The sequence below is a fragment of the Achromobacter sp. AONIH1 genome (assembly GCF_002902905.1).
Taxonomy (GTDB): domain Bacteria; phylum Pseudomonadota; class Gammaproteobacteria; order Burkholderiales; family Burkholderiaceae_B; genus Achromobacter.
In genome coordinates this window covers 3,950,198-4,171,497 of the sequence record NZ_CP026124.1, presented here as the reverse complement: position 1 = coordinate 4,171,497, position 221,300 = coordinate 3,950,198, and the positions used below count along the sequence as shown (strand labels likewise).

Genomic DNA, 221,300 nt, shown 5'->3' with positions numbered 1-221,300 from the left:
GGGCCACGATATCGCTGCCGGCCAGCATGGGCAGGAAGGCGGCGGAATGATTGGACACGTAGGCCGGCTCGATGTGCAGCCCGGCATTGGCGCAGGCCGCGTCGAACAGCTGCCGCACCGTGGTGCCCTGGTCGCCCAGCGACAGCGGCAGCCGGGCCAGGTCGCGCACGCTGACGCTGCGACGGCCGGCCAGCGCGTGCCGGCGGCACATCACCGCATAGACCGGCGCGCGGCACAGCACCTCGGTGGACAGGCGGTCGTCATGGACCGTGGTGTAACGCAGTCCGATTTGCGAGAGGCCTTCCAGCAGCAGGCGGCCGACCTCCTCGGGCCGCTCGACCCGCAGGTGAAAGCGCGCCTGCGGGCGCAGGCGCTTGAACTCGGCCATGCACTGCGGCAGGAAGCGATGGGCGAAGCCCTCGGTGCAGGCCAGCCGCACGGTCACGTCGCCCTGCTCGCCGCGATGGCGGATCTCGGTGGCGACGCGCTCGGCCTCCAGCGCAGCGGCGCTGGCGTAGGCGGCCAGCTGGCGTCCGGCGTCGCTGAGCGCCATGCCGCGCGCCTGACGCTCGAACAGCGCGATGCCCAGCTCGTCCTCCAGCTTGGCGATCTGCCGGCTGACCGCCGAGGCCGCCACGTGCTGCGCGCCGGCGGCGGCGGCGATCGAGCCGCTGCGCGCGACTTCCAGGAAATACCTCAGGCCCAATGAAATCACGGCGGACTCCCAAGCATTGCCAAAATGGCATGTTTGAAATGCGAATTATCTAATTGTGGCACGCGAAGAAGCGTAATAACTTTGTGCCTCGAATCCGCAACGAGGACCATCGTGAATCGCCAGCAAGCCCTCATGCAGGCCGTCGCAGAGTACGACGACGGCACCTTCCAGGCCGATCTGGCCCGCCGCGTGGCGTTCCGGACCGAGAGCGAGGAAGCCGGCCAGGCGGCCGCGCAGCACGCCTATCTGCGCGACGACATGGCGCCGCTGCTGGCCGGCCTGGGCTTTGCCTGTCGCATCCACGACAACCCGGCCGGCGCCGACCTGCCCATCCTGGTGGCGCGGCGCATCGAAGACCCGGCCCTGCCCACCGTGCTGCTGTATGGACACGGCGACGTGGTGCGCGGCAACGCGGCGCGCTGGGACGCTGGCCGCGATCCCTGGACGCTGCGCGTCGAGGGCGACCGCTGGTACGGGCGCGGCACCGCCGACAACAAGGGCCAGCACAGCATCAACCTGGCCGCGCTGCGCCAGGCCATCGCCGCGCGCGGCGGCAGGCTGGGCTTCAACGCCGTCTGGCTGATCGAGACCGGCGAGGAAGCCGGCTCGCCCGGCCTGGCCGCCTTCTGCGAGGCCCGGCGCGATGAGCTGGCGGCCGATGTCTTCCTGGCCAGCGACGGCCCGCGCCTGCACGCCGAGCGGCCCACGCTGTTCATGGGCTCGCGCGGCGCGGTGAATTTCGAGCTGTCGCTGCGCGCGCGCGAGCGCGGCTATCACTCGGGCAACTGGGGTGGGCTGCTGTCCAACCCCGCCATCGTGCTGGCCCACGCCATCGCCACGCTGGTGGACGCGCGCGGCCGCATCACGGTGCCCGGCCTGCGTCCGCCGCCCATCCCGCTGGCGGTGGCCGGGGCCCTGGCCGAGCTGGACGTGGGCGGCGGCGCGGACGATCCCGCCATAGACGCGCATTGGGGCGAGCCCGGCCTGTCGGCCTCGGAAAAGGTGTTCGGCTGGAACAGCCTGGACGTGCTGACCTTCGGCGCCGGCGATCCGGCCAAGCCGGTCAACGCCATCCCGCCCGAGGCCTCTGCGTGGTGCCAGCTGCGCTTCGTGGTCGGCACGGACTGGCGCGCGCTGGAAACCCATGTGCGCGAACACCTGCGCCAGGCCGGCTTCGGCCAGGTCCGCATCCGCCTGGGCGCGCAGGCCGGCGCCACCCGGCTGTCCCCGGACAACGCCTGGGTCCGCTGGGCCGCGGCCTCGATCGAGCGCAGCACCGGCAAGCGGCCCGCGCTGCTGCCCAACCTGGGCGGCTCGCTGCCCAACGACATCTTCGCCGACCTGCTGGGCCTGCCCACGATCTGGGTGCCCCACTCGTACCCGGCCTGCGCGCAGCACGCGCCCAACGAGCACCTGCTGGGCAGCGTCGCCCGCGAGGGCCTGGCCATCATGGCCGGCCTGTTCTGGGACCTGGGCGACCAGGGACCGGCCCTGCGCGACGCCGCCGCGCCCCTTCGACCCTGACGCCGAGACCACGCCATGTCCATCAAGACCCGCGCCGCCGCAACCGCCCTGGCCCTGGCCGCCGCCGCTGGCGGCGCGACGGCGCACGCCGCCTATCCCGAACAGCCGATCAAGATCGTCGTGCCCTTCACGCCGGGCGGCGCGACCGACTCGGTGGCGCGCCTGCTGGCCAGCAAGCTGGCCGGCAAGCTGGGCCAGCCGGTCATCATCGAGAACCGCCCCGGCGCGTCCACCGTGATCGGCGCCGAGGCCGTGGCCCGCGCGCGACCCGACGGCTACACGCTGATGGTGTCGGGCAGCACCACCTATTCCGTGCTGCCCGCGCTCAAGACCGACCTGCCCTACGATCCGCTGCGCAGCTACGAACACATTGCCATCGTCTCGCTGGCGCCGCTGGTGCTGCTGGCGCGCAAGGACCTGCCCGCCAGCACGGCCGGCGAAGCGGCCGAGCTGGCCCGCAAGCAGAGCGGCAAGGGCGAACTGATGTACGGCACCTTCGGCCCGGGTTCCGCGCCCCACCTGGCCGGCGAGATGTACGCCGAGGCCGCCGGCGCCAGAATGACGCCGGTCCCGTACAAGGGCAGCGCGCCGCTGGTGACCGCGCTGATCGGCGGCGAGGTCGCGCTGGGCGTGGACACCGTGGCGTCCGCCGCGCCGCACGCCAAGGCCGGCAAGGTGCGCGCGCTGGCCGTCACCGGCGCGCATCGCTCGCCGCAGCTGCCGGACGTGCCGACCTTCGCCGAGGCCGGCCTGCCCGGCGTGTCCATGGTCGGATGGTACGGCCTGGTGGCGCCGGCCAAGACGCCCGCGCCGGTGCTGGATACGCTGGGCCGCGCGGTCGAGGAAGTCATGCGCGACCCGCAGGTGCGCAAGTCCATCGAGGACATGGCGATGGAGCCGGTGTTCATGCCTGGCCCGGCCTTCCGCGATCAGATTTCCAGCGAACTCGCCACCTTCGGCGCCGTCGGCAAGCGCGCCGGCATCACGCTGGACTGAGACAGGCCGCCATTTGCCTTGCCGCCTTCTGGCGGACCTCAAGCGGTGGAGAACGCCGCCAGCGCCTCCAGCACGGCGGCCGCCGCCGCGCCCGGCTCGGGCGCGGCGCGATAGGCCAGCGCCATCGGCCGCCTGAGCGGCGGCGACAGCGCGCGCCATTGCACGTCCGCGTGCCCCGCGTCCTCCACTTCGGCCAGCGGCAGGATGGCCGCGCTCTGGCTGGCCGCCGCCAGGCCCTTCAACGCGCCCGGGTAGCTCAGGGCCAGGAATGGCCTCGGATTGAAACCGGCCTGGCCAAACCAGGACGCGATCAGGCCGTGCATCTGCGTGCCCGGCGCGAAGCAGGCCCAGCGCCGCGTCGACAGCCATTCGGGCGTGACCGCCTCGGGCGCTTCCCATGAGGCGGGCAACAGCGCGACCATTTCGTCGTCGCGCCAGGGCATCACGGCCACCCGGGCCGTGGCGGGCTGCGGACTGGCGACGATGGCCACGTCCAGCGTGCCGCCCTGCAGCCGCAACATCGCCTCGGCCGAACCCGCCGCTTCCAGTTTCACGTCCACGCCGGGCGCGCGCCGCCCCAAGGCCTCCAGCACGAGCGGCAGCAGGCGGATGCCGACGCCGGCCGACACGCCCACCTTCACCACGCCCACGCTGCCGGCGGCGCGGCGGCGCACGATGTCCACGAGATCGTCGCTGGCGGCCAGCAGCTTGCGTCCTTCCTCGACCAGCGCCTGGCCCGCCGCCGTCAGTCCGGCCTGACGCCGGCCGCGCAGCACCAGCGGAACCTGCATGCGCGCCTCCAGTTCCTTGATGTGCAGGCTGATCGTGGGCGGCGCCAGATGCAGCGCCTGCGACGCCGCCGCGAAGGTGCCCAGGTCGGCGATCGCGATCAGGGTCTGGATCTGATCCAGGTTCAGGTTACGCATCAGCTTTCCTGACGATTTAGGTCAGTTCATTCAACTTTACGGATGGCAGTGTATCTCCGAGCATGCTGCTCCATGAATCACGACACATCCACACCGCCCTCCCACGCCGCCACCGCCCGCCCCACCATCGAACCGCCGTCGGACGCAACCCGGCCGCGTCCCGCCATGCCCTGGCTCCACCGCCTGGGCGCGGCCTTGATGCGCCGGCTGCGACGCGCTGAAAAACGCATCACCGACAACTTCAGGGTGCCGCCGAACGGCGCTTGAGGGGACGCATTGCGTCTTTTCCCGCCCGGCCGGCGGGGTTTGCGCCCGATCAAGCGCCGGCCAAATCCGGCGCGGCTGCGCCGCAATCAACACCATATGTGGTGATAGAGTTTTCGCACTCCACTACATATGGTGCCACCCATGCAGATTGAACACATCCTCAAGCGTGACGGCCGGGTCGTCGGATTCGACGCCGGCAAGATCGCCCAGGCCATCGCGGCGGCGGGCCGGAGCACCGGAGAGCTGGAGCCGCATGCCGCCCGGGCGCTGGCCGCCACGGTGGCCGAGGCCCTGACGCGCGACGGCAATGTCTGCCCCGGCGTGGAGACCATCCAGAACCATGTCGAGGAAGCGCTGGTGCGCGCCGGCCACTGGCGCACGGCGCGCGCCTACATCGTGCACCGCGAGCAGCACGCGCGGCTGCGCTCGCTGCGCCACACGCTGGTGGACGTGGAAAGCGCGATGGAGGAATACCTGGAGCAGCGCGACTGGCGCGTCAACGCCAACGCCAACCAGGGCTACAGCCTGGGCGGCCTGATCCTGAACGTGGCCGGCAAGGTCACGGCCAACTACTGGCTGTCCAATGTCTTCACGCCCGAGGCGGGCCAGGCCCACCGCGACGGCGACATCCACATCCACGACCTGGACATGCTCAGCGGCTATTGCGCCGGCTGGTCGCTGCGCCAGCTGCTGACCGAGGGCTTCAACGGCATCCCCGGCAAGGTCGAGGCCACGCCGCCGCGCCACATGTCGGCCGCCATCGGCCAGATCGTCAACTTCCTCGGCACGCTGCAGAACGAATGGGCCGGCGCGCAGGCCTTCAGCTCCTTCGACACCTACATGGCGCCCTTCATCCGCCGCGACGCGATGACCTACGCCGACGTCAAGCAGGCGATGCAGGAGCTGATCTACAACCTGAACGTGCCCAGCCGCTGGGGCACGCAGACGCCCTTCACCAACTTGACCTTCGACTGGACCTGCCCGGCCGACCTGCGCGAGCAGATCCCCTACATCGGCGGCGAGGAAATGCCCTTCGCCTACGGCGACCTGCAGGCCGAGATGGACATGATCAACCGCGCCTACATCGAGGTGATGATGGCCGGCGACGCCAAGGGACGCGCCTTCACCTTTCCCATCCCGACCTACAACATCACGCCCGATTTCGACTGGGACCATCCCAACACCACGCGCCTGTTCGAGATGACGGCGCGCTACGGCCTGCCCTATTTCCAGAACTTCCTGAACTCGGACCTGGAGCCGCACATGGTGCGCTCCATGTGCTGCCGCCTGCAGCTGGACCTGCGCGAGCTGCTCAAGCGCGGCAACGGTCTGTTCGGCTCGGCCGAACAGACCGGCTCGGTCGGCGTGGTGACGGTGAACTGCGCGCGCCTGGGCCATCTGCACCGGGGCGACGAGGCCGGCCTGATGGCGCGGCTGGACCGCCTGCTGGAACTGGGCCGCGACGTGCTGGAGACCAAGCGCAAGGTGGTGCAGCGCTACATCGACCAGGGCCTGTATCCCTATACCCGGCGCTACCTGGGCACGCTGCGCAACCACTTCAGCACGCTGGGCGTGAATGGCATCAACGAGATGGTCCGCAACTTCAGCGGCGACGCCGACGACCTGACCACGCCCGCCGGCCACGCGCTGGCGCTGCGCCTGCTGGACCGGGTGCGCGCGCGCATGACCGAATTCCAGGAACAGACCGGCCACCTCTACAACCTGGAAGCCACGCCGGCCGAGGGCACCACCTACCGCTTCGCCCGCGAGGACCGCAAGCGCTATCCCGGTATCCTGCAGGCCGGCACCGAGGCCCAGCCCTACTACACCAACTCCAGCCAGCTGCCGGTGGGCCATACCGACGACCCGTTCCAGGCGCTGGCGCAACAGGAGGCGCTGCAGGGCAAGTACACCGGCGGCACCGTGCTGCACCTGTACATGAACGAAGCCGTGTCCTCGGCCGAAGCCTGCAAGACGCTGGTGCGGCGCGCGCTGGCGAATTTCCGGCTGCCCTACATCACGGTCACGCCGACCTTCTCGATCTGCCCCACGCACGGCTACCTGGCCGGGCGCCACGAGTTCTGCCCCAAGTGCGACGCCGAACTGCTGGCCCGGCAATCGGCCTGCCGCGTCCCGGCCTAGCGCAATGCTCACCCGCGCCGGGCAGCCCGCCCGACGTCCCACCCAGAAGGAAACCCCACCATGCAAACCCTGATGACCGAACCATCCACGCCCCAGGCCGCCACCGCGCCGGTCCTGGACGACAGCCAGCGCGTGCGCTGCGAAGTCTGGACCCGCGTCATGGGCTATCACCGCCCCGTCTCTTCGTTCAACACCGGCAAACAAGGCGAGTTCAATGAGCGCCGCTTCTTCGTCGAACCCCGCGCCTGAGGCGGCGGCCGGCCCCCGGGCCGGTTCGCGCCTGCACACCGCGCGCGCCCACGCCACGCCGCCCCTGCCCGCCGCGCAGGCGCTGCCGCGCCACTCGCCCGCCGTCGGCGGGCTGACCCCTTTCTCCACCGTGGACTGGCCTGGCACGCTGGCCGCCGTGGTCTTCATCGCCGGCTGCCCCTGGCGCTGCCACTACTGCCACAACCCGGAACTGCAGACCCGCGCCGCGCGCTACGACTGGCGCGAGGTGCGCGCCTTCCTGGCCACCCGCCAGGGCCTGCTGGACGCGGTGGTGTTCTCCGGCGGCGAACCCCTGAGCGAACCGCGCCTGCCGGCCATGATCCGCGACGCGCGACGCATGGGCTTTCGCATCGGCCTGCATACGGCCGGCATCTATCCGCTGCGGCTGGCCGACGCGCTGCGCCACCTGGACTGGGTTGGCCTGGACATCAAGGCCGACGCCCAGGGCTATGACGACATCACCGGCCGGCGCGAATCGCAGCGGCCGGCGCAAGCCTGCCTGACCTTGCTGCTGGCGTCCGGCGCGGATTTCGAATGCCGCATCACCTGGCATCCGGATTGGCTCGACGAGACCCGTCTGCTGGCGCTGGCGCGCGAACTGGCGCGACGCGGCGTGCGCCGCTTCGCGGTGCAGAACGCGCGCAGCAGCCCGACGGCGGCGGCGGCCTCGCGCCTGGGCCCCGGCGCGCAGGAAATGCTGCGCGGCTGGTTCGACGAATTCGCGTGCCGCTAGTGTGCCGCCCCGCTTGACGCCTGAAGCGGCTTCATGCGCGGATTTGATTTCGCGCAACACGCCCGCGATCGCGATCGCCTAGCCTCCAAACACTGTTCCAATGAAAGGCTCTCTCAACATGACGTGGTTCAAATCCCTCTCCCTAGCCGGCCGCGAGCTGCTGCCCATCGTCCAGGGAGGCATGGGCGTCGGCGTGTCGGCGCACCGGCTCGCCGGCGCGGTGGCCAGCCAGAACGCGGTGGGCACCATCGCCAGCGTGGATTTGCGTCACCACCACCCCGACCTGGTCGAAAAGACCGAGCATTGCCGCGACCGCGAGCTGATCACCCAGGCCAACCTGGAGGCGCTGGACCGCGAGGTGCGCGCCGCGCTGGACCTGTCGCAGGGCCGCGGCCTGGTCGCCGTGAACGTGATGAAGGCGGTGCGCGACCATCCCGCGCTGGTGCGCCAGGCCTGCGAAAGCGGCGCGCACGCCATCGTCATGGGCGCCGGCCTGCCGATGGACCTGCCCGAGATGACGGCGGACCATCCCAAGGTCTCGCTCATCCCCATCCTGTCCGAGGCGCGCGGCGTGGCCGTGGTGCTGAAGAAATGGCTGAAGAAAGGCCGCATGGCCGACGCCGTGGTGATCGAGCATCCCGGCCATGCCGGCGGCCACCTGGGCGCGGCCAAGCTGGAGGATGTGCACGACGAGCGCTTCGACTTCAAGCGCGTGCTGGCCGAATGCCACAAGCTGTTCCAGGAGCTGCAACTGGGCCGCGACGCGCCGCGCCTGATCGTGGCCGGCGGCGTGGGCAGCCATGAGCAGGTGCGCCACTGGCTGGGCCACGGCGCCGACGCGGTGCAGGTCGGCACGGCCTTCGCCGTCACCCAGGAGGGCGACGCGCACGAGAACTTCAAGCGCGTGCTGATCGAGGCCGATCCGGACAAGCTGGCCGAGTTCACCAGCGTGGCCGGCCTGCCGGCGCGCGCCGTGGCCACGCCCTGGCTGACGCGCTACCTGAAGCAGGAAAAGACGCTGCAGGCCAACGCGCGCTGCGACGAGCGACGCTGCAGCCAGCGCATGGATTGCCTGACCCAGTGCGGCATGCGCGACGGCATCTCGCGCTTCGGTCAGTTCTGCATCGACCTGAAGCTGGCGGCGGCCATGCGCGGCGAAGTCGGCCGAGGGCTGTTCTTCCGGGGCGCGTCCAAGCTGCCCTTCGGCAACGCCATGCGCTCGGTGCGCGAACTGATGGATTACCTGCTGCACGGGAACCTGCCGGCCACGGCGGCCTGATCCTTCATTCCCTTCGCCCGCCGCCGGGGGGGACATTCCGGCGACGCGCGGGCTTTCCAAAATTATTGAACGACGTACAATATTATTCGTCGTTCAATAATTCATGGATCGCCATGTCCCCCTCCGAACCGGATGCCGCGCCCGGCCTGCGCGAACGCAAGCGCCTGCAGACCCTGGACCTGCTGACCCGCAGCGCCTACACGCTGTTCGAGACCCACGGCTATGACGGCGTGACGATGGAGCAGATCGCGGCGCAGGCCGGCGTCTCCAAGGGCACGCTGTACAACCACTTTCCCGTGAAGGAAGCGCTGCTGGCGCATTACTTCCACCAGGAGCTGGCCCGCTCGGCGCGCGACTTGCTGCCCCGCCTGATGAAGCTGCCCGGCTTCGCCCAGCGCCTGACCAAGACGCTGCACGCTTCCGCCCACTGGTCCGAGGCGCACCGCGCCTACATGGCGCCCTACCTGCACTATCGGCTGGCGACCGCGCAGCCCGCCGCCCAGGACGACGCCCGGTATCCGCGCAGCGGCATGCATACGCTGTTCGCCGCGCTGATCGAATCTGGCCAGGCCGCCGGCGAGCTGCGCACCGACCTGTCCGCCGCGCAGCTCGCCCAACACCTGCAATTGCTGTACCTGGGCGCGCTGACCCGCTGGCTGGCCGATCCCCGCGCCAGCCTGAAGCGCGAGTTCGACGCCGTCGTCAGCCTGTTCACGCAAGGCGCCGGGAGCCCCGCATGAGCGCGCTGATGCTGGATTGGGCCGCCGCCGCCGACGCCGGCCCCGCGCTGGCCGGCGGCAAGGGCTGGCAGCTGGCGATGATGGCGCGCATGGGCGTGCCGGTGCCCGACGGCTTCGTGCTGTCGGCCCAGGCCAGCCACGAGCGCGCCGCCGACGGCGACTTGTCGCCGTCGGCGCGGCAGGCCTTGCGCCAGGCGCTGGAGGCGCGCGGCTGGCTGGACCTGCCGCTGGCGCTGCGCTCGTCCGCGCCTCAGGAGGATTCGGCGGGCGCGTCCTTTGCCGGCATCCACCTGTCCTGCCTGAACGTGCGCGGCGCCGATGCGGCGTTCGCGGCCGCGCGCCGCATCTGGGACTCGGCGGCCACGCCGCAGGCGCGCGCCTATCGCGAACGACTGGGACTGGCCGGCGACGGCGGCATGGCGGTGGTGGTCATGCCGCTGATCGAGGCGCGCGTCTCGGGCATCGCCTTCACCCGCGATCCGGTCGGCGGACGCCATGACGAGATGCTGATCCACGCCAACTGGGGCCTGGGCGAGGCGCTGGTCAGCGGCCAGGCCGAGGGCGACGAGTACCGGCTGTGGGAGGACGCGACGACGCTGTCGTGGCGCCTGGCCGCCAGCCGGATCGGCGCCAAGCGCCAGGCCAGCCGGCCGCTGGCCGACGGCCAGGGCACCGGCCTGCGGCCCACGCGGGACGATGAGGCGAGCGCCGCCACGCTGACGCCGGCCCAGGCCGAAGCGCTGGGCGCGATCGCCCGGGACGCGGCCCGCGCGCTGGACTACTCGGCGCAAGGCCATGACCTGGAATGGGCCTGGGACGGCCAACGTTTCTGGATCCTGCAGGCGCGCCCCATCACCGCCGCGGCGCGCCATGCCTATGACGGGCTGCGCGGCCAGCCCTCGTACTGGTCGCGCGGCAACACGCGCGAGGTGCTGCCCTATGCGGTGTCGGCGCTGGAATGGGAGGCGCTGCGCGTCATGTGCCTGCGCGTGCTGAATCGCGGCTTCGAGCTGGCCGGTTACCGCCCCCGGCCCGGCGTGGCGCTGGCCCGGCTGTTCCATGGCCGGGTCTACCTGGACGCGTCCACGATCCAGTGGCTGGCCTACGACGCGCTCGGCGTCGCGCCCGCGCTCACCAACAGCATGCTGGGCGGACCGCAGCCGGCCATCGCCGCGCCGGCCATCGGCCGCGCGCGCAAGTGGCTGCACGGCTGGCGCATCCTGACCTACAGCCGCCGCGCCATTCCCATTCGGCTGGCCGCCAATACCGGGCTGCCGCGACAGGCCGCGCGCGCCCGCGCCTGGGCCGGGGAAGCCCTGCCCGAGGACACCGCGGCGCTGGGCCGACGGCTGCGCGAGCAATTCACCGCGCTGCTGTCCGCCGACGACCTGTTCTTCCTGCAAGGCTCGGCCGGCGGCACCCTGTCGAAACTGCTGGAACTGGTCGAGGCGGCCTGCCCTGGCCAGAGCCACGCGCTGACCGCCGCGCTCATGGCTGGCGGCGCGCCCAGCGTGACGGCCGCCCAGAGCTACGCGCTGATGGATCTGGCCGCGCTGGCGCGCGACGATGCGGCGGCGCTGGCCTGGCTGCGCGCACCCGACCGGCGCGGCTCGGACTGGCGCGACGCGCTGCCGCCAGACAGCCCGTTTCGCCACGCCTTCGCGGACTTCCTGGAGCGCTACGGCCATCGCGCCGTCTACGAAACCTATCTGCGTCATCCGCGCTGGCGCGAAGCGCCGGATTATCTGCTGGACAGCGTGCTGAACCTGATTGGCGCCGACCCGGCCGCGCTGCGTGCGCGCCAGGAGGCCGCCGCGCTTGCGGCCTGGCGGACGCTGAACGCGGCGCTGCCGCGCTGGAAGCGGCCGCTGGCGCGGCCGCTGATCGCCGGCGCGCGGTTGGACTGCCGCCAGCGCGAGGCCGCGCGCAGCGTGCTGGTCGGCTACGTCGCCGCCGCCAGGCGCTGCGCGCTGGCGCTGGGCGAACGCTGCGCCGGCCCCGGCGGCCTGGCCGCGCCCGACGATGTGTTCCACCTGAGCGTCGAGGAATTGCTGGCCCTGGCCGACGGCGCGCTGCCGGCGGAGGCGGCGGCCCGGCGCGCCGCGTGGCGCAGGACACAGCTGCAACAATGGGCGGGCGCGGAAGACCCGGACGTGGTGGAGGAAAGCGACGGCGGCGCGCTGGCCGGCCCCTGCGCGCCGCGCGGCGCGGATGCCGGAATCGATCCCGGCGCCGACAGCTGGCGCGGCACGCCGGTGGCGGCCGGCCATGCGCGCGGCCCCGCCTTCGTGGCGCGCGATCCGGCCGCCGGGCTGGCCATGCCTGCCGGGGCCGTGCTGGTGGCTCCGTCCACCGATCCGGCCTGGACGCCGCTGTTCCTGCGCGCCAGCGCGCTGGTCATGGAGGCCGGCGGCTATCTGTCCCATGGCGCCATCGTGGCGCGCGAGTTCGGCATCCCCGCGCTGGCCAGCGTGCCCGGCATCCTCGATGCCGTGGCCGATGGCGATCTGCTGGACGTGGATGCCGGCGCGGGCCGGGTCAGCCGGGTGGCGGCGACCGCGAAGCGTGACCTGGCCTAGCGCGGCCCGGCCTGACTCGGCCCGGCTTGGTTGCCGCGCTGCGCTTCGGGCCGTGCGGCTTGCGCCTTCGCCGCCGCCTCCTCGGCCTCGCGCACCGCCCTGTCGACGTCCTCCGGCGAGCGGGTCGACGCGCCGTCATAGCCGCCCGTCGCGCGCTCGCCGATGGCGATGTGCAGGTTGGACAGCTGGAACCACAGGTAGGCGCCGCCGGCCAGGGCGCACAGCAACAGGATGGATTTCAGCTTGGACATGGATGCTTTCCGGAAGCCGGCGCGCCGGGCGTCAGACAGGCTTGAAGGAGCCAGTGTATGCGCCGCGGCGCATTCCCGCCCGCGCCACGACCACCGCTAGCGCGCGGCCGGCAAATCAAACTGGAACAAGGCGCCCGGCGCCTCGCGGTCCACCAGCCGGATCTCGCTCTGGTGCAGCTGCAGAATGCGCTGCACGATCACCAGTCCCAACCCGCCGCCGTCGCGCGCGCCATGACTCAGCGCCGAGGCGCGCGTGAACAGGCCGGCGCGCAGCGAGGCGGGAATGCCTTCGCCAGTGTCGGCGACCTGCACCCGTAGGCCTTGCGGCAACCGCGCCAGCCGCAGCGCGATGTCGCCGCCCGGCGGCGTGTGGCGGATGGCGTTGTCCAGCAGATTGGTCAGCACGCGCTCGATCAGGCCCAGGTCGGCCCGCACCGCCGGCAGGTCCGGCGGGATTTCCATATGCAGCCGCTGCCGTCGCGCCTCGGCGGCCAGCTCGAACTTCTGCGCCACGTCGTGCATCAGCTCGGGCAGCGAGAACACTTCAGGCTCCAGCCGCACCAGCCCGGACTCCAGCCGCGCCAGCTCGAACAACTCCTGCGCCAGCCGGCCCACCTTGCGGCTTTGCGCCAGCGCGATGTCCAGGTAGCGACGACGCTCATCGGCTTCGAGCGTCGCGTCCTTCAACCGCAGCGTTTCCAGATAGCCGTGCAACGAGGTCAGCGGCGTGCGCAGATCGTGCGAGATATTGGCGACCATGTCACGGCGCTGCTGGTCCTGGCGCGTCAGCTCGCGCCATTGCTCCGAGATGCGGCGGCCCATCTGCGCGAAGCTGCGCCGCAGCGCGACGATCTCGTCGCCGCCGCGAGCGGCGTCCGGGGCGCCATCCTTGCCACCGGCCTTGTCGCTATCCTTGTCGCTATCCCTGCCGCCATCCTCCAGCGCCGCCAGCGCGCCGCTGTCGCCACCGTCGAAGGCCCGCACCGCGCGCGTCAGCCCGCGCAGCGGCCGCGTGATCAGGGCGAAGGCGGCCAGGCCGGCGACCAGGCCCAGCAGCGCCACCAGCGCGATCGACCACAGCGTGGTGCGCAGCACGGTGCTGCGCGACACGGCCATGGCCAGCTCGTCGTGGGCCTGGCCCTGCAGCACCACGTAAACGTAGCCGATGTCCTTGCCGCCGGCCCGCGCCGGCGCCACGCTGAAGACCTTGCGCGCGCCGGCGTTGCGCGGATCGTCGCCCATGATGGGCAGCATGCCGCCGGCCAGCGCGCGCCGCAGCGGCGCCAGGTCGACGCGGTCCAGCTTGAGCTGGCCCGGCGGCGCGGCATCGCCGACAACGCGGCCGTCCAGGTCCAGCAGGTAGACCTCGACCGCCGGATTCACGGCCATCAGCTTGTCGAACAGCGCGCGCACCGCCTCGGGCTTCCAGCCCTGGGCGTCCATCAGTTCGTTGGCGCCGGCGATATGTCCGGCCAACCCGCCCGACAGGCGCTGCACCACTTCCTGCTCGTAGCGGGCGTTGGCCGCCATCTGCAGCCAGGCCGATGCGCCGCAGCAAGCCAACAGCAGCAGCGCGAACACGGCGGACAGGCGCTGGGTCAGGCTCAGGCGCTTGATCATGCCGCGTCTCCCTGCGTGGCGGCGAACTTGTAGCCGCGCCCCCAGACCGTGAGGATGCGGCGCGGCTCGGACGGGTCGTCCTCGATCTTGGTGCGCAGCCGGTTGATGTGCGTGTTGACGGTGTGCTCGTAGCCCTCGTGCTGGTAGCCCCAGACCTGGTTCAGCAGGTCCAGCCGCGAATAGACCTTGTCGGGATGGCGGGCGAAGAAATGCAGCAGGTCGAACTCGCGCGGCGTCAGGTCCAGCGCGCGCCCGTCCAGCAGCGCGGTGCGCGCCACCGGATCGATGGCCAGGCCGTGCAGCTCCAGCGTGCCGGCGTCCATGCGGGCGTTGCGCGCCAGCGCGTCGCTGCGGCGCAGCAGCGCCCGTACCCTCGCCACCAGCTCCAGCATCGAGAAGGGCTTGGCCAGGTAGTCGTCGGCGCCCAGCTCCAGGCCCAGGATGCGGTGCACCTCGCTGGAGCGGGCGCTGGTGATGATGATGGGCGTGTAGCGCGCCATGCCGCGCGCGCGCTTGCATATCTCCAGGCCGTCCACGCCCGGTAGCATCAAGTCCAGCACCAACGCGTCCCAGCCGCCCTCTTCCAGCCGGCGCATGCCTTCATGGCCGTCGGCGGCATGCTCGACCGCGTAGCCTTCGTCGCGCAGGTGCATGCGCAGCAATTCGGCGATATGGGCGTCGTCCTCGACGATCAGCACGCGGCGGGAGGGTTCCATGGGGGGCTCGGGCGATGGGATAGCGCTATTGTCGCCAATCGGCGCGGCCGAGTTATCACATTTTTTTTAAGTTTGCGTGAGGACTTGGATACGGCCCCGGGGAAAGAATGGCGTCAACCGAAGCCAGCCGCCCAGGAAACCGCCATGACCGCCGCGACCGTCCCCCCGAATCCCGCCGCCCCGCCGGCGCCCGCCATCCACCCTGGCTGGCTGCGACTGACGCACTGGCTGAACGCGCTGGCGGTGCTGGTGATGATCGCCAGCGGCTGGCGCATCTACAACGCCTCGCCGCTCTACGACTTCAGCTTCCCGCGCGATTACACGCTGGGCGGCTGGCTGGGCGGCGCGCTGCAATGGCATTTCGCCGGCATGTGGCTGCTGGGCCTGAACGGTCTTCTGTACCTGGCGTTGAACCTGGCCAGCGGCCGGCTGCGCCGCAAATTCTTCCCCCTGAGCCCGCGCGGCGTGCTCGCCGACCTGGGCGCGGCCCTGCGCGGCCGTCTCTCGCACGCCGATCCGCGCCGTTACAACCAGGTGCAGCGGCTGGCCTATCTGTTCGTGATGCTGGATATCACAGTGCTGGTGCTGTCCGGGCTGGTGCTGTGGAAGTCGGTGCAGTTCAGCGTGCTGCGCGAACTGCTGGGCGGCTACGAGATGGCGCGCCATATCCATTTCTATGCGATGGCGCTGCTGGTCGCCTTCGTCGTCGTCCACCTGGCGATGGTGGCGCTGGTGCCGCGCAGCCTGCTCGCCATGATCCGCGGAAAGTAAGGAGTCGCACGTGAAGCCTCGCAAACCCCTGTCCCTGCCCGGCATCGACGGCCCGGCCGTGTTGCGCGAAGCCTCGCGCCTGGTGGAGCGTCGCCTGGACGCGCCCGCCCGCCGCGCCTTCCTCGCTCGTGGACTGACGCTGGGCGGCCTGGCCATGCTGTCCGGCTGCTCGCTGTCGGACAACGAAAGCGCGGAAAAAGCGCTGGGCGTCGTCTCGCGCTGGAACGACCGCGTGCAGGCCTGGCTGTTCGACCCCGACAAGCTCGCGCCCACCTATCCGGAATCGATGATCACGCGGCCGTTTCCGTTCAATGCCTATTACGGCATCGACGAGGTCCGGCACGTGGACGAGGAATCGTTCCGCCTGGAGGTCAGCGGCCTGGTCGCGGACAAACGCCAGTGGCGGCTGGACGAGCTGCGGCGGATGGCGCAGATCGACCAGGTGACGCGCCACATCTGCGTCGAGGGCTGGAGCGCCATCGGCAAATGGGGCGGCGTGCCGTTCTCGGCCTTCCTCAAGCGCGTCGGCGCCGACCTGAGCGCGCGCTACGTGGGCTTCAAGTGCGCCGACGACTACTACACCAGCATCGACATGCCCACTGCTTTGCATGCGCAGACCATTCTGGCGCTGACCTACGACGGCAAGACCCTGCCGCCGGAATACGGCTTCCCGATGAAGCTGCGCATGCCCACCAAGCTTGGATACAAGAACCCCAAGCATATCCAGGCGATCTTCGTCACCAACACCTACCCGGGCGGCTACTGGGAGGACCAGGGCTACAACTGGTTCGGCGGCAGCTAGGTGGATCTCGCTCTTTTTCTCCCGCACTCATCACCATTGAAGGAAATCATCATGAAGACTCTCACCACCGCCGCGTTTTCCCTGTGCCTGGCCTTCGGCGCGGTCGCCGCGCATGCCGCCGATGACATGAGCAAGGACGGCATGCAGAAAAGCGGCATGTCCAAGGACGCCATGGGCAAGGACGGCATGAAGAAGGACGGCATGGCCAAGGATGCGATGTCCAAGGACGGCATGTCGAAGGATGGCATGTCCAAGGGCGGCATGGCCAAGGACGGAATGTCGAAGGACGGGATGTCGAAGGATGGCATGTCCAAAGGCGGCATGTCCAAGGACGGCATGAGCAAGGATGGCATGTCCAAGTAAGCAAGCCGGCGCGCGCGACGCGCGCCGTCACCGACATGGAGCGGGACCGGCCCGGACGCGCCACGACCAGGCGCCGGCCGGTCCCGCGATACAAGCAAGGAGCAAGCCATGACACTGGGACGCAGACGCTTCCTGGGCACGGGCGCGGCGGCGGCGCTGGCCGCCGCGCTGGCCCCCGCATTGGGCAGCCGCGCCGCGCAGCCGGCCGCCGCATCGTTTCCCTATGCGCTCAGCGACGCGCAATGGCGCGAACGGCTCAGCCGCGAGGAATATGAGGTGCTGCGGCGCGAGGCCACCGAACGGCCCTATTCCAGTCCGCTGAACAACGAGCACCGCAAGGGCCTGTATACCTGCGCCGGCTGCGCCCACAAGCTGTTCTCGTCGGACCGCAAGTTCGACAGCGGCACCGGCTGGCCCAGCTTCTGGCAGCCCCTGCCGGACGCCGTGGGCGAGACCGAGGACCGCACCTTCGGCATGGTCCGCACGGCGGTGCATTGCGCCAACTGCGGCGGCCATCTGGGACACGTGTTCGACGACGGCCCGCGCCCGACCGGCCTGCGCTACTGCATGAACGGCGTCGCGCTGCGTTTCACGGCGCAGAGCTGAGACACACGCGCCGCCTCACCCCCCAAACCATAGGATCCATCGCCATGCCTGCCTCATTCCTGTCGCGCAAACTTCCCGGCCTGCTGACGGCCGCCTGCGCCCTCGCCGCCACGCTGCCCGGCATTGCCGCCTCGGCCGAGACCGCCGTCCTGATCCCGCCTCCCGCGCAAGACGCGCCCGCCGGCGTCGCGCAGGAAAAGGCCGTGCTGGCTGGCGGCTGCTTCTGGGGCGTGCAGGCCGTGTTCCAGCACGTCAAGGGCGTCAGCTCGGCCGTCTCCGGCTATGCGGGCGGACAGGCGTCCACCGCCAACTACGACACGGTGAGCGGCGGCCGCAGCGGTCACGCCGAAGCCGTGGAGATCACCTACGACCCGGCCCAGGTCAGCTACGGCCAGCTGCTGCAGATTTATTTCTCGGTGGCGCACGACCCGACCCAGCTCAACCGCCAGGGCCCGGACACCGGCACCCAGTACCGTTCCGCCGTGTTCCCCGCCAGCGACGGCCAGCGGCAGGTGGCCGAGGCCTATATCGCGCAGCTGAACCGCGCGGGCGTCTACGGCAAGCCGATGGCCACCACGATCGAGCCGCTCAAGGCCTTCTATCGCGCCGAGGACTACCACCAGGACTATCTGGTGCGCCATCCGTACAGCATGTACATCATGGTCAACGACGTGCCGAAGGTGGAGAACCTGGCCAAGGTCTTCCCGGCGCGCTACCAGGACAAGCCAGTCCTGGTGTATCCGTGACGGACGCGGCGGCCGCTGGCGCGGGCGCCGCGTCCGGCCGTCGCGGGGGTGTCACGCCACGGTCACGGCCTCGTTCCAGGCGCTGGCGGCGGCCCGGCGCTCAATGCCCGGTGCCGTCGCCCTGCCGACTGGCCTCGAACAGGAACCAGGTGCGCTTCTCGGTTTCGTCGATCCAGTTCTCGATCAGGCTGGAACTGGCGATGTCGCGATGCTCGTCGGTGACGTTATGCGCCTCGCGCAGCGAGGCCGCCAGCATCTTGTTGTCCTCGCGCAGCTCGGCCAGCATGTCCAGCGGCTGCACGTAGTCGGCGTCATTGTCCTGGATGCGCTGGGTGCGGCCGATGTGGCCGATGGAGCGCAGCGTGGTGCCGCCGATCTTGCGGATGCGCTCGGCCAGCGGATCCGTCATGGCGAACAGCTCGTCGCCCTGCTCGTCCAGCAGCAGGTGATAGTCGCGGAAGTGCGGGCCGCTGACGTGCCAGTGGAAATTCTTGGTCTTCAGGTAAAGCGCGAACACGTCGGCGAGGACCTGGTTCAGCGCGGCGGAGATGTCGCGCGTGGCGGCGGACGACAGGTCGGTGGGCGTGGCCAGCGGACGCTTGCGGCGTTCCTTGGCGGCCTTGGCGGTCTTCTCATTCAGTTGCTTGGCCATGGGTTTCTGCTCCTTGGAATGATTAGAGAAAAATGCCTGCGGCGCATCTCGTGAACGCGCCGTTGCCTATTCAGGGTATCGCCATGCGCGCGCTTTGCCAAATCGCCACGCCGGCCTTGCGGCAAGCTGAACGGCGCGCGGACCGCATCACGCGGCGCGCAGCGCGAAGACCTTGGCGTCTCCGGCGAACAGCGCCAGGCAGGCCTGTATGCGTTCACCGATCGAGCTTTCGGGCAGCGGCGGCGTCAGCCCCAGCGCCATGGCGCGCAGCGGTTCGGCGATCGCCATGGACAGCAGCAGGCCGGCCACGACGCGGGGCTCGCTCACCTGGATGAGTCCGCGCCTGGCCAGGCGCTGGAACCAGGCGGCCAACATGGCCGTGCCGCGTTCGATGCCGTTCTCCTGGTAGGCCCGCAGCAGCGCGTCGCGGCCCGGAAAGTCCGCCGTCAGCAGGCGGAACATGCCGACCGCGTCGGCCGACAGCACGCGCTCGGCGATGGCCTGCAGCACGCGCGCCAGCGCCGGCAGCACCTCATCCACGCTGGTCACGTCCTGCGCCATCACCGGCGCGAAGCCGTCGGTCCAGCCGCGCACGACCTGGGCCACCAGGTCCTCGCGGTCGCTGGCATAACGGTAAACGGTCTTCTTGGCCATGCCGGCGCGCCGAGCCACCGCTTCCAGCGTGGTCGCGGCATAGCCCTCGTTCAGCAGCAGCCACGTGGTCGCCGCCATCACGGCGGCGCGCTGCTCGGCCTCGGGCCGGGCCGGCCGGCCGCGCGGGCGCGGGGCGGGCGCGGCGGCGTCCCGCGCATCGAGGTCCCGCGCCTGGCCGGCGCCTGTCGTGGTCGATCGGATCTTGCCTTGCGCCATCGGTGGCGTCCTCCTGTGTGCAGACGGCATCTTACACGTCCCTTTTATTTAGGAAACGTTATTCGTTTCTTTATTATAGAATCGGGTTTCCAACCCTTCGATATCTTTGATGGAGCCTCGAACATGGACACACACGCCCCCCACGCCAGCCTCATCCTGGCCGACCTGCAACCCCTGCTGGATCCCGCCCCGCTGCGCCTGGAGACCGGCATCACCCGCCTGGACAACGGCCTGCTGGTGGTGGCCGTGCGCACCGACCTGCATGGCTGCAAGGGCCGCATGCTGGACTGGTGGTTCAAGTTCTTCGAAACCACCCAGCACATCAAGTGGTGGCATCCGCACGATCACGTCGAGCATCGCGGCTGGGACAGCCACTGGCGGCGCGGCGAAAGCTATGTGGGCGCGTCGATCCATGCGGTCGAGTCGCTGGCCGACATCCCGCCCGTGGCGGCGCGCTTGAAATTCCATGATCCGGCCGAGGCCTTCGGCGACGCCCGTCTGCGCACCGCCACCGAGGCCGGCGATGTCTCGGCCGCCGTCTATGCGCGCATCGGCTTCGGCGACCACGCGCAGTTGGACGCGCACGGCGATCCGCTGGACGGCGACATGGTGCACCTGGCGCGCGACACGCCCTTCGGCTGCGTGCTGCGCAGTCGCTTCTACCTGGGCAAGTCCGGCGCGCAGCCCGAGCGCGACGCGGCGGACGAACTGGGCCTGGCGCTGCTGCGGCATTGCTATACCGAATTCACGTACCTGTCGCGCTTCCTGCCGTCCATCTACTACGGCGAGCACGGCAACGGCGAAAAAGCCCCGCTGCCCTGGTAGGCGTCAAGGCGTGGGGCCCGGCGGCAGGAGTATGCTACGCGGCTTCATTCCTGCCTTCGTCCCCCCTCCAGCCATGCGCGGCAACCCCGACGCCCGGCAGGGCGCCATCGCCCTGCACGGGTTCTACTTCCTGTACTACGGCCTGCAGGGCGTCAGCATCCCTTTCCTGCCCTTGTGGTTCGCCGAGCGCGGCCTGGACAGCGCCTTCATCGGCCTGATCGTCGCCACCGCGCTGCTGCCCAAGATCCTGTCCACTCCTGTCGTCGCCCACGTCGCCGACCAGACCGGCCGCGCCCATGCGCTGATCGCGGCGGCGCTGATCGGCTCGCTGCTGCTCTACGCCTGCTATCCGCTGGCCGCCACGCCGGCCTGGCTGTTCGCCGTCACGCTGCTGCTGAACGCCGTCTTCCCCTCGGTGCTGCCGCTGCTGGACCGCATGGCGATCGCCAGCGGGCGCGGCCAGGGCAATTCCTACACCCTCATCCGCGCCTGCGGCTCGCTGGGCTTCGCCTTGATGACGGTCAGCGGCGGTTATCTCATCAAGACCCACGGCGTGAACTGGGTGATGTGGCTGCCCATGCTGATGATCGTGGCCTGCCTGGCCATGCTGCGGCTGCTGCCCCGGGCCGCGCGGCCCGCGCCGGACGCCGCGCCCGCGACGCCGGGCGTCACGCCCATGCGCGCCGTGCTGCGCGACCGCCCGCTGCTGCTGTGCATCGCCGCCGCCTCGCTGGTGCAGGCCAGCAACGGCTTCCTGTATTCCTATTCGACGCTGCACTGGACGGCCCAGGGCCTGTCCACCGCGCTGATATCACTATTGTGGGCGGTGGGCGTGGCCAGCGAGGTGCTGTTCTTCTTCGCCGCGCCCAAGGTGCTGGCGCGCGTCGGCGCGCCGCGGCTGATCCTGATCTCGGCCGTGATGACGGCGATCCGATGGACCGGGCTGGCGATCACCGCCGACCCCACCGCCATCGCCGTCCTGCAGCTGCTGCAGTGCTTCACGCTGGCCGGCAACAACGCCGCCATCATGTGGCACATCGCCGCGCGCGCGCCGGCCACGGCCAAGACCTCGGCGATCGCGCTGTACGCGCTGCTGTCGGGCGGGGTCTTCATGTTCGCCAGCATCCAGCTGGGCGGCGCGCTGTACCGGCACTATGCGCCCGGCGGCTTCCTGGTGATGGCGCTGTGCGCCCTGGGCGCGGTGCCGCTGCTGCGCCGCGCGCGGGCGCCGCGGCCGGCTGGCGCGGACTGAACCGGCGCGGACGGCGCGGTCAGCGCCCCGCCGTTTCCGTCGGCCGCAGGCCGTCCAGCGCCTCGGGCCTGTCCACCAGCACGCATTCCTTGCCGGTGCGCGTGCAATGGTCGCGCACCCGCCAATAGGCGCCGTGGCTGACGCAACCGGTCTGGCAGATCACCAGGTCGGCCGCGACCAGGCTGGCCTCCAGCGTGTCGGCGTCTTCCTTGCCGCTGCGGCCTTGGTAGCGGCCGCCGGCCATTTCGACCACCTTGCGCGTCAGCATCAGGGCCATCGCATCCTCGCTCACGCACAGCACGGACTTCTCGCGCAGCGCGACGGCGACGGCCGGCGCCTCGGATCGCGGCGCCACCGTTGACGGGACCGGCGCGACCAGCCTGTCCTGCCAGGCCAGGCGCTCGCGCATCAGCGCCTGCACCCGCTCCATCAGCTGGCCGACGCGACGCGCCAGGGCGGCGCGGCGCGGCAGCCCCGGCACGGCGCGCTCCAGCGCAGCTCTATCCTCGCGCTCCCAGGACAGCAGCGTCTCCTGACGGATCAGGCGGGCGCGCAGTTGCAGGTTTTCGCTTTCCAGCCGCTCGATGCGTCCGGCCTGCGCGGCCAGCAGCCGGCTGCAATGCGATTGCACGCGTCCGTAGGCCGCGAGCAAGGCGGCATGCTCGCGCTGCAATTGCTGGCGTTCGTCGGAAGAAAGACCCATCGCGCACCCCGGCTGCTGGAGGAAGGAGACGGCCCGGCGGACGACATGCGCCGCTGGACATGGGCGGCATTATAAATGAGAATTAGTCTCTTTTACAAAATTAACATATGTATGAATTGAGCACAGGGAAATCCATTACTGACGGCCCCTGGTCGCTTAAATATGATCGACAGACCATATCGGCAGCCAGGCCGGCGACCGGCCTGCGCAGACGCCCTCCCAAGGACGCGCCGCGCCTTGCTCCGCGCCCGCCACGAATCCGGTCCGCGGACACAACGAAGTAAGGGGTGCCCGATGCCGAGATCCACCGAACTTCTGCGCGACATCCACGAAACCAACCTGATGTATCTGCTGCTGTTGCAGCGGATCGCGCGCAGCGGCAACGCCGCCGCCATCGCCGGCATGCAGTTGTCGGTCGAGGCCTGCGCATGGTTGACACGCCAGAATCACGAAGACCTGGCCAGGCTGGCCCGCTGCAGCGTGCTGCTGGCCCAGCTCAACATGGCTCCCGCCCTGCTGCTGTCGATGCTGAGCCAGGGCATGGGCGCCACGCTGCGGGCCGACGCGCCCGCGACAGCCGTGATCCAGGAATAGAAAAGCCGCGCCCTGACGCCCCGGCGATCGGGGCGGTATCGCATGGTTTCGTTTGCCACCTTCTGTAAAGCCCGCCCCTTGCGCGCCGTGTACATTTAGCCCCCGGCGCAGGGCAAGTCCGTCCGCGCCGCTTCCGATTCCATCGATCAATAGGCGCCACCATGCGACGTACCCTCCTGGCTCTGTCCATCGCCACCCTCCCCGGCCTGAGCGCGGCCGCCGCCCTGCCCTCGGCCATCGGCGCCGTGACGGTCTACCAGGACCGCGCCGTCGTCACCCGTCAGGCCAGCGCCGAGCTGGCCGCCGGCGAGCACGAGCTGGTGCTGGAGAAGCTGCCCGCCTCGTTGCAGGACAACTCCCTGCAGGTCGCGGCCAAAAGCACCGGCCAGGCCACGCTGCTGGATGTGAAGGTGCGCACCGCCTACGAGGCGAACACGCCCAACGATCGACTCAGGCAGCTCGAGCAGCAGATCAATCAACTCGACAACAAGAAGGCCGCGCTGGACGACGAGGCCGCCGTGCTGGAGAACCAGCGCGAACTGGTGACGCTGATCCAGCAAGGCGCCACCCAGCCCGGCAAGGACGGCGCCCGCCCCTCGCTCGATGAGCTCAAGGCGGTCCAGTCGCTGAGCGCCGACACGCTGAGCCGCGCGCTGGCCGGGCTGCGGCGCGTGGAGGAACAGCGCGCCGACATCGAGCGCGAGCGGGAGGCGCTGGCCAATGAGTACAGCCAGCTGCAAGACCGCCAGGGTCGCCGCAGCAAGACCGTGACGCTGCGCGTGATGCTGGCGCGCCCCGGCAAGCTGGACCTGAATCTTTCCTATGCGGTTGCCGGCGCCCAGTGGACGCCGGCCTACGACGCGCGGCTGCGCGCCGCCGACCGCAGCGTGGACCTGGGTTATTTCGGCGTCATCAACCAGACCACCGGCGAAGACTGGAACAAGGTCAAGCTCACCCTGTCGACCGCCCGCCCCTCGCTGGGCGGCGGCGCGCCGGCGCTGACGCCCTGGGTCGTGGATGTGGCGGTGCCGCCGCCGCCCATGCCCGCGGCGGCGCCGCGTCCCGCGCCGGCCGCGGCGAGCGAAGCGCGCCAGATGGCGCGCCAGAAGATGGCCGTGCAGGAACAGGCCTTCGACGCCGCGGCGCAGCCCGAGCCGCAGCCCGAAGCGGTGACATCGGCAACCGCCGAGGTCCAGTCGGGCGCCACCAGCGCTTCGTTCCAGATCCAGGCGCCCGTCACGCTGCCGTCGGACAACAGCACGCAGCGCGTGGCCATCACCACGGTCAAGCTGCCGGCGACGCTCCAATACCAATCCACGCCGTCGCTGCGCGAGGCGGCCTTCCTGACCGCGCATGCCAGCAACGGCACCGAGATGCCCTTCCTGGCCGGCACGCTCAACACGTTCCTGGACGACGCCTTCGTGGCGTCCAGCCGGCTCAAGGCCGTGATGCCCGGCGAAAAGCTGGAACTGGCGATGGGCGCGGACGAAGGCATCTCGGTCAAGCGCCAGCTGGTCAACCGCTATACCGAAAGCACCGGCTTCTCCGGCGGCGGCAAACGCGTGACCTATGAATACAAGATCACGGTCAAGAACAACAAGTCGACCAAGGAGCAGGTCTCGTTCAAGGACCGCCTGCCGGTCTCGCGCAACGAGAAGATCGAGGTCAAGCTGCTGTCGCCGTCCGAGCGCGACATCAAGCGCGAGGACGACGGCAAACTGGTCTGGAACTGGGACCTGGAGCCCGGCAAGTCGCGCGAGACCGTGCTCAAGTTCTCGATCGACTACCCCGGCAATATCGAGGTGTCCGGCCTTTGACGCCGGCTTGCGGCGCCGGCCTCAGTGCTGGCGCCGGAACGCGATGAAGGCGTCGGGCGCGAGCGGCGGCGAGATGCCGAAACCCTGGGCCAGCTCGCAGCCCAGCTCGCGCAGCAGCAGGATGTCGCGCTCCTGCTCCACGCCCTCGGCGATCACGCGGCGGCCCAGCGCCCGCCCCATTTCGATGGCGGCCGCCACCACGGCGCGCGAGGCCGGCTCGCGATGCATGTGGACGATGAAGTCGCGGTCGATCTTCAGCTCGGTGAAGGGCATGGCGGAAAACAGCCGCATGGACGCGATGCCGGCGCCGAAATCGTCCATCGCCAGCTCGAAGCCGCGCACCCGCAGCAGGTTCAGCACCGAGGACAACGCAAGCCAATCCTTCACGGGCTCGTCCTCGGTCAGCTCCACTTTCACCAGCCGCGCCGGCAGCCCCGCCCGCGCCACCAGCTGCTCCAGTTGCGCCGGCAGGTCCGGGGAGCACAAGGTGGCCGCCGAGGCATTGATGGCGATGGGCACCTCGATGCGCTCGCCGCGCATGCGGCGCAGCACCTCCAGCACCTGTCCCGCGACCCGCTCGAACAGCACCCGGTCCAGCCCCAGCCTGTGCGCGGCCGGCACGAAATCGCCGGCCGCGATCGTGCCCAGCGTCGGATGGTCCCAGCGCGACAGCGCCTCGGCCGACACCATGCGGCCGGTGGTGAGATTGAGCTGCGGCTGCAGCACCACGCTCATGCCCTCGCCCGTGCCCAGCGCGCGCCGCAGCTCGGCCCGCGTGGGGGCCGGGCCGGCCGAGGCGCGGCCTGACAGGTCGGGATCGTCGATATCGTGCAGCGCCGTCTTCAACGCCTGCTGCATGACCGAGCGCGACACCGGCTTGGCCAGCGCCTGCGCCGACGGGCAGCCGGCCTGCAGGGCCAGCCGCACATGCGAATGCCGCAGCTCGTCGCTGAGATTGCTGATCCAGATGATGGGCGGCATGCGCTTCAGGCGGCCCGCGTCCTTGAGCCTGCGCAGCTCGTTGGGCAGGCGGGTGCCGCCGCCCTCGCCCATGGCGATGTCGCTGATCAGCACGTCGTAGGACTGGCGCGTCAGGGCCGCCAGCGCCTCGGCGCCGCTGCCCACGCCCGCGACGCGACGGCAGCCCAGCGCCAGGAGCATATTCTGCAGATAGGCGCGCTCGACCGGATGATCCTCGACCAGGAGGATGCGGCGGGCGGGGCCGGCTTCGGTCTTGGGCATCGTGCGCTGTCCTGGAGCCTGCGTATCTAGTCTGCCCCCAATGCTACGGCATCCGCGCGCGCCGTGTCCGCCGTGCCGACGGGTTAATGCAAATTCAGTGCTGATAGGCTTAAATTCGGGACTGAAGGCGTACGCTTGGCCGATGGTGCGGCGCTTGCCGGCCCGCGCCCTAGGACGGAGGATGGCAACCTTCGGGCGGTCGGGGGTGCGATAATGGCGGTCTTTCCGCATCTATGGCACGGAGCTTCCCTTGACCCGCATTGACGATCCCCTGCACGACCGCGAGGTCGGCGCGGCCGATTCCACCCAGGACATCACCCGCATCGACGACACCCGCATCGCCGCCGTGCGCCCGTTGATCTCGCCCGCGCTGTTGCAGGACGAACTGCCGGTCTCGGACGAGATCCAGACGCTGGTCGAACGCAGCCGGACCGAGATCGCCGACGTGCTGCACGGCCGCGACGACCGCCTGATCATCGTGGTCGGCCCCTGCTCCATCCACGATCACGGCCAGGCCATGCAGTACGCCCGCCTGCTGCGCGCCGCCGCCGACCAGCATCGCCAGGATCTGCTCATCGTCATGCGCGTGTACTTCGAAAAGCCCCGCACCACCGTGGGCTGGAAGGGCTACATCAATGACCCGCGCCTGGACGGCAGCTTCCGCATCAACGAAGGCCTGCGCCGAGCGCGCGAGCTGCTGCTGGACGTCAGCGGCCTGGGCCTGCCGATCGCCACCGAATTCCTGGACCTGCTCAGCCCGCAGTACATCGCCGACCTGATCGCCTGGGGCGCCATCGGCGCGCGCACCACCGAAAGCCCGAGCCACCGCCAGCTCAGCTCCGGCCTGAGCTGCCCGCTGGGCTTCAAGAACGGCACCGACGGCGGCGTGCAGATCGCCGCCGACGCGATGGTCGCCGCCAGCGCCAAGCACGCCTTCATGGGCATGACCAAGATGGGCATGGCCGCCATCTTCGAAACCCGCGGCAACCAGGACACGCACGTGATCCTGCGCGGCGGCAAGCAGGGCCCCAACTACGACGCAGCCAGCGTGGACGCCTGTTGCGCGGTGCTGCGCAAGGCCGGCCAGCGCGAGCAGGTCATGATCGACTTCTCGCACGCCAATTCCAACAAGTCGCACCTACGCCAGGTCGAGGTCGCGCAGGACGTGGCCGCGCAGCTGGCCGGCGGCGACGCGCGCATCACCGGCGTGATGATCGAAAGCCATCTCGAGGAAGGCCGCCAGGATCTCACCCCCGGCCAGCCGCTGCGCCCCGGCGTGTCGATCACCGACGCCTGCCTGGGCTGGTCGCAGACCGCGCCGGTGCTGGACACGCTGGCCAAGGCGGTGCGCCAGCGCCGCGAAGCGCGCGCCGGCAAGGCCTGACGCGCCACCCCGCGCCGCGCCTCAACGGCGCAGCGCGTAGGGCGCCGGATCCATGTCCGGCGCCTCGCCCGTGATCAGGCTGGCCAGCAGCCGGCCGGTCACGGGGCCCAGCGTGAAACCATGATGCGCGTGGCCGAACGACAGCCATAGCCCCGCGTGGTTCGGCGCCGGGCCGATCACCGGACGCATGTCCGGCATGCAGGGCCGGCAGCCCATCCAGGGCTGCGCTTCCACCGCCGCGCCCAGAGGCACCAGCTGTCCCGCCAGCGCGCGGACCCGGCCGATCTGCACCGGCGTCGGCGGCGCGTCGCGCGAGGCGAACTCGGCGCCCGTCGTCAGGCGCAGTCCCAGCGTCATGGGCGTCATCACGAAACCATTGTCGATATCGGCCACCGGCCGCGTCAGCGCCGCGCCCCGTTCCAGCGCGAAATGCTGGTGATAGCCGCGCTTGACCGCCATCGGCACGCGATAGCCCAGCGGCCGGAGCACATCGGTGGACCAGGGGCCCAACGCCACCACCGCCTCGCGCGCCCGCAGCGGGCCGTCGGCGGTGTCCACCCGCCAGCCGCCGCCATCCTGCCGCAGGCTGCGCGCGTCGCCGTTCACGAACACCCCGCCGCGCCGCTGCAGCAGGGCCGCATAGCCGCGCGTGACCGCTCCCGGATCCGACACATTGACCGGGTCCAGCCAATGGACCCCACCGACCATGCGCTCGGACAGGGCCGGCTCCAGCGCCGTCAGCGCCTGGCGGTCCAGCACCTGATGCTTCAAGCCGTAGGACGACAGCGAGGCGGCCTCGGCGGCGGCCTGATCCAGGCCCGCCTGGCTGCGCGCGCCGTCGATCCAGCCCGTGCGGCGGAACAGGCCGGCGATGCCTGCCTCGTCCTTGAGCGCGTCATGCTCGGCCACGCTGCGCTCGATCAGCGGCAGCATGGCCCGCGCGGCCCGCGCCAGCCGCGACGGCGCCGAATGCCACCAATAGCGCGCCAGCCAGGGCGCGACGCGCGGCAGGAAGCGGGGGTGATAGCGCACGTCGGGCCGATTGTTCAGCGCGTAGCGCAGCAGGCTGCGCAGGTCGCGCGGAAAGGCATAGGGAATCACGCTGGCGCGCTCGATCAGCCCGGCGTTGCCGTAGCTGGTCTCTTCGCCGGGACCGCGCCGGTCCACCAGCGTCACCGCGCGCCCGCGCGCGGCCAGGTGCAGGGCGACGCTCACGCCCACGATGCCGGCGCCCAGGACAATCACATCGGTATTTTTCATCGGCGCATGATGCCCCCGCGAATTCCATACGACAAGCCAGATGCTCCTCGCGCAATCCGCATGCGCCCGAACGCCGGTTTCCACCCGGCCGCGCACCCGCCGTTACTTCATCATGCATTTGATACACTCAGTATCAATCGTGTGGTCCTCCAGGCGGACCTGAGCACGCCGCCATCGCGCCGGACCGTCCCGCGCATCCCCCCGCCGCGGCGCGGGCGCGGCATGGAGATTTTTCCCCAAGAACGCTCAAGTTCATCCCCCCACGCGCCGTTAACCCGATACCGGGCAGCGGACGCCGCGGCGCCCGCCCCGCATTGATCAAGCCAGGCATGAACCGTACTACCCCCGCCACGGCCGCGGCGGCCCAGGCCGCCGTCCGCCACAGCATCTTTATTTATACCGAGGAACAGCGGGGCAACCAGCTGGTCGAGTCCACGGTCATCGGCATGCTGTCCGACATATCCGGCTCGGACAAGCTGATCGTCGTGCAGGATCCGTTCAGCGGACTGAAGTTTATTTATCGCGTGGATCATGAAAGCAGCAATCTGGACGCCGCCGCCCTCACCGAACAGGACGGCTCGGCCTTCAACGGCAAACAGTCGGTGGAGATCAACGCCATGACCTACAAGCTGGGCACCGCGGACAACGCCATGAAATTGTTGCGCGGCAAGACGCACTGGATCCAGGACAAGGGCTCCGTGCTGTCGGTGCTGCTGCAGAATGCCGCGTCGCGCAAGACGCGTTTCGCGCCGCAGCGCATCGAACGCGACCGGATGCGCAAGATACCGCCGGGCGTGCCGATCGAACGGCTGCCCGGATGAAGACAGGAAGCGCCCGCCTTATCCACAGTTTCTGTGGATAAGGCGGGCGGCAAGCGCCGGCGGGCGGCCCTGCGCAGCCTGCTCGCCGGACTGGTCATTTTTTGAGCAATCCGGGACAATCCCGTTCATGGCCCGCAGGCTTGATTTTCGTCGCGTCGCCCCGGTGGCGTTGATGATATTCTCCGCTTGCGTCAAAACCGGAGCGCGTCGCGAGCGCGGCCCGGCTGCCATCGAGCGTGCGGGACATCCCAATCCAATAAATAAGAACGCAGGCATGAAAGGAGCGGAAAGAGTGTTTGCCATGGGAGCGCGTTACGCCACGTCGGCCACATCGCTAGCTTGTCCGGCGCCGTGACCATCATCATCGTCGACGATCATGGGGACTGGCGCGACACCATCGCCGAGTACATCCAGGAACTCGGCCTGGGCGAAGCCATCCTCACCGCGGGCTCGCTGTCCGAACTGGACCAGCTGCTGCTGGCCGTGACGCCGGGCATCCTGGTGCTGGACGCGATGCTGCCCGACGGCGACGGCCTGAGTCGCGTCTCGCATCTGCGCACCACCTATCCGGCCATGGGCATCATCATGCTGACCGGCCGCCTGCTCAGCGAGGACAAGGTCTCGGGCCTAAGCCTGGGCGCCGACCACTACCTGACCAAGCCCGTCAACCTGGCCGAGCTGGGCGCCACGCTGGTGTCGCTGTCGCGCCGCCTGCGGGTCGTGCCGTCGCCCGATCCCGCGCGCGCCGAAGGCGTGTGGCGCTTCGATCCGGCGCGTCGCCAGCTGCTGTCGCCGACGCGGGTCAACGTCGACATCACCGACACCGAAAGCCGCCTGCTCGGCGCGCTGATCCAGGCCGCGCCGCTGCCGCTGACGCGCGGCCGCCTGGTCGAGGCGCTGGGCGCCAGCGCCGAGGCCTACGATACCCACCGCCTCGATGCCCACATGCACCGGCTGCGCCGCAAGCTGCGCGCGCTGGCCGGCGGCGACATGGGCATACGCACGGTCTACGGCGTCGGCTACGTCTGCACCACGCCCGTGCAGATCGTGGGCGGCGTCAAGGCCAAGGCCTGAATCCGCGACACCCGCCACACCGCGATGCATCCCGCCACGCCCCGCCCCCGCCGCTCCGCGCTCTACATGCCCGGCGCCAACGCCCGCGCGCTCGACAAGGCCCGAGGCCTGGATGCCGACGTGCTGATCCTGGACCTGGAGGACGCGGTCGCGCCCGACGCCAAGCCACAGGCGCGCGCGCAGGTGGCGGCCGCCTTGCAGGCCGGCGGCTACGGCCGACGCGAATGCGTGGCGCGCATCAACGCGCTGGACACGCCGTGGGGACTGGACGACGCGCGCGCCCTCGCCGCCGCCGGCGCCGACGCCGTGCTGCTGCCCAAGGTCGAAAGCCCGGCCCAGCTGGACGCGCTGGCGCGGGCATTTGACGCGGCCGGCGCGCCCGCCGACCTTCCCTTGTGGGCCATGTGCGAAACGCCGTTGGGCTTTCTGCGTCTGGACGCCATCGCCGGCCATCCCCGGCTGGCGGCCCTGGTCGTGGGCACGTCGGACCTGGTCAAGGATCTGCATGCGCGCCACACGCCTGGCCGCGAGGAAACGCTGCTGGCGCGTTCGCTGGCCGTCATGGCCGCCCGCGCCCACGGACTGGCGGCCTTGGATGGCGTGCACCTGGACCTGGACGATGACGCGGGCCTGGCGCTGGCCTGCGAGCAAGGCCGCAACCAGGGCTTCGACGGCAAGACGCTGATTCATCCGCGCCAGATCGCCGCCGCCAACGCGGCCTATGCGCCCAGCCCCGGGGAGATCGCCGTCGCGCGCAAGCGGTTGCAGGCCTGGCGCGATGCCCAGGCCAGCGGCCAGGGCGTCGCGGTGGTCGACGGTTCGCTGGTGGAAAACCTGCACGCGCGCGAAGCCGAACGCGTGCTGGCGCTGGCCGCTGCCATCGCCGCCGCCTGAGCGCGCGCCGCGCGCTCGCCCTCATCCATACCGCCGCGCCAGCCCTGCAACGGCATTGCCACGCCGGCCCGGTACAATACGGTTCCTCACGCGCACGACGCCGCGCTGCGCGGCGCGGCGCCAGGCCCTGCGCCGTGCCGTTCCGCGCGCGGGCCGCTTGAACTCCAGGCCGGAACCCCAAGCCCTTCATCCCGCCACGCGCGCCGTGTCGCGCGCGGCGGTACCGCGCCGGCCCGCCCCCGTTTCCGCTTCGACCATGATCCGCTTCCAACAAGTTTCCCTCGCGCGCGGCGTCAAGCCGCTGCTCGACAAAGCCGACCTGCTGCTCAACCCCGGCGACAAGATCGGCCTCATCGGCGCCAACGGCGCCGGCAAGTCCAGCCTGTTCGCGCTGCTGCGCGGCGTGCTGCACGCCGACCAGGGCGACCTGGACTACCCGGCCACCTGGCGCATGGCGCACGTGGCCCAGGAAACGCCGGCGCTGGACCGCCCGGCCATCGAATACGCCATCGACGGCGACGCCACGCTGCGCCAGCTGGAGGCCGAGCTGGCCGCGCTGGAAGCCGAACCGGAAAGCGCCGAGAACGGCCTGCGCATGGCCGAGATCTACGCCGCGCTGGCCGACGCCGACGCCTACACCGCGCACTCGCGCGCCGAGCAGCTGCTGACCGGCCTGGGCTTCACGCAGGAACAGATGCGGCTGCCGCTGACCAGCTTCTCGGGCGGCTGGCGCATGCGCCTGAACCTGGCGCAGGCGCTGATGTGCCCGTCCGACCTGCTGCTGCTGGACGAGCCCACCAACCACCTGGACCTGGACGCCATCATCTGGCTGGAGGACTGGCTCAAGCGCTATCCGGGCACGCTGCTCATCATCTCGCACGACCGCGACTTCCTGGACGAAGTGGTCAACGTCGTGGTGCACATCGACGAGCGCAAGCTGCGGCGCTATTCCGGCAATTACTCGTCGTTCGAGCGCCAGCGCGCGGCGCAGCTGGTGCTGGCCCAGGGCATGATGGAAAAGCAGATGCGCCAGCGCGCGCACCTGCAGTCCTTCATCGACCGCTTCAAGGCCCAGGCCAGCAAGGCGCGCCAGGCGCAGAGCCGCATCAAGGCGCTGGCGCGGATGGAGGAAGTGGCGCCGCTGCGCGCCGCCGCCGAGTTCTCCTTCGAGTTCCGCGAGCCGCTGCGCGCGCCCAACCCGCTGCTGACCATGGACGCGGTGTCGGCCGGCTACCGCAACATCGACGAAGATACGCAGACCGTGTCCGAGAAGATCATCGTGTCCGGCATCAATTTCTCGCTGCAGGCCGGACAGCGCATCGGCCTGTTGGGCATCAACGGCGCCGGCAAGTCGACCTTCATCAAGACCATCGCCGGCGAGCTGCAATCGCTGGCGGGCGACACTCAGTTCAACAAGGGCCTGTCCATCGGCTACTTCGCCCAGCACCAGGTCGAGATGCTGCGCCACGACGAATCGCCGCTGTGGCACATGACCAAGCTCGCGCCCAATGTGCGCGAGCAGGAGCTGCGCAACTTCCTGGGCAGTTTCAATTTCAACGGCGCCATGGCCACCAGCCCGATCACGCCGTTCTCCGGCGGCGAGAAGGCGCGGCTGGCGCTGGCGCTGATCGTCTGGCAGCGCCCCAACCTGCTGCTGCTGGACGAACCCACCAACCACCTGGACCTGGAAACGCGCGAAGCGCTGACCAGCGCGCTGGCGCAGTTCGAGGGCACGCTGGTGCTGGTCTCGCACGACCGCCACCTGCTGCGCGCCAGCACCGACCAGTTCATCATCGTGGCCGACGGTCAGGTGCGTCCTTTCGACGGCGACCTGGACGACTACAAGGCCTGGCTGTACCAGACCAAGCTGTCCGCCAAGGCGGCCTGAAGCCACACGCCGCCCGGCCTGGCGCGGATCTCGCGCGGGTCTCGCGCGGGTCTGATTCGAGTTTGATTCGAGTCTGGCTCGGGGTCTGACGACATACGCCGCGCCGGGCCGATCAGGTTACAATCGCGCCCATTGCGCGCCCCCGCCCGCGCGCCCCTTCCATCGCGTCCCGCTCCTTGCGGGACGCTGCTATTTCCCCCGCAGATGCCCATCAAAGACCAGCTATTTCTCGCCAGCCAGTACCTCGCGCCCCACCATCTGGTGTCGCGCCTGTTCGGATACGCGTCCGACTGCCGGGAACCCGCGGTCAAGAACTGGATGATCTCGCGCTTCGTGCAGCGCTACGGCGTCGACATGAGCGAGGCCGAGCAGGAAGACGCGCTGGCCTACGACTGCTTCAACGATTTCTTCACGCGCGCGCTGAAGGACGGCGCGCGGCCGCTGGACGACGAACCCGGCTCGGTGCTGTGTCCGGCCGACGGCGCGATCAGCCAGATGGGCGCCATCGAGCATGGCCGCATCTTCCAGGCCAAGGGCCACAGCTACGGACTGGCCGACCTGCTGGGCGGCGACGCCGAGCGCGCCGCGCCGTTCCAGGGCGGCGAGTTCGCCACCATCTACCTGTCGCCGCGCGACTATCACCGGGTCCACATGCCGGTGGCCGGCACGCTGCGCGAAATGGTCCACGTGCCAGGCCGGCTGTTCTCGGTCAATCCGCTGACGGCCCGCAACGTGCCGCGCCTGTTCGCGCGCAACGAGCGCGTGGTCTGCATCTTCGACACCGAGCACGGCCCCATGGCGCTGGTGCTGGTCGGCGCCATGATCGTCGCCTCCATCGAAACCGTCTGGGCCGGCCTGGTCACGCCGCACAAGCGCGGCGTCAAGGCCACGCGCTACGACGCCGACGCGCGCGCGCCCATCCACCTGGACAAGGGCGCCGAGATGGGCCGCTTCAAGCTCGGGTCCACCGCCATCGTGCTGTTCGGCCCGGACAAGATCCGCTGGTCCGACACGCCCTCGGTGCGCGGCCCGGTCCGCATGGGCGAGCTGCTGGCCCTGCCGGCCTGAGACCGCCTGCCCGCTCCGGCGGCCAACCCTGATCGGAGTCGCGCCGGCTTCCCCGGCGCGATGTTTCCTTCCGGCAAAGAAGCGCTTCGCGTTTTATTCGCTTTGTGGCGCGCGGCGGCGTTGCTAGATTATGGGGCTTTCCCCGTCGCGCACCGCCCGCCATGACCGCCACCGCCCCCGCCCGTCCCCTGCCCCGCGCCCTGGCGCGCATGCTGTCGCTGGACGACTTCGAGCAGGCCGCGCGCCGGCGCCTGCCGCGCCCCATCTTCGGCTACATCGCCGGCGCGGCCGAGGACAACCAGTCGCTGCGCGCCAACCGCGACGCGTTCGCGCGCTACGGCTTCGTGCCGCGCGTGCTGGTGAACGTATCGGCCCGCTCGCAGCAATTCGACCTGTTCGGCCGCCGCTACGACGCGCCGTTCGGCATCGCGCCCATGGGCCTGAGCGCGCTGTCGGCCTATCGCGGCGACATCGTCCAGGCCCGCGCCGCGCGTGCGTCCAACATCCCCGCCATCCTCAGCGGCACCTCGCTGATTCCGCTTGAAGACGTGATCCAGGCCGCGCCCGGCACCTGGTTCCAGGCCTATCTGCCCGGCGATCCGGCCCGCATCGACGCGCTGGTCGAGCGCGCCCGCAAGTCCGGCTACGAGACCCTGGTGCTGACCGTGGACATTCCCGTGTCCGCCAATCGCGAGAACAATGTGCGTACCGGCTTCTCCACGCCGCTCAAGCCCAGCCTGCGGCTGGCCTGGGACGGCCTGACCCGGCCGCGCTGGCTGGCCGGCACCTTCCTGCGCACGCTGCTGGCGCATGGCATGCCGCACTTCGAGAACTCCTTCGCCACGCGCGGCGCGCCCATCCTGTCGGCCTCCGTGCTGCGCGATTTCTCGGCCCGTGACCACCTGAGCTGGGAGCACGTGGCCCGCATCCGCCGGCAATGGCCCGGCGCGCTGGTCATCAAGGGCATCCTGCATCCGGACGACGCGGCCCTGGCGCGCGAGCATGGCGTGGACGGCATCATCGTCTCCAACCATGGCGGCCGCCAGCTCGACGGCGCGGTGCCGCCGCTGCTGGCGCTGCCGGGCGTGCTGGACGCTGCCGGCGACATGCCGGTGATGCTGGACAGCGGCGTGCGCCGGGGCGGCGACGTGCTCAAGGCGCTGGCGCTGGGTGCGCGCTGCGTGTTCGTGGGCCGACCCTTCAATTACGCGGCCGCCATCGGCGGCGAGGCCGGCGTGGCGCACGCCATCGGCCTGCTGCGCGCCGAAGTCGACCGCAACATGGCCATGCTCGGCATCAACCGGCTCGACGAGCTGCATCCCGGCCTGCTGCGCCGCGACGAGTTGCCAGGGCGCTGACTCCGCCATGGCGGCGCGCGCGGCCGCAGGCGCCGCGCGCCTGCCGCAACCCGCTGGCGCGAGCGTCACGGCCCCCCGGGCATCTCCGGGGCATAGAATGGCAATTCCCTTGCTACGCGCCTGCCTCGCGGGCGCTCCGGTGCCGCCCCGTGTCCCTACGCCAATCCTCGTTTTTCCTGCGCTTTCTCACGCTGGGCGCGCTGGCCCATCTCTACGTCGGCGCCCGCCTCATTCCCGACGGACTGCATCACGGCCCCAGCGCGGCCGCGGCCGTGCTGGCGCTGGCGCTGTCCTGCATCCTGATCCCGCTGGGCATGCTGGCCCGGTCCTCGGCGCGGCCACCCTGGGGCGACCGGATCGCCTGGGTCGGGCTGATCACGATGGGCCTGTTCTCGTCGCTGTTCGTCTTCACCGTGCTGCGCGACGCGCTGCTGCTGATCCTGTGGCTGGCCAGCCTGGCGGGCCTGGAATTGGGCTGGACCGCGCTGCGGCAGGCCTCGGCCTGGTGGGTGGCGACGCTGGCGCTGGCCGCCACCATCGTGGGCTTCGTCAACGCGCGCCGGCGCGCCCGCGTGGTCACGGTGGACGTGCCCATCGCCGGCCTGCCGCCCGACCTGGACGGCTTCACCATCGTGCAGATCAGCGACATCCACGTCGGCCCCACCATCAAGCAGCGCTACGTGCAGGCCATCGTGGACGCGGTCAACCAGGAATCGCCGGACCTCGTCGCCATCACCGGCGACGTGGTCGACGGCAGCGTCGAACAGCTGGCCGCGCAGGCCAGCCCGCTGGGCCAGCTGCGCGCGCCTCATGGCGTGTATCTGGTGACGGGCAACCATGAATACTATTCGGGCGCCGCGCCCTGGGTCGCGGAATTCCGCCGCATGGGGCTGCGGGTGCTGATGAACGAGCACGCGCTGATCCATCCGTCCGGACTGCCGATGATCATCGCCGGCGTCACCGACTACAGCGCCGGCGCCTTCGATCCCCACCAGCGCAGCAATCCGGCGGCGGCGCTGGCCGGCGCGCCGGCCGATGCCTGGCCGCGCATCCTGCTGGCGCACCAGCCGCGCAGCGCGGCCGCCGCCGAGCCGCTGGGCTACACCCTGCAACTGTCGGGCCACACGCATGGCGGGCAGTTCTTTCCCTGGGGCTTCTTCGTGCGCCTGCAGCAGCCCTATACCGCCGGGCTGCACCGGCACGGCAGGATGTGGATCTACATCAGCCGGGGCACCGGCTACTGGGGACCGCCCAAGCGGCTGGGCGCGCCGTCCGAGATCACGCGGCTGCTCCTGCGCGCGGCGCCAGGCCCCCGCGTCTGACGGCGCACCGGCCGGGGGCCGCGCCAAGCCGGCCGACCCGGGCCGGCTCTCCACGCTCCCTGACGGGCCAGCGCTCAGGCGTCGTCCGGCAGCGGACCGCGCTCCAGATAGCTGGTCAGCGCGATGTCGCTGGTGGTGTTGGTGATGCCCTCGATCTTGTGGATGCGCGCCAGCAGCTGCTCCAGCGCCTGCGTATCGCTCACGCGCACCTTGAGCAGCATGGCGCTCTTGCCCGTGATGGTGTGGATTTCCTCGACCTCGTTCAGCTCGGCCAGGCCCAGCACCTGCTGGGTGATGGTCCAGTTGTTGGTGTCCACGTGGACGAAGGCCAGCAGCGGCCGGCCGATCTTCGCGCCGTCCAGCCTGGCGGCGATGCCCTTGATCTGGCCATCGCGCTTCAGGCGCTTGACGCGCTCGTGCACGGCCGGCGCGGACAGGTTCAGCAATTTGCCCAGTTCGGCATAGCTGGGCGTGGCGTCGGCGGCCAGCAGCGTTAATAGTTTTCGGTCGCGCTCGTCGAGATCTGACATCGGAATCGGGTTACGCCGAATGGCGTTCAAACTTTTATGGAATAAAGGATTATCGGTGTAAACCCTTATTTTATTCAAATAAAATTCGGAGAATGCAGAATCGCAACACCCGCAGCCCCGTTCCCGCCCTGATGTTCGCCGTCAGCGTCGTGGGATCCAACGGCCTGGCGCTCAGTCCCATTCTTTCCGACGTGGCCCGGTCGTTCTCGACCACCCCGCTCACCATCAGCACGGCCATTTCCGCCTATGGAGCCGCCACCGCCGCCAGCGCCTTCTTCCTGGCCGCGCGCATCGACCGCATCGGCATCCGCCGCACGCTGCTGGGCGGCATGCTGGCGCTGATCGCCGCGCTGCTGCTGTCGGCCGCCGCGCCGCACTGGCTGGCGCTGACGCTGGCCCAGGCCGTGGCCGGCACGGCCGCCGGCGTCATCCTGCCCGCCGCCTACGGCTCGGCCTCGCTGATCGCGCAGCCCGGCCAGGAGGCGCGCACGCTGGGCCGCGTCATCGCCGGCTGGTCGGTATCGCTGGTGGCCGGCGTGCCGCTGTCGGCGCTGATTTCCGACGCCATCGGCTGGCGCGCCACCTATGGCGTGCTCGCGCTGTGCGCCGCCGTCGCCCTGCTGGGCCTGCGCCGCCTGCCCGAACGCCGCGCCGCCCATCCCGCGCCGCTGCGCCTGTCGCGCCTGTTGGCGCCGCTGTCGTACCGCGACGTGCCGGCGCTGCTGCTGGGCTGCCTGGCATTCTCGTCCGCCTTCTACGGCGTCTACGCCTTCCTGGCCGACCACGTGCGGCGCCTGCTGGCGCTGTCGGCCGGACAGGTCGGTTTCATCGCCTTCGCCTACGGCGCCGGCTTCATGCTGTCGGGCCTGCTGGGCGCGCGGCTGATCGAACGCCTGGGCCCGCGCCGCGCGCTACCGCTGGCGCTGGGCGCCGCCGCTCTGGTCTACCTGGCGCTGCTGCCCGCCGCGCGGGCGCTGCCGGCCGTGCTGCTCATCGCCGCCGTCTGGGGCGCGGCCTCGCAGCTGTGCCTGAACCTGCTGGTGCTGCTGCTGTCGCGCGCCCGCCCCGAGGAACGCGGCGCGGTGCTGGGCCTGAACACCTGCGTCACCTACCTGGGCGCCAGCCTGGGCACCGCCGTCGCCGGCACGCTGTACACCCATGCTGGCTTCGCCACGCTGGCCCTGTCGGCCAGCGGCGCCGTCGCGGTCGCCGCGCTGGGATTGCACTGGCGCCTGAACGCGCGCCGCGCGGCGCGCGTTCAAGGCAGCACCGAAGCCCGCGCCAGCGCCTGATGCGCCCAGTCTCCAGGCCCCGCCGTCCAGCGGGGCTTTTTTTCGTCCCGGTCGGCTATGCTGCCGTTGCGCGCGGCTCCGTGACATCGCCGCGCCCATCACTATCAAGGAAGACAGAGTGACCGCCACCACGCCCCAAGCCGTCGACGCCCGACTGACCCGCTCCGCCATCTTCCTGGTGGCCACCCTCAACCCCGGCCCGGATGCCGAGGCCGCCGCGCGCGGCCTGTGCGCCGATATCGCCGGCCTGACCCGCAGCGTGGGCGTGCGCGCCGCCGACGACACGCTGTCCTGTGTCATGGGCATCGGCTCGCAGGCCTGGGACCGCCTGTTTGGCGCGCCGCGCCCGAAGGAACTGCATCCGTTCCGTGAGATCAACGGCGTGCATCACGCCCCCGCCACGCCCGGCGACCTGCTGTTCCACCTGCGCGCCGAGCGCATGGACCTCTGTTTCGAGCTGTCCACGCTGATCATGGCGCGGCTGGAAGGCGCAGTGACGGTGGCCGACACGGCCCAGGGCTTCAAGTATTTCGACGACCGCGACCTGCTCGGCTTCGTCGACGGCACGGAAAACCCGGTGGCCCAGGCCGCGCGCGACGCCACGCTGATCGGCGACGAGGACGAGGCGTTCAAGGGCGGCAGCTACGTCATCGTGCAGAAGTACCTGCACGACATGAAGAAGTGGGACGAAATCCCGGTCGAGCAGCAGGAAAAGATCATCGGCCGCAAGAAGCTGTCCAACGTCGAGCTGGACGATGCGGCCAAGCCCAGCTACGCGCACAACGTGCTGACCGTGATCGAGAAGGATGGCGAGGAACAGCCCATCCTGCGCGACAACATGCCCTTCGGCGACGCCGGCAAGGGTGAATTCGGCACCTACTTCATCGGCTACGCGCGCTCGCCCTCGCGCATCGAGCGCATGCTGGACAACATGTTCCTGGGCAACCCGCCGGGCAACTACGACCGTCTGCTGGACGTCAGCCGCGCCGTGACGGGTTCGCTGTATTTCGTGCCGCCGGCGGATTTCCTGGAAGACGCCGAATAAGCCGACTCGCCGCGCCTGGAGCCTGGTCCGATTCGGGCCTTGCTCCGCCGCGGCAAACCTGAGGGAAAGGCGGACATTACCTCACTTCCCATCTGAGATGCGGCTGTCGTAGGTGATGTCCATCCTCAGAGGAAAGTCGTGCTTCAACTGGCCACCCAGGGGCGGCAGCGGAAATGGATCACACTGCTGGATGCCCTTCCCGACAGCCTCGTCGAAATCAGCCACACCCGACGACTCCATCAGTTCAAGAGACTCGACACGCTGCCGCGCGTTGACCTGGAAACCGTAGCGCACCTTGACGATGGGTCCGTCCAAGACGGGCATTCCATCCTTCAGCGTCACGCACTCACGCACGTGCGTCGCATATTCCGAGCCGGATCCCGCGATGGCGCAACCCAGCATCAGCGATAGCGCCAGCGCGCCGGCGACATTGTTCCATTTCATCAGACATCCTCGCACGCAAGCGCGCATCATCTTCCGGGAATTCCGAAACGATCGGCGATTGTGACACCGCAGTATTTGGCCTTCCTGACAAACGGCTGCCTCCAGGCGCGCCATCTCGTCATCAAAACGTCAAGGGCGGCCCCAAAGGGCCGCCCTATTCTTGAACCAGTCCGCGCCAGGCGCGGGAATCAGCAGCAACCGATCCGCTTCTTGCCGCCGTAGCGGGCGTCCTGCCGTTCGCGGAAGAACGCCTCGTAGCTCATCGGCTCCTGATCCGGATGGGTGGCGCGCATGTGCTCCACATAGGTCTCGTAATCCGGCACGCCCACCATCAGCCGGAGCGTCTGCCCCAGGTAACGGCCGGCGGCGCCGGCGGCGGAAGTCATGTTGGAAAACAGCATGCGGCCTCCGTCAGGTTCAGTCCGCGCCGGCCGCCGCGGCGCTGGGCAGCGGTTCGTACGGCGTTTCGCGCGAGGTCGGGCGGTTCTCGGCGCGGGCGCGCAGCGCAGCCCGGATGCCGAAAGTCACCGTGCTGATCACCACGAACATGAAGATCGCGCACAGACCGGCGTTGATGTAGTCGTTCAGCACCACGCGCGACATCTGCTCCAGCGACTTGGCCGGGGCCAGCACCTTGCCTTCGGCGATGGCGGCGTTGTACTTGGCGGCGTGCGCCAGGAAGCTGACCTTGGGGTCGGCGGCGAAGATCTTCTGCCAGCCGGCGGTCAGCGTGCAAGCCAGCAGCCACAGCGTCGGCAGCACGGCGACCCAGGCGTAGCGCTCGCGCTTCATCTTGAACAGCACCACGGCGCCCAGCGTCAGCGCGATCGCGGCCAACATCTGGTTGGCGATGCCGAACAGCGGCCACAGCGTGTTGATGCCGCCCAGCGGATCGACCACGCCCTGGTACAGGAAGTAGCCCCAGGCCGCCACGCACAGGCCGGTGGCGATCAGGTTGGCCGGCAGCGACTCGGTGCGCTTGAGCGAGGGCGCGAAAGTGCCCATCAGGTCCTGCAGCATGAAGCGGCCGGCGCGGGTGCCCGCGTCGACGGCGGTCAGGATGAACAGCGCTTCGAACAGGATGGCGAAGTGATACCAGAACGCCATCATGGACGGGCCGCCGATGGCCTGGTGCAGGATGTGCGCCATGCCCACGGCCAGCGTCGGCGCGCCGCCGGCGCGCGAGATGATGGTGCTCTCGCCCACGTCCTTGGCGGTCTGCACCAGGTCGGCCGGCGTGATCACGAAGCCCCAGCTGGACACCACCTGGGCGACCTGGTCCGGCGTGGTGCCGATGACGGCGGCCGGGCTGTTCATGGCGTAGTAGATGCCCGGCTCGATCACGCAGGCGGCCACCAGCGCCATGATGGCGACAAAAGACTCCATCAGCATGCCGCCGTAACCGATGTAGCGGGCCTGGGTCTCGTTCTCGATCAGCTTGGGCGTGGTGCCCGAGGAGATCAGCGCGTGGAAGCCCGACACCGCGCCGCAGGCGATGGTGATGAAGAGGAACGGGAACAGGTTGCCCGACCAGACCGGGCCGGAACCGTCGACGAACTGGGTCAGCGCGGGCATCTTCAGCTCGGGCGCGACCACGACGATGCCGATGGCCAGGCCGACGATGGTGCCGATCTTCAGGAAGGTCGACAGGTAGTCGCGCGGGGCCAGCAGCAGCCACACGGGCAGCACCGAGGCGATGAAGCCGTAGACGATCAGGATCCAGGTCAGGCCCTTGCCGTCGAAGTCGAACAGCGGACCCAGCACGGGATGCGCGGCCACGTCCTGGCCGAACACGATCGCGGCCATCAGGCCGACGAAGCCGATGATGGACACTTCGCCGATCTTGCCCGGGCGGATGTAGCGCAGGTAAACGCCCATGAAGAGCGCGATGGGAATGGTGGCGGCCACCGTGAAGGTGCCCCACGGCGAATGCGTCAGCGCCTTCACCACGATCAGCGCCAGCACGGCCAGGATGATCACCATGATCATGAAGGCGCCGAACAGCGCGATCACGCCCGGGATCTTGCCCAGCTCGGACTTGACCAGATCACCCAGCGAACGGCCGTCGCGGCGCGTCGAGATGAACAGGATGGTGAAATCCTGCACGGCGCCGGCGAACACCACGCCGGCCAGGATCCACAGCATGCCGGGCAGGTAGCCCATCTGCGCGGCCAGCACGGGGCCGACCAGCGGGCCTGCGCCGGCGATGGCGGCGAAGTGGTGGCCAAACAGCACGTGCTTGTTGGTGGGCACGTAGTCCAGGCCGTCATTGTGCTTCCAGGCCGGCGTCATGCGCGTCGGATCCAGCTGGAAAACCTTCTTGGCGATGAAGCGGCTGTAGTAACGGTATGCGATCAGATAGACGCATACGGCGGCGATCACCACCCATAGCGCATTGATGGTTTCCCCTCTGGCCAACGCCACGGTGCCCAGCGCGAACGCGCCCAGTACCGCGACAGCCAGCCAGACCAGGTGTTCACCCAGTCCCTTGCTGCTGGTTTGCATAAGTGCTCCTCTAGCCTCCCGCCATGCTTTTGGCGTGAAACGCTTTTTTCGTCTCGCGGAAGGCAGACTCGTTGTTGTGGGTGGGCTTACGCACGCGTCCGCCCGGCGCCAATGTCGGCGCGGGCGTTAGTATTTCGGTTTGCCCAGGCGCCAACAAGCGCGGAACTACGCAATGCCGCTACGTAGTACTACGCAATGCGCCGCAGCATAAAATGCCGTAATCTCTGCAATTTCCGATCCAAATCCTGCAATCGTCCCCCTATCCGGGAATGACGCAACGCAACATTTCACGTTCCGCCCGCTTACCGTTCCCATGAAACTGCGCCTGAAGATCCTGCTGCTGGCCGCCGTCCCCCTGCTGGCGGCGATGGCCGCCATCACGGTCGCCGTCTACCTGCAGGGGCTCAAGCTGGCGCAGATGGAAAAGCAGGTGGTGGAAACCGCCTGGCTCGGCAGCAAGGAAAGCGAGCTGCGCCATTACGTCAGCCTGGCCTACAGCGCGGTCGCGCCGCTGCAGGAGGCCGGCGACGACCCGGCCACGCGCCAGCGGGCGCTGGACCTGCTGGCGCAGATGGAATTCGGCCGCGACGGCTATTTCTTCGTCTATGACCTGCAGGGCAGGAACCTGATGCACCCGCGCCAGCCCGAACTGGTGGGCCAGGAACTCTGGGACCTGCGCGACACCCAGGGCCAGCCCGTGATCCAGAACCTGCTGGCCGCGGCCCGGCGCGGCGGCCAGCACGGCGAAGCCGTGCACTATCTGTGGGAACGGCCGTCCACCCGCCAGAACGAGGAAAAGCTCGGCTATGTGGTGGTGCTGGAGCGCTGGGGCTGGATGCTGGGCACCGGCATCTACCTGGACGACGTCAACCAGGCCCTGCAGCGCATCGACGCGGCGGCGCAGGCCAACATCCGCGACATGTTCGCCTGGGTCGCCGGCATCGCCGCCGTCTGCATCCTGGGCGTGGCCGCCTGCGGGCTGGCGCTGAACATCAGCGACCACCGCCAGTCCGACGCCAAGCTGCGGCTGATGGCGCGGCAGCTGGTGCGGACCCAGGAAGACGAGCGCGCGCGCCTGTCGCGCGAGCTGCACGACGGCATCAGCCAGGTGCTGGTGTCGATCAAGCTGTCGCTGGAGGCGGCGCGCGAGCGGCTGCGCCAGGCGCTGGGCGCCGAGCCGCGCGCGCTGGCCCATATCGACGCCCCGCTGGGCGGCGCGCTGGACCGGCTGAACAATGCCGTGGGCGAGGTGCGCCGCATCTCGCACAACCTGCGCCCCACCCTGCTCGACGACCTGGGCCTGCCCGCCGCGCTGGAACACCTGGGCCGCGAATTCTCGCAACCCAGCCAGCACGGCGTGACGCCCCTGGCGGTGCGGCTGCACACCGACGGCCACCCGGTGAAGCTGCCCGACGCCTACGCCACCGCGCTGTTCCGCGTCACCCAGGAAGCGCTGACCAATGTGCTGCGCCACGCAGGCGCCACCCGCGCCGAGATGGTGCTGACCTACGGCGCGCGCGACCTGACCCTGAGCATCGCCGACGACGGCCACGGCTTCGACCACGCCGAAGTGCAGCAGGATCCGCGCCGGGGCATAGGCCTGCGCAACATGCGCGAGCGCATGGCGGCCCTGTCCGGCACCCTGGTGCTGCACTCCGGCGTCCAGGGCACCCTGTTGAAAGCCTGGCTGCCGCTGCCGGCCGGCGCCACCTCCTCCCCGACCCACGACGCATGACCCGCCATAACGAAACCACCCGCCTGCTGCTGATCGACGACCACCCCCTGGTGCGGGACGGGTTGCGCCTGCGCCTGGAAACCGTGCCCGGCCTGGCCGTTATCGGCGAGGCCGGCAACGCCGCCGCCGCGCTCGCCTTCCTGCGCGGCTGCCTGGCCGAGGAGCCGGACGGCGGCACCCTGCCGCACCTGGCGCTGATGGACCTGAACATGCCGGGCGTGGGCGGACTGGAGCTGGCCGCGCAGCTGCACGAACGCTATCCGCAGATCGCGGTGCTGGTGCTGTCCATGCACGACAACCCGGAATACATGCTGCAGGCGGTGCGCGCGGGCGCGCGCGGCTACCTGCTCAAGGACGAGCCGGCGCAGGAAATCATCACCGCCATCGACGCCGTCATGGCCGGCCGCAGCTATTTCAGCGCCGCCGTCGCCGTGCGGCTGTCGCAGGCCAGCGCCCCCGCCACCCTGCTGACCCAGCGCGAGCGCGACGTGCTGCGCCACATCGCCGAGGGCCATGCCAACAAGCAGATCGCGCAGGCGCTGAACCTGTCGGTGCGCACGGTGGAAACCCACCGGCTGAACATCAAGCGCAAGCTCGGCATCGACGGCCAGGCCGAGCTGATCAAGTACGCGGTCGAGAACCGGGTGCTTTGAGAACAATCGGCCCCGACGCCCGCTCGCGCTGGGGTAGACTTGCGGGCAGACAACACGATCCGGCCGCCAGGCCAGCCCAGCATTGCCAGGAGTTCCCATGTCCATGGAAAAGCACTACACCGCCATCCTCCAAGAATTGGGGGAAGACCCCGCGCGCGAGGGACTGGCCGACACGCCGGCGCGCGCCGCCAAGGCCATGCGCCACCTGTGCCGGGGCTACGGGCAGAACCTGGACGAGATCGTCAACGGCGCGCTGTTCACCTCCAACACGCGCGAGATCGTGCTGGTCAAGAACATCGAGCTGTACTCGCTCTGTGAACACCACATGCTGCCCTTCATCGGCAAGGCGCACGTCGCCTACCTGCCCAACGGCAAGGTGCTGGGCCTGTCCAAGGTCGCCCGCATCGTCGAAATGTACGCGCGCCGCCTGCAGATCCAGGAAAACCTCAGCCGCCAGATCGCCGAGGCCGTGCAGCAGGTGACCAACGCCGCCGGCGTGGCCGTGGTGCTGGAAGCCCAGCATATGTGCATGATGATGCGCGGCGTGGAAAAACAGAACTCCTCCATGGTCACGTCCGTGATGCTGGGCGAATTCCACGACAACCCTTCCACCCGCGCCGAGTTCCTGAGCCTGATCCGTTAAGGGTTCCGGCTGTCGGATGCCGGGCCGCCCGGGCCCGGCCCTCGGTCCGGCTCCAGGCGGGCTGGCCCGCGCAATCAGCCGTGGCGGCTGCGGTGCCGCGCCAGCCGCTCGATCCCCGCCCAATCCCAGTCTATGCCCAGGCCCGGCGCCTGCGACGGCACGCCGTGGCCGTCCTCGATGCGCATGCCCGATTGCGTGATCAGGTCCAGCTGCGGGATGTATTCCAGCCAGCGGCTGTTGGGCACCGCGCAGCACAGCGCCACGTGGATCTCCATCAGGAAGTGCGGGCAGACCGGCACGTTGTAGGCCTCGGCCATGTGCGCCACCTTCAGCCACGGCGTGATGCCGCCGATGCGACCCACGTCCACCTGCACCACCGAGCAGGCGTCGCTCTGCAGATAGTCCTTGAACTGCGACAGGCTGTACAGCGACTCGCCCACCGCGATCGGCACCGTGGTCGAGGCCGACAGCCGCCGGTGCGCGTGCACGTCGTCGGCGTGGATCGGCTCTTCCAGCCAGGCAATGTCCAGCGGCTCGAAGGCGCGCGCGCGGCGGATCGCCTCGGGCACAGAAAAGCCCTGGTTGGCGTCCACCATGATGTCCCAGTCGTCGCCCACGGCCTCGCGCACGGCGGCGATGCGCGCCACGTCCTCGGCCACATGGGGCCGCCCGACCTTGAGCTTGGCGCCATGAAAGCCTTCCGCCCGGGCCTGCACCGCGCCCTCGACCAGCGCCTCGGTCGGCAGGTGCAGCCAGCCGCCCTCGGTGGTGTAGAGCGGGATGCGGTCCTTGGCGCCGCCGGCCAGCCGGTGCAACGGCAGGCCGGCGCGGCGCGCGCGCAGGTCCCACAGCGCCGTGTCGATGGCGGCCAGCGCGATCGAGGTCAGCGCGCCCACCGTGGTGGCGTGCACCCGGTACAGCAGCTCGCGCCACAACCCCTCCACATCGCCGGCCTCGCGGCCCGGCAGCATCGGCGCCAGGTGCTCGTCCAGCAGGCGCGCCACGGCCGAGCCGCCGGTGCCGATGGTGTAGCTGTAGCCCACCCCGACCGCGCCATCGCTGTCGGTGATGCGCACGATGGGCGTTTCCTGCCGCTCGAAGCTCTGCACCGCGTCGGTGCGCACGACCTTGGGCAACAGGTCGACCAGGAAGATCTCCACGGATGCGATGCGTGCCATGGTCGCCTCCGGCCGCTCAGCGGCTGGCTCCCTGCACCTCGGGCGGCAGGTTCACGCCATGGAATTCCTTGTAGACGGCGTTGAGCTTGCCGTTCTGCAGGTTGTCGCGCACCCAGCCGTCCAGCCTGGCCTTCAGGGCCTGCTCGTTCTTGCGCAGGCCGATGCCCAGCATGTTCAGCCGCATGACGAACTTGGACTCCATCTGCTTGGCCGGCGCCTTGTCGTTGATGGTGCGCAGCAGCGCCGGCGCCGTGGCGAAGATGTCGGCCTGGCCGCTGACCACGGCGGTGATCGAGGTGGCGTCGTCATCGAAGCGGATGATCTGCGCGTCCTTCGGCGCGATCTTGGTCAGCTCGGCGTCGTTGGTGGTGCCGCGCGTGGCTATCACCTTCTTGTTGGCGAGGTCGGCGGCGCTGGTCAGCGTCATGGACCTGGGCGCGCCCACCACCGCCAGGATGGCGGCATAGGGCACCGAGAAGTCCACCACCTTCTGGCGTTCCGGCGTGATCGACATGCTGGAGATCACGATGTCGGCCTTGTTCGTCTGCAGGAAGGGCACGCGGTTGGCGCCTGTGGTCGGCACGATCTCCAGCTCCACGCCCAGGTCCTGCGCCAGCAGCCGCGCGGTCTCGACGTCCGAGCCGGTGGACTTGAGCGCGGCGTCCTTCATGCCGTAGGGCGGCACGCCCAGGTCGATGGCCACGCGCAGCTTCTTGGCGGCCAGGATGTCCTGCAACTGATCGGCGCTGGCGGCGGCGGCCAGGCCCAGGGACAGCGCGGCGGCGAGCGCGGCGCCGGCCAGGCGGACGGCGGACTTGCGGGTGTGGCGGTGTTGCATGGTGGTCTCCTGTTTATCGATCTGGGCATGCCGCGATAAGGGCATGCGGCGCATGCGCTTGCCTGTGCTGCCGGGCGCGGTCCGGCAAGCGCCGCGCCCGTCCTGCTGATTCCGTCCTGCCGGCGCGCGTGCGCGCTACAGCCCGCTGCCCAGGAACTGGCGCAGCTCCGGCGTGGCGGGCGCGGCCAGCATGGCCGGCGCGCCCTCTTCCCAGACCTGCCCCTGGTGCATGAAGATGACCTTGTCGGCCACTTCCCGCGCGAAAGCCATCTCGTGCGTGACCAGGATCATGGTCATGCCCTCGGCGGCCAGCCGGCCGATCACCTTCAGCACCTCGCCGGTCAGTTCCGGGTCCAGCGCCGAGGTCACTTCGTCGAACAGCATGACCTTGGGCCGCATCGCCAGCGAGCGGGCGATGGCCACGCGCTGCTGCTGGCCGCCGGACAGCTGTTCGGGATAGTGTTCGGCCTTGTCGGCCAGGCCGACATGCTCCAGCGCCTCCATCGCCAGTTCGCGCGCGGCCTCGGCCTTGATGCCCTTGACCGAGCGCGGCGCCAGCGTCACGTTCTGCAGCACCGTCATGTGCGGGAACAGGTTGTAGCTCTGGAACACGATGCCCACGTCGCGCCGCAGCGCGCGCAGGTCCAGGCCGGCGGCGTCGTGCAGCGCGTGGCCGCAGACGTGGATCGCGCCTTCGTCGGCGGTTTCCAGCCGGTCCATGCAGCGCAGCGCCGTGCTCTTGCCCGAGCCGCTCTTGCCGATCAGGGCCACCACCTCGCCCGCGTCCACGGAAAAGCTGATGCCGCGCAGCACATGGGTGCTGCCGAAGCGCTTGTGGACCTGCTTGAGTTCAACCACGGGATGCATTGAGTTTCCTCTCCAGGTAGCGGCTCCAGCGCGACAGCGGATAGCACATGGCGAAATACAGGATCGCGGCGCAGCCAAAGTAGATGAAGGGCTGGAAGGTCGAGTTGTTGAGGATCTTGGCGTTGTAGGCCAGCTCGGAATACCCGATCACCAGCGAGGCGATCGAGGTGTTCTTGATGATCTGCACCAGGAAGCCCACCGTGGGCGGCGTGGCGATGCGCAGCGCCTGCGGCAGGATCACCTTGCCCATGCGCTGCAGGCGCGACAGCCCCAGGCATTCGGCCGCCTCCCACTGGTTCCTGGGCACGGCCTGGATGCAGCCGCGCCAGATCTCGCCCAGGAAGGCGCTGGAATAGATCGTCATGGCCAGCGCCGCGGCCGCCAGCGCCGACAGCTCGCCCAGGCCGAACAGGCTGGGGCCGAAGAAGCACAGGCCCATCAGCACCAGCAGCGGCGTGCCCTGGATCAGCTGGATGTAGCCCGCCGCCAGCAGGCGCGGCGCGCGGCGCGGCGCCACCCGCGCCAGCGCCAGCAGCAGCCCGACCGCGCCGCCGCCCAGGAAGGTCCAGAACGACAGCTTGACCGTGCCCCAGGCGCCGGCCAGCAGATACCAGGCGTGTTCCGCGGGAATGAAGGTCATGGCGCGCCTCCTACAGCGGCGTGCCGAGCTTGCGCCGGCGCGGGAAGATGAAGCGGGCCAGCAGCCAGAAGCCGGCGCGCATCAGCAGGGACAGGGCCAGGTACAGGCCCCACAGCACCACGAAGACCTCGAAGTTGCGGTAGGTGTCCGACTGGATGCGGTTGGCCACGGCCAGCAGTTCCTCGGCGCCCACCGCCGACATGATGCTGGAGGCCAGCATCAGCAGCACGAACTGGCTGGTCAGCGACGGATACACGCGTTCCACCGCCGGCCGCAGCACCACGTGCCAGAACACCTGGCGCGGCGACAGCGCCAGGCATTCGCCGGCCTCCAGCTGGCCCTTGTGGATGGACTCGATGCCGGCGCGCATGATCTCGCAGGTATAGGCGCCGATATTGATCACCAGCGCCAGCACCGCGCCCGCCATGATGGGCAGCGTCACCCCGGCGCTGGACAGGCCGAAGATCAGGAAATAGCTCTGCACCAGCAGCGGCGTGTTGCGGATCGCCTCGACATAGGCGCCCGCCAGCCGGCGCAGCCAGGCCCGCCGGCTCAGGCGCGCCAGCGCGCACAGCGTGCCCAGCACGAAGCCCAGCACCGTGGCGCAGAACGACAGCTTGATGGTGACCCACGCGCCGTCCAGCAGCAGCGGCCATTGCTCCAGCACCGCCGCGAAATCGAACTGATAATTCACGGTCCCTCCCCGGATCGCGGCACGAGACCCGCTCAGGCCGCGCGCGCGGCCGGCATGCAGGCCGGGCCGATCGGCTCGAAGGACTTGTAGGTCAGGATGAACTCGCGGTGTCCCAGCCCTTCGGACTTGCTGGGCGCGCCCAGCGCCACGTCGCGGACCTGGCCGTAGATCTCCTCGGCGACTTCCTGCAGCGTGCCGCGCCCTTCGATGATGCGGCCCGCGTCCACGTCCATGTCCTCGCCCAGCTTGCGGTAGGTTTCCGGGTTGGCGCAGACCTTGATGACCGGCGACACGGCCGAGCCCACCACCGAGCCGCGCCCGGTGGTGAACAGGATCACGTGCGAGCCGCAGGCGATCAGCTCGACGATCTCGGCGTTGTCGCTGATGTTGGGAAAGCCGAAGCGCGGCTCGCCGTCGGGCACCACGTCCAGCAGGTACAGGCCGCCGAAGGGCGGCACGTCGCCCGGCTTGATGATGCCGGCTATGGGCGAGGCGCCGCTCTTGGCATAGGCCCCCAGCGATTTTTCCTCGATGGTCGACAGGCCGCCGTCGGCGTTGCCGGGCGCGAAGCTGCCATGCCCCATGATGCTGTAGTAGCGCGCGGCCTTGTTGACGCAGGCCACGATCTCCTCGCCCAGCTCGGGCGTGGCGGCGCGGCGCTTCATGTGGAACTCGCAGCCCACCAGCTCGCCGGTTTCCTCGAAGATACAGGTGGCGTCGTCCTCGATCAGCATGTCGAAGGCGCGGCCCACGGCCGGGTTGGCGCTGATGCCGCTGGTGCCGTCCGAGCCGCCGCAGATGGTGCCCACCACCAGTTCGCTCAGCGCCATCGGCACGCGCGTCTGGCGCGCCAGCGCGGCCGCCATCTCGCGCACCCAGGCCACGCCTTCGGCGATGGTGCTGCGCGTGCCGCCGCGCTGCTGGATGGTCAGCGTGGCCACCGGCCGCCCGGAGTCGGCGATGGCCTGCTCCAGCTTGCGCTTGTTCATGCTCTCGCAACCCAGCGACACCAGCAGCGCCGCGCCCACGTTGGGATGCGTGGCGATGGCCGTCATCATGCGCTCGGCGTAGCTGTTCGGAAAACAGCCCGGAAAGCCGACCAGATGCACCTGCACGTCGCCTTCCAGATGGCGGAAATCCAGCGTGATCTCGCGCGCCACGTGATGCGCGCACTCGACCAGATAGGCCACCACGATGACATTGCGTATGCCCTTGCGGCCGTCGGCGCGCGGATAGCCGCTCAAGGCCGGGGTGGTGGTTTTCATGGGGTGCATCTCAGTTCTCCAAAATGGCTGACGCATTTCACACAACACAACAGGCGCCCCTCCCATCGGGATGCCACGGAGCCGGCTTTGCCGGGCGGTCGGCGTTCCCCTGGGGGAAAGCGCGCAGGGCTTCGGGGGGGGCTACCCCACGGAGCCGCCTTTGTCGGGCCGCAGGCATGCCCCCTTGGGAGAGGTCTACCTATCGTTGAACGTATGGCCCTCTTCCAGCGTGTAGGTCGGCGTGTAGTCGCTGTCGAGGTTGTGCGTATGGATGTGGTCCCCGGCCGCGACGGGCTGGGTCAGGCTGCCGATGACGGCGCCGTACTTCAGGATCTTCTCGCCCTTGGGCATGGCATGGCGCGCCAGCTTGTGGCCCAGGCCAAGCGGCGCGCGGACCGTGGCGTCGCCCTGCTCCAGCATCACCTCGGCGCCCGCCGCCAGCGGGCTGCACACGATCAAACAGTTGTCTTCGGGGGAGATCAGCAGCAGACGCGGATCGATCATGGCTTGTCTCTCGGTGGTTTTATGTGATTTCGTTTCGTGTATGAAATCAATTTTCAAACTTGAGGTCAACCAGGGAAATCACCATTTCCGCCATTAATCGCCTGGAATTCGGGTAAACACTGCCATGATGGCCAGGATGCATTCCTCACGGCCTGCCATTTTTCCCGTATATTTGTTTTATTGATGAAATTATATTTTCAATCAACAGACGAGCACTCTTCACGGGCCGCCCATACAGGAGCAGAGACAGCATGACGCAACGTTTGCAGAACAAGCGGGCGCTGGTGACCGCCGCCGGCAACGGCATCGGCCTGGCCAGCGCCCTGGCCATGGCGCGCGAAGGCGCCGAGGTCTGGGCCACCGACATCAACCAGGACGCGCTCGCCCAGCTGGCGCGGCAGGCGCAGGCCGAGGGCCTGGCCAGGCTGCGCACGCGCGCGCTGAACGTGCTGGACACGCAAGCGGTGCAAGCCTGCGCCCAGGAGATCGGCGCGCTGGACGCGCTGTTCAACTGCGCCGGCCACGTCCACGCCGGCAACATCCTCGAATGCCCGGAATCCGATTGGGACTTCGCCATGGACCTGAACGCCAAGTCCATGCACCGCACGATCCGCGCCTTCCTGCCGGCCATGCTCGAACGCGGCGGCGGCTCCATCATCAACATGTCCTCGGCCGCTTCCAGCGTCAAGGGCGTGCCCAACCGCTACGCCTACGGCGCGTCCAAGGCCGCCGTGATCGGCCTGACCAAGGCGGTGGCCGCCGACTTCGTGGCGCGCGGCATCCGCTGCAACGCCATCTGCCCGGGCACCATCGAATCGCCCTCGCTGCGCGACCGCATCGCCACGCAGGCGCGCCAGGCCGGCACCGACGACGCGACCGTGCGCGCCGCCTTCGTGGCCCGCCAGCCCATCGGCCGCGTCGGCCGCGCCGAGGAAGTCGCGGCGCTGGCGGTCTACCTGGCCAGCGACGAATCCGCCTTCACCACCGGCACCATCCAGGTCATCGACGGCGGCTGGTCCAACTGACGCCGCCGCGTTCCTGCCCCAGACTTCCCGCACCAGACTTCCCGCACCATTTTTCTACCCTATCCTTCCGTGATCCCCCATCCTCCCTTCCCTATTCAGGAGCCCGCATGAAACTCGTCCGCTACGGCCAGCCCGGCCAGGAAAAACCCGGCCTCATCGACTCCCAGGGCGCGCTGCGCGACCTGTCCGGCGTGGTCGCCGACATCGGCGGCGCCGCGCTGGCGCCCGAATCGCTGGCCCGCATCGCCGCGCTGGATGCGTCCACGCTGCCACGCGTGGACGGCCAGCCGCGCCACGGCTGCCCGGTGGCCGGCGTCGGCAAGATCGTCTGCGTGGGCCTGAACTACGCCGACCACGCCGCCGAGTCCGGCCTGCCGGTGCCGGCCGAGCCGGTGCTGTTCCTCAAGCCCAGCTCGTCCATCACAGGCCCCGACGACGACGTCATCATTCCGCGCGGCTCGGTCAAGACCGACTGGGAAGTCGAGCTGGGCGTCGTGATCGGCAAGAAGGCGTCCTACGTCGAGGAAAGCGAGGCGCTGGAATACGTGGCCGGCTACGTGGTGGTGAACGACGTGTCCGAGCGCGAATACCAGATCGAGCGCGGCGGCCAGTGGGACAAGGGCAAGGGCTGCGACAGCTTCGCGCCCATCGGCCCCTGGCTGGTGACGCGCGACGAGATCGCCGACCCGCAGAACCTGGGCATGTGGCTGGAGGTCAACGGCAAGCGCTTCCAGGACGGCAGCACCCGCACCATGGTGTTCGGCGTGAAGCAACTGGTCAGCTACATCAGCCAGTTCATGTCGCTGCTGCCCGGCGACGTCATCAGCACCGGCACGCCGCCCGGCGTGGGCCTGGGCCAGAAGCCGCCGCTTTACCTGAAGGCCGGCGATGTCATGCGCCTGGGCATCGAGGGCCTGGGCGTGCAGTCGCAGAAAACCCGCGCCTGGTCGCGCTGAGCGGCCGGATCGCCGCGAGGCGATCGCCTATACTCGCCTCGCGCCCAGAACCCCCAGCACGCCATGCCCGCCAAGAAACAGACCGCGCCCGCCCTGCCCGATTCCTCGTCCGTCGCCGCGCCCGCCGAGGCCGACGGCGGACAGCGCTACGCGGCGCCCGCGCTGGAAAAAGGGCTGGACATCCTGGAGGCGCTGGCCGCCAGCTCGGCCGGCTACACGCTGGCCGAGCTGGCGCATCGGATCGACCGCAGCGTCAGCGAGATCTTCCGCATGGCCGTGACGCTGCAGCGCCGGGGCTACGTGCAGGTCGACGAGAACGACCGCTACACCCTCACGCTCAAGATGTTCGAGCTGGCGCACCGCCAGCAGCCGCTGAAATCGCTGGTCAGCGTGGCGCTGCCGCTGCTGCGCGAGCTGGCCAGCCGCGCGCGCCAGTCCTGCCACCTGGCGGTGTACCAGGGCGGCCGCGTGGTCGTCATCGCCCAGGTCGAAAGCCCCGAGCGCTGGTCCTTCGGCCTGAAGGTGGGCGTGAGCATGGGCCTGACCGACACATCCTCGGGCCACGTGCTGCTGGCCTTCCGCGACGAGGTCGAGCGCACCCGCATGCTGGCCGCCCACATCAAGGTCGAGGGCGAGCTGGAATCCGACCCCGGCGAACTGTTCGCCATCCTGGCCGAGGTGCGCCAGCGCGGCTGCGCCTCCATGCCCAGCCGCCAGATCCGCGGCATCACCAACGTGGCCTACCCCGTGATGGGCGCGGCCGACCATGTGATCGCGGCCATCAACGTGCCGCACATCGAGCGCATCGACCAGAAGGTCAGCCCCGACATCGCCCAGGTCGGACAGATCGTCGGCAACGTGGCCAAGCGGCTGTCGGCGCTGATGGGGTACAGCGGGTATCTGCCCGAGGACGGTTGAGCGGCCTATTCCGGCCGCGCGGGATCGATGATGGAATGCGCCATGCCCTCGACATGCGCGTCGAACGCATCGATCCCCTGATCCAGGATGAGCGCGGCCTCCTTCTGGCTGATGGGCACCACCCATTGCAACTCGACCGTCTCGCTCCCGACCGCGATGCGCTCCAGCGCCTCGCTTTCACCGCGCAACTCATCGATGAGGATGGCCTTCGCGGTCCATTTCTCCGGCGCGAGTGGACTGGCCCCCATCACGCGCGGCGGTTCGGCGCCGTCCGTGTTCTCGATGCTGTGGGCGATCAGGTCGCACAGATATGCGCACACTCGGTCCACGCTTTCCCCGCCCAGGCCTTCTTCCAGCGCCATCATCCATTCGGCGTGAACCGCTCCGCTCCCGTGGCGAAGGCGGGATAACCCCACGGTCGCGAAGCGGGCGGGCTGGCCGCTGGCGGCCGGCGGGAAAAAGTAGATTTCAATGCGCGCCCGGCCCTGTCGCCCCGTCATCACGATCCGGTACTCCGGCATCGACCATGCTTGCAGGTAGCGGCCCAGCACGAGCGTGCGCCTCAGATCCAGGGACAGGGCTTCTTCCTGCGCGGACTCGATATGGCGCTGCGCTTCCATCGTTGATCACCTTCCGGTATTGCGAACCTGGGCCAGGCCACGCGTCTGCTGGCTCCCGCCGCGCACGCCGCCATGGTTCGAGGGCGGCCAGCGCATCGGGAGGACGCGGGAATTCTACCGGCTGATGCCTGGTCCCGGCGCCGCCACGGGGTGCCGGATGCTCAATTCTTCTTTTTGTCGACTGGAGATTGCGACCCCTGCGCGACAGTGACGGGCACCGGTGGATTGGGTGAATTTTGAGCCGATCGGCTTCGCACTGTCGGCACGACTGGCGTACTGTCTGGCGGCCCCGTCACGTTCATCGATGGATTTCCGGAGTCATGCCCCGTTTCCATCTCCAGCCCCGTTTCTTCGTCGCCTCGGCCCGGTGCGTGAACCACGAGCTGTTCCGCGGCGCCGCTTCCGTGCCACGGCTCGGCTACTTTGCTCGCGCCCGCCAGCGCGGACGAAATGGCGGTAAACACCAGGATGCCCTGGGTATAGCCAAACTTGCTGACCAGGACAATCGCCACCGGCGTCTGCATCAGGTCCTTCAGCGCGCCATCCTTGAATGCCGCAAAATGCTCCACCAGGGCCTTTTCCGCCGACCGCGCCTCAACCCGCGCCCCTGGCTCAGCCCTGAATTTCGGATCGCATCTGTAGCTGACCAGCGTCCACAGGGCATCTGCCAGACCCGCCGTGGCGCCGCCCATCGCATGCCGGAAAGTGGGTTCCAGCACCGCCCCGAAAGCGAGTCGCGCATCCTTGATTCCCAGCAACACGCCGGCCCGAAGCATGGATTTCAGGGCTTGTCCGCCCGCGTCCAGTCCCACACTTTTCGCGAATGCCTTGCCGGTCAGCGCGGAAGTTTCCCGTTCTGGAGCCTTGGCCATGCCGTCCAGATACAGGAACTTGGCGAGCTGCGTCAAGCCAATCTGCACAACGGTCCCCGTTACCGCCCCGACCATGCCGGCAGCGCGGTCCCGCGCCTCATCGTTTTCCGAATAGTCGGCCGAGCCTCCCCCCACGGCGTACAGCGAGGCAATCGCGGTCCCCATGAATACGGCCGCCGCCGTACCGCCTCCCACCCCGGCCGCGACCAGGACGCGCATCCCCTTGCCCGCCTGCCCCCAATCGCCAAGCCAGTCCTTCTCGTTGATTCGGTCGTAGGCCATCTTGCCCGCGTTCCACCCGCACACTCCGCCCGCCAGGCCGGACACCACCAAGGCCGCGAGCGGCAGCGCGCCGGCGTTCAGATCGGCGCCGGACTTCGAGGGCGGCGAGGCTTTCAACAGCGCGCTCGTCGCGTCCTGCACCGCGCCCGATACCGCGCCATAGATCGCACCTGTGACAGCAAGCGTCAGCGTCGAAGCGACGGCAGGCTTGATCGTCTCGTACCACGCCGCTTTAGGGGCGGAGGTCTGGCCACCCGCGTTGATTCCATCCATCATGATTCGCTCCCGTCCGGCTCTCAGGCCCTGTCGCGCAGGACCGCCGCTTCGGGCAATCCCATGCGCCAGGGATTGTTGAAATCGAGACTGCCGTCGCGCCAGGCCAGCGCGCAGGCGGCCAGCATCCCCAGATTGGCCGCCAGCCGTCCGGCGGACAGCCCTTTCATGTCCAGATGGCTGAGCAGCACGACTCGCCCCGTGTCGGGCGTCAAGGAAAACGCGCAGGCCGACGAGCCGTTGTACATGAGCAGATTGGCCTCGAGCAGCCGCCGGCACGTCTCGTCGCCTTCTTCCGGCGCCGCCTCGCCGAAATCGCAATAGATCAGCATTTCCCGCCGCTGCCCCTGCTCCCTGGATTTCACGGTAAAGGCGACGCCGTCGAACAGCAGGTTGCCGGTCGAGATGATCTGTTCGCGGTCCGCGGCCTGCACGTAATCACAAAAGCCCGCCAACAGGCTCCTGAGCGTTGCATTCATGGAATCAGTCCTTGCCAAGGATGTCTCGTGGTCTGTTTTGTGACTTTCACGCCGTCGTCGGTTCCATCCAGGCGTAGCCGCGCCTCACCGTGGCACCTATTGATCCCCCCATCTGGCCCTAGCGTTCCATCCCCAACCGGGCAAACTGGCATCACACCGCAGCGACGCGGAGCAGCCGGACGCGCCGGGACGCGGTCTCACCCACGGAGATCACCATGAACGCGAGTTTGCGCATCATCCGCCGCTGCCTGCCCGCCGGCCTGGCCGCGCTGTTGCTGGCGGCGTCCGCCCAGGCCCAGACCAAGCTGGTGGTCGGCTACCAGCTGATCGTCGGCCCCTTCCTGACCGCCATCGCCGACGGCAGCATGGATGCCGCCCTGAAAGATGCCGGCTACCAGGTCGACTGGCGCCAGTTCACGTCCGGCGGCGACATTTCCACCGCGCTGGCCTCGGGCAAGGTGCCGGTGGGCGTGCTGGGCTCGACCGGCATCACCGCCGCCGCCACGCGCGGCGTGGACCTGCAGCTGTTCTGGGTGCTGGACAACATCGGCAAGTCCGAGGCGCTGGTGGCGCGCAACGGCTCGGGCATCGCAAGCACCGCCGACCTGAAGGGCAAGCGCGTCGCCACGCCGTTCGTGTCGACCTCGCACTTCCACCTGCTGGTCGGGCTGGAACAGGTATGGAAGATTCCGCCGCGCGACGTGCGCATCCTGAACATGCAGCCGCCGCAGATCGTCGCGGCCTGGGCGCGCGGCGACATCGACGCGGCCTATGTCTGGCCGCCGGCGTTGACCGAGATCGCCAAGAGCGGCAAGATCATCGCCGACTCCGAGCAGATCGGCAAAGCCAGCGTGCCCACCTTCGACGGCCTGGTGGCCGACCGCGCCTGGGCCGAGAAAAACCCCAAGTTCATGGCCGCCTTCACCGGCGTGATGGCCAAGTCCTATGCCGCCTACCGCGCCAACCCGGCGGCCTGGACGGCCGACTCGCCGCAGGTCAAGCACATCGTCAAGCTGATCGGCGGCAAGCCCGAGGACGTGGCCGAGGCGCTGGGCCTGCTGGTGTTCCCGACCGCCGCCGAACAGGCCTCGGGCGCCTGGCTGGGCGGCGGCAAGGAAGCCGGCGCGACGCGCGCCTTCAATGCCAGCGCGCAGTTCCTGAAGGAACAGAAGCAGATCGACAAGGCGCTGGGGGACTACAGCCCCTACGTGACGGACCAGTACGCCAAGACGGCGGCAAAATAGGCAGGCGGCCAGGCCGCGCGCGGCGCCGGCCTGGCCGGGATCCGGCCCTGTCCGGATCCCGCCATCATCAAGCAAGGGGAACAGGCATGCCCATGCAGTCACCCGAGGCGCGCGTGCTGTGCGCCGACCGAGTCAGCGTCACCTATCCCGGCCTGCACGACAGCGGCCCGGTGGTCGCGCTGCAGAACGTCAACCTGACCATCCAGCCCGGCGAGTTCGTGGTGGCGCTGGGAGCATCCGGCTGCGGCAAGACCACGCTGCTGAGCCTGCTGGCGGGCTTTCTATCGCCCACGGAAGGCCGCATCACGTTGGCCGGCCGGCCCATCGAAGGCCCCGGCGCCGATCGCGGCGTGGTGTTCCAGAAGCACGCGCTGCTGCCCTGGCTGAACGTGCTGGAAAACACCGAGTTCGGCCTGATGCTGCAGGGCGTGGACAAGCAGACCCGGCGCGCCCGCGCCCGCCGCAACCTGGAGCTGGTCGGGCTGCAGGACTTTCACCGCCACATGATCTACCAGCTCTCCGGCGGCATGCAGCAGCGCGTGGGCATCGCCCGCGCGCTGACCTGCGATCCCGCCATGCTGCTGATGGACGAGCCCATGGCGGCGCTGGACGCGCTCACCCGCGAGACCATCCAGGAATTGCTGCTGGACATCTGGCGCGAGACCGGAAAGATGTTCTTCTTCATCACGCACAGCGTGGAAGAGGCGCTGTTCCTGAGTTCGCGGCTGATCGTCATGTCGCCGCGTCCCGGACGCATCACCCACACCTTCACGCCGGACTTCAACCGGCGCTTCCTGGAGACCCGCGATGGACGTGGCATCAAATCCAGTCCGGACTTCATCGCCATGCGCGAACAAGTCCTCGGCATCATCTACGGCGACGAGCGCGCCGGCGCCGATGAGCACGCCGTCCATGCCTGACACGACGCGGCCACGCCGCCGGCCGCCCTCGCCCGGCAAGGTCTACGGCGCGCCGGGCGCGGGCTACAGCGGCCACATCAGCCTGCTGACCAGCGTCGCGCTGCTGGGCCTGTGGTTCCTGGTGACCGAGGCCGGCTGGGTCAAGCCGCTGTTCCTGCCCTCGCCGCTGGCGGTGTACGGCAAGTTCGTGTCCGCCATGACCGACGGCGTGGCCAACTCGACGCTGGCCGAGCACGCGCTGGCCAGCCTGTCGCGCGTGTTCGGCGCGTTCTTCCTGGCCTGCCTGACCGCCATCCCGGCCGGCATCCTGATGGGCGTGAACCGCTGGGCGCGCGGCGTGCTGGACCCGCCGATCGAGTTCTACCGCCCCTTGCCGCCGCTGGCCTACCTGCCGCTGGTCATCATCTGGTTCGGCATCGGCGAATTCCCGAAGATCTTCCTGATCTACCTGGCCATCTTCGCGCCCATGGCCATCGCCGCGCGCGCCGGCGTGCGCTCGGTGTCGATCGAGCAGATCCACGCCGCCTACGCCATGGGTGGATCGCGCGCGCAGATCGTGCGGCACGTGATCCTGAAGGCCGCGCTGCCCGAGATCTTCACCGGCATGCGCATCGGCATCGGCGTGGGCTGGACCACGCTGGTGGCGGCCGAGATGGTGGCGGCAGACCGGGGACTGGGCTTCATGGTGCTGAACGCCGCGCAGTTCCTGGCCAGCGACACCGTCATCATGGGCATCATCGTGATCGGCGCCTTCGCCTTCGCCTTCGATCTGCTGGTGCGCTACCTGGAACGGCTGGCGATCCCCTGGAAGGGCCGGATCTGACGTTGCGTCCGTCGTTGGGTCCGCCGTTGGGTCCGCCGTTGGGTCCGCCGCTGCATCCGACATTGCGCCTCAGGTTGCGCCTGAACCCGCGATACGGAGGCCGGCAGGGCAATCCCCCATTCCTTGCAGCCCCCCGCTCCTCTATGCTGAAGAACGGAACCGGCCGCCCGTCGCGGCGCGCCGGCACCGGACGCCCCGCCGCTGGCGGCCGCGTCCGCCGCCCTCAGAAGGAGCCGCCATGTCCAGCCAGGCCGCGATGCTCAAGCCTGTGTTGTGGGAACGTCTGTTCGAACGCGAAAGCGCCCCCAATCTCAGCCTGCAGGGCCGCGTGCGCCAGATGCTGGTCTCGGCCATCCTCAGCGGCCACCTGCCGCCCGGCGCGCCGGTGCCCTCCAGCCGCCACCTGGCCGACCACCTGCGCATCGCGCGCAACACGGTGGTGTTCGCTTACCAGCAGCTGGTCAGCGAGGGCTATCTGGTGTCGCGCGAGCGCAGCGGCCATTTCGTCAGCGATTCGGTCATGCAGGGGCATCTGCAAAACCCCGCGCAGGGCCATGGCGCGCCCGCCACAACAACGGCGGCCGATGACGCGCAGCGCCCCGCGCGCTGGGACGAGCGCCTGCGCTTTCGACCCTCGTTGCAACGCAATATCGTCAAGCCGCGCGACTGGCAGAAACAGCCCTACCCCTTCGTCTATGGCCAGTTCGACCAGGACCTGTTTCCCACCGCCGAATGGCGCGAGTGCTGTATCAAGGCGCTGTCGGTGCTGGACATCCGCAGCTGGGCGCCGGACCTCATCACCCACGACGACCCCGCGCTGATCGAGCAGATCCGCACCCAGGTGCTGCCGCGCCGGGGCGTCTGGGCCGACGCGTCCGAGATCGTCATCACCGTGGGTGCGCAGCACGCGCTCTACCTGCTGGCCGACCTGCTGGTCAACGACGACACCGTGGTCGGCATGGAAGACCCCGGCTATCCCGACGCGCGCAACATCTTCGCCAGCCACACCCGCCACCTGCTGCCGCTGCCCGTCGACGAACACGGCCTGATCACCGGCACCCAGCTGCTGGGCTGCGACTATCTTTTCGTCACGCCCGGCCATCAATGCCCCACGTCCGTCACGCTGTCGCGCGAACGCCGCGACAGCCTGCTGGCCCTGGCCAGCCAGGCCGACAGCATGATCATAGAGGACGATTTCGAGAGCGAGAGCCGCTGGGGCGCCGAGCCGGTGCCGGCGCTCAAGAGCCTGGACCGCGAGGGCCGCGTCATCTACGTGGGCAGCCTGGCCAAGTCCTTCGCGCCGGGCCTGCGCATCGGCTACATCGTCGCCCCGCCCGAGCTGGCGGTCGAGCTGCGCGCGCTGCGCCGGCTGATGCTGCGCCATCCGTCCGCCTACATCCAGCGCGCCTTCTCGCTGTTCATCTCGCTGGGCCACCACCATTCGCTGCTGCGGCGCCAGTCGCAGGAGTACCAGAAACGCGGCGCCGAGCTGGCGCGCGCGCTGGCGCGCCACCTGCCGGACTTCCGCGCCGCGCCCATCACCGGATCCTCGTTCTGCTGGCTGGAGGGTCCGCCTTGGCTCGACGCCGCCGAGCTGGCCGAGGCCGCGCTGGCCGATGGCGTGGTGATTGAGCCGGGCAAGGTGTTCTTCATGGATGACGCCAGCGCGCCGCGCAACTTCCTGCGGATCGGCTTCACCTCGATCCGGCTGGAGCAGATCGACCCGGGCATCGCCCGTCTGGCCGAGGTGGTGCGCCGCTACCGCATGCGGGCGGCGGCCTGAGGGGGGGCCGGCGCGCCGGCCCCCGTCTTCACAACATCTCGTCGCGCAGGTAGTACCAGCGGTACAGCAGGCTCTGGCCGAGCCGGCGGAACGGCGCGAACAGATGGCCCGGCAAGGGCGAGTCGTAGATCGGCAGGTCCCATTTCAGGCCGTCCTGGCCCATCAGCCGCTGCGCCAGCCGGCGGCCGGCATGCGCCGAGAACGACACGCCGTTGCCGCCATAGCCAAACGCGTAATAGACCTGCTGCGCCGGATCCGGCTGGGTCACGCGCGGCATCATGTCGTGGCTGACGTCCACCCAGCCCCACCAGGAATAATCCACGTCCACGTCGCGCAGCGACGGGAACTTGCGCGCCAGCCCGGCCTTGAGCAAGGCCAGGTGGCGCGGGTTCTGCGCGTCGGCGCCATGGACCGCGCTGCGGCTGCCGATCTGCACGCGGCCGTCCGGCAGCAGCCGGTAGTAAAAGCGCAGCGTGCGCGTGTCGGTGATGAAGACGGTGCTTTTCAGGCCAGCCGCCTCCAATTCCGCCGGCGACAGCGCGCGCGTCACCAGCGAGTTGGACAGCACCGGCATGATGCGGTTGTCCAGCAGCGGATTCACGCCCTGCGCCGTGTAGCCGCCGGTGGCGAAGGCCACGCGCCGCGCGCGCACCGTGCCGCCGGGGGTCTGCAACAGGTAAGCGCCGTTCTGCGCGCGCCAGCCCAGCACCGGGCTGGACGGATGGATGCTCGCGCCCAGCGCGCGCGCCTGGCGCAGGTAGCCGTAGGCCAGCTTGAGCGGATGCACGCCCACGCCGTCCGGCTCCAGCAGCGCGCCCACGGCCTCGTGATCGTCCACGTAGCGCTCGCGCAGCTGGTCCTTGCTCAGCATGCGCGTGTCGTAGCCGAAGACCTCGCGCATGACGCGGCTCTCGTTCTCCAGGAAGGCCATCTTCTTCTGCCGATGCGCCGTGTACAGATGGCCGCCCGGCTGCGCGTCGCAGTCCACCTGCGCCACCAGGCTCTTCCAGTATTCGAAACCCTCGCGGATCTCGGCGTCCAGCCGGCGGGCCGTGTCCAGCCCCCAGCGCTGGATCCACTGCGAGCGGTACAGCCTTCCCGAGGCGTTCTGGCCCTGGCCGCCGTTGCGGCTGGTGCAGCCCCAGACCGCGCGGTTGGCTTCCAGCACCACGGCGCGCACGCCGTAATCGCGCGCCAGCGTCAGCGCCGCCGACAGCCCGGTGAAGCCCGAGCCGACCACGGCCACGTCCACCTCCATGTCGCCATTGACCGGGCCGTCGTCCTGCGGCGGCGGCCCGGCGGTGGCGACCCAGTAGGTGGGCGCGTAGTCCTGGCCCTGCCCCGGCGGCGACACCAGCGGATCGTAGGCCGCGTCATAAGGCCGGGGGCCGGCGCGGCCCGGCGTCGAAGCGTCCGTGCGGGCATTCATCCGCGCATCCATGCGAGCGTCCATGCTTGGGCTCCCTGCGGTATCGGGGCGGCGGCCGCCTCAGGCGCGCGCCGGCAAGGCCGGGCGCTGCTTGCGGTAGGCGTTCTTGACCTGGATCTTGCCGTTCTTGAAGGTGAACACGTCCACCATGTCGGCCTCGACCCGCGAGCCGTCCGCCGCCGTGCCGGTGAAGGTCGATTCCGACACGCCATGCTCGCCGCAGACCCAGTGACGGCCGTTGCGCCACTGCGCATCCGGAAAGTTCTGCCAGGCCGCCGCGAAGGCGCGGCGCACGGCGTCGGGCCCCTCGTGACGCGCGCCCCACTGCTCCGGTCCGGCCACGGTCAGGAACACGCAGTCCTCGCTCATGAAGGACATCAGCGCATCGATGTCATGCCGGTTCCATGCGGCCGCGAATTCGGCCAGCATGTCCACGCTGACGCTCTTGTCCATGGTGGTCCCCATTGCCTGCTCTCCTCTGTGGGCCTGTAGTCGCGGAACGGCGCGCCGCCCAGGCCCGCGCGGCATGCGCCATCGTCAGGATCAAGGTACGCGGCCGCCGTTGGATGGACTAGAACCAGACGGGGGGAATCGCTTGCACCAGACGGCAGGTAGGAAGGCCGAAGCGCCTCACGCGCCGTAGGCAAGCCGCGTTCAGCCGAGGGCCGCCGCGTCCAGGCAGGCCGCGATCTCGTCCGAGCCAACCGCTCCGCGCATCCCGATCAGCACCAGTCCGGGCTCGACGGCATCGTCCGGACGCCGCGCCTGCGCGTCGAAACGCAGCCGCCGGCCCGCCCATTGCGCCAGCACCCAGCCATGCCGGTCCGTGCGCACCCAGCCCTTGGCGCGCATCAGCGGCCGGGGCAGGAGCTTCATCTGATCCGCGAAACGACGCGCGTCCAGCAGCGGCGGCGCGCGCCAGACCCAGGTGTCGAAGGGATGCGCGGGATCCTCCTGCGGCGCGTGCGCGTGGCCGTGCTTCGTATCGCACGCGCCGCACCCGCAAGCATTGGCGTCCCAGTCCCCTTCCAGGCACTCCAGCCCGACGCGGCCCTCGCGCGCCTCGACCATTGCCGTGCCGCCGGTCTGGCCATGCAACCAATGCCGCAGCGCATCCAGCGCCTGCGCGGACACCAGATCGGTCTTGTTCAGCACCAGCAGATCGGCCGCGCGCAGCTGCCGCGCCACCGTGTCCGCCAGCAAGGGATCGGCCGCCGCCTCGCGGATCGCGGCGGCGTCGACCAGCACCGCCACGCCTTCAAGCTGCAGCATCGGATCGGCCAGCCCGACCTGCGCGATGCGCGCGGGGTCGGACACGCCACTGGCTTCGATCACGATCCACTCCGGCAGCGGATCCAGCGCCAGCACCCGCGCCAGCGCCTCGTCGAGGCCGCCGGCCAGCGAGCAGCAGACGCAGCCATTGGCCAGCCGCAGCACCTGCCCGGCGCTGTCCGCCAGCAGGCCCGCGTCCACGTCCACCGGCCCGAAGTCGTTCACCAGCACCGCCGCGCGCCGCCGGTCCTGCGCCAGCGCATGGTTCAGCAGCGTGGTCTTGCCCGCGCCCAGGAAACCGCCGACCACGGTCAGCGGGATGCGTCCGCCCCTTGCGCCGTCCATCTCAGGCGTCCGAGGCCATCGGCCGTCCGCCGACGACGGTGCCCGACACCCGCGCGTCCTTCAGGCGCTCGGCCGGCAAAGCCGAGGGATCATCCTCCAGCACGCAGAAGTCCGCATGCTTGCCGACCTCGATGGAGCCGACCAGATGATCCATGTGCAGCGTGTAGGCCGCGCCCAGCGTGATGGCGCGCAGCGCCTCGTCCACCCCGATGCGCTCGGACTCGCCCAGCACCCGGCCCGAGGATGTCGTTCGCGTGGCCGCGCACCAGGCGGTGAACAACGGCCCCAGCGGCGTGATCGGCGCGTCGGAGTGGATGGCGTAGCGCACGCCCTCGCGCGCCGCCGTGGCGCAGGCGTCCATGCGCTCGGCCCGGTCCGGCCCCATGGTCTGCGCGTAGTGCGCATCGCCCCAGTAGTAGATGTGGTTGGCGAACAGATTGGCGCACAACCCCAGGCTGGCCATGCGCCGGAACTGCGCCGCGTCCGCCATCTGGCAATGTTGCAGCGTGTGCCGGTGGTCCGGCCGGGGATGGCGCGCCAGCGCCCGCGCCACCGCCTCGATCGCCACCTGCGTGGCCTCGTCGCCATTGGTATGAATGTGCAGCTGCGCGCCGGCCTCGTGATAGGCCTGCACCAACCCGTCCAGTTCGCCCGGCGCCGTCACCCAGATGCCGTTGGGCGCGCCGTTGTGATAGCCGGGCCAGCGCAGGCGCGCCGTGAAACCCTGGATGGAGCCGTCGACCACCAGCTTGACCATGCCCAGGCGCAGCTTGTCGTGGTTCAGCGCCGTGGCGGCGCGCAGCGTTTCCAGGCAGCGCGCCGGATCGCCCGGAAAGGCCAGCGCCGAGGCCGCCGGCACGATGCGCACCGGATAGTCCGGCTCGGCCGTGATGCGCGACAGCCGCGCCAGCCCTTCCCCTTCCAGCTCGTTCACCAGATCGGTGGCGGTGGTGACGCCGGCGCGCCGCGCCACCTGCCCGAACAGCCGCAGCCCGTCTTCCGATAGACCCACGGTGCGGAAGGGATTGCCGATCAGGCGTATCACGGGAAACATGGCGGCGAATTCGCACAGCTCGCCGCTGGGGCTGCCGTCGGGCAGGCGGGTGATGCCGTCCACGTCGGTATCGGCATCGATGCCGGCCCGCGCCAGCATGGCGCCGTTCACGTTCATCAGGTGCATGCTGGCGTGCATCACCACCACCGGCCGCTGACTGGACACGGCGTCCAGGTGGCGGCGGTCCATGCGCTCGCCGCCGAAGTAGATCGGATCGAAGCCCCAGCCGATCAGCGTCCCGTCCGCCGGCAGCGCGGCCTCGGCCTCGCGCAGCCGCGCCGCCACCGCCTCGAAGCTCTTGAGTCCGGGCCAGGTCCTGCCGTCCGGACCGCGACGATCGTAGTAGCCCACATACACGAACTTCCACATGCCGCCCTCGGGCAGATGGCAGTGGCCTTCCACCAGGCCGGGCATCAGCACACGGTCGGCGTAGCGGCGGTCCAGCTCGGCCGGTCCCCAGGTTTTCAGCTCGTCCAGCCCGCCCACGCCCAGGATGCGGCCGTCGCGCACCGCCACGTGAGTGGCGCGCGGTCGGGCCGGATTCATGGTCAGGATGCTGCGGGCCTGGTAGATCGTGGTCGGAACGGCGGGTTGGGACATGGATCGGACTCCTGTGGCGGGATAATGAGAAAGCTGCAAAACGGGACGCGGCCGCGAAGCCCCGCCGCCAAGGCCGGGGCCGGGCGCATCGCGCCCATGAACTTGCCGGCCACTGAACTTGTCGTCATCTACAGCGGCGCGACCAGCGCGCCGTCGCGCCGCTCGACGAAATGGCAGGCCACGTCATGGCCCGGCGCCACCTCGCGCAGCGGCGGCTCGCTGGCGGAACAGGCCGGCCGCGCGGCCGGACAGCGCCCCGCGAACCGGCAACCCGGCGGCGGATCGACCGGGCTGGGCGGATCGCCCGTCAGCCGCACGCGGCGCGCGGCGGCCTCGCGCCCGCCGCGCACGGTGGGCACCGCCGACATCAGCGCGACACTGTAGGGATGCAGCGGCCGCGTGAAGAAGGCGCGGCGCGAGGCGCGCTCGATGATCTTGCCCAGGTACATCACCGCGATGTCGTCGCAGATGTGCTCGACCACCGCCATGTCGTGCGAGATGAACAGGAAGGACTGGCCGCGCTCGCGCTGGATCCGGCGCAGCAGGTTCAGGATCTGCGCGCGGATGGCGATATCCAGCGCCGACACCGGCTCGTCGCAGACGATCAGGTCCGGCCCGCTGGCCAGCGCCCGCGCCACGTTCAGCCGCTGCCGCTGGCCGCCGGAGAACTGGTGCGGATACAGCGCCTGCTGGTCCTGCCGCAGGCCCACCAGTTCGAACATCTCGGCCACGCGCGCCGCGCGCCCGGCCGCCGGGCCGATGTCCATCAGGTCCAGCGGCGCGCGCACGATGTCGCCGGCGCGCTGGCGCGGATTGAGCGAGGAATACGGATCCTGGAACACCAGCTGCAACTGGCGGCGCATGCGGCGCAATGGCTCGCCGCGCAGGGCTGTCAGGTCCTGTCCGTCGAAATGGATGGCGCCGGCGGTGGGCTCGGACAAACGCAGCACCGACAGCGCCGTGGTGGTCTTGCCCGAGCCCGACTCGCCCACGATGGCCAGCGTGCGGCCCCGCGCCAGCTCGAAGGACACGCCGTCCACCGCCTTGACCGTGGCGGTCCGGCCGCCGCCGCCCGCTACGGGGAAATGCACGGCCAGGTCGCACACCGACAGCAGCGGCGCGGAGGCGGCCGGGGCCGGAGTATGGATTGAGGCCGGGGTCGAGGTCGGGGTCTGGATCATGATTGCGCCTCCACATAAAGCCAGCAGGCCACGCCATGCTCCGCGCCGGATGCCTCCGCGTCGGAAGCCATTGCGGCATCGGCGTCCCCATGCATCGCGCCAGCCCGCGACGGCCGCGCCAGCGGCGGAAACGCCTCGCCGCAGCGCGGCATCGCCCGCTCGCAGCGCGCCTGGAACGGACAGCCCGGCCCGCGATCCCAGATCGACGGCACCACGCCGGGGATCTCCGGCAGGTCCGGCCGCGCCTCGTCCGGCTCGCGGTCCAGCTCCGGCAGGCAGGCGATCAGGCCCTGCGTGTACGGATGCAGCGGCCCGGTCAGCACGTCGCGACAGGCACCCTGCTCGACGATGCGCCCGCCATACATCACCACGATACGATCGGCCATCTCGGACACCGCGCCCATGTCGTGCGTGATCATCAGCACCGCCGTGCCGCGCCGCGCCTGCTGTTCGCGCAGCAGGTCGAAGATCTGCGCCTGCACGGTCACGTCCAGCGCCGTGGTCGGCTCATCGGCGATCAGCACGGCCGGATCGCAGGCCAGCGCGATGGCGATCATCACGCGCTGGCGCATGCCGCCGGACATCTGGTGCGGATAATCATCCACGCGCCGCTCCGGCGCGGGTATGCCCACCGAGCGCAGCATCTCGATGGCGCGCGCCCGCGCCCCCGCCTTGTCCAGGCCCTGGTGCAGCCGCAGCGGCTCGGCGATCTGCTCGCCCACCGTGTAGACCGGATTGAGCGCGGTCATCGGCTCCTGGAAGATCATGGAAATGCTGTTGCCGCGCACCTGCCGCATCGCGCCCTCGTCGCGCGCGGCCAGGTCCTCGCCGCGCAGCAGCACGCGGCCGCCGCCGATGCGTCCCGGCTCGGGCACCAGCCGCATGATGGCCAGCGCCGTCATGCTCTTGCCGCAGCCGGACTCGCCCACCAGGCACAGCGTCTCGCCCGGCCGCAGCTCGAAGCTGACCGCATTGAGCACGTCGGCGCTGCGACCGCGCGCGCGAAAGGCCAGCGTCAGGTTCTCCACGCGCAGCACCGGATCGGCCGCGCCGGCCGCCGGCGCGTCGCCGGGCGTCGTCACTTGCAGGACGGCGGCGTTCATAGCCGTCCCCTGGACGCCGGATTGAGCGCGTCGTTCAGACCGTCGCCGATCAGGCTCACCGCCAGCACCGTCAGGAAGATCGCCGCGCCGGGCAGCGTCACGGCCCACCACGCGGTCAGGATGTAGGGGCGGTTGCTGCCGATCATCAGCCCCCAGCTCATGACGTTGGGATCGCCCAGGCCCAGGAACGACAGCCCGGCCTCGAACAGCACCGCCGTGCCCACCGCCAGCGTGGCCGACACGATCAGCGGCGCCAGCGCGTTGGGCAGGATCACGCGCCAGATGATGCGCGCGTCGCCCGCGCCGATGACGCGCTCGGCCAGCACGTACTCGCGCCGCTTCAACCGCAGGAACTCGCCGCGCGCCAGCCGCGCCGTGCCGGTCCAGCTGACCACGCCGATGGCGATGGCGATCGTCGCCAGCGACGGCGAGAACAGCGTCACCAGCACCATGGCGAACAGCAGCGTGGGCAGCACCTGGAAGAACTCGGTGACGCGCATCAGCGCCTCGTCGATCCAGCCGCCGTAGTAGCCGGCCAGCGCGCCCACCGTCACCCCGATCAACACCGACAGCACCGCCGCCACCACGCCCACCAGCAGCGTAGCGCGGCCGCCGTGTACCAGACCGGTGAGCACGTCGCGCCCCAGGTAGTCCGTGCCCAGCAGGAATTCGGCGCCGGGCGGCTCCATCGGCGCGCTGACGATCTCGAAGGGATCAGCCGGCATCAGCGCCGGGCCGAACAGCGTCACCGCCAGCACGGCGGCCAGCAGCAGCAGGCCGACGACGGCCGAGGGATTGCGCAGGAAGGCGCGCAGCGCCTCGCGCGACTGGCGGACCGGCGCGCGGCCGGACGTGGCGACAGCGCCCGTCGCCACGGCGGCTGCGGATGAAACGGACGAGACGGATACAGCGGATACGGCGCCCGGCGGCGCGGCGGGAATCTGGCTCATGATGTCTTGATCCGGGGATCGACCAGCCGATAGGCCAGATCGGTGAGCTGGTTCATCACCACCACCAGCAGGGAGGCGAACAGCAGGATGCCCAGCAGCGTCGGATAGTCGCGCCGCAGCACCGAGTCGAAGGCCAGCCGGCCCAGGCCGGGCCAGTTGAAGACCGTCTCGACCAGGATGGCGCCGGCCAGCACGTTGCCGAACTGCAGGCCCAGCATCGTCACCACCGGCAGCACGCCGTTGCGCAGCGCGTGCTTGTACAGCACCGTGCGCTCGGGCAGGCCCTTGGCGCGCGCGGTGCGGATGTAGTCGGCGGACAGCGCCTCGATCACGCTGGCGCGCGCCAGCCGGCTGTATTGCGCCAGGTAGACGAAGCCCAGCGTGCAGGCCGGCAGCACCAGGTGATGCAGCACGTCCAGCGCGCCGGACCAGCCCAGCTCGGACGCGCCCGCCGTGCGCATGTCGGACACCGGGAAGATCGGCAGCATCGACGCGAACAGAATGATGAGCAGGATGCCGGTCCAGAACACCGGCGCCGAGTACCCGACGATGGACAGCAGCGTGATGCCCTGCGACAGCGGCCCGTTGGGCTTGCGCGCGGCCAGCGTGCCGAGCAGCGTGCCGGCCAGGAAAGCGCCCAGCACCGAGGTCACGACCAGCAGCAGCGTGGCCGGCACGCGGTCCCAGATCAGCTGTGTCACCGGCAGGTTGAAGAAATAGGAATGGCCCAGGTCGCCGCGCAACACCTGCCCCAGGTACAGCCCCAGCTGCGCGATGAAGGGCTTGTCCAGCCCGTATTGCGCGCGCAGCTGGGCGCGCAGTTCCTCGCTGATGCCGCCCATCGAGCCAGCGATGGTCTCGACCGGATCGCCCGGCGAAATGTGGATCAGCAGGAAATTCAGCGTCACCACCGCCAGCAGCAGCGCCAGCGCATAGGCCAGCCTGCGTCCCAGGTATCTCAACATGGCGCCCTCCTCGGCCTTATTGCAGCCAGGTCTCGTCCAGCGGCGACAGCACGCCCCAGATGCCATCGGGCAGGCCGTGGACCTTGCGCGAGGCCAGGGTGTGGTACGGGATCACGGTCAGGAAGTCGATCGGCAGGTCTTCCGTAACCAGCTTCTGGAACTCGGCGTACAGCGCGCGGCGCTTGCCCTCGTCGGTTTCCACGCCCGCCTGCTCCAGCAGCGCGTCGACCTTGGGGTTCCTGTACGACTGGGTGTTGGTCCAGACGATGTCGCGGATGTTGCTGGACAGATAGGTCCGGTGCACGCCGATCACCGGGTCGCCCCAGTTGAAGACGATGTCCGTGGTCAGGTCGAAATCATGGCTGGCGATGCGCTTGGCCCAGGTCGGGAAGTCCGGCGAGGCGCGCACCTGCACCACGATGCCGACCTTCTTGAGCTGGCTGCGCAGGTATTCGGCCACGTTCTTGCCCTGCACGTCGCTGCCCGGCATGTAGTCCACCGTCAGCGTCATGCGCTCGCCCTTGCCGTCCTTCTTCAGGCCGGCCTCGTCCAGCAACTGCTCGGCGCGCTTCAGGTCCAGCGGATACTTCTTCAGGTCGGCCGAGGCATAGGGGCTGGTGGCGATGATGGGGCCGTCGGCCACCGAGGCGAAGCCGCCATTCAGCGCCTTGGCGATGAAGTTCTTGTCGATGGCGTAGGCGATGGCCTGGCGCACCCGCGCGTCGTCGAAGGGCTTGCGCGCGGTGTTGAAGGCCAGCCAGCCCAACCCGCCGATGCCCTCGTAACCCTTGCTGGTCATGGACAGCGCGGCATTGTCCTTGGCGCGCCGCAACAACGTCGGCTCGCTCATGTAGGGCAGCGCCTGCACGTCGCCGCGCTCCAGCCCGATCAGCAGGTTGGTGGCGTCCGGGTTGATCTTGACCACCACGCGGTCCAGGTAAGGCTTGCCGGGCAGGAAGAACTTGTCGAAGCGCTCCAGAACGATTTCCTGGCCGGGCTTGAATTCCTTGAGCCGGTACGGCCCCGAGCCAACCAGATCGGCCGAATTGCGCGGATGCGATTTCAGGTCCTGGCCGTCGCCGTAGATGTGCTTGGGCAGCACCGGCATCAGCGCCGGCGACATGGCCAGCAGGATGGCCGGATGCGGCCGGGACATGCGCAGCACCGCCGTGTGCGGGTCCGGCGTCTCCACGCTGTCGACTGGCGCCAGCATGGTCTGGAACGGATGGTTCTGCTTGACCGCCATGACCGAGAACGCCACGTCCTCGGACGTCACCGGCTTGCCGTCATGGAACAGCGCATCCTTGCGCAGATGCAGCGTCAGCGTGCGCGCATCGGGCGACAACTCCCAGGATTCGGCCAGATACGGCTGCGGCTTCCAGTCCGCGTCAAAGCGCAGCGGGCTGGCGAAGAGCTGCGCGCTGGGCAGCGCCGTGGCGACGCCGGACTGCACCGCGCCGTTCAGATGGCGCGGCACCTGCGTCGAGCCGATCACCAGCGTGCCCCCCGTCTTGGGCGTTTCCGCCGCGCCGGCCGAGCCGAGCGCGAACGCGGCGAGCAAACCAGCCAGGATATGTCTTGCGCTGCGCATGTCGCTTCCCCCTTGGAATCGTGGTCCATCGGCCGCTTCGTGCATGCCGACGGCCTGGGGTCAAGCGTAGCCACGCGCCGGAGCCGGGCTTAGTACCAAAACGCCGCTGTCGTTGGTGCCAGCGGAAGATCGCGGCGCGTGGCGGAAAGACGGATCAGGCCGCGGCGGCCACCGCGGCGTTTTTCGGAAAGAAGATGGCGCGACTGGGATCGAAGTCATACAGGTCTTCGAAATCGGCCGCGTCCGAGGCCAGTTCCAGCACCGACGCCAGGATGAAATCGGCCTTGGCGTCCGACAGCAGCGCGCTGAAATTCAATCGGACGAATCCGGGCTTTTCGATTTCGCGACCGTCAAGAATGGCCTGCCGCATGAGCAGCGACTGCTCTTCGCCGATGTCGAGCAGGCGGTGGACATAGGGCCCGGCGCAGGCGCAGCCGCCGCGGGCCTGGATGCCGAATCGGTCGCTCAGCATGCGCGTGACCAATTGCTGGTGCACGAAACCGCCCTTGCCGTCACGCACGCGGAAAGAAAATACCGGCAGGCGGTTGGCCGTCAGCGACCCCAGCAGTTCCAGTTGCCCGGCGTCTTTCCAGGCGCCCAGCGCCCGCTGCACGAAGTGCGCGTTGCGTTGTTGCATGAAGTCGGCGCCCAGCGCTTCCTTCACCAGCAGGACCAGCGCGGCGCGGATATCGCCCACGACGTTCGGGGTGCCCGCCTCTTCGCGCGATTCCAGGCTGCCGCTGTAATCGTGGCCGGCCGGCGACACGAACTTGACGGTGCCGCCGCCCGGCCAGGCCGGCGTCGTCTCGGTCACGGCGTCGCGCCGGACGATCAGCACGCCCGAGGCGCCGGGACCACCGATGAACTTGTGCGGCGAGAAAACGATGGCGTCGATCTGCGCATCGGCGGCGGGCGACATCTGGATGGACAGGTACGGCGCGCCGCCGGCGTAGTCCCACAGCATTTTCGCGCCCGACTGCTTGACCAGCCGCGTGATGGCCGGGACGTCCGCGACGATGCCGGTCACGTTCGAGGCCGCCGACAGCGCGCAGATGACGAGCGTGCCGTCCGGCGCTTGCAAGGCGGCGGCCAATTCGGCCAGGTCCGGTCCGCCTTCGGGGCTTTCCCCCAATTCGATGACGTCGGCGCCGCATTCGCGCCAGGGCAGGATATTCGAGTGATGCTCATACGGGCCGATGATCACGCGGACCTGTCGGCCCGCCGCGAGGGCCGCGCGCACGCCGAAAAGATGGACCAGCCGGTTGATGCCGGCCGTCGCGCCCGAGCCCGCGAAGATCACCGCATGCGCTTCGTCCGCGCCGCAGCACCGGGCGATGGTGGCGCGCGCTTCGCGGCGCAACCGGGTGATGAATCCACCGCAATAGGACGCTTCGGTATGCGAGTTGGCATAGTACGGCAGCACTTGCTCGAGGATGAAGCGTTCCACCTGCATCAGGGCGCGGCCGGACGCGACGTAATCGGCGTAGACCAGCGGCTTCGCGCCGAACGGGCCGTCGATGGCGGCGTCCTTGCCGATGAGCCCGTCCGCGAGCGCTGCCGCGACGTCGCCGCTCTTCAGGCTCTCTTGAAACTGCTGCAAGGGGGTGGTCTTGGCGGGGCTGGTCGCGGTGGGGGTATTCATGGTGGCGCGGGTTCCGGTAAATAGCGAAATATCATACGATGGAATACCCTGATGAAACATCACCTATATTCTGCGTAAATTAATCAAAAACAGATCAAATGAACGACAAATTAGAAAAAATAGATAAGTTCGATCTCAGCATCATCAGCTGCCTGCAAAAAGACGGCGCCTTGTCCCAGCGCGAGCTGGCCGATCGGGTAGGCCTGTCGCAGAACGCCTGCTGGCGCCGGCTGCAACGCTTGAATGCCTGCGGCATCATCCGTGGCACGCGGGCCGAGGTCAGCCTGGTGGCGCTGGGCCTGGACCTGACGGTGTTCGTCATGATCCGGACCAGCCACCACGCCAAGGCCTGGGCCGACGGCTTCCGCCTGCACGTTGAGCGCCTGCCGGAAGTCACCGAGTTCTATCGCATCGGCGGAGACTGGGATTACCTGATCAAGGTGGTCTGCCGTGGCATGGCGGGCTATGACCGCTTCTATCAAAAGCTGATCACGGATTTCGAGCTGTCGACGGTGACCGGGTTCTTCGCCATGGAAGCGATCATCGAGAACCGGCCGCCGGATCTGCGCGTGCTGGAAGGCTGACCCGGGCTGTCGGCCCGTCATCATCTGGCGGATCCGACCCGATCATCTTGCGCCGGCCAAGGCCGGCAGGGCTTTTGGGTATCATCCGGCATCGCCATTCATGTCGCGCCCCATGACCACCCTGCCCGCCCCCATGCCCGACGCCCGGTTCTGGCAACTGATGACGCATATCGACCGCCCGCTGCTGCTGTCGGGGCAAGACGACGAGAGCCTGGCGCCGCTGCGCGCGGCGCTGACCCAATTGCCCGCTGATGACATCATTGCCTTTGCCCTGCGGCTGGCCGACAGGCTGGCGGCCTTGCTGACCGCCTCGCGCGCCAGGACGGGACCGTTTGGCGACGACGGGCTGCTTTACGCGGCGTGCCACGCCGTCGCGCGCGGACAGGCGTGGTTCGAAGCCTCGATGCGCTGGCCGGCGATGTTCGACGATGCGGACGCCGATCCCGACACGAGCTGGTGCGAGTCGCTGCTGTACCTGCCTCGCGAGGCCTGGAGCCAGGCCACCGGTGCCGGCGAGGACGATTTCCCGGTCTGGACGCTGGAGGAAGGTCTGGCGCCGTTCGCCGGCAAACTGCCCGCGTCCACCGCCGGCGACGCCGTGCGCCGCCCCGCCACGTCGCCGACCGCCTACACCGTCTACGCCAGCTTCGAGCAGCATCCCGGCATCGCCCGCCACGTGGAGCCGGAGGAAAACGTCCGCGTCACGCTGGCCGGGCTGCTGGACGACTACTTCTGGTGCCTGCTGGATCTGGACGACTATCTGGGCATCGTCAACGAACAGGGGCAGAGCTTCCAGATCCTGCATGACGCCAGCAAGAACCTGTACTGGGCCGAAGTGCCTTGCGAGGCCGACAAGGCCTCCTATGGCCAGGAATTCTCGCGCGAAGCCCTGCTGGACCTGCTGCACCGGCTGCCCGTGAACTTCGACCGGGCGATGTTCGAGGCCCCGCAGAAGCTGGCCTGGGACGAGTAGCCCCGACGCACACTAGGCCGCCAAGGCGCGCGCGTGCAGGGCCGCGATCGCGCAGCTGTCCACCCGCGCCTGCACCGAATCCGCGCGGCTGGTCAGCAGGACCGGCACGCGCGTGCCCAGCACCAGCCCGGCCGCGCCCGCGCCGGCCAGCCAGGTGAGTTCCTTGTAGAGCATGTTGCCGGCCTCGATATCGGGCGCCAGCAGGATGTCGGCCTGCCCCGCCACCGGCGAGGCGATGCCCTTCAGCTCCGCCGCCTCGCGCGAAATGGCGTTGTCCAGCGCCAGCGGCCCGTCCACCAGCGCGCCGCGTATCTGCATCCGGTCGGCCATCTTGGACAGGGCCGCCGCGTCCAGCGTGGCCGGCATGGACGGATTCACCGATTCTGTCGCGCACAGCACCGCCACCTTGGGCCGGTCCACGCCCAGCGAGCGCGCCAGGTCAATGGCGTTCTGCGCGATGTCGGCCTTCTCGGCCAGCGTGGGCGCGATGTTGACCGCCGCGTCCGTCAGGATGAACAGCTTGGGATAGGCCGCCACCGACATCACGAAGGCATGGCTGATGCGCCGCGCCGTGCGCAGGCCCGACTCGCGCGCCACCACCGCCGCCATGAAATGATCGCTGTGCAGGCTGCCCTTCATCAGCATGCCCACGACGCCGTCGCGCGCCAGCGCCGCCGCGGCCCGCGCCGATTCCAGCTCGTCGTCGGGCGCGTCGATGATTTCCAGCCCGCCGGCCGGCAGGCCCGATTCCTCCAGCAGCCGCGCGATGCGCGCGCGCGGCCCCACCAGCACCGGCTCGATATAGCCGGCCGCGCGCGCCTGAACCGCCGCGCCCAGGCTGGACGCGGACAAGGGATACGCCACCGCCGTGCGCAGCCGGCCCGCCGACAACGCGGCATCGCGCAGCGGCGCGAACAATCCATCGCTCGCCATCTTTCTCGCTCCTGCTGGCGCCGCCCCGCGCGGCGCGCTGGCATCGGCCCGGCGCGCCGCCGGGCCGCTAGTCGCGGACGCATCGGCAGGCCGCGCCGGATCCCCGCTCCCGGATCCTCTAGACCGCATCCGTACCTCTGGATCCGGCGCGCGCCCGTCCTCGCGCCTAGTGTCCCGCCGGCTCGATCGACAGCGGCGTTTCCCCCGACGCGAAGGGCTGGTTGACGTAGGGCTGGTACTTCTTCAGGAAGCGCACCGGCTGCTTGAGCGCGTCGCGGCGGAACGGATCGCCCAGTTCCTGGCTCACCATCATCTCCAGCACCGTGGTCTTGCCCTCGGACTGCGCCTTGCAGGCCGCGCGCAGCGCGTCGCCCACCTGGTCGGCGTGCTCGACCCGCAGGCCCTCCGCCCCCATCGCGCGCGCCAACTCGGCGAAGTTCGGGTTCTGCAGATTGCTGCCGACGAAACGGCGACCGTAGAAGTCCACCTGGTTCTTCTTTTCCGCGCCCCACTGGCCGTTATGGAACACCACCGCCGTCACCGGAATGCGCTCGCGCACGCAGGTCAGCAGTTCCTGGAAGCTCATGCACCAGGCGCCGTCGCCCACATAGGCCACGGCCGGACGATCGGGCCGGCCCAGCTTGGCGCCGATCAGCGCCGGCAGCGCGTAGCCGCAGTTGCCGAAGCTCATGGCCGCCAGCATGGAATTCGGTTCGTCGAAGCGCAGATAGCTGTTGGACACCGAGCAGATGTTGCCGATGTCGGTGGACACCATCACATGCTTGGGCATGGCCAGTTCCAGCTCGCGCAGCATGCGGCGCGGATGCATGCGGCCGCCGCCCCGGCTGATGATGTCCAGGCTCCAGTCGTCGCGCTCGTGCGACCAGCCGTCCAGTTCCTTTTCCCAGGCGCTCTTCTCGGAAATGATGCGGTCGGCGCGCGCGCTCAGCGTGGCCGAGCAGGCCAGCTCGCGCGCGGCCAGCTTGGCCGCCAGCGCGGCGGCCGCCGGCTTGGCGTCGCCGCAGATGCCCACCGACACCGGGCGCACCAGCCCCAGCATGCGATGGTCGGCGTCCACCTGGATGATGCGGGCGTTCTTGGGCCAGTAATCCAGCCCGTGCTGCGGCAAGGTGCCGAAGGGCCCCAGCCGCGTGCCCAGCGCCAGCACCACGTCGGCCTCGGACAGGAGCTTCATGCCGGCCTTGGCGCCCTGGTAGCCCAGCGGGCCGCACCACAGCGGATGGCGCGACGGAAAGGCGTCGTTGTGCAGATAGCTGGTCACCACCGGTGCGCCCAGCAGCTCGGCCAGCGCCACGCACTCGGCCTGCCCGTCCGAGAACAGCACGCCGCCGCCGGCCACGATCACCGGGAAGCGCGCCTCGGCCAGCAACCTGGCCGCCGCCTCCAGGTCTTCCTCGGCGCCCGGGCCGCGACGCACGCGGCGCGGCTCGGGAATCGCCACGTCGATCTCGCCGTAGAAATAGTCGCGCGGAATGTTCAGCTGCGCCGGGCCGCGCTCGGCCATGGCGTTGTCGAAAGCCTTGGCCGTGAACTCGGCCATGCGGTCGGCGCGGTTCACATGCGCCTGGTACTTGGTGATGCGCGAGAAGATCGGCAGTTGCTCGGTTTCCTGGAAGCCGCCCAGGCCCATGCCGGACGTGCCGGTCTCGGGCGTGATCGCCACCACCGGGCTGTGCGCCCAGTAGGCCGCCGCCACGCCCGTGACAAAATTGGTGATGCCCGGGCCGTTCTGCGCGATGCAGACGCCGTGCCGGCCCGTCACCCGCGAATAGCCGTCGGCCATGTGCGCCGCGCCCTGCTCGTGCACCGTCGGCACGAAGCGGATGCCCGCCGCCGGAAACAGGTCGAGCGCGTCCATGAAGGCCGAGCCGACGATGCCGAAGACGTCCTTCACGCCCTGGGCGACCAGGGTTTCCACAAACGCTTCGCTGGGGGTCATGTGTTGCTTGCTGCTCATGTCTATCTCCTGGCGGGCCGGCGCTGGACGGGTGGATTCTGGATTGCATATCGGCCGGGCTACGCCGATACTGCACCCGAAGCGCCGTCATTCCCATCCCGCCTCGTTCCACTTTCCGCAAAATCCGTCACGGGGCGGACCGCCACAGGCCAGATCTTCATTTTTTGAAAGATGAAAGACGAATCCTCCGCCGCGCTGCGCGCGCTCACCCTGCTGGAACTCGTGGCGCAATCCGAACGCCCGGTGTCGCTGGCCGCCCTGACCGAGGCCTCCGGCCTGCCCAAGCCGTCCGTGCTGCGCATCCTGTCGCGGCTGGCCGACGCCGGCATGCTGCTGCGCGAGCCCGCCAGCAAGAGCTACGTCAGCGGCCCCCGGCTGGCCGCGCTGGCGCGCGACGCCATGATCAACTCGCCGCTGCGCGGCGAGCGCCACCGCATCCTGGACAGCCTGGTCGACGAGATCGGCGAGACCTGCAACTGCACCATGCTGGACGGCGACGAGGTCGTCTACCTGGACCGCGTCGAAACCGCCTGGCCGCTGCGCGTCAACCTGCAGCCCGGCTCGCGCGTGCCGCTGCACTGCAGCGCCAGCGGCAAGCTGTTCCTGGCCCACATGCGGCGCGAGGCGCGCGAACGCCTGCTGGCCGCCGCGCCGCTGCCGCGCTACACGCCCAACACCTTGTGCGACATGCAGGCGCTGGATCCCGAATTCCGCAGCATCCGCAAGGAAGGCGCCAGCTTCGACCGCGAGGAGTACCTGCTGGGCATCGTCTGCATGGCCGTGCCGATCCTGCACGGCAACCGCGCCGTGGCCGCCGTGGCGCTGCACGCGCCGCTGGCGCGCCTGTCCATCGACGCGGCCCGCGCCTGGCTGCCGCGCATGCAGCAGGCGGCGGCGGCGCTGGCGCGGACGTACGAGGCGGATGCGCAGATGCCGGGCGATTGAACGCGCCCCTGTCTCGAACCCGGCCCTGTCAGAAGCCGATTTGCCCTGGATGACTGCATCAACATAAAATTGACAGCATTGACTGCAATCTCAAGCGATTGACAATGGCGATCCTGACCGTCCGAAACGTGCCCGACGAAGTCCACCGCGCCCTGCGCCTGCGCGCGGCCAACCACGGCCGCAGCACCGAGGCCGAAGTGCGCGAGATCCTGGAACACGCGGTGAAGGCCGAGCAGCGCCCGCGCCTGGGCGACCTGCTGGCGGAACTCGGCCGCAAGGCCGGCCTGCGCAACGAGGACTTCGCCGTCCTGGAAGACACGCGCGACCGCAAACCCGCCAAGCCGATGAAAATCGCATGATCGTCCTGGACACCAACGTCGTCTCCGAAGCGATGAAGCCCGAGCCGCATCCGGCGGTCAAGACCTGGTTGAACGACCAGGTGGCCGAGACCCTGTACCTGTCCAGCGTCACGCTCGCCGAGATGATGTACGGCATCGGCGCCCTGCCCGAAGGCCGGCGCAAGCGCGGCCTGGGCATGGTCTTCGACGGCATCGTCGCGCTGTTCGGCGAGCGCGTGCTGGCCTTCGACGCCGACGCCGCCCATCACTACGCGGCGCTGGCCATCAAGGCGCGCGCCGCCGGCAAGGGCCTGCCAATGGCGGACGGTTATATTGCCGCCATCGCCGCCGCCCGGGGATACGCCGTCGCCACCCGCGACGCCGCGCCCTTCCAGGCAGCGGGCATTGCCGTCATCAATCCCTGGGACGCGTCCTAGCCTCCATCCGTGACCGGACCAATATCGTGACCGAAACCGCCTTCTCCTCCCTGCCCCTGGCCCCCGCCCTGCTCCAGAACCTGGAAAGCCTGGGCTTCACGCAGATGACTCCCATCCAGGCGCAGAGCCTGCCCCTGATCCTGGAAGGCCGCGACCTCATCGCCCAGGCCAAGACCGGCAGCGGCAAGACCGCCGCCTTCGGCCTGGGCCTGCTGCAGAAGATCAACCCGCCCTGGCTGGCGCCGCAATGCCTGGTGCTGTGCCCCACCCGCGAGCTGGCCGACCAGGTGGCGCAGGAACTGCGCCGGCTGGCGCGCCAGATCTCCAACATCAAGGTGCTGACCCTGTGCGGCGGCGCGGCGGTGCGCCCCCAGGCCGAGTCGCTGGCCCACGGCGCCCACGTCGTGGTCGGCACGCCGGGCCGCATCCAGGACCACCTGGCGCGCGGCAGCCTGGACCTGGCCGGCCTGAACACCCTGGTGCTGGACGAGGCCGACCGCATGGTCGACATGGGCTTCTACGACGATATCGTCGCCATCGCCTCGCACTGCCCGACCAAGCGCCAGACCCTGCTGTTCTCGGCCACCTACCCCGACAACATCCGCAAGCTGGCCGCCCGCTTCCTGCGCAATCCGGCCGAGGTCAAGGTCGAGGCCCAGCACGACGCCAGCCGCATCGAGCAGATCTTCTACGAGATCAAGCCCGAGGAACGCCTGGACGCCGTCGCCCGCCTGCTGGCGCATTTCCGGCCGGCGTCCACGCTGGCCTTCTGCAACACCAAGATCCGCAGCCACGACCTGGTCGAGGCCCTGAACCAGCAAGGCGTCAGCGCCCTGGCGCTGAACGGCGACCTGGAACAGCGCGAGCGCGACGAGATCCTGATCCAGTTCGCCAACAACAGCTGCTCGGTGCTGGTCGCCACCGACGTGGCCGCGCGCGGACTGGACATCCAGAACCTGGGCGCCGTCATCAACGTGGACGTGACCAAGGACACCGAGGTCCACGTCCATCGCATCGGCCGCAGCGGCCGGGGCGAACAGAAGGGCCTGGCCCTGAGCCTGTGCTCGCCCGACGAAATGCGCTGGGCCACCCTGATCGAGCAGTACCAGGGCGTCCCGCTGGTCTGGGGCGACCTGCAATCGCTGCGCCCCAAGGCCGACCGCCCGCTGCGCGCGCCCATGGTCACGCTGTGCATCCAGGGCGGCAAGAAGGACAAGCTGCGGCCCGGCGACCTGCTGGGCGCGCTGACCGGCGACGGCGGCCTGACGTTCGAGCAGGTCGGCAAGATCAACGTCACCGAGTTCAACACCTACGTCGCGCTGGACCGCCGCATCGCCAAGCAGGCGTTCTCGCGCCTGTCCAACAGCGCCATCAAGGGCAAGCGCTTCCGCATGCGCTACCTGGAAGAGCTGTAAGCGTTGGTTAATACACCGCCGAATGCTTGATGGATTTGCTCGGGTTTTGCCATAATGGCCGCGCCTGTCCGGACCCCCGGGGAAAAAGGGGGCCGGACAGAGGAACCATAGGCTCGCGGTGCGCTCCAACCAGCCCACTGTTCTTCTCAATCTGAATAAGAGAACCCCAACATGATCAAATCCGACGACACCGGCAAGCTGATCCTGCGCCTGACCCTGGGCATCCTGATCCTGCTGCACGGCCTGTTCAAGCTCTCGGGCGGCGGCGTCAGCGGCATCGCCGGCATGCTGTCCTCGCACGGCCTGCCGGGCTTTCTGGCCTATGGCGCCTACATCGGCGAGATCCTGGCCCCGGTGCTCATCATCGTAGGCATCTACACCCGCCTGGGCGGCCTGATCATCGCCATCAACATGGTGGTCGCCATCCTGCTGGCCCACACCGGCCAGCTCGGCAGCCTGACCAACAACGGCGGCTGGGCGCTGGAACTGCAAGGCATGTTCCTGTTCACGGCGCTGGCCATCGCCTTCATGGGCGCGGGCCGCTTCAGCCTGGCGGGCAATGGCGGGCGCTGGAACTGAGGCGCGCGTGATCGTCCGGCATGAAGACTGACGGCGCGAGCCGCCGGTCGATGGAAACAAGGGTCGCCGGCAGGCGGCCCTTGTTCTTTTAGGATCGCGCTCGCTGGGCGTTTGATCGTGATCCGGCCATTCTTCAAGATTCGTCCGATTGATGATTCCCCGGGGTTACAGTCCGATATTCGTCCGATTGATGACTCCCCGGACAGTCCGAGTGATGACCTCCCAGATGAAGAAATCGCCGACCTCTCCCGCCGACAACGTGGTCGCGCTGTACCAGGAACATGCCCGCGCCTTTGAGCGGCAGAGAAGCCGGGATCTGTTCGAGCGCGGCTGGCTGACGCGCTTTCTGGCGCTGCTGCCGGCATCCGGCAAACCGCGCGTGCTGGACATCGGCTGCGGCAACGGCGTGCCCATCGACCGCCACCTGATCGAACAGGGCTGCGAGATCATGGGCGTGGACACGTCCCTGCCCCTGCTCGCAGGCGCGCAAGCCGCGTTCCCGGATCACCGCTGGATCGCCGCCGACATGCGCCGCATGCCCTTGAACGAGACCTTCCACGGCCTGATCGCCTGGCACAGCCTCTTTCACCTGAGGCCCGAAGACCAGCGGCCCCTGTTCGCCACCTTCGCACGCCTGGCCGCGCCAGGCGCGCCGCTGATGTTCACCAGCGGGACCACACTGGGGGAAGCGATCGGGGAACTCGAAGGACAGCCGCTGTATCACGGCAGCCTGGACCGCCAGGAGTATCGCGATCTGCTGGAAGCCAACGGTTTCGAAGTGGTGCGATATGTCGAGTGGGACGAGGAATGCGGCCGCGCGAATGTCTGGCTGGCCCGGCGTGGCGGCGCCGTCGAGGGCGAGACGCGTCAGCCGCGCATCACGGCAGTCCCGGGCGAGATCAGTCGCGGTTGATGAAGTCCTGCGTATCCCGGATGAACCAGGGAAGATTCAGCCTTTCTCCCTCGCCGGACTGGATGGTCAGGCGCCGGTCCGAGGAAGCCGGGGCGCTGTTCGGGCTTTGTGCCGGGGAAGATGGCCGGCTGCGGTAGTCCATGTCGGCGCGCCGGGGCGGGGTATCCGCGCAGGCGGTGAGCGTTGCGGCTGCGACTGCCGCTGCGGCAAGAACGGGGCGCAATGCCCGGCGTAGGGTCTTCATGATTTTCTGATCCTGCTCGTGGCACGGGCTGGCGTGCCGGATGGTCATGGATTATCTCCACACCTTACTCGCAATGCGCAACGCGCGGCAGTATCAGGTCTCCAGGGAAACGCCTGTTTCGTTGAATGATCGCAACCGTTCGTCCACCTCAATTCCACATACCAGTAAACGAACGGGAGCCGGCTCTCCCTGTCTTGGATGGCGATAAACAAGTCAGACGTTTCTTAATATGAAATATTTTTTCAAAACGTCTCGAGATTGAGTTAAATTGCCTCACCCAATCAGACCCTCTTCTCCCTCGCTGACGGATTAAAAAAATGCGCCTTTTGCCGCCTTTGGTTTTGACAATGGCCGTTCTTGCAGCTGGTTGCGCTCCCGCGCTCAAGACAACGACGCCTCCTGCCGTTCAGGCCGGAATGCAGTCGGCAGTCTCTGTTTCCGCCAATATGCCTGAGAAAAAGTATCTGCCGAATCAGGCAGGCTACATCGAAGGCACGCGCTATATCTTTATGCAGACTGGCGGCGGCAGCATTCTGTTAGGACCGATTTTTGGCAGCATGAACGTTTCCCGTCTGTCCCAGGAAATGGCCAAGCAATACAAGGACTCGGTCATACAGGTTGATCCGCTGCCAGCCTCGACTGCCGCCTTGGAAGCCGCCGGCATCAAGGCATCTGGAGAAGCCGCGGCTTTCAATCTCAAGCCATTTGTCTTCGTGCAGCGTTGCGACGACGAGAGATTCAGGCTGGCCCTGGTCTTCCATGTCGACAACGCCAACACCAAGTGGACTGGCCGCTACACCTACCATCTGCAATCGGTATACCCCGAGAAGGAATTGGCCCAATTGTCCGAAGGGCAACTGGACCAATACAAGAAAGAGCTCACCACTGCGGCAACTGCGCTCGCAGGCCTCGTCAAGCGAGACCTGAAGGGCGATTTGCCCGCCACCGGCAAGCGGGTCAATCTCGGTAGCCTGCATCTGCTTGGCAGCAAGATGGGCGGGCTGGGGATGTATACCAAGCCGGAAGACATGTACTTCGCCAACTCGCAGATCCTTGAAGAAACGGATGAATACGTGATCGCACGGGTTCCCGGAATGATGGAGTCCAATGTGTTCGGCGGAGCCATCGCCTACGGCGTCCAACGACTGGCCAAGAACCAGATCCACACGATGAAACCGTATTAACGCTTGAACCCGAAAACTCCCCGGTTTCCACATCACATCGACCCCAGCCATGTTCATTCTGATTGAAGACCGCGCCGAGATTCGCAGGGCCCAATCTCAACTCGAAGCAACGCTACGCCGCGAATTTTCAATAAAGGAAGTTCGCGACATCGGCTGGCAAGGCGGCCGACGGCCGGCCGCGAAGCTGCACTCGAATGGTGAATACTGGTACTGGTCGCAGGATCACAAGAACACATCCAATCCGCGACGATTGAATTGGTTTGGCCGGATCTATGAAGGCCCCGGTGTCGCCATCGCCGTTGAAATCAATATTCCCTACGAAGGACGCAACGATTCCGTTGCAGGCTTTTTCGCCAAGCACGCGTCCAGCGGACAGATCTATCTTTTCCATTCCGGACGAGTAGGCGGCGGAGCAACGGGGGTCAAAAAGGACGCGTTCGTGGCCTGGTCGGATCTTCAAACTCATCCGGTATATGCCCGCGATGGGTCGCAGAAGGAAGGTCTGCTCGTCATGCCTATCGCTGCGCGTGGCGCCGCCCTTGCAGCCGTAGCCTACGTAGAGGCCATCATCGATTTCAAGGCTGCCGTCCGGGAGGGCAGGACGGAGACCACGACCGCCAAGGAAAAGGAACACCAGTATCGCGCGTACTTTGATGAATCCTTCGGCCGCAGAAAGGGACGGGCCTCGGCCCGCGACATCGACTACGTATCCAGGCATGGCGAAGTAGTGAAAAGCCTGAGCGAATGGCGTCAACGCAAAGGCCTTGCCAGGAATCAACAAATCGTCAAGTCCGTATTGCTCGATCTTGGCGTATCCAGGGGAACCGAGCTGGTCGAGGCCTATGAAGTCAAAACCTCGACCATGCGCGGCGATATATACACCGGCATCGGGCAGTTGACCGTTCACGCCAAACGTGTTGACTGCCTGCGCACCCTGGTGCTGCCAGCGGACGAGAGCTTGGCCACAGACCTAATCGCCGCCCTAAAGCGAAACAATATACAGCTGCAACGATATCGACTCACGGAAACGGGCGTTACCCTGCTTTGAATTTTTCAACTCTCTCGTGACTTCTATTTTCCAATAAATAATAAACAAATATAGATAGCACGACCTCTCCTCGGAAATAACCAGCACCAGCCAGGCACCCAGCATCTCTTCACAACGCCCCTCTTGCCTCGCTGATTTCGATGCCATCTTCGCCTGTTCTTGGCACGCAATCTAACAAACACTGACAAAATAGTTATCTTCAAGGGAATGGCCACCTTTTCTCAAGGAAATCACATGAGTTCCTTGAGCGCCTCCTGGCGTTCCCGAACCCCCCCGGCCACACGAAGCCCAACGTGAAACAATGCTATTTCATTAGCATTCAATTTGTCATTTTTCGCCAATCTAATCATAAAGATGGTATCCAGCGAACTATTTTTATAACAATGGCTGGCACCCTATTTATCAAATACCACAACCTGGATGGTATCCATTTTTTTATTCTTTTCCCTGCAAAAAAACTGGTTTAAATTTCGTCCTTTTTTCAATAACCGGCTCCGTTCGCGCACCTTGCATCGCCTCCCTGGCAGCACTTTCACAGCGATTCAGTAACGATCGGACATAAGGTTATTAATCGACCCAAAAGGACTCACGTTTTGATCTATGGCAAGAAAAAATGGCTGACAACGACGGTCGCGCTTAGCGCGACCTATTGCGCGGGCGTCATGGCCGCCGACCTGACGATTGCGCCAGGCAATACGCAGGTATTCGACGGCTCGGCCAGCTTCCCCGGCGGCGTCGACGTCAACGGCGGCACGCTGGTGATCGGCGGCAACGGCGGCGGCGCGGGCGTCACGCTCGGCGGCAACGTCAATGCGACCGCGAACTCCACCGTCTCGGGCTTCGGCGCGATCAACGGCAACCTCAACGTCTCGGGCAACTCGCGCGTCGCGCCGGGCTATCCCGTCGGCACCCCCACCGGCGTCTCCAACGGCAACCTCATCGTCAACGGCAACCTGTCGATGAACAACGCCGTGTACGACTTCGAGACCGGCTACGCCGGCCTGCCCATCACGCAACCCGGCACCGGCGACAACATCACCGTGCGCGGCGACGTGGCCCTGAACAACACCACGCTGAACGTCTCGGTGAACACGCTGGGCGTCAACGCCGGCTACTACCGCATCCTGTCGTACACCGGCAACCTCAGCGGCAACGGCCTGACCCTGGGCTCGGTCACCGGCGACTCCGTGCCCGCCGCCAACATCCAGACGCTGACCGGCGACAAGCACATCAACCTGATCCTGGGCCCCAGCACCACCAACCTGTGGAACGGCAACGGCGCGGCGTCCGCGACCCGCGCGGGCGGCGGCGACGGCACCTGGACCGCGAGCAGCGCCAACTGGAACAGCCCCGGCAACGCCACGGGCGCCCTGCCCGACGGCGGCTACGCCATCTTCACCGGCGCGGCCGGCACGGTCACGGTCGACGGCGGCGCCGGCCCGGTGCGCGTGTCCGGCATCCAGTTCGCCAGCGACCGGTATCGCGTGCAAGGCGCGCCCATCACCCTGGTCGGCAGCGGTGGCAATCAGCCCGTCATCGTGGTTGGCGACGGCACCTATGCCTCAGCCCAATACGTCGACACCATCACCAACCCGCTGCAAGGCACGCAGGGCTTCGTCAAGACCGGCCCGGGCTCGGTGATCCTGACCGCCGACAGCAGCGGCCTGTCCGGTCCCATCCTGATCGCCGACGGCGCGCTGGAGATCGACGGCAAGCTCAACGGCCCCGTCGACATCGGCCGCGAAGTCGTGCTGGCCGGCGTCGGCCAGCTGGGCACCACCACGCTTTACCCCACCGCCGTCATCGCGCCGGGCAACGACGGTTCGCCCATCGGCACGCTCACGATCAACGGCAACCTGACCTTCGGCCAGAACACCATCTACCGCGTGCACGCCGACCCCGCCAGCACCGCGAGCGACCGCATCCACGTCACCGGCGTGGCCACGCTCGACGGCACCGTGGAACACATCGGTCCCAACGGCAACTACGCGCCGCGCACCACCTACAACATCCTGACGGCCGACGGCGGCGTGCAGGGCCGCTTCACCGGCGCGTCCAGCACCTATGCCTTCCTGACCCCCACGCTCAGCTACGACCCGAAGAACGTCTACATGACGCTGACGCGCAACGACGTGCCGATCGGCAGCATCGGCGGCACGGGCAACGAGAGCAGCGTCGGCGGCGCGCTGGACAAGCAGGATCCGCCCTCGACCGGCAGCGGCTCGTCGTCCGCCGGCAACGGCCTGTCTGGCGTCGGCATCGGCGGCGGCAACGGCGCCGCCGCGAACCAGGGCAGCGGCGCCAGCCAGGTCACGCAAGCGGTCCTGACCATGACCCAGGACCAGGCGCGCACGGCGCTGAAGCAGCTGTCCGGCGAAGCCTACGCCAGCAACGCCAGCGTGCTGCTGAGCCAGGGCGACACCGTCCGCACGCTGTCGCTGGACCGCCTGCGCGGCAACCTGGACGCACCCATGCGCGCCGGACGCCCGACGGCCCAGGCCGGCGGCGCGCCCTCGCCCGACGCCCTGCCGCAAAGCGGCGCCTATCCGGTCTGGACGCAGGTCGTCGGCAACTGGAGCAAGTTCAAGGGCGACGGCAACGCGGCCAGCGTGAGCCAGTCGTCCGGCGGACTCTTCGTCGGCGGCGACACCGAAGCCGGCAAAGGCTGGCGCGTGGGCGGCGCGGTGGGCTATCTGGACAGCCGCAACACGATCTCCGACAGCGCGTCGCGCACCAAGGTCGACAGCTACACGGCGACCGTCTTCGGCGGCCGCAACTTCGCCGCCGGCCCGGGCCAGCTGCGCTTCATGGCCGGCGCGGCCTACACCTGGCACAACATCGACGCCAAGCGCGATGTCGCGGCCGGAACGCTGAACCAGCAGCTCAAGTCGTCCTATCGCGCCACGTCGACGCAGCTCTACACCGAACTCGGCTACACGCTGCCGCTGGGCGATGCCTACAGCATCGAACCCTACGCCGGCCTGGCCTGGAACCAGCTGCGCACGCGCGGCTTCAAGGAGTCGGGCGGCAGCGCCGCGCTGAGCGGATCGGCCAGCACCAATGACGTCGCCAGCAGCACGCTGGGCCTGCGCGGCGCATGGGAGTTTGGCGCCGAACGCAGCAATCGCCTGACCGCGTCGGTGGGCTGGCGCCATGCCTCGGGCGACCTGAAGCCGCGCCAGGAACTGGCGCTGGACGGCGGCAGCAACTTCTCGGTGACGGGCGTGCCCATCGCGCGCAACGCGGCGGTGCTGGGCCTGGGCGCCGAGATGGCGGTCGCGCGCAACACCACGGTGGGCGTCGGCTACGACGCGCAGTTCGGCGGCGGCAACCGGCAGCAGTCGGGGCAGCTGAAGCTGGCCGTGCGCTTCTAAACCTGGCGTAGCCAGCACAAGAGGCGCCGCGATCGCGGCGCCCCTTGTCGTTTCAGCGCGGGCGCTTGCAAGGCGCGGGCAGGCCCCTGCCTGCCCGTCACCCCTCGTTGCCCAGCGCCACCAGTTTGCTGATCGTATTGAAGTTGCGCGTCGTCGCGGCCAGCTTCAGCTTTTTCTCGATGAAATTGTTGTTGGCCTTCACGTCGCTGTACTTGGTGTGGCAACGCACATAGGCCATGTCGCCCACCACCCGCACCTGATCCGGCGCATGATCCAGCGCCTGGAACGCGGCCAGCGTCGCCGCTTCGGGCAAGGACGCCAGCAGCGTGAAATACAGCTTGGCCGGATCCTCGTCCTTGAACGGATTGCGCGCCAGCACTTCCTCGAAATACGGTACATGCCGGGCCAGCACCTTCAGCTCCGCGCCCAGCTGTTCCTTGATCGTCTCGTGCACCAGCCGCTCCACGGCGGGCAGGCCCAGCCGCGTCGACACGATCACGTTGCCGCTCTGTATGTACGTCCGGACCTGACTCAACCCCGCCTCTTCCAGCGCGGTACGCAGCGGCGCCATCAGCACCTTGTTCTTGCCCGTGGGCATCACGCCGCGCAGCAGGATGATGGTTGTTTTCATGGTGGTGTGGTCTAAGCCTGGTGAATGTTGGCGGACGAATTGACGGGCCGGTTGATGACGCCTGGTCGGCTTGGTTTACGGGTCGCTATGAATCGCTTCATAGGTCGCCTCGCAAGCTGGCGAAGCGGACTTCGCCCCCAGGAACGCTGCGCGGATTCTCTCGCAAGCGAGCGGCCTCCACAAGCGGCAGCGGCGCATCCGACCATCTTCAGCAAAACGCAAGCAAGCGACCGCGCCAGGACATTCAGGCCCCGACACCTTTCTCCACGGCCCTGTCCGCATTATCCTAGGCGGCTGACCGACACCCCTCAAGCCGCTCCACTCAAAAGGAAAACGCCGATGTCACGCTGGACCTTCTACACCGCTCCCGGCACTTGCGCCCTGGCCACCCACATCGCCTTGCACGAAGCCGGCGCCGAGTTCGATCTGGTCAAACTGGACATCGCCGCCGGGCAGCAGCAAGGCCCGGACTACCTGCGCGTGAACCCCAAGGGCCGCGTACCCGCACTGGCCACGCCCCAGGGCGTGCTGACCGAGACCCCCGCCCTGCTGGCCTTCGTGGCGCAGAGCTTTCCGGCGGCCGGACTCGCGCCGCTGGATGATCCCTTCGCCTTCGCGCGCATGCAGGAACTGGCCAGCTACCTGGCCTCGACCGCCCACGTCGCCCACGCCCACAAGCGCCGCGGCGCCCGCTGGGCCGACGATCCCGCCGCCCATGAAGCCATGCGCGCCAAGGTGCCGCAGACCATGACCGTTTGCGCGGCCTATCTGGAAGCGCAGATCGTCGGGCCCTGGGTCGCGGGGGAACGGTACAGCGTCGTGGATGGCTATCTGTATACCGTCGGCAGCTGGCTGGAGGGGGATGGCGTGGACATGACGCGGTTTCCGAAGCTGACGGCGTATCTGGAACGGGTGGGTCAGCGGGAGGCGGTGCGGCGGGCGGTGAAGGAGGCGCAGGGTTGATGCGGACTCGCATTGATCGCGCAACGCCGACATGAGCACAAGTTTCGAGAAGGCCCGTCTGGAGCGGCTGCTTGAACGCTACGGAAGGTACGCTGAACCCGCGCCTGACGGCCTTGCCCTGTACGACGCATGGATGGAAGGTGAGGAAGAAGCCTGCCCGGGAATCTCGCGCCACATACGTGAGCACGCCCTGCGCACGCTGGATAGCCAAGACCCGCAACTGCTCCGGAGTGCAATTCAGGCCCTGGCATGTACGGGGGAGTCCGGGGACGAAGCCCTACTGGAAGTGCTCAAACCCAGGGCAAGCAAAGCGATCGTCGCCGAGATCGAAGCTGGCATTGAACATCTACGGTTTCGACTGCAGTCCCTCGAAGCACTGCTTGACGAAGTGGCGGACAGGAAATCCTTCTTGCGATTTGCTCGGGCGCTGGCAAAAGATCGCGAACGCGCGCAAAAGCTTGAAGCGGAAGACCCCGAGAATTATCGATACGATGGCGCGCTAGGATGGCGGCATGCAGATATCGCGACGTTCCTCCATACCGGGCTGGTGGTTCTTGAGGGTGGCGACGAACGCGGTCCGCCGTCCTGGGCCGAGGTCGCGTGGTTTCTATATCGAGGGAAGGTATATCAGTAAGGGCGGCCACGAACTCTTCATCGCCTTGCCGCACCCTGCGCCAATACGACAATGGCTGGGAACGCCTGGTACACGGTCGGCCTTGGCATGTTCCAAGCGCCAGTCACCGTTCGCCTGACCACGAACAACATGCACCGAACCATTGATGAATCCATCCGAGCTAGTGATCCATCTTGAGCGGCCAATGGACCAGTTGTCCAATGAAGGCCCTCCAGCGCGAGAGGTTGTGATAGCTGCCCTCAAGTGGCCAACGGGATACTGGGCCGAGCTAGCACTCACCAGGCTGGAAGCAGGGCTTCCCGTTGACAAAGAAATCGCCGACCTGCTCCTCGCGGCCTCTGGCCAGCGCGCGTTTTCTCAGCATCTTAGGCATCGCGCATTCGCGATGGCATAGGATGGGAAAGGAAAAATCGCTCGTCGTAGTTTCCAGGCGTTTGTTCCCTTATGGTCAATGTGGTGATTCCGACAGCCTGAGCCTGCGACACAAAGTCGCACCCAAAACATGTTTTCAACTCGCGCAAGCCATAAAAGACATACAAGCCAAACCCAAAGACATACAAGTCAAATCATTCAACAATTTGTATGTTGCTTGGCGGTAGAATTCGACGGCTTATGAGGAGCATGACGCTCACCGTGCTGCGCTTTTCTGGATGCGGCGCGTCGGCGTTCTTCACTCCCTAAAGCGCAAGATGAAATCGATCATCGTGATCTCACACTCGTCGGGATCAGGCTGATGCTTTTCGTGGTCCTCACGGCTGTCGTTCGTTTTTCCTTGCCTGGCCCACGAGTCGTGAATGAAGCTGCCGAAGCAGCGTTTTGAGGTAATGATGAATTTTTGGGTCCCTGTAGTCTTAGGTACGTTCAAGATCCTCGTGTTGGGAACGGGCATGTTTTTCGCCATCAAGTCGCACTACGACGGCGCAAAAAAGGATAAGGAAAAAGAGAAGGAGATCAAGGCGCCGTAGTAGGGACTTCGTTGCCATTGAGGACGGGAACACCCTGATTGAGGCGTTCGATAGATTTGAGGGCGGGCCGCGTCAGATGCTCTCATTCGAATCGTCGAGCGGCTCTGGTGTGCCGGTTGACGCCAGCAGTCTTTCCTTGATGTCATGGCGCGTCACCCCTGGCTCGTGAGCATGAGCATTCGCAAGTATCAAATTTTCGGTCTAGGCGCTATCAGTACGTGGCCGGCATTGTGCGCAGAGCGAGCGTCACAGCCGTCGTGTACTACCGCCCCTGAAGGGCCGTCATGCGGAAAGGCTCTTCGGCGAAGGTAAGGACTGCGGCAGGTCGTCAGCACCAGGCCGAGGCTGTCCTCTATCGGGCACGAACGGTCAGTCGGAAGACATCGCAGAAACCGGTCATTCGCCAGTATTGACCTGTACAGCCACAAGCCGCTAGGATTGCAGTCATGGCTACCCGCTCCAAATCCCTCTTTTCGCTGGTCCGTGCATGTTGTCAGAACGTGCCGGGGGAAAACTGCGTCTAGCCATTAGCTACACGTTGAATCAATCGCCTCTGGCCGCCCGTTGCAAAACCGGCGGCTTTTTTGTTTTTGCCTGCGCCCTTCGACATGGAGAGAGTTGATGCCACTTGCGTTGTATGACACTTGGTCGCGTACCGTGCGCTCGTTCACGCCAATCCAAGCTGATCACGTCGGCATGTATTGCTGTGGACCCACCGTCTACGACCATGCGCATATTGGCAATCTAAGAACGTATGTGTTTGAAGACATTCTGCGCCGGGTACTCATTCGCAACGGTTACGAGGTCCGTCACGTCGTTAATATCACCGACGTCGGCCACCTGACTTCGGATGCCGACGAAGGCGAAGACAAGATGGAAAAAGGTAGCAGACGGACCGGGGAGTCCGCATACGCTATTGCTCAGCGCTACACCGAGGCCTTTGTCGCGGATTGGCATGCCCTCAACTTGCAGGAACCGACGGTATGGTGCCGCGCGACAGATCACATCGCCGAACAGATCGCGTTTATCGGCGAGCTGGACCGGTCCGGCTACGTGTATAGGACCAACGACGGTCTCTATTTCGACACAAGCAAACAGGATGACTACGGCTTTCTGGCCCGGCTCGACCGTGCCGGCCTGCAGGCGGGCAAACGCGTGCCACTTGGCACGAAGCAGAACATCACGGATTTCGCGCTGTGGAAGTTCAGTCCGGAAGGCGTAGCGCGGCAGATGGAATGGGATAGCCCATGGGGACGTGGATTTCCGGGCTGGCATATTGAGTGCTCGGCGATGTCGGCGAAGTACCTCGGCATCTGGTTCGACATCCACTGTGGCGGAGAAGACCACATCGCCGTGCATCACACCAACGAAATTGCACAAACACAAGCGGCCCACGGCACTCGTCTTGCGAACTTCTGGATACACGGACATTTTCTAACACTCAATGCCGACAGCAAGATGTCGAAGTCGAGTGGGGACTTTGTTCGCTTGCAGACCTTGCGCAGTCGGAACATCGATCCGCTTGCCTACCGTTACCTGTGCATGACAGCTCATTACCGGAGCAAGCTGCATTTCAGCTGGGCGTCTCTTGGTGCTGCGCAGACAGCCTTGAACCGGCTGCGGCATCTCTATTCCGGTTGGTCGGACGGTGGCCACATCGATCCGGATTTCGTCGCGCGCTTCAATGCCGAATTGAATAATGACCTGAATCTGCCGAGGGCATTGGCCGTGCTATGGGAACTCGTCAAGAGCGAGCTCCCTCCTGCGACCTTGAAAGCGACTGTGGACAGCTTTGATTCTGTACTGGGCCTCGGGCTACGCGATTGGAACCCAGTTGCGCCTGACATTCCGGAACGCATTCGGGTGCTGCTCGGTGAGCGCGCTCAAGCCCGAGAGGCAAAGAACTGGGCAAAAGCCGATGAAATACGGAAGATGTTAAGCACCCGAGGCTGGAGAGTCGAGGATGGCAACGACGGGCAGCGCCTGACTGAAATCACTACGCCCGCCACAGATATCGGAAGCTAGTGGTCACGCATGGAGGCCGAACTGAATGTCCGGTTGGCACAGGCTCGAGTGACCGTTGTGGGTCGAAAGCGGCTATTCGGCAAAAGATGAGCGTATGAACCCCCACCTACACCGCCTGATCCGTGACTACCAGGCCAGCGTTCACATGGCCCTCCAGAAGCTGCGAGCCTCTGGCATCAGGATGCCGACTTCAGCCATGGATTGGGCCGGGATGGACCTCCCGCTACCTGGCGTGCTCGAGGACGGCATTCGGTACTACAAGCACGGCATCGGGTTCGCGGTCTGGCTGCCGTCAGGCGCCGTGGATTTCGACTTTGGCGAACACGGTGAGGCGGACGGATTCAATCGCGGGCGTATCGCGCAGTTCGCCATGCCGAACCTGGCTGCATATGGGTTCGAGACGCCCGAAGCCGTGAAGGCGGCGTTTGATCAGGCCGTCGCATCCGGCGAGATTGTCTGCCCGGAATCGACGGTCTGCTACCTGGCGGGATCCGATCGGGTGTACGCCACGGACGTTTGATTGCCGCCTTGTTGAAGGCCGCCGCTTGCGGCCCGGCGGCTATTTCCCAGCACCGATCAGGCAGGCAGTCCATTCAGGACGCGCTCATATTGAAGCAAGTCCTCCTGCGAAAAACAGCAGAAGAGCACTTCCTGAATCGACGATTCCACAGACAGGCTTGCACGAACGCTCTGGACCGCTTCCTGAGCCGCCAATTCAATGGGATAGCCATAGATGCCCGTGCTGATGCTGGGAAACGCAATCGACGCAAGCGCCCTGTCCTGCGCCAGTTCGATGCACCGGCGATAGCAGCTGGACAGCAAGCCCGGCTCCCCGTTATCACCGCCCCGCCATACCGGCCCCACCGTATGAATGATGTACTGCGCGGACAGACGATAGGCCTTGGTCACCTTGGCCTCGCCGGTCTTGCAGCCACCCAATAGCCTGCATTCATGCACCAGTTCTGGCCCGGCGGCGCGATGGATCGCGCCATCGACACCGCCGCCGCCCAGCAATGAAGAGTTCGCCGCGTTGACGATGGCGTCGACTTGAAGCTTCGTGATATCGGAACGGATGGCTCGCAGGCGGGTGGGCATATTCTTGCTACTTGAAAACGGGATCGGGGCTGTCGCGACCACGGCATCGATTGCGCATCGACACCGGGAGTTTTCGCGCGACAACGGTCGGACGGGAGCGGACGCGAGCAGGATAGCATTCACGCCCGATCCGAATTCCCCGATCAAAACGCCCGATCAAATCGGCAAGGCCCGATTTTGCACCACATTCCTCATCACCAAGGTCGACGTCAGCCGCTGCACGCTCGGCAAGGTCGACAAGCTGTAGTCATACAACTTCTGATACGCCGCCAAATCCGTCGTGACCACGTGCAGCAGGAAATCCGGATCGCCGAACAGCCGCTGCGCCTGGATGATTTCCGGAATCTGCGGGACCGCGTCCTCGAAGGCCTGCACGGCGGCCCGGTCCGTGACGCGCAAGGTCACGAACACGATCGCGGAAAAATTCAATCCCACCGCCGAGGGATTCAGGTTCGCCCGATAGTCCGCGATCACCCCCGCCTCTTCCAGAGCGCGAACCCGCCGGTGGCAAGGAGACAGGCTCAACCCGATCCGCTCGCCCAGGTCCGTGAGAGAAAGCCGCCCGTCGCGCTGCAGCTCCGCAAGAATCTTTCTGTCTATATCGTCCATGCGAGAAATATTGCCTTAAATACAGGATTCCCTGCAAGACCTTGGAAGCACCTTCCAGGCGAGTCCCGATAAGCTTGCGCCATGGATATTTCTACGCTTCTTCTGTTTTCGGCCACCGTCATTCCGCTGGTTTGCACCCCTGGACCCGATATTCTTTTCGTCGCCTCGCAGGCGGTGTCCACCGGCACCGCGGCGGGGTTTCGCGCCACGGCGGGCATCATCCTGGGCTATTGCGTCCACTCGCTGCTGGTGGCGCTAGGGCTCGCCGCCGTCGTCGCGGCGTCGCCGCTGCTGTTCGAGATCATCCGCTGGACCGGCATCAGCTATCTGGTCTTCCTGGCCGCCAAGCTGGTGCGGGCCTCCATGCGCCCCGGCGGCCTGCAAGCCTCACGCGAGCGGGTCAAGGATCAGCTGTACAAGGGCTTCCTGACCTCGCTGCTCAACCCGAAGGGGATGCTGGTCTACCTGGCGATCCTGCCGCAATTCATGGATCGGCAGCAGGGCAATACCACCGTGCAGGCGCTGCTGCTGTCGGCGGCGTTCATGTTCTGGTGCGCGGTGGTGTATTCGGCGGTATGCGTCGGGTTTGGCCGACTTGGCGGCGGCAGCCTGAGCGAGTTGCGGCGGCGTTTGATCGATGGGACGGCTGGCGGGATGATTCTGCTGGCGGCGGGGTTCATGGCGCTGGCGCATCGGTAGGGAATCCGCGGAATCGATCCGGTATGCTTGCCGGGGCGGGCCAGATGGCCCGGCACGCTTTCCGTTTCGCCGCTAGCCGACATCAATTCGGATCCTGAGTTCTCAGAACCCGCTTTTTCGCGCAACACCGGCGCCAGCCAATCGCCGCTATCACACAGACCTGAGACAGATATGGCGCTACAGCGCAACGTCCAACAGCAGAACGACAAATCCGAGCATTCGATTCGCAGGAGAGTGGCCTATTGGAAAGAGCACGGCGTCCCTGAAGCGCTCTCGCTTGTCGGGAGTGCGCAAGGCATCGATTGGAACCGGTCGATTGTTGTACACCTTGAGGTCGATTTTCCTGGCATGCCCGAATTGTTCGGCACGCTGGTTACACAGGACCAGCGCTTCATCGCATTCGAGATTGCCAGCTCCGACCGTATTCAAGTCGAGCGTTGGGAAGACGTGACCGCTGCCCAGGATTTCAATCACCACAACCGTGGAACCGGCCTGGGATGGGGCGCATTAGTGCTGAAGGTATTCCAGGAGATGAATGCTTGACGGCGCAACCGGTTGTCGAGGCCTCATAGCCTTTCATTCCACCAGCCCAGACGGCGTAACGCCCATGCCACCTGCACCCATCACCCTGGCCGATCTATTCCAAACAGGAGCCGGCCTCATCGGCCCCGCCTGGATGCCGGTCTACGACCTGGCCGCCTATCTGACGGCGGCGGATCAGGCAACGGGCTGGAGCTCCGACATGATGGCCGCGCGCGAGCTGGACAGGCTGCGGCTGGCCGAGTATCAGGCCATCGTCGATCTGTGCGCGGCATTCCAGCCGGCCGGGTTCGATGGCGGCAGCCATTACCAGCGCGTCGATCCGTCCGACGCCCGCCTGACGGCGGTCCTGGCCTACAACGCCGCCGATCCCCATCCGAGTTATGCGCGCTTGCTGTCGCGCCTGATCGAAAGCGGCGTATTGGCGCGGCGCGCTGGCGCGCGAGCCTGACGGGTCTGCGCTCCCCCCGCCTCCTGCCCTACTTCCCGCGCTGCTTCTTGCGCCGCTTCTTGCCCCAGGTTTCCTGGAACACGCTGATGTACTCCAGCACGGTCTCGTCAGGAATCGATTGCCCCAGGTTCTCGAAATCATCATGTTCTGCCGGCAAGGGCAGCCCCACGCCGTCGATGCCGTTGATCACGATGCACCCGGCATACTCGGTTTGGGCGTGGGTGTTCTGGATCACCTGCAATACGGTCATGCCGGGCCAGATCAGTCCAGCGTAGCTGCCCTGGAACCTGGAGTTGGCACAGACCGTAGTAATCAATCTGTCCGCGTCATACGCGATGGATATCAGGTCGTCACCCACAAACGCCCATGACGCCTCCCGGTCATCACGCACTAGATAATGCGTGGACAGCTTGTCCAGGTAGAGGTCCACGCTCTCACCCAGCTTGATGCCGCCCAGCGAGACGCCCGGCTTGATTTCCCTGTCGATCAACATTTGGTTTTTCTGAATGGTGGTCGTTGAAGCCTGGCCTTACGTGGAATAGTCTTCATACTCCCGGTTGAAGTACCTCTGCAGCACCGCGCAGGATTCTTCCCAGTTGCCCCTCGCGCAATCGCGCACGATGTCGTCCAGCAAGGCGCTCAGCTGCTTCCAGTCGAAATCGGCAATCACTAGCGTGCGGTGCTTCACCATGCAAAAGCCGCCGCCATGCAGCCGCAAGGCCTCGGGCGTGGCGACGCGGACATGGAACATATTGGAAGCGCGCTCGCCCCGCAAGCCGATCTCCAGGTCCAGGCCTAGGAATACCTGTTCCCGGCTGTCTGGCCGCCATGATGGCAAGGCGTCGAGGTTCGAGGAAGCAAAGTCCTTGATTTCCCAGGGGAACCGCGAGCTTTTTCACGGCTGGCTTCCGAATCCTCGCAAGGTCACCCGGACGCGGCGGTCGCGCTCGAACAGCGACGGGTCAAAGCGCTGCTCGAATTCGGCATAGGCGAGATCGACGGGGTCGCCGCCATCGAGCGTCAGCGTTTCCTGGTTGTTGTAGATGAACTTCATGAGGTTCGCGACCACCGCGTCGTTTTGCACTCGGGCATGGATGAAGGCTAACAGCATGTCCCTGATCTGTTGCTTGTCGCTGCCTGTGAAGTAGTCGGCAATGCCGTGATTGCTGCCGTCGGAAATCATGCGGGCTGCGAGAGGCTTGCCGTGGAGGAGGATGGGCATTTTTCCGGAATCGATCGTCTTCGGGACGACGAAGGCGCCGACGTTGGCGAAGGAACGGTAGTCCGTTGATGATTCGTTCTTGGTTTCGAAATAGAGGAAGAATGCGGTCATCTTGGTGGGCGCTTGGGCTTGAGGAGGGGCCTGTGTTGGGCGATAGCTGTTGGGCTATGGCGCGGTGGGGGCTCCGGCTTTGCCCGCGTATACGTGGTCCGAGGCTAGCTTTGAGAATGCGGTGCGTACGTCCTTGAGGAATGCTTTCCACGCCGGGTACTTGATCTTTTCGAAGTAGAACGTTTCGCCTGTGTGGCGGATTTCTAGATGGAGCAGGTCCGCTAGGTCGTTCGTGACGCCAGTGAGCCCGCTGGCCAGGTAGATGAAAGCGTCCGCTTTCAGCTCGGTGTTCCGGTACTGAAAGGTCCAAGCGATGGCGTTCATGTGTACGTTGAACTTGTCGGCGTTCGCGTTGATTAGACGCCATCCTATGGCGTCCAGCGTCGTTTCCAATTCCAACAAGCGTGTCATTATCACGGTTAAGAGTCCCTTGAAATCCGTACTCCACTGCATTTCAAATACCTTTATTAATCCCCTTTTTATCAAAAATCCCCATCGGAGAAATAATCCCATTAACTTTGAGTTCAAGGACGCTCGGCGGCCTTCAACCAATCGGCCACACCATTGACCCCCAGTGAAAGTAGCGTGTCTTGTGCGACAACCACACGCTGCAGCATCACACCACAATCGGACTCTTCTCGTTCTTCTGCTTCAGCAAAGAGACGGGTCATTAACTGGGTAAGGCTATCTTTATGATCATACAAATATGGCTTGCAATGAATGACATAGGCCAAATAACTTTCCGTCGCTTCCAAAGCGTGCTCAGGATCACGCTGCGAGGTCGAATTTAGCCATTCATGAAACCCGGTAAGACGGTGATGCTTTTTCTCTTCATTGCTATCGTTTTTCAACACATCAAAATATCTTCGAATTAGCCCTATTGGAAGAGAAACCACCGTTGATTTTTCATAGAAAAGATGCCCCACCTGATCTGCGACAGCCTCAGCATGGATAGCGCAAGAATTTAAACCTGCGCCCAAACCCGCAAGACATTGATCCCGGTGTTGCTCGATATTTTCAAGGTTTGTCCAAACAGTAGCTGCTCCTCGCCAAGCATCCACATTATTAAGCGCTGCCAAGTCAGCCAAGAATTCAGAAAACTCTATCTTTCGAGCCATCGTCGCGAGCGCTGAAATTCGCCCCCATACTTCTGGATCTTTGCCCCCACCCTCATCACGAAGACGCACTAGCAAAGGTCTCACTATTTCAAAGTGATTGTCATATGCATAATATAGGCAAGGCTCTGCGATCTCCCACAACCCCTGCGAATTACTCATGGCCAAGTTGAACAATTTCCAACCAAAATCAAGATCTTTGCCTTGCAAGTATGGCAAGCGGCGCAGGATCAGCGAGCGAATCGCCGGACTCTCATCACTGGCAAAGCGACTCAAAGCAGGGCCTAAAAACTCGGGAAATTCACTCCTATTTTCACGAATATTATTCGCCAAAATCATTAAGGCTTCGACGACCCTCCCCTTCACCATATTGATACCTATGGTGACGATCCCGACATTATTTCCCTTTATCGGATCTGCCTCATTAAGACCTTCAAATCCTATGGCAAGAAAACTTAACCGTTCAGCACTATTTTTATCGTATATGACGTTCGAACAGGCTTTTAGCGCGTCGGCTGCGGAGCGCCGGCGTTGCCAATGCTCCGGGTGCCTTTCTAGTTCATCAAGAATCAGCCCCGCCAAGACAGGACCATCGAGCTCTTCAAGAGGCGTCCACGTGCCGTTGATCTGCAAATTTCCATAACGATGATTCATGAAGGCGACAACACCATCCATGATGTCATCTCGATATCGATTTTGAATATTCACCCAATATTTAGGCAACAAATCCAAAAATCGCGAAGGATGACGGGAAGCAGCCTCACGCAGTTGCCAACCAACCTCATCCTCACCACCGACCATAAAATCGTCGAATCTACGTTCATATCCAGCGTAGTGCGACAACAGGCACAGTACCCCGGCATCACATGCGCGGAGGAATACTTCATATGAAAACGGGGCACGCACCCAGCCACCACGCAGACGTATATGTGGTTGCCGAATCAGCACACCATAATTTTTCTCATATATGATTAATAATTCTTGCAATTCTGGTGAGCGCTGATAGCACGGAATAGTGACGATAAATTCAGCCTGCCCTCTCAACCTCCACAGCTCTCTCGATTCATCCGGAGCATATTCACTCCGCATATTTATAATATTTGCAATCAACGTATCTTGCGTGAGAGAATCGAGGTAATTGAATGCAGAATGAATCAACGTTCCAAATTCATAGGAAAGCTCCGACCACAAAAGAGTCTTATCGCACAGCATGCGCCCTATCAAATCGATGTTGGCTTCAGGGGAGGCGGTGCACGCCAGGACGGCAAAATAGACTAGCGCCCCCTCTCGACTAAAAAGTAGGCGTTCACGGTTATTTTTCCACCATTTCGAATCTATTTTCGCGTGATAAATTATGGCCGACTCAAGCACATCAAACAGAATCTCCAGACTATCTGCGTACTGCGTATCTCTCTGACTGTGCGCATCATCGTATGATGTTTCTCCCAAAAAACCATACCTATATCTAATGCACTTTTCGCTATAGCGTGATTCGCGAACATCACTCCAGCGCTCAATTGATTCCACGACCAAGTCCAGCAGCGTCGTAGACTGCTCCATACGTTGGCGGAAAAAATTTTTATCGCTATCGCCAAAATCATGAGAATTACAGCGCAGTTTTTTATCGAATCTGAACTCAGCTAGATCCTCGTCAGTAACATCATCTGCGATATAGCGCCATAATAGAAAATCATCCGCCCCCCCTGCCGCCACGCAATGCGCAATGGCTCTCCCAAGTGAGCTGTGCTCGGAGCGAGGCAAATCGAGCAATCGCTCAAGCAGCGGAACAATCAGTGCGACATTGTCAGATTTGATCTTGGATAGATGATATCCAAGTTGTTCTCCAAGACTTCTTTCATCCAACCAGTCCAGTGATAGCGCCTCTCTCCACAACGTCATCACGCCGGAAGTGTCTGTATCTGCCCATTGCCCCACCCAATAAACATGTCTTACCATCCCGTCAGCATCCCGTGCTTTCCTTAACTCGGGAACAAGGTGCTTTAACCAGAAATGGTGCCATTCAATTTCCCTAGCGCCATAGATCACCTGAAACACATCACGGTGCTTCTCACGCAAGTCGCGTATCAATGGCCAGTCATCATCCTGGGGTTTCTGCTCAGCAAATGATTCTGCTACCAAACGCCTGATGTGGAAAGCTGTACTACCCGTCAATACGGTCCGTAGCTGCTTCCTGAATTCCCGGCGTTCACCGAGCGCTAATTGGGCGACAAAACTGCGAATACTGGGACGAACGAAAGGAACCGGAGGCAGACTTTGAAGAAAGTCATTCAGCGTAACGCCACTGCGCACCGCTCCACTGATGACCAATACATCTAACAAAGTTTGATGCCCGAACACCAGCTTCCCGTCTTGGCTTTCTTGAATCACATTAAGGCTGCAAAGTGCCCGAAGGATTTCCTGCGATGCGCCGAATCGTTGATATGACACAGCTAGACTGCGTGACCTCAACATATCTGAGGCAATCGCTTCTATCGCTTGTATTGCCGCATCCCCCAGTGCATTATTGGCCCGCACGATAGTATCGAGATAACGTTGCGCCAAGGCTTGGCCAGTCACCACATTGAAGCTGCCCTCCCGCTCCGCCAACTCGACAAACAAGGCTAGTTCGCGCGGATTTTTTATTAACTCGCGTGTAGCCGAGTCAATGGAGACCGTTGCAATTCCGAGTTTATCCAGCAGCGGCGATATTTCACCATCCCAATCCAAAGACTGACACTTCAATTCGCAGTCCCATTTCCTTTCAGCAATTCGACGGTCGTAATGCCTGTCAAAATCGCGGCAAGCAGTAACTACAGTGACATTTGGAACCAACAGCAAACGGTCTATCTGCGCCAGAAAGTAGCTAAGCACGCGATGGTCTCGAGCGATGGACAAAACATCAAGTGAATCCATCACCACAATGACATGCGTATTTTCAGCCAAACGGGCGACCTTTTCTACCCATTTTTCAGGCAACCCTTGGGATTGTCGATCTTGTGCTGTGGGCAAGTCAGCAAATTCACGCGACTGAATGAAAAGTGGTGCAATATCTGAGCAAGTTTTTGCTCGTTGCTCCAAAGCATCCTGTAAAGCGAGCATCACACAGGTTTTTCCGGAACCAGGGAGGCCTGTGAGCAAGATAGCCCTCTTCTTTGCATCAATTGCGGCAAGCAGTTCTTTCACGGTCGGACTAAAAATCCTCTGCCCAGCAATGTCTCTGCGCCATGATCTGCCGATACCGGAGGTATCTGCAAACGACAAACGCACCTCTGCAAGATCCATAGGAGGAACCAGCATAGCTCCAGCCTCATGCAGAATGGCTTTGAGATCATCTTTGGTCAATCGGTGCCAAGCAGCAGATGTCCCATCCTCCCCGATACGCGCCCCAAGTTGATCAAGATGCCGCCAGATAGCATTAAATGCGGCTTCCGGATTGCTTGCGATAATACGCAGGCGTTCGCGTAACAGATCGCGCATGCCGTTCAATTCTTTACTAATCTCAAAGCTTGTGCGGCGCAAAAATTCGAAAGATGAAAGACTGGGCGCTGACGTAGCGAGCCGTCCCTTCAAAGCCACATCTGTTGCTTGATTCTCGGTGTCTAAACTTGCGTAATAACTCGCCTCGTCATTCTGAGTCGTACTGTGCTCTCTTAATTTTCCGAGGGCGCCAAAATTGTTACGCGAATAGAATCGCACCTCAGCATTCTGGTTATTTATCAACAAGCCGGATGCTTTATCCAATTCGTCCGCAAGATCGGAGATTGACCAAGCCTTGAAACCAGGCTGATTTTTCTTGCACTGGCAAGCAATGACAGTACCGTCGGCTTTGCCGACTACCACATCGTCCACAGAATACGTGATCGAATCGATCTCCAGCCAAAGACATTCTGGATCGGATAGAACTGTCAATGCCCACTCAAATGCCACCAGTGTCTGATAGCCATCACCTCGGTTGGAGCGTACGCCCGCGATGCTCATCTACTGGCTCCTATCGGAATGCACTCATCCCATTGTTTCGGACACTGCTAGTTTACGGCAGGGAATATAGTGAATGCATGTATCAGACGACCTCAAGCAATTGGCCGAAAAATTTGACTTTATTCGCGAAAGAAAGCGCTACGCAGATTGCTGATTTCCGAAATCTAACCGCAAAACTCGCATCTGTAGGTCAGAGATGTGATGCAAGAGCGCCTCGCCCAAAAAAAGTAATCTCGTCTGATTCCTCCAATCCCCCACCCCACCTCCCCTATACTCCCCCCACTACCGCACAAACCGGTAGTCCGGGATGGAAGCCGGAAAGGCCACAGGTGGACGGCCGCCAAATGGCGGCTTTTTCATGTCCGCTTGTCTCCGCACGTCCCCAAGGACGGCCCCAGGCATAGCGGACTCCAAGCACTACCGGAGCTTGTCATGCAATCCCACCCCCTCACTCAAAACCCCTGGTCCATCCCCACCGACCCCGAACTCGGCCTGATCCCCCTCGCCCCGCTCCACCACATCGACCGCGCCCGCAGCGCCATCGAGACCATCGCCCGCATGGTCGGCAATAGCGCGGCCGAGCCCGACGCCACCGGCGCGCAGCCTCTGGACGCGTGGACCGTCGCCTCATTGATGGGCGGCGTGGAATGCCTGTGCGAGCACCTGGGCGTCCTGACCGAAACCATGCTGGAACAGGCCCGCGCGATCGAAGCAGCCACGGAGCCCGGCGCGGCGCAGCATGCCGCGCCCGCGGTCATTCAATAAGACCCGCCTAGTCGTAGCAAACGCCTGCCGGTATCCCTAGCCAGATTGCCGGCAGGCAATCAATCGCACACCCAACCCGCGCCCTGTTCCGGCGCATCAAGCCTGCCGCGCATCCATCATCGCAACCTGCATGCGATAGACTCTCGCGTTGTTCGACATTTGAAGACAAGCTACGCCCAGGTCCCGGACGACGGTAGAAATGGCGGGCGATATCGCGACGCTCATTCCGCAGGACGGCACTGGCTTTCCTTGAGAGCGCCATCCACCGAACGCCGCGTCGAGACGCCGCGAAAACCGGCCCTGCATACGCCCTGCCCCGCCCTCAAGACCATCCGCGCAAACTTGTCCCAGCAACAACCGCCGCTCCACATCGGTCCGGCATCCACACAGGAATCTTCTTCATGAGCAGCATTTTTCCAGGCGATCTGTGGTCGGTGGGCGAAGCCCGGATCGACGGCCTGTCGGTCATCGTTCGTTTTCGTACCGGGCTGCCGTCGGCCCCCACGCGTCAGGCCAATGACAACCTGATCATCATCTCCTGGCCGTACCAGGGCGTCGAATCCGGCATGCCCAATGAGGAAGACAAGCAGCACACCAACAATTTCGAAGAGGCCATCGAAAAGGGCTTCGAGGACTCCCCCATCGGCGTGCAGGTGGCGTGCCTGACCGGCAATCACCAAAAGGAATGGCGTTACTACACCCACGACGTCGAGGCGTTCCTGGATGCGTTCAACGCCTGCCTGGCGGGCCATCCGGCCTATCCCCTGCAGCTGCGCACGTACAAGGATCCCGACTGGAACGCCCTGTCGGGATTGCAGCCCGAAGGCTCAGACCAGCTTCATTGAGCGGCGCGGCGGCGGCTGCGCGTCAGACCGCCGCCAGGAAGGCGTCGGCGTCCCCTGCCTCGCATTTCCAGTCGGCAAAGACGCCGACCAGATCGCACTGCGCGCAGCGGCAGCCGATGTAGTACCAGCGCACGTCGTTGCTGTCTTCATACAGGGCGACGCCCGACAGCAGTTCAAACACTTCGCCGTCGCACACGCAGGGGTGGCGTGCCGGCTCGGCCTCGTCCGCGTAGCTGGCGCTATCACCCATGTAGTGTTCGTTGCCGCAGGCCGTGCAGGTGCGCAGCGCGACGCCGGCGTCTTCGTCGGTGTCCAGCGTGAAGGTCTTGCCGCCGCAGGCGCAGGCCGAGGCGGCGTAGCGGGTGGCCTCGTAGACGTTGTCGGCGCTGTAGCGGCGCATTTCCGTCCGCAGGTCTTCCTGCGTCGTGCCGTACCAGAACTTCCCTTTCTTTTTCAGCGTCATGCCTTGCGCTCCTGTGTTCCCGGGCGGACTTGCGGCACGCGCCGTGTGCCGGGAATCGTGATCGTCGATGGTGGCGGGCGGCGCGGCGTCATTCGGCGCGTCGCCCACGGACTGCATTATCCAACGATCACCAGAGTATGACCTGCGAGCAGCGGAACAGCGCCAGCTTGCGGCCGGTGGCGTCGATCACGTTGGCGGACCAAATTTGCGTGGTGCGGCCCATGTGGTCGGCGATGGCTTCCACGCTCAGCACGCCTTCGCGGGCGGTGCCAAGGAAGTTGGATTTCAGTTCCAGCGTGGTGAAGCCCTTGGCGCCTTCGGGCAGGTGCGCCATGGTGGCGTAGCCGGCGCAGGTGTCGGCCAGCATGACCAGGCTGGCGGCGTGCAGGTAGCCGTTGGGCGCCATCATCCAGGGCGCGACGGTCATTTCCATGCTCATGCGTCCTTCGGACAGGGCCAGCGGCCGCACGCCATAGGTGTCGGGCAGCGTGCCGCGCTGGCGTTCGAGGAAATTATCCAGGGTGATTCCGGGACGAAGCATCTTGCGTTCCTTGGTCGGTTGAATACGGTGGCTATGCGATCTTGTGCGCCATGACGATACCCGGTCCGCGCGCGCAGGGGTATCGAACACCGTATGGCCGGCCGGGGCTTGCCGGGGCCTGTCGGGCGGACGGGGCCCCTGCCTGCCTCATGCAATGGCGCGCGGCCGCGCCGAGCGCAGCCAGCACACCAGCGTGCAGCCCATCAGCAGAAAGCCGATGTAGCCGTAGATGGGATAGACCACGCCGACCAGCTTGATGAAGCCGACGAAGCTGCCGGCCAGCGCGGCGATGCCCGCGACGCTGGTGCCCAGGCGAAACGGCGTGCCGCCGGCCGGCAGGATACGGGCGACGAAGGCGTACAGCATTCCGACGGCGGTGTTCAGGATCATGCCGAAGATGGCCAGGGACATCAGGTGGCCCAGTCCCGGCGAGATTTGCGTGGCCAGCGCCAGCATGGGCATGGACACGTCGCCCAGGGTGTCGATGCGCAGGTACATGGCGGCGCCGATCAACAGCATCAGGATGCCGAGCAGCACGCCGCCCAGGACGCCGCCCCACAGCGCGTTGCGGCGCGAGCTGGCCTGTCCGCCCATGATGACCAGGAACGGCATGCCGGCGACGATGTTGTAGGACACGTACAGGAAGGCGGCCACCAGCCACTGGCTGGCGCCGCGCGGCTGCTGTTGCGCGGCGGCCAGCAGCACGTCGTGGCTGGCGTGCGGGGTGCTGACGACATAGGCGGCGACCACGACGGTCAGGAACACCAGCAGCGGCGTGACGGCGCCGATGAAGGCGATGACCTGACGCACGTCCAGGCACACGATCAGCACGGTGGCGATGGTGGCCAGCACGCTGCCCCAGACTTCAGGCAGGTCCAGCCACTGCTGCAACAGCGAGCCGGCGCCGGCCAGCATCACGACCGTGATGGCGAACAGGAAGAAGGTGATGAGCAGGTCGAACACCATGCCCAGGTGCCGGCCCAGCAGGGCCTGGACGACTTCCTTGTGCGATTGCGCCCGCAGGCGCTGGCCCAGGGTCGAGAAGACCATGGACAGGAAAACGAAGGTCAGGCCCGCGACCACGCAGCCGATCAGGCCGTAGACGCCGAAGCTGGTGAAGAATTGCAGGATCTCCTGGCCCGAGGCGAAGCCCGCGCCGACGATCACGCCGACGAAGGCGCCGGCTATCTTGCTGATTTCCTTGAACGCGCTCATGCATGTCTCCGGTTTGTACTTGTGTATGTACTTATAGGTATGTACTGATGCGCTGCGGGCGCCTGCGAGCGTGGCGGGCGGTCCCCGGGGTTTGCGTGCTATCCGTTGTCTACGGATGGCGCGCAGACGCCGGTTCGGCACGGCTCGCGGGCATGCGTCGGCGCCTGGGCGCGGCTCGTGGCACGCAGGCACGCGGAAGCGGGCCTGCGGTCCTTGCACGGGTACGACGCAATAATTCTCGAATAAGAAAATTATCGGATTCGAGAATATTCCGCGCAAGCATTGCGGACTCGGGGTTTTCCCACGGTAGGCAAGAACCCATTCGAGCGCTTGGATGGACGCCCGGCGCGGCACGACTTGCCGCACGGGCCAGGACTTGCAGTCCGGCCTCGGTCGCGCAATGCGCGCCCTGCTCTGCCGCCAGGATCGTTGTGCAGGCGCTTCCCGCACGGGCCCGTCATCCGGCCGCACTACAATTCCCCACTTCGACCCCAGCCCGGCGTCCGCCGATCCCGACGCGCTTCGGACACGCGCCGCCTGTCACGCAAGGACTGATATGCCCGCAACGATGGCCTGGCCAATACGCGCCGCCCGCGCCCTGCTGTGCGCGCTGGCCTGCCTGCTGCCGCTGGCCGCGCCGGCCGCCCCGCCCACGCTGGCGCAATGCCATGGCATCAAGGACCTGGCCTTTGTCGCGCACCTGGACGACGACCTGCTGTTCATGAACCCGGATATCGCCTCGAACATCGAGGCGGGCGGCTGCGTGCGGCTGGTCTACCTGACCGCCAGCGACGCCGGCGAGGGCGACGGCTACATGCTGGGCCGCGAGCGCGGCGTGCGCGCGGCCTATGCCTACATGGCGCATCAGCCCGATGAATGGAAGGAAGACACGGCCGTGGCCGGCGGGCACACGATCGCGCGTTTCACGCTCAAGGGCAACCCGCGCGTGCAGCTGTGGCACATGCGCCTGAAGGATCCCTGGCTGGGCCAGGGCTGGGGCAGCCTGACGCCGCTGAGCCGCGTCGAGTCCGAGCCCGGCCAGAGCGCCGACACGCTGGGCCCGCATGCCGAACGCTACACCCGCCCCGATCTGGTCGACACGCTGGCCGACCTGATCCGCCAGTACGCGCCGACCACGGTGCGCCACCTGGACGACACCATCAGCGTGCCCTACACGCAGCTGTGCTGGCGCTGCGCGGGACACGGCCATCCCGACCATATCGCCAGCGCGCGGCTGGTGCGCGAGGCCATGCTGCGCGTGCCCGGCAATTACGCCGAGGCCGGCTATATCGACTACCCCAGCCAGGAACGCGCCAGCAACCTGGACCCGGCCGAGATCGCCGGCAAGTCGGTGATCTTCCAGCACTACGCCTGGAACGACTACCACTACTGCGCCGGCCCCAGCGGCTGCAAGGAGCCGGCCGGCCCGGCCGCCGCCTGGGTGCAGCGCGCCTATTACGTATCGCGCCAGGACATCACGCCGCAGCTTTACGCCGACGGGCGCGGCGGGCTGGTGGTGTTCGCCGCCGGCGAGACCAATGCGGCCGTCAATCGCTGGGACTCGGGCCAGCGCCGCTGGCAGAGCCTGGGCGGCCGCACCAACGGGCCGCTGGTCAGCTATACCCATGCCGACGGCACGGCGGGCCTGATGGCGCGCGATCCGCTGGGCGGCGTGTGGGCCAACAAGCAGCGCCATGACGGCACCTGGCAAGGCTGGCAGGCGCTGGGCGGCATGCGCGTGGCGCAGATTCCGGTGGTGGCGCCGCAGGGCGACGCGGCCGCCGTGGCGCTGGGCTACGACGACCAACTGCACTGGATCGCGCCGTCGGGCATCGACGGCAGCTGGGGTTCGTGGCAGGCCCTGCCGGCGCTGGACGGCGTGACCGGCTCGCCGGCCGCGGCGCGCGCCGCCGACGGGCGCTATGTGATCCTGGCCGCCACCTCGGCGGGCGCGCTGTACTACACGCGCCAACTGCCGGCCGCCAAGGGCAAGGCGCCCGCGTGGCAGGACTGGCGGCGCGTGCCGGCGCCGCAGGCGGCGGGCGGGCTGGCGGCGATCCGCGACCATGAGCGGCGCGTCGAGCTGTATTTCCGGCAGCGTGGCGACAATCATCTGATCCGGCTGGTGGAGGCCGGCGACACCAGCGATACGAACATGGACTGGAGCGAGCCGGCCGACCTGGGCGTGCCGTATATCGGCCGCCCGGCCGTGGGCGTGGACGCGCGGGGCAATGTCATGCTGGCGATTCTGGAACGACCCGGGGGCGCGCTCTGGCTGGTCGAGCGCGGCAAGCCGGCGAAGCTGGACGCCCTGGCCGCATCGCCGCCCGCGATGAGCGTGATCGGCGACACGGTGTACATCGTCGCCCGCGCCGCCGGCGCGCCGCAGCGTTACCAGGTGCTGTCGCGCCACGGCGGCGCGTGGGCGGCCAACCTGACGCTGGACGGCGTGCCCGCCAGCGGCGGCGGCCCTTTCAAGGCCGTGGCGGCGCGGCCGGCCGACCTGCCCAACCTGGGCGCGGGCGGGCCGAACCATGCGGTGGTGCTGCGCCCTTCCCCGGACCGCCCCGGCACGCTGGCCGTCGAGCGCATGCCCAGCCAGGCCTCGCGCACGGCCGAACCCACTTCCACCAACTGAGTCCGCCCATGTCGTCCTCGCTTCCCGCGCCCGGCGCCGTGCTGCTGCTGATCGACCTGCAGCAGGCCATCGATCATCCCAGCTGGGGCCAGCGCAACAATCCCCAGGCCGAGGCGCAGATCGCGCGTCTGCTGGCGCACTGGCGCGGCCAGGGCTGGCCGGTGTGGCATGTGCGCCATGATTCCACGCATCCGCAATCGCACTACCGGCCGGGCCAGCCGGGGCATGCCTTCAAGCCGGAAGCCTTGCCGGCGGCCGGCGAGCCGGTCATCGGCAAGCAGACCAACAACGCCTTTATCGGCACCGGCCTGGAACAGCGGCTGCGCGACGCGGGCCACGACGCCCTGGTCGTCGCCGGCGTCATCACGAACAACTCGGTCGAGGCCACGGTGCGCATGGCGGGCAACCTGGGTTTTCAGACCTGGCTGGTGGCCGACGGCTGTTTCACCTTCGGGCGCAAGGACTGGAACGGCGCGCCACGCGGCGCGGACGAGGTGCATGCCATGTCGCTGGCCAACCTGGACGGCGAATACTGCATGGTGGTCACGGCCGAGGCGCTGCTCGGCCGCTTTGCCTGAGCCGTCAGGCTGCTGCGTTGAACGACCCCGTGCGCGGCGGCTGGCCCTCGCGCAGATAGCGCGTCAACACCACGCCGCCCGGCGTGCTGGCCGCGTGCGCCAGCCTGAACGCCGATGGCTGCGCATCGTCGCCGAACATGCGCCGTCCGCGTCCGAACATGACCGGATAGACCAGCAGCCACAGATCGTCCACCAGGCCTGCCGCCAGCAGCTGGCGCACCATGTCGCCGCTGCCGAAGGTCAGCAGGTCGGGGCCGTCCTGGCGCTGCAGCGCGCGCACCGCGTCGACCAGATCGCCTGGCAGCGCCTGGCTGTTGCGCCAGGCCAGCGAGTCGGGGCGGTGCGTGGCCACGCGCTTGGTCGCGCCGTTCAAGCGGTCGGCCAGATGGCGGGTGGGGGAATCGGCCGGGATGTGCGGCCAGTGGCCCGCGAAGATGTCGTAGGTCCGACGGCCCAGCAGCAGCTCGAACGGAGCCGCCATCAGGTTCCGCACATGGCTGCCGATGGTCTCGTCGGCGTAGGGCACCATCCAGCCGCCATAGGGGAAGCCGCCGCTGGTGTCTTCCTGCGATCCGCCGGGAGCCTGGACCACGCCGTCCAGGCTGATGAAAGTCGAAACGACGAGCTTGCGCATGCTGTTCTCCGGTTGGCGGGCCCGACGGGCCCTCTGTCACGACGAATCAACTGCCCTGGAATCGACACAAGGTCACAAATATCGTCATCCGCGCACACCCGGCAACGCCCGATACGGCCGGTCACCAGCGCGCAAACATCGGTCACGCGAAAGCTGTTTCGGAACGATTACAGCGCCGAACATCCTTCGGGGAAGATGGCCTAATTCCTGTGAGCGCAAGAACCGGCGCCGCTCGCGCGCCGGACGCTCGCAGGAGCCACGAACATGGAAACCCTCTCCCACACCCCGCACACCGCGCATATCGGGCACGCGTGCCGCCCCGCCGAGGGAGACCGTCTTGCGCCCACGGAAACCCGCCCCTCCATGAAGAAGCGCCTGGTGCTGGTGCTTGCCCTGGCCAGCATGCTGGGCGGATGCGTGGTGGTGCCGGCGCGGCCGGCCTACTACCGTCCGGCGCCGAATTACTACTATTACCCCGCCTACCCCGGGCCGCACTACTATTATCGTCACGGCTATTGAACCGCGTCCCGCGCTCACCCCGGAGGCGATCATGACACGCCCTATCGGCTTTTCCTTCCTGCGGCCCCTGGCCGCGGCCGTCCTGTTCGCCACGGGCGCGGCCCAGGCGCAAACCTATGCGCCGCCGCCCGCCCCCGCCTATGACGCGTCGGACCCCGCCAACGCCAACCTGGCGCCGGTGGACCGCAGTCCCACCCCGCCGCCGCCCCTGCCCGTCTACACCCAGCCGCCGCCGCCCGCCGACGGCTATATCTGGGTGCCCGGCTACTGGAGCCTGAACCGCAACGGCTACTTCTGGGTGCCGGGCGCCTGGGTGCTGGCGCCGTACACCGGCGCGCTGTGGACGCCGGGCTACTGGGGTTTCGTCGACGGCATCTATCTGTGGCACGCCGGCTACTGGGGGCCGCACATCGGCTTCTACGGCGGCATCAACTACGGCTTCGGTTATATCGGCATCGGTTTCGTGGGCGGCTACTGGGATCACGACCGCTACTTCTACAACCGGGCCGTGACCAATGTGAACGTCACCCACATCACCAATGTGTATACGCACAATGTGGTGGTCAACAACATCGACAACCGCCGCATCAGCTACAACGGCGGTCCGAACGGCATCCGGCGCATGGCCGACCCGCGCGAGGCCGCCGCGCGCAACGAAGCCCACATTCCGCCCACCGCCGCGCAGCGCAGCTTCGCGCGCTCGGCGGGCGCCGACCGAGGGCAGTTCTTCCAGCACAACCAGGGCCGCCCGCCGCAGGCCTTCGTGGACCATGGCCCGGCGCCGGGCGCGGGACCGCGTCCCGGCGGCGCGCCGAATGCCGGCCCGGGACAGCGCCCCATGGGCGGGCCGAATGCTGGAGGGCCGAATGCGGGCGGGCCGAATCGAGGCGGACCGAACCCCGGCGCGCCGCAAGCCGGCCGGCCCAATCCGGCCGGCCTGAACGCCGCCGGCTTCAACCAGGGGCCCGCCGCCCCTGCGCAGCACCCAGGCGGCAACGGCCAACCAGGCTTGCACAACAACGAGCGCCCCGCGCAGGGACCGGCGGCCTCGCCCAATCCCCGGCCGCAGTTCCAGGCGCCGGCGGCCGCCCCGCAAGCCCAGGGCGCGCCCGGGGCATCGCCGCGCATGCAGCGGCCCGAGCACGGCCCCGACAATCTGGCGCAACCCGTGCGCCACGATCGCCCGCAGCCGGCGCGCGTCGAAGCCCCCCGTCCGCCGCCCGCGCGCATGGAAGCGCCCCGTCCGCAGCCGGCGGCCAGCGCGCCGCATCCATCCAGGCCGCCGGAACAACGGCACGGCGAGGAACGCGGCGGCGGCGAACGGCGCGGCAGGGAGTAAGCCCCGTCCGGCTTCGCGGCCAGGCGCTGGACCCTGGCCGCGCGCGACGCTACAGTGACTCCGGCTCGCCGTGCTCGACGCGCCCCTTCCTTACATCCTGCTTCCGGAGTTCGCCATGAATCGCCTCGTCGCCCGCCTGCTGCTTTGCGGCTTACTCGCCAGCCCCGCCGTCCACGCCGCGCTGCCCGCCGGCGCGCCCGCGCCGGACTTCAGCACGCAGGCCTCGCTGGGCGGACAGGTCTATGCCTTCAAGCTGAACGAAGCGCTCAAGCAGGGGCCGGTGGTGCTGTATTTCTTCCCCGCCGCTTTCACGCAGGGCTGCACGATCGAGGCGCACAACTTCGCCGAGGCGACCGATGAATACAAGGCGCTGGGCGCGACGGTGATCGGCGTGTCCACCGACAACATCGACACGCTGAACAAGTTCTCGGTCAGCGAATGCCGGGGCAAGTTCGCGGTGGCCGCCGATGGCGACGGCAAGATCATGAAATCCTACGACGCGGTGCACGACCGCCGGCCCGAGATGGCCCAGCGCGTGTCCTATGTGATTTCGCCGGCCGGCAAGGTGCTGTATTCGTACACCGACATGAGTCCCGAACACCATGTCGCCAACACGCTGCGCGCGTTGCGCGAGTGGAAGGCCGGCAAGCTCTGAGCGCATCTGGCCGCCGCAAGGCAAGCGGCGGCGTGCGGTCAGGCTAGGCCCAGGGCCAGACCGTGGGATGCGTGCCCGGCGGACAGGACGGCCGGGTCCAACGCGCCGGCGTCCGCGAGAACTGCGCGGCGTGGCGCAAGGCGACCAGTTCGCCGAAGCCCGACGCTTCCGTTTGCAGGTAGGCATCGATGGCCGGCATGGGCGTGGCCAGCCCGCCCTCGATGCGACCCAGGCCGCGCAGCCAGTGCGCGGTCTGCGCCAGCGACACGCGCACATGCCAGCTGCCGCCCTCGGTGGCCTGACGCGCCAGCGCGGCCTGCGCGGCGAAGGCCATCAGATAGCCGGAAGCGTGGTCCAGGATCTGCATGGGCAGCGGCTTGGGCGTCGGCTGCCCGGCGGCCTGGGCTTCGGCATGATTGAAGCCGGACGCGGTCTGCACCAATGAGTCGAAGCCCCTGCGCCTGGCCCAGGGGCCATGCTCGCCGTAGGCCGACAGCGACACATAGACGATGCCCGGCCGGATGCGCGCCGCGTCCTGCGGGCCGAAGCCCTGCGCCGCCATGGCGCCGGGCCGGTAGCCCTGCACGAACACGTGCGCGCTGCGCAGCAGGTTGCCCAGCGCGATGCGGCCATCGGCCGTGTCCAGGTCGGCGAACACGGACAGCTTGCCCCGGCTGGTGTCGATGATGTTGTCGATGTTCGGCAGATTCGGGGAATTCACCAGCATCACGTCGGCGCCATAGGCGGCCAGCGCGCGGCCGCAGACCGGGCCGGCGATGATGCGGGTCAGGTCGAGCACGCGGATGTCCGTGAGCGGACGCGGATCCTGACCATACTTGGGCAAGGGACGCGGATCGGCCTCGCCGATGCGTTCCAGCGTGAACAGCGGCTGCGCGGCAACGGCCTGCCCTTGCGGATGATGATCCCATTCATCGAAGCTGCGCATGGCGGCGACCACCATGCCGGCGTCGGCGGCGGCCTGTTCGAAGTCGACGGCGGTCCAGCGCGCCAGCGCCCGCTCGACGGCCGCGCGGGTCGTGCCTTCGCCCGGCGGGCAGCCCAGCAGGGCAAGCGCGCCGTCGCGGTGGTGGGGGAAGTTGGCGTGGATGCGGACCCAGCCGCCGTCGCCGCAGCGATAGGCGCCCGTGATCGGATCGAACGGATCGAGCGTGACGCCGTTGATGCGAAAGTAGCTGCGGCATTCCTGGGCCGCGTGCAGCATGTCGACGCTGACCTGCTGACGCGCGCCGCCGCGCAGATGCCAGATCTCGGCGGCGGCCAGCGCGGCGGCAGCCATGCTGGTTTGCGCCGCCTGTCCGACGGCGAAGGACGAAGGCAGGACGGGATCGGCGCCGGTCAGCGACACCTGCGCCAGCGCTTCATCGGGCATGCCGGCCGCTTGCCAGAGCGCCTGCAGGACATTGCGCGATGTGGTGCCGGAGGAGGAGCGTCCCTTCAGGAAGGACGGGCGGAGGTCCATCAGATTTCCCATGGCGTCAGTCATCTTGCGGTGGTCGTCGTTCCGATTACATTGCCCAAGGTCCGGTCCGTCAATACGCGAACGGCGCGAGCGTGTTTCATGGTTTGACCAGATACCGCCGCCCGCGTGCATCGCGCCCGATCGGCCGGTCACATCTGCTCGTAGTTTTTACATCGGCTGCCAGGCAGCCGCGCCGGCGCGCGGACCGAAGCGCGCGGGATAGAATGCCAGCCTTGCCGCAGACCGGCATGAACCCACGCCCCTACGCCCTGGAACGTCCCATGCATACGCTGTTCTGGCTGCGCACCGATCTGCGCGCGCACGACAATCCCGCCCTGGCCGCCGCCGCGCGTGACGGCACGGTCACAGCGCTGTTCCTCGCAGCGCCCGGACAATGGAAACTGCATGGCGACGCGCCGGCCAAGGTCGACTTCTGGCTGCGCAACCTGCATGCGCTGTCGCGCGACCTGCAGGCCCGGGGCATCCCCCTGAAGCTGTTGACGGTGAACGACTGGCGCGAGGCGCCGGATGCCATCGCGCGCTTCTGCGCGGACCACGGCATCGCGCGGGTCCACGCCAACGCGGAGTGGGGCCTGAACGAACGCCGCCGCGACGAGGCCGTGGCCGCCGCGCTGGGCGAAGCCGACGTGGAATGGACCCTGCACCAGGGCGGCACGCTGCTGCCGCCGGGCTCGGTGCTGACCGGCAAGGGCGAGTGCTACCGCGTCTACACGCCCTATGCGCGCGCCTGCCGCGAGAAGCTGCGCAGCGCGCCGCTGGCGGCAGTCGCCGCGCCCCGTCCGCAGACGCCGCCGGCCTGGAGCGCGGACGCGCTGCCGAACCGCTTCGACGGCTTCGACCCGCCTTCGGACGCGGTGCGCGCGCTCTGGCCCGCCGGCGAGGATGCCGCCGGCGAGCGGCTGGCCGGCTTTGTCGACGAGGCCATCGAGTCCTACCAGGGCGACCGCGACTTCCCGTCGCGACCCGGCACGAGTTGCCTGTCGCCCTATCTGGCCGCCGGCGTGCTGTCGGCCGGCCAGGCGCTGCGCGCGGCGCAGGCGGCGAACCTGGGCGAGCTGGACAGCGGCAAGGCCGGCATCGCCACCTGGATCAATGAACTGCTGTGGCGCGAGTTCTACCAGCACCTGCTGGCCGCCTATCCCGAGCTGTCGATGCACCGGCCCATGAAGCCGGAAACCGCCCACGTGCCGTGGCGCGACGCGCCCGAGGACCTGCTCGCCTGGCAGGAAGGCAGGACCGGCATCCCCATCGTCGACGCCGCCATGCGCCAGCTGCTGGCGCTGGGCTGGATGCACAACCGGCTGCGCATGGTGACGGCGATGTTCCTGTCCAAGAACCTGCTGATCGACTGGCGCCTGGGCGAAGCCTGGTTCATGGCGCATCTGGTGGACGGCGACCTGGCCGCCAACAACGGCGGCTGGCAATGGAGCGCGTCCACCGGCGCCGACGCGGTGCCCTACTTCCGCGTGTTCAATCCGCTGTCGCAATCGCGCAAGTTCGATCCGGACGGCGTGTTCCTGCGCGAATGGCTGCCCGAGCTGGCGCACCTGCCCGGCGACGCCATCCACGACCCCAGCCCGATGGAGCGCGCGGCCGCCGGCTACCCCGCGCCCATCGTGGACCTGGCCGGCAGCCGGCTGCGCGCGCTGGAAGCGTTCGGCAATCTGCCGCGCGCCTGAACCGGCGGGCATCGCGCGCCGGTTCCAGGGTCCGAGGCGCGCCAATACCGCGCCGCCGGGACGCGCCCCTTGCCGCGCACCCAAAGCCGACCATCACATCACGCCGCGCCTCGCTCCGCGCATTTACGTTTTGCATAATTTTCAAATATCTTGACCTAAATCAAGATCGCCCTGGCGTCCGTCCCCGATGATCCGGCTGCAACTCGCCAACGCCCATCACAGGACGACAGACGCATGCGCAACAACCAGCCGGTGTACGACCAGGAATACACGCTGCACGATGAGCAGTATCTGATTTCCCGCACGGATGCGCGCGGCCGCATCATCTACGCCAACCCGGCGTTCGTTGAGGTCAGCGGTTTCTCGCGCGAAGAGCTGGTGGGCTCGGCCCACAACATCGTGCGCCATCCCGACATGCCGGAAGAGGCCTTCGCCGACCTCTGGCGCACCATCCAGCGCGGCGATTCGTGGACCGGCGTGGTCAAGAACCGGCGCAAGGACGGCGGCTATTACTGGGTGCTGGCCAACGTCACGCCCATCATGGAGCGCGGCGAGACCATCTGCTACGCCTCGGTGCGCGTCAAGCCCACGCGCGAGCAGGTCGAGGCCGCCGAGGCGGTCTATGCGCGGCTGCGCAGCGGCGCGCGCGGCGTTCGCCTGAGCGCGGGCCAGCCCAAGCCCACCGGGCTGCGCGGCCTGCTGGCGCGGCTGATGCTGTGGCGCCTGACGGGCGTGCGCTCGCGCATGCTGGCCTGGGCCTGCCTGGCCTGCGCGCTGTTCCTGGGCGCGTCCGGCGTGGCCATCGCCGCGCTGTATGACAGCATGGACACGCGCGAGCTGGCCGCCGCCGGCGCGCTGCTGGCCGCCGGCGTGGCGCTGATCTTCGCCTCGGGGTGGGGCTTCGCGCGCTCCATCACCGGCCTGCTGGTCACGGCCACCGATTTCACCCGGCAGATCGCGGCGGGCAATCTCAGCACGCCGCTGCCGCCGGCCAGCCTGCGCGACGAGATCGGCGCGCTGAAGTTCTCGCTGGAAGTGATGCGCAAGAGCCTGGTCAGCATCACCCGCGACGTGCACCAGGGCATCGAGAGCGCGCTGCATTCGGCCGCCGAGATCGCCGACGGCAACGCCGACCTGTCGGCGCACACGCAGCGCCAGGCGGCCTCGCTGGAAGAAGCCGCCGCCAGCATGGCGCAGCTGGCGTCCACCGTGAAGCAGAACGCGTCCAGCGCCTTCGAGGCCGACCAGAAGGCCGGCCAGGCCACCGACGTGGCGCGGCGCGGCGGCGAGGTGGTGGGCGACGCGGTCCAGGCCATGCAGGGCATCGTGCAGAGCACGTCAAGGATTTCGGAGATCGTCGGCATCATCGACGGCATCGCCTTCCAGACCAACATCCTGGCGCTCAATGCCGCCGTGGAGGCCGCCCGGGCCGGCGGCGCCGGCAAGGGTTTCGCGGTGGTGGCGGCCGAGGTGCGCAGCCTGGCGCAGAAAAGCGGCACGGCGGCGCGCGAGATCAAGGAACTGATCGAGACATCCAACCAGCGGGTGGCCGAAGGCGTGCGCCACGTGGAGCGCGCCGGCGACGCCATGCTGGACATCGAGACATCCGTGAAGCAGGTGACGCAGATCGTCAACGAGATCGCCGCCATCTCGTCCGAGCAGCACACCGGCATCGACAACGTCAGCCGCACCATTTCCGAGACCGACACCGCGGCGCAGCGCAACGCGGCGCGGGTGGAACAGGCCAGCCTGGCGGTGGACAATCTGCGCACGCGCGGCGCGCACTTGCGCCATGCCATCGAGGTGTTCAGGGTTGCCGGCGCCCAGGGCGCCATGCCCAGGCGTCCCATTGCGCAGGCCGAGCCCCTGCCCTCGCCGCGCAGGCAGATTCCGCTGCTGGAACGGCAGCTGCCCTGAAAACAGGCGGGAACCTTCGCCCGCCGCCCGTTACCCACGCTCTTTACCCCGGAGCGTGACATGCAAGCCAACGCCGCCACCGAGCTGAGGGACTGGATCGGGCAGATCGAATCCGCGCTGGGAGTCATCATCAGCGCCACCGACGAAGGGGCGTTCAGCCTGTATACGCGCGGCGACCGCGCCATCTTGATCGAGCCGGTGCGCGGGCAGCCGGCATTGGTGCTGACGGGCGCCTTGTCGGAAACCGACGAGACCATGTCCGCCAACCTGTTCCGGGCCTTGCTCGCGGCCAACGTAGTGCCCGGCATGGCCTATCCCAGCAGCATCGGGCTGCATCCTGCGGAACAGACCCTGATACTGCGCCTGCTGTGGGCGCCGGCGCAGGACGATTGGCGGGGCGAGGCCTTTCTTGAGCTGCTTGCGGCCTTTGGCATGCAGGTCGATGCGCTGGCCGGCGCCATCGCCAGCCGCCAGATCGAGAGCCTGCTCGCGCAGGCGGCAGATCTGCCTGAGCCGGCCTTGTCTGACGAAGTCCAGCAGTTCATTTGATCGGGGAAACGCGATATGAGCACGCCGTTCAACAATATAGGCGCCAGCCTCATCCCCGTGTTCAATACCCACGCCAGCGCGACCGAATCGCAGCGCGGCGCGGGCGACGCGCAAAAGACGCTCAGCGATTCGGCCAGCGCAATGAATGCGGTCGGCGAAGCGTTCGTGCACAAGGACACGCCGAAACATCTCTTCGGCCTCGTGCAGCGCCAGCTCGGCATCGGCAGCGCCACGCTCGGCTTCGTCAAGGGCTGCCAGGAAGGAGACGCGGGCGCCGTGATCTCCTCTGGCTCCACCCTGGCCAGCGGAATCGTCAAGGGTCCGCTGACGGACGCAATGAAAGAGACGCTGGATGTGTCCACGCCCAAGAAGCCGCCGGGCATCAAGTTCGGCTTGATCGCCGACTCGGTGGAAATGATCGTGGATATCGGCAAGGGCGTGCAACAGAACGACCTGAAGCAGGTCGCGCTGAGCAGCGTGAAACTGGGCGCGCACGTGCTGACCAAGGGCAGCCCGTTCGCCATGCTGACGCTGAACCTGGGCATGGATGCCGTCGACACCATCGCGAAGGATCCGCAGGGCTATTCACGCTATCTCAACCAGACGCGGCAGCTGGCGCGCGCGGGCGCGACGCTCGACGACGCGTTCGGCGGCCCGGTCTAGGCTTGCTTGTCCAGCCGCTTCATGAAGACCTGCAGTTCCTTCACCACCTGCTGGTCGCCGCGCGCCCGCGCCGCTTCCAGGCCGGACTCCCAGGCCGCGCGCGCGCCGGCCTTGTCGCCCTGCCCCAGGCAGGCCTTGCCCAGCCACTTCCAGGCCACCGAATAGTCGGGATCGAATTCCAGCGCCACGCGCAGATGCCTTTCGGCGTCGCCGTAGCAGTCCTGCTCGGCGTAGGCCTTGCCCAGCGAGAAGCGCAGCAGCATGTTGTCCGTACCCTTGGCCAGCATGGCCTCCAGGCGTTCGGTCATTCCTTGCATGGTCGGGCTCCTTGTGCGTGCGGCGGTGGCGTCAGCGACATCATAGGCGGGCGGCGCGGATAAATCGGCAATGGCCCCGCTTGATACAGGGATAGCGCGTCGGCCGGACAGCCCTGCCCGCGCCCTGCCGGCCCGGCGACAACCATCCGTTTCCGTGCGTTTCAAGTCGCGGCGAAACGGGAATGTCCGGGCGATGATCGCGTCATATGCTTGATCGCGCGCCCTTTTCCTGGTGTCCGTCCATGCCCATCTTGCACCGCCGCATTCTGCCGTGTCTTGCCCCCCTCCTGCTGCTGCCGCTGGCGGCCGCCGCGCTGGCCCAGCCGCCGGCGGCGGACCCGGCGCGCGAGGCTGCGCTGGTCAACCGCATCACCTGGGGCGCCACGCCGGCCGAGCTGGCCCGCATCCGCGAACTGGGGCCGGAGCGCTATCTCCAGGCCCAACTGCACCCCGCCCCCGGCGCCGCCCTGCCGCCCGAGGTCCAGCGGCGCATCGACGCCCTGCCGATCTCGCGGCAGTCGGACGAGGATGCGCAGGCCGAACAGCGCCGGCTGCGCCAGGACGCCAAGGACCAGACGCCCGACGCCCGGGTCCAGGCGCAGCGGGACGCGCGCGTGATCGCCCGCGACCGCGCCGACGCCACGGCCGACCGCGCGGTCTGGCGCGCGTTGTACTCGCCCAACCAGCTGCAGGAGCAGATGACCTGGTTCTGGATGAACCACTTCAACGTCTACGCCCCCAAGGGCGACGTGGGCGCCTTCATCGGCAGCTATGAAGACCGCGCCATCCGGGCGCACGCGCTCGGTAAGTTCCGCGACCTGCTGGCCGCGACCATCCGCTCGCCGGCCATGCTGCTGTACCTGGACAATGCGCAGAACGCGGCCGGCAAGATCAACGAGAACTATGCGCGCGAGCTGATGGAGCTGCACACGCTGGGCGTGAAAGGCGGCTATACGCAGGCGGACGTGCAGGAGCTGGCGCGCATCCTCACCGGCCTGGGCATCGGCCGGCCCGACGAGCCGCCCAAGCTGCGGCCCGAGCTGCGCGCGCAGGTGGTGCAGGACGGGCTGTTCCTGTTCAATCCGGCGCGCCACGACTACGGCGACAAGCAGTTCCTGGGCCACCGCATCGCCGGCGCCGGCCTGGCAGAAGTCGACCAGGCCGTGGATCTGCTGGCGCGCCATCCGGCCACCGCCCATTTCATCAGCGCCAAGCTGGCGGCCTATTTCCTGGGCGACGCGCCGCCGCCCGCGCTGGTCGACAGGATGGCGCGCACCTTCCTGGCCAGCGACGGCGACATCGCCGCCGTGCTGCAGACGCTGTACGCCTCGCCCGAATTCGCGCGCTCGCTGGACGCCGGCGTGTTCAAGGACCCGGTGCACTATGTGTATTCGTCGCTGCGGCTGGCCTATGCCGGCATGCCGACCATCGTCAATCCCCGGCCCGCGCTGAACCTGCTGCGCCAGCTCGGCCAGCCGCTGAACCAGCGCCTCACGCCCGACGGCTACCCGCTGGCGCAATCGGACTGGGCCGGCCCCGGCCAGATGACGGCGCGCTTCGAGACGGCGCGCGCGATCGCCGCGGCGCCGCCGAACTTCTACCGCGATCCCGCCGAGAACCCGCAGCAGCAGCAGCAGCAGCAGCAGCAGCAGCAGCAGCAGCAGCAGCAGCAGCAGCAGCAGACGCAGCAGCCGCCCTCGCCGCGCCTGCCCGACCTGCTCAAGGCCTATGCCGGCACCGGGCTGTTCGACCGGCTGTCGCCCGACACGCGCCAGGCGCTGGCGCAGGCCGCCAATCCGCGCGACGTCAATACCTACCTGCTGGCCTCGCCGGAATTCATGCGGCGCTAGTCCCCGCCCGCACAACACGGCCCCGTCCGCCCCGGAGATCCTCATGCACCGTCGCCACCTGCTCCAACTCATGGCCGCCGCCCCCTTCGCGCTGGGCGCCGGCCGCCTCTACGCCGCGCCGGCCGCGCGGGACAACCGGCTGCTGGTCGTATTCATGCGCGGCGCCTACGACGCCGCCAGCCTGCTGGTGCCGGCCGCCAGCGACTTCTATTACGAGTCGCGGCCCACCATCGCCATCCCCCGCCCCGGCAGCGGCGCCGACGCCGCGCTGCCGCTGGCCGACGGCTGGGCGCTGCATCCCGCGCTGGCCGCCAGCCTGATGCCGTTCTACCAGCGCCGCGAGCTGGCCTTCCTGCCCTTCGCCGGCACCGAGGACACCAGCCGCAGCCATTTCGAGACGCAGAACCGCATCGAGCTGGGCCAGGGGTTGGACAAGGGCGGCGCAGGCTACGGCTCGGGCTTTCTGAACCGGCTGGCGGGCGTGCTGGGCGATGGGCGCGGACAGGCCGCCGCCTTCACCGAGGACGTGCCGCAGATCTGCCGGGGCGCGGCCCACGTGCCCAACGTGGACCTGGGCGGCGCCAGCCGCCAGTCGCGGCTGAACGACAAGGACAACCAGGCCATCGCGTCCATGTACCGGCGCACCGAGCTGAACGCGACCGTGGCCGAGGGCCAGCGCATCATGAGCGCGGCGCGCCAGGAAATGGACGCGGAGATGCAGGCCGCCAACGGCAACGCCGTGTCGGCCGACCGGCTCGAACAGGAGGCGCGACGCATCGCCCGCTTCATGCGCGACCAATACAACCTGGGCTTCGTCGACGTGGGCGGCTGGGACACCCACGTGGGCCAGGGCGGCGCCAGCGGCGCGCTGGCCACGCGGCTGGGCCAGCTGGGACGCGCGCTGGCGGCCTACGCCGACGCCATGGGCGATGCCTGGAAGCGGACCACGGTGGTGGTCATCAGCGAATTCGGCCGCACCTTCCGCGAGAACGGCAACAAGGGCACCGACCATGGCCACGGCACCGTGTACTGGGTGATGGGCGGCGCGGTGCGCGGCGGGCGCATCGCCGGCCGCCAGGTCGAGGTGCGCCGCGACACGCTGTTCCAGGACCGCGACTACCCGGTGCTGAACGAGTACCGCGCCGTCTTCGCCGGCCTGTTCGCGCGCCTGTACGGACTGGACGCGGCGCGGCTGGCGCAGGTGTTTCCGGGCGTGCGGCCGCTGGACCTGAAACTGGTCTGAACGCGGCCGCAAGCCCGCCAGCCCGGCCGGGACAAAGGCTGATTTCCACGATGCCGACAGGGCATTGCTCGCGACGCGGCGACGCCTTGTTCTAGAATTCGTGGGTTTCCCATGCCGCCAGGCCCCTTTCCCAGGGCCGCGCCCTTCCCGGCTCTTTCCATGCCCTTGCACCTCATCGCGCTGGCCGCCGCCGCTTTCGGCATCGGCACCAGCGAATTCGTCATCATGGGCCTGCTGCCCGACGTGGCCGCCGACCTGGGCGTGTCGATCGACATTACCGGCCTCTTGATCACCGGCTACGCCATGGGCGTGGTGATCGGCGCGCCCATCATGGCCATCATCACCGCCCGGCTGCCGCGCAAGACCACGCTGATCGGGCTGGCCAGCACCTTCGTGATCGGCAACCTGCTGTGCGCGCTGGCGCCCGGCTACGCCACGTTGATGGCGGCGCGCGTGTTCACGGCCTTCTGCCACGGCGCCTTCTTCGGCATCGGCGCGGTGGTGGCCGCCGACCTTGTGCCGCGCAACCAGCGCTCCAGCGCCATCGCGCTGATGTTCACCGGCCTGACGCTGGCCAATGTGCTGGGCGTGCCGCTGGGCACGGCACTGGGCCAGGCCGCCGGCTGGCGCTCGACCTTCTGGGTGGTCAGCGGCATCGGCCTGCTCGCGGTGGCGGCGCTGGCGGCCTGGCTGCCGGCCCGCATCCCGATGCAGCCCGGCAACATCCTGCGCGAATTCAAGGTGCTGCGCGATCCGCGCGTGCTATGGCCGCTGGCCGCCAGCGTGCTGGCCTCGGCCGCCCTGTTCTGCGTGCTGACCTATATCGCGCCGCTACTGCGCGACGTGACCGGCGTGTCCGAGCGCGGCGTCACCGGCGTGCTGCTGCTGTTCGGCGTGGCGCTGACCGTGGGCAGCACTCTGGGCGGCCGGCTGGGCGACCGCAACCTGGAATTCTGGCTGACGCGCATGTTCGCGGGGCTGGTGCTGGTGTTCCTGGCGCTGTCGCAGGCGGTGCACGCGCTGGCGCCCATGCTGGCGCTGGTGTTCGTCTGGGGCACGCTGGGCTTCGCGCTGGTGCCGCTGCTGCAGACGCTGATCGTGGACCAGGCGGCCGAAGCGCCCAACCTGGCGTCCACGCTGAACCAGGGCGCGTTCAACCTGGGCAACGCCGGCGGCGCCTGGCTGGGCAGCATGGCGCTGGGCAGCGGCCTGCCGCTGACCGGCCTGCCCTGGATGTCCGCCGCCATCGCCATGGCGGCGCTGCTGCTGACGCTGTGGGGCACCCGCCGCCACGGCCGCCGCGCGGCTACACTGGCCGGACAAGCCGGCGGCGAAGCCCTGCCGCTGCGCTCGAACGCCTGACCAGGAGTCCCCATGAGCACGATCTACGATTTCTCCGCCCGCGGCATCGACGGCACCGAGCAAGCGTTGGACCAGTATCGAGGCCGCGTGCTGCTGGTCGTGAACGTGGCGTCCAAGTGCGGTTTCACGCCGCAGTACGCCGGCCTGGAAACGCTGTACCAGGCGCACCGCGACGCCGGCCTGACGGTGCTGGGCTTTCCCTGCGACCAGTTCGGCCACCAGGAGCCGGGCTCCGAGGAAGAGATCCGCGCCTTCTGCTCCACCAAGTACGACGTCAGCTTCCCGCTGCACGCCAAGATCGAGGTCAACGGCGCCAACGCGCACCCGCTGTACCGCTGGCTCAAGGGCGAGAAGCCCGGCGTCTTCGGCACCGAGGGCATCAAGTGGAACTTCACCAAATTCCTGGTGGGCCGCGATGGCCAGGTGATCCGGCGATACGCGCCCACGGACACGCCGGCCGGGATCGAGAAGGACATCCTGCGGGCGCTGGCCGCGCCGGCGGGCTGAGATCGCCAGATCCTCGACGCAAGCCGGCCAGAGCCGGCGTCAGCCGCGTCTGGCGGGATCGAGCGCGATGGCGGCAAGGTCCACATACCGGAACTCGGACCGGGCCCGGTCGACCGCGTCCATGTCCAGCGTGACGGTCAGGGCCTGCGGCTGCTCCGTGCTGGCGATCGCGAGCACGCGCCCGAACGGATCGGCCACCTGGCTTTCGCCGCTGAACGTGTACCGGTCGCCCGCGCCCACCCGATTGGCCATGAGCACATAGACCTGGTTTTCCAGGGCCCGGACCGGAACGACGCGACGGTGCACATGCCCATGGGGCTTCATCATGCCGTCCAGCACGAGGATGATTTCAGCGCCCTTGTTCGCCAGCATGCGCGCGGTCTCGGGGAATTCGATGTCGAAGCAGATCAGCAGGCCCACGCGGATGCCGTTCCAGCGGCATACGGGAAACTCGGCGCCGGGCTTGAACACCCCAAGGTCGGACTCATAAAGGTGCGTCTTGCGGTAGCTGAGAAGCAGCCCGCCCTCGTGATCGATCAGCACGGCGGTATTGTAGAAACGCTCGCCGTCGCGTTCGGCCAGCCCGATCGCCGCGCTGACGCCGGCCTGCCGGGCGGCGTCCCGCAGCGCGGAAAGGGATGGCCCATCCAGCGGCTCCGCCAGCCGGGCCACGTTCTGCGGCGTGGGAAAGCCCGGGATGTATGTTTCGGAGAAGACCACCAGATCCACCTGACCGGCGCACTGCGCGATGAGGGCGAGCGCCTGATTCAGATTGGCGGCGACGTCGCCATCGCCCAGGGTCGACTGGATCAGGCGGATGCGAGGCCCGTTCATTGCTCGATCTCCGCGATGTGTTGGGCCATCGACGCCAGGTCGCTGTCGCGGATGCCCGCGATGACGCGCTCTTCCGCGCGCAGGTCGATGGAACGACCCAGCGCGAGGTAGACCGATCCGGCGACGAGCAGGCCGACCAGCCAGGCGATATCCACGCCGTGCATCCGTTGCGCGAAATACCCCACGAAAATGGCCTGCCCCGACGCGGCATCGACGATATGGAAGAACGGCACCATGCTGGCGAAGCCGATCAGATAGGCGGCGATGCCGCGCGCCTGCCAGGCGCCATAAATGCCCTTCGGCGTGAAGAAATGCGGGATCGCATAGCGTCCCTTGCGGACCAGGAAATAGTCGACCAGGTTCACCGCCGTCCAGGGCACCAGGAAATAAAGCAGCAGCACGAGGAACGTGCTCAGCAGCGCGATGCCATTGCCCCGGGCCAGCAGCGCGCAGGCAAGCAGGACGCCGCTGATGGCCAGTACCGCCGCAACGCGCGCGCCTCGGGTCGGCCGGATCCTGCGGAACGAATCCACGGCGGTCAACAGCGTCAGCATCGCGCTGTATGTGTTCAGCGCGATCACCGGCAGGAAGCCCGCCACCGACACGATGACGAAAACCCGGCCCAGGCCGGGATACAGGGCCGAGCCCACATCATTCAACGCCACCAGGGCATCCGACGCTTGCAGCCGTTGCGCGAGCCAGGCGCCCAGGCCGATCATCCAGGCGCCGGACAGCGACGCCCCCAGGAAGATCGCGGCGATCAGCCTTGCCCGGCGGGTATCCCGGGGCAGATAGCGCGAGTAGTCGGACACGTAGGGCGCATACGAGATGTTGTAGCTGGCGCTGATCGCGAACTGCGTCAGGAACGCCACCCAGCTGAATCCGGGATACGCCGGCGCGGCCGCCGGGCCGTGGCCGACGCCCAGGGCCAGCGCGACGGTCGCCAGCGCATACAGCGGCAGCGCGGCCATCAGCGCCCACTTGAATGCGCGGTGCATCAGGTCGTGCCCGTAGATCGCCAGCAGGCCGCCCGCGACGACGACGGCGATCGCCACGGCGGCGGGATCCAGTCCGAAGACCAGATTCAGGCCGCCCATGATGAGCGAGACGTTGACCACATTGAAGCCGACGAATACGAACAGCGTGGCCGCCAGCGCCAGCGCGACGCCTCGGTAGCCGAACTGCGCGCGCGACTGGATCATCTGCGGCAGCCCCATCTCCGGCCCCTGCGATCCATGGAATGCCATGAAGACCGTGCCGAACATGACGCCCAGCGCGCCGGCAAGCGCGGTCCACGCCGCCGACAGGCCCATGCCCGGCCCGACGAAGCCGATCGAGATCGTGAAGAAATGAAGGTTTCCCAGAAACCAGAACGGCCCCTGGCTGCGCAGCTTTGCGCGCCGCTCGTGCCCGGGGATGTAGTCGATCGATCGGCTTTCTATCCCGCGCCCCGATTCCGGGCCGGCGAGGCTCGCGCTGTGTGGTGCATCCATGTTGGGCAATGTCCTGGCCAGGAAGCGCTCTGACCGGGCTCGCCGACGATTCGGTTTGCGGGCAGAGGCAGTGGTCGGCATTACCCTAGGCCCATCGCAACGGACAGGCCATGGGATATTTTCGAATTCACAGGCAGGATTTGTCGGACTTTGCATCCGAAATGGCTCGCTCCCTGGCGCCAGGGACCGGCCGGCGTGCCGGCAGACGGGCCAGCCGCCATCACCGCAACGGCGGCAACCTGCGCCGCACCGTGCGCGCCTTGACGATGGACGTGTTGGTCTCGGCGTATTCCGTCACCCGCTCCAGGATCCCGTCCAGGTGCGAGATCGAGCGCAGCACCAGCCGGGCGATGAAGCAGTCGTCGCCCGTGACCTTGTCGCATTCGATGAAATCCGGGATCTCCTGGATCAGCCCTTCCACGTGCCGCAGCTGGCCCGGCAAGGGGCGGATGCGGACGATGGCTTCCAGCGTGTAGCCCAGCGCGACCGGGTCCACGTCGACGGTATAGGCGCGGATCACGCCGGAATCTTCCAGGCGCCGCAGCCGGTCCGCCACGCTGGGCGCCGACATGCCGACCTGGCGCGCGAGGTCGGCGGTGGTGGTGCGGGCATTGGCCGACAGCATCTCCACCAGGCGGCGGTCGATACCGTCCAGGACCGGGTTTTCATTCTTTAGGTCGTTTTGCATATATTCCACCTAAAAGAAGGTTGGAAAATAAAAATGCCGAAACCTCATCATATAACCAGCTTTATCTGCCTGGGATAATTTCTCCATCAAACATCAGCGCCGGCGCCCTGTCCGGCTGGAGAGATCATCATGAACCCGAATTCCGAACGCGTGGGCCTGGCGCAGATGGCCGCGGCCATGACCCTGTCGGGCACCTTGGGCGTGTTCGTGCTGGAGTCCGGGCAGAGCGCCTGGAACGTGGTGTTCTTCCGTTGCCTGTTCGGCGCGCTGTCGCTGCTGGCGTATTGCTGGGCGCGCGGCCTGCTGCGGCCCGGACTGTACACGCGCCGCACGCTGGCCCTGGCGCTGGCGGCCGGCGCCGCGCTGGTGCTGAACTGGGTGCTGTTGTTCTCGGCCTACCGGCTGGCCTCGATCTCGCTGGCCACGGCGGTCTACAACGTGCAGCCCTTCTTCCTGATCGGGCTGGGCGTGCTGTTCCTGGGCGAGCGGCCCAGCGCCGGCAAGCTGGCCTGGTCGCTGGTGGCCTTCGCCGGCCTGCTGCTGGTGCTGCGACTGTGGGACGCGCGCGCCGACGGCGGCGACTACCTGGCCGGGCTGGCTCTGGGCCTGGGCGCGGCCGCGCTGTATGGCGTCACCGCCGTCATCGTCAAGCGCCTGAAGGCGATACCGCCGCAGGTGCTGGCGCTGACGCAGGTGACGCTGGGCGCCGTCATGCTGCTGCCCATGGCCGATTTCAGCGCCCTGCCCGCCTCGCCGCTGCAATGGAGCTACCTGGTCGCGCTGGGGCTGGTCCATACCTGCCTGATGTACATCCTGATGTATTCCGCCATCCAGAAGCTGCCGACCACGTCCACCGCCGCGCTCAGCTTCATCTATCCGGCCGTGGCCATCCTGCTGGACCTGCTGGTGTACGGCCATCGCATGGACATGGCGCAGATCGCCGGCGTGGCGCTGATCTTCCTGGCCGCCGCCGGCGTCAGCCTGAACTGGAGCTGGCGCCTGCCGCGCGGCCGCGCCGGCCACGGCGCCGCTTCCTGAGGGGCCGCCCCATAACCGCGCGCGCCCCCCGGTTATTGGGGCGCGGGCCTGCGCGTCCCCGCTATCATGGCCTTCCCCACCCGCCGGCCATCACCGGCGGGGCCCAGGGCGCACCGCGCCCTGACCGCAAAGGACACCCGCCATGATCGATCTCTATTACTGGACCACCCCCAACGGCCACAAGATCACGCTGTTCCTCGAGGAAACCGGCCTGCCGTACCGCATCCATCCGGTGAACATCAGCAAGGGCGACCAGTTCAAGCCCGAGTTCCTGGCCATCGCGCCGAACAACCGCATCCCCGCCATCGTGGACCAGGCGCCGGCCGACGGCGGCGGTCCGCTGTCGCTGTTCGAATCCGGCGCCATCCTGCTGTACCTGGCCGAGAAGACCGGCCGCTTCCTGCCCGCCGACCTGCGCGGCCGCCAGGAAGTGTCGCAATGGCTGTTCTGGCAGATGGGCGGGCTGGGCCCCATGGCCGGGCAGAACCACCATTTCTCGGGCTATGCGCCCGAGCGCATTCCCTATGCCATCGAACGCTACGTCAAGGAAACCAACCGCCTGTACGGCGTGCTGAACAAGCGCCTGGCCGACCGCGAATTCGTGGCCGGCGACTATTCGATCGCCGACATGGCCGCCTATCCCTGGATCGTGCCGCACGCCAAGCAGGGCCAGGACCTGAACGACTTCCCGCACCTGAAGCGCTGGTTCGACGCCATCGCCGCGCGTCCGGCGACCCGGCGCGCCTATGCGCTGGCCGACCAGATCAATACCGCGCCCTCGGTCGGCGACGAGGAATCGCGCCGCATCCTGTTCGGCCAGACCGCGCAGAACGTAGCGCGCTGAGGGGTTCGCGATGTCCATTCCAACCCCGCAGTTCCGCCGCGCGCGCGCCGATGACCTGCCCGCCATCGTCGCCCTGCTGGCCGACGACGCGCTGGGCGCCACGCGCGAGGATCCCTCGCTGCCCGTCAACGCCCGCTACCAGGACGCGTTCGCCGCCATCGACCGCGATCCCAACCAGTTCCTGGCCGTGGTTGAGCTGGATTCAAGCATTGCCGGCTGTTTGCAGTTATCGTTCATCCCCGGCCTGTCGCGCCTGGGGTTGTGGCGCGGGCAGATCGAAAGCGTGCGCATCGCCGCCGGACTGCGTGGAGCCGGCCTGGGCCGCGCCATGTTCGAATGGGCAATCGCGCAGTGCCGCGAGCGCGGCTGCGGCCTGGTGCAGCTGACCACCGACCGCGCGCGGCCGGACGCGCGCCGGTTCTACGAGAGCCTGGGCTTCGCGGCCAGCCACGACGGCATGAAACTGAATCTAGAGCATTAGAAAGGAGCGCCCATGCATGGCGAATACAAGGTCCCCGGCGGCAAGCTGGTCGTGGCGGACGTGGAGGTGCGCGATGGCCGGCTGGCCGACGTGCGCATCAGCGGAGACTTCTTCCTGGAGCCGCCCGAGGCGCTGGAAGCGATCAATCGCGGCCTGACCGGCATGCCGGCCGACGCCGGCGAGCTGGAGCTGGCGCTGGCGGTGCAGTCGGCCCTGCCCTCCGACGCCGAGATGTTCGGCTTCTCGGCCGAGGCCGTGGCCGTGACCTTGCGGCGGGCCCTGGCATGAGCGCGAACCGCAGCGACTGGAACGACTACGACTGGCAGCTGATCCATGAAGGCCCGCAGCCGCCGGCGCTGCACATGGCGCTGGACGCGGCCATCACCGACGAGGTCGGCGCCGGGCTGCGCCCGCCCACGCTGCGCATCTGGGAATGGGCCGAGCCGGCCGTCGTCATCGGCCGCTTCCAGTCGCTCAAGAACGAGGTCGACCCCGACGGCGCGCAGCGCCACGGCATCACCGTGGTGCGGCGGGTCAGCGGCGGCGGCGCCATGTTCATGGAGCCGGGCAATTCCATCACCTATTCCCTGAGCGTGCCGCAGGCGCTGGTGCAGGGCATGAGCTTCCAGGAGTCCTATGCCTTCCTGGACGCCTGGGTGCTGGAAGCGCTGAAGAGCCTGGGCATCAAGGCCTGGTATCAGCCGCTGAACGACATCGCCTCGGACCTGGGCAAGATCGGCGGCGCGGCGCAGGCGCGGCGTTCCGGCGCGGTGCTGCACCACGTCACCATGGCCTATGACATCGACGCCGATAAAATGGTGGAGGTCCTGCGCATCGGCCGCGAGAAGCTGTCGGACAAAGGCACCACCAGCGCGAAGAAGCGCGTCGACCCGCTGCGCACGCAGACGGGCCTGGCGCGCGCCGATGTGATCCAGCGCATGGTGGACACCTTCGCCGGCCTGCACCGCCTGAGCCCCGGCCAGATCGGCGAGGCGACGCTGGCGCGCGCGCAGGCCCAGGCCGACGAGAAGTTCTCGACGGCCGAGTGGACGGCGGTCGTGCCCTGAGCGCGGTCGCCTTGGTATTGCCCCGTTTTACCTGGAGGTTCCTGTCTATGCGTCGCACGTTCACGCACCGAGGCGCGGCTGGCGTCCTGTCCCTGGCCGCCGCGCTGGGGCTGGCGGGCTGCGGCAGTTCGCCGCCCGCCAACATCACGCTGGCCGCGCCCGCCGCTACGTCTTCAACCCCGGAGAAAGTGGGCGACCTGGCCACCGAGCGCATCAAGTGGGCGTCCAACAAGCCCGACTGCAAGGGCGACTGCCCGCGCATCGAGATCGACAGCGTGGCCTTCCCCGGCATACCCAAGCTGACGGCGCTGGTCGACCACGTGCTGGCCTACATGACCGGCACCGACGCCCAGCGCCGCGGCCCCTATGAAACGCTGTCGGAATACACGCAGTATTTCTGGCAGACCGCGCGTCCGCGCGATGCCACCTACTTCAAGGCGCGCGTGCGCGACACGGTCGGCGGCGTCGTCGCCATCGAGCTGCACACCGAGCAGTTCCTGACGGGTTCGGCCCACGGCATTCCCGCCACCCAGTTCCTGAACTGGGAGCTGGGGCGAGGCCGCGTGATGGCGCTGGACGAGGCGCTGATTCCCGGCCGCCGCGCCGAATACGTGGCCGCGCTGCGCCGGGCCCACGCCAAATGGCTGCAGGGCAACGCCGAGGCCCGCCGCGACCCGGCGGCCTACGACAAGATGTGGCCGTTCCAGGAGAACGACAACTACGCGCTGACCCGCGACGGCATGGTCATCAAGTATCCGGCCTATTCGATCGCGCCTTACGCGCAGGGCGAACCGGAGATCAGCATTCCATACTCGGAACTGCGCGGCATCCTCAAGCCCGAGCTGCTGCCGGCGTCCTGATCGCGCCGGCCGGCCGACGCGCCGGCCTGAGCCCCCGAGGCGGCGCCGGCGGACGGGCCGACGCAAGCGCGCCGGCCGCCCAAATGAAGATCGCCCCTTGTGAACTGACCCCCAGAAGTTGGACGGTCAGCTAAAGCCCGAAGGCCTGAGTTCGGTATTGCACCGGGCTCAGGCCTTTTAGCTTGAGCTTGATGCGGTCGTGGTTGTAGTACCTGATGTATCGCCGGATACCGGCTTCCAATTGGTCGATATTGTCGAAGCGATTCAAATGGAAGAACTCCGCCTTGAGGGTGCCGAAGAAACTTTCCATGGCCGCGTTGTCCAGGCAGTTTCCCTTGCGTGACATGCTCTGCGTTATCGATCGGGCCTCCAGCATCTGACGGTAGTTGAACTGCTGATACTGCCAGCCCTGATCGGAGTGCAAGACGGGTCTGTCGGTGGGGCTGAGCCGAGCGAGCGCTTTCTTGAGCATAGCCCCCACGAGCTTGAACATCGGTCGACGACTGGTTTCGTAGGCCAGGATCTCACCGTTGTACAGATCCATCACCGGTGACAGATAGAGTTTTTGGCCGCGAACGTTGAACTCGGTCACATCGGTTACCCATTTCTGGTTCGGCCTGTCGGCCACGAACTGGCGCGCCAACAGATTCGGTGCCATTAGGGCAGGGCCGCCTCGATACGAGCGATATTTCTTCGGGCGTACCAAGGATTTCAGCCCGAGCACCTGCATCAGCTTCTGCACCGTCTTGTGATTCACGCACTGGCCTGCCTGGCGCAAGGTCGCGGTGATGCGCCGGTAGCCATAGCGCCCCTTGTGATGCGCGTAGACAGCCCCGATTCTGCCTTTGAGTTCGGCATGCTTGTCAGCGGCCTGGGCCTGCCTGGCCTGGTAGTAATACGTGCTGCGCGCCAAGCCCGACGCCTTGAGCAAGGCCGCCAACGGGTACTGTGGCCTCAACCCAGTCACGGCTTGCGCTTTTTGCGCGCAGCCGCACGCTTTTCCTGGATCAAGGCATCGAGTTTTTTTAAGTACGCGACCTCGGCGCGCAGTTCAATCAACTCCTGATTCTGCCGGGCAATGATCTGCTTATCGTCCAGGTCGGCGGCTGGAGCTTGGGGCTGGGGTGGCTTGTTGCTCATGGTCTTGGGACGGCCTGTACGAAGGCGACGCAGCGCGTCGATACCTCCAGCATGATACTGGCGTGCCCACTTACCAATATGCGCCGCGCAGCGTATGTCGAATGCCGCCGCCGTCTGCGTCTGTGACCACTGCTCGCGCCACATCCGCTTGAGTACCTTCAGCTTGAACGCCTCGTCATAACTCGCGCTCTTGCGGCGCAACCCTGGCAGACCGTGCGCCCGGTAACTATTCACCCAGCTCCTGACCGTCCCATGGCCCACACCATGCTCAGCCGCCAACGCCTTCAAACCCAGCGGCCCTGACAGATACTGCTTGACGATCTTGAGCTTGAAACCCGCTTCGTATTTCGTCATGTAAAAACCCCCGAAGGTTGGAGTTCGTCCAACTTTCGGGGGTCAGTTCATTGCGGGGCGATCTCCTTATTGTCTTCCTCCTGCTCCCCGGCGGGGCGCCTGACGGCGTCCCGCCAGTTCGGGTATCACGGATACAGGCCGCGCACCTGACGGGCTTGCAGGATCCGCGTGCACGCCACGATGAAGGCGGCGGTGCGCAGCGTGACCTTGTGCTCGCGCGCCACTTGCGAGATGCCGGCGTAGGCTTCGCGCATGATGCGCTCCAGGCGCTGATTGATCTCGTCCTCGCTCCAGAAGAAGCTGGAGAAGTCCTGCACCCACTCGAAGTACGACACCGTCACGCCGCCGGCGTTGGCCAGCACGTCCGGCACCACGTACACGCCGTGCTCGAACAGGATGTCGTCGGCTTCCGGGGTGGTCGGGCCGTTGGCGCCTTCCACCACGATCTTGGCGCGCACCTTGGCGGCGTTCGCGGCGGTGATCTGGCTTTCCAGGGCGGCCGGGATCAGGAATTCGGTTTCCAGGGTCCAGAACTCGTTCTTGTCCATCGCCTGGCCGCCGGTGAAGCCGCCCACGCCGCCATGCTGCGACACGTGCGACAGCAGCTTGTGCACGTCCAGGCCGGCCGCGTTGTGCACGGTGCCTGTGTGATCCTGGGCGGCGATGACCTTGGCGCCGGCCTCATGGAACAGGCGGGCGGCGGTGCCGCCGACGTTGCCGAAACCTTGCACCACCACGCGCGCGCCGGCGACGTTGATGTTCAAGTCGCGCGCGGCTTCGCAGCCCACCACGAACACGCCGCGGCCGGTGGCCTCGACGCGGCCCAGGCTGCCGCCCAGCGCGATCGGCTTGCCGGTCACGACGCCGGTGGCGGTCGAGCCTTCGTTCATGGAGTACGTGTCCATCATCCAGGCCATGGTCTGGGCGTTGGTGTTCACGTCGGGCGCGGGGATGTCCTTGGACGGTCCGATGATCACGCCGATTTCCGAGGTGTAGCGACGCGTCACGCGCTCGAGCTCGGACATGGACAGCGTGCGCGGGTCGACGCGGATGCCGCCCTTGGCGCCGCCGTAGGGCAGGTTCACCGCGGCGTTCTTGATCGACATCCAGGCCGACAGCGCCATGACTTCGGAGAGCGTCACGTCCTGGTGGAAGCGCACGCCGCCCTTGCCCGGGCCGCGCGAGGTGTTGTGCTGCACGCGATAGCCCTCGAAGTGGGCGATCTTGCCGTTGTCCAGCTCGATAGGCACGTCGACGATCAGCGAGCGCTTCGGACGCTTCAGGGTCTCGACCCAGCGCGCCAGCGAACCGAGGTACGGGGTGACCCGGTCGACCTGCTGCAGGTAGTTGCCCCAGGGGCCGAGATCGTCGGCGTTCAGATAAGACGGCAATGCGTGGGTGGGAGTTTGAGACATGAGCTGGCTCTCCTGACAAAGTTGCGCCATTTTATCCACGAAACTTATATCGTCCCCATTTTTAATGAAAATATTTTAAATGGGGACATATGTAAATCGGAGCCTTCCGAAAGGCGGACCCGCGTCCGTCCCGCGCCTGCCCTCAGGCGGCTTCCCGCCCTGCCTATCCTAGTGCGCGGCGGCGCCAGCGTCCATCCTCCGCAGGCATGTCGCACAGCGTTGAATCCGTCACCCTGATCCCGCACAATGCGCAGGTCCCCGGCGACCGGCTGGGGATAGCGTGTGCGAGTCATTCCGCCGCCAGGCGGGAGTCCGGTCGCATGTGAAGACCTTGCATGTGAAGACCTAGCGTCTGAAGACCCTTATGAACCCTTAAAACATAGAGGATCTCATGTCGGATTTTGTCTTTGTCAATAACGATGACCAGCGCTACCGAACCCTGCAAAAGGGTTTCAACCTGCGTTTCCCCACCACCGGCGAGGGTGCGGACGCGATCTATGTCTGCCACGATGCGCAATCGGTCCTGGCTGCCGCCAACGACGCGCTGGCCAAGGGCTGCCGCATCACGGTGCGCAGCGGCGGCCATTGCTACGAAGGCTTCGTGGCGAACAAGCTGCCCGAGGACCACGGCAAGTCCCTTGCCATCATCGACATCGGCCTGGTGACGGGCCTGCGCTACAGCGAGGCCGGCGACGTATCCTCGCCCTGGAACGCTTCGGCGCGCTACAAGTTCTCGGCCGCCGCCGGCAACCAGAACTGGGACGGCTACGTCAATCTGTACAAGTCGGCCAACCGGACCCTGCCCGGCGGCTCGTGCTATTCGGTGGGCGCTGGCGGCCACATCGTCGGCGGCGGCTATGGCCTGCTGTCGCGCCTGCAGGGCCTGACGGTCGATTGGCTGTCGGGCGTGGACATCCTGGTGCCCAAGGGCCCGGGCCAGAACGCCCTGGTCGCCAAGCACGTCAACCTGGCCAGCGTCGGCACCGACCGCGACCTGTTCATCGCGTGCCGTGGCGGCGGTGGCGGCAACTACGGCATCATCCTGAATTACTACTTCGCGGAACTGCCCGTCGCGCCGCAACAGGCCTACTGGCTGTCGCTGTCGTATCCCTGGGCCTCGTTCGGCACGGGCGCCACCGGCAAGGCCGCCTTCGGCCGCTTCATGAAGGCCTACTACCAGTGGTTCGCGGACAATGACGCCGACTGGAACAGCTCCGACCCGGCCAAGGCCAACGGCGGACTGTTCACGCTGCTGAAGGTGCAGCACCGCTCCACCGGCGACATCGTGCTCAACATCCAGTACACCGGCACGGACGGCAAGGTCGGCGGCGCGCGCGACCAGCCCTTCATCAACTTCGTCAACGCGATGAACGCGGCCGCCGCCACGGTGCCCAGCATCAACATCGAGGCCAACTGGCTCGGACCGACGCGGCGCCTGACCGAAGCGCCGCTGGACCTGTCCCACCCGGTGCAGGACGCGCGGCTGATGGACTGGCTGTGGCTGACGCAGAACATCAACGGCTCGGGCAGCAACCAGCGCGGCAAGTACAAGTCCGCGTACCACCGCGCCAACTTCACCGACGTGGAAATCACCGCCATGTGGGAGTACCTGAACGGCACGGCCGACCCGCGCCTGAACCAGGCTCTGGTGCAGATCGATTCGTATGGCGGCCGCATCAACCGCAACGACGAAACGCTCAACCCCACCAGCGTCCCGCAGCGTTCCTCGCTGCTGAAGTCGCAGTTCCAGGTCTACTGGACCGATCCAGCCGACGATGCGTTCTATCTGAAGTGGATCTCGGACCTGTACGACGAGTACTTCGGGCAGTATGGCGGCAAGCCCGTCTATCAGCCCGGCTCCCCGTTCGAAGGGTGCTACATCAACTACCCGGACGTGGATATGAAGTACACCAACCAGACCCACGCGCAGATCGATCCGGGCTGGCTGCACCTGTACTACGGCAACAAGGTCAACCAGCTGATCGCGACCAAGCGCTCGGTGGATCCCGACAATCTGTTCCATCACCAGATGTCGATTCCGCTGACGCCGCCGGTCTGACGGGCTGAGACGGGAACGGCGCGCGCAACCTGCCGGCTCCGCGCGCCGCGCACAAGAAAAAGGGCGGCCTGCTCGCGCAGCGGCCGCCCTTGCCTTTTCAGGCGGTCCCGCTAACGCTCAGGCCGACAGCAGCTGCCAGGCCAGCCGCGCCGCCGCGCGGGCGCCGTGGCCGTCCACGTCGAAACGCGGGTTGTACTCGGCCATATCGGCCAGCCGGAGCTTGCCGCTGGCCTTCACGCGCAACGCGATTTCCTCGACCACCGCCATCGGCACGCCGTAAGGCGCGGGCGCCGACACGCCGGGCATGACCGCCGCGGGCAGCACGTCCAGGTCGATGGTCAGGTACACATGGCTGGCCGCCGCCAGCAGGCTGTCCAGCTGCGCCAGGCGCTCCGGCAGGTGACGTTCGCCCATGTCGCGGTCCTCGACCCAGACCGCGCCCACTTCGTCGGCGCGCGCGAACAGCGCCGGCGTATTGGCCAGCCGCGACACGCCCAGGCAGGCGTACTGCAGCTTGCGGCCGCGTTCCTGGCAGTAGCTGGCGATCTGGTCGAACGGCGTGCCCGAGCTGCCGGGCCGGCCGGTGCGCAGGTCGAAGTGCGCGTCCAGGTTCAGCACCAGCACGGCGCCGTCGTCGCCGCGCGACTCCAGCCAGCGCGCCAGGCCCTGGAAGCTGCCCCAGGCGATCTCATGGCCGCCGCCCAGCACCAGCGGGCGGGCGCCCTGCCCCAGCAGCGCGGCCACGCGCTGGCCCAGCGCGTCCTGCGCCGCTTCCAGCGCGTCGCCCTCGCAGGCCACGTCGCCGGCGTCCAGCAGCCGCGTCAGCCCATGGGCCGGCAGGCCGGCCAGGAACTTGCGGATGCCGGCCGGGCCGGCCGCCGCGCCCACGCGGCCCTGGTTGCGGGCCACGCCGGCGTCGCAGGCGAAGCCCAGCAATACGCCCTCGCCCGCCTTGGCCTGGCCGTCGTAGGCGCGCACGATGTGCGCCAGGCGGCGCGTGTCGCCGCGCTCGGCGCTGTCGTCGCGCGCCACCCAGACGCTGGCGTCCAGTTGCGGCGTGCTCATGCCTGCTCTCCCTGGCCGTTGTTCAGCACGGCCTGCAGGAAGGCGCGGGTGCGCGCCTCGCGCGGCTGGGTGAAGATCACGTCGGGCGAGCCGGATTCCAGGATCACGCCGCCGTCCATCACCGCCACCACGTCGGCCACGTCGCGCGCGAAGCCCATTTCGTGCGTGACCACCATCATGGTCATGCCCTCGCGGGCCAGCAGCTTCATGACCTGCAGCACTTCGCCCACCAGTTCCGGGTCCAGCGCCGAAGTCGGCTCGTCGAACAGCATGACCTTGGGCTGCATGGCCAGCGCGCGGGCGATGGCCACGCGCTGCTTCTGGCCGCCGGACAGGCTGGCCGGCATGGCGTTCATCTTCTGGCTCAGGCCGACCTTGGTCAGCAGGTCCTCGGCCAGCGCGTGGGCCTCGTCGCGGCCCATGCCGCGCAGCTTGCGCGGACCGACCGTGACGTTGTCCAGCACCGACAGGTGCGGGAACAGGTTGAAGCCCTGGAACACCATGCCCACCTGCATGCGCAGCTGGTTCAGCTGCGCCTCGGGCAGCATCTTGCCGTTGTCCTGCAGGGTCTGGCCGCAGATGCGGACGGTGCCGCCCTGCGCCACTTCCAGCCCGTTGCAGCAGCGCAGCAGCGTGCTCTTGCCCGAGCCGCTGGGCCCGATCACCACCACCACCTGCGACGGCAGCACATCGAAGTCGATGCCGCGCAGCACGGCGTGGTCGCCGTAGGATTTCTGCAGGCCGCGGATGCGGATCATTTCATTCATGGTTGCGGTGTTCATTGCACCATCCCCCCGGCGCGCAGATGTTGCTCGATCTTGCGCAGAATCACCATGGCCACCGTGGTCAGGACCAGATAAACCAGCGCCACCACCAGATAGGTTTCCAGCGCCAGGTACGACACGCTGATGATCTTCTGGCCTTCGTGCATCAGGTCATGGATGGTCAGCAGCGACACCAGCGCCGAGTTCTTGATCAGCGCGATGAACTCGTTGCCCAGCGGCGGGATCATGCGCACCACCGCCTGCGGCAGGATGATGATGCGCATGGCCTGACCCGAGGACATGCCGAGCGAGCGCGCCGCCTCGGTCTGGCCGCGATCCACCGACTGGATGGCGCCGCGCACGATTTCCGACACATAGGCGCCGGAGTACATGCCCAGGCCCACCACGCCGCAGACGAAGGCCGGCAGCGTGATGCCGAACCGGGGCAGGCCGAAGAACCAGATGAACAGCTGCACCAGCAGGGGCGTGCCGCGGAACAGCAGCAGGTAGACGCTGCACAGGTTGTAGATCACGCGGCGCTGCGGGTTGAGCCGGCCCACGCCGACCAGCAGGCCGACGACGCAGCCCACCAGCAAGGCGCCGGCGGTCACCTCGATGCTGACCAGCGCGCCGCGCAGCAGCGCGTCGAAGTCGGCAAAGACGGCGGAAAAATCCAAAGGCTGGTTCATTTCGCGGGGGCCTCGAACCACTTGTTGACGATGGCCTGGTAGCTGCCGTCAGCCTTGAGCTTGGCCAGCGCGGCGTTCAGGTCGCGGGTCAGCTCGGGCTTGTTCTTGGGCACGGCGATGCCGTATTCCTCGGTGGTGACCTGCTCGGTCAGCACGGTCAGGTCCGGCGTGCTTTGCGCGAACAGCTTGGCGGCGGGCTTGCCCGTCACGGCGGCTTCGGCGCGGCCGATCTGCACCAGGCTGAACATTTCCTGGTTCTTTTCCACTTCGACGCGCTGCACCGACGGGAAGTGTTCCTTCAGGTAGTTGACCGACTTGGTGCCGACCTGCACCGAGACCTTGCGGCCATCCATGTCCTTGAGCGTCTTGATCGGGCCGTCCTTCTTGGTCAGCACGACCAGGCCGCCGGCGTAGTACGGGTCGGTGAAGTCGACCACGCGGCTGCGCTCGGGCGTGATGTAGATGGCGGACACGGCGATGTCGGCGCGGCCGGCCTGCAGGGCGGGAATCAGGCCCTTGAAGTCGATGTCGATCCATTCGACCTTCTTGCCCATGGCGCCGGCCAGGGCTTCCACCAGCTCGATGTCGAAGCCGGTGCGCTTGCCGTCCTTGACGAATTCCATCGGCGGGAAGGTGGCGTCGGTGACGGCGCGGATGGTTTCCTGCGCGTGGGCGGAACCGGCGGTCCAGGCGGCCAGGCCCAGGCTCAGGGCGGCGGTCAGCAGAGTGCGACGAGTGGTCATGATCAATCCTAGGAAAGGGATATCGGAAAGGCGAGCCGCGAGGCGGCAGGCGGAACAGGGAACGCGGTGGAGCGCCGGGACAGCATGGAATGGAAAATCAAGGTCGGTCGGGACGGTATTCGGAACGTAACGGTATCGGGCCTGGCGCTCAGCGCGCCTGCAGCTTCAGTGAAATGCGCCGGGCGGCGCCGACCGTCATGTCGATCAGGGCCTGCGGGCGCTGCGCCGCGCGGGTCGACGGCGCCATCAGCGTGATCGAGGCGACGGCCTGGTGGGCGCGCTGGAAGATCGGCACGCTCACGCCCCAGACGCCGGCGTCGACTTCGCTGTCGGTGACGGCGTAGCCCTGCCCGCGTATGGTTTCCAGCTCCCCGGACAGGCGCGCCGGATCCATGCCCGCCTCGCCGGCCAGATAGCCCAGCGCCGCCTGCAGGCGCGCGGCCGGCATGAAGGCCAGCAGCGACTTGGCCGACGCACCCCGGGCCAGCGGCAGGCCGCGACCCTTGGTGAACGAGCAGCGCAGCGGATGCTGGCTTTCCACCATGTCCAGGCAGACGGCCTGGTCCTTGACCGCGACCAGCAGGCCGATGGTCTCGCCGGACGCGACCGCCAGCGCCGCCATGTCCGGCTGCGCCTCATGGATCAGGAAGGAAGACTGGTCGAAGCCCCAGGCCAGCTGCACGCTGAGCGGCCCCGGTCCGTACTCGCCATCGTGTTCGGCGACGAAACCCCAGCGCTTGAGCAGCGCCACCTGCCGGTACAGCGTGCTTTGCGCCAGGCCGGTCTGTTCGGCCAGCGCCGCGATGCTGAGCGGCCCGTCATGCCGGGCCAGCGTGGCCAGCACATACAGGACGCGATCCGCGCCGGCGCCGACAGAGGGGTCGGGTGTCAAGATTCATCTCCAAACGAACTGGAGCGGAGATTATCAATTTATGGCTTTGATCCTGCAAATTATTCCCGAAAATTGAGAATTACAAGGGAAAACCCCAGCAAATATGAGAAAAATATCAAAAGATGCCCCGCGTGTGCGCGCCACCCTTCCTGGCACGCGCCAAGGGCGCGCCACACCGCACAGCGAAAAGAAAAACGCCGCCCCATAGGGGCGGCGCATGGGCCGTCGCATGACCGCTGGACGCGGCGCGCAACGGCGGAAACCCGGCTGGCGAGGCCCGTCAGTCGTAGCTGTTCAGCTTGACGCCCGAAACGCCACGGACGGCCGGCGTCCCGGGTTCGGGTGACGATGACGGCGATGTGACGGGGGGCGACGCGACAGGAGGCGTCGCCAGACTGGGCGGCGCGGCGTCCTGCCCCGCGCCGGCCGGCGCCGCCGCATCGTCCACCGCCTCGGCTTCCGCCGGCGCGGCCGCGCGCCGCGCCTGCTTGTCCCGATCCTGGCGCGCGATCAGCTCGCGCAGCTCGGCGGCCAGCTTGGTCGACTTGCCGGTGGTGGCCCAGTCGGCCGCGTTCTGCCCCTTGGTATCGCGCGTGGTGACGTCGGCGCCGGCCTTGAGCAGCAGCTCGACCATGGGCTTGCTGCCCGACAGCGCGGCCATCATCAGCGGCGTCTCGCCCGAGGGCGCGGGCGCGTTGACCATGGCCTTGTGCTGCAGCAGCAGTTGCGCCATCGCCAGCTGGCCCTTGGACGCGGCATAGTGCAGCGGCGTCCAGCCCAGGCGGTTGACCTGGGCGCCGCGCGCGATGAGCGCGCGCGCCCGCTCGGTCTGGCCCGCGATCGCCAGGTACATCAGCGGGGTCTCGCCCGCCGGATTCTCGGCGTTCACGTCCGTGCGGCGGTCGGCGACGATCGCGTCGAACACGTTCCAGGCGCCGGCCACCACCGCGCGCATCAGCGCCGGCTGGCCATTCTGGAAACGGACATTGGGATCGGCGCCTTGCGCCAGCACGTCCTTGATGTCGTCGGCGTAGTCGTTAGCCAGGTAGACCCACCAGTCGTTCGGATTGGCGGCCTGCGCCGCGTGGGCCGCCAGCGCCATCGCCATGGCTGCCAGCGCCTTGCGGGCGGACGGGAACGAGCCTCGGACGGGCGACGGACGGCGGGCGATCTGCATGGGAACCTCGCGATTCAACTTGAACTATTTTCTTAATTTATTTCTTTATCTTATTGAAAAGATTAAAGAAATTATCGGTTGACGCGCGCGCCACCTCGGCCACGGTGATGCCGCGCAGATCGGCGATCTTCTCGGCCACATGGATCACCTTGGACGGGTCGTTCAGCTTGCCACGGTAAGGCACCGGCGCCAGGTACGGCGAATCCGTTTCGATCAGCAGCCGGTCCAGCGGCACCTTGGCGGCGACCTCGTGCACGATCTGAGCATTCTTGAAGGTGACGATGCCGGACAGCGAGATATAAAAATTCTGCTCCAGCGCCGCCTGCGCGACCTCCCAGTTCTCGGTGAAACAGTGCATCACGCCGCCGACTTCACCAGCGTTTTCCTCGCGCAGCACGCGCACCGTGTCCTCGGCCGAGGCGCGCGTGTGCACGATCAGCGGCAGGCCGGTCTCGCGCGCCGCGCGGATATGACGGCGGAAGCGCTCGCGCTGCCAGTCCAACGGCTCGGACAGCCGGTAGTAGTCCAGCCCGGTCTCGCCGATGGCGACCACGCGGGGATGGGCCGACAGGCGCACCAGTTCTTCCACGGAGGGATCCGGCGTGTCTTCGTAGTCCGGATGCACGCCCACCGACGCCCACAGATGGGCGTGCGGCTCGACCAGCGCCATCAGGCCGGGCCATTCGGGCATGTTGACGCTGACCACCAGCGCGTGCGTCACCTGGTTGGCGGCCATGCGCTCCAGGATGGCGGGCAGGTCGGCGGCCAGTTCGGGGAAATTCAGATGGCAGTGGGAATCGACGTACATGGAAATCCGGGTTGCGGGCGCCGCCCCTGGCCCTGGCCGGCGCCGCGCTCCTGCGGGCCGCGGGCGACGGGCGGCGCGGGACTACGCCAGGCAGGATAGCACCACGCGCTGCAGCGCGGAGTGGGCGAAAAGCTTGGCATTCAAGGGGTGCGTGGCCAGCGCGCGCTGGCGCGTCAGCCAGCGCGCGGCTTCGGCCACGCGGGCCGGCCGGGCGCGCGCGGCCACTTGCGCCACGCCCGCGCCCAGCGCGGGGAAGTAGCGCACCGGCGCGCCGGCGGCGGCCAGCATCAGGTCGGTATAGAAGCGTTGCAGCGCGTCGATCCAGTCGGTCGCCGGCACCTTTTCCAGCGCCTCGGCCAGCGTGCCCACATCGGGCGACTGGCCCTGCGCCAGCGGCGCGACCAACTGGCCCAGCCATGGGGGACAGGCGGCCTCGCCGCTCTGCGCCAGCCGCAGGGCCGCCAGCGGCGCGCCGCCGCCGGCCGCCAGCCATTCGCGGGCGGGTTCGACGTTCTGCTCGCGCAGCCATTGCAGCGCGGTGTCGGCATCGGGCGCCGGCAGGGGCAGACGGCGGCAGCGCGACACCAGGGTCGGCAGCAGCCGGTCCGGCGCATCCGCCACCAGCAGGAACACCGTGTGCGGCGGCGGCTCTTCCAGCACCTTGAGCAGCGCGTTGGCCGAGACCACGTTCAGCGCATGGGCCGGATACAGCAGCGCCACGCGCCAGCCGCCCCGGTGGGTGGCGGTGTTGAACCAGGATTCCAGCGCGCGGATCTGGTCGATGCGGATTTCCTTGGACGGCGCGCGCTTGGATGCGCTGCCGGCCACGGGCTCGGCGTCCTCGGCCTGTTCGGCGGCCTCGGCGCCCTCTTCCACCGCGATGGCTTCGGGACGAATGCGGCGCAGGTCGGGATGGTTGCCGCTGGCGAACCAGGCGCAGGCCGCGCAATGGCCGCAGGCCAGGCCGTCTTGCGGCGTCTCGCAAAGCAGGCTGGCGGCGGCGGCCACGGCGAAGTCCAGCTTGCCGATGCCGGCCAGACCATGCACCAGCCAGGCGTGGGCGAATCGCTCGCGGTTGCCCAGCCAGTTGCGGGCGGTCTCAAGCTGCCAGGGCAGGAATTGCGGCGCGCTCACTGGGCTGGCCTCCTGTTCACGGAACCGATGCCAGTTCTCGCGGGCACCTGCGGATGGACGAGGCGCATCATGCGCGTCCTTCGATCAAGGCCAGCAGGCCGGCTTCCAGCTCGGCCCGGATCTCGGGGATGGAACGGGTGGAATCGATCACGCGGATGCGGTCCGGATCCGCCTTGGCGCGATCATGATAGGCCGCGCGGGTGCGCTCGAAGAAGGCCGCGCCCTCGCGCTCGAAACGGTCTGGTTCGCGCGCGTCGGCCAGGCGCTGACGCGCCACTTCCAGCGGCACGTCGAACAGCCAGGTGCGGTCGGGCTGGCCCGCCTGCATCCAGGCTTCCAGCGCGGCCACGCGCTCGGCGCCCAGGCCGCGACCGCCGCCCTGGTAGGCATAGCTGGCGTCGGTATAGCGGTCGCAGACCACCCAGGCGCCGCGCGCCAGCGCCGGCTCGATCACCTGGCGCGCGTGTTCGCAGCGCGCGGCGAACATCAGCAACGTCTCGGTATCCAGGCCCATCGGGTCGTTCAGCACCAGGGCGCGCAGCTTCTCGCCCAGCGGCGTGCCGCCGGGCTCACGCGTGGCAACCACTTCCAGGCCCTGCGCGCGCAGGAAATCGGCGATCCAGCCGGTGTGGGTGCTCTTGCCTGCCCCGTCGACGCCTTCCAGCGTGATGAAACGTCCGCGCGAGGTCATTCGTCTTGTCCTTGTTGTTCCGGTTGCGCCGGCTGTTGGGCCGGCGACTGTGGCGCTGATTGCGGCTGCGCCGCCTGTTGCGGCGACTGCGGCTGCGCCGGCTCCGTCGGCTGGGCGGGCCGCGCGGGCTGCGCCGGCCGCGAGGGCTGCGCCTGCTGCCCCTGGCCCAGGATGTAGCGCGACACGTTGCGGTTGTGCTCGTTCAGGTTGACCGAGAATTCGCTGGTGCCGTTGCCCTTGGACACGAAGAACAAGTACTTGTGCTGTTCCGGCTGCACCGCGGCCAGCAGCGCCGCGCGGCCGGCCGCCGCGATCGGCGTGGGCGGCAGGCCGGGCCGGGTATAGGTGTTCCAGGGCGTGTCGGTCTGCAGGTCGCGCTTGCGGATGCGGCCCTGGTAGGCGTCGCCCATGCCGTAGATCACGGTGGGATCGGTCTGCAGCAGCATGCCGATCTTCAGGCGGTTGGCGAACACACCCGAGACGCGCCGGCGGTCGGGTCCGTGGCCGGTTTCCTTTTCGATGATGGACGCCATCACCAGCGCCTCGTAGGGCGTGGCCATGGGCAGGTCGGCCTGGCGCTTGGCCCAGGTGTCGTCCAGGATGCGCTGGCCTTCCTGGTAGGCGCGGCGCAGCAGGTCGTAGTCGGTGCTGCCGGGCGTGAAGATATAGGTATCGGGGAAGAACAGGCCTTCGGGATGCTTGATGTCCGAGCCGAGCCGCGCCATCAGTTCCTCGTCGCTGATGTCGCCCAGGGTCTGCTTGACGTCCGGATGCTCGCGCAGCGCCTGACGGATCTGGCGGAAGGTCCAGCCTTCCAGGAAGGTGATCTGGCGCTGGGTCATATCGCCGCGCGCCATGCGTTCCAGCAGCTGCCACGGCGAATCGCCGTTGATGGCCTGGTAGCCGCCCGCCTTGATCAGCTTGTCCTGCTCGGACAGGCGCGCCATCCAGACGAAACCCGGCTCCCAGACCGGCACGCCGGCCGCGTTCAACGCGCGTGCGACCGTGCGCGGGCTGCTGCCCGGATCCACCACGAAATCGATCCTGTCGGCCTTGAGCTGCATGGGCCGATGCATCCAATGCCAGGCGCCGCCAACGGCCGCCGCGGCGGCCAGCACCAGGAGCAGCAGGGACCACAGGAAATAAGAACGGAGTCGCTTCTTCATAAGTTCCGGAAGTTTAATGGATCGCGCGCGGGTCCGACGCTGGAAATCGGGACAGAATGGTACGCCACGCGGGCGACACGCCCCTGGACGGCGCGAGGAATTGGCCTGGACCCGCGCCGAAGACGGCTATCATCGGATCTTTGAAGATGCGATGCGGCCCCATCCTGCGCGGGCCGCCACAAGACACGCCGCCATGCACGATTTCCTAGCTTCGATTCCGTCCAACGCCGAAGGTTGCGCCGCCTGCGCCCCGCTGGACGATTTCCTGGTCATTTCCGCCTCGGGCGCCGATGCGCTGACTTTCCTGCACGGCCAGCTGACCCAGGACGTCACCGGCCTGCCGGCCGACGCCGCCCGCCTGGCCGGCTACTGCACCGCCAAGGGCCGGCTGCTGGCCACGCTGCTGATGTGGCGCGCCGCCCCGGGCGCCGGCGATGAGGCGCCGCAGCTGTACGCGCTGCTGCGCCAGGATCTGTCGCAAGCCTTGCTCAAGCGCCTGTCCATGTTCGTGCTGCGCGCCAAGGCCAAGCTGGCCGCGACCGCGCTGCACGCCTGCGGAATGCGGGCCACCGACGACGCCCAGCTGGCCGCGCTCGAAGCCGCCGCCGGCCCGCTGCCGCGCCAGACCTGGGAACGCGCCGAGCTGCCGTCGGGCACCTGGATCGCCGCGCCCTCGGCGGCCGGCGAACGGCGCTGGTGGTGGATCGCCTCGGACGAGCAGCTGGCCGGCGCCTCCGCCCTGGCCGGCGCGCTGACGCGGACGGACGCCGACGCCTGGCGCGCGGCCGACCTGGCCGCCGGCATCCCCTGGATCGGCGCCGCCACCCAGGATCTGTTCATTCCGCAGACCGTCAACCTGGAACTGATCCAGGGCGTGAGCTTCACCAAGGGCTGCTATCCCGGCCAGGAAGTGGTGGCGCGCAGCCACTACCGCGGCACGGTCAAGCGCCGCATGGCCTACGGCCGCGTCGAGGCGGGCGCCCAGGAAGGCGCGCTGGCGAACGTCGATGTGTATGACGCCGCGCAGCCGGACGAACCCGTGGGCCGCGTGATCGACGCGGCGCGCCATGCCGGCTCGGTCAGCGCCTTGTTCGAGATCGCGCTGGCCGCGCTGCCCGGCGACCTGCGCCTGGGCGCGGCCGACGGCCCGCGCATCGCGGTCGCGCCGCTGCCCTATTCCATTCAGCCCGAGTAAACGCGCTCCAGACGAGCGCCTGCTGAGCGCGCGCCTGCTAAGCGCGCGCATGCGTCCGAATCCGTGGAAGGTAATCAGTGGAAGGTGCTAGACGGCCACGCCGAACACGGCGCCCACGCCGGCCGTGACCGCCATGGCCAGCGCGCCCAGGATCGTGACGCGCAAGGCGGCCGGCCCCTTGGGCGCGCCGCCGGCGCCGGCGGCCAGCGCCCCCAGCGCGGCCAGACAGGCGATGGACGCACCCGTCACGGTCCAGATCAACGGTCCGGTCGGCGTAACCGCCGCCACCGCCAGGGGCAAGGCCGCGCCGCCCGCGAAACAGGCTGCCGACGCCACGGCCGCCTGCACCGGACGGGCGCGGTTGTGCAGCAGGATGCCCAGCTCATCGCGCGCATGCGCGTCCAGCGCATCATGATGCGTCAGCTGGCTGGCGACCTGCGCCGCCAGGTCCGGCGACAGCCCGCGCTGCACATAGATCTCGGTCAGTTCGGCCAGTTCCTCGCCGGAATTGCGCTTGAGCGAGCGCTGCTCAAGCCGCAGGTCGGCCGCCTCGGTATCGGCCTGCGAACGCACGGATACGTATTCACCGGCAGCCATCGACAGGGCACCCGCCACCAGGCCGGCCAGCCCCGAGGTCAGGATGGCGCCATGCGCGGCCTGCGCCGCCGCCACCCCCGTGATCAGGCTGGCGGTGGACACGATGCCGTCGTTCGCGCCCAATACGGCCGCGCGCAGCCAGTTGCTGCGGAAAATCCGGTGATGCTCTTTTGCTGGCATGATTTGCTCATAGATCCGTGACAAGACCCATGGCGCGCCAGAGGCGCGCCTGACGGCGGCCCGCAGCGCCCCCCCTTTCCAGGGAAGCGCTGCCGACACACCGAAGCGGGTCTACCGCTCTACTCTCACAGCGGTCAGCAAGCCTATCACGCAGAGCGTGGCCTGGTCTTGCGCGTGCGCATGGACTTCGACCTGGCAGATCGACAGGCGCCGGCCCGGCTTGACCACGCGGCCGGTGGCCGTGTAGCGCTCGCCCTTCGCCGGCGCCAGGAAGTTCATCTTGAACTCCGAGGTCAGCACATCCTGGCCCGGCTCGAACAGGCTGTAGGCGGCATAGCCGCCGGCCGTGTCGGCGATGGTCGTGGAAATGCCCGCATGCAGATAGCCGTTCTGCTGGCACAGGTCGGCACGATACGGCAGCCTGATCTCCACCCTGCCCGGCTCGACCAGGGCCAGCTCGGCGCCCAGCAGGCGCATGATGCCCTGCCGTTCGAAGCTGGCGCGGACCCGCTCGCGCGGGTCGGCCGGCGGCAAGCCGGCGCTCACGTCAGTCCTCGCGCTTGAGCAAGTTCACGATGCTGGAGAAATCCAGCTTGCCCGAGCCGCCAGCGCTGTGCAGCGAATACAGGTTGCGCGCCAGCTCGCCCAGCGGGATCGAGGCGCGCGCCGCCAGCGCGGCCTCGGCCGCCAGGCCCAGGTCCTTGAGCATCAGGTCCACGCCGAAGCCGCCGGCGTAGCCCTTGGACGCGGGCGCGTGTTCCATCACGCCGGGCCAGGGGTTGTAGAGTTCGGTGGCCCAGTTGCGGCCCGAGCTCTTGGCGATGATGTCCGACAGCACCTTGGGATCCAGGCCATTGGCCACGCCCAGCGCCAGCGCCTCGGAGGTGCCGGCCATCAGGATGCCGAGCAGCATGTTGTTGCAGATCTTGGCGACCTGGCCCGCGCCCGCCGCGCCGGCGTGGAAGATGTTCTTGCCCATTTTTTCCAGCACCGGACGGGCGCGCTCCAGCGCGGCGGGCAGGCCGCCGACGATGAAGGTCAGCGTGCCGGCGGCCGCGCCGCCGGTGCCCCCCGACACGGGCGCGTCGATCATGGCGATGCCGCGCGCCTCGGCGGCCTGCGCCACCTTGCGGGCCGAATCCGGCGCGATGGTGCTGCACTCGATGACCAGCGCGCTGGCCGGGATCTTGCCCAGCAGGTCCTCGCCCAGGTACAGCCCTTCCACGTGCTTGCTGGCGGGCAGCATCGAGATGACGACTTCGGCGCCCTGCACGGCGTCGGCGGCCGACGCGGCCGCCTTGGCGCCGGCGTCGGTCAGCGTCTTGACGGCGGCGGGCGCCAGATCGTAGACCTTCAGGCTGTGGCCGGCCTTGACCAGGTTCAGCGCCATGGGCGCGCCCATATTGCCCAGGCCGATAAACGCGATGCTGCTCATGATGTCCTGTCTCCTGTTGCTTTTGCTATTGCTGATGCTTGTAGGGGGAAATCGTTCAATGCCTCGTGCCTTGCCGCCGGCCCGGCCGCGTCCCTGGGACGCGGCCGCTCGCCGGCCTCAGCGCCCTTCCTTGCCCAGGTCGTCCAGCGGATGCGGCTGGCCCTCGGGCCAGGGTTCGTCGAAGAACTTCTGCACCCAGGCGTCCGTGGCCACGTCCAGCACCGCAGGGTTCCAGCGCGGCCGCTTGTCCTTGTCGATCAGCAGCGCGCGGATGCCCTCGGCGAAATCGCCATGCGCGGCGCAGGTCAGCGCGGCGATGTACTCGGCTCGGAACACATCGTCGAGCGAGCGCAGCCGCATGCGCTGCTGCAACGCGAACGACAGGCGGACCGAGCCGGGCGAGCCGGCCAGCATGGTGGACGCGGCGCGCGCCAGCCAGGGATCGTCGTGGTCCTTCAGCGCCGCCAGTTCCTCGTAGATCTCGTCGAGGCGGTTGCCGCTGCACAGATTGTTGATCAGGAAGGAATGCTGGCGCAGATGGCCGGGGTCCAACGGCGTCTGCGGCTCCAGCGCCGTCAACGCGCGCCGCAGCAGGCCGTCATTGATGGAACGCGGGGGGATCGCATCGCTGTCCGGCGCGGCCTGCGCCTGCCCGGCCCAGGGCTGGTCTTGCAGCGATTCCAGCAGCTTGGGCCAGTCGGCATGGTCCAGGCGGAAATCGGCCAGGCCGGCGAAGAAGGCGTCCGCCGTGTTCAGCTGCGCGCCGGTCAGCGCCAGGAACATGCCGATGCGGCCGGGCATGCGGTTGAGCAGCCAACTGCCGCCGACGTCCGGGAACAGGCCGATGCTCACCTCGGGCATGGCCAGGCGCGAGGCCTCGCTCACCACGCGGTGGCTGGCGCCCATCATGAGCCCGATGCCGCCGCCCATGACGATGCCATGACCCCAGCACAGCACGGGCTTGGGATAGGTGTGGATGCGGTAGTCCAGCCGGTATTCCAGCTCGAAGAAGCGCCGCGCATAGGCGTTGGCCCAGGGCCCCTTGCCGGCGTTCTCGGTCATGCTGCGGTACAGCCCGTGCAGGTCGCCGCCGGCGCAGAACGCCTTCTCGCCCGCGCCTTGCAGCACCACCAGGGCCACGCCGGGATCGCGCGCCCAGGCATCCAGGCGCGCGGCCAGCAGTTCCACCATTTCCAGCGACAGGCCGTTCAGGGTCTGCGGCGAATTCAGCGTCGCGATCCCGAAACGCATGCCATTGGCAGCGGCCCTTTCTTCAAACAGCACCGGTGCAGTCATCGTATGTCGGCTCCTTTTTCCAACAACTGGCGGGCGATGATCACGCGCATGATCTCATTCGTCCCCTCCAGAATCTGATGTACGCGAGTATCGCGCACCAGACGCTCCAAGGGATAGTCCCGCAGGTAGCCGTAGCCGCCGTGTATCTGTTGCGCATCCAGGCAGATCTGGAAGCCCATGTCGGTCGCGAAGCGCTTGGCCATGGCGCAGTAGGTGGCCGCGTCGGGCGCGCCGCCGTCCAGCTTGCACGCCGCCAGGCGCACCATCTGGCGCGCGGCCACGAGATGGGTGGCCATGTCGGCCAGCTTGAATTGCAGCGCCTGGAATTCCGCCAGGCGGCGGTTGAACTGGCGGCGCTCGTCCATGTAGCGCCGGGCCGCGTCCAGCGCGCCCTGGGCCGCGCCGACCGAGCAGGTGCCGATGTTGATGCGACCGCCGTCCAGGCCCTTCATGGCGATCTTGAAGCCGTCGCCCTCGTTGCCCAGCAGATTGGCGGCCGGCACGCGCACGTTCTCGAACACGATGGGCCGGGTGGACTGGCTGTTCCAGCCCATCTTTTCTTCCTTGCGGCCATAGCTGATGCCGGCGCTGTCGGCGGGAATGGCAAAGGCGCTGATGCCGGCCGCGCCCTCGCCGCCAGTGCGCGCCATCACGATCAACAGATTGGTATCGCCGCCGCCCGAGATGAAGGCCTTGGCGCCGTTGACGATGTAGTCGGCGCCCTGACGCTGCGCGCGGGTCGACAGCGAGGCCGCGTCGGAGCCGGCGCCCGGTTCGGTCAGGCAGTACGAAGCCAGCTTCTCGCCGCTGGCCAGTTGCGGGCCCCATTCCTCGCGTAGCGCGGGCTGGCCCCAATGGCCCACCATCCAGGTGGCCATGTTGTGAATGGTCAGGAAGGCCGTGGTCGACGGATCCACCGCCGCCATTTCCTCGAACACCAGCGTGGCGTCCAGGCGCGGCAGGCCCAGGCCGCCGATCTCTTCACTGGCGTAGATGCCGCAAAAGCCCATCTCGCCCGCCCGCGCGAACGCTTCGCGCGGGAATATGCCCTCGGCGTCCCAGTGCGCCGCGTGGGGCGCCAGCTCGCCTTGCGCGTAGTCGCGCGCCGCCTGCGCGAACGCGCGCTGCTCGTCGGTCAGTTCCAAGTCCACAGCCTAGTCTCCCGGTGGTATGAGTATTGTCTGTCGGCATCGCTGCCGTCTCGTGAACGTCAGCCCGCCGATTTTGACATGACGTTGACGTAAACGTAAGGGCAAACACGCCTGACGGCGCTGCGAGGCGCCCAACCGGGGTTCATGTTACGCCCGAAGCGCGGGCGGGATTTGTCTCGGCAGCGACAATGTCGCCAGAGGCGCCGGGCGGCGCCCAGGCGCTAGAGCAGCCCTGCGGGCCGTTCGCGTCCGTTCCTGGCCGTCAGCGCGCGCCGGTGCTCGGCCCGGCGGCGGCGCGATTCCTTCGGGTCGAAGGTCAGGCCACGGTAGATTTCCAGGCGGTCGCCGTCGTTCAGGGCCGTATCCGGCCTGACCGCGCGCCCGAACACGCCCACGCCGGCCTGCCAGGGGTCGTTGCGGGGAAAATCGGCGGCGAACCCGCTGGCCGCAATGGCCTCGGCCGCCGTCGCGCCGGCCGGCAGGCGCAGCACCCGCGTCCAGACCTGGTCCGGCAATGCGTGACAGACGCTGACGCCTATGTCCTCATTCGCCATACTTGGCCTGCGCGCGCTTGGTGAAGGAATCGATGAAGCTGGTGGCGATGCGGTTGAACACCGGCCCCACCACCATTTCCAGCGCCCGGTTCGAGAACGCGTATTCCATGGTGAACAGCACCTTGCAGGCGTCTTCCGCCAGCGGCTGGAATTCCCAGTGGCCGACCAGGCTGGAGAACGGGCCGTCCACCAACCGCAGGTCGATGCGGTCGGGATAGACGTGCGTGTTGCGCGTGGTGAAGCGCTGCTTCATGCCCGCGAAGCTGATCAGGATGGAGGCCTGCATGCCATGCTCGTCGCGGGTCTGGACCTCGGCGCCGCCACACCAGGGCATGAATTCCGGGTACTTTTCCACGTCCGCGACCAGATCGAACATCTGGGCGGCGCTGTAGGGCACCAGGACGGATCGTTGTACTTTGTGCATCGACTATCGCAAATGGCTAGAATGACAAGATTTTACCGGTCCCGCTCGTCGATCCCAACCCGGGACGAAATTGTGGCGCGGGCACTGACGCAAACTCCGGTGCGGACGTCGACGCAAACGCCGTTGCAGCCCCGCTGGCGCGAACCCCGGTGAAAAATCCCAGAGCAAAGACCCACTCCTGCTTGCCAGGGGGAAGAACAGAACAGGCTTTATGAGCATTATCGACAACCGCAAGGCCACGCACGACTATTTCATCGAGGACCGCTACGAGGCCGGCCTGGTCCTGCAGGGCTGGGAAGTCAAGGCGATCCGTGACGGTCGCGTGCAGCTCAAGGAAAGCTATGTCATCGTGCGCGACGGCGAGCTGTTCCTGCTGGGGATGCACGTCAGCCCCCTGCCCACGGCCTCGACCCACATCCATCCCGATGCCATGCGCACGCGCAAGCTGCTGCTCAAGGCCGAGGAAATCAGCAAGCTGATCGGCAAGGTCGAGCAGCGCGGCTACACGCTGGTGCCGCTGAACCTGCACTACAAGAACGGCCGCATCAAGCTGGATTTCGCGCTCGGCCGCGGCAAGAAGCTCTACGACAAGCGCGACACCTCGCGCGAGAAGGATTGGCAGCGCGAGAAAGAGCGCTTGATGAAGCACGACACGCGCCGCAAGGACAACTAGTGTGCTGTCCCGTAGGTACGTCCGCATGACGAAATTCATCCATAGACGTCAGGGCTAGGCGCAAACCGCAGTGATACCCGTAGGTATCGCGAGGATTTGCAACGACGCCATGGCGGCTAGGGGTGGATTTCGTGCGGGCGTATCTGCGGGACAGCACACTAGCAGCGCTTGCCGGCCCCAGGCCCGGTCCCGCTCAGGCCGTTATCGCCGCGCGCTCGGCCGGCTCGGCTTCGACGCCCGGCCCGCTGATGCGGTTGCGCCCGGCGGCCTTCGACGCGTACAGCTTGCGGTCGGCGCGCTCGAACAGCGATTGCAGGTTCTCGCCCGGGATCCACTCGGCCACGCCCGCGCTGAACGTGTACGAGATCGCACCGCCGCCATGGCCGCAAGGCGTGCGCCGCACCGATTCCAGCAAGCGCCCCGCCACCTCCATCACAGCCTCGCCGCGCGAGTCGGGAAACATCACCGCGAACTCCTCGCCCCCGACGCGGCCGGCATGGTCGCTGGAACGCAGCGTGGCGATCGCCAGCAGGCCGAAGTGCCGCAGCACGGCGTCGCCCACGGCATGGCCGTGCAGGTCGTTGATGCGCTTGAAATGATCGATATCCAGCAGCAGCAGGGTCAGCGGCCGACGCGTGCGCAGGGCCTGGGCGCAGTAGCGCTCGGCCTGCAGCCACCAAGCCTTGCGCGACAGGAGACCGGTCAGGAAGTCCGTGTTCGCTTCCTGTTCGCGCTCGGCCAGCATGCGGTCGTGGATGATCATGATGGTGCCCAGCATCAGGCAGGGCAGCGTCAACAGCCCCAGCGTAAGGAAGACGACATTCCAGGTGGTGGCTTCAAGCAGCGCCCAGGTATGCGCCACGCCCGTCATGTACAGCACCGCGCGCAGCCCGCAAACGGCGGCCGACGCGGCGGCCACCGTCCAGACGAACCAATAGGCGTAGCGCGAACGATTTTGCGGCATGCCGCCGCGCACCGTCGCGGCCGTGGCCAGCATGAAACCCGTCTGCAGCAGCGACATGGCGGAGATGCGCAGCGCCACGCGCGGCTCGACATAGGTGTACGCCGCGACCGCCAGCAAGGCCGCGATCGCCGACAGCGCCATCAGGCGCCGCGGCACCGTGCGCCCCATCATGCGCCGCACGCCCGTGAAATAGCAGCACAGCGCCAATGCGACCAGCGCATTGGGCAGCAGCACGGACAACCACAAGGGCGCGGCCGTAACCTGCAACGCATATCCGCCGAAAGCCGCCAGCGTCAGCAGGTTGGCCCGGATGCTCTCGCCGATGCCGGCCATGCCGCTGCGCGCCAGCGATCCCAGCACGCACAAGGACAGCAAGCCCGCCAGCGCCGCGATCGATAGCAAATGGACGGGAGCGATCATCTTGCAAGCGCCCGCGGGCGGGTCTTCAGCCGGTCTTGGTGCCCTTGACGATGGTCATGGCCGAGGCGATCATGCCGCCCACGTCGGCCAGGTTGGCCGGCAGGATCAGCGTGTTGCCCTGCTTGGCCACGTTGCCGAAGGCCTCGACATAGCGCTCGGCCACCTTCAGGTTGACGGCTTCCATGCCGCCGGGCTGGCGCACCGCCTCGGCCACCTGCGTCACCGCCTTGGCGGTGGCTTCGGCGATCGCCAGCACGGCGGCGGCCTCGCCCTGGGCCTGGTTGATCTGGGCCTGCTTCTCGCCCTCGGAGCGGGCAATGGCGGCCTCGCGCTCGCCGGTCGCGATGTTGATCTGTTCCTGGCGACGGCCTTCGGACGCGGCGATCAGCGCGCGCTTCTCGCGCTCGGCCGTGATCTGCGCCTGCATCGAGCGCAGGATTTCATTGGGCGGCGTCAGGTCCTTGATCTCGTAGCGCAGCACCTTCACGCCCCAGTTCAGCGCGGCCTCGTCCAGCGAGGACACGATGGTGCTGTTGATGGCGTCGCGCTCTTCGAAGGTGCGGTCCAGTTCCATCTTGCCGATGACCGAGCGCAGCGTGGTCTGCGCCAGCTGCGTGATCGCCAGGATGTAGTTCGACGCGCCGTAGGACGCGCGCATCGGGTCCGTGACCTGGAAGTACAGCACGCCGTCGACCTGCAGCTGGGTGTTGTCGCGCGTGATGCAGACCTGGCTGGGCACGTCCAGCGGGATTTCCTTGAGCGAGTGCTTGTAGGCCACGCGCTCGATGAACGGGATGACGAAGGCGGCGCCGGGTGACAGCACGCGATCGAACTTGCCAAGGCGTTCGACGACCCAGGCGTGCTGCTGCGGCACGATGGCGATCGCCTTGATGACGATCAGGATCGCCAGCGCCACGATGACGACGAGGACGATGGTGGAAGTTTCGATCATGGTGTGTATCCCTCTTCTTGGTTGGTTGCCCGGACGCTCCGCTCGCGCAAGGCGCCCCTGGCCGGCCCCGCCGGACCGGGACTAGCGCGCGCCGCCGGATGCGTTCCTGGGCGTGAGCACCAGGCGCGTGCCGCGCAATTCGGTGATGACATGCTCGCCGCCATGGGGCGCGTGCCCCTCGGCCAGTTCAGCCTGCCAGTGAGCGCCGCGATACCAGACGCGGGCCGTGCGGTTGTCGGACCAGGCTTCCACCGACACGATCTGCCCGATGTCCAGGTTGACGTCGGCATTGCTGGCCGCGTCGACCTCGCGCTTTTTCAGCACGCGGGTCTTGCGCAAGATCACCAGCCCCAGCAGCACCACGACGCCGCAGGCGAGCAACTGCCATTCCAGGCCGGCGTTCAGCCAGGCCGCCACGCCGCCGCCAGCCAGGCCCAGGGCCACCAGCAGCAAATAGAACGTTCCCGTCGCCAGTTCGCCAATCAGCGCCAGCGCGGCCAATCCCAGCCATATCCACATATTGTCCGGTCCGCCTCAGGAAAGAATGTCAATATCCAGCGGATTGTACGTATTTCCGGGACGGAGCGTGCACGTCGCCGCCCGTGCCCAGTCTGGCGCTGGATTATGATGCGGCTATGGCAGACGCTGTTCCGCACGGGCAGCGTGTATTCAATATATGGACTTATGACCGCAACGCCCCCCGCCCTACCCGTCCTGATCCTGCACACCGGAGATCCGGAACCCTCCCTGAAAGAACGGTTCGGCAGCTATGCCGAGCAGATCGCCGTGGCGGCGGGCCTGGAGGCCGGCGAGGTCGAGGTGGTGCCGGTGCATGAAGGCGCGCGCCCCCGCGCACCGCAATACTATCGGGCCGCCCTGATCACCGGCTCGCCCGCCATGGTCACCGACCGCGAGCCCTGGAGCGAGGACACCGCCGCCTGGCTGCGCGAGGCCGCCGCCGCCGGACTGCCCATGTTCGGCGTCTGTTACGGCCACCAGCTGCTGGCCCATGCGCTGGGCGGCAAGGTCGGCTACAACCCCACCGGCAGCGAGCTGGGCACCCAGACCGTGGAGCTGCTGCCGCCGGCGGCCGGCGACCAGCTGCTGGACGGCCTGCCCGCCAGCTTCCCGGCCCAGATGCTGCATGCGCAGACCGTGCTGCAACCGCCGCCGGGCGCGGCCGTGCTGGCCCGGTCCGACCAGGATCCGCACCAGATGTTCCGCGTCGGCCCGAACGTGTTCTCGACCCAGTTCCACCCCGAATTCGGCCCGGACTTCGTGCGCGCCCACCTGGAACGCTACCAGCGCAAGTACATGGCGGAAAACCTGGACGTGCCCGGCCTGGCCGCCAATGTGCGCGCCACGCCGGTCGCCGGCGGGCTGCTGCGCCGCTTCCTGGATCTCTGCGCCCCCGCCGCCAGCCGTCCGCAATAAGCGGAGTGCGCGGCGGCCGGGCATTTGGCACCATTTCTCCAGCGCGCAATCGCGCGCGCCCGAGGAGCCCCACCCCATGAACCGAGCCGCCGCCCCCCTGAGCCCCCAGCACGCCGCCGCCGTCGAGCGGGCCTGCCGCGCGCTCGAGGCGGAGCAGCCGCCCGACCTGAACACGCTGGCCGAGCAGGCCGGCATGAGCCGCTTCCATTTCCATCGCGTGTTCAAGGCCGCCACCGGCGTCACGCCCAAGGCCTATGCCACCGCGCTGCGCGCCAGCCGCGCGCGCCAGCAGCTGCGCGAAAGCGCCAGCGTCACGGACGCCATGTACGACGCGGGCTTCAATTCCAGCGGGCGCTTTTACGAAGCCGCGCCCGCCATGCTGGGCATGACGCCCACAGCCTATCGCCAGCATGGCGCGGGCGTGGACATCCGCTTCGCCGTGGCGCAATGCTCGCTGGGCGCGTTGCTGGTGGCGGCCAGCGCCATCGGCATCTGCGAGATCGCGCTACACGAAGACCCCGAACACCTGGTGCGCGGCCTGCAGGAACGCTTCAGCAAGGCCCGCCTGATCGGCGCCGACGCCGAGTTCGAACGCTGGGTGGCCGAGGTGGTGGGCTTCGTCGAAGACCCGTCGCTGGGCCTGAACCTGCCGCTGGATGTGCGCGGCACCGCCTTCCAGCGCCGCGTGTGGGAAGCGCTGCGCGAGATTCCGGTTGGCGCCACCGCCACCTATGCGCAGGTCGCCGAACGCATCGGCTCGCCGGCGGCGGTGCGCGCCGTGGCGCGCGCATGCGCCACCAACAACATCGCGCTGGCGATTCCCTGCCATCGCGTGGTCCGCACCGACGGCTCGCTGGCCGGCTACCGCTGGGGCATCGAGCGCAAGCGCGAGCTGATCGCGCGCGAGGCGCAGGCGGCTTGACGCGCCCTCGGCCACCCCGCGCGCGCCCCGTCAGTTCACGACGCCCGGCTCCCAGCCGCCGCCCAGGACCTTGAACACATCGACCCGCGCGGAGCCGACCTGTTGCTTCAGGGCAGCCTCCTGCGACATCGCCGTGACCAGGCTGTCTTGCGCCACCAGCACGTCCAGATAGCTGATCGAATCCGCGCGGTAGCGTTGCTCGGCCAGGCGGAAGGCATTGTCGGCGCGGGTGCGGGCCTGGACCAGCGCATCGCGCTGGCGGATCGCCGCGTCATAGGCGCTCAATGCCTGCTCCGTCTCTTTCAGCGCGTTCAGCACCGCGCCGTCGAAGCGGGCCAGCGAGGCCGCGCTCTGCGCCTCGGCCTGCTCGATGCGGCTACGCGCGGCAGCGATGTTGGGAAAGCTCCAGGACACCAGCGGACCCAGCGCGAACGACCAGGCGCGGTCGCCGGTAAGCGTGTCATTGCGCAGGTAGCTGCCGGACGCGCCCAGCGTGACGCGCGGATAGAGATCGGCCACGGCCACGCCGATGCGCGCGGTGTCGGCAGCCAGCCTGCGCTCGGCCTGGCGCAGATCGGGCCGCCTGCGCAGCAACGCGGCGCCGTCGCCCACCGGGATCGCGCCGCCCACCTCGGGCGGGCTGGCGCATGCCCGCGCGGCCTGCGGCACCTGCGCCGGCGTGCGTCCCAGCAGCGCCGCCAGTTCGAACAGGGCGGCGCTGCGGCGCGCCTCGATGGGCGCCAGCGCCGCCTCGGTGCGCGCCAGCGCCACGCCGGCCCGCTCGGCGTCCAGGCGCGAAGCCGAACCGGCGCGCTCCTGCTCGCTGATCAGGTCCAGGTTGCGCCGCGCCAGCGCGATGGACGCGCGAGCCACCTGCTCCGACTCGCCGTAGGCGCAGGCGTTCAGGTAGGCGCGCGCCGTGTCGGCCACGACCAGCACCCTGGCCGCGTCATAGGCCGCTGCGACCGCGTCGGCGTCGTAGCGGGCCGACTCGATGTCGCGCCGCACCCGTCCGAACAGGTCCACCTCGTAGGCCACTTCCAGCCCGCCGCTGTAGCTCCACTGCCGGGGCGCCGGGCCGTCGCCGCCGCCAGCCGCGTTGTTGCGGCCATAACGCGTGCCGCCCGACAGCTGGGTCGACGGCAGCAGCCCGACCCGGGCCTGGCCGTAGACCGCGCGCGCCTTGTCCAGGTTGGCCAGCGCCGCGCGCAGGTCGGGATTGGCGGCCAGCGCTTCCTGCAACAGGCCGTTGAGCGTGGCGTCGTCGTACAGCCGCCACCAGTCCGCTGGCAGCTCGGCGCCGGCGTTGGTGCGCTCGGACTGGCTGACGAACGCCCCGGCGGCCGCCGACGGCATCGCCGGCGCGCGATAGTCGGGCCCGCTGGCGCAGCCGCCCAGGGCCAGCGCCAGCAGCAAGGGCGCGGCAAGGGCTCGCGCCCTGCCCGCCGGGCGCTGCGATGACTCAATGCGCATGGCCCGCCTCCGACGCCAGTTCGCGGGCGCGCGCGCCTTGCGCCGCCGCCCGGTGGTCCTTGGCGATGAAGCTGTAGATCGTGGGCAGCACGAACAGCGTGAACAGCGTGCCGATCAGCATGCCCATCACCACGACCACGCCGATCGAATACCGGCTGGCCGAACCCGCTCCGCCGGCGAACAGCAGCGGCACCAGGCCGGCGACCATGGCCGCCGTGGTCATCAGCACGGGACGCATGCGCACCGTCGCCGCCTTCTCGATGGCTTCGATGCGGCTCAGGTTCTCATGCTCTTGGATATGGTTGGCGAAAGTGACCATCAGGATTCCGTGTTTCGAGATCAGGCCGATCAGGGTGACCAGGCCGATCTGGGTGTAGATGTTGAGCGTGGCGTAGCCCAGCCACAGCGGCACCAGCGCGCCGCAGACGGCCAGCGGCACCGTGACCAGGATCACCAGCGGATCGCGCAGGCTCTCGAACTGCGCCGCCAGGACCAGGAAGATCACCACCAGCGCGAAGCCGAACGACACCCACAGCCGGTTGCCTTCCTGCACGAACTGACGGCTGTCGCTGAGCCAGTCGACGCTGGTGCTGGCCGGCAGCGGCTGCGATTGCAGGAACGCGACGGCCTCGCCCATGCTGATGCCGGGACGGGGCAGCATGACCAGCGTGGCCGAGTTCATCTGGCCGAACTGGGTGAGCTGGTTGGCCTGGGGCCGCGTCTCGACGCGGGCGACGGTGGCCAGCGGCACCAATGCGCCGGTGACGGTCTTGACGTAGAAGCGGCCCAGGTCTTCCGGCGTCATCCGGTCGTCCTGCCTGACCTGCGGGATCACGTCATAGGACCGGTCATGGAAATTGAAGCGGTTGACGTAGTTCTCGCCCACCAGCACCGCCAGGGTTTCGGCGATGGCCTGCATGGTCACGCCCATTTCGCGCGCCTTGGCGCTGTCGATGGCGACATGCGCCTGCTGGCTGTCGAAGGCCAGGTCGTTCTGCACGTAGACGAACAGGCCGCTGGCATAAGCCGCCGCCTTGATCTTCTCGGCGGTGTCATAAAGCGTCTTGAAGTCCTCCGGCGAGCGCAGCACCATCTGCACCGGCAGGCCGCCGCTGGAGCCCGGCAGCGCCGGGAACTGCACGGCGGTCAGCGTTTCGCCGTCGACCGCGCCGCCGGCCGCCTGTATCTGGCCCTGGATCTGGATGGACGAGCGCGAGCGCTCGGACCAGTCCTTCAGGATCGCCCCGCTCAGCATCTGGTTCTGCCCGCGTCCGGTGCCGCCGATATGCATGAAGCTGCTGTCGAACTCGGGGATGGATTCGAAGATCTGCTCGACCCGGGCGGCGTAGCGCGCGGTATAGCCCACCCCCGCGTACTGCGGCGCCTTGGCGATGACGATGACCGCGCCCTGGTCTTCCGTGGGCGCGAGCTCGCGGCGGATGCCCAGCAACAGCACCACGATGGCGGCCAGCACCGCCACGCCCACCAGCAGCACCGCGCCGCGCGCGGCCAGGGTGCGCGACAGCGCGCGCCGGTAGCGCTCGGCCAGCGACGCCATGTAGTGCTCCACCAGCCTGGCCAGCCGGCCCTCGTTCTGGCGGGCATCCAGCAGCATGGAGCTCATCACCGGCGACAAGGTCAGCGCGACCACGCCGGACACGACGACCGAGCCGGCCAGCGTGAAGGCGAATTCCTTGAAGAGCGCCCCCGTCAGGCCGCCCATCATGCCGATCGGCGCGTACACGGCGGCCAGCGTGATGGTCATGGCGATCACCGGCCCGACGATCTCGCGCGCGCCCAGCAGCGCCGCGCGCACCGGCGACAACCCGTCCTCGACGTGTCGATGGATGTTCTCGACCACCACGATGGCGTCGTCCACCACCAGCCCGATCGCCAGCACCATCGCCAGCAAGGTCAGCAGATTGATGGAAAAACCGAACGCCAGCATCAGCGCCGCGGTGCCGATCAGCGACAGCGGAATGGTCACGACCGGAATGATGACGGCGCGGAAAGTGCCCAGGAACAGGAAGATCACCGCGATCACGATCACCACGGCCTCGACCAGCGTTTCCCTGACTTCCTCGATCGAGGCGTTGACGAACTTCGCCACGTCGTAGTTAGGCATCACGCTCAGTCCCGGCGGCGCCATCTCGCGGATCTTCGGCACCAGCGCCTTGGCCTGCTTGACGATCTCCAGCGGATTGCCTTCCGGCGAGGGATACAGCGACACGAAGATCGCCGGCACGCCGGACGCGAAGGACGCGTTGTTGTAGTTCTGGCCGCCAATTTCCACCGTCGCCACGTCGGACAGGCGCACCACGCCGCCGTCGGGCTTGGACAGGATCACCATCTGGCGGAAGTCCTCGACATCGCGCAGGTCGGTGGCGGCGCTGATGTTGGTGACGGTCAGCGAACTCTTGAGCTGGCCGGGCGCGGCCTGCACGTTGTTGGCGCGCAGCGCCGCCGCGACCTCGCCGGCCGACAGGCCGCGCGCGGCCAGCTTGACCGGATCGATCCAGATGCGCAGCGCCAGCGTCTGGCCGCCGTTGATATCGACCGAGGCGACGCCGGGAATACCGGCGAACAGCGGCTGGGCGACCCGGTTGGCGAAGTCCGTGATCTGCGGGATGGTCAGCGTGTCGCTGAAGAAGGCCACGTACTGCACGGCCGTGCCGCCCTCGGTGGACTTGCTGATGACCGGATCGGTGATGCCGGCCGGCAGCTGGTACTTGACCTGCTGCACCTTGGCCAGGATCTCGGTCATGGCGCGGTCGGCGTCGGCATTGAGCACCAGGCGCGCCTTGATTTCGCTCTTGCCCTGGGTGGTGGTCGAACTCAGGTATTCAATGCCGCTGGCCGTGGCGATGGACTGCGAGATCGGCGTGGTGACGAAGCCCTGCATCACCTCCTGCGTCGCGCCCGGAAAGGACGTGGTCACGGTGACGGTGGCGTTTTCCAGGTACGGATACTGCCGCACCGGCAGCGAGAACACGGCGGCCGCGCCCATCAGCAGGATCAGCAGGCTGACCACCAGCGCCAGGATGGGCCGGCGGATGAAGATGTCGGTGAAACTCATGGCGACTTCCTCGTTGCCGCGCCCGGCGCGGGACTGGCCGTGGCATCGGCGCCCTTGATCCTGACGACGGCGCCCGGCGGCAGGCGGTTCTGTCCTGCCGTCACCACCAGGTCGCCGGCCTGGATGCCTTGCGTGACCAGCACCTCCTCGCCCAGCCGGCGACCGGTCGTGACCGGCACCGCGACGGCCTTGCCCACGCCTTGCGCGTTGGCGTCGCGGACCAGCACCACGCTGTCGCCGGAAGCCGAGGTCTGGATCGCCGTGAGCGGCAGCACGACCGCGCTCTCGGTCGCGGGCAACGCCAGCGCGGCCGTGGCGTACATGCCCGACTGCAGCACGTGGTCGGGGTTGGGCAGCACGGCCTGCACCGTGGCGTTGCGCGTCTGGCTGTCGACGCGCGGCTCGATGGAGCTGACCCTGGCCTCGAACACGCGGCCGGGCACGGCGTCCACGCTCACCTGCACCGTCGCGCCGGGCGCCAGCCTGGGCAGGTCCTGCTGCGGCAGCGTGAAGTTCACGTACAACGGATCGAGCTGCGTCAACGTGGCTACGGGTTCGCCCGCGTTCAGGTACTGGCCCACGTTGACGCGCCGGATGCCGATCTGGCCGGCGAACGGCGCCTGGACGCGCTTCTGCTCGATGCGTGCATCCAGTTGCCGGACGGCGGCGACGGCCTGGGCCGCCTCGGCCTTGCGTTGCTCCAGCACCTCGCGCGACTCGGCGCCGCTGGGCGCCAATCCCTGCGAGCGCCGCAATTGCAGCAGCGCGAAATCGGCCTTGGCCGAGGCGGCCGCGCGGTCGGCCTGCTCGGGCGCGTCGAACAGCTGGACCAGCGCGGCCCCTTCCTTGACGGTCTGCCCGGCCGTGAAGTGAATGGCGGTCACGCGTCCCGCCGTATCCGGCGCCAGCATGACTTCGCGCACGGCCTGCAGACTGCCGACCGCCCGCAACGAACCGGCGACGCTGCGCGGCTCGGCCTGGACAACCGAGACCAGGAACGGCGGCCGTTCCCCCGGTTTGGCCACGCCGGCCCGCGCGGCGCGCCAGCCGTACAAGCCGCCGGACACCAGCGCCAGACCGACCAGGCTGATGACGAAGGGCCGGATGCGCATCACGCCCGTGCGCCGGTTGCCCGCCTTGGGCAGGCGGATGCCGGGGCCGCCCGCGGAGGTATTCGTATCACGCATGACGATTTCCCTTGGATGCGCCGAACAAGAGCTTCAAGGCCACGACCACGGACAGGGCCACGGCGGTGGCGCCGGCCAGGTACACCGAAGCGATGCCGCCGGCATCGGCCAGCAGGCCGGCCAACGGGCTGGTGATGCCCAGCGACATGTCCAGGAACGCGACGTAGGCGCCCATTGCCAGGCTGCGGGTCTGCGGCGGCGCGCGGCGCACGGCTTCCACGCCGAAGCCGGGGAAGGCCAGCGAGTAGCCGAAGCCGGTGAGCGCGGCGCCGATGTAGGCCATGACGGCCGTGTCCGCGCCCCAGATCAGCAGCTGGCCGGCCGCTTCGATGATCACGCACACCAGCGCGACCTTGGCGCCGCCGATCTTGTCGGGCAGATGGCCGAAGAACAGGCGGGCGCCGATGAAGGCCACGCCGAACGCGGTGAAGGCCAGCGAGGCATTGCCCCAATCCTTGGCCGCGAACAGCAGGGCGATGAAGGCGGTGATGACGCCAAAGCCGACGCTGGACAGGGCCAGGCCCATGCCGGGCGCCCAGACGGCGCTCAGCACCTTGTAGAACGGCGTGCGCCGCTGGCTGGTGGGAGCGATCCCGCGCACGCCGGCCACCACGGCCAGCGCCAGCATGGGCACGAACAGCGTGGCGACCGAGATGCCGTTGAAGCCCCACAGGCCGTTGACGACCACGCCGGCGGGCGCGCCCAGCGCGTAGGCGCCGTACATGGCGATGCCGTTCCAGGCCATGACCTTGCCGGCGTTCTGCGGCCCGACCAGGCCGATGCCCCAGCCCATCGCGCCGGTGACGATCAGGCTTTCGCCCATGGCCAGCAGGATGCGGCCGGCCACCAGGATCCACACCGACGTGGTCGGCGCGTCAAGAAAGGCCAGCGAGGCCAGATAGAGCAGGCCCGAGGCGGCGGCGGCCACCGAGCCCGCCACCACGGCGCGCTTGGCGCCGCGCATGTCGGCGTAGTTGCCGGCCCACGAGCGCGACAGCAGGGCCGCGGCGAACTGCGAGCCGACCACCAGGCCGACCACCAGCGTGTCCATGCCCAGGGTGTCGTGCAGGTGCAGCGGCAGCACGGGCAATTGCATGCCGATGACCAGGAAGCCGATGAATACCGCCAGCGTGAGCGGCAGCAGCTTGATCACCACATTGGTGACGGGGGGCGCAAGCGTCGAGGGCGACGCGTGCTGGGTATGTGCTTTTGTCATGATTGGGTCCAGGAGAGAGCGGCGCCACGGGCCGTTTTCGGTCGGCGCCGGGGCGTTCGATGTCGGTTGGCGGGCGTCTTCCTCGTCTCCTTGGAATGCGCTTTTTCGCCGTCATCGGGATAAAATGCGAATAATTCGTCGCGTTAAAATTATGCGACTAATCCTTCGCGTTTTCTATTCGCATTCTCTTTCGACCCGCCCAGCCGCCATGAGCCAGAGCAATCCCCCGCAGATCTCCTCTAGAAAGCAGCCCAAGCAGGCGCGCTCGGCCGAGCTCGTGGCCACCATCCTGCAAGCCGCTACTCAGGTTTTGGCCCAGGAAGGCGCCGGCCGCTTCACCACGGCACGCGTGGCCGAAAAGGCCGGCGTCAGCGTCGGTTCGGTCTACCAATACTTTCCCAACAAGGCCGCCATCCTGTTCCGCTTGCAAAGCGATGAATGGCGCCAGACGCAGGAAATGCTGAGCCGCATCCTGGAAGACCAGGCCAGGCCGCCGCTGGAACGGCTGCGGGCGCTGGTGCATGCGTTTGTCCGCTCGGAGTGCGAGGAAGCCGAGATGCGGGTCGCGCTCAGCGACGCCGCCCCGCTCTACCGAGACGCGCCGGAAGCCCGCGAAGCGCGGGCGGCGGGCGAGGAAACCTTTCGCGCCTTCATGCGCGAGGTGATGCCCAAGGCCTCGCCGGCCGACCTGGCCCTGGTGGGCGGCTTGATATCCACCACCCTGAGCGCCGTGGGCAAGGTCTTTTCAGGCCACGCGCGCAGCAAGGCGGAAATCGGCGCCTATGCGGACGCCATGGCGGACATGTTCTGCGCCTATATCGCCGACGTGGCGCACCGCGCTTGAACGTCGACGCGCGGCCCCGGCGTTGGCGGCCGCGCTATGCGGAAGCCGCATCGCACGACTCGATCAACTGCCCCGCCAGCGCCTGCGCGGCGGGCGTCCTTCCCGACGCGCTCCAGAGCAACCGGAAGCTGGCTTGCGGCAAGGGCGGCAAACCGGCTTCGGCGTCGATCTCCACGATTCCCGGTTCCAGGTCTTCCTGAAGAATGGCGGTGATCGCCAGGCCGGCCTTCACCGCCGCGCGCAGCCCTTGCTGACTGAGCGACGTGAAGGCAAGCCGCCATTCACGCCCCGCCTCCTCCAGCGCGCGTGTCGCCACCTCCCGGTGCAGGCAGGGTCTGGGGGCCAGGGCCAGGGGCAGCGGCGCATGCGCGGCCACGTCGAACCCGGCCCCCGCCGCCCACACGAACCGGGTCCGGCGCAACAGGGGCGACGCCGGGTCCTCGTCGAGCGACAGCGTGACCGCCAGGTCCAGCAGGCCGGCGTCTATCTGGTCGCGCAAGGTCAGATACGTGTCCACCGTCGCGTCCAGCCTCACTGCGGGGAACTGGCGCGAGAAGCGCGCCAGCATGGGCGGCAGGCGGTCGCCCACATAGCTTTCCGGAACGCCGAAGCGCACCGCGCCCGCCACGGCGGAGCGTTGAAAGCGTATCGCCAGCGCATCCTGCGCCCGCAGGATCTGCTCGGCATGGCGCAGGAATTCCTCACCGTCCTCGGTCAGGGTCAGGCTGCGGGTCGTGCGCTTGAGCAGCGCGGTTCCCGCCTGCTCTTCCAGCCTGCGGATTTGATGGCTGACCGCTGATTGGCTCAGGTGCAGACGCTTGCCGGCGCGCGTGAAACCGCCCGTCTCATGTACCGCGATGAATGCGCGCAGAAGATCCGGGTCGTAGTCCATGCCGATCATTCATGATGAAATTTAATTAATCCAACAAAATTAAATCATTTCCATCATTTTTTGTCTTTTTCCACAATGGCATTCCCGCCAACCGTCCGCCGCGCATCCGCGGACCGGGTCCGGACCTGACGTGCGCACCACCCGGCGCGCCGGCAAGATCCACCCGATTGTGGAAACACCCATGAAGCCCCTAACCCCTGCACACAAGAATACGGTCACGCTTACCGCCGCCTGCCTCGCCTGCCTGATGTTCGGCCTGGAGATTTCCAGCGTCCCGGTAATCCTGCCCATCCTCGAAACCGTCCTGCGCAGCAGCTTTCGCGATCTGCAATGGATCATGAACGCCTACACCATCGCCTGCGCCGCCGTACTGATGGCGGCGGGCGCGCTGGCCGACCGCTACGGGCGCAAACGGGCATTCCTGCTCTGCCTGGTGCTGTTTGGCCTCACCTCCCTGGCCTGCGGCCTGGCAGGCAGTTCCGCCTGGCTGATCGCGGGCCGCTTCCTTCAGGGCATGGCCGGCGGCGCCATGCTGGTCTGCCAGCTGGCGGTGCTGTCGCATCAGTTCGCCGACAGCGCCGCGCGCGCCAAGGCCTTCGGCGCCTGGGGCGTGGTCTTTGGCATCGGCCTGGGCCTGGGCCCGATCATCGGCGCCGGCATCGTGGCACTGTCCAGCTGGCAGTGGGTGTTCCTGGTGCATGTTCCCATCGCGGTGGCGGCCTTCGGCCTGGCGGCGGCCGGCGTGGACGAATCGCGCGACCCGCAACACCGCCGGCTAGACTGGGCGGGCATCGTCTCGCTCTCGGTCGCGGTGTTCGGCCTGGCCTGGTTCATCACGCAAGGGCCGGTGGCGGGCTTTGCCAGCCTGCCCTCGCTGGCCAGCTTGCTCGCCGCCGCGGGCGGTTTCATCATCTTCGCCGCGGCGCAACGGCGGGCCGTCGATCCGCTGTTCGATTTCTCGGTATTCCGCATCCGCCGCTTCTCCGGCGCGCTGCTTGGGTCGATGGGCATGAACTTCAGCTTCTGGCCGATCATGATCTACCTGCCCTTGTATTTCCAGCACGGGCTGGGCTATGCCAGCCTGGCGACCGGGCTGTCGCTGTTGGCCTATACCTTGCCGACGCTGATACTGCCGCCGCTCGGCGAACGCCTGGCGTTGCGCTACCGGGCGGAGGCCGTGATTCCCGCCGGCCTGTTCGCCATCGGCGCGGGGTGCTTCCTAATGGCCTGGGGCAGCGGCGTCCAGCAGGCCAGCTGGCTGACGATGCTCCCCGGCTGCCTGCTCGCCAGCATCGGCCTGGGCGTGACCAATACGCCCGTGACCAACACCACCACCGGCTCGGTGCCAACGGGGCGCGCCGGTATGGCGTCCGGCATCGACACCAGCGCGCGCTTCATCAGCCTGGCGCTGAACATCGCCGTGATGGGCTTCATCCTGGTGGAAGGCATCGCCTCGTTCCTGCGCAGGCAGCTCCCACCGGCGATCGATGCCGCCCAGCTCCGCTCGCTGGCCGAACAGCTGACCACGGGAACGGCCCCGACGATCGGACAGGGCGCGGCCGCGTGGACCGTTCCCGCCGAAACGGCCAGGCAAGCGCTGGCCCACGGTTTCGGCTGGGTGATGCTGTATGGCGGGGTCAGCGTCTGGCTGTTCGCGCTGGGCAGCTTGCTGGTGTTCGGCGTGCCACGCGCGGCGCGCCGGACCGGCGCGGGGTCCAGCGTGCAATGAAAAAAACCCCCGCGCCCTTGCGGAAGCGGGGGTTTTTCAGGCCAAGCGCGGCCGATCAGTTCCTGGCCAGACGCTGCCAGGTGTCGACCACGGTGTCCGGGTTCAGCGACATGGACAGGATGCCCTCGTCCTTCAGCCACTGGGCGAAGTCCGGGTGATCGCTGGGGCCCTGGCCGCAGATGCCGACGTACTTGCCAGCGTCCAGGCAAGCCTTGATCGCGCGGCGCAGCATGAACTTCACCGCCTCGTCGCGCTCGTCGAAGTCGGCCGCCAGCAGCTCCATGCCCGAATCGCGGTCCAGGCCCAGCGTCAGCTGGGTCATGTCGTTCGAACCGATGGAGAAGCCGTCGAAGTACTGCAGGAACTCATCGGCCAGGATGGCGTTGGACGGCACCTCGCACATCATCACTAGGCGCAGGCCGTTCTCGCCGCGCGCCAGACCGTGCGCGGCCAACAGCTTGACCACCTTGTCCGCCTGGCCCAGGGTACGCACGAAGGGCACCATGATCTCGACGTTGGTCAGGCCCATCTCATCGCGCACCTTCTTGAGGGCTTCGCATTCCATGCGGAAGCACTCGGCGAAGTCCTCGGCGATGTAGCGCGACGCGCCGCGGAAGCCCAGCATGGGGTTCTCTTCCTCGGGCTCGTAGCGCGAGCCGCCGACCAGCTTGCGGTACTCGTTGGACTTGAAGTCCGACATGCGCACGATCACGGGCTTCGGATAGAAGGCCGCCGCGATGGTGGCCACGCCCTCGGCCATCTTCTCGACGAAGAAGGCGCGCGGGCTGGCGTGGCCGCGAGCGGCCGATTCGACCGCCTTCTTCAGCTCGCCGTCCACATTCGGATAGTCCAGCACCGCCTTGGGGTGGATGCCGATGTTGTTGTTGATGATGAATTCCAGGCGGGCCAGGCCGACGCCGCTGTTGGGGATCTGGGCGAAGTCGAAGGCCAGCTGCGGGTTGCCGACGTTCATCATGATCTTGACGTCGATCGGAGGCATGTCGCCGCGGCGCACTTCTTCCACTTCGGTCTCGATCAGGCCGTCATAGATGCGGCCTTCGTCGCCCTCGGCGCAGGACACGGTGACCGCCTGGCCTTCCTTCAGCACGTCGGTGGCGTTGGCGCAACCGACCACGGCCGGGATGCCCAACTCGCGCGCGATGATGGCGGCATGGCAGGTGCGGCCGCCGCGGTTGGTGACGATGGCGGCGGCGCGCTTCATCACCGGCTCCCAGTTGGGGTCGGTCATGTCGGTGACCAGCACGTCGCCGGGCTGCACCTTGTCCATGTCGGAGATGTCGCCGACCACGCGCACCGGACCGGCGCCGATCTTCTGGCCGATCGCGCGGCCGGTGATCAGGACCTGGCCGGTGGCCTTCAGGCGGTAGCGCTGCTGCACGTCATTGGCGCCCTGCTGCGACTTCACCGTCTCGGGACGGGCCTGCAGGATGTAGATCTTGCCGTCGATGCCGTCGCGGCCCCACTCGATGTCCATCGGGCGGCCGTAGTGCTTTTCGATGATGACGGCGTAGCGGGCCAGCTCGTTGACCTCGTCGTCGGTCAGCGAGTAGCGGTTGCGCTCCGACACCGGCACGTCGACGGTGCGCACGGCACGGCCGCCAGGACGCTCGGGATCGAATTCCATCTTGATCAGCTTGGAGCCGATGCGGCGGCCGACGATGGGGAAATGACCCTGGGCCAGCGTGGGCTTGAAGACGTAGAACTCGTCGGGGTTGACGGCGCCCTGCACCACGGTTTCGCCCAGACCGTAGGACGAGGTGATGAAGACCACGTCCTGGAAGCCCGATTCAGTGTCGATGGTGAACATCACGCCGGCGCTGCCCTTGTCGGAGCGGACCATGCGCTGGATGCCGGCCGACAGCGCCACGTCGGCATGGGCGTAGCCCTTGTGCACGCGGTACGAAATGGCGCGGTCGTTGTAGAGCGAGGCGAACACGTGGCGGATCTTGTCCAGCACGTCGTCGATGCCGACCACGTTCAGGAAGGTTTCCTGCTGGCCGGCGAAGGACGCGTCGGGCAGGTCTTCGGCGGTGGCGGACGAGCGCACGGCGAACGAGCCCTTGCCGTCGGCGTCGAGCTTGGCGAAGGCGTCGCGGATCTGCTTCTCGAATTCGGCCGAGAACGGGGCGTCGACGATCCACTGGCGGATCTCGGAGCCTGCGTTGGCCAGCTCGCGCACGTCTTCAGGATTGAGCGTGGTCAGGCGTTCGGCGATGCGCTTGTCCAGGCCGGAGGCCTTGAGGAAGTCGCGGAAGGCGTCGGCGGTCGTGGCGAAGCCGCCCGGCACGCGGACTCCCGCGCCAGACAGCTGACTGATCATTTCGCCTAGTGATGCGTTCTTGCCTCCTACCGAGTCCACGTCCGTCATGCGGAGCTGCTCGAACAAAACAACGTACGACATTGAAGTCACCTTTTACAATGGAATGAAAGCGAGTTTGGTCAATGCATGGAAGGCGCTTTCGCCTTGCCGTCACGCGCTGACCAAACTGGCCTTGGACCGCCCTTGGGGTGACTCATATAGGGGCCTGATTGTACTCTTCGGAGCACTGCCGGCCATCCGCCCGGTTGGAATTTTTTACACATGACATCTAGCCCGATCGCACGCACCGTCTACATCGTTTCTGACAGCACCGGCATCACCGCCGAGACCTTCAGCCAGTCGGTCCTGTCACAATTCGAGGAGGTCCAGTTCAAGCCCGTGCGACTGCCCTACGTCGACACCCTGGAAAAAGCCGCCGAGGTGGCTCAGCGCATCGACCGCAGCGCCCTGGAAGCCGGGGTCCCGCCCATTGTGTTCAGCACCCTCGTCAATCCGGATATCCTGGCCCGTGTTCGCCAGGCGAACGGCGTTTTCCTGGACCTGTTCGGCACCTTCGTCAGCCATATCGAGCAGGCGCTGGGACTGAAATCCAGCCATTCCATCGGCCGGTCCCACATGGCGGCGAATTCCGAGAAATACCGCAACCGGATCGACGCCATCAACTTCAGCCTGGCGCATGACGATGGGCAGTTCGTGAACCAGCTGGACCAGGCCGACGTGATCCTGGTGGGCGTGTCCCGCTGCGGCAAGACGCCGACCAGCCTGTACCTGGCCATGCAATATGCGATCAAGGCGGCCAATTTCCCGCTCACGCCGGACGATTTCGAGCGCGGCACGCTGCCCTCCACCATCGCGCCCCACCGCGCCAAGCTGTTCGGCCTGTCGATCCAGCCCGAGCGACTGGCGGAGGTGCGCAACGAGCGCCGTCCGAACAGCCGCTACGCGCAGCTGGAGCAATGCCGTTACGAAGTCGCCGAGGCCGAGCGCATGATGCGGCGCGAGGGCATTTCCTGGCTGTCGACCACCACCAAGTCCATCGAGGAAATCTCGACCACGGTGCTGCAGGAAGTGGGCCTGGACCGGACCTGAACGCCACGCCGGCGACGACGCCACCGGACGCCCGGCGCCGCCGGGCGGGGCCGGCTCGACCAGACGGCCGCCAGGCCCGCCACGCCAGCCGAATCGCGTCCTACAGGCGCTGCGAGAACGGCAGCACCTGCGACTCGGACAGCGGCAGGAACATGCTGGCCGCCGGCAAATAGAACCCGATCAACCGTCCGGATGACGCCACCAGATAGGCCTCCGAGCGTGCGCCCTTGCCCAGCGCCACCGGCGCGCCCAGCGGGCGATAGACATCGCCCTGCACCAGCGCCCCCACCCTGCGCCACTGCGAGGCATCTTCCAGCCTGAAGGCCTGACCATCGGACAGCTTGCCGGTCACGGCGCGCGACAGCACCTGGGTGTTGGCGGCGTCCGCCGACACCACTGGCACCAGCACCGCCCGCTCGGGGCCGGACGCGCACGCGCCCAGGACAACCAGCGCCGCGGCGCCGGCCAGGCCGCGCCAGGCGCGCCCGGATGAGAGGAATGACATGCGCGGTATCGTCATGAGCCCGCTCCCCAATGTTGACGACGTTGTTCGAACAGACAGATCGCGGCGGCGGCGCCGACATTCAGCGATTCCACCGCCTGCGCATCATGCGGGATGCGGACCTTCAAGGCCGCGGCGGCCAGCAGGCCCGCGTCCACGCCCTGCCCTTCATGTCCGAACACCCAGGCGCAGCGCGCCGGCAATGCGGTGCGGTACAGGTCGCTGGCGCCGTCCAGCGCCGTCGCCACCAGCGGCGCGCGCAGGCGCGGCAGCAGGGCCGCCAGGTCCACGTGTTCATGAATCGCCAGCGCGAAATGCGCGCCCTGGCCGCTGCGCAGCACCTTGGGCGACCAGGCGGCGGCCGTGCCGGTGGCCAGGAACACGCGCTTGACGCCGGCCGCCGCGCAGGTGCGCAGCAAGGTGCCGACATTGCCCGGATCCTGGATGCGGTCGAACAGCACGCAATTCTCGTCCACGGCACCCGGCAAGGCCGGCGCCGGCGGCGCGACCACGAAGGCCACGCCCTGCCCGCTCTCCACGCTGGCCAGCGATTGCATCAGGCGCGCGTCCAGCGCCAGGCAGCGCTCGGACGGCAGCGCGGCGGCCAGGGCCGCGAGTTCGGGCTGGTCCAGACGCTCGGCATCGAACACCGCCTGCTCCGGCAGGCCATGATGGTCCAGCCAGGCCCGGCACAGATGCACGCCGTCCAGCAAGACGGACGCGCCACGGCGCCCCGCCAGCCCGGCCAGCTTGACCAGCGCCTTGACGGCCGGGTTGTCGCGGGAACTGATGTGTTTCATGCGTCGGCGCCGAAGGCCTTGATGGGCGCGAAGCTGCGCCGGTGTTCGGCGCAGGGGCCATGCTCGCGTAGCAGCCGCAGGTGCAGCGCCGTGCCGTAACCCTTGTGCTGATCGAAGGCATATTGCGGATACTGCTCGTGCAGGCGCAGCAGGTCGGCGTCGCGGGCGGTCTTGGCCAGGATGGACGCGGCCGAGATCGCCGGCACCAGGGCGTCTCCCTTGATCACGGTCTGCACCGTGCAGCCCAGCTTGGGCGCCTGGTTGCCGTCCACCAGCGCCAGTTGCGGCGCGACGGACAGGCCCTGCACCGCGCGCTGCATCGCCAGCATGGTGGCGCGCAGGATGTTCAGGCTGTCGATCTCCTGGACGCTGGCGCTGGCGATGAACCAGGCCAGCGCGCGCTCGCGGATCTCCAGTGCCAGCGCTTCGCGCCGCGCCGGCTTGAGCGCCTTGGAATCGGCCAGGCCCTCGATCGGCCGGGCCGGATCGAGAATCACGGCGGCGGCATAGACCGCGCCGGCCAGCGGGCCCCGGCCGGCCTCGTCCACGCCGGCGGTGATCTGCTCGGGCTGGGGCGTGGCCCCGAAAAGATCAGGCTGCACCGTCGGCGACCTCGAGGATGGCGCGCGCGGCCAGCGCGGGCGTGTCGCGCAGCAGGTCCTGGTGCAGCGCCGTGAAGCGCGCCTCGATGCGCGCGCCCAGGGCTTCGTCGGTCAGGGCCGTCCAGGTCGCCTCGGCCAGCTTTTCCGGCGTGGCGTCGTCCTGCAACAGCTCCGGCACCGCGAAGTCGCGCAGCAGCACGTTGGGCAGTCCGACCCAGGGCAGATAGGGGCGTTCCTGGCCGGATTTCCAGGCCATGATGCGCCGCATCCACGGCGACAACACATAGGAGATGACCATGGGACGCTTGTACAGCGCCGTCTCCAGCGTGGCGGTGCCGCTGGCCACCAGCACCGCGGTGCTGGCCTCCATGACCGACCAGGCGACCGGCGCCTGCCGTTCGCCGCCTTCGCCATGCAGGTCCTGCGCCGTGACGCAGCGCAGGCCCGGCACCGGGTACTGCTCGAGGAAGGACTGGAACTCCGCGCGCCGCTGTTCGTTGACCATGGGCACGATGCACTGCAACGCCGGATCGCGCTTTTGCAGGATCTGCGCGGCCTGCAGGAAGCGTGGCGCCAACAGGCGGATTTCCGACGAGCGGCTGCCCGGCAGGATCGCCAGCACGCGGGCGTTCTGGTCGATGCCCAGCCGCGCGCGCGCGGCGGCCCGGTCCGGCAGCATCGGCACCGCGCCGGCCAGCGGATGGCCGACGTAGGTGACCGGTATGCCTTCCTTGCGGTAGATCTCTTCCTCGAACGGAAACAGTACCAGCATGTGCGAAACCGACTCGCGGATCTTGTGGATGCGCTCATAGCGCCACGCCCAGATCGACGGACCGACGAAGTGCACCGTGGGCGTGCCGGCCTGGCGCAGCTGATGCTCCAGGCGCAGGTTGAAATCAGGCGCGTCGATGCCGACGAACACGGCCGGCGGCTCGGCCAGCCAGCGCCGCTTGACGTCGCGATAGGTGGACAGCAGGCTGGGCAGGCGCTTGAGCGCGTCGACGTAGCCGAACACGGTCAGGGCATGCATAGGATGCCAGGCGTTGAAGTCGCGGGCCTGCATCTGCGGCCCGCCGATGCCTTCGCAACGCACCGAGGCGTCGCCGGCCTGCAGGCCGGCGATGATGCGACCGGCCAGCAGGTCGCCCGAGGGCTCGCCCGCCACCATGCCGATGCGCTTGCTCATTGTGCATCCCCCAAATTGCCCGGCTGCGCTGCGCGCCGGGGAGCCCGACACGGCTGTGGCGGCCGGACGGGGGTCATGGACGGATGATGCCGCGCGAGGCGACGTCCAGGAAATCCAGGAACACCTGCAACGGCTCGGCCACGCCGGGCTCGGACTGCTGGCGCGCCTTCAGCTCGGCGCGCGCTTCGTCCAGCGACAGGCCGCGGCGGTAGACGATCTTGTAGGCCTCGCGTAACGCGGAAATCGCCTCGGCCGAGAAGCCGCGGCGGCGCAGGCCCTCGACGTTGACGCCGACCGGCCGGCAGGGATTGCCCGCGGCCAGCAGGAAGGGCGGCGCATCCTGCATCAGCGAGCTGTTGCCGCCGGTCATGGAATGCGCGCCGATGCGCGAAAACTGGTGCACGCCGGTCAGGCCGCCGATGATGGCCCAATCGCCCACATGCACGTGGCCGCCAAGCTGGACCGAGTTGGCCAGGATGACGTTGTTGCCAACGTGGCAGTCGTGCGCCACATGCACATAGGCCATGATCCAGTTGTCATTGCCCAACGTGGTGACGCCGCCGTCCTGCACGGTACCCGTGTTGAGCGTGACGAATTCACGGACCGTGTTGCGGTCGCCGATCGTCAAGCGAGTGCGCTCGCCGTCGTACTTCTTGTCCTGCGGCATGCCGCCGATCGAGCAGTACCGGTAGAAGCGGTTGTCGCGCCCGATGGTCGTCACGCCGTCGATCATGCAATACGGACCCACTTCGGTACCCGCGCCGATGGTCACATCCGGCCCGATCACGCAGAACGGCCCGATGGTGACAGAGGGATCGATCTTCGCCGCCGGATCGACGACAGCGCTCGGATGGATGTTCGCGGCCATTTACTCTTCCAGGCTGCGGATGGCGCACATGAGCGTGGCCGCGGCCACTTCCTGCCCGTCGACCGTCGCGCGCGCTTGGTACTTACAGATGCTGCGGCTCAGGCGCAGCGCCTCGACTTCCAGGCGCAGCTGGTCGCCCGGCACGACCGGACGGCGGAAGCGCGCATCATCGATGCCGACCAGGTAGTAGGCGGTCTTGCCGTCGCACTTCAGGCCGCCGTCGGCATCCGTGAACGAGAACAGCGCGGCGGCCTGCGCCATGGCTTCAACGATCAGGACGCCGGGCATCACAGGGTGATGCGGGAAGTGCCCCGTGAAAAACGGCTCGTTGATGGAGACGTTCTTGATGGCGACGATGGACTTGCCGGGCACCATCTCCACGACGCGATCGATCAGCAGCATCGGGTAACGATGCGGCAGACGCTCCATGATCCCCTTGATGTCGAGTTCCATTTTTCTGTGAATTCCTGCGAAATGAAATGATCTTGCGGCGTGCGCCGGGCGGCGGACCCGCGCCTTACTCTTTTTCGAGCGAGCGCACGCGGCGGCGCAACTGCGCCAACTGTTGTATCACGGCGGCGTTGCGCTGCCATTCGCCGTGCTCGGCGTACGGGAAGACCCCGGTATACCGGCCCGGCTTCAGGATATTGGACGTCACCGCGGTGCCACCCGAAATATGCACATCGTCGCCCAGCGTCAGGTGCCCCGACAGCATCGCGGCGCCACCGATGGTGCAGCGCTCGCCGATGGTGGTCGAACCGGCCACCCCCACGCACGCGGCCATCGCTGTGTGCGCGCCGATGCGGCAGTTGTGACCCACCATGATCTGGTTGTCCAGCTTGACGCCGTCGGCCACGAAGGTGTCTTCGAGCGCGCCGCGATCGATCGTGGTGTTGGCGCCGATCTCGACGTCGTCGCCGATGGCCACGCCGCCCAGCTGGGGGATCTTGCCCCAGGCGCCCTGCCCCAGCGAGGGATCCGGCGCGAAACCGAAACCGTCCGCGCCCAGCACGACACCGCTATGGAGGATGGCGCGGGCGCCCACCTTGACGCCTTCGTACAGGGTCACGTGCGCGTGCAGCAGGCTGTCCGGCCCCACCGAGGAACCGGCGCCGATCACGCAGCCCGGGCCCAGCACGGCGCCGCGCCCGATGCGCGCGCCCGATTCCACGACACAGAGCGGGCCGATGCGGGCGCCCTCTTCGATGACGGCGTCAGCCGCCACCACCGCGGAAGGATGCGTGCCGCCCGGTAGCGCGGGACGACGCGCCGCGTCGAACCACTGGGCCACGCGGGCATACAGCAGGTAGGGATGCTTGCAGACGACCAGCGCAAAGGGCGGACGGCCTTGCTCGCCGCTTTCCAGGGCCTGGGCTACATCGGGGGAGACGATGACCGCCGCCGCCTTGGTGGCGCCCAGCTGACTCTGGTAGCGCGGGTTCGCCAGGAAACTGATTTCCTGGCCGCCCGCCGAGGACAAGGTCCCCACGCCCTGGATCTTGAGAGGCCCCGCGTCGGGGACCGCGCTGATCCGCCAGTCCATGCCCTGGGTCTTGGCGGCGCTCAGCAGCGCTTCAAGCGTGGGCGCGCGGGCAATATCCAGCAATACCGGCATGCTGACGACCGAGCTTACTTGCCCAGGCTCTGAATCACCTTGTCGGTGATGTCGATGCGCGGGTTGACCGTGACGGCGTCCTGAATGATCAGGTCGTAGCTTTCCTGTTCGGCAATGCGCTTGATGGCGTCATTGGCCTTGGTCACGATCGAGGAGAACTCTTCGTTGCGGCGACGGTTGAAGTCTTCCTGGAACTCGCGGCGCTTGCGCTGCAGGTCGGTGTCCAGGTTGGACAGTTCGCGCTGGCGCTTGACGCGGTCGGATTCCGACAGCACCGGAGCGTCCTTGTCGAACTTCTCGGCTTGCGTGCGCAGGCTGGTGTTCAGGCGCTGCAGTTCGTCGTCACGCTTCTTGAATTCGGATTCGATCTTGCTTTGCGCGGCCTTGGCGGGGGCCGATTCACGCAGGATCCGCTCGGTATTGACGAAGCCGATCTTGGTGCCTTGGGCCTGGGCGGGAACCGCCGCGACCGAACCGAGAATGAGCGCACCTGCCAGGGCCATGGTGGCGCCCAGCTTGCCGCGGCGCTTGGCGCCCAGCGAATCCGACGATTTAAGTGCGAAATCAGACATCATGAAAATCTCACCTTCCAGTAAGGCAAAGCCAAAGTGTGTATTGTGCCACTAAACGATAAGGGAGCCGGGCCACCCGGCCCGCCCCTTGTTTTCAAGCGTAACCGGACAGCTTAGAAACCGGTTCCGATCTGGAACTGGAATGCCTGCTTGTCGTCGCCCTGCTTGGCGTTGAGCGGTCGCGCATAGGACAGCTGCAGCGGACCCATCGGCGATTGCCACGACAGGCCGATACCCGCCGAGAAACGCCAGCCGCAAGGATCTTCCACGGGGCTGCTCGACTTGCCGGTGGTGCAAGACAGGCCGCTGCCCGCGGACACCTGGCCGGCGTCGGTGAACAGGAACCAGCGCAGCGTGCGGTCCTTCGACGCGCCCGGGAACGGCAGGTACAACTGCGCGTTGGCCACGACGCGGCGCGTGCCGCCCAGGTAGTCGCCGGTGCGCGCATCGCGCGGGCCCAGCGACGAACCTTCATAGCCGCGCACGGTGCCGATACCGCCTGCGTAAACGGTCTTGATGATCGGGTAGTCCTTGCCGCCGTAACTCTGGGCCCAGTCCGCCATGGCGTTCAGAGCCAGCGTGTACGAACCGCCCAGCGGCACGAAGTATTGTTGCTGGGCCGTCAGCATGTAGTACTTCAGGTCCACCGTCGACAGGTCGCTCTTCAGACGCGTGTAGCCGCCCTTGGTGGGCGCCAGCGCGCTGTCGCGCGTATCCTTGGACCAGCCGGCGCTGAAGATCACCGAGTTGGTCGAATCGCCGTACTGATCCACGAAATGGCGATAAGCCTGCGGCGAGTTGTTATACAGGTCGATCTGGTTGCGCTCAAAGTTCGCACCCAGGAAGATCCGGTCGTATTCCGAGATCGGCACGCCGAAGTTCATGCCCAGGCCCATGGCCTTGACGCGGTAGTCGCCGTCGTTGTTGTTCCAGGGCTCGGTCACGCGGTAGTAGGCCGACGTGGTGCGGCTGATGCCGTCCTTGGTCCAGTACGGATCCGTATGCGACAGCACCACCGCGCGGTTGCTCTTGCTGGTGTTCAGCTGCAGGGTCAGGTTGGTGCCGCTGCCGAAGACGTTGTCTTCGCTGATGCCGGCCGACAGGATGGCCTTTTCGGACGAGCCGTAACCCACGCCCAGATTGATCATGCCGGTGGGCTTTTCCTTCACGTCGACGTTGACGTCGACCTGGTCGGGCGAGCCCGGCACGGGGTCGGTCTTGACATTGACTTCGCTGAAGTAGCCCAGACGGTCGACGCGGTCGCGCGAGGTCTTGATGTCCTTGGCGTCGTACCAGGCGGCTTCCTGCTGGCGCATTTCGCGGCGCACGACCTCGTCGCGCGTGCGGGTATTGCCGCCGATCTGGATGCGGCGCACGTACACGCGGCGGCTCGGGTCGACGTAGAAGGTCACGTCGGCTTCGTGCTTGTCGCGGTCGAGCTGCGGATTCGGGTTGACGTTGGCGAAGGCGTAGCCCAGTTCGCCCAGGTAGTCGGTGATGGCCTTGGCCGAATCGTTGGCCTTGGCGGCCGAGAAGGTCTCGGCGGGCTTGAGCTGCACCAGACCATTGATCTGGCTGTCCAGGCCGAGCAGGTTGCCGGCCAGCTTGACGCTGCGCACCTTGTAGGGCTCGCCCTCGTGGACGGTGATGGTGATGCGGATGTCCTTACGGTCGGGCGAGATCGTGACCTGCGGGGGCTCGACGGAAAACTCCAGGTAGCCCCGGTCCAGATAATACGAACGCAGGCGTTCCAGATCGCCTTCGAGCTTTTCGCGCGAATACTTGTCGGTATCGGTATACCAAGTCAGCCAACCCGGCGTGGTCAGCTTCATTTCGTCAAGCAGGTCGCTTTCCGAGAAAGCCTTGTTGCCGACGAAACGGATTTCCTGGATGCGCGCGACCGAGCCTTCGAACACGTCGAAGCTCACGCCCACGCGGTTACGCGGCAGCGGCGTCACGGTGGAGGTCACTTCCACGCCGTACTTGCCCTTGGACAGGTACTGTTGCTTGAGTTCGTATTCCGCGCGCTCGAGCATGGAGCGGTCGAAAATACGGCCTTCGGCGAAACCGACCTGGCCCAGCGACTTGATGATGGCCTTGGAATCGAATTCGCGCATGCCGTTGAAATTCACGGATGCGATGGTGGGACGTTCCTGCACGACCACGACAACGACATTATTGTCGGTCTGGATCTGCACGTCAGAGAAAAAGCCCGTGCCGTACAGGCGGCGAATCGCCTCGGTGGCTTCTTCATCGGTGAATTTCTCGCCCACTTTCACGGGGAGATAACCGAATACGGTGCCGGCGTCGGTTCGCTGGATCCCTTCTACGCGGATATCCCGCACGACGAAAGGGTCGAAGGCGTGAGCCATGGCCGGAACGAGCAGCGCGGCGACAAGACTCGGCAATACACCCTTCTTGTGTTGAAACATCCGGCGAAAAGACATCCTTGAGTATCCTCGGTCGTGCAAATGGCGGGGGATTTTATATGCTATTGACGCCTAGGTGAACAGGCGCGAGAAATCATTAAACAGCGCAAGGCCCATGAGCCCTGCCAATATTCCTATGCCGGCGCGCTGTCCGATATCGATCCAACGGGCGGGCGGCGGGCTGCCCCGCACGATTTCGACGAGATAGTACAGCAGATGGCCGCCGTCCAGCATAGGAATGGGCAGCAAATTTAGTACGCCAAGGCTGATACTGATCAACGCGATATAGGCGATATAAGCAACAATGCCGATCCGGGCGGTCTGGCCGGCGTAGTCGGCGATCGTGACCGGGCCGCTGACATTGCGCCAGGACACCTCGCCCATGACCATGCGGCCCATCATCCGCAGCGAGAACCAGGCGGTGTCCCAGGTGCGGACCGCGCCGCGCCACAGGCTTTCGAACACGCCATAGCGGACCGTCACCATCGGCACATCGCCGCCCAGCTGCACGCCAAGCCGGCCTATCTGGCGGCCTTCCACGGTTTCGGCGCGGGGCGTCACATTCAGCGTGACCGTGTCCGAGCCACGCTTGAGCGTCAGGGCCAGCGGCTGGCCGGCGCTTTCCTGGATGCGGCGCACCAGCGCGCCGGTATCCGGGGCCGGCTGGCCGTCGACGGCCACGATCAGGTCGCCGTCCTTAAGGCCGGCCGCTTCACCCTGCCCGCCCGCGATGACGCTGCGGACGGCGGGACGCGGCTGGGCCAGCCGCAGGCCGGCGGCCGCCAGCGGGTCGCCGCCAGCGGGATCCATGGCATTGGCGGGCAACGTCAATTCACGCTGGTGCACCGCGCCGGACGGAGTGCTGACCTCGACCAGGGCGCGCCCGCCGCCGGACATCACGTCCATCAGCCGCCAGCGCGCGTCCGCCCAGGAAACGACTTCCTCGCCGCCGATGGACAGGATGCGGTCCCCTTCCAGCAGCCCGGCACGGGCCGCCGGCGTATCCACGGCCGGCTTGGCCAGGATCGCGGCAGGCTCCTGCGTGCCGGCCAGGTTCAGGACGGCGTACAGCAGCACGGCCAGGATCAGGTTGAAGATCGGCCCGGCCGCGACGATGGCGATGCGCTTGCCGACCGGTTGGGTATTGAAGGCGGAAGCGATCTCGGACGGACTCGCGCCCGGTGGAGGATCGTCCTGCATCTTGACGTAGCCGCCGAGCGGCAGGGCCGAGACGGCCCACTCCGTGCCGTGCCGGTCGGTGCGGCGCAGCACCACCTTGCCAAAACCCACGGAAAACCGCAGGACCTTCACGCCGCACAGGCGCGCGACCCAATAGTGGCCCAGCTCGTGAAAAATGATCAGGGAGCCTAGCGCAACCGCAAAGGCGAGCAGGGTGAAAAGCATCGGGATCTAGAATCCAGGATCGATAAGCAGGCGATAACCCAACGATTGCCAGGCGGGATACACCAGACAAGGCAGGCGCGCGGGACGCCTCAGGCCAGCCCCAGGTTGCCCGCGTAACGGCGCGCCGCCGCATCCAGCGCCAGCACATCCTCGAGACTGCCGAGCGTAACAGAAGCCTGCCGCGCCTGCCACTCCAGCACCGCCTCGATGACGCGGGGGATCCAGGTATAGGCCAGCCGGCCGCTCAGGAATGCCTCCACCGCCACCTCGTTGGCGGCGTTCAGCGCCACGCAGGCGCCTTGCCCGGCCCGCAACGCGGCAAAGGCCAGCGCCAGACAGGGAAAGCGCGCCAGATCCGGCTGCTCGAAATCCAACCGGCCCAGGCGCATCAGATCCAGCGGGCCGACCCCGCTGTCGATGCGCTCGGGAAAACCCAGGCCATAGGCGATCGGCGTGCGCATGTCGGGCTGGCCCAGCTGGGCCAGGATGGAGCCGTCCGCGTACTCCACCATGGAATGCACCACGCTCTGCGGGTGGACCACCACCTCGATGCGGTCGGCGGGCATGGCGAACAGCCAGTGCGCCTCGATCACTTCCAGGCCCTTGTTCAGCATGGTGGCCGAATCGACGGAAATCTTGCGGCCCATGCTCCAGTTCGGGTGGGCGCAGGCCTGCGCCGGGGTCACGTCATGCAGGTCGTCCAGGTCGCGCCCACGGAACGGACCGCCCGAAGCGGTCAGCAGCAGGCGGCGCACGCCTGGCGCGGGCGCGTCTGGCGCCTGGGCCCGGCCGCCATGCGGCAGGCACTGGAAAATGGCGTTGTGCTCGCTGTCGATGGGCAGCAATTCGGCGCCGCTGTCGCGGATGGCCTGCATGAATAGCGAACCGGCCGCCACCAGGGCTTCCTTGTTGGCCAGCAGCACGCGTTTGCCCGCCCGGGCCGCGGCCAGCGCCGCCGGCAGGCCGGCCGCGCCGACGATGGCGGCCATGACCGCGTCGCAACGCGCGTCGGCGGCCGTATCCGCCAGCGCCTGGGCGCCCACCCGGATCTCGGGCAAGGCCGGGCCGGCGGGCCAGGCGTCCAGGAACTGCCGGCGCGCCGCATCGTCGGGCACTACCACCACTTCCGCGCGGCTGGCCAGCGCCTGCTCGGCCAGCTTCTGCATGCGCGTGTACGCCGACAGCGCATAGACCGCCAGCCGTTCGGGATGGCGGGCGATCACATCGAGCGTGCTTTCGCCGATCGAGCCGGTGGACCCCAGCACGACGACGCGTTGGAAAACCGTCAAGACAACACTCCAGACAAAATTAGCGCGAACGGCGCGACCGGCAGGATGGCGTCGATACGGTCGTAGACGCCGCCATGGCCGGGCAGCAGCGCGCTGGAATCCTTGCGGCCCGCGCGCCGCTTGAGCAGCGATTCGAACAGGTCGCCGATGATGGACAGCACGCCCAGCGCGGCCGCCAGCGGCAGCGCCAGCCAGAAGCTCCAGCGCGCCACCAGCGCGTGGCCATATGTGCCGTCCCAGAGGCTGGACAGGCCGATCCACACGACCGCGCCCAGCACGCCGGCGACCGCGCCGGCGATGGTCTTGCCGGGGCTCACCCGCGGCGCCAGTTTACGCTTGCCGAACGCGCGGCCGGCAAAATAGGCGGCGATATCGGCCACCCAGACCAGCGCCAGCAGCGACACCACGAACGCCGCGCCGCGCGCGATGTACATCTGGGCCAGCACGGCCCAGGCCACGAAGGCGGCGGGCACCGAGAACAGCGACCAGCCCAGGCTGGCAGGCGGCGCGCTGGACTGACCGCGAACCACGGCGGTCACGCCGCCGAACAGCCAGACGGCGGCGACGGCGGGCGCCGCATAGCCCAGGATCCAGCGAGGCTCGGCCCAGCCTGGACCCGCGCCGCCCAGCCATGCCGAGCTTAGCGCCAGCATCGCGGCGAACAGCAGGACCGGCACGCCGGCGCAGATCAGTGGGGATGGAGGCTGCGGCAAGGTCAGTCGCAGCCATTCCCAATTGGCGCAGGCCGCGGCCAGCGCGAGCAGGGCGACGAACCACCAGGGATTGGCGCTCATCATGGCGGCGGCCAGGATGGCCAACAGAATAACGGCGGTAACGATACGCTGGCCCAACATGTGACGGTCTCCTCTTGTGCTGCCCGGAAAGACGCGCGCTCGGCGGCCTATTTCGGGTCGTCGCCGTTGACTTGGGCGCTGGTGCGGCCGAAGCGGCGCTCGCGGGTCCGATACCAGTCGAACGCCGCCTGCAATTCGGCGGCGCCGAAATCCGGCCAGTAGCGATCCGTGAAGTAGAACTCCGCGTAGGCCATCTGCCAGATCAGGAAATTGGAAATGCGTTGTTCTCCGCCGGTGCGGATGAACAGGTCCGGCTCGGGCGCCCAGGACATCGACAGGTGGCGCGACAGATGCGCCTCATCGATCCGTTCCGGGTGCGCGGCCAGATCGGGTTCGGCCGCCAGCATGGCGCGCGTGGCCTGCAGGATGTCCCAGCGTCCGCCGTAATTGGCCGCCACGGTGAGATGCAGGCGGTCGTTGTGGGCGGTGCGTTGCTGCGCCGCGAAAATGAGTTCCTGCAGCCGCGGCTCGAAGGCCGAGAGATCGCCGATCACGTGCAGCCGCACGCCCTGCTCTTCGAGCTTGCCGACCTCGCGCTCCAGCGCCTGGACGAACAGCCGCATCAGCAGGGAGACCTCTTCGACGGGACGCCGCCAGTTCTCGGAGCTGAACGCGAACAGCGTCAGGTAGCGCACGCCGGCGCGCCCGCAGGCCTCGACCACGCGCCGGACGGCCTGCACGCCCTTGGCGTGTCCCGCCGTGCGGGGCAGCAGACGCCGCGTCGCCCACCTGCCGTTGCCGTCCATGATGATGGCCACGTGCTGCGGGGTATCGCGGGTCTCGGGAACCGCCTGGGTGGAACTGGTTGCCATGGAGTCTGGTGCCGCGCGCGTATGACCGGCGAAAAACGTAATACGGGAAAATCCGCGCCGTGATTCCATCGCCGCCAAGCTTGGCGCGAAACGGCGGACGGGGCGGCGCAAAAAAGCAAAAACCGGCGCCGGGACACGAGCGCCAACCCGTGCCCCGCCATGCGCCGGAATTATACGGTCATGATTTCCGCTTCTTTCTGAGTGACCATCTTGTCGATGTCGCTCACGTTGCGGTCGGTCAGCTTCTGGACATCGTCCTGGGCGCGACGCTCGTCGTCCTCGGAGATTTCCTTGTCCTTGACCAGCTTCTTGAGCGCGTCGTTGGCTTCGCGGCGCAGGTTGCGCACGGCGACCTTGGCATCCTCGCCTTCGCTGCGCACGACCTTGGTCAGGTCGCGGCGGCGCTCTTCGGTCAGGGCCGGCATCGGCACGCGGATGGTGTCGCCCATGGACATGGGGTTCAGGCCCAGGTCCGACTCGCGGATGGCCTTCTCGATCGGGGCGGCCATGCTCTTCTCGTAGGGCTGCACGCTGATGGTGCGCGCGTCCACCAGGTTCAGGTTGGCCACCTGGCTGATCGGCACCGGCGAACCGTAGTACTCGACCTGCACATGATCCAGGATGCCGGCGTGGGCGCGGCCCGTACGGATCTTGGACAGGTTGGTCTTGAGCGTATCAAGCGACTTGACCATCCTGGCTTCGGCGGATTTGCGGATTTCTGCGACGCTCATGGTTTTTCCTTTTCTTTAAACGTGTACCAGGGTGCCTTCGTCGTCCCCGCTGACCACGCGCTTGAGCGCGCCGGACTTGTTGATCGAAAACACCTTGATCGGCAGCTTCTGGTCACGGCACAGCGCGAAAGCGGTGGCGTCCATGACTTCCAGGCGACGCACGATCGCCTCGTCGAAGCTGATGCGGGCATAGCGCGTGGCGGTCGGGTCCTTGTTGGGATCCGCGCTGTAGATGCCGTCGACCTTGGTGGCCTTCAGCACGATCTCCGCGCCGATCTCGGCGCCGCGCAGGGCGGCCGCGGTATCGGTCGTGAAGAAGGGGTTGCCGGTGCCCGCGGCGAAGATGACGACCTTGCCTTCTTCGAGGTAGCGCAAGGCCTTGGGGCGGATGTACGGCTCGACCACCTGGTCGATATTCAGGGCCGATTGTACGCGGGTGTCGATACCCTTGTGCTTGAGCGCGTCCTGCAGGGCAAGCGCGTTCATGATGGTGGCCATCATGCCCATGTAGTCGGCGGTGGCGCGGTCCATGCCCTGCGCACCCGGCGCGACGCCGCGGAAGATGTTGCCACCGCCGATGACGATGGCCAGCTCGACGCCCGTGGCGGCGACTTCGGCGATCTCATCGGTCATGCGGACGATGGTGGAGCGGTTGATGCCGAATGCATCTTCGCCCATCAGCGCCTCGCCGGAAAGCTTGAGAAGAACCCGTTTGTATGATCTGCTGCTCATAGGTGATATCCCGTAGAACAATCCGACGAAAGTGTAAGACAAGAAATGATAGCCCTGCCCTGGCGCCACGCCTCCCCCACAGGAGAAACGTTACGTCACAGAAGGGCCTGGCGAGAAAAAGGCCGGACTAGACTGTAATCTAGCGCCGGCCTTCAAGCACTACCCTGCGATCAGGCGCGGCCGGCGGCGGCGGCGGCAACCTCGGCGGCGAAATCGCTGGTCTTCTTCTCGATACCTTCGCCGACGACGAACAGCACGAACTTGGTGATCGAAGCGCCCTTGGCCTTCAGCATCTGTTCGACGGTGTTCTTGTCATCCTTGACGAAGGGCTGCGACAGCAGCGTCACTTCCTTCAGGAACTTCTGCACCGAGCCTTCGACCATCTTGGCGACGATTTCAGCCGGCTTGCCCGATTCGGCGGCCTTCTGCTCGGCGACCGAGCGCTCGGCGGCGATGTCGGCGGCGTTCACGCCATCGGCGTTCAGAGCCTTGGGCTTGGTGGCCGCGATGTGCATGGCCAGATCCTTGCCGACTTCTTCCGAGCCGCTGTACTCGACCAGCACGCCGATGCGGCCGCCGTGCACGTAGCTGGCCAGGGCGTTGGGGGTCTCGATGCGCTCGAAGCGGCGGATCGCCATGTTCTCGCCGATCTTGCCGATCAGGGCGGTGCGGGTCGTTTCGACCGTGCCGTCGCCGTAGGGCAGCGCCGACAGAGCGGCCACGTCGGCCGGGTTCTGCGTGGCGACCAGTTCGGCCAGCTTGTTCACGAAGGCGACGAAGTCGTCGTTCTTGGCGACGAAGTCGGTTTCGCAGTTGACTTCGATGACGGCGCCCTTCTTGGCGTCGGCGGAGATGAACAGGCCGATCAGGCCCTCGGCGGTGACGCGGGCGGCAGCCTTGCTGGCCTTGTTGCCCAGCTTGACGCGCAGGATTTCCTCGGCGCGGGCCAGGTCACCCTCGGCTTCCGTCAGAGCCTTCTTGCACTCCATCATCGGGGCGTCGGTCTTTTCGCGCAGTTCCTTGACCAGGGCAGCGGTAATTTCAGCCATGTTTGCTCCAAATTTGCTAAGACATGCCCCGGCTTGGCGGGGCAGCGGTGTGATTCGATGGGACGCCCGCGTACAGCGGGCCTGGAAGATGGGAGCCCATCCTCGCAATGCCGGCGAGGCGGGAGCGGCGACCGCCGCTCCCAGACACTAACCGCCGGACATGACAGCAGGCTTAGGCCTGGTTGTCCTGCACTTCGACGAACTCTTCCTGGCCTTCGCCCAGCTCTTCGACCAGACCGTTCAGGTTCTGCTCGCGGCCTTCCAGCACGGCGTCGGCGATGCCCTTGGCGTACAGCGCGATGGCCTTGGCCGAGTCGTCGTTGCCGGGGATGACGTAGTCGATGCCGTCGGGCGAGTGGTTGGTGTCAACCACGCCCACGACCGGGATGCCCAGCGTCTTGGCTTCGGCGATGGCGATCTTGTGGTAGCCAACGTCGATCACGAAGATGGCGTCGGGCAGGCCGTTCATATCCTTGATGCCGCCGATCGACTTGTTCAGCTTTTCCAGTTCGCGCTGGAACAGCAGGCCTTCCTTCTTGATCATGCGCTCGGCGCCGCCTTCGGCGACCAGGGCTTCCATGTCCTTCAGGCGCTTGACCGAGGTCTTGACCGTCTTGAAGTTGGTCAGCATGCCGCCGAGCCAGCGGGCGTCGACGAAGGGCATGCCGCAACGGGCGGCTTCGACGGCGACCAGCTCACGGGCGGCGCGCTTGGTGCCGACGAACAGGATGTTGCCGCCACGAGCAGCCACTTGCTTCACGAACTTGGTGGCTTCGACGTACTTCTCAACCGTCTTTTCGAGGTTGATGATGTGAATCTTGTTGCGATGGCCGAAGATGTATTGGGACATCTTGGGGTTCCAGTAGCGGGTCTGGTGACCAAAGTGGACACCCGCTTCCAGCATTTCGCGCATCAGGGACATTCTATTCTCCAAGGGTTGATTTCTTGCGCCGCACCTGCATCGGCCTTTGCCGACACCCTGGGTGGTGTTGCGCGCGATTTCCCGCACATGCGGGATGAAAAAATTTTAACCGGACCTGCCGATCACTGCCGCATTCATTCAGGACGCCTTGCGACGTCCCGCGACCTGCTCTGCCGCGATAAACCCAGACGGCCATCACGACCAAGAGCCTTGCGTTGCCGCCCGCCTGACGCCCCAGAAAAATGGGAGCGCGCCCGGACCTGTTTCGTCGGTGGCGAAATCGAGTTCCATTCATGCGCCTGTGCTACCGCGCACGCATCAGACCGCGGGGCATTTCTTCAAGAAACCGGGAAACCCGTCTTCCAAGAACTTAGGCCGCCGTCCACAGGGAACCTGCATCGCCGCTCAAAAACATGACCGGGCTTACGGGCATGCCCCGCTCCAGCCTGCGCTCGCCGTTCCGGTCTTTCCGCACTCGTGAAACCCGCCAGGCCGTCCCGCCGCCGCCCTTTCCGCGTCGTTGTTCTTTTGCTTGCCGCCATCCACAACCTTCGCTTGCGGACACAGATGCCAAAGAATCCCGATATCGGAAAAACCGCCGCCTGGGCCGTCTTGCCGGGCGCCTGAGCGCCGACCGACCAAATCCAGATCGCACAAACCGGATGAAGGCTCTTTGCCGTAACCTAAACCCGATTACTACACTACTTGCTTTGCGCACATGAAAGGCTTTCCGTCCCGTCGGACCAGGCCTTCCTGCCGCGCATCGCTCCCCAAAAATTTAGGGAAGCCTATAATTCTACTATTCTTTCCAGCAGACATTCAAGCAAGAGAGCTTCAGTTACTTCATGGGCACCATTACCAATCCGGACGACCTGAACAAGATGCGCGCGGCCTGCCAGGACGCCGCCAAGGTTCTCGACTTCATCACCCCCCACGTCAAGCCGGGCGTCACCACCGGCGAGCTGGACCGGCTCTGCCTGGAATACCTGACCGACGAACTCAAGGTGAAGTCCGCCACGGTGGGCTACGCCCCGCCTGGCTACCCGCCCTTCCCCGGCGCCATCTGCACCTCGGTCAACCACCAGGTCTGCCATGGCGTTCCGGGCGACAAGGTCCTGAAAAACGGGGACTCCCTCAATATCGACGTGACCATCATCAAGGATGGCTGGTTCGGCGACACCAGCCGGATGTATCACGTGGGCGAGCAGTCCATCCTGTCGCGCCGGCTGACCGACGTCACGTTCGAGTGCATGTGGAAAGGCATCCAGCAGGTCAAAAACGGGGCCACGCTGGGCGATATCGGTCACGCCATCCAGAAGCACGCGGAGGCCAATGGCTTTTCCGTGGTGCGCGAGTTCTGCGGCCACGGCATCGGCCAACGCTTCCATGAAGATCCGCAGGTGCTGCACTATGGCAAGCCAGGCACGGGCGTGAAATTGGTGACGGGTATGCTGTTCACCATCGAGCCCATGATCAATGCCGGCCGTCGCGAGATACGCCAGTTGTCCGATGGCTGGACGGTCGTGACGCGCGACCACAGCCTGTCGGCCCAATGGGAGCATGCTGTATGTGTCACCGATACCGGCTATGAAGTGCTGACCCTGTCGCCGGGCATGCCCCAGCCGCCCGCCTTCATCACCGAACCCCTCGTCATCCCCGCCGTCTGACGCAGCCGCCACCATGACCGCCGCCCCCCTCGCCGCCCTGCGCGAACGCATCCAGGAATCCCGGCGGACGGCGGTGGCCCAGTTCCGCGAGCACGAGCGCCCCGACACGCTGCTGTCCGAATTGCGCCGGATCGTCGACGCCGCGCTGCGCGATCTGGTCAAGCAACACCCCCTGCCCGAGGGCGCGGCGCTGGCGGCCGTGGGCGGCTATGGCCGCGGCGAGCTGTACCCGCATTCGGACGTGGATCTGCTGATCCTGCTGCCGCAAGCGCCGTCGGCCGACGATGAAGCCGCGATCGAGCGCCTGGTCGCGGCCCTCTGGGACCTGGGCCTGGAGCCCGGCCACAGCGTGCGCACCATCGAGGACTGCCAGCGCGAAGCCGAGGCCGACATCACGGTGGAAACCGCGATGCTGGAATCGCGCTGGCTGGCGGGCAGCCGCGCGCTGATGAAGAAATTCGACGCGGCCACCAAGGCGCGGCTGGACCCGCGCGCCTTCTTCCGCGCCAAGCGCGTCGAGATGCAGCAGCGTCACGCCCGCTACCAGGACACGCCCTACGCGCTGGAGCCGAACTGCAAGGAATCGCCCGGCGGCCTGCGCGACCTGCAGGTCATCCTGTGGATGGCGCGCGCGGCCGGCTTCGGCGACAACTGGCGCCAGGTGGCCCAGGCCGGCCTGCTGACGCCGTCCGAGGCGCGCGACCTGCGCAAGGCCGAACAGGCCTTCAAGCGGCTGCGCATCGAACTGCACCTGCTAGCCCGCCGCCGCGAAGACCGCGTGCTGTTCGACCTGCAACCCGCGCTGGCCGAGATCTACCGCATCCACGCCACCGCCACGCGGCGCGGCAGCGAACTGCTGATGCAGCGCTATTACTGGGCGGCGCGGCTGGTGACCCAGCTCAACGTCATCCTGGTGCAGAACATCGAAGAGCGGCTGTTCCCGCGCCCGGACAGCGACGCGCGCGACATCGACGACGATTTCCGCAACCTGCGCGACCGGCTGGACATCATCCGTGACGACGGTTTCGAGCGCAATCCGACCCTGCTGCTGCGCGCCTTCCTCGTCATGCAGCAACATCCCGAGCTGACCGGCATGTCGGCGCGCACGCTGCGCGCCATCTGGCATTCGCGCCACCGCATCGACGCGCAGTTCCGCCGCAACCCGGTCAACCGCAAGCTGTTCCTGCAGATCCTGCAGCAGCCGCGCGGCATCGTGCACGAGCTGCGCCGCATGACCATGCTGAACATCCTGCCGCGCTATCTGCCGGTGTTCCGGCGCATCGTCGGCCAGATGCAGCACGACCTGTTCCACGCCTATACCGTGGACCAGCACACCCTGGCCGTGGTGCGCAACCTGCGCCGTTTCACCATGCCCGAGCACGCCCAGGAGTATCCGCTGGCCAGCCAGCTGATCGCCGGCCTGGACCGCCACTGGCTGCTGTATGTCGCGGCGCTGTTCCATGACATCGCCAAGGGCCGCGGCGGCGATCACTCCGAACTCGGCGCGCGCGACCTGCGCCGCTTCGCCCATGAGCACGGGCTGGACGCCGAGGACACCGAGCTGGCCGAATTCCTGGTGCGCCAACACCTGCTCATGTCCGCCGTGGCGCAAAAGCGCGACTTGTCCGATCCTGCCGTGATCCAGGACTTCGCCGCCATCGTCAAGGACGAACGCCACCTGACCGCCCTGTACCTGCTGACCGTGGCCGACATCCGCGGCACCAGCCCCAAGGTCTGGAACGCCTGGAAGGGCAAGCTGCTCGAAGACCTGTACCGGCTGACGCTGGCCGCGCTGGGCGGCGCCCATGCCGACGCCCATACCGTGCTGGCCGAGCGCAAGGAAGAAGCCGCGCGCCTGACCCGCCGCGCCGGCCTGCGCGACGACGCCCGCGAAGCCTTCTGGAACCAGCTCGACGTGGCCTATTTCCTGCGCCACGACGCCTCGGACATCGCCTGGCACACGCGCCACCTCTATCACCAGGTGACGCCGGCCGAGCCCGTGGTGCGAGCCCGCCCCACCGAACAGGGCGAAGGCCTGCAGATCATGGTCTACACGCGCGACGTGCCCGATCTGTTCGTGGCCATCTGCGCCTATTTCGCCGCCAAGTCGCTGTCGATCCAGGACGCCCGCATCCATACCACCCGCCACGGCTGGGCGCTGGACAGCTTCATCGTGCTGCTGCCCGAGGGCGACGCCGACCTGCGCGCCCAGGCGACACTGGTCGAACACGAACTGGCCGAGCGCCTGAAGGCGCCCGCCGCCACGGCGCAACAGCCGGCGCACACGGGTGGCTACTACGGCCGCGCGCGCCAGTCGCGCGTTTCACGCGTGTTTCCTGTCATGCCCCAGGCCGAACTGCAGCCCGACGAGCGCAGCAAGTCCTGGCGCCTGTCAGTGACCGCCACCGACCGCGCCGGCCTGCTGCACGCGCTGGCGCAGGTATTCGCGCGGCACGAGGTGAACCTGCTCATGGCCAAGATCATGACGCTGGGCGACCGCGTCGAGGACGTGTTCATCGTGGACGGCGCGGCGCTGGAGCGGCCCCGCACGCAGATGCAGTTCGAGCGCGACATCCTGGACGCATTGGCCGGCGAGGAAGCCCGCCAGCGCGCGGCCTGATCGCAGCGTGACCCGGCAGCAATAACGGCCCGCGCGGCGCATCGCCACGCGGGCCGCCAACGCATACAATCCGGGTTTTGGCTCCGGCGATGGCCCTCTATGCAGCTCTACGACTACCTGCGCGTGTTCGGCGGAAGCTTTCTCTTCGCGCTGGCGACCCTGCTGCCCTTTCTCAATCCGCCGGCCATCGCCCCCATCTTCCTGTCGCTCACCGAAGGCGCGTCGTCCTCGACCCGCACCGTGCTGTCCAAGCGGGTCGCCGTCAACGTCGGCCTGATGCTGGTCGTGGCCATGGTCGCCGGCAACGTGCTGCTGAGCTTCTTCGGCATCTCGCTGTCCATCGTGCGCGTGGGCGGCGGCATGCTGGTGATCGCCAGCGCCTGGCGCCTGGTCAACTCGCCCGACGCCGACACCGAGCGCGTGGCGCGGCTGGCCGAATCGTTCACCCCGGAAATGGCCAAGGCCCGCGCCTTCTACCCGCTGACCTTCCCCATCAGCTGCGGCCCCGGCTCGATCGCCGCGGCCATCACGGTCGGCGTGTCGCTGCGCGACCAGAACCACGCGCTGAGCCTGGTCCGGCTGGCCGGCTCCATCCCGGGCATCATCGTGGTGTCCGTCACCCTGTATATCTGCCTGCGCTTCGCGGCGCAGATGCTGCACCGGCTGGGCGACAATGGCACCGCCGTGTTCATGCGCCTGTCGGCCTTCATCATGCTGTGCCTGGGCGTGCAGATCTTCTGGGAAGGCGCGCGCGAACTGATGGTCGGCGTGCTGCAGCAGGTCATGCAACCAATTCCGGTTCCCAAGGTCTAGGTCTAGGCCACGGGCCGGAAGGCCCGCGCAGGCCCCGGCCTGCCCCGTGCCGCGCCGCGGCTCCACCAACCCGTCTTACAAGATTCATTGAAACCATGACCTCCCGCTCCGAACGCCTGCTACGCCTGGTCGCCCTGTTCTGCTTCGGCGCCGTCGGCGTCGCCCTGATCTCCCAGCATGCGTTCGACATGCCGCCCTGCGCCTGGTGCGTGATGCAGCGCCTGATCTACCTGGTCATCGGCGTGGTGACGCTGGTTGGCGGCTTCGGCGGCGGCCGCGCCCTGACGCGCGTCTGCGGCGCGCTGGCCGCGCTGCTGGGCCTGGCGGGCGTCGTCGCCGCCTGGTACCAGTACAGCGTGGCCGCCAAGATGCTGTCCTGCGACCAGACCTTCGCCGACCGCTTCATGAGCGGCGCAGGCCTGGACGCCGCCGTGCCCTGGCTGTTCGGCATCTACGCCACCTGCATGGACGCGGTCGTGTCGGTGCTGGGCGTGGAATACGCGCTGTGGAGCCTGGCGCTGTTCGTGGTCGTGCTGCTGCTGTCCCTGCGGGCCGCCTTCGGCTGCGGCCGCGCATAGCAAATAGTGATTGAAGATCCCCGCGCCGACGCGCTGCGCGCCCTGGTCCGCGCCCACGCGCCGCTGATGCGCTGGCTGCGCGCGGCGCGGGCCTGCGCGACCGGGCTGGACTGGTGCATCGGCGCCGGCGCGGTGCGGGCGCTGGTCTGGAATCACCTGCACGGACTGCCCGCTGGCAGCCATGCGCCCGCCGACGTGGATTTCGTTTATTTCGATCCCGCCGACCTGTCCTCGGCAAGTGAAACCGGGCTGGCCGCCCGCCTGCGCGCGGCGGCGCCGGACGCGCCCTGGGAAGTGGTCAATCAGGCGCGCGTGCATCTGTGGCGCCGCGATGGCGAGCGCGTCCCGCCCCCCATCGCATCGCTGGAAGCCGGCATCGCCGCCTGGCCTGAAACGGCGACCTGCGTCGGCGTTTCGCTGGGGCGCGACGACGCCTTGCGCATCCTGTGCCCGCACGGGCTGTCCGACCTGTATGCCTTGATCCTGCGCCCCAGCCCGGCGCTCGCCGATCCGGCGCTCTTCGCCCAACGGCTGCGCGCCAAGCGCTATACAGAGAAATGGCCCCGGCTGCGCCTCGCGGCCGCGCCCGAACTGAATTCATGTCCGCATTGAAATACCTGACCGGCTACCCGCCCCCCCTGCTCGACCAGGCCCGCAAGCTCATGGACCAGGGCCGCCTGGGGCCGGCGCTGCGCGCCCGTTATCCGCAAGGCCCGCATGGCGTGCGCACCGACCGCCAGCTGTATGACTACGTGGTCGACCTGAAGAACGCCTACATCCGCAACGGCGACCCGATCAGCAAAGTGGCCTATGACAGCAAGATCCAGGTCATGCAGCATGCGCTGGGCCAGCATACCTATGTATCGCGCGTGCAGGGCGGCAAGCTCAAGGCCAAGCACGAGATCCGCGTGGCGACGCTGTTCCGCAACCTGCCCGAGGAGTTCCTGCGCATGATCGTGGTGCACGAGCTGGCGCACCTGAAGGAAAAAGAGCACAACAAGGCGTTCTATGGCCTGTGCCAGCGCATGGAACCACAGTATCACCAGTACGAGTTCGACCTGCGGCTGTATCTGACGCACCTGGATGCGACCCGGCAGGCGCTGTGGGAGCCGGCGGGCTGAAAAACCCCTTCCCCCGCCCCACCGCCGGCGCGCCAGAATGAAAAAGCCGTCCCTCCCGGGACGGCTTTTCAGGCAACAGCGCCCGACGATCAGGCGTCGTTGGCCGCGTACCCCATGTTGAACTGCAGGCCGCCGGCCAATTCGCCATCGCTGGCTTGCCCGCGCGACTGGCCCAGGCGCGCCAGGTATTCGGCGGTGATGTCACCCGTGACGTATTCACCGTCGAAGCAGGACGCCTCGAAACGCGACAGCGCGGGATTGACGTCGCGCACGGCCTGCTGCATGTCGTGCAGATCCTGGTAGACCAAGGCATCGGCGCCGATGGTGCGGGCGATTTCCTCGTCGCTGCGGCCGGTGGCGATCAGCTCCTGCTGCGTCGGCATGTCGATGCCGTACACATTGGGGAAGCGCACCGGAGGCGCGGCCGAGGCGAAATAGACCTTGTTGGCGCCGGCGGCGCGCGCCATGTCCACGATCTCGCGGCTGGTCGTGCCGCGCACGATGGAATCATCCACCAGCAGCACGTTCTTGCCCTTGAACTCCATGCCGATGGCGTTGAGCTTCTGGCGCACGGATTTGCGGCGCACAGCCTGGCCCGGCATGATGAACGTGCGGCCGACGTAACGGTTCTTGATCAGGCCCTCGCGGTAATCCAGGCCCAGGCGCGCGGCCAGCTGCATGGCGGCGGGACGCGAGGAATCCGGAATCGGCATGACCACGTCGATGTCGCCCAGGCGCATGTTGCGCGCGACCTTGTCGGCCAGGTATTCACCCATGCGCAGACGCGCGCCGTAGACCGACGCGCCGTCAATCAGCGAGTCCGGCCGGGCGAAGTAGACGTATTCGAAAATGCAGGGCACCAGCTGCGGATTGTCGGCGCACTGGCGGCTGACGAAACGGCCGTCCAGGTCGATGAAGACCGCCTCGCCCGGCGCCACGTCGCGCACGAAGGCGAAGCCGCTGCCTTCCAGCGCCACCGACTCGGACGCCACCATCCACTCGACGCCCTCATCCGTTTCCTGGCGGCCGATGCACAGCGGACGGATGCCATGCGGATCGCGGAAGGCCAGCAGGCCGTAGCCGGAAATCTGAGCCACCACGGCGTAGGCGCCGCGCACGCGCTTGTGCACCGCCGCGACCGCGCGGAACATCGCATCGTCGTCCAGCGACACGCCGCTGGCGGCCGATTGCAGTTCGTGCGCCAGCACGTTCAGCAGGACTTCGGAATCGGAATTGGTGTTGATGTGGCGGCGGTCGACGCGGTAAAGCGATTCGCGCAGCTCGCGCCAGTTGGTCAGGTTGCCGTTGTGGGCGAACATGATGCCGAACGGGGCGTTCACGTAGAAGGGTTGTGCCTCTTCCTCGCTGGCGCTGGAACCCGCCGTGGGATAGCGTACCTGGCCGACGCCGGACGTGCCGGGCAGCGCGCGCATGTTGCGGGTGCGGAACACGTCGCGCACCAGGCCATGCGCCTTGTACATATTGAACTGGTTGCCTTGCGACGTTGCGATGCCCGCGGCGTCCTGCCCGCGATGCTGCAACAGCAGCAAGCTGTCATAGAGCAGCTGGTTGACCGGCCCGCGCCCGATGACCCCTACGATTCCACACATGGTGAGAGTTCCTGGTTGATGTGAAGCAAATCAATACGGCAGCCAGGTCGCCAGCGACGGCGGCAGCCACGTCTTGATATGTTTGATGGCCTCGATGGCCGAATGCGAAAACATGGCGTCCCGCCACCAGGGCTCCTGGGGCAAGGGCGTGTAACCGGCGGCGGCGACCAGCGCCAGCACGATCAGCAGACCGCGGGCCAGCCCGAACATTCCGCCCAGGCCGTGGTCGGCCGGGCTCAGTCCGGTGCTGCGGATCAAGGCTGAAAGCGTCATATTGACCAGGCCCACGCCTAGCAGCACGATAATGAACACCGCCGCGTAGGAAACCCCCATGCGCAGCAGCGTGGTTTCAATGTATGGCTCCAACCAGGCGTAGACCGTGGGCCCCCACCAGATCGCCGCCACGAACGCCAGCAGATACGCCACCAGCGACAGCACTTCCTTCAGCAGGCCGCGCACCAGGCCCAGCACACCCGATACCACCAGGATGGCCAGCACGACGAAGTCGAAACCGGTCACTACTGGGCGGCGATGAAGCCGTTGTCATAGCCCAGCGTGCGCAACCGCGCCTGAGCCGCCTGCGCCGCCTCGCGCGAGGGGAACGGCCCCACGCGCAAACGGTACTGCTGCTTGCCGCCGATGTTCGCCTGCTCCACGAAGGCGTTGGTCACGCCGGCCTGATGCAGCTTGCTGCGCCGCGACTGCGCGTCATCGGACGTGGTGTACGCGGCGACCTGCAATACGAAATTGCCCTTGGTCGCGGCCGGCTTTGCGGCGGGCGGCGTGGCGGCAGGCGCGCTGCGGCCCTCGAGCAACGCCAGCGCGCGGGCGCCGTCGTCGGTACGCGTTTCCGGCTTGGCGGCGGGCTTGGGATCGGGCTTGGCGGCAGGCTTGGGGTCCGGCCTGGACGGCTGCGCCGCGGCCGACGTCGCCGGCGTGGTGCCGGCGGGCGGCACTTGCGGCTGGGCCGTCATCACGGGCGGCGGCACCGAGACCACCGGCGGCGGCGTTGGGATAGTTCCCGTGGGATCCGCCGGCGCGGCGGCGCCGGACGTCTGGCCCGCGCCCTGCGCGGACGCCACGGGCGGCGCGACCTGCGGCTCGCTTACCTGGGGCTGGAACGGCGTGTTGCGTTCCGGCACCTTGATGGGGATATTGTCCGCAACCGGAACCGGCTGGGAATCGAGCACCATGGGCAGCACGATGACGGCCGCCAGGACCAGCGCGATCGCGCCTGCCAGCCTGCGCCGCGCACGGCCGCGCAACTCCGCCGCCTGCACTTCGCTGGGCACGGCCGCCCGTTTGGAGGACTGCGCCTGGTCGGCAGGATCTTTGCGTTTGAAAAAACCCATGGAAGAGAATTCCTTGCGGCGCCTTTCGGCGGACGGCGCGGCGGCTTGCCGCCACCTTGCCGATGAACCGAATCTAGCCCCGATTGCCCGCGCTCTTGCCTATGCCTTGCGACCCAGGGCCTGCAAAACCGAGGCCACGGTGAGAAACGACCCGAACGCCACGATTCTATCATTCTCGGCAGCCCGTTCGCGCGCTGCCGCGAAGGCCGCGGCGGGATCGGCATAGGCCTGCACACTGGGATTTTCACCGCCCGCTGGCGCGGCCGGCAGGGCCTGGCCGACCTGCCGCGCCAGGTCTTCGCCGCTGGCGCCGCGCGGGCCCGGCAGGCCGGCGCAATACCAATGGTCGACGCGCGAGCCCAGCTTGGCGACGACGCCCGCCAGGTCCTTGTCGTTCAGCATGCCGAAGACCGCGTGGGTATACGGATGGAAACCCATGTTGTCCAGGTTCTGCGCCAGCACCGCGGCGGCGTGGGGATTGTGCGCCACGTCCAGGATGACGGCGGGCTGGCCGGGCAGGATCTGGAAACGGCCGGGCAGCGAAGCCTGCAACAACCCCATGCGCACGGCCTGCTGCGGCACGGGCAGCAGTTCGCGCACCGATTCCAGCGCGGCCAGCGCCGCCGAGGCGTTGAGCAGCTGGTTGGCGCCGCGCAGCGCGGGATAGGCCAGCGCGCTGCGGCGCTGTTCGCGCCCGCCGTAGGCCCATTGCTGGCGATCGCCCGAGTAATTGAAATCGCGGCTGAACAGCCACAGATCGGCGCCGATGGCGGCGGCATGGTCCAGCAACGACTGCGGCGGCGACGGATCGCTGCAGATGGCGGGCTTGCCCGACCGGTAGATATGCGCCTTCTCGAAGCCGATCTTCTCGCGCGTGTCGCCCAGCCAGTCCATATGGTCCAGGTCCACGCTGGTGACGATCGAGCAGTCCGCGTCGACGATATTGACCGCGTCCAGCCGGCCGCCCAGGCCCACTTCCAGCACCACGGCGTCCAGCCGCGACTGCGAGAACAGGCGCAGGATCGCCAGGGTGGTGAACTCGAAATAGGTCAGCGAGGTGTCGCCCCGGGCGGCTTCAACCGCCTGGAACTGCTCGATCAGCGCCTCGTCGGTGGCGATCTGGCCGTTGACGCGGGCGCGCTCGTTGAAATCGATGAGATGGGGCGAGGTGTACAGCCCGACCTTGTAGCCCGCGGCCAGCAGAATGGCCTCCAGCATGGCGCAGGTGGACCCCTTGCCGTTGGTGCCGCCGACCACGAACTTGACGCCGGACAGCGCCAGCCCCAGCCGATCGGCCACCTCACGCACCCGCTCCAGGCCCATGTCGATGGCCGTGGCATGGATGGATTCCAGATAGCGCAGCCAATCGGACAGGGTGGCGGCGGGCGCGGGCTTTTGGACAGGAGACATGGACGGACGGCAGAGAGGAACGCAACACGCGATTCTATCAGCGCGAGACCGGCGTTTTCCCTAATCCCCCCTTGGACGGCCTGGAATCGCGCGCAAAATGCCTTGCCGATATTTTTCTCATATATAAAAATAAATTCATGAATGAGAATTTCATGGAGCCCGCATGAGTCTGGACACCAGAGCGAAACCCACCCCTGCCTGGCTGGTGCGCGAGGCCGATGTGCCCGGCTACCACCCGGCCAACCACACCGGCACGCTCAACCGGCGCCTGATCGGCCCCGACACCGTCGGCTCGCGCCACGTGGAAGTGCTGCTGGGCGTGATCGAAAAGGGCCAGGGCGCCCTGCCGCATGCGCATCCCGGCATCGAACAGGTCTGCTACCTGCTGTCCGGCACCGCGCGGGCGCAGGTGGCGGACGAATGGGCCGACATGGCGGCGGGCGACTGCTGCTATTTCCCGCCGGACGTGCCGCACGTCTTCACCGTGACCAGCGACCAGCCCGCGCGGCTGCTGGTGATCTACTCCCCACCCTATGAAGAATCGCCGGACCGCGTGATACGCGGCTTCCCGACGCCCCCCGCCGCCTGACGCGGCGCCCCGCCGGCCGTGGCGGCCGCAGAAGCCGCCCGCGCCATTCCACCAAGGAGACCAGCCATGAAACCATCGCGCCTGCTGGGCGCCGCGCTGCTTGCCAGCGCGGCCCTGCTGCCCGCGGTCGCGGTCCGCGCCGCGGACTATCCCGCCAAGCCCATCACGCTGATCGTGCCCTTCCCCGCCGGTTCCGGCACCGACGCGGTCGGGCGCATTTTCGGCAACGAACTCTCGTCCATCCTGGGCCAGCAGGTCATCGTCGAGAACAAGCCCGGCGCCAACGCCACCATCGCCGCCAATCTGGTGGCGCGCGCCCGCCCCGACGGCTACACGATCTTCGTCACCACCAACACCTCGCACTCGGCCGCGCCCTGGCTGATGAAGAACGTGCCCTACGACCCCGTGAAGGACTTCACGCCCATCGCGCGCGGCGGCAACCTGCCCTTCATCCTGGTCGCCAACCCCAAACGGCCCTGGAAAACGGTCGCCGACCTGGTCGCCGATGCGCGCCAGCGCCCCGGGCGCATCACCTATGCCAGCGGCAACAGCACCGGCATCGTGGCCGGCGCCACGCTGGCCCGCCGCGCCAATATCGACATCCTGCACGTGCCCTATAAAGGCACGCCGCAGGGCCTGACCGACGTGGTCGGCGGACAGGTGGATTTCATGTTCACCGACCTGGCTTCCGGCCTGCCCTTCGTGCAGTCCGGCCAGTTGCGGGCGCTGGCGGTGTCCACCGCGCAGCGCAGCGCCATCGTCCCCGACCTGCCCTCGATGGCCGAATCCGGCGTGCCGGATTTCGACCTGAACTCCTGGAACGGTTACTTCGGCCCGGCCGGACTGCCGCCCGAGATCGTCGCCCGGCTCAACGCGGCGATCAACCAGGTCGTCGCCAGGCCCGAGACCCGCCAGCGCCTGGCCGCGCTGGGCTTCGACGCGTTCTCGGGCACGCCGCAGGACTTCGCCCGCTTCGTGGGCGAGCAGCGCGACCTGTGGGGCAAGCTGATCCGCGATGCCGGGATCGAGCAGCAATGAGCCCGCAACCCGCCTCTTCCGCCGCCGGCCCGCTGGCCGGCGTGCGCATCCTGGACCTCAGCTCGGTCGTCATGGGCCCCTACGCCACCCAGGTGCTGGGCGACCTGGGCGCGGACGTGGTCAAGGTCGAGTCCCCCGCCGGCGACAACCTGCGCGCGGTCGGCCCCATGCGCAATCCCGGCATGGGCCATCTGCACCTGCACCTGAACCGCAACAAGCGCTCGATCGCGCTGGACCTGAAGACGCCCGAGGGCCGCGAGGCCTGCCTTCGGCTAGCCGAGGGCTGCGACGCCCTGCTCTACAACATCCGCCCCCAGGCCATGGCCAGGCTGGGCCTGTCCTATGAAGCGGTGGCGGCGCGCAATCCGCGCATCGTCTACCTGGGCGCCTATGGCTTCGGCGAGCAAGGACCCTACGCCGGGCGGCCCGCCTACGACGACCTGATCCAGGGACAGGCCGGCATCGCGGCGCTGTATGCGCGGCAGAGCGGCGAGGTGCCGCGCTACGCGCCCCTGACGCTGGCGGATCGCGCCGTCGGCCTGCATGCCGCCATCGCGCTGGTGTCGGCCGTGCTGCATGCCCGCGCCAGCGGACGCGGCCAGCAGGTCGAGATTCCCATGTTCGAGGGCATGGCGCACATGACGCTGGGCGATCACCTGGGCGGCGCCACGTTCGACCCGCCGCTGGGCCCGGTCGGCTACGCCAGGCTGCTCGCGCCGCACCGCCGGCCCTACGCCACGGCCGACGGCTACCTGTGCCTGCTGATCTACAACGACAAGCACTGGCACAACTTCTTCGCCCTGATCGGCCGGCCGGAACTGGCCGACGATCCACGCTTTCGCGGCCACGGCGCGCGCGCCGCGCACATCGGTGAGGTCTACGCCTTCGTCGCCGATGTGGTCCGCCAGCGCGCCACGGACGACTGGCTGGCCGACCTGGCGCGCGCCGACATTCCGGCGGCCCGCCTGCACGCCATCGAAGACCTGCTGGATGACGAACACCTGGCCGCCACCGGTTTCATCCGCGCGCAGGACCACCCCACCGAAGGCCGCCTGCGCACGCCCGCGCCGCTGGGCCGCTACGCCGGCACGCCCACCGCCATCCGCCGCCCCGCCCCCGCGCTGGGCCAGCACAGCCGCGAACTGCTGGCGGAAGCCGGTTACGACGAGGCCGCCATCGACGCCCTGTTCGCGCGCGGCGCCGCCCTTTCTCCCGATTCCCCGGAACCCCCAGGAACGCCAGATGGACTTTGAATTCACGCCCGACCAGCAGGCGCTGCGCGCCGCCGTCTCCCGCATCTGTGAACGCTATCCCGACGAATACTGGCTGGAGCGCGACCGCGAAGGCGGCTTTCCCGAGCCGCTGCACGCCGACCTGGCCCGCGACGGCTGGCTGGGCATCGCCATGCCGCAGGAATACGGCGGCGCCGGCCTGGGCATGACCGAGGCGGCGCTGATGATGCAGACCATCGCCGCGTCCGGCGCGGGCTTTGCCGGCGCGTCGGCCGTCCACATGAACATCTTCGGGCTGAATCCGGTGGTGGTGTTCGGCGACGACGCCCAGCGCCGCCGCTGGCTGCCGCCCCTGATCGCCGGCCGCGAAAAGGCCTGTTTCGCCGTGACCGAGCCGGACGCCGGGCTGGACACCACCAAGCTGGGCACGCGGGCCGTGCGCCAGGGCGATGAGTACGTGGTCCACGGCCGCAAGATCTGGATCTCGACGGCCCAGGTGGCGCACAAGATGCTGCTGCTGGCGCGCACCACCCCGCTGTCGGAGGTGGACAAGCCCACCCAGGGCCTGTCGCTGTTCTATACGGACCTGGACCGGTCCAAGGTGGAAGTCCGGGAGATCGAGAAAATGGGCCGCAAGGCCGTGGACTCGAACATGCTGTTCATCGACGGGCTGCGCATCCCCGTGGCCGACCGGGTCGGCGAGGAAGGCCGAGGCTTCGAGTACATCCTGCACGGCCTGAACCCGGAACGCATCCTGATCGCGGCCGAGGCAGTGGGCATCGGCCGCGCCGCGCTGGAGCGCGCGGTGCGCTATGCCGGCGAGCGCGTGGTGTTCGGCCGCCCGATCGGCCAGAACCAGGGCGTGCAGCATCCGCTGGCCCAGGCCTGGATGCAGCTGGAAGCGGCCGACCTGATGGTATACAAGGCGGCCAGCCTGTACGACGCCGGCAAGCCCTGCGGCCCCGCCGCGAACTCGGCCAAGTACCTGGCCGCCGAAGCCGGCTACAACGCCTGCCAGACCGCCGTCATGACGCTGGGCGGCATGGGCTACGCCAAGGAATACCACGTGGAACGGCTGCTGCGCGAGAGCTTCATTCCGCGCATCGCGCCGGTCAGCCCGCAGCTGATCCTGTGCTTCATCGCGGAGAAAGTGCTGGGACTGCCCAAGTCCTATTGAGCGCGGCGCGACAGGGCGGACCGTCCGGCGGGGTTGCGTGCCGCCGCCGGTCGCCCTCAGGCCTGCCGCTCCAGCCCGGCGCAGGCCGAGCGCAGGATGCTGGCGTACTCCGCCTGCCTGGGTTCGATGCGGTATATCGGCCCGCCGACCGAAATGGCGTAGCGCTCGCCCGACAGGGTCAGCGGCCAGGCGATCGCCCCCACATCCGCGATGGATTCACCGTTGTTCATGAACCAGCCGCGCTGGCGCGACAGTCCGATATCCGCTTCCACCTGTGCCGGCGTCGTCAGCGTCCGCTCGTTGTAGCGGGTCATTTCCACGTCGGCCAGCATCGCCGCGCGCGCCGGCTCGTCCAGCAATGAAATCAGGGCCTTGCCCAGCGAATTGGCATGGATGCTCTTGAATTCGCCGGCGACCGGCGCGTAGCGGATCGTGTGCGGGGAATCCAGCACGTCCAAGTAGACCACCCGCGCGTCCTGGCTCAGCTTGGCAAAGACCACGGTCTCCTTGGTTGCGTCCCTTAATTCCACCAGGCTGGGATAAACCCGGTCCAGGACCGGATCGGCACGAGCGATGCGCTGCGCCATCGCCAGCAGGCGTCCCGTGGGGTAGTACCCCTGGCGCCGTCCGGTTTCATAGAGATAGCCCAGCCCGGTCAGCGTGCGGATCAGCGCCAGGCAGCTCGACACCGGCACATCGAGCAGCCGGGCGAGCTCCGACAGGGGCAAGGCGCGCTTCTCGCGGGCATAGGTTTCGATGATTTCGATGACGCGCAGCGCCGTCTTGACACTCATTGCCCTGTCCACAACCCCGGAACGTGAGAAATATCTTGTTTCAGATGGCGCTAAAGTTCGCCTCTGAGCGTGCCGTTATGGTAACTGAGAATTTCCTGATAACAGCGCGTTCCTCCGAGACGCCCGCACCGCCGCTGGAGTGATCATGGCCGTATCCCCCATAGCCCCCGCCTCGTATGCCCCCGTGGCGGTAGCACCTGCGCCCGCCGTCCCGGACCCATCCGTCACTGTTGCGCCTGCCGCTGCCTCAGCCCATAGCGGCGGCTCGGACAGCGCCACGTCCGAGCAGTCGGATTCGCAGAAGCTGCCGCTGGAACGCGCACTCGACGAAATCAACGACCAGATGAAAGCCTGGTCCACCCAATTGCAGTTCGAGGTCGACCCCGACGTGCATCAGATCGTGGTGTCCGTGGTCGACTCCGAATCGGGCAAGGTCCTGCGGACCATCCCGAGCGAAGCTGTTATCAAGATCGCCAAAATGATCGTCAACATGCAGGGAAATGGCATCAAAACCTCGGTTTGATGCGCACCCAATACTTTCCAAAGAATGCCTTCAGGCCCGCCCTCGCGGGCGGAAAGACCGAATTAAGCCAGCCTTATGCCCTTACCCGGGCAATCGCTGACCTCCAATCTTTGACAGAATCATATCGCTAGGAAGGAATCTCACATGGCCTCCATTACTAACCTTGGTTCAGTCTCCGGCCTGCCGCTGGAAAAGATCCTGACGGATCTGGCGGCAGCCAACGACAAGGCCCTTCAGCGCTACGACACGCGAGCGACGAGCTATCAGGCGCGCATCAACGCCTACAGCCAGCTGCAAAGCGCGCTGGAAGCGGTGCAAAAGTCCGCCGCCACGCTGGGCAAGCCGGAGACCATGGCCGCCATGACTGGCAGCGTCACCGGCGGCAACGCCCTGACCGCCACCGTTGGTGAAGGCGCTGCTGCGGGTCAATATTCGATCGAAGTGAAGAACCTGGCCATCGCGCAGGGCCTGCGCTCGGGCGCCGTGGCAGACCGGACCGCCAAGAACGGTGACACCGGCACCTTCGAGATCGAACTGACCAACGGCACCAAGCGTACCATCGACCTGAAGGGCGACACCTCGCTCAACGGCATCGTCAAGGCCATCAACGCCGACGACAAGGCGGGCGTGCGCGCCACGGTGCTGAACGATGGCAACGGCAACAACTACCTGATGCTGACCGCCAAGGACACCGGCGTGCAGGCCTCGGTGAAGAACATCACCGTCACCGGCGACCAGTCGCTCAAGAACATCCTGGGCTTCAGCACCGCCGCCGACGGCACCACCAGCGGCATGACCCAGACCAAGGCAAAGGACGCCGAGCTCGTCATCAACGGCCTGACGGTCAAGAGCGGCTCGAACAACGTGTCCAAGGTCATCGACGGCGTGACGCTGAACCTGACCGACACCACGCCGACCGACAAACCAATCCAGCTCAAGTTGGAAGCCGACGTCTCGGTTGCCACCAAGGCGGTGCAGGATTTCGTCAAGACCTACAACGCGCTGCAGACCACGATCAAGGGCCTGACCGCGTACAACCCCAAGGAACCGGACGACACCAAGAAGGCCAGCCCGCTGACCGGCGACGGCACCACCCGTTCGATCCAGTCCGCCGTTTCCAGCGTGCTGAGCGGCGCGCTGGGCTCGGGCAACGTCAAGTCGCTGGCCGACCTGGGCATCACCACCGATCCCCTGACGCGCCAGCTCAAGCTGGACAACGTCAAGCTGGACAAGGCGCTCAAGGAAAACCCAGCCGACGTGGGCACACTGCTCAACGGCAAAGACGGCCTGGCCAAGAAGTTCGACGCCGCCGTCAAGGACGTGCTCGGCAGCAACGGCTCGCTCAAGAACCGCACCGACGGCCTGAACAAGACCATCACCGACCTCGGCAATCAAAAGGCCCGCGCCAAAGCCGCCAGCGACGCCGAACTGTCGGTCATGCGTACTCGCTTCATCGCGCTGGACAAGATGGTCGCCCAGATGAACTCCACCGGCGCCTACCTGAGCCAACAGTTCGCGGCGATGAACAAATCCAAGTAACCCGTAGAAGATGCACTGATGACTTACGCCGCCCGCCGCCCGACAGGATCGCACTCTGTCCGATCCTACGCCGATATCGGCCTGGAAACCCAGGTGATGAGCGCCACTCCCGAGCGGCTGATCACCCTGTTGTTCAACGGCGCACGGGCGGCGATCGGACAGGCTCGCATCCATCTGCAGGAAGGCCGGGTCGCGGAACGCGGCGCGGCGATCTCGAAAGCGATCAAGATTGTCGACGAAGGCTTGAAGACCGGGTTGAACATGGAGGCCGGCGGCGATGTCGCCGCCAATCTTTCGCGCCTCTATGATTACATCGTCCGCACACTGCTGACGGCGAACTTGAAGTCGGACGCCGAGCAACTCGACATCGCAGACCGGCTGCTGGCCGATCTGGCCGAGGCTTGGCAGACATCCATCGACCAGCCGGCAGGCAGCGTGTCGCCGTGATGGCCCGCAAAACGAACCCAGCCAGCCAGCGCCCGCCCGAGATTTCCATGACGTCCCTTACCCAGATCTCCTCCCCTATCCTGGAGCATTACCAGGAGATAGCCGTTATTACCGGCGAAATGCTTACCGCCGCCCAAGCCGGGGATTGGGATACAGCCGTGGTGCACGGGCAGCAATACTGCGAGCTGGTGGAGCGCCTGCGAAACAGCGAACCGTCCATGCCGCTGGACGACGCCGGTCGCGCGATGAAATACGACCTGCTGGTCCGCATCCTGGAGAACGATGCGCTGACCCGCGACCTGGCGATTCCCCAGTTGGCCCGCCTGGGCGAGCTGCTGGGCAGGATGAAGCGACAGCAGACCCTGCTCTCGGCCTACGGCTACCAGGCGCCTGAAACATGAGCGTAGGTCCCGCCGCGCTGGGCAACGTCCTGGTGCAGCGGCTGGACGCCGTGCTCGGCACGACGATGTCCGCCGCCTCCGCCAATCAGGTTTCCGGCGCGCGCCCGGATGCGGTCAGCCAGCCCGGCAGCCTGGAGAAACCCGGCCAGGCCGATGGCTCGCCGCGCGATCCCCGCCAGGGCGTCCAGACCGGCGGCGCGCGCGGTGAACGCGCCGCCATCGTCGACGCCAAGACCGCCGCCGCGCTGGCCCTGGCCGCGCGCGGCCTGGTCACCAGCAACGACACCACCGCTTCCGCGCCCACCACGCTGGGCCGCACCGCCCGCGCGATTCTCTCGCTGCTGGCGCAGTACCCCGACGCAGCCCCGCCCGTGCAAGGGCGCGCGCCACTGTGGACCCCCGATGCATCGGCCGGCCGCCAGCCCGGTGCCACGGCCGGGCAGCCCGCCGCGGGCCAGCCGGCGCCCGGCGGCCAGCCCCCGGCTCCGCACGCCAATACGCCCGCCGGACAACCGCAGGCCGCTGCCGCGAACAGCGCCGCCAACGTGGCGACGGTCCTGAACGCGATCGCCGGCGACCCGGCAACCGCCGTCGGCAAGACGCCCGGCCAGACCGGCGCCACCGAGGGCGCGCCCCCCGCCCAGGACCCGGCCGCCGCCGCCCGCGCCGCGTTGGCCGCGCAGGGTCCGGCCGCCCGCGCGCTGGGCCAGGCCCTGCGCGAAGCCCTGCAGACCAGCGGCCTGTTCTACGAATCACACCTGGCCGATCTGGCCTTCGGCCGCGCCAACCCATCCGAGCTGCGCAAAGAACCGCAGGCCGACCTCAAGCAGGCCGACGCCCAGCAGCAGCAACACAGCGCGGCCGCCACGCGCGCACGCGCCGAGGCGCCCGCCAGCCGTGGCGCCGGCGGCGCGGACGCGCCCGCCTCCGGCGGCTCCAATGCGCCCGCGCCCGGCACGCCGATCAACGGCATCCACCAGGACCTGAACGCGCTGGTGCGCCAGCAGCTCGATGTGCTGGCCAACCAGGCGCTGGCCTGGCGCGGAGAAGCCTGGCCCGGCACGCCGATGGACTGGGAAGTGCAGCGCGACCCCTACGGCGGCGATCCCGAATCGGCCGTTCCGACCTGGGCCACCCGCCTCAAGCTCGACCTGCCCCGACTGGGCCTGGTGGACGCGCGGCTGAACCTGGCCGGCGACCAGATCGTGCTGCAGCTGGTCGCGCCCCACAGCGCCGCCCTGATCGACGAATCGTCCGACCAGCTGCGTTCGCGCCTGCTGGCCGCGGGCCTGACGCTGAGCCACATGACGGTCAACGTGGTCGACCCGCGCCCCATCATTCCGACTGATTTCTGATGGCAAACCCGCAACGCCCCGAGGATGGCCACGCCGCCTCGCCCAACGCAGGCCGCAACGCCGCCGTCGCCTTGTCATACGACGAAGCGGACGGCGCGCCGCGCGTCGTCGCCAAGGGCTACGGCCAGCTCGCCGACACCATCGTCCGCACCGCCGAGGAAAACGGCCTGTACGTGCACGAGTCGCGCGAACTCGTCGGCCTGCTCATGCAGGTCGACCTGGACGCGCATATTCCTCCCCAACTGTACGTTGCGGTGGCAGAATTGCTGGCCTGGCTGTATCGCCTGGAATCGCGCGAGATTCCGGCCGACGCCGCGCCGCCCGATCTATCTATCTAAGGAATCTCCACCGTGTTGGACGCCAGCGATCCGGAATTTCTGCTCACCCGGCCGGAAGACATGCGTTCCGCGCTGTTCGAGCTCACCCACCCCGACAGCCACATCCTGGTGCGCGACGCCGCCGATCGCGAGATCGCCGTGCTCATCCTGGGGGCGGACAAGCACACGCGCCAGTTCTTCTGGCGTCCGCGCGACTACGCCGGCGCGGACTTCGAACAATCCGACAGCATGGGCCTGCTCAGCGGCACCACCTTCCACTTTCACGCCACGGCCTATGGGGGCGTGCAGATCCGCTTCCGGGTGCAGCGGCCCGACGTGATCCATTTCGACGACGGCAGCGCGGCCCTGGTGTCGCCCTTCCCCGACCGCCTGGCGCGGATCCAGCGGCGCAAGATGTTCCGCGCCTCGCTGATCACCAGCGCCAACCGCTGCGAGGCCACCTGGCTCCCCGAGGCCCAGGCCAAGCCGCTCGCCTTCACGGTGCGCGACATCTCGGTCGACGGCGTGGGCCTGCGCGTGGGCCTGGCCGCGCCCGAACTGCCCCAGCGCGGCGAGGTGCTGGAAGGCGTGCAGATGAATTTCGGCGACCTCGGCAGGCTGGTCGCCAACCTGGAAGTGCGCAACGTCTATCCGGTATCCGGGCAGCCGATGATCGCGCCGGGAGCGGACCCGGACGAACCCGCGCCGCGCCACGTGTCGCTGACGGGCGAGCCGCCGGTCAGCCACCTCGGCGCCATCTTCCTGAACCTGGACGCGCGCCAGGAGAACTGGCTGCAGCAGGTGGTCTGGCGCCTGGAAAAAGGCAATAGGGACTAGATCCCCCCCCGAAGCGCTGCGCGCTTCCCCCCCAGGGGGGCGCAGCTGCGGACCGGCAAAGCCGGCTCCGCGCTGCCCCGGTCCTGGGGCGATTTGCTAATGCCGTGAACGGTGTTCTTGGGGGTGCAGGGTGTTTGGCGCTGCATGCGCGCCAGCACAGAAGGGGCGCTCGCTGGCGCCCCTCTTCGTGCGGTGTTTTCGTCTCGCGGCCTTAGACGGCCATCGACGAGATTTCCTTGTAGGCGGCGACCAGCTTGTTGCGCACCTGTATCGCCGTCGAAAAGCCGATGCTGGCCTTCTGCATGTCGACCATCACGTCGTTGAGCGAGACGTCGGGCGCGCCCAGTTCGAAGGCCTTGGCCTGGGCGCTGGCCGCGTTCTGAGCGGCCGTGACACGACGGATCGAACGTTGCAGCTCGGCGGCGAAGCCGTCGGGCTGGGCCAGCGGCGCGGCGCCGACCGACAGGCCGGATTCCGCCTTGCTGACGACCTCGCGCATCTGGGACAGCATGCTTTCGATGCCGGACAAACCTGTTACCGCCATTGCCATGTTTCCTTGCAGGTGGGGCGTAATGCCGAATCTGCAGGCAGCGTAACCGGGATCGGCGCCTCTCATAGCCGACAAGAACCGCCAAAAAACCCGATATTTCCCCCGATCCGGCGCCGCTCGCGGCGGGCCGCAGGCTGTCCCGCGTCCGGGCTTGCGCCACCCCGGGCGACATAGGGGATAAGTAACGCCAAGAAACCGCTGTTTTCGACGATTGGGATTGCGCCCCCAGCGGCAATAATCCACGCTCACCCCAGACCAGAAGCACGTTGCATGTGTAATCTGCCCTACCCGAACATGAAGTCCTTTCCCCAGCTCCGCGCAGCCAGCGGGGGCCGCAAATGAATCAGCAGGCCACTCTGAGCTCGTCTTTGCTGGCGAAGTTCCCCGTGCTGGAAAAAGTCCGGGCGCTGCCCAAGCCCGTCCTGCTGGGCGCGGCGGCGGCCGTGGTCGCGCTGATCGTGGCCGCGGTCATGTGGACCAGCGAGCCCAAGTACAAGGTTCTGTTCTCGAACCTGGAGGACCGCGACGGCGGCGCCATCGTGACCGCGCTGGGGCAGATGAACGTGCCCTACCGCTACAACGAGAACGGCACCGCCCTGCTGGTTCCGGCCGACCGCGTCTATGACGCCCGGCTGCAGCTGGCATCGCAGGGCCTGCCGCGCGGCGGTTCGGTCGGCTTCGAGCTGATGGACAACGCCCGTTTCGGCGCCAGCCAGTTCGCCGAACAGATCAACTACCAGCGCGGCCTGGAAGGCGAGCTGGCCCGCTCGATCGAATCCATGCACACCGTGCAGCACGCCCGCGTGCACCTGGCCATGCCGCGCCAGTCGCTGTTCGTGCGCGAGCGCCAGGCCCCCACGGCCTCGGTGCTGTTGAACCTGTACCCCGGTCGCAGCCTGAGCGACGCCCAGGTGTCCGCCATCTCCTGGCTGGTCGCTTCCAGCGTGCCGGAACTGACCGCCGAAAACGTCTCCGTCGTCGACCAGAACGGCCGCCTGCTGTCGGCTCCGCTGGGCGAAGGCCGCGGCATGGACGCCGATCAGCTGCGCTTCGTGCGCGAGATGGAACAGCGCACCGTCGAACGCATCCTGACGATCCTGAATCCCCTGGTCGGCCCCGGCAACGTGCACGCCCAGGCCAGCGCCGAGATGGACTTCGCGCGCCGCGAGGAAACCTCCGAGGTCTACCGCCCCAACCAGGAACCCGGCCAGGGCGCGATCCGCAGCCAGCAGACCAGCGACGCCACCCAGCGCGGCATCGGTCCGGCGCAAGGCGTGCCCGGCGCGCTGTCGAACCAGCCGCCCGGCAACGCCCAGGCGCCCATCACCAATCCGCAGCAGCCGCCGGCCCGTCCCGGCCAGACGCCGCAGCAGCAAGGCGCCCAGCAGCAGACCGGCGCACAGGCCGCCTCCGGCAGCCTGAACGAGCGCCGCGACGCCACCACCAATTACGAAGTGGACCGCACCATCAGCCACGTCAAACAGCCGGTCGGCGCGCTCAAGCGCCTGTCGGTGGCCGTGGTGGTGAACTACATCCGCGACAAGGACGGCGACCTCAAGCCGCTGCCGCCCGAGGAGCTGAACAAGCTGACCAACCTGGTCCGCGAGGCCATGGGCTATTCCGAAGGACGCGGCGACTCGCTCAATCTGGTCAACAGCCAGTTCAACGACGGTCCGCCCGCCCTGCCGATGTGGCGCGATCCGGAAATGATCGCCCTGTTCAAGACCATCATGGCCTGGCTGCTGGGCTTGATCGTGGCCTTCTGGCTGTACCGCAAGGTGCGTCGCCAGGTCACCGATTACCTGTACCCGCCGGTCGATCCGGAAGTGGCGGAATCCGAGCGCATCGAAGCCCAGCGCGAGGCCCAGGAAATGGCCCGCGCCAAGGAAACCACGCGCTACGAGGACAACCTGGAACGCGCCCGCACGATGGCGAACAAGGATCCGCGTGCCGTCGCCATGGTCCTGCGCACCTGGATGAGCAAAGATGAAAAATGATTCCGCCAAACCCATGGACGGCATGACCCGCAGCGCCGTCCTGATGATGTCGTTGGGCGAGGACGCCGCGGCCGAGGTCTTCAAGTACCTGACCGCGCGCGAAGTCCAGCAGGTCGGCGCCGCCATGGCCAGCCTGAAGCAGGTCACGCGCAATGACGTGGCCGTCGTGCTGGAAGAGTTCCGCCAGGAAGCCGACCAGTTCATGGCCGTCACGCTGGGCTCGGACGACTACATCCGTACCGTGCTCACCAAGGCCCTGGGCAGCGACCGCGCCGCCGGCCTGATCGAGGACATCCTGGAAGCCGGCGAAGGCGGCAGCGGCATCGATGCGCTGAACTGGCTGGATCCGCACACCGTGGCCGAACTGATCGGCGACGAGCACCCGCAGATCATCGCCACCATCCTGGTGCACCTGGAGCGCGACCGCGCCGCCGGCGTACTGGCGCTCTTGACCGACCGCCTGCGCAACGACGTGATGCTGCGCATCGCCACCTTCGGCGGCGTGCAGCCGGCCGCGCTGTCCGAACTGACCGACGTGCTCAATTCGGTGCTGGCCGGCCAGGGCGCAAAGCGCAGCAAGATGGGCGGCGTGCGCACGGCGGCCGAGATCCTGAACATGATGAACTCGACCGAAGAGGAAACCGTGGTCGCCAGCCTGCGCGAGCGCGATGCCGACCTGGCGCAGAAGATCATCGACGAGATGTTCGTGTTCGACAACCTGCTCGACGTCGAAGACCGCGCCATCCAGCTCATCCTCAAGGAAATCGACAACGACACGCTCATGGTCGCGCTCAAGGGCGCCCAGGAAGAGCTGCGCGCCAAGTTCCTGCGCAACATGTCCAGCCGCGCCGCCGAGATGCTGCGCGAGGACCTGGAAGCGCAAGGCCCGATCCGCATGTCCAAGGTCGAGGCCGAGCAGAAGAAGATCCTGCAGATCGCCCGCCGCCTGGCCGAGAGCGGCCAGATCGTGCTGGGCAACTCCGGAGACGACGCGTATGTCTGACGCGGACACCGGCTCGACGACCCAGCTCTCGCGCAGCGCCGCCTGGCGGCGCTGGCAGATGCTGTCGTTCGACGAGCCGCCGCCCGTCGAGGCCGCGCCCGAGCCGGAACCCGATCCCGGCCCGGACCCCGAGGTCGTGCTGGCGCAGCTGCGCGCCCAGGCCGTGGCCGAGGGCCGCGAGGAAGGTTACGCGCAAGGCCACGCCGCCGGCCATGAGGCCGGCCGCGCCGAAGGGCGCGAAGCCGGTTTTGCCGAAGGCCGCGAGGCCGGCTACGCCGAGGGCCTTGCCCTGGCCCGCGAACAGGGCGCCGACGAGGCCGCCCGCCTGCACGCCATGGCCGAATCCTGCGCCGCATCGATCGGCGCGCTGGAAGAGCGCATGGGCCAGAGCCTGCTGACGCTGGCGCTGGACATCGCCCAGCAGGTAATCCGCAACACCCTGGCCGAACAACCCGAATCCGTCGTACACGCCGTGCGCGAAGTGCTGCACATCAATCCCAGCGCCGGCGGCCAGATGCGGCTGTGGGCCAATCCGCAGGACATCGAACTCATCCGCCTGCACCTGGCCGACGAACTGAAGGAAGGCCACTGGCGCGTGCTGGCCGACGAATCGCTCGCGCGCGGCGGCTGCCGCGCCGAAACGCCCTATGGCGACATCGACGCCACGCTGCAGACGCGCTGGCGTCGCGTGGCGGCCTCGCTGGGCCGCAACACTTCCTGGGAAGAACCGGCCCGGGAGACAGAGGCGACGCCATGAGCGCCCGGCCCGCCGTCCCGGTGATCGACCGCTGGCAGACCCAGCTGGAGATCGGCTCGATCCGCGCCGCCTCGACCGAGCCCTGGCTGGTCAGCGGCCGCATCACCCGCGCCACGGGCCTGGTGCTGCACGCCACCGGCCTGCGCCTGCCGGTGGGCGCCGCCGCCCGCATCGAGATCGCGCGCGGGCATGACCACTGGGCCGACGCCGAGGTCGTGGGCTTCGACGGCCACACCCTGTACCTGATGCCGCAGGCCGATATTTCCGGCCTGCCGCCCGGCGCCCGCGTGGTGCCCGGCGAGCCGCCCGTGCAGCGCCAGATTCCGCTGCCCAGCAAGGCCGAGCTGAACGGCAACGCCAAGCCCCAGCTGGGCCGCCACCTGCCCGTGGGCAATGCCCTGCTCGGGCGCGTGCTGGACGGCGCCGGCCGTCCGCTGGACGGGCTGGGCCCGCTGACCGGCGCCGAGCTGGCGCCGCTGTCGGCCCAACCGATCAACCCGCTGTCGCGCGCGCCCATCGACACGGTGCTGGACACCGGCGTGCGCGCCATCAACGGCCTGCTGACGGTCGGCCGAGGCCAGCGCATGGGCCTGTTCGCCGGCTCCGGCGTGGGCAAGAGCGTGCTGCTGGGCATGATGGCCCGCTACACCAAGGCCGACGTCATCGTCGTCGGCCTGATCGGCGAACGCGGCCGCGAAGTGAAGGAATTCATCGAGCACAACCTGGGACCCGAGGGCCTGGCCCGTTCGGTCGTGGTGGCCGCGCCGGCCGACGTGTCGGCCCTGCTGCGCCTGCAGGGCGCGGCCTACGCCACGCGCCTGGCCGAGCACTTCCGCGACCAGGGCCTGGACGTGCTGCTGATCATGGACTCGCTGACCCGCTACGCCATGGCGCAACGCGAGATCGCGCTGGCCATCGGCGAGCCACCCGCCACCAAGGGCTACCCGCCCTCGGTCTTCGCCAAGCTGCCCAGCCTGGTGGAACGCACGGGCATGGGCGCGCCCGGTCCGAACGGCAAGGCCGGCTCGATCACCGCGTTCTACACGGTGCTGGCCGAAGGCGACGATCAGCAGGATCCGATCGCCGACTCGGCCCGCGCCATTCTCGATGGCCACGTCGTGCTGTCGCGCCACCTGGCCGAAGCCGGCCACTACCCCGCGATCGACATCGAAGCATCGATTTCCCGGGCCATGACGTCGCTGATCACGCCGCAGCAGTTCTCGGTCGTGCGCCGCTTCAAGCAGACGCTGTCGCGCTACCAGCGCAACCGCGACCTGATCGCCGTTGGCGCCTACGTCGCCGGCAACGATCCGCAGCTGGACGACGCCATCGCCCGTTACCCGCGCCTGGAAGCCTTCCTGCAGCAGGATATCGGCGAGAACGTCGGCTACCAGGACGCGGTCAACCAATTGCAGGCCAGTTTCGAGCTGAGGGACACCTATGCCTAGCCAACTTCCCCTGGACATGCTGATCAATCTGGCCAAGGAGAGCACGGACGAAGCCGCGCGCCTGCTGGGCCGCCTCAGCGCCGAACGCACCAATGCCGAACGCCAGCTCGGCATGCTGCAGGACTACCGCCACGATTACCTGGAGCGGCTGCAGCAGGCCATGACCTCCGGCATGTCGGCCAGCGACTGCCACAATTACCAGCGCTTCATCGGCACGCTGGACGATGCCATCGTCCAACAACAGGGCGTGCTGCAGCAGGCCGACGAGAACCTGAACAAGGGTCGGCTCTACTACCAGCAGGAAAAGCGCAAGCTCAATTCCTACGACGCGCTGGCGCAACGCGCGCAGCGCGCCGAAGCCGTCGCCGAATCGCGCCGCGAACAGCGCCTGAACGACGAATACTCGGCCCGCCTGGTCCAGCGCCAGGCCGGCATGCATTAAGCGACATACCACAGGAAGCCCAAGATGAACGCTCCCCTGCCCCTGCCCGCCATCGCCCCGTCCGCGCCGGTTTCACCGGCCGACGCCTTTGGCGCCAAGTCCTCCGTGTCCGACAACAAGGGCCCCAGCTTCTCCGAAGTGCTGGCCCAGCAGCGTCCGACCCAGTCGAATGACGCTCGTCCCGCCGGCAATGGCGCCAAGGAACCCGCGCCCGGCAAGACCGGCGGCAGCCCGGAGGGCCATGCCGAGAACGCCGCGTCCGGCGCCATCGACGAAGCCGTCGAGAAGGCCGCCCAGGCCGAGGCCGGCGCGATGGCGGTCGCCGCCGCGCAGCAGCCCGTGCCGCAAGCCCTGCTGCCGCAGCAGGCGCTGGAAATCGCCGCCCAGGCCGCCGAACAGGTGCAGAACGCCCGTGGCGCCGCGCAGGCCGCGATCACCGCCGCCAGCGGCACCGCCGCCGTGCTGGTCAACGCGTTGAACGCCAACGAGGTCACGCCGACGCCGCGCGCGCCCGTGCCGCTGACGGCGCAACAAGCCCAGGCCGCCGCCGCCCGCGAGGCCCGCGATGCGGAGCTGGCCGTGCCCGTGGTCACCGCCGCCGCCAAGCCCGGCAGCCAGCCCGCCGCCGTGACCGCCGACATCAAGAGCATCGCGCCCGCGGCCGAAACGCCGCGCCTGAGCGCCGACGCCGCGCTGCCGCGCACGGCGCCGCGCACCGCCGTCGAGGCCGCGCAAGCGTCGCAGGCCGGGGCTCAACAGCCCGTGCGCCAGGAAGAGGAATCCGCCCCGCTGCCGGCCGCAACGCCGACGTTCCAGCTGCCCCAGCACGCCGCCGGCGTGCAGGACCATCTGGCGCAATCGCTGGCCGTCGCGGCCCAGCGCCAGCAGCCGCTGCCCGTGTTCAACCCCGCCGGCATCGGTCAGCCGCCGGTCGCGCTGCAGGTCGCCACACCCGTCGGCGCCACGCACTGGGGCGCGGACCTGGGCCAGCAACTGGTGGTGATGAGCAACAGCGCGCGCCACGGGGTGCAGACCGCCGAGCTGCGCCTGGATCCGCCGGACCTGGGCCCGCTGCGCGTCAGCCTGAACCTGGCCGACGGCGTGGCCAGCGCCTCTTTCGTGTCGGCGCACGCCTCGGTGCGCCAGGCCATTGAAACCGCCTTGCCGCAATTGCAACAGGCGCTGGCGCAGGCCGGCATCTCGCTGGGCCAGACCAGCGTGGGCGAGCAGGCCGCCCAGCAGCAGTTCGCCCAGAACCAGGGCGGCGGTACGCAGCGCCAGGGCGGCGGCCTGACGGGCGGCGCGGGCGACGTGGTGGCCGACGCCTCGCGTCCCGCCTCGGCCTCGCCCCGCAACGCCAACGCGCTGGTCGACACCTTCGCGTAATCCCGGCTGGCGCGCGGCGCCGTCAGGGCCGCGCGCAGTGCAGCAATAGCTTGAGATACGCGGCTTTCGCCCTGTTTTTCGCTCCCAAACCGGCGCGGGATTTCGGGCAGAATGCTTTCATCCACTGAGAGTCCGTTTTCATTAGCGGCAAACACGCATCGACACCAAGATGGCGACTTCAAAACCTTCCACCATGCCGGCGCGCGGCACGCTTCCCACCCGCTCCGGCGGCCTGGGCCGCATCCTCCGTCCCGTGCTCGCGGTCCTGGTCCTGCTGCTGGTCGCGGCGGCCAGCGCTGGCGCGACCTGGTTCATCACGCAACGCACGCAGCCGCCGCCCAATGGCGCCAACGTGTCGCTCGCCGTCGGCCAGAATCCGGGCCAGGTTGGCGCACCCGGCACGCCGGGCGCGCCTGGCGCGCCGGGCCAGACCCCGCAGCCGACCACCTTCGTCGCCCCGCCGACCACGCCAGTCGCCGTGCCCGCGCCGATCTTCGTGCCCATCGAGGCGTTCACGGTCACGCTGCAGAACGCCGATACCGAGCGCATCATGCACGTGGGCCTGACGCTGCGCGTCAACGACGAGCAGACCCGCACCCGCCTGGAAAAGTACATGCCCGAGGTCCGCAGCCGCATCCTCATGGTGCTGTCGTCGCAGTCGCCGACCGCCGTGCAGACCTCGCAAGGCAAGACCGACATGGCCAACGCGATCAAGCAGGCCGTCAACCGTCCGTTCTCGCCGCTGCCTGACGGCCAGTACGTCACCGACGTGCTGTTCACGGCGTTCGTGGTGCAATAAGCATGGCCTACGAGGCGTTTCTTTCGCAGGACGAAGTCGATGCGCTGCTGGCCGGCGTAACCGGCGAGAGCGACAGCAAAAAGGAAACCGCGGGCGCCAGCGACGGCGCTCGGGCCTACGACCTGAGTTCCCCGGACCGGGTCGTGCGTCGTCGCATGCAGACGCTGGAGCTGATCAACGAGCGTTTCGCTCGCCAGATGCGCCATGTGCTGCTGAACTTCATGCGTCGCAGCGCGGACATCACCGTCGGCTCGATCAAGATCCAGAAGTACGCGGACTTCGAGCGCAACCTGCCCGTGCCCAGCAATCTGAACATGATTCAGATGAAGCCGCTGCGTGGCACCGCGCTCTTCACCTATGACCCGAACCTGGTGTTCCTGGTCATCGACAGCCTGTTCGGCGGCGATGGCCGCTACCACACGCGCGTCGAGGGCCGTGACTTCACCACCACCGAACAGCGCATCATCCAGCGCCTGCTCAACCTGACGCTGGAAAGCTACGGCAAGTCCTGGGATCCGGTCTATCCGATCGAATTCGAGTACGTGCGCTCGGAGATGCACACCAAGTTCGCCAGCATCACCGGCAGCAACGAAGTCGTGGTCGTGAGCTCGTTCCATATCGAGTTCGGCGCCACCGGCGGCGATCTGAACATCTGCCTGCCCTATTCCATGATCGAGCCGGTGCGCGACCTGTTGACGCGCCCGCTGCAGGAGACCGCGCTGGAGGAAGTGGACCAGCGCTGGGCCCAGCAGCTGTCGCGCCAGGTGCGCAGCGCCGACATCGACGTGGTTGCCGAATTCGCCCGCATTCCGTCCAGCATCCGCGAGCTGATGCGCCTGAAGGTGGGCGACGTGCTTCCGGTGGATGTGCCCCAGACCATCATCGCCAGCGTCGACGGCGTGCCGCTGATGGAATGCGGCTACGGCGTCTTCAACGGCCAGTACGCCCTGCGCGTGCACAACATGTTTACTCACGATTCCGATTCAAACGAGGCCCCCGACCATGACTGACAAGAACGAGCCCGGCACTGGCTCGTCCCCGGCCGACGACTGGGCCGACGCGCTCGCCGAACAATCCCGCGCCAATCCGCCCACCCAGGCCGACGGCCTGAAGCCGCAGGAACCGCAGGACGATTGGGCCGCCGCCATGGCCGAACAGACCGCCGCGGCGCCCGCCGCCGCTGCCGCCCCGGCGCCGGCGCCAGCCCCCGCTCCGTCCCAGCCCGCCCCGCAGCCGGCCGCCCAATCGGTGTTCAAGCCGCTGTCCGGCACCACCACGGGCGCGGGCACCGACATCGACCTGATCATGGACGTGCCCGTCCAGCTCACCGTCGAACTGGGACGCACCCGACTGACCATCAAGAACCTGCTGCAGCTGGGCCAGGGCTCGGTGGTGGAACTCGACGGCCTGGCCGGCGAGCCCATGGACATCTTCGTCAACGGCTATCTGATCGCCCAGGGCGAAGTCGTGGTGGTGGAAGACAAGTACGGCATCCGCCTGACCGACATCATCACGCCGTCCGAGCGCATCAACCGCCTGAACAACCGCCGTTGACCAGCGGGCAGGCCATCATGACCGAATCCGCCCTGCTGCGCGTCATCATCGGCCTGGTGCTGGTGGTGGCGGCCATCCTGGCCTCGGCCTGGCTGGCCCGGCGCGCCGGGCTGGTGCAGCGCGGCGGCGGCAACCTGC

At 67.6% G+C, this 221,300-nt stretch carries 219 protein-coding genes and 2 pseudogenes (2 of these 221 running past the window's edge); 114 read left to right on the top strand and 107 right to left on the bottom strand.

The window, feature by feature from the left end:
• On the bottom strand, positions 1-715 hold the 5' portion of the coding sequence (locus tag C2U31_RS19200; RefSeq protein WP_103274233.1) for a LysR family transcriptional regulator. 197 nt of this gene lie to the left of the window's left edge; 715 of the gene's 912 nt are visible here — the first part of the coding sequence; it begins with the start codon at positions 713-715; its stop codon lies off the left edge, out of view.
• A 111-nt stretch (positions 716-826) separates the two neighbouring features.
• On the opposite strand from C2U31_RS19200, the gene C2U31_RS19195 reads away from it, so the two are divergent.
• The gene (locus C2U31_RS19195; protein ID WP_103274232.1) at positions 827-2,239 is read left to right on the top strand and encodes a M20 family metallopeptidase; all 1,413 of its coding nucleotides are present in this window, start codon (positions 827-829) and stop codon (positions 2,237-2,239) included.
• A 15-nt stretch (positions 2,240-2,254) separates the two neighbouring features.
• Positions 2,255-3,235 (top strand): tripartite tricarboxylate transporter substrate binding protein, encoded by a 981-nt coding sequence (locus tag C2U31_RS19190; protein WP_103274231.1) that lies wholly within the window; start codon positions 2,255-2,257, stop codon positions 3,233-3,235.
• Positions 3,236-3,273: 38 nt separating this feature from the next.
• Here C2U31_RS19190 and C2U31_RS19185 read toward each other — a convergent pair whose 3' ends face one another.
• Complete coding sequence (locus C2U31_RS19185) at positions 3,274-4,161, bottom strand: LysR family transcriptional regulator (RefSeq protein WP_103274230.1); 888 nt, start codon at positions 4,159-4,161, stop codon at positions 3,274-3,276.
• A gap of 72 nt (positions 4,162-4,233) precedes the next feature.
• On the opposite strand from C2U31_RS19185, the gene C2U31_RS19180 reads away from it, so the two are divergent.
• From C2U31_RS19180 to C2U31_RS19150, 7 genes are all read left to right on the top strand, one after another.
• Positions 4,234-4,428 carry a hypothetical protein gene (locus C2U31_RS19180; RefSeq protein WP_103274229.1) on the top strand — a complete coding sequence of 65 codons (195 nt, stop codon included), beginning with the start codon at positions 4,234-4,236 and terminating at the stop codon, positions 4,426-4,428.
• 141 nt (positions 4,429-4,569) lie between these two features.
• Positions 4,570-6,570 carry a ribonucleoside triphosphate reductase gene (locus tag C2U31_RS19175; protein ID WP_103274228.1) on the top strand — a complete coding sequence of 667 codons (2,001 nt, stop codon included), beginning with the start codon at positions 4,570-4,572 and terminating at the stop codon, positions 6,568-6,570.
• Between the two features lie 60 nt (positions 6,571-6,630).
• Positions 6,631-6,819, top strand: coding sequence for an anaerobic ribonucleoside-triphosphate reductase (nrdD, locus tag C2U31_RS19170; protein WP_103274227.1), 189 nt, complete (start codon positions 6,631-6,633; stop codon positions 6,817-6,819).
• Entirely contained in the window at positions 6,785-7,573 is a 789-nt protein-coding gene (locus C2U31_RS19165) for an anaerobic ribonucleoside-triphosphate reductase activating protein (RefSeq protein ID WP_103274226.1), read from the top strand. Before nrdD ends, C2U31_RS19165 begins: the two co-directional genes overlap by 35 nt.
• A gap of 118 nt (positions 7,574-7,691) precedes the next feature.
• Positions 7,692-8,852, top strand: a complete 1,161-nt coding sequence (locus C2U31_RS19160) for a nitronate monooxygenase family protein (RefSeq protein WP_103274225.1) — start codon at positions 7,692-7,694, stop codon at positions 8,850-8,852.
• A 113-nt stretch (positions 8,853-8,965) separates the two neighbouring features.
• A complete protein-coding gene (locus tag C2U31_RS19155; protein ID WP_103274224.1) occupies positions 8,966-9,592 on the top strand; it encodes a TetR/AcrR family transcriptional regulator in 627 nt (208 codons plus the stop codon).
• Positions 9,589-12,171, top strand: a complete 2,583-nt coding sequence (locus C2U31_RS19150; protein ID WP_103274223.1) for a PEP/pyruvate-binding domain-containing protein — start codon at positions 9,589-9,591, stop codon at positions 12,169-12,171. The genes C2U31_RS19155 and C2U31_RS19150 overlap by 4 nt, the downstream gene beginning before the upstream one ends.
• Here the strand turns inward: C2U31_RS19150 and C2U31_RS19145 are convergent.
• From C2U31_RS19145 to C2U31_RS19135, 3 genes are all read right to left on the bottom strand, one after another.
• Entirely contained in the window at positions 12,168-12,422 is a 255-nt protein-coding gene (locus C2U31_RS19145; RefSeq protein WP_103274222.1) for a hypothetical protein, read from the bottom strand. The two genes, C2U31_RS19150 and C2U31_RS19145, sit on opposite strands and share 4 nt — an antisense overlap.
• A gap of 96 nt (positions 12,423-12,518) precedes the next feature.
• On the bottom strand, positions 12,519-14,042 hold the full coding sequence (locus C2U31_RS19140; protein WP_103274221.1) for a HAMP domain-containing sensor histidine kinase: 1,524 nt from the start codon (positions 14,040-14,042) through the stop codon (positions 12,519-12,521).
• A complete protein-coding gene (locus C2U31_RS19135; protein WP_103274220.1) occupies positions 14,039-14,758 on the bottom strand; it encodes a response regulator transcription factor in 720 nt (239 codons plus the stop codon). Before C2U31_RS19135 ends, C2U31_RS19140 begins: the two co-directional genes overlap by 4 nt.
• A gap of 144 nt (positions 14,759-14,902) precedes the next feature.
• Here C2U31_RS19135 and C2U31_RS19130 point away from each other — a divergent pair, with 144 nt between their 5' ends.
• The 5 genes from C2U31_RS19130 (at position 14,903) to msrA (ending at position 18,046) form a co-directional block, all read left to right on the top strand.
• Positions 14,903-15,529, top strand: a complete 627-nt coding sequence (locus C2U31_RS19130) for a cytochrome b/b6 domain-containing protein (protein WP_103274219.1) — start codon at positions 14,903-14,905, stop codon at positions 15,527-15,529.
• Between the two features lie 10 nt (positions 15,530-15,539).
• Positions 15,540-16,331, top strand: a complete 792-nt coding sequence (locus C2U31_RS19125; protein ID WP_103274218.1) for a molybdopterin-dependent oxidoreductase — start codon at positions 15,540-15,542, stop codon at positions 16,329-16,331.
• A gap of 51 nt (positions 16,332-16,382) precedes the next feature.
• Entirely contained in the window at positions 16,383-16,694 is a 312-nt protein-coding gene (locus tag C2U31_RS19120) for a pentapeptide MXKDX repeat protein (RefSeq protein WP_103274217.1), read from the top strand.
• 108 nt (positions 16,695-16,802) lie between these two features.
• Positions 16,803-17,300: a peptide-methionine (R)-S-oxide reductase MsrB gene (msrB, locus tag C2U31_RS19115; protein WP_103274216.1), complete on the top strand. Its 498-nt coding sequence runs from the start codon at positions 16,803-16,805 to the stop codon at positions 17,298-17,300.
• A gap of 44 nt (positions 17,301-17,344) precedes the next feature.
• Positions 17,345-18,046: a peptide-methionine (S)-S-oxide reductase MsrA gene (gene msrA, locus C2U31_RS19110; protein WP_103274215.1), complete on the top strand. Its 702-nt coding sequence runs from the start codon at positions 17,345-17,347 to the stop codon at positions 18,044-18,046.
• 100 nt (positions 18,047-18,146) lie between these two features.
• On the opposite strand, the gene C2U31_RS19105 is transcribed toward msrA, so the two are convergent.
• Both C2U31_RS19105 and C2U31_RS19100 read right to left on the bottom strand, forming a co-directional pair.
• A complete protein-coding gene (locus tag C2U31_RS19105) occupies positions 18,147-18,698 on the bottom strand; it encodes a Dps family protein (protein WP_103274214.1) in 552 nt (183 codons plus the stop codon).
• Between the two features lie 147 nt (positions 18,699-18,845).
• A complete protein-coding gene (locus C2U31_RS19100) occupies positions 18,846-19,430 on the bottom strand; it encodes a TetR/AcrR family transcriptional regulator (RefSeq protein WP_233772891.1) in 585 nt (194 codons plus the stop codon).
• Positions 19,431-19,691: 261 nt separating this feature from the next.
• Between C2U31_RS19100 and C2U31_RS19095 the strand changes: the two genes are divergently transcribed.
• Together C2U31_RS19095 and C2U31_RS19090 are read left to right on the top strand one after the other, a co-directional pair.
• Complete coding sequence (locus C2U31_RS19095) at positions 19,692-20,393, top strand: DAPG hydrolase family protein (RefSeq protein WP_103274212.1); 702 nt, start codon at positions 19,692-19,694, stop codon at positions 20,391-20,393.
• 73 nt (positions 20,394-20,466) lie between these two features.
• A complete protein-coding gene (locus C2U31_RS19090) occupies positions 20,467-21,645 on the top strand; it encodes an MFS transporter (protein WP_103274211.1) in 1,179 nt (392 codons plus the stop codon).
• Between the two features lie 19 nt (positions 21,646-21,664).
• On the opposite strand, the gene C2U31_RS19085 is transcribed toward C2U31_RS19090, so the two are convergent.
• Complete coding sequence (locus C2U31_RS19085) at positions 21,665-22,348, bottom strand: DUF2325 domain-containing protein (protein ID WP_103274210.1); 684 nt, start codon at positions 22,346-22,348, stop codon at positions 21,665-21,667.
• 294 nt (positions 22,349-22,642) lie between these two features.
• Between C2U31_RS19085 and C2U31_RS19080 the strand changes: the two genes are divergently transcribed.
• Together C2U31_RS19080 and C2U31_RS19075 are read left to right on the top strand one after the other, a co-directional pair.
• Positions 22,643-22,942, top strand: a complete 300-nt coding sequence (locus C2U31_RS19080; protein WP_103274209.1) for a flagellar transcriptional regulator FlhD — start codon at positions 22,643-22,645, stop codon at positions 22,940-22,942.
• Between the two features lie 161 nt (positions 22,943-23,103).
• Positions 23,104-24,759, top strand: a complete 1,656-nt coding sequence (locus C2U31_RS19075) for a mucoidy inhibitor MuiA family protein (RefSeq protein WP_103274208.1) — start codon at positions 23,104-23,106, stop codon at positions 24,757-24,759.
• A gap of 21 nt (positions 24,760-24,780) precedes the next feature.
• On the opposite strand, the gene C2U31_RS19070 is transcribed toward C2U31_RS19075, so the two are convergent.
• Positions 24,781-26,001, bottom strand: coding sequence for an EAL domain-containing protein (locus C2U31_RS19070; protein WP_103274207.1), 1,221 nt, complete (start codon positions 25,999-26,001; stop codon positions 24,781-24,783).
• Between the two features lie 250 nt (positions 26,002-26,251).
• On the opposite strand from C2U31_RS19070, the gene C2U31_RS19065 reads away from it, so the two are divergent.
• Positions 26,252-27,385: a 3-deoxy-7-phosphoheptulonate synthase gene (locus C2U31_RS19065; protein WP_103274206.1), complete on the top strand. Its 1,134-nt coding sequence runs from the start codon at positions 26,252-26,254 to the stop codon at positions 27,383-27,385.
• 21 nt (positions 27,386-27,406) lie between these two features.
• Here C2U31_RS19065 and C2U31_RS19060 read toward each other — a convergent pair whose 3' ends face one another.
• The gene (locus tag C2U31_RS19060) at positions 27,407-28,645 is read right to left on the bottom strand and encodes an FAD-binding oxidoreductase (protein WP_103274205.1); all 1,239 of its coding nucleotides are present in this window, start codon (positions 28,643-28,645) and stop codon (positions 27,407-27,409) included.
• 329 nt (positions 28,646-28,974) lie between these two features.
• On the opposite strand from C2U31_RS19060, the gene C2U31_RS19055 reads away from it, so the two are divergent.
• On the top strand, positions 28,975-29,466 hold the full coding sequence (locus tag C2U31_RS19055) for a hypothetical protein (protein ID WP_103274204.1): 492 nt from the start codon (positions 28,975-28,977) through the stop codon (positions 29,464-29,466).
• 94 nt (positions 29,467-29,560) lie between these two features.
• Here C2U31_RS19055 and C2U31_RS30600 read toward each other — a convergent pair whose 3' ends face one another.
• On the bottom strand, positions 29,561-29,713 hold the full coding sequence (locus tag C2U31_RS30600) for a hypothetical protein (protein WP_158658404.1): 153 nt from the start codon (positions 29,711-29,713) through the stop codon (positions 29,561-29,563).
• Between the two features lie 104 nt (positions 29,714-29,817).
• On the opposite strand from C2U31_RS30600, the gene C2U31_RS19050 reads away from it, so the two are divergent.
• From C2U31_RS19050 to C2U31_RS19025, 6 genes are all read left to right on the top strand, one after another.
• Positions 29,818-30,540 carry a response regulator transcription factor gene (locus tag C2U31_RS19050; RefSeq protein WP_103276454.1) on the top strand — a complete coding sequence of 241 codons (723 nt, stop codon included), beginning with the start codon at positions 29,818-29,820 and terminating at the stop codon, positions 30,538-30,540.
• Positions 30,541-30,606: 66 nt separating this feature from the next.
• Positions 30,607-31,434 carry a CoA ester lyase gene (locus C2U31_RS19045; RefSeq protein ID WP_103276453.1) on the top strand — a complete coding sequence of 276 codons (828 nt, stop codon included), beginning with the start codon at positions 30,607-30,609 and terminating at the stop codon, positions 31,432-31,434.
• Positions 31,435-31,690: 256 nt separating this feature from the next.
• Positions 31,691-33,322, top strand: coding sequence for an ATP-binding cassette domain-containing protein (locus C2U31_RS19040; protein ID WP_103274203.1), 1,632 nt, complete (start codon positions 31,691-31,693; stop codon positions 33,320-33,322).
• 204 nt (positions 33,323-33,526) lie between these two features.
• The gene (gene asd / locus C2U31_RS19035) at positions 33,527-34,390 is read left to right on the top strand and encodes an archaetidylserine decarboxylase (protein WP_103274202.1); all 864 of its coding nucleotides are present in this window, start codon (positions 33,527-33,529) and stop codon (positions 34,388-34,390) included.
• Positions 34,391-34,599: 209 nt separating this feature from the next.
• A complete protein-coding gene (locus tag C2U31_RS19030; protein ID WP_233772889.1) occupies positions 34,600-35,748 on the top strand; it encodes an alpha-hydroxy acid oxidase in 1,149 nt (382 codons plus the stop codon).
• A gap of 149 nt (positions 35,749-35,897) precedes the next feature.
• Positions 35,898-37,070, top strand: coding sequence for a metallophosphoesterase (locus tag C2U31_RS19025; protein ID WP_103274200.1), 1,173 nt, complete (start codon positions 35,898-35,900; stop codon positions 37,068-37,070).
• Between the two features lie 74 nt (positions 37,071-37,144).
• On the opposite strand, the gene C2U31_RS19020 is transcribed toward C2U31_RS19025, so the two are convergent.
• Complete coding sequence (locus C2U31_RS19020; RefSeq protein ID WP_103274199.1) at positions 37,145-37,600, bottom strand: Lrp/AsnC family transcriptional regulator; 456 nt, start codon at positions 37,598-37,600, stop codon at positions 37,145-37,147.
• 92 nt (positions 37,601-37,692) lie between these two features.
• Here C2U31_RS19020 and C2U31_RS19015 point away from each other — a divergent pair, with 92 nt between their 5' ends.
• Both C2U31_RS19015 and C2U31_RS19010 read left to right on the top strand, forming a co-directional pair.
• Complete coding sequence (locus C2U31_RS19015) at positions 37,693-38,892, top strand: MFS transporter (RefSeq protein ID WP_233772419.1); 1,200 nt, start codon at positions 37,693-37,695, stop codon at positions 38,890-38,892.
• Between the two features lie 97 nt (positions 38,893-38,989).
• Positions 38,990-39,937, top strand: coding sequence for a Dyp-type peroxidase (locus C2U31_RS19010; RefSeq protein WP_369869790.1), 948 nt, complete (start codon positions 38,990-38,992; stop codon positions 39,935-39,937).
• Positions 39,938-40,018: 81 nt separating this feature from the next.
• On the opposite strand, the gene C2U31_RS19005 is transcribed toward C2U31_RS19010, so the two are convergent.
• From C2U31_RS19005 to C2U31_RS18995, 3 genes are all read right to left on the bottom strand, one after another.
• Positions 40,019-40,381, bottom strand: a complete 363-nt coding sequence (locus C2U31_RS19005) for an energy transducer TonB (RefSeq protein WP_158658403.1) — start codon at positions 40,379-40,381, stop codon at positions 40,019-40,021.
• 188 nt (positions 40,382-40,569) lie between these two features.
• Positions 40,570-40,782 carry a YbdD/YjiX family protein gene (locus C2U31_RS19000; protein WP_103274196.1) on the bottom strand — a complete coding sequence of 71 codons (213 nt, stop codon included), beginning with the start codon at positions 40,780-40,782 and terminating at the stop codon, positions 40,570-40,572.
• A gap of 16 nt (positions 40,783-40,798) precedes the next feature.
• Positions 40,799-42,886, bottom strand: coding sequence for a carbon starvation CstA family protein (locus C2U31_RS18995; RefSeq protein ID WP_103274195.1), 2,088 nt, complete (start codon positions 42,884-42,886; stop codon positions 40,799-40,801).
• A gap of 313 nt (positions 42,887-43,199) precedes the next feature.
• On the opposite strand from C2U31_RS18995, the gene C2U31_RS18990 reads away from it, so the two are divergent.
• The 3 genes from C2U31_RS18990 to folE all read left to right on the top strand — a co-directional run bounded on the left by C2U31_RS18990 (position 43,200) and on the right by folE (position 45,917).
• On the top strand, positions 43,200-44,621 hold the full coding sequence (locus tag C2U31_RS18990; protein ID WP_103274194.1) for a cache domain-containing protein: 1,422 nt from the start codon (positions 43,200-43,202) through the stop codon (positions 44,619-44,621).
• Positions 44,618-45,274, top strand: coding sequence for a response regulator transcription factor (locus C2U31_RS18985; RefSeq protein ID WP_103274193.1), 657 nt, complete (start codon positions 44,618-44,620; stop codon positions 45,272-45,274). The genes C2U31_RS18990 and C2U31_RS18985 overlap by 4 nt, the downstream gene beginning before the upstream one ends.
• A 97-nt stretch (positions 45,275-45,371) precedes the next feature.
• The gene (gene folE / locus C2U31_RS18980) at positions 45,372-45,917 is read left to right on the top strand and encodes a GTP cyclohydrolase I FolE (protein ID WP_103274192.1); all 546 of its coding nucleotides are present in this window, start codon (positions 45,372-45,374) and stop codon (positions 45,915-45,917) included.
• Positions 45,918-45,991: 74 nt separating this feature from the next.
• Here the strand turns inward: folE and C2U31_RS18975 are convergent, their stop codons facing one another.
• The 7 genes from C2U31_RS18975 to C2U31_RS18945 form a co-directional block, all read right to left on the bottom strand.
• A complete protein-coding gene (locus C2U31_RS18975; RefSeq protein WP_103274191.1) occupies positions 45,992-47,095 on the bottom strand; it encodes a mandelate racemase/muconate lactonizing enzyme family protein in 1,104 nt (367 codons plus the stop codon).
• Between the two features lie 16 nt (positions 47,096-47,111).
• Entirely contained in the window at positions 47,112-47,933 is an 822-nt protein-coding gene (locus C2U31_RS18970) for a transporter substrate-binding domain-containing protein (RefSeq protein WP_103276451.1), read from the bottom strand.
• A gap of 135 nt (positions 47,934-48,068) precedes the next feature.
• Positions 48,069-48,800: an amino acid ABC transporter ATP-binding protein gene (locus tag C2U31_RS18965; RefSeq protein ID WP_103274190.1), complete on the bottom strand. Its 732-nt coding sequence runs from the start codon at positions 48,798-48,800 to the stop codon at positions 48,069-48,071.
• Entirely contained in the window at positions 48,784-49,440 is a 657-nt protein-coding gene (locus C2U31_RS18960; RefSeq protein ID WP_103274189.1) for an amino acid ABC transporter permease, read from the bottom strand. The genes C2U31_RS18965 and C2U31_RS18960 overlap by 17 nt, the downstream gene beginning before the upstream one ends.
• 10 nt (positions 49,441-49,450) lie before the next feature.
• On the bottom strand, positions 49,451-50,134 hold the full coding sequence (locus C2U31_RS18955; protein ID WP_103274188.1) for an amino acid ABC transporter permease: 684 nt from the start codon (positions 50,132-50,134) through the stop codon (positions 49,451-49,453).
• Between the two features lie 32 nt (positions 50,135-50,166).
• Positions 50,167-51,399 carry a UxaA family hydrolase gene (locus C2U31_RS18950; protein WP_103276450.1) on the bottom strand — a complete coding sequence of 411 codons (1,233 nt, stop codon included), beginning with the start codon at positions 51,397-51,399 and terminating at the stop codon, positions 50,167-50,169.
• A gap of 195 nt (positions 51,400-51,594) precedes the next feature.
• Positions 51,595-51,903, bottom strand: a complete 309-nt coding sequence (locus tag C2U31_RS18945) for a UxaA family hydrolase (RefSeq protein WP_103274187.1) — start codon at positions 51,901-51,903, stop codon at positions 51,595-51,597.
• Between the two features lie 251 nt (positions 51,904-52,154).
• Between C2U31_RS18945 and C2U31_RS18940 the strand changes: the two genes are divergently transcribed.
• From C2U31_RS18940 to C2U31_RS18930, 3 genes are all read left to right on the top strand, one after another.
• A complete protein-coding gene (locus tag C2U31_RS18940) occupies positions 52,155-52,928 on the top strand; it encodes an SDR family oxidoreductase (protein WP_103274186.1) in 774 nt (257 codons plus the stop codon).
• Between the two features lie 107 nt (positions 52,929-53,035).
• Complete coding sequence (locus tag C2U31_RS18935) at positions 53,036-53,884, top strand: fumarylacetoacetate hydrolase family protein (protein WP_103274185.1); 849 nt, start codon at positions 53,036-53,038, stop codon at positions 53,882-53,884.
• 63 nt (positions 53,885-53,947) lie between these two features.
• The gene (locus C2U31_RS18930; protein WP_103274184.1) at positions 53,948-54,802 is read left to right on the top strand and encodes an IclR family transcriptional regulator; all 855 of its coding nucleotides are present in this window, start codon (positions 53,948-53,950) and stop codon (positions 54,800-54,802) included.
• Positions 54,803-54,807: 5 nt separating this feature from the next.
• Here the strand turns inward: C2U31_RS18930 and C2U31_RS18925 are convergent, their stop codons facing one another.
• From C2U31_RS18925 to C2U31_RS18915, 3 genes are all read right to left on the bottom strand, one after another.
• Entirely contained in the window at positions 54,808-55,422 is a 615-nt protein-coding gene (locus C2U31_RS18925; RefSeq protein WP_103274183.1) for a suppressor of fused domain protein, read from the bottom strand.
• A gap of 161 nt (positions 55,423-55,583) precedes the next feature.
• Positions 55,584-56,852 carry a hypothetical protein gene (locus C2U31_RS18920; protein WP_103274182.1) on the bottom strand — a complete coding sequence of 423 codons (1,269 nt, stop codon included), beginning with the start codon at positions 56,850-56,852 and terminating at the stop codon, positions 55,584-55,586.
• A 20-nt stretch (positions 56,853-56,872) separates the two neighbouring features.
• Positions 56,873-57,328 (bottom strand): CesT family type III secretion system chaperone, encoded by a 456-nt coding sequence (locus tag C2U31_RS18915; protein ID WP_103274181.1) that lies wholly within the window; start codon positions 57,326-57,328, stop codon positions 56,873-56,875.
• Positions 57,329-57,543: 215 nt separating this feature from the next.
• Here C2U31_RS18915 and tauA point away from each other — a divergent pair, with 215 nt between their 5' ends.
• From tauA to C2U31_RS18895, 4 genes are all read left to right on the top strand, one after another.
• Complete coding sequence (gene tauA, locus C2U31_RS18910; RefSeq protein ID WP_103274180.1) at positions 57,544-58,572, top strand: taurine ABC transporter substrate-binding protein; 1,029 nt, start codon at positions 57,544-57,546, stop codon at positions 58,570-58,572.
• Between the two features lie 86 nt (positions 58,573-58,658).
• On the top strand, positions 58,659-59,492 hold the full coding sequence (locus C2U31_RS18905; RefSeq protein ID WP_103274179.1) for a taurine ABC transporter ATP-binding protein: 834 nt from the start codon (positions 58,659-58,661) through the stop codon (positions 59,490-59,492).
• Positions 59,485-60,315, top strand: coding sequence for an ABC transporter permease subunit (locus C2U31_RS18900; protein WP_103274178.1), 831 nt, complete (start codon positions 59,485-59,487; stop codon positions 60,313-60,315). Before C2U31_RS18905 ends, C2U31_RS18900 begins: the two co-directional genes overlap by 8 nt.
• Before the next feature lie 238 nt (positions 60,316-60,553).
• Positions 60,554-62,098, top strand: coding sequence for a PLP-dependent aminotransferase family protein (locus C2U31_RS18895; RefSeq protein WP_103274177.1), 1,545 nt, complete (start codon positions 60,554-60,556; stop codon positions 62,096-62,098).
• 28 nt (positions 62,099-62,126) lie between these two features.
• Here the strand turns inward: C2U31_RS18895 and C2U31_RS18890 are convergent, their stop codons facing one another.
• The 10 genes from C2U31_RS18890 to C2U31_RS18845 form a co-directional block, all read right to left on the bottom strand.
• The gene (locus C2U31_RS18890; protein WP_233772887.1) at positions 62,127-63,527 is read right to left on the bottom strand and encodes an FAD-binding oxidoreductase; all 1,401 of its coding nucleotides are present in this window, start codon (positions 63,525-63,527) and stop codon (positions 62,127-62,129) included.
• A gap of 60 nt (positions 63,528-63,587) precedes the next feature.
• Positions 63,588-63,980, bottom strand: coding sequence for a nuclear transport factor 2 family protein (locus tag C2U31_RS18885; RefSeq protein WP_103276448.1), 393 nt, complete (start codon positions 63,978-63,980; stop codon positions 63,588-63,590).
• A gap of 201 nt (positions 63,981-64,181) precedes the next feature.
• Positions 64,182-65,144, bottom strand: a complete 963-nt coding sequence (locus C2U31_RS18880) for a GTP-binding protein (protein ID WP_103274176.1) — start codon at positions 65,142-65,144, stop codon at positions 64,182-64,184.
• Between the two features lies 1 nt (position 65,145).
• Positions 65,146-66,798: an amidohydrolase gene (locus tag C2U31_RS18875; protein ID WP_103274175.1), complete on the bottom strand. Its 1,653-nt coding sequence runs from the start codon at positions 66,796-66,798 to the stop codon at positions 65,146-65,148.
• 128 nt (positions 66,799-66,926) lie between these two features.
• On the bottom strand, positions 66,927-67,979 hold the full coding sequence (locus tag C2U31_RS18870; RefSeq protein WP_103274174.1) for an ABC transporter ATP-binding protein: 1,053 nt from the start codon (positions 67,977-67,979) through the stop codon (positions 66,927-66,929).
• Complete coding sequence (locus tag C2U31_RS18865; protein WP_103274173.1) at positions 67,976-69,082, bottom strand: ABC transporter ATP-binding protein; 1,107 nt, start codon at positions 69,080-69,082, stop codon at positions 67,976-67,978. Before C2U31_RS18865 ends, C2U31_RS18870 begins: the two co-directional genes overlap by 4 nt.
• Positions 69,079-70,032, bottom strand: coding sequence for an ABC transporter permease (locus C2U31_RS18860; protein ID WP_103274172.1), 954 nt, complete (start codon positions 70,030-70,032; stop codon positions 69,079-69,081). Before C2U31_RS18860 ends, C2U31_RS18865 begins: the two co-directional genes overlap by 4 nt.
• Positions 70,029-70,997 (bottom strand): ABC transporter permease, encoded by a 969-nt coding sequence (locus tag C2U31_RS18855; protein WP_103274171.1) that lies wholly within the window; start codon positions 70,995-70,997, stop codon positions 70,029-70,031. Before C2U31_RS18855 ends, C2U31_RS18860 begins: the two co-directional genes overlap by 4 nt.
• A gap of 16 nt (positions 70,998-71,013) precedes the next feature.
• Positions 71,014-72,588 (bottom strand): ABC transporter substrate-binding protein, encoded by a 1,575-nt coding sequence (locus C2U31_RS18850; protein WP_103274170.1) that lies wholly within the window; start codon positions 72,586-72,588, stop codon positions 71,014-71,016.
• Positions 72,589-72,742: 154 nt separating this feature from the next.
• Complete coding sequence (locus tag C2U31_RS18845) at positions 72,743-74,230, bottom strand: aminotransferase class V-fold PLP-dependent enzyme (protein ID WP_103274169.1); 1,488 nt, start codon at positions 74,228-74,230, stop codon at positions 72,743-72,745.
• Positions 74,231-74,328: 98 nt separating this feature from the next.
• Here C2U31_RS18845 and C2U31_RS18840 point away from each other — a divergent pair, with 98 nt between their 5' ends.
• Positions 74,329-74,814, top strand: coding sequence for an Lrp/AsnC family transcriptional regulator (locus C2U31_RS18840; protein ID WP_103274168.1), 486 nt, complete (start codon positions 74,329-74,331; stop codon positions 74,812-74,814).
• A gap of 100 nt (positions 74,815-74,914) precedes the next feature.
• A complete protein-coding gene (locus tag C2U31_RS18835) occupies positions 74,915-75,787 on the top strand; it encodes a DUF4240 domain-containing protein (protein WP_199770851.1) in 873 nt (290 codons plus the stop codon).
• A gap of 12 nt (positions 75,788-75,799) precedes the next feature.
• Here the strand turns inward: C2U31_RS18835 and C2U31_RS18830 are convergent, their stop codons facing one another.
• Together C2U31_RS18830 and xsc are read right to left on the bottom strand one after the other, a co-directional pair.
• Positions 75,800-76,720, bottom strand: coding sequence for a bifunctional enoyl-CoA hydratase/phosphate acetyltransferase (locus C2U31_RS18830; RefSeq protein ID WP_103274167.1), 921 nt, complete (start codon positions 76,718-76,720; stop codon positions 75,800-75,802).
• A gap of 166 nt (positions 76,721-76,886) precedes the next feature.
• Positions 76,887-78,698, bottom strand: coding sequence for a sulfoacetaldehyde acetyltransferase (gene xsc / locus C2U31_RS18825; RefSeq protein WP_103274166.1), 1,812 nt, complete (start codon positions 78,696-78,698; stop codon positions 76,887-76,889).
• Positions 78,699-78,869: 171 nt separating this feature from the next.
• On the opposite strand from xsc, the gene C2U31_RS18820 reads away from it, so the two are divergent.
• The 6 genes from C2U31_RS18820 (at position 78,870) to C2U31_RS18795 (ending at position 83,325) form a co-directional block, all read left to right on the top strand.
• Positions 78,870-79,643 (top strand): IclR family transcriptional regulator, encoded by a 774-nt coding sequence (locus C2U31_RS18820; RefSeq protein ID WP_103274165.1) that lies wholly within the window; start codon positions 78,870-78,872, stop codon positions 79,641-79,643.
• A 104-nt stretch (positions 79,644-79,747) separates the two neighbouring features.
• Positions 79,748-80,002, top strand: a complete 255-nt coding sequence (locus C2U31_RS18815) for a plasmid stabilization protein (RefSeq protein ID WP_103274164.1) — start codon at positions 79,748-79,750, stop codon at positions 80,000-80,002.
• Entirely contained in the window at positions 79,999-80,418 is a 420-nt protein-coding gene (locus C2U31_RS18810; RefSeq protein ID WP_103274163.1) for a PIN domain-containing protein, read from the top strand. Before C2U31_RS18815 ends, C2U31_RS18810 begins: the two co-directional genes overlap by 4 nt.
• Before the next feature lie 26 nt (positions 80,419-80,444).
• Entirely contained in the window at positions 80,445-81,833 is a 1,389-nt protein-coding gene (gene dbpA / locus C2U31_RS18805) for an ATP-dependent RNA helicase DbpA (RefSeq protein WP_103274162.1), read from the top strand.
• Between the two features lie 171 nt (positions 81,834-82,004).
• Entirely contained in the window at positions 82,005-82,412 is a 408-nt protein-coding gene (locus C2U31_RS18800; protein ID WP_103274161.1) for a DoxX family protein, read from the top strand.
• A gap of 214 nt (positions 82,413-82,626) precedes the next feature.
• Positions 82,627-83,325 (top strand): class I SAM-dependent methyltransferase, encoded by a 699-nt coding sequence (locus C2U31_RS18795; RefSeq protein WP_233772885.1) that lies wholly within the window; start codon positions 82,627-82,629, stop codon positions 83,323-83,325.
• Here the strand turns inward: C2U31_RS18795 and C2U31_RS18790 are convergent.
• Entirely contained in the window at positions 83,312-83,569 is a 258-nt protein-coding gene (locus tag C2U31_RS18790; protein WP_103276445.1) for a hypothetical protein, read from the bottom strand. The genes C2U31_RS18795 and C2U31_RS18790 overlap by 14 nt on opposite strands.
• A 317-nt stretch (positions 83,570-83,886) precedes the next feature.
• Between C2U31_RS18790 and C2U31_RS18785 the strand changes: the two genes are divergently transcribed.
• From C2U31_RS18785 to C2U31_RS18775, 3 genes are all read left to right on the top strand, one after another.
• The gene (locus tag C2U31_RS18785; protein WP_158658402.1) at positions 83,887-84,753 is read left to right on the top strand and encodes a hypothetical protein; all 867 of its coding nucleotides are present in this window, start codon (positions 83,887-83,889) and stop codon (positions 84,751-84,753) included.
• A 49-nt stretch (positions 84,754-84,802) separates the two neighbouring features.
• Positions 84,803-85,801 carry a hypothetical protein gene (locus C2U31_RS30595; RefSeq protein ID WP_158658401.1) on the top strand — a complete coding sequence of 333 codons (999 nt, stop codon included), beginning with the start codon at positions 84,803-84,805 and terminating at the stop codon, positions 85,799-85,801.
• 662 nt (positions 85,802-86,463) lie between these two features.
• On the top strand, positions 86,464-89,175 hold the full coding sequence (locus C2U31_RS18775; protein WP_233772418.1) for an autotransporter domain-containing protein: 2,712 nt from the start codon (positions 86,464-86,466) through the stop codon (positions 89,173-89,175).
• Between the two features lie 97 nt (positions 89,176-89,272).
• Here the strand turns inward: C2U31_RS18775 and C2U31_RS18770 are convergent, their stop codons facing one another.
• Positions 89,273-89,806 carry a DUF1697 domain-containing protein gene (locus C2U31_RS18770; RefSeq protein WP_103274157.1) on the bottom strand — a complete coding sequence of 178 codons (534 nt, stop codon included), beginning with the start codon at positions 89,804-89,806 and terminating at the stop codon, positions 89,273-89,275.
• A 339-nt stretch (positions 89,807-90,145) separates the two neighbouring features.
• Between C2U31_RS18770 and C2U31_RS18765 the strand changes: the two genes are divergently transcribed.
• From C2U31_RS18765 to C2U31_RS18750, 5 genes are all read left to right on the top strand, one after another.
• Positions 90,146-90,769 carry a glutathione S-transferase family protein gene (locus C2U31_RS18765; protein WP_103274156.1) on the top strand — a complete coding sequence of 208 codons (624 nt, stop codon included), beginning with the start codon at positions 90,146-90,148 and terminating at the stop codon, positions 90,767-90,769.
• Positions 90,770-90,800: 31 nt separating this feature from the next.
• On the top strand, positions 90,801-91,403 hold the full coding sequence (locus tag C2U31_RS18760; RefSeq protein WP_103274155.1) for a hypothetical protein: 603 nt from the start codon (positions 90,801-90,803) through the stop codon (positions 91,401-91,403).
• 794 nt (positions 91,404-92,197) lie between these two features.
• Positions 92,198-92,368, top strand: a complete 171-nt coding sequence (locus C2U31_RS30590) for a hypothetical protein (RefSeq protein WP_158658400.1) — start codon at positions 92,198-92,200, stop codon at positions 92,366-92,368.
• Positions 92,369-92,989: 621 nt separating this feature from the next.
• Positions 92,990-94,393 carry a cysteine--tRNA ligase gene (gene cysS / locus C2U31_RS18755; RefSeq protein WP_103274154.1) on the top strand — a complete coding sequence of 468 codons (1,404 nt, stop codon included), beginning with the start codon at positions 92,990-92,992 and terminating at the stop codon, positions 94,391-94,393.
• A 94-nt stretch (positions 94,394-94,487) separates the two neighbouring features.
• Positions 94,488-94,913: a hypothetical protein gene (locus C2U31_RS18750; protein WP_199770850.1), complete on the top strand. Its 426-nt coding sequence runs from the start codon at positions 94,488-94,490 to the stop codon at positions 94,911-94,913.
• 56 nt (positions 94,914-94,969) lie between these two features.
• Here the strand turns inward: C2U31_RS18750 and C2U31_RS18745 are convergent, their stop codons facing one another.
• Positions 94,970-95,488 (bottom strand): O-acetyl-ADP-ribose deacetylase, encoded by a 519-nt coding sequence (locus C2U31_RS18745; protein WP_103274153.1) that lies wholly within the window; start codon positions 95,486-95,488, stop codon positions 94,970-94,972.
• Between the two features lie 156 nt (positions 95,489-95,644).
• On the bottom strand, positions 95,645-96,097 hold the full coding sequence (locus C2U31_RS18740; protein ID WP_103274152.1) for an Lrp/AsnC family transcriptional regulator: 453 nt from the start codon (positions 96,095-96,097) through the stop codon (positions 95,645-95,647).
• 81 nt (positions 96,098-96,178) lie between these two features.
• Between C2U31_RS18740 and C2U31_RS18735 the strand changes: the two genes are divergently transcribed.
• From C2U31_RS18735 to C2U31_RS18725, 3 genes are all read left to right on the top strand, one after another.
• Positions 96,179-96,796, top strand: a complete 618-nt coding sequence (locus C2U31_RS18735; RefSeq protein ID WP_103274151.1) for a LysE family translocator — start codon at positions 96,179-96,181, stop codon at positions 96,794-96,796.
• A gap of 171 nt (positions 96,797-96,967) precedes the next feature.
• Complete coding sequence (locus C2U31_RS18730) at positions 96,968-97,339, top strand: hypothetical protein (protein WP_103274150.1); 372 nt, start codon at positions 96,968-96,970, stop codon at positions 97,337-97,339.
• 64 nt (positions 97,340-97,403) lie between these two features.
• Positions 97,404-97,787 carry a hypothetical protein gene (locus C2U31_RS18725; protein ID WP_158658399.1) on the top strand — a complete coding sequence of 128 codons (384 nt, stop codon included), beginning with the start codon at positions 97,404-97,406 and terminating at the stop codon, positions 97,785-97,787.
• A 28-nt stretch (positions 97,788-97,815) separates the two neighbouring features.
• On the opposite strand, the gene C2U31_RS18720 is transcribed toward C2U31_RS18725, so the two are convergent.
• The 5 genes from C2U31_RS18720 to C2U31_RS18700 form a co-directional block, all read right to left on the bottom strand.
• Positions 97,816-98,280, bottom strand: coding sequence for a hypothetical protein (locus C2U31_RS18720; protein ID WP_103274148.1), 465 nt, complete (start codon positions 98,278-98,280; stop codon positions 97,816-97,818).
• A 36-nt stretch (positions 98,281-98,316) separates the two neighbouring features.
• Entirely contained in the window at positions 98,317-98,625 is a 309-nt protein-coding gene (locus C2U31_RS18715; protein WP_199770849.1) for an Imm8 family immunity protein, read from the bottom strand.
• Between the two features lie 57 nt (positions 98,626-98,682).
• Positions 98,683-99,120 (bottom strand): hypothetical protein, encoded by a 438-nt coding sequence (locus tag C2U31_RS18710; protein ID WP_103274146.1) that lies wholly within the window; start codon positions 99,118-99,120, stop codon positions 98,683-98,685.
• A 54-nt stretch (positions 99,121-99,174) separates the two neighbouring features.
• Complete coding sequence (locus C2U31_RS18705; RefSeq protein ID WP_103274145.1) at positions 99,175-99,573, bottom strand: hypothetical protein; 399 nt, start codon at positions 99,571-99,573, stop codon at positions 99,175-99,177.
• A 71-nt stretch (positions 99,574-99,644) separates the two neighbouring features.
• The gene (locus C2U31_RS18700; protein WP_103276444.1) at positions 99,645-104,213 is read right to left on the bottom strand and encodes an AAA family ATPase; all 4,569 of its coding nucleotides are present in this window, start codon (positions 104,211-104,213) and stop codon (positions 99,645-99,647) included.
• Between the two features lie 432 nt (positions 104,214-104,645).
• Between C2U31_RS18700 and C2U31_RS18695 the strand changes: the two genes are divergently transcribed.
• Together C2U31_RS18695 and C2U31_RS18690 are read left to right on the top strand one after the other, a co-directional pair.
• A complete protein-coding gene (locus tag C2U31_RS18695; RefSeq protein WP_103274144.1) occupies positions 104,646-104,978 on the top strand; it encodes a hypothetical protein in 333 nt (110 codons plus the stop codon).
• Between the two features lie 401 nt (positions 104,979-105,379).
• Positions 105,380-105,823: a DUF695 domain-containing protein gene (locus C2U31_RS18690; protein ID WP_103274143.1), complete on the top strand. Its 444-nt coding sequence runs from the start codon at positions 105,380-105,382 to the stop codon at positions 105,821-105,823.
• 22 nt (positions 105,824-105,845) lie between these two features.
• On the opposite strand, the gene C2U31_RS18685 is transcribed toward C2U31_RS18690, so the two are convergent.
• The 3 genes from C2U31_RS18685 to C2U31_RS18675 all read right to left on the bottom strand — a co-directional run bounded on the left by C2U31_RS18685 (position 105,846) and on the right by C2U31_RS18675 (position 108,042).
• Positions 105,846-106,286 carry a hypothetical protein gene (locus C2U31_RS18685; protein WP_103274142.1) on the bottom strand — a complete coding sequence of 147 codons (441 nt, stop codon included), beginning with the start codon at positions 106,284-106,286 and terminating at the stop codon, positions 105,846-105,848.
• 127 nt (positions 106,287-106,413) lie between these two features.
• Positions 106,414-106,827, bottom strand: coding sequence for a PaaI family thioesterase (locus tag C2U31_RS18680; RefSeq protein WP_103274141.1), 414 nt, complete (start codon positions 106,825-106,827; stop codon positions 106,414-106,416).
• Positions 106,828-106,974: 147 nt separating this feature from the next.
• Entirely contained in the window at positions 106,975-108,042 is a 1,068-nt protein-coding gene (locus C2U31_RS18675; RefSeq protein ID WP_103274140.1) for a hypothetical protein, read from the bottom strand.
• 556 nt (positions 108,043-108,598) lie between these two features.
• On the opposite strand from C2U31_RS18675, the gene C2U31_RS18670 reads away from it, so the two are divergent.
• Positions 108,599-110,680, top strand: a complete 2,082-nt coding sequence (locus C2U31_RS18670; protein ID WP_103274139.1) for a PIG-L family deacetylase — start codon at positions 108,599-108,601, stop codon at positions 110,678-110,680.
• 8 nt (positions 110,681-110,688) lie between these two features.
• Entirely contained in the window at positions 110,689-111,258 is a 570-nt protein-coding gene (locus C2U31_RS18665; protein ID WP_103274138.1) for a cysteine hydrolase family protein, read from the top strand.
• A gap of 4 nt (positions 111,259-111,262) precedes the next feature.
• Here C2U31_RS18665 and C2U31_RS18660 read toward each other — a convergent pair whose 3' ends face one another.
• Complete coding sequence (locus C2U31_RS18660; protein WP_103274137.1) at positions 111,263-111,892, bottom strand: dihydrofolate reductase family protein; 630 nt, start codon at positions 111,890-111,892, stop codon at positions 111,263-111,265.
• A gap of 363 nt (positions 111,893-112,255) precedes the next feature.
• Between C2U31_RS18660 and C2U31_RS30815 the strand changes: the two genes are divergently transcribed.
• From C2U31_RS30815 to C2U31_RS18650, 3 genes are all read left to right on the top strand, one after another.
• Positions 112,256-112,411, top strand: a complete 156-nt coding sequence (locus C2U31_RS30815) for a hypothetical protein (RefSeq protein WP_199770848.1) — start codon at positions 112,256-112,258, stop codon at positions 112,409-112,411.
• 31 nt (positions 112,412-112,442) lie between these two features.
• Positions 112,443-113,750 (top strand): YXWGXW repeat-containing protein, encoded by a 1,308-nt coding sequence (locus C2U31_RS18655; protein ID WP_103274136.1) that lies wholly within the window; start codon positions 112,443-112,445, stop codon positions 113,748-113,750.
• Between the two features lie 115 nt (positions 113,751-113,865).
• Positions 113,866-114,405 (top strand): peroxiredoxin, encoded by a 540-nt coding sequence (locus C2U31_RS18650; RefSeq protein WP_103274135.1) that lies wholly within the window; start codon positions 113,866-113,868, stop codon positions 114,403-114,405.
• Positions 114,406-114,448: 43 nt separating this feature from the next.
• On the opposite strand, the gene C2U31_RS18645 is transcribed toward C2U31_RS18650, so the two are convergent.
• A complete protein-coding gene (locus tag C2U31_RS18645; RefSeq protein ID WP_103274134.1) occupies positions 114,449-115,897 on the bottom strand; it encodes a CoA transferase in 1,449 nt (482 codons plus the stop codon).
• A 236-nt stretch (positions 115,898-116,133) separates the two neighbouring features.
• Between C2U31_RS18645 and phrB the strand changes: the two genes are divergently transcribed.
• The 4 genes from phrB to C2U31_RS18625 all read left to right on the top strand — a co-directional run bounded on the left by phrB (position 116,134) and on the right by C2U31_RS18625 (position 120,714).
• Positions 116,134-117,585 (top strand): deoxyribodipyrimidine photo-lyase, encoded by a 1,452-nt coding sequence (gene phrB / locus C2U31_RS18640; protein WP_233772417.1) that lies wholly within the window; start codon positions 116,134-116,136, stop codon positions 117,583-117,585.
• A 234-nt stretch (positions 117,586-117,819) separates the two neighbouring features.
• Positions 117,820-119,502, top strand: a complete 1,683-nt coding sequence (locus C2U31_RS18635) for a PAS domain-containing methyl-accepting chemotaxis protein (RefSeq protein ID WP_103274132.1) — start codon at positions 117,820-117,822, stop codon at positions 119,500-119,502.
• Positions 119,503-119,562: 60 nt separating this feature from the next.
• Positions 119,563-120,051 carry a type III secretion system chaperone gene (locus tag C2U31_RS18630; RefSeq protein WP_103274131.1) on the top strand — a complete coding sequence of 163 codons (489 nt, stop codon included), beginning with the start codon at positions 119,563-119,565 and terminating at the stop codon, positions 120,049-120,051.
• A gap of 15 nt (positions 120,052-120,066) precedes the next feature.
• Positions 120,067-120,714 carry a hypothetical protein gene (locus tag C2U31_RS18625; protein ID WP_103274130.1) on the top strand — a complete coding sequence of 216 codons (648 nt, stop codon included), beginning with the start codon at positions 120,067-120,069 and terminating at the stop codon, positions 120,712-120,714.
• Here C2U31_RS18625 and C2U31_RS18620 read toward each other — a convergent pair.
• The gene (locus tag C2U31_RS18620) at positions 120,711-121,031 is read right to left on the bottom strand and encodes a hypothetical protein (protein WP_103274129.1); all 321 of its coding nucleotides are present in this window, start codon (positions 121,029-121,031) and stop codon (positions 120,711-120,713) included. The genes C2U31_RS18625 and C2U31_RS18620 overlap by 4 nt on opposite strands.
• Positions 121,032-121,273: 242 nt before the next feature.
• On the opposite strand from C2U31_RS18620, the gene C2U31_RS18615 reads away from it, so the two are divergent.
• The 4 genes from C2U31_RS18615 to C2U31_RS18600 all read left to right on the top strand — a co-directional run bounded on the left by C2U31_RS18615 (position 121,274) and on the right by C2U31_RS18600 (position 125,993).
• The gene (locus C2U31_RS18615) at positions 121,274-122,881 is read left to right on the top strand and encodes a DUF1800 domain-containing protein (protein ID WP_233772416.1); all 1,608 of its coding nucleotides are present in this window, start codon (positions 121,274-121,276) and stop codon (positions 122,879-122,881) included.
• Between the two features lie 43 nt (positions 122,882-122,924).
• Complete coding sequence (locus tag C2U31_RS18610; RefSeq protein ID WP_103274127.1) at positions 122,925-124,124, top strand: DUF1501 domain-containing protein; 1,200 nt, start codon at positions 122,925-122,927, stop codon at positions 124,122-124,124.
• 159 nt (positions 124,125-124,283) lie between these two features.
• Positions 124,284-125,486 (top strand): MFS transporter, encoded by a 1,203-nt coding sequence (locus C2U31_RS18605; RefSeq protein WP_103274126.1) that lies wholly within the window; start codon positions 124,284-124,286, stop codon positions 125,484-125,486.
• Positions 125,487-125,498: 12 nt separating this feature from the next.
• Positions 125,499-125,993, top strand: coding sequence for a glutathione peroxidase (locus tag C2U31_RS18600; protein WP_103274125.1), 495 nt, complete (start codon positions 125,499-125,501; stop codon positions 125,991-125,993).
• 39 nt (positions 125,994-126,032) lie between these two features.
• Here the strand turns inward: C2U31_RS18600 and C2U31_RS18595 are convergent, their stop codons facing one another.
• From C2U31_RS18595 to C2U31_RS18585, 3 genes are all read right to left on the bottom strand, one after another.
• Complete coding sequence (locus C2U31_RS18595; protein ID WP_103274124.1) at positions 126,033-126,827, bottom strand: carbon-nitrogen hydrolase family protein; 795 nt, start codon at positions 126,825-126,827, stop codon at positions 126,033-126,035.
• A complete protein-coding gene (locus C2U31_RS18590) occupies positions 126,824-128,320 on the bottom strand; it encodes a cytosine permease (RefSeq protein WP_103274123.1) in 1,497 nt (498 codons plus the stop codon). Before C2U31_RS18590 ends, C2U31_RS18595 begins: the two co-directional genes overlap by 4 nt.
• 220 nt (positions 128,321-128,540) lie before the next feature.
• Entirely contained in the window at positions 128,541-129,008 is a 468-nt protein-coding gene (locus C2U31_RS18585; RefSeq protein WP_103274122.1) for an Lrp/AsnC family transcriptional regulator, read from the bottom strand.
• A gap of 129 nt (positions 129,009-129,137) precedes the next feature.
• Here C2U31_RS18585 and C2U31_RS18580 point away from each other — a divergent pair, with 129 nt between their 5' ends.
• From C2U31_RS18580 to C2U31_RS18555, 6 genes are all read left to right on the top strand, one after another.
• Positions 129,138-130,046: a DMT family transporter gene (locus tag C2U31_RS18580; protein WP_103274121.1), complete on the top strand. Its 909-nt coding sequence runs from the start codon at positions 129,138-129,140 to the stop codon at positions 130,044-130,046.
• 142 nt (positions 130,047-130,188) lie between these two features.
• On the top strand, positions 130,189-130,890 hold the full coding sequence (locus tag C2U31_RS18575) for a glutathione binding-like protein (RefSeq protein WP_103274120.1): 702 nt from the start codon (positions 130,189-130,191) through the stop codon (positions 130,888-130,890).
• Positions 130,891-130,900: 10 nt separating this feature from the next.
• Positions 130,901-131,371 carry a GNAT family N-acetyltransferase gene (locus tag C2U31_RS18570; protein ID WP_103274119.1) on the top strand — a complete coding sequence of 157 codons (471 nt, stop codon included), beginning with the start codon at positions 130,901-130,903 and terminating at the stop codon, positions 131,369-131,371.
• Positions 131,372-131,383: 12 nt separating this feature from the next.
• Positions 131,384-131,659 carry a lipoate protein ligase C-terminal domain-containing protein gene (locus C2U31_RS18565; RefSeq protein ID WP_103274118.1) on the top strand — a complete coding sequence of 92 codons (276 nt, stop codon included), beginning with the start codon at positions 131,384-131,386 and terminating at the stop codon, positions 131,657-131,659.
• Positions 131,656-132,438: a biotin/lipoate A/B protein ligase family protein gene (locus C2U31_RS18560; RefSeq protein ID WP_103274117.1), complete on the top strand. Its 783-nt coding sequence runs from the start codon at positions 131,656-131,658 to the stop codon at positions 132,436-132,438. Before C2U31_RS18565 ends, C2U31_RS18560 begins: the two co-directional genes overlap by 4 nt.
• 47 nt (positions 132,439-132,485) lie before the next feature.
• Entirely contained in the window at positions 132,486-133,298 is an 813-nt protein-coding gene (locus C2U31_RS18555; protein ID WP_103274116.1) for an RsiV family protein, read from the top strand.
• Between the two features lie 130 nt (positions 133,299-133,428).
• Here the strand turns inward: C2U31_RS18555 and C2U31_RS31270 are convergent.
• Positions 133,429-134,271 (bottom strand): annotated as a pseudogene (locus C2U31_RS31270) (IS3 family transposase); the annotation flags it as partial.
• Positions 134,272-134,376: 105 nt separating this feature from the next.
• On the opposite strand from C2U31_RS31270, the gene C2U31_RS31265 reads away from it, so the two are divergent.
• A complete protein-coding gene (locus tag C2U31_RS31265) occupies positions 134,377-134,493 on the top strand; it encodes an MYXO-CTERM sorting domain-containing protein (protein WP_369869788.1) in 117 nt (38 codons plus the stop codon).
• An 8-nt stretch (positions 134,494-134,501) separates the two neighbouring features.
• On the opposite strand, the pseudogene C2U31_RS31260 reads toward C2U31_RS31265, so the two are convergent.
• Both C2U31_RS31260 and C2U31_RS18545 read right to left on the bottom strand, forming a co-directional pair.
• A pseudogene (locus C2U31_RS31260) lies at positions 134,502-134,792 on the bottom strand (transposase); the annotation flags it as partial.
• Between the two features lie 125 nt (positions 134,793-134,917).
• A complete protein-coding gene (locus tag C2U31_RS18545) occupies positions 134,918-136,207 on the bottom strand; it encodes a Glu/Leu/Phe/Val dehydrogenase (protein ID WP_103274115.1) in 1,290 nt (429 codons plus the stop codon).
• 391 nt (positions 136,208-136,598) lie between these two features.
• On the opposite strand from C2U31_RS18545, the gene C2U31_RS18540 reads away from it, so the two are divergent.
• The gene (locus C2U31_RS18540; protein ID WP_103274114.1) at positions 136,599-138,266 is read left to right on the top strand and encodes a BBE domain-containing protein; all 1,668 of its coding nucleotides are present in this window, start codon (positions 136,599-136,601) and stop codon (positions 138,264-138,266) included.
• Between the two features lie 117 nt (positions 138,267-138,383).
• Here the strand turns inward: C2U31_RS18540 and hutG are convergent, their stop codons facing one another.
• The 10 genes from hutG to mltG all read right to left on the bottom strand — a co-directional run bounded on the left by hutG (position 138,384) and on the right by mltG (position 147,395).
• On the bottom strand, positions 138,384-139,331 hold the full coding sequence (hutG, locus tag C2U31_RS18535) for a formimidoylglutamase (protein ID WP_103274113.1): 948 nt from the start codon (positions 139,329-139,331) through the stop codon (positions 138,384-138,386).
• Complete coding sequence (locus tag C2U31_RS18530; protein WP_304558823.1) at positions 139,328-140,113, bottom strand: amino acid ABC transporter ATP-binding protein; 786 nt, start codon at positions 140,111-140,113, stop codon at positions 139,328-139,330. The genes hutG and C2U31_RS18530 overlap by 4 nt, the downstream gene beginning before the upstream one ends.
• Positions 140,110-140,784 (bottom strand): amino acid ABC transporter permease, encoded by a 675-nt coding sequence (locus C2U31_RS18525; RefSeq protein WP_103274111.1) that lies wholly within the window; start codon positions 140,782-140,784, stop codon positions 140,110-140,112. Before C2U31_RS18525 ends, C2U31_RS18530 begins: the two co-directional genes overlap by 4 nt.
• Positions 140,781-141,527, bottom strand: coding sequence for a transporter substrate-binding domain-containing protein (locus C2U31_RS18520; RefSeq protein WP_103274110.1), 747 nt, complete (start codon positions 141,525-141,527; stop codon positions 140,781-140,783). Before C2U31_RS18520 ends, C2U31_RS18525 begins: the two co-directional genes overlap by 4 nt.
• Positions 141,528-141,675: 148 nt before the next feature.
• Positions 141,676-142,422: an IclR family transcriptional regulator gene (locus C2U31_RS18515; RefSeq protein ID WP_103274109.1), complete on the bottom strand. Its 747-nt coding sequence runs from the start codon at positions 142,420-142,422 to the stop codon at positions 141,676-141,678.
• A gap of 277 nt (positions 142,423-142,699) precedes the next feature.
• Positions 142,700-143,596 (bottom strand): ankyrin repeat domain-containing protein, encoded by an 897-nt coding sequence (locus tag C2U31_RS18510; RefSeq protein ID WP_103274108.1) that lies wholly within the window; start codon positions 143,594-143,596, stop codon positions 142,700-142,702.
• Between the two features lie 37 nt (positions 143,597-143,633).
• On the bottom strand, positions 143,634-144,404 hold the full coding sequence (locus C2U31_RS18505) for a TatD family hydrolase (protein ID WP_103274107.1): 771 nt from the start codon (positions 144,402-144,404) through the stop codon (positions 143,634-143,636).
• Between the two features lie 81 nt (positions 144,405-144,485).
• Positions 144,486-145,538, bottom strand: coding sequence for a DNA polymerase III subunit delta' (gene holB / locus C2U31_RS18500; protein WP_103274106.1), 1,053 nt, complete (start codon positions 145,536-145,538; stop codon positions 144,486-144,488).
• A 67-nt stretch (positions 145,539-145,605) separates the two neighbouring features.
• Positions 145,606-146,229 carry a dTMP kinase gene (gene tmk, locus C2U31_RS18495; RefSeq protein WP_103274105.1) on the bottom strand — a complete coding sequence of 208 codons (624 nt, stop codon included), beginning with the start codon at positions 146,227-146,229 and terminating at the stop codon, positions 145,606-145,608.
• Complete coding sequence (mltG, locus tag C2U31_RS18490) at positions 146,226-147,395, bottom strand: endolytic transglycosylase MltG (protein ID WP_103274104.1); 1,170 nt, start codon at positions 147,393-147,395, stop codon at positions 146,226-146,228. Before mltG ends, tmk begins: the two co-directional genes overlap by 4 nt.
• Positions 147,396-147,588: 193 nt before the next feature.
• Here mltG and C2U31_RS18485 point away from each other — a divergent pair, with 193 nt between their 5' ends.
• Positions 147,589-148,590: a folate-binding protein YgfZ gene (locus tag C2U31_RS18485; RefSeq protein WP_103274103.1), complete on the top strand. Its 1,002-nt coding sequence runs from the start codon at positions 147,589-147,591 to the stop codon at positions 148,588-148,590.
• 87 nt (positions 148,591-148,677) lie between these two features.
• On the opposite strand, the gene C2U31_RS18480 is transcribed toward C2U31_RS18485, so the two are convergent.
• The 7 genes from C2U31_RS18480 to C2U31_RS18450 all read right to left on the bottom strand — a co-directional run bounded on the left by C2U31_RS18480 (position 148,678) and on the right by C2U31_RS18450 (position 154,227).
• On the bottom strand, positions 148,678-149,367 hold the full coding sequence (locus C2U31_RS18480) for a VIT family protein (RefSeq protein WP_103274102.1): 690 nt from the start codon (positions 149,365-149,367) through the stop codon (positions 148,678-148,680).
• Positions 149,368-149,478: 111 nt separating this feature from the next.
• Positions 149,479-149,844 carry a PaaI family thioesterase gene (locus tag C2U31_RS18475; RefSeq protein WP_103276443.1) on the bottom strand — a complete coding sequence of 122 codons (366 nt, stop codon included), beginning with the start codon at positions 149,842-149,844 and terminating at the stop codon, positions 149,479-149,481.
• Between the two features lie 70 nt (positions 149,845-149,914).
• Positions 149,915-150,802, bottom strand: a complete 888-nt coding sequence (gene mmsB / locus C2U31_RS18470; protein WP_103274101.1) for a 3-hydroxyisobutyrate dehydrogenase — start codon at positions 150,800-150,802, stop codon at positions 149,915-149,917.
• Positions 150,803-150,919: 117 nt separating this feature from the next.
• The gene (locus tag C2U31_RS18465; RefSeq protein WP_103274100.1) at positions 150,920-152,098 is read right to left on the bottom strand and encodes an enoyl-CoA hydratase/isomerase family protein; all 1,179 of its coding nucleotides are present in this window, start codon (positions 152,096-152,098) and stop codon (positions 150,920-150,922) included.
• Complete coding sequence (locus tag C2U31_RS18460; RefSeq protein ID WP_103274099.1) at positions 152,095-153,249, bottom strand: acyl-CoA dehydrogenase family protein; 1,155 nt, start codon at positions 153,247-153,249, stop codon at positions 152,095-152,097. Before C2U31_RS18460 ends, C2U31_RS18465 begins: the two co-directional genes overlap by 4 nt.
• A 221-nt stretch (positions 153,250-153,470) precedes the next feature.
• A complete protein-coding gene (locus C2U31_RS18455; protein ID WP_103274098.1) occupies positions 153,471-153,803 on the bottom strand; it encodes an RnfH family protein in 333 nt (110 codons plus the stop codon).
• Positions 153,793-154,227, bottom strand: coding sequence for a type II toxin-antitoxin system RatA family toxin (locus tag C2U31_RS18450; RefSeq protein ID WP_103274097.1), 435 nt, complete (start codon positions 154,225-154,227; stop codon positions 153,793-153,795). The genes C2U31_RS18455 and C2U31_RS18450 overlap by 11 nt, the downstream gene beginning before the upstream one ends.
• Positions 154,228-154,438: 211 nt before the next feature.
• Here C2U31_RS18450 and smpB point away from each other — a divergent pair, with 211 nt between their 5' ends.
• On the top strand, positions 154,439-154,900 hold the full coding sequence (gene smpB / locus C2U31_RS18445) for an SsrA-binding protein SmpB (protein WP_103274096.1): 462 nt from the start codon (positions 154,439-154,441) through the stop codon (positions 154,898-154,900).
• A 193-nt stretch (positions 154,901-155,093) separates the two neighbouring features.
• Here smpB and C2U31_RS18440 read toward each other — a convergent pair whose 3' ends face one another.
• From C2U31_RS18440 to C2U31_RS18430, 3 genes are all read right to left on the bottom strand, one after another.
• Positions 155,094-156,284: a diguanylate cyclase gene (locus tag C2U31_RS18440; RefSeq protein WP_103274095.1), complete on the bottom strand. Its 1,191-nt coding sequence runs from the start codon at positions 156,282-156,284 to the stop codon at positions 155,094-155,096.
• Positions 156,285-156,309: 25 nt separating this feature from the next.
• Complete coding sequence (locus C2U31_RS18435) at positions 156,310-157,236, bottom strand: SPFH domain-containing protein (protein WP_103274094.1); 927 nt, start codon at positions 157,234-157,236, stop codon at positions 156,310-156,312.
• A gap of 81 nt (positions 157,237-157,317) precedes the next feature.
• On the bottom strand, positions 157,318-157,755 hold the full coding sequence (locus C2U31_RS18430; protein WP_103274093.1) for an NfeD family protein: 438 nt from the start codon (positions 157,753-157,755) through the stop codon (positions 157,318-157,320).
• A gap of 165 nt (positions 157,756-157,920) precedes the next feature.
• Here C2U31_RS18430 and C2U31_RS18425 point away from each other — a divergent pair, with 165 nt between their 5' ends.
• Both C2U31_RS18425 and C2U31_RS18420 read left to right on the top strand, forming a co-directional pair.
• Positions 157,921-158,670 carry a glutamine amidotransferase gene (locus C2U31_RS18425; RefSeq protein WP_103274092.1) on the top strand — a complete coding sequence of 250 codons (750 nt, stop codon included), beginning with the start codon at positions 157,921-157,923 and terminating at the stop codon, positions 158,668-158,670.
• A 76-nt stretch (positions 158,671-158,746) separates the two neighbouring features.
• Entirely contained in the window at positions 158,747-159,592 is an 846-nt protein-coding gene (locus C2U31_RS18420) for a bifunctional transcriptional activator/DNA repair enzyme AdaA (protein WP_103274091.1), read from the top strand.
• 30 nt (positions 159,593-159,622) lie between these two features.
• Here C2U31_RS18420 and C2U31_RS18415 read toward each other — a convergent pair whose 3' ends face one another.
• The 4 genes from C2U31_RS18415 to C2U31_RS18400 are packed head-to-tail and all read right to left on the bottom strand — an operon-like array spanning position 159,623 to position 166,544.
• Positions 159,623-161,065, bottom strand: a complete 1,443-nt coding sequence (locus C2U31_RS18415; RefSeq protein ID WP_103274090.1) for an efflux transporter outer membrane subunit — start codon at positions 161,063-161,065, stop codon at positions 159,623-159,625.
• A complete protein-coding gene (locus C2U31_RS18410; RefSeq protein WP_103274089.1) occupies positions 161,055-164,141 on the bottom strand; it encodes an efflux RND transporter permease subunit in 3,087 nt (1,028 codons plus the stop codon). Before C2U31_RS18410 ends, C2U31_RS18415 begins: the two co-directional genes overlap by 11 nt.
• Positions 164,138-165,328, bottom strand: coding sequence for an efflux RND transporter periplasmic adaptor subunit (locus C2U31_RS18405; RefSeq protein WP_199770847.1), 1,191 nt, complete (start codon positions 165,326-165,328; stop codon positions 164,138-164,140). The genes C2U31_RS18410 and C2U31_RS18405 overlap by 4 nt, the downstream gene beginning before the upstream one ends.
• Positions 165,321-166,544, bottom strand: a complete 1,224-nt coding sequence (locus C2U31_RS18400) for an arabinose transporter (RefSeq protein WP_103274088.1) — start codon at positions 166,542-166,544, stop codon at positions 165,321-165,323. The genes C2U31_RS18405 and C2U31_RS18400 overlap by 8 nt, the downstream gene beginning before the upstream one ends.
• A gap of 208 nt (positions 166,545-166,752) precedes the next feature.
• On the opposite strand from C2U31_RS18400, the gene C2U31_RS18395 reads away from it, so the two are divergent.
• Positions 166,753-167,388, top strand: a complete 636-nt coding sequence (locus C2U31_RS18395) for a TetR family transcriptional regulator (RefSeq protein ID WP_103274087.1) — start codon at positions 166,753-166,755, stop codon at positions 167,386-167,388.
• Between the two features lie 34 nt (positions 167,389-167,422).
• Here the strand turns inward: C2U31_RS18395 and C2U31_RS18390 are convergent, their stop codons facing one another.
• On the bottom strand, positions 167,423-168,280 hold the full coding sequence (locus C2U31_RS18390) for a LysR family transcriptional regulator (protein WP_103276441.1): 858 nt from the start codon (positions 168,278-168,280) through the stop codon (positions 167,423-167,425).
• A gap of 181 nt (positions 168,281-168,461) precedes the next feature.
• Here C2U31_RS18390 and C2U31_RS18385 point away from each other — a divergent pair, with 181 nt between their 5' ends.
• On the top strand, positions 168,462-170,009 hold the full coding sequence (locus C2U31_RS18385; RefSeq protein ID WP_103274086.1) for an MFS transporter: 1,548 nt from the start codon (positions 168,462-168,464) through the stop codon (positions 170,007-170,009).
• 55 nt (positions 170,010-170,064) lie between these two features.
• Here the strand turns inward: C2U31_RS18385 and ppsA are convergent, their stop codons facing one another.
• The gene (ppsA, locus tag C2U31_RS18380) at positions 170,065-172,431 is read right to left on the bottom strand and encodes a phosphoenolpyruvate synthase (RefSeq protein WP_103274085.1); all 2,367 of its coding nucleotides are present in this window, start codon (positions 172,429-172,431) and stop codon (positions 170,065-170,067) included.
• Between the two features lie 180 nt (positions 172,432-172,611).
• Between ppsA and C2U31_RS18375 the strand changes: the two genes are divergently transcribed.
• Positions 172,612-173,439 carry a pyruvate, water dikinase regulatory protein gene (locus C2U31_RS18375; RefSeq protein ID WP_103274084.1) on the top strand — a complete coding sequence of 276 codons (828 nt, stop codon included), beginning with the start codon at positions 172,612-172,614 and terminating at the stop codon, positions 173,437-173,439.
• Between the two features lie 100 nt (positions 173,440-173,539).
• On the opposite strand, the gene C2U31_RS18370 is transcribed toward C2U31_RS18375, so the two are convergent.
• From C2U31_RS18370 to rpsB, 17 genes are all read right to left on the bottom strand, one after another.
• Positions 173,540-173,944 (bottom strand): hypothetical protein, encoded by a 405-nt coding sequence (locus C2U31_RS18370; protein WP_103274083.1) that lies wholly within the window; start codon positions 173,942-173,944, stop codon positions 173,540-173,542.
• A gap of 11 nt (positions 173,945-173,955) precedes the next feature.
• A complete protein-coding gene (locus tag C2U31_RS18365) occupies positions 173,956-174,741 on the bottom strand; it encodes an RNA methyltransferase (protein ID WP_103274082.1) in 786 nt (261 codons plus the stop codon).
• Positions 174,738-175,343: a ribonuclease HII gene (rnhB, locus tag C2U31_RS18360; RefSeq protein WP_103274081.1), complete on the bottom strand. Its 606-nt coding sequence runs from the start codon at positions 175,341-175,343 to the stop codon at positions 174,738-174,740. Before rnhB ends, C2U31_RS18365 begins: the two co-directional genes overlap by 4 nt.
• Positions 175,333-176,529: a lipid-A-disaccharide synthase gene (gene lpxB, locus C2U31_RS18355; protein WP_103274080.1), complete on the bottom strand. Its 1,197-nt coding sequence runs from the start codon at positions 176,527-176,529 to the stop codon at positions 175,333-175,335. The genes rnhB and lpxB overlap by 11 nt, the downstream gene beginning before the upstream one ends.
• Before the next feature lie 73 nt (positions 176,530-176,602).
• A complete protein-coding gene (lpxA, locus tag C2U31_RS18350; protein ID WP_103274079.1) occupies positions 176,603-177,397 on the bottom strand; it encodes an acyl-ACP--UDP-N-acetylglucosamine O-acyltransferase in 795 nt (264 codons plus the stop codon).
• A complete protein-coding gene (gene fabZ, locus C2U31_RS18345; protein ID WP_103274078.1) occupies positions 177,398-177,850 on the bottom strand; it encodes a 3-hydroxyacyl-ACP dehydratase FabZ in 453 nt (150 codons plus the stop codon).
• A gap of 64 nt (positions 177,851-177,914) precedes the next feature.
• Positions 177,915-179,012, bottom strand: a complete 1,098-nt coding sequence (gene lpxD, locus C2U31_RS18340; protein ID WP_103274077.1) for a UDP-3-O-(3-hydroxymyristoyl)glucosamine N-acyltransferase — start codon at positions 179,010-179,012, stop codon at positions 177,915-177,917.
• A gap of 14 nt (positions 179,013-179,026) precedes the next feature.
• Positions 179,027-179,587: an OmpH family outer membrane protein gene (locus C2U31_RS18335; protein ID WP_103274076.1), complete on the bottom strand. Its 561-nt coding sequence runs from the start codon at positions 179,585-179,587 to the stop codon at positions 179,027-179,029.
• A 110-nt stretch (positions 179,588-179,697) separates the two neighbouring features.
• Positions 179,698-182,031 (bottom strand): outer membrane protein assembly factor BamA, encoded by a 2,334-nt coding sequence (bamA, locus tag C2U31_RS18330; protein WP_103274075.1) that lies wholly within the window; start codon positions 182,029-182,031, stop codon positions 179,698-179,700.
• 54 nt (positions 182,032-182,085) lie between these two features.
• A complete protein-coding gene (gene rseP, locus C2U31_RS18325) occupies positions 182,086-183,417 on the bottom strand; it encodes an RIP metalloprotease RseP (RefSeq protein WP_103274074.1) in 1,332 nt (443 codons plus the stop codon).
• 89 nt (positions 183,418-183,506) lie between these two features.
• Entirely contained in the window at positions 183,507-184,706 is a 1,200-nt protein-coding gene (locus C2U31_RS18320; RefSeq protein ID WP_103274073.1) for a 1-deoxy-D-xylulose-5-phosphate reductoisomerase, read from the bottom strand.
• Complete coding sequence (locus tag C2U31_RS18315; protein ID WP_103274072.1) at positions 184,703-185,560, bottom strand: phosphatidate cytidylyltransferase; 858 nt, start codon at positions 185,558-185,560, stop codon at positions 184,703-184,705. The genes C2U31_RS18320 and C2U31_RS18315 overlap by 4 nt, the downstream gene beginning before the upstream one ends.
• 47 nt (positions 185,561-185,607) lie before the next feature.
• Positions 185,608-186,372 carry a polyprenyl diphosphate synthase gene (gene uppS / locus C2U31_RS18310; RefSeq protein WP_103274071.1) on the bottom strand — a complete coding sequence of 255 codons (765 nt, stop codon included), beginning with the start codon at positions 186,370-186,372 and terminating at the stop codon, positions 185,608-185,610.
• Between the two features lie 170 nt (positions 186,373-186,542).
• Complete coding sequence (gene frr, locus C2U31_RS18305; protein WP_103274070.1) at positions 186,543-187,103, bottom strand: ribosome recycling factor; 561 nt, start codon at positions 187,101-187,103, stop codon at positions 186,543-186,545.
• Positions 187,104-187,118: 15 nt separating this feature from the next.
• Positions 187,119-187,835: a UMP kinase gene (pyrH, locus tag C2U31_RS18300; RefSeq protein WP_103274069.1), complete on the bottom strand. Its 717-nt coding sequence runs from the start codon at positions 187,833-187,835 to the stop codon at positions 187,119-187,121.
• 170 nt (positions 187,836-188,005) lie between these two features.
• The gene (gene tsf, locus C2U31_RS18295; protein ID WP_103274068.1) at positions 188,006-188,884 is read right to left on the bottom strand and encodes a translation elongation factor Ts; all 879 of its coding nucleotides are present in this window, start codon (positions 188,882-188,884) and stop codon (positions 188,006-188,008) included.
• A 172-nt stretch (positions 188,885-189,056) separates the two neighbouring features.
• A complete protein-coding gene (rpsB, locus tag C2U31_RS18290) occupies positions 189,057-189,806 on the bottom strand; it encodes a 30S ribosomal protein S2 (RefSeq protein WP_103274067.1) in 750 nt (249 codons plus the stop codon).
• An 845-nt stretch (positions 189,807-190,651) separates the two neighbouring features.
• Here rpsB and map point away from each other — a divergent pair.
• The 6 genes from map to C2U31_RS18260 all read left to right on the top strand — a co-directional run bounded on the left by map (position 190,652) and on the right by C2U31_RS18260 (position 196,605).
• Positions 190,652-191,473, top strand: a complete 822-nt coding sequence (gene map / locus C2U31_RS18285; RefSeq protein ID WP_103274066.1) for a type I methionyl aminopeptidase — start codon at positions 190,652-190,654, stop codon at positions 191,471-191,473.
• A 13-nt stretch (positions 191,474-191,486) separates the two neighbouring features.
• The gene (locus C2U31_RS18280) at positions 191,487-194,093 is read left to right on the top strand and encodes a [protein-PII] uridylyltransferase (protein WP_103274065.1); all 2,607 of its coding nucleotides are present in this window, start codon (positions 191,487-191,489) and stop codon (positions 194,091-194,093) included.
• Between the two features lie 99 nt (positions 194,094-194,192).
• Positions 194,193-194,906, top strand: coding sequence for a MarC family protein (locus tag C2U31_RS18275; protein ID WP_103274064.1), 714 nt, complete (start codon positions 194,193-194,195; stop codon positions 194,904-194,906).
• 95 nt (positions 194,907-195,001) lie between these two features.
• A complete protein-coding gene (locus C2U31_RS18270) occupies positions 195,002-195,484 on the top strand; it encodes a disulfide bond formation protein B (RefSeq protein WP_103274063.1) in 483 nt (160 codons plus the stop codon).
• Between the two features lie 6 nt (positions 195,485-195,490).
• Positions 195,491-196,096, top strand: coding sequence for a nucleotidyltransferase family protein (locus C2U31_RS18265; RefSeq protein WP_233772415.1), 606 nt, complete (start codon positions 195,491-195,493; stop codon positions 196,094-196,096).
• Positions 196,084-196,605: a M48 family metallopeptidase gene (locus C2U31_RS18260; RefSeq protein ID WP_103274062.1), complete on the top strand. Its 522-nt coding sequence runs from the start codon at positions 196,084-196,086 to the stop codon at positions 196,603-196,605. The genes C2U31_RS18265 and C2U31_RS18260 overlap by 13 nt, the downstream gene beginning before the upstream one ends.
• A gap of 89 nt (positions 196,606-196,694) precedes the next feature.
• On the opposite strand, the gene purF is transcribed toward C2U31_RS18260, so the two are convergent.
• The 4 genes from purF to folC all read right to left on the bottom strand — a co-directional run bounded on the left by purF (position 196,695) and on the right by folC (position 200,977).
• Positions 196,695-198,215 (bottom strand): amidophosphoribosyltransferase, encoded by a 1,521-nt coding sequence (purF, locus tag C2U31_RS18255; RefSeq protein WP_103274061.1) that lies wholly within the window; start codon positions 198,213-198,215, stop codon positions 196,695-196,697.
• Between the two features lie 30 nt (positions 198,216-198,245).
• Entirely contained in the window at positions 198,246-198,734 is a 489-nt protein-coding gene (locus C2U31_RS18250) for a CvpA family protein (RefSeq protein ID WP_103274060.1), read from the bottom strand.
• The gene (locus C2U31_RS18245) at positions 198,734-199,567 is read right to left on the bottom strand and encodes an SPOR domain-containing protein (RefSeq protein WP_103274059.1); all 834 of its coding nucleotides are present in this window, start codon (positions 199,565-199,567) and stop codon (positions 198,734-198,736) included. The genes C2U31_RS18250 and C2U31_RS18245 overlap by 1 nt, the downstream gene beginning before the upstream one ends.
• 99 nt (positions 199,568-199,666) lie before the next feature.
• Positions 199,667-200,977, bottom strand: coding sequence for a bifunctional tetrahydrofolate synthase/dihydrofolate synthase (folC, locus tag C2U31_RS18240; RefSeq protein WP_103274058.1), 1,311 nt, complete (start codon positions 200,975-200,977; stop codon positions 199,667-199,669).
• 163 nt (positions 200,978-201,140) lie between these two features.
• Here folC and C2U31_RS18235 point away from each other — a divergent pair, with 163 nt between their 5' ends.
• The 4 genes from C2U31_RS18235 (at position 201,141) to C2U31_RS18220 (ending at position 205,013) form a co-directional block, all read left to right on the top strand.
• A complete protein-coding gene (locus C2U31_RS18235; protein ID WP_103274057.1) occupies positions 201,141-201,566 on the top strand; it encodes a cupin domain-containing protein in 426 nt (141 codons plus the stop codon).
• A 66-nt stretch (positions 201,567-201,632) separates the two neighbouring features.
• On the top strand, positions 201,633-202,604 hold the full coding sequence (locus tag C2U31_RS18230; RefSeq protein ID WP_103274056.1) for a tripartite tricarboxylate transporter substrate binding protein: 972 nt from the start codon (positions 201,633-201,635) through the stop codon (positions 202,602-202,604).
• Positions 202,601-203,857: a CaiB/BaiF CoA-transferase family protein gene (locus tag C2U31_RS18225; protein WP_103274055.1), complete on the top strand. Its 1,257-nt coding sequence runs from the start codon at positions 202,601-202,603 to the stop codon at positions 203,855-203,857. The genes C2U31_RS18230 and C2U31_RS18225 overlap by 4 nt, the downstream gene beginning before the upstream one ends.
• The gene (locus tag C2U31_RS18220) at positions 203,847-205,013 is read left to right on the top strand and encodes an acyl-CoA dehydrogenase family protein (protein ID WP_103274054.1); all 1,167 of its coding nucleotides are present in this window, start codon (positions 203,847-203,849) and stop codon (positions 205,011-205,013) included. Before C2U31_RS18225 ends, C2U31_RS18220 begins: the two co-directional genes overlap by 11 nt.
• 56 nt (positions 205,014-205,069) lie before the next feature.
• Here C2U31_RS18220 and C2U31_RS18215 read toward each other — a convergent pair whose 3' ends face one another.
• Positions 205,070-205,807 (bottom strand): IclR family transcriptional regulator, encoded by a 738-nt coding sequence (locus C2U31_RS18215; RefSeq protein ID WP_103274053.1) that lies wholly within the window; start codon positions 205,805-205,807, stop codon positions 205,070-205,072.
• Between the two features lie 145 nt (positions 205,808-205,952).
• On the opposite strand from C2U31_RS18215, the gene C2U31_RS18210 reads away from it, so the two are divergent.
• The 7 genes from C2U31_RS18210 to C2U31_RS18180 all read left to right on the top strand — a co-directional run bounded on the left by C2U31_RS18210 (position 205,953) and on the right by C2U31_RS18180 (position 211,226).
• Positions 205,953-206,330, top strand: a complete 378-nt coding sequence (locus tag C2U31_RS18210; protein ID WP_103274052.1) for a flagellar protein FlaG — start codon at positions 205,953-205,955, stop codon at positions 206,328-206,330.
• Positions 206,331-206,474: 144 nt separating this feature from the next.
• The gene (fliD, locus tag C2U31_RS18205) at positions 206,475-207,869 is read left to right on the top strand and encodes a flagellar filament capping protein FliD (RefSeq protein WP_103274051.1); all 1,395 of its coding nucleotides are present in this window, start codon (positions 206,475-206,477) and stop codon (positions 207,867-207,869) included.
• 18 nt (positions 207,870-207,887) lie between these two features.
• Positions 207,888-208,316, top strand: a complete 429-nt coding sequence (gene fliS / locus C2U31_RS18200; protein WP_103274050.1) for a flagellar export chaperone FliS — start codon at positions 207,888-207,890, stop codon at positions 208,314-208,316.
• 47 nt (positions 208,317-208,363) lie between these two features.
• Positions 208,364-208,717, top strand: a complete 354-nt coding sequence (locus tag C2U31_RS18195; protein ID WP_103276439.1) for a flagellar protein FliT — start codon at positions 208,364-208,366, stop codon at positions 208,715-208,717.
• The gene (locus tag C2U31_RS18190) at positions 208,714-210,072 is read left to right on the top strand and encodes a flagellar hook-length control protein FliK (RefSeq protein WP_103274049.1); all 1,359 of its coding nucleotides are present in this window, start codon (positions 208,714-208,716) and stop codon (positions 210,070-210,072) included. Before C2U31_RS18195 ends, C2U31_RS18190 begins: the two co-directional genes overlap by 4 nt.
• Positions 210,072-210,410: an EscU/YscU/HrcU family type III secretion system export apparatus switch protein gene (locus tag C2U31_RS18185; protein WP_103274048.1), complete on the top strand. Its 339-nt coding sequence runs from the start codon at positions 210,072-210,074 to the stop codon at positions 210,408-210,410. The genes C2U31_RS18190 and C2U31_RS18185 overlap by 1 nt, the downstream gene beginning before the upstream one ends.
• A gap of 12 nt (positions 210,411-210,422) precedes the next feature.
• On the top strand, positions 210,423-211,226 hold the full coding sequence (locus C2U31_RS18180; protein WP_103274047.1) for a flagellar brake protein: 804 nt from the start codon (positions 210,423-210,425) through the stop codon (positions 211,224-211,226).
• Between the two features lie 211 nt (positions 211,227-211,437).
• On the opposite strand, the gene fliE is transcribed toward C2U31_RS18180, so the two are convergent.
• Positions 211,438-211,770, bottom strand: a complete 333-nt coding sequence (gene fliE / locus C2U31_RS18175) for a flagellar hook-basal body complex protein FliE (RefSeq protein WP_103274046.1) — start codon at positions 211,768-211,770, stop codon at positions 211,438-211,440.
• 344 nt (positions 211,771-212,114) lie between these two features.
• On the opposite strand from fliE, the gene fliF reads away from it, so the two are divergent.
• The 10 genes from fliF to fliO form a co-directional block, all read left to right on the top strand.
• Positions 212,115-213,773 (top strand): flagellar basal-body MS-ring/collar protein FliF, encoded by a 1,659-nt coding sequence (fliF, locus tag C2U31_RS18170; RefSeq protein ID WP_103274045.1) that lies wholly within the window; start codon positions 212,115-212,117, stop codon positions 213,771-213,773.
• Positions 213,763-214,776, top strand: a complete 1,014-nt coding sequence (fliG, locus tag C2U31_RS18165; protein WP_103274044.1) for a flagellar motor switch protein FliG — start codon at positions 213,763-213,765, stop codon at positions 214,774-214,776. The genes fliF and fliG overlap by 11 nt, the downstream gene beginning before the upstream one ends.
• On the top strand, positions 214,769-215,533 hold the full coding sequence (gene fliH / locus C2U31_RS18160) for a flagellar assembly protein FliH (RefSeq protein WP_103274043.1): 765 nt from the start codon (positions 214,769-214,771) through the stop codon (positions 215,531-215,533). Before fliG ends, fliH begins: the two co-directional genes overlap by 8 nt.
• Positions 215,530-216,981 carry a flagellar protein export ATPase FliI gene (fliI, locus tag C2U31_RS18155; protein WP_103274042.1) on the top strand — a complete coding sequence of 484 codons (1,452 nt, stop codon included), beginning with the start codon at positions 215,530-215,532 and terminating at the stop codon, positions 216,979-216,981. The genes fliH and fliI overlap by 4 nt, the downstream gene beginning before the upstream one ends.
• Positions 216,974-217,423, top strand: coding sequence for a flagellar export protein FliJ (gene fliJ, locus C2U31_RS18150; RefSeq protein WP_103274041.1), 450 nt, complete (start codon positions 216,974-216,976; stop codon positions 217,421-217,423). Before fliI ends, fliJ begins: the two co-directional genes overlap by 8 nt.
• A gap of 24 nt (positions 217,424-217,447) precedes the next feature.
• Positions 217,448-218,809, top strand: a complete 1,362-nt coding sequence (locus C2U31_RS18145) for a flagellar hook-length control protein FliK (protein ID WP_103274040.1) — start codon at positions 217,448-217,450, stop codon at positions 218,807-218,809.
• Between the two features lie 169 nt (positions 218,810-218,978).
• On the top strand, positions 218,979-219,608 hold the full coding sequence (gene fliL, locus C2U31_RS18140; protein WP_103274039.1) for a flagellar basal body-associated protein FliL: 630 nt from the start codon (positions 218,979-218,981) through the stop codon (positions 219,606-219,608).
• 2 nt (positions 219,609-219,610) lie between these two features.
• On the top strand, positions 219,611-220,618 hold the full coding sequence (gene fliM / locus C2U31_RS18135; protein WP_103274038.1) for a flagellar motor switch protein FliM: 1,008 nt from the start codon (positions 219,611-219,613) through the stop codon (positions 220,616-220,618).
• Entirely contained in the window at positions 220,611-221,162 is a 552-nt protein-coding gene (gene fliN, locus C2U31_RS18130) for a flagellar motor switch protein FliN (protein WP_103274037.1), read from the top strand. The genes fliM and fliN overlap by 8 nt, the downstream gene beginning before the upstream one ends.
• Positions 221,163-221,179: 17 nt before the next feature.
• Positions 221,180-221,300 carry the start of a flagellar biosynthetic protein FliO gene (fliO, locus tag C2U31_RS18125; RefSeq protein WP_103276438.1) on the top strand. 203 nt of this gene lie beyond the right edge of the window, so only the first 121 of its 324 coding nucleotides appear in the window; it begins with the start codon at positions 221,180-221,182; its stop codon lies beyond the right edge, outside the window.

What these genes read in the sequence shown, in the direction of transcription:
- C2U31_RS19015 (WP_233772419.1), top strand. Translation starts at nt 37,693, where the DNA reads ATGCAGAATCGCAACACCCGCAGCCCCGTTCCCGCCCTGATGTTCGCC.
- C2U31_RS18335 (WP_103274076.1), bottom strand. Translation starts at nt 179,587, where the DNA reads ATGATGTCTGATTTCGCACTTAAATCGTCGGATTCGCTGGGCGCCAAG.
- C2U31_RS18795 (WP_233772885.1), top strand. Translation starts at nt 82,627, where the DNA reads ATGACCTCCCAGATGAAGAAATCGCCGACCTCTCCCGCCGACAACGTG.
- C2U31_RS18365 (WP_103274082.1), bottom strand. Translation starts at nt 174,741, where the DNA reads ATGAAACACATCAGTTCCCGCGACAACCCGGCCGTCAAGGCGCTGGTC.
- C2U31_RS19040 (WP_103274203.1), top strand. Translation starts at nt 31,691, where the DNA reads ATGATCCGCTTCCAACAAGTTTCCCTCGCGCGCGGCGTCAAGCCGCTG.
- asd (WP_103274202.1), top strand. Translation starts at nt 33,527, where the DNA reads ATGCCCATCAAAGACCAGCTATTTCTCGCCAGCCAGTACCTCGCGCCC.
- C2U31_RS18630 (WP_103274131.1), top strand. Translation starts at nt 119,563, where the DNA reads ATGCAAGCCAACGCCGCCACCGAGCTGAGGGACTGGATCGGGCAGATC.
- C2U31_RS18695 (WP_103274144.1), top strand. Translation starts at nt 104,646, where the DNA reads ATGCAATCCCACCCCCTCACTCAAAACCCCTGGTCCATCCCCACCGAC.
- C2U31_RS18580 (WP_103274121.1), top strand. Translation starts at nt 129,138, where the DNA reads ATGAACCCGAATTCCGAACGCGTGGGCCTGGCGCAGATGGCCGCGGCC.
- C2U31_RS18660 (WP_103274137.1), bottom strand. Translation starts at nt 111,892, where the DNA reads ATGCGCAAGCTCGTCGTTTCGACTTTCATCAGCCTGGACGGCGTGGTC.
- C2U31_RS18700 (WP_103276444.1), bottom strand. Translation starts at nt 104,213, where the DNA reads ATGAGCATCGCGGGCGTACGCTCCAACCGAGGTGATGGCTATCAGACA.
- C2U31_RS18145 (WP_103274040.1), top strand. Translation starts at nt 217,448, where the DNA reads ATGAACGCTCCCCTGCCCCTGCCCGCCATCGCCCCGTCCGCGCCGGTT.
- C2U31_RS18545 (WP_103274115.1), bottom strand. Translation starts at nt 136,207, where the DNA reads ATGTCTCAAACTCCCACCCACGCATTGCCGTCTTATCTGAACGCCGAC.
- C2U31_RS18705 (WP_103274145.1), bottom strand. Translation starts at nt 99,573, where the DNA reads ATGCAGTGGAGTACGGATTTCAAGGGACTCTTAACCGTGATAATGACA.
- C2U31_RS18855 (WP_103274171.1), bottom strand. Translation starts at nt 70,997, where the DNA reads ATGTTGAGATACCTGGGACGCAGGCTGGCCTATGCGCTGGCGCTGCTG.
- C2U31_RS18390 (WP_103276441.1), bottom strand. Translation starts at nt 168,280, where the DNA reads ATGGACTACGACCCGGATCTTCTGCGCGCATTCATCGCGGTACATGAG.
- C2U31_RS19055 (WP_103274204.1), top strand. Translation starts at nt 28,975, where the DNA reads ATGAACCGTACTACCCCCGCCACGGCCGCGGCGGCCCAGGCCGCCGTC.
- C2U31_RS18720 (WP_103274148.1), bottom strand. Translation starts at nt 98,280, where the DNA reads ATGTTGATCGACAGGGAAATCAAGCCGGGCGTCTCGCTGGGCGGCATC.
- C2U31_RS18975 (WP_103274191.1), bottom strand. Translation starts at nt 47,095, where the DNA reads ATGGCACGCATCGCATCCGTGGAGATCTTCCTGGTCGACCTGTTGCCC.
- C2U31_RS18970 (WP_103276451.1), bottom strand. Translation starts at nt 47,933, where the DNA reads ATGCAACACCGCCACACCCGCAAGTCCGCCGTCCGCCTGGCCGGCGCC.
- C2U31_RS19120 (WP_103274217.1), top strand. Translation starts at nt 16,383, where the DNA reads ATGAAGACTCTCACCACCGCCGCGTTTTCCCTGTGCCTGGCCTTCGGC.
- C2U31_RS18690 (WP_103274143.1), top strand. Translation starts at nt 105,380, where the DNA reads ATGAGCAGCATTTTTCCAGGCGATCTGTGGTCGGTGGGCGAAGCCCGG.
- C2U31_RS18485 (WP_103274103.1), top strand. Translation starts at nt 147,589, where the DNA reads ATGCACGATTTCCTAGCTTCGATTCCGTCCAACGCCGAAGGTTGCGCC.
- lpxD (WP_103274077.1), bottom strand. Translation starts at nt 179,012, where the DNA reads ATGCCGGTATTGCTGGATATTGCCCGCGCGCCCACGCTTGAAGCGCTG.
- C2U31_RS19160 (WP_103274225.1), top strand. Translation starts at nt 7,692, where the DNA reads ATGACGTGGTTCAAATCCCTCTCCCTAGCCGGCCGCGAGCTGCTGCCC.
- C2U31_RS18915 (WP_103274181.1), bottom strand. Translation starts at nt 57,328, where the DNA reads ATGAATGCAACGCTCAGGAGCCTGTTGGCGGGCTTTTGTGATTACGTG.
- C2U31_RS18830 (WP_103274167.1), bottom strand. Translation starts at nt 76,720, where the DNA reads ATGGCGAGCGATGGATTGTTCGCGCCGCTGCGCGATGCCGCGTTGTCG.
- C2U31_RS18670 (WP_103274139.1), top strand. Translation starts at nt 108,599, where the DNA reads ATGCCCGCAACGATGGCCTGGCCAATACGCGCCGCCCGCGCCCTGCTG.
- C2U31_RS18475 (WP_103276443.1), bottom strand. Translation starts at nt 149,844, where the DNA reads ATGCGCCTGCTGGGCGCCGAGCTGGCCCTGGTCGAGCCGGGCAGGGTG.
- C2U31_RS18570 (WP_103274119.1), top strand. Translation starts at nt 130,901, where the DNA reads ATGTCCATTCCAACCCCGCAGTTCCGCCGCGCGCGCGCCGATGACCTG.
- C2U31_RS18860 (WP_103274172.1), bottom strand. Translation starts at nt 70,032, where the DNA reads ATGAGCCAGATTCCCGCCGCGCCGCCGGGCGCCGTATCCGCTGTATCC.
- C2U31_RS19130 (WP_103274219.1), top strand. Translation starts at nt 14,903, where the DNA reads ATGACCGCCGCGACCGTCCCCCCGAATCCCGCCGCCCCGCCGGCGCCC.
- C2U31_RS18885 (WP_103276448.1), bottom strand. Translation starts at nt 63,980, where the DNA reads ATGGACAAGAGCGTCAGCGTGGACATGCTGGCCGAATTCGCGGCCGCA.
- C2U31_RS18960 (WP_103274189.1), bottom strand. Translation starts at nt 49,440, where the DNA reads ATGACCTTCATTCCCGCGGAACACGCCTGGTATCTGCTGGCCGGCGCC.
- C2U31_RS18260 (WP_103274062.1), top strand. Translation starts at nt 196,084, where the DNA reads ATGTCCGCATTGAAATACCTGACCGGCTACCCGCCCCCCCTGCTCGAC.
- C2U31_RS18405 (WP_199770847.1), bottom strand. Translation starts at nt 165,328, where the DNA reads ATGCGTGATACGAATACCTCCGCGGGCGGCCCCGGCATCCGCCTGCCC.
- C2U31_RS19135 (WP_103274220.1), bottom strand. Translation starts at nt 14,758, where the DNA reads ATGGAACCCTCCCGCCGCGTGCTGATCGTCGAGGACGACGCCCATATC.
- C2U31_RS19030 (WP_233772889.1), top strand. Translation starts at nt 34,600, where the DNA reads ATGCTGTCGCTGGACGACTTCGAGCAGGCCGCGCGCCGGCGCCTGCCG.
- tauA (WP_103274180.1), top strand. Translation starts at nt 57,544, where the DNA reads ATGAACGCGAGTTTGCGCATCATCCGCCGCTGCCTGCCCGCCGGCCTG.
- C2U31_RS18895 (WP_103274177.1), top strand. Translation starts at nt 60,554, where the DNA reads ATGTCCAGCCAGGCCGCGATGCTCAAGCCTGTGTTGTGGGAACGTCTG.
- C2U31_RS18745 (WP_103274153.1), bottom strand. Translation starts at nt 95,488, where the DNA reads ATGCCCACCCGCCTGCGAGCCATCCGTTCCGATATCACGAAGCTTCAA.
- C2U31_RS18370 (WP_103274083.1), bottom strand. Translation starts at nt 173,944, where the DNA reads ATGTCATTCCTCTCATCCGGGCGCGCCTGGCGCGGCCTGGCCGGCGCC.
- C2U31_RS18770 (WP_103274157.1), bottom strand. Translation starts at nt 89,806, where the DNA reads ATGAAAACAACCATCATCCTGCTGCGCGGCGTGATGCCCACGGGCAAG.
- C2U31_RS18605 (WP_103274126.1), top strand. Translation starts at nt 124,284, where the DNA reads ATGCCCTTGCACCTCATCGCGCTGGCCGCCGCCGCTTTCGGCATCGGC.
- fabZ (WP_103274078.1), bottom strand. Translation starts at nt 177,850, where the DNA reads ATGGAACTCGACATCAAGGGGATCATGGAGCGTCTGCCGCATCGTTAC.
- msrB (WP_103274216.1), top strand. Translation starts at nt 16,803, where the DNA reads ATGACACTGGGACGCAGACGCTTCCTGGGCACGGGCGCGGCGGCGGCG.
- C2U31_RS18575 (WP_103274120.1), top strand. Translation starts at nt 130,189, where the DNA reads ATGATCGATCTCTATTACTGGACCACCCCCAACGGCCACAAGATCACG.
- C2U31_RS18455 (WP_103274098.1), bottom strand. Translation starts at nt 153,803, where the DNA reads ATGGCGAATGAGGACATAGGCGTCAGCGTCTGTCACGCATTGCCGGAC.
- C2U31_RS18615 (WP_233772416.1), top strand. Translation starts at nt 121,274, where the DNA reads ATGCCCATCTTGCACCGCCGCATTCTGCCGTGTCTTGCCCCCCTCCTG.
- C2U31_RS18675 (WP_103274140.1), bottom strand. Translation starts at nt 108,042, where the DNA reads ATGAGCGCGTTCAAGGAAATCAGCAAGATAGCCGGCGCCTTCGTCGGC.
- C2U31_RS19085 (WP_103274210.1), bottom strand. Translation starts at nt 22,348, where the DNA reads ATGGGTCTTTCTTCCGACGAACGCCAGCAATTGCAGCGCGAGCATGCC.
- C2U31_RS18685 (WP_103274142.1), bottom strand. Translation starts at nt 106,286, where the DNA reads ATGACGCTGAAAAAGAAAGGGAAGTTCTGGTACGGCACGACGCAGGAA.
- C2U31_RS19180 (WP_103274229.1), top strand. Translation starts at nt 4,234, where the DNA reads ATGAATCACGACACATCCACACCGCCCTCCCACGCCGCCACCGCCCGC.
- C2U31_RS18760 (WP_103274155.1), top strand. Translation starts at nt 90,801, where the DNA reads ATGAGCACAAGTTTCGAGAAGGCCCGTCTGGAGCGGCTGCTTGAACGC.
- mmsB (WP_103274101.1), bottom strand. Translation starts at nt 150,802, where the DNA reads ATGAGCAGCATCGCGTTTATCGGCCTGGGCAATATGGGCGCGCCCATG.
- C2U31_RS18835 (WP_199770851.1), top strand. Translation starts at nt 74,915, where the DNA reads ATGTCGCGCCCCATGACCACCCTGCCCGCCCCCATGCCCGACGCCCGG.
- C2U31_RS30600 (WP_158658404.1), bottom strand. Translation starts at nt 29,713, where the DNA reads ATGTCCCGCACGCTCGATGGCAGCCGGGCCGCGCTCGCGACGCGCTCC.
- cysS (WP_103274154.1), top strand. Translation starts at nt 92,990, where the DNA reads ATGCCACTTGCGTTGTATGACACTTGGTCGCGTACCGTGCGCTCGTTC.
- mltG (WP_103274104.1), bottom strand. Translation starts at nt 147,395, where the DNA reads ATGAAGAAGCGACTCCGTTCTTATTTCCTGTGGTCCCTGCTGCTCCTG.
- C2U31_RS18625 (WP_103274130.1), top strand. Translation starts at nt 120,067, where the DNA reads ATGAGCACGCCGTTCAACAATATAGGCGCCAGCCTCATCCCCGTGTTC.
- C2U31_RS18765 (WP_103274156.1), top strand. Translation starts at nt 90,146, where the DNA reads ATGTCACGCTGGACCTTCTACACCGCTCCCGGCACTTGCGCCCTGGCC.
- C2U31_RS18920 (WP_103274182.1), bottom strand. Translation starts at nt 56,852, where the DNA reads ATGATGGATGGAATCAACGCGGGTGGCCAGACCTCCGCCCCTAAAGCG.
- C2U31_RS18945 (WP_103274187.1), bottom strand. Translation starts at nt 51,903, where the DNA reads ATGATCGATCCGCGTCTGCTGCTGATCTCCCCCGAAGACAACTGTTTG.
- C2U31_RS30595 (WP_158658401.1), top strand. Translation starts at nt 84,803, where the DNA reads ATGTTCATTCTGATTGAAGACCGCGCCGAGATTCGCAGGGCCCAATCT.
- C2U31_RS18315 (WP_103274072.1), bottom strand. Translation starts at nt 185,560, where the DNA reads ATGTTGGGCCAGCGTATCGTTACCGCCGTTATTCTGTTGGCCATCCTG.
- C2U31_RS18410 (WP_103274089.1), bottom strand. Translation starts at nt 164,141, where the DNA reads ATGAGTTTCACCGACATCTTCATCCGCCGGCCCATCCTGGCGCTGGTG.
- fliJ (WP_103274041.1), top strand. Translation starts at nt 216,974, where the DNA reads ATGCCTAGCCAACTTCCCCTGGACATGCTGATCAATCTGGCCAAGGAG.
- C2U31_RS19075 (WP_103274208.1), top strand. Translation starts at nt 23,104, where the DNA reads ATGCGACGTACCCTCCTGGCTCTGTCCATCGCCACCCTCCCCGGCCTG.
- C2U31_RS18540 (WP_103274114.1), top strand. Translation starts at nt 136,599, where the DNA reads ATGTCGGATTTTGTCTTTGTCAATAACGATGACCAGCGCTACCGAACC.
- C2U31_RS31265 (WP_369869788.1), top strand. Translation starts at nt 134,377, where the DNA reads ATGATCTGCTTATCGTCCAGGTCGGCGGCTGGAGCTTGGGGCTGGGGT.
- C2U31_RS18725 (WP_158658399.1), top strand. Translation starts at nt 97,404, where the DNA reads ATGCCACCTGCACCCATCACCCTGGCCGATCTATTCCAAACAGGAGCC.
- C2U31_RS18965 (WP_103274190.1), bottom strand. Translation starts at nt 48,800, where the DNA reads ATGCATCCCGTGGTTGAACTCAAGCAGGTCCACAAGCGCTTCGGCAGC.
- C2U31_RS19105 (WP_103274214.1), bottom strand. Translation starts at nt 18,698, where the DNA reads ATGGCCAAGCAACTGAATGAGAAGACCGCCAAGGCCGCCAAGGAACGC.
- C2U31_RS18840 (WP_103274168.1), top strand. Translation starts at nt 74,329, where the DNA reads ATGAACGACAAATTAGAAAAAATAGATAAGTTCGATCTCAGCATCATC.
- nrdD (WP_103274227.1), top strand. Translation starts at nt 6,631, where the DNA reads ATGCAAACCCTGATGACCGAACCATCCACGCCCCAGGCCGCCACCGCG.
- C2U31_RS18865 (WP_103274173.1), bottom strand. Translation starts at nt 69,082, where the DNA reads ATGAACGCCGCCGTCCTGCAAGTGACGACGCCCGGCGACGCGCCGGCG.
- C2U31_RS18595 (WP_103274124.1), bottom strand. Translation starts at nt 126,827, where the DNA reads ATGAACGGGCCTCGCATCCGCCTGATCCAGTCGACCCTGGGCGATGGC.
- C2U31_RS18610 (WP_103274127.1), top strand. Translation starts at nt 122,925, where the DNA reads ATGCACCGTCGCCACCTGCTCCAACTCATGGCCGCCGCCCCCTTCGCG.
- fliS (WP_103274050.1), top strand. Translation starts at nt 207,888, where the DNA reads ATGACTTACGCCGCCCGCCGCCCGACAGGATCGCACTCTGTCCGATCC.
- C2U31_RS18525 (WP_103274111.1), bottom strand. Translation starts at nt 140,784, where the DNA reads ATGAACCAGCCTTTGGATTTTTCCGCCGTCTTTGCCGACTTCGACGCG.
- C2U31_RS18235 (WP_103274057.1), top strand. Translation starts at nt 201,141, where the DNA reads ATGAGTCTGGACACCAGAGCGAAACCCACCCCTGCCTGGCTGGTGCGC.
- C2U31_RS18800 (WP_103274161.1), top strand. Translation starts at nt 82,005, where the DNA reads ATGATCAAATCCGACGACACCGGCAAGCTGATCCTGCGCCTGACCCTG.
- C2U31_RS18900 (WP_103274178.1), top strand. Translation starts at nt 59,485, where the DNA reads ATGCCTGACACGACGCGGCCACGCCGCCGGCCGCCCTCGCCCGGCAAG.
- C2U31_RS18930 (WP_103274184.1), top strand. Translation starts at nt 53,948, where the DNA reads ATGCCCGCCAAGAAACAGACCGCGCCCGCCCTGCCCGATTCCTCGTCC.
- C2U31_RS18665 (WP_103274138.1), top strand. Translation starts at nt 110,689, where the DNA reads ATGTCGTCCTCGCTTCCCGCGCCCGGCGCCGTGCTGCTGCTGATCGAC.
- C2U31_RS18935 (WP_103274185.1), top strand. Translation starts at nt 53,036, where the DNA reads ATGAAACTCGTCCGCTACGGCCAGCCCGGCCAGGAAAAACCCGGCCTC.
- phrB (WP_233772417.1), top strand. Translation starts at nt 116,134, where the DNA reads ATGAACCCACGCCCCTACGCCCTGGAACGTCCCATGCATACGCTGTTC.
- C2U31_RS18425 (WP_103274092.1), top strand. Translation starts at nt 157,921, where the DNA reads ATGACCGCAACGCCCCCCGCCCTACCCGTCCTGATCCTGCACACCGGA.
- fliN (WP_103274037.1), top strand. Translation starts at nt 220,611, where the DNA reads ATGACTGACAAGAACGAGCCCGGCACTGGCTCGTCCCCGGCCGACGAC.
- C2U31_RS18220 (WP_103274054.1), top strand. Translation starts at nt 203,847, where the DNA reads ATGGACTTTGAATTCACGCCCGACCAGCAGGCGCTGCGCGCCGCCGTC.
- C2U31_RS19100 (WP_233772891.1), bottom strand. Translation starts at nt 19,430, where the DNA reads ATGGCGGCGACCACGTGGCTGCTGCTGAACGAGGGCTATGCCGCGACC.
- fliF (WP_103274045.1), top strand. Translation starts at nt 212,115, where the DNA reads ATGAATCAGCAGGCCACTCTGAGCTCGTCTTTGCTGGCGAAGTTCCCC.
- C2U31_RS19000 (WP_103274196.1), bottom strand. Translation starts at nt 40,782, where the DNA reads ATGCTGTTTTCCAACATGACTTCCGCCGCCGGCGCCGCCGGCCGTTAC.
- C2U31_RS18730 (WP_103274150.1), top strand. Translation starts at nt 96,968, where the DNA reads ATGGCGCTACAGCGCAACGTCCAACAGCAGAACGACAAATCCGAGCAT.
- lpxA (WP_103274079.1), bottom strand. Translation starts at nt 177,397, where the DNA reads ATGGCCGCGAACATCCATCCGAGCGCTGTCGTCGATCCGGCGGCGAAG.
- map (WP_103274066.1), top strand. Translation starts at nt 190,652, where the DNA reads ATGGGCACCATTACCAATCCGGACGACCTGAACAAGATGCGCGCGGCC.
- C2U31_RS18750 (WP_199770850.1), top strand. Translation starts at nt 94,488, where the DNA reads ATGAACCCCCACCTACACCGCCTGATCCGTGACTACCAGGCCAGCGTT.
- C2U31_RS18585 (WP_103274122.1), bottom strand. Translation starts at nt 129,008, where the DNA reads ATGCAAAACGACCTAAAGAATGAAAACCCGGTCCTGGACGGTATCGAC.
- purF (WP_103274061.1), bottom strand. Translation starts at nt 198,215, where the DNA reads ATGTGTGGAATCGTAGGGGTCATCGGGCGCGGGCCGGTCAACCAGCTG.
- C2U31_RS18990 (WP_103274194.1), top strand. Translation starts at nt 43,200, where the DNA reads ATGAAACTGCGCCTGAAGATCCTGCTGCTGGCCGCCGTCCCCCTGCTG.
- C2U31_RS18480 (WP_103274102.1), bottom strand. Translation starts at nt 149,367, where the DNA reads ATGCCAGCAAAAGAGCATCACCGGATTTTCCGCAGCAACTGGCTGCGC.
- fliI (WP_103274042.1), top strand. Translation starts at nt 215,530, where the DNA reads ATGAGCGCCCGGCCCGCCGTCCCGGTGATCGACCGCTGGCAGACCCAG.
- C2U31_RS19145 (WP_103274222.1), bottom strand. Translation starts at nt 12,422, where the DNA reads ATGTCCAAGCTGAAATCCATCCTGTTGCTGTGCGCCCTGGCCGGCGGC.
- C2U31_RS19005 (WP_158658403.1), bottom strand. Translation starts at nt 40,381, where the DNA reads ATGAAATGGAACAATGTCGCCGGCGCGCTGGCGCTATCGCTGATGCTG.
- msrA (WP_103274215.1), top strand. Translation starts at nt 17,345, where the DNA reads ATGCCTGCCTCATTCCTGTCGCGCAAACTTCCCGGCCTGCTGACGGCC.
- C2U31_RS18435 (WP_103274094.1), bottom strand. Translation starts at nt 157,236, where the DNA reads ATGATCGAAACTTCCACCATCGTCCTCGTCGTCATCGTGGCGCTGGCG.
- C2U31_RS19185 (WP_103274230.1), bottom strand. Translation starts at nt 4,161, where the DNA reads ATGCGTAACCTGAACCTGGATCAGATCCAGACCCTGATCGCGATCGCC.
- C2U31_RS19045 (WP_103276453.1), top strand. Translation starts at nt 30,607, where the DNA reads ATGCCCGGCGCCAACGCCCGCGCGCTCGACAAGGCCCGAGGCCTGGAT.
- C2U31_RS18270 (WP_103274063.1), top strand. Translation starts at nt 195,002, where the DNA reads ATGACCTCCCGCTCCGAACGCCTGCTACGCCTGGTCGCCCTGTTCTGC.
- C2U31_RS18185 (WP_103274048.1), top strand. Translation starts at nt 210,072, where the DNA reads ATGGCAAACCCGCAACGCCCCGAGGATGGCCACGCCGCCTCGCCCAAC.
- C2U31_RS18450 (WP_103274097.1), bottom strand. Translation starts at nt 154,227, where the DNA reads ATGCACAAAGTACAACGATCCGTCCTGGTGCCCTACAGCGCCGCCCAG.
- C2U31_RS19080 (WP_103274209.1), top strand. Translation starts at nt 22,643, where the DNA reads ATGCCGAGATCCACCGAACTTCTGCGCGACATCCACGAAACCAACCTG.
- C2U31_RS18215 (WP_103274053.1), bottom strand. Translation starts at nt 205,807, where the DNA reads ATGAGTGTCAAGACGGCGCTGCGCGTCATCGAAATCATCGAAACCTAT.
- xsc (WP_103274166.1), bottom strand. Translation starts at nt 78,698, where the DNA reads ATGAGCAGCAAGCAACACATGACCCCCAGCGAAGCGTTTGTGGAAACC.
- C2U31_RS18530 (WP_304558823.1), bottom strand. Translation starts at nt 140,113, where the DNA reads ATGAACACCGCAACCATGAATGAAATGATCCGCATCCGCGGCCTGCAG.
- rseP (WP_103274074.1), bottom strand. Translation starts at nt 183,417, where the DNA reads ATGCTTTTCACCCTGCTCGCCTTTGCGGTTGCGCTAGGCTCCCTGATC.
- C2U31_RS18650 (WP_103274135.1), top strand. Translation starts at nt 113,866, where the DNA reads ATGAATCGCCTCGTCGCCCGCCTGCTGCTTTGCGGCTTACTCGCCAGC.
- folE (WP_103274192.1), top strand. Translation starts at nt 45,372, where the DNA reads ATGTCCATGGAAAAGCACTACACCGCCATCCTCCAAGAATTGGGGGAA.
- C2U31_RS18905 (WP_103274179.1), top strand. Translation starts at nt 58,659, where the DNA reads ATGCCCATGCAGTCACCCGAGGCGCGCGTGCTGTGCGCCGACCGAGTC.
- bamA (WP_103274075.1), bottom strand. Translation starts at nt 182,031, where the DNA reads ATGTCTTTTCGCCGGATGTTTCAACACAAGAAGGGTGTATTGCCGAGT.
- C2U31_RS30815 (WP_199770848.1), top strand. Translation starts at nt 112,256, where the DNA reads ATGAAGAAGCGCCTGGTGCTGGTGCTTGCCCTGGCCAGCATGCTGGGC.
- C2U31_RS18950 (WP_103276450.1), bottom strand. Translation starts at nt 51,399, where the DNA reads ATGAAAACCACCACCCCGGCCTTGAGCGGCTATCCGCGCGCCGACGGC.
- C2U31_RS18740 (WP_103274152.1), bottom strand. Translation starts at nt 96,097, where the DNA reads ATGGACGATATAGACAGAAAGATTCTTGCGGAGCTGCAGCGCGACGGG.
- C2U31_RS18420 (WP_103274091.1), top strand. Translation starts at nt 158,747, where the DNA reads ATGAACCGAGCCGCCGCCCCCCTGAGCCCCCAGCACGCCGCCGCCGTC.
- C2U31_RS18465 (WP_103274100.1), bottom strand. Translation starts at nt 152,098, where the DNA reads ATGACTGCACCGGTGCTGTTTGAAGAAAGGGCCGCTGCCAATGGCATG.
- fliH (WP_103274043.1), top strand. Translation starts at nt 214,769, where the DNA reads ATGTCTGACGCGGACACCGGCTCGACGACCCAGCTCTCGCGCAGCGCC.
- C2U31_RS18230 (WP_103274056.1), top strand. Translation starts at nt 201,633, where the DNA reads ATGAAACCATCGCGCCTGCTGGGCGCCGCGCTGCTTGCCAGCGCGGCC.
- C2U31_RS18275 (WP_103274064.1), top strand. Translation starts at nt 194,193, where the DNA reads ATGCAGCTCTACGACTACCTGCGCGTGTTCGGCGGAAGCTTTCTCTTC.
- C2U31_RS18520 (WP_103274110.1), bottom strand. Translation starts at nt 141,527, where the DNA reads ATGACCACTCGTCGCACTCTGCTGACCGCCGCCCTGAGCCTGGGCCTG.
- C2U31_RS18210 (WP_103274052.1), top strand. Translation starts at nt 205,953, where the DNA reads ATGGCCGTATCCCCCATAGCCCCCGCCTCGTATGCCCCCGTGGCGGTA.
- C2U31_RS18190 (WP_103274049.1), top strand. Translation starts at nt 208,714, where the DNA reads ATGAGCGTAGGTCCCGCCGCGCTGGGCAACGTCCTGGTGCAGCGGCTG.
- fliE (WP_103274046.1), bottom strand. Translation starts at nt 211,770, where the DNA reads ATGGCGGTAACAGGTTTGTCCGGCATCGAAAGCATGCTGTCCCAGATG.
- C2U31_RS18775 (WP_233772418.1), top strand. Translation starts at nt 86,464, where the DNA reads ATGGCCGCCGACCTGACGATTGCGCCAGGCAATACGCAGGTATTCGAC.
- C2U31_RS18785 (WP_158658402.1), top strand. Translation starts at nt 83,887, where the DNA reads ATGCGCCTTTTGCCGCCTTTGGTTTTGACAATGGCCGTTCTTGCAGCT.
- C2U31_RS18600 (WP_103274125.1), top strand. Translation starts at nt 125,499, where the DNA reads ATGAGCACGATCTACGATTTCTCCGCCCGCGGCATCGACGGCACCGAG.
- C2U31_RS18395 (WP_103274087.1), top strand. Translation starts at nt 166,753, where the DNA reads ATGAGCCAGAGCAATCCCCCGCAGATCTCCTCTAGAAAGCAGCCCAAG.
- C2U31_RS18635 (WP_103274132.1), top strand. Translation starts at nt 117,820, where the DNA reads ATGCGCAACAACCAGCCGGTGTACGACCAGGAATACACGCTGCACGAT.
- C2U31_RS19095 (WP_103274212.1), top strand. Translation starts at nt 19,692, where the DNA reads ATGGACACACACGCCCCCCACGCCAGCCTCATCCTGGCCGACCTGCAA.
- C2U31_RS18940 (WP_103274186.1), top strand. Translation starts at nt 52,155, where the DNA reads ATGACGCAACGTTTGCAGAACAAGCGGGCGCTGGTGACCGCCGCCGGC.
- C2U31_RS19140 (WP_103274221.1), bottom strand. Translation starts at nt 14,042, where the DNA reads ATGATCAAGCGCCTGAGCCTGACCCAGCGCCTGTCCGCCGTGTTCGCG.
- fliL (WP_103274039.1), top strand. Translation starts at nt 218,979, where the DNA reads ATGGCGACTTCAAAACCTTCCACCATGCCGGCGCGCGGCACGCTTCCC.
- C2U31_RS18890 (WP_233772887.1), bottom strand. Translation starts at nt 63,527, where the DNA reads ATGAATGCCCGCACGGACGCTTCGACGCCGGGCCGCGCCGGCCCCCGG.
- C2U31_RS18415 (WP_103274090.1), bottom strand. Translation starts at nt 161,065, where the DNA reads ATGCGCATTGAGTCATCGCAGCGCCCGGCGGGCAGGGCGCGAGCCCTT.
- fliD (WP_103274051.1), top strand. Translation starts at nt 206,475, where the DNA reads ATGGCCTCCATTACTAACCTTGGTTCAGTCTCCGGCCTGCCGCTGGAA.
- hutG (WP_103274113.1), bottom strand. Translation starts at nt 139,331, where the DNA reads ATGAGCACGCCGCAACTGGACGCCAGCGTCTGGGTGGCGCGCGACGAC.
- C2U31_RS18510 (WP_103274108.1), bottom strand. Translation starts at nt 143,596, where the DNA reads ATGCAGATCGCCCGCCGTCCGTCGCCCGTCCGAGGCTCGTTCCCGTCC.
- C2U31_RS19175 (WP_103274228.1), top strand. Translation starts at nt 4,570, where the DNA reads ATGCAGATTGAACACATCCTCAAGCGTGACGGCCGGGTCGTCGGATTC.
- C2U31_RS18620 (WP_103274129.1), bottom strand. Translation starts at nt 121,031, where the DNA reads ATGCAAGGAATGACCGAACGCCTGGAGGCCATGCTGGCCAAGGGTACG.
- frr (WP_103274070.1), bottom strand. Translation starts at nt 187,103, where the DNA reads ATGAGCGTCGCAGAAATCCGCAAATCCGCCGAAGCCAGGATGGTCAAG.
- fliM (WP_103274038.1), top strand. Translation starts at nt 219,611, where the DNA reads ATGGCCTACGAGGCGTTTCTTTCGCAGGACGAAGTCGATGCGCTGCTG.
- C2U31_RS19155 (WP_103274224.1), top strand. Translation starts at nt 8,966, where the DNA reads ATGTCCCCCTCCGAACCGGATGCCGCGCCCGGCCTGCGCGAACGCAAG.
- smpB (WP_103274096.1), top strand. Translation starts at nt 154,439, where the DNA reads ATGAGCATTATCGACAACCGCAAGGCCACGCACGACTATTTCATCGAG.
- C2U31_RS18375 (WP_103274084.1), top strand. Translation starts at nt 172,612, where the DNA reads ATGACATCTAGCCCGATCGCACGCACCGTCTACATCGTTTCTGACAGC.
- C2U31_RS18875 (WP_103274175.1), bottom strand. Translation starts at nt 66,798, where the DNA reads ATGTCCCAACCCGCCGTTCCGACCACGATCTACCAGGCCCGCAGCATC.
- C2U31_RS18880 (WP_103274176.1), bottom strand. Translation starts at nt 65,144, where the DNA reads ATGGACGGCGCAAGGGGCGGACGCATCCCGCTGACCGTGGTCGGCGGT.
- C2U31_RS18225 (WP_103274055.1), top strand. Translation starts at nt 202,601, where the DNA reads ATGAGCCCGCAACCCGCCTCTTCCGCCGCCGGCCCGCTGGCCGGCGTG.
- C2U31_RS18440 (WP_103274095.1), bottom strand. Translation starts at nt 156,284, where the DNA reads ATGATCGCTCCCGTCCATTTGCTATCGATCGCGGCGCTGGCGGGCTTG.
- C2U31_RS18995 (WP_103274195.1), bottom strand. Translation starts at nt 42,886, where the DNA reads ATGCAAACCAGCAGCAAGGGACTGGGTGAACACCTGGTCTGGCTGGCT.
- C2U31_RS18645 (WP_103274134.1), bottom strand. Translation starts at nt 115,897, where the DNA reads ATGGGAAATCTGATGGACCTCCGCCCGTCCTTCCTGAAGGGACGCTCC.
- C2U31_RS18810 (WP_103274163.1), top strand. Translation starts at nt 79,999, where the DNA reads ATGATCGTCCTGGACACCAACGTCGTCTCCGAAGCGATGAAGCCCGAG.
- C2U31_RS18195 (WP_103276439.1), top strand. Translation starts at nt 208,364, where the DNA reads ATGACGTCCCTTACCCAGATCTCCTCCCCTATCCTGGAGCATTACCAG.
- C2U31_RS18555 (WP_103274116.1), top strand. Translation starts at nt 132,486, where the DNA reads ATGCGTCGCACGTTCACGCACCGAGGCGCGGCTGGCGTCCTGTCCCTG.
- C2U31_RS18400 (WP_103274088.1), bottom strand. Translation starts at nt 166,544, where the DNA reads ATGACAAAAGCACATACCCAGCACGCGTCGCCCTCGACGCTTGCGCCC.
- C2U31_RS19150 (WP_103274223.1), top strand. Translation starts at nt 9,589, where the DNA reads ATGAGCGCGCTGATGCTGGATTGGGCCGCCGCCGCCGACGCCGGCCCC.
- C2U31_RS18245 (WP_103274059.1), bottom strand. Translation starts at nt 199,567, where the DNA reads ATGGGTTTTTTCAAACGCAAAGATCCTGCCGACCAGGCGCAGTCCTCC.
- C2U31_RS18590 (WP_103274123.1), bottom strand. Translation starts at nt 128,320, where the DNA reads ATGGATGCACCACACAGCGCGAGCCTCGCCGGCCCGGAATCGGGGCGC.
- C2U31_RS18655 (WP_103274136.1), top strand. Translation starts at nt 112,443, where the DNA reads ATGACACGCCCTATCGGCTTTTCCTTCCTGCGGCCCCTGGCCGCGGCC.
- fliG (WP_103274044.1), top strand. Translation starts at nt 213,763, where the DNA reads ATGAAAAATGATTCCGCCAAACCCATGGACGGCATGACCCGCAGCGCC.
- tmk (WP_103274105.1), bottom strand. Translation starts at nt 146,229, where the DNA reads ATGACCTCGCGCGGACGTTTCATCACGCTGGAAGGCGTCGACGGGGCA.
- C2U31_RS18280 (WP_103274065.1), top strand. Translation starts at nt 191,487, where the DNA reads ATGACCGCCGCCCCCCTCGCCGCCCTGCGCGAACGCATCCAGGAATCC.
- lpxB (WP_103274080.1), bottom strand. Translation starts at nt 176,529, where the DNA reads ATGAGCAAGCGCATCGGCATGGTGGCGGGCGAGCCCTCGGGCGACCTG.
- C2U31_RS18790 (WP_103276445.1), bottom strand. Translation starts at nt 83,569, where the DNA reads ATGAAGACCCTACGCCGGGCATTGCGCCCCGTTCTTGCCGCAGCGGCA.
- C2U31_RS18820 (WP_103274165.1), top strand. Translation starts at nt 78,870, where the DNA reads ATGAAAGACGAATCCTCCGCCGCGCTGCGCGCGCTCACCCTGCTGGAA.
- C2U31_RS18565 (WP_103274118.1), top strand. Translation starts at nt 131,384, where the DNA reads ATGCATGGCGAATACAAGGTCCCCGGCGGCAAGCTGGTCGTGGCGGAC.
- C2U31_RS18710 (WP_103274146.1), bottom strand. Translation starts at nt 99,120, where the DNA reads ATGACCGCATTCTTCCTCTATTTCGAAACCAAGAACGAATCATCAACG.
- ppsA (WP_103274085.1), bottom strand. Translation starts at nt 172,431, where the DNA reads ATGTCGTACGTTGTTTTGTTCGAGCAGCTCCGCATGACGGACGTGGAC.
- C2U31_RS18845 (WP_103274169.1), bottom strand. Translation starts at nt 74,230, where the DNA reads ATGAATACCCCCACCGCGACCAGCCCCGCCAAGACCACCCCCTTGCAG.
- C2U31_RS19060 (WP_103274205.1), bottom strand. Translation starts at nt 28,645, where the DNA reads ATGAAAAATACCGATGTGATTGTCCTGGGCGCCGGCATCGTGGGCGTG.
- C2U31_RS18735 (WP_103274151.1), top strand. Translation starts at nt 96,179, where the DNA reads ATGGATATTTCTACGCTTCTTCTGTTTTCGGCCACCGTCATTCCGCTG.
- C2U31_RS30590 (WP_158658400.1), top strand. Translation starts at nt 92,198, where the DNA reads ATGAAGCTGCCGAAGCAGCGTTTTGAGGTAATGATGAATTTTTGGGTC.
- C2U31_RS18985 (WP_103274193.1), top strand. Translation starts at nt 44,618, where the DNA reads ATGACCCGCCATAACGAAACCACCCGCCTGCTGCTGATCGACGACCAC.
- pyrH (WP_103274069.1), bottom strand. Translation starts at nt 187,835, where the DNA reads ATGAGCAGCAGATCATACAAACGGGTTCTTCTCAAGCTTTCCGGCGAG.
- rpsB (WP_103274067.1), bottom strand. Translation starts at nt 189,806, where the DNA reads ATGTCCCTGATGCGCGAAATGCTGGAAGCGGGTGTCCACTTTGGTCAC.
- C2U31_RS18430 (WP_103274093.1), bottom strand. Translation starts at nt 157,755, where the DNA reads ATGTGGATATGGCTGGGATTGGCCGCGCTGGCGCTGATTGGCGAACTG.
- C2U31_RS19190 (WP_103274231.1), top strand. Translation starts at nt 2,255, where the DNA reads ATGTCCATCAAGACCCGCGCCGCCGCAACCGCCCTGGCCCTGGCCGCC.
- C2U31_RS18870 (WP_103274174.1), bottom strand. Translation starts at nt 67,979, where the DNA reads ATGATCCAGACCCCGACCTCGACCCCGGCCTCAATCCATACTCCGGCC.
- C2U31_RS18850 (WP_103274170.1), bottom strand. Translation starts at nt 72,588, where the DNA reads ATGCGCAGCGCAAGACATATCCTGGCTGGTTTGCTCGCCGCGTTCGCG.
- C2U31_RS19090 (WP_103274211.1), top strand. Translation starts at nt 20,467, where the DNA reads ATGCGCGGCAACCCCGACGCCCGGCAGGGCGCCATCGCCCTGCACGGG.
- uppS (WP_103274071.1), bottom strand. Translation starts at nt 186,372, where the DNA reads ATGGCAACCAGTTCCACCCAGGCGGTTCCCGAGACCCGCGATACCCCG.
- C2U31_RS18385 (WP_103274086.1), top strand. Translation starts at nt 168,462, where the DNA reads ATGAAGCCCCTAACCCCTGCACACAAGAATACGGTCACGCTTACCGCC.
- C2U31_RS19070 (WP_103274207.1), bottom strand. Translation starts at nt 26,001, where the DNA reads ATGCCCAAGACCGAAGCCGGCCCCGCCCGCCGCATCCTCCTGGTCGAG.
- C2U31_RS18815 (WP_103274164.1), top strand. Translation starts at nt 79,748, where the DNA reads ATGGCGATCCTGACCGTCCGAAACGTGCCCGACGAAGTCCACCGCGCC.
- C2U31_RS19165 (WP_103274226.1), top strand. Translation starts at nt 6,785, where the DNA reads ATGAGCGCCGCTTCTTCGTCGAACCCCGCGCCTGAGGCGGCGGCCGGC.
- folC (WP_103274058.1), bottom strand. Translation starts at nt 200,977, where the DNA reads ATGTCTCCTGTCCAAAAGCCCGCGCCCGCCGCCACCCTGTCCGATTGG.
- C2U31_RS18925 (WP_103274183.1), bottom strand. Translation starts at nt 55,422, where the DNA reads ATGGAAGCGCAGCGCCATATCGAGTCCGCGCAGGAAGAAGCCCTGTCC.
- C2U31_RS18505 (WP_103274107.1), bottom strand. Translation starts at nt 144,404, where the DNA reads ATGTACGTCGATTCCCACTGCCATCTGAATTTCCCCGAACTGGCCGCC.
- C2U31_RS18560 (WP_103274117.1), top strand. Translation starts at nt 131,656, where the DNA reads ATGAGCGCGAACCGCAGCGACTGGAACGACTACGACTGGCAGCTGATC.
- tsf (WP_103274068.1), bottom strand. Translation starts at nt 188,884, where the DNA reads ATGGCTGAAATTACCGCTGCCCTGGTCAAGGAACTGCGCGAAAAGACC.
- C2U31_RS18680 (WP_103274141.1), bottom strand. Translation starts at nt 106,827, where the DNA reads ATGCTTCGTCCCGGAATCACCCTGGATAATTTCCTCGAACGCCAGCGC.
- C2U31_RS19020 (WP_103274199.1), bottom strand. Translation starts at nt 37,600, where the DNA reads ATGTCAGATCTCGACGAGCGCGACCGAAAACTATTAACGCTGCTGGCC.